Here is a 226,823-nt window from a genome sequence, read left to right as displayed (position 1 = left end):
TCCGGCTGCTCGCGGCGGGCTGGGTGATACCGAGCTCGCGCGCAGCGCGGCCGAGACTGCCGTGCCGGGCCACCGCCAGCAGCAGTTCCAGCGCGCCGAGATCCGGCACGCGGTGTGCCAGCGGTACGCGCTCGCCCTGGTCCTCGTCCTTCGGTCCCCTGCTCATAAACCCAGCTTATGGGGCCATAGGGAGAAGATCCCTGGTGGGGAGCGCCGCACGACAGGACAGTGAAGACATGGTCACCGCCGTACACCCCCGCAGTCGCACCGTCGCCGAGGCGACCACCCCCTCGCTCACGACCGTACGGCTGCCGACGCTGCGCCACTTCGGCCCCAACTGGTACGCGAGCGTCATGGGCATCGCCATCGTGGCCAACGCGGGTGTCGCGCTCCCCTACGACGTCCCGGGCCTGCGGACCGTCTGCGAGGCGATATGGGCGCTGTCCGCGCTGATGCTGATCGTGGTGCTGCTCGCCCGCGGGGCGCACTGGCTCCACCACCACGACCAGGCCCGCGCCCATCTGCTCGACCCGGCGATCGCGCCCTTCTACGGGTGTCTGTCGATGGCGCTGCTGGCCGTCGGCATCGGCACGGTCTCCGTCGGCCGGGACGTGATCGGCGAACCGGCGGCGGTCGCGGCCGCGTTCGCCCTCTTCGGTGTCGGTACGCTCATCGGCCTCGTCGTGGCGGTCGCCGTCCCGTATCTGATGATCGTCCGCCACCGCGTGAGGCAGGGCACGGCCTCACCGGTGTGGCTGCTGCCCGTCGTCTCCCCCATGGTCGCCGCGTCCCTCGGCGCTCTGCTGGTCCCGCATCTGCCGGCCGGCCAGGGACGCGAGGCGCTGCTGCTCGGCAGTTACGCGATGTTCGGCATCAGCCTGATCGCCACGCTGGTGATCCTGCCCGTGGTCTTCTCCCGGCTGGTCCACCACGGACGCCTGCCCCTCGCGCTGACCCCGACGCTCTTCCTGGTCCTCGGCCCGCTCGGCCAGTCGACGACGGCGGTCGGCAAACTCGCGGACGTGGCCCCGGGCGCGATCCGGACGCCGTACGCCGCGGGGTTCGTCGCGTTCGCCGTGATCTACGGCGTGCCCGTGCTGGGCTTCGCGCTGATGTGGCTGGTGCTCGCCGGCGCCATGGTGGTGCGGGCCGCCCGGGACGGCATGCCGTTCTCGATGAGCTGGTGGGCCTTCACCTTCCCCGTCGGCACCTGTGTGACCGGCGCGGCGGGTCTGGCCCACCACACCGGACTGCCGGCACTGGGATGGCCGGCCGTCGGCCTCTACCTGCTGCTGGTCACGGGCTGGGCGGTGGCGGGGGTGCGCACGGTGCGCGGCCTGCTCAGCGGAGCGCTGCTCGCAGCGCCGCGCTGAGCACCGCGGGCGCCTCCGCCAACGACGGCCCGTACCAGGTCAGATGCCGGCCGCTGACGAGCGCCGCCGCCATGCCGGGGAACGCCTCGGGTCCGTCCTCGGCCGTGAATCGGTACGGCTCGTCGGGGAGCACCACCAACCGGGCCCCGCTGCCCTGCAGTTCGTCCAGGGGGATGCGGGGGTAGCGCTCGGTGTGCCCGGCGTAGGCATGCCGCACGCCGAGCCTCGCCAGCAGGTCGCCGGCGAAGGTGTCCCGGCCGAGCACCATCCAGGGCCGCCGCCAGATGGGCACGACGGCGCCCAACGGGCCCGCCTCGTCCAGTGGTCCGACGGCCGACCAGGCCTCGCGGGCCTCGTCGAGCCAGGCCGGCGGGGCGAGGCCGCAGCCCGCCACCAGGACCCGCCTCAGTTCGCCGAAGGCCTGCTCCAGGTCGCGCACCTCGGTGACCATGACCTCGACCCCCGCGGCGCGCAGGGCGGCAAGGTCGGGCTCCCGGTTCTCCTCCTCGTTGGCGATCACCAGATCGGGGCGGAGGGCGATCACCGCGGGGACGTCGGGGTTCTTGGTGCCGCCGATGCGCGGGACGTCGAGATCCGCGGGATGGGTGCACCAGTCCGTGGCGCCGACCAGCATCCCGGGCGCGCTGACGGCCACCGCCTCGGTCAGCGACGGCACGAGGGAAACCACACGCATGAGCGCTCCTGAAGGCTGCCGGCCGGCCTACGGTTCCGGCGTCTCGAGGTGCTCGGCGACGGTGACCACGACGATGCGGGTCTCGGGCAGGGTCGCCCGCCACCGGTGCCGTACCCCGCCGGACAGGAACAGGGTGTCGCCCCGGACCAGGCGGTAGGCGCGGCCCTCGGCCTCCAGCTCCACCGCGCCGTCGGCGACATACATCAGCTCGTCGTTGCGGTGCTGGAACTCTCCCCCGGTGTCGTGCTCCCCGGTGAACTCCAGGGCTTCGAGTTGATGCCGGCCGCGGACGAGCCGACGGGCCCTCGGCACGGGCGGCGCGTCGTCGTCCTCGTCGGCGCGGACGACCGCGACCGTGCGGGCCGCGTCGGACGCGGCGAGCAGCCGGCTCGCCGTGGTCTCCAGGGCGTCGGCGACCCGCTGGAGGGAGCGGACGCTGGGGCGGGCGCGTTCGTTCTCCACCTGGCTGAGGAAGGGGATGGACAGGCCGCTGCGCTCGGCGACCGTGGCAAGGGTGAGGTCGAGCGCACGACGGCGCCGGCGCACGGCAGCGCCGACTCGAAGACGCTCGGTCTCCTTCGGGTCCTTGCCGTCCTTCTCGTCCATCTGCCGGGCTCCCCTTCCCCTGGTCTGTCTTCACCTTACGCAGCTTCGGGGTCCGACCGCTCCCGCATCAGGTCACGGACCCGGCGCCGGCGGGGAAAGCCGGACGGGGTGGCCCCCGCCTCCGGCGAGAACCACCCCGTTGCGCCCCGGGTACGGCAGGCAGCCCTGCCGTCACTGTGTGCGACCGCTACTGCGGCGCCATCCGGTCGGCGATGCCCGGGTTCTCCTTCATCCAGGCCTTCACCGCCTCCTCCTCGTGTCCCGTTCCGCGCTTCTGGATCTCGTTCTCCAGGCCGGCGAGCTGCTTCTCGCTGAGCTTGAAGTTCTTGAGCCAGCCGGTCAGCCGCGGATAGTTCTTCGGGAAGTCCTTGCTCGCCACCGTGTGGATGCGGTCTCCCGTGCCGAAGGCCTTCTCGGGGTCCTTCAGCTTGGTGAGGCCGTACTCGTTGTAGGCCCAGTGCGGGGTCCACAGCATCACGGCGATGGGTTCCTTCTTGGCGTACGCCCGCTTCAGCTCGGCGAGCATGCCGGGGGTGGAGCTGTCGACGACCTTGTACTCACCGTCGATGCCGTAGCCCGGCAGGACCTTGTTCTTGAGGATGTTCATGGTCTCGGTGCCCGGCTCGATACCGACGATGCGGCCCTTGAACTCTCCACCGCGGCCCTTGAGATCCTCGAGCGAGTCGACACCCTTCACATAGGAGGGCACCGCGATCTCCAGTGAGGTGGGTCCGTACCAGGAGCCGACGTCGGTAAGTTTGTCGCCGTACTTGTCCCAGTACTTCTTCTGGGTGTTCGGCAGCCAGCCGTCGAACTGGACGTCGATCTGACCGCGCGACATCGCGGTGTACATCGGACCGACCTCGAACTGCTTGAGATTCATGGTGTACCCGCGCTCCTCGAGGACCGCCTTCCACAGATACGTGGCGGCGATGTCCTCCTCCCACGGGAACCAGGCGACCTCCAGCGGGCGTTCGCGCTCGTCCTTGCCGTTCGCGGCCTTGCCCGCCTTGGCGACGGGGGTCCACTTGTCGGCGAGCCCGGGATTCTTGGCCAGCCAGTCGCGTACGGCGTCCTGCTCCTTGCCCTTGCCGGTCTTCTGGATCGTCGCTTCGAGGTCCGTGAGCTGCTTCTCGGTCATCTTGAAGCTCTTCAGCCACTTGCCGACCTGCGGGTTGTCCGCCGAGAAGCCCTTGCGCGCCAGCGTGTGCACGCCGTCGCCCTTGCCCCACGACACCTTGGGGTCCTTGAGCTTCTTCAGGTCGTAGCTGCTGTAGGCCCAGTGCGGCGACCACAGCGTGGTGACGATCGGTTCCTTCTTCTCGTACGCGCGCTTCAGCTCGGCGAGCATGCCGGGCGTCGAACCGTCGACGACCTTGTACTCGCCCTCCAGGCCGTACTCCTTGAGCACCTTGTCCTTGAGCAGGCCCATCATTCCGGCGCTCGGCTCGATGCCGATGATCCGGCCCTTGAACTGTGCCGACTTCCCCTTGAGGTCCGCCAGCGAGTCGATGCCCTTCACATAGGAGGGCACGGACAGCTCCAGCGAGGTGGGGCCGTACCAGGAGCCGAGGTCCTCCAGCTTGCTCTGGTACTTCTTCCAGTACTGGGCGTGGGTGACGGGCAGCCACGAGTCGGTCTGGAAGTCGATCTGGCCGCCGGCGAGGCCGGTGTAGAGCGATCCGGCCTCCAGCTGCTTGGTGTCGACCTCGTAGCCGCGCTGCTCCAGCAGTTCCTTCCACAGGAACGTGGAGGCGATGCCCTCGTCCCAGGGGATGTAGCCGATGGAGACCTTCTTGCCCTGACCCACGTTCGAGGCGTCGGACGCGTCGGCGGACTTGGTGCCGCCGAACATGCCCATACCGCCGGCGACCAGCGCGAGGACGACGACACCGACGACCGCGACCACGGGCTGCGGGCGGTGGTCCCAGATCTTCAGCCCGCCGGTCATGGCCTTGGCCTTGGCGATCGCGCGACGGCCCAGCGGTGAGACCTGGCGGCCGAGCGCGCCGGTGATGCGGTCCAGGTACATGGCGAGGATGACGATGGAGATGCCCGCCTCGAAGCCGAGGCCGATGTCGACGTTGCCGATGGCGCGGTACACGGCGCCGCCGAGCCCGCCGCCGCCGACCATGCCGGCGATGACGACCATGGACAGGCCCAGCATGATGACCTGGTTGATGCCGGCCATGATCGTGGGCAGTGCGAGCGGCAGCTGGACGCGCAGCAGGGTGTTGCGCGGAGTGGTGCCGAACGCCTCGGCGGCCTCGACGAGTTCCTCGTCGACCTGACGGATGCCGAGCTCGGTCATCCGTACGCCGGGCGGCAGCGCGAAGACGATGGTGGCGATGATGCCGGGCACCACGCCGACGCCGAAGAAGATGATGCCGGGGATCAGGTACACCATCGCCGGCATGGTCTGCATGAAGTCCAGAACCGGCCGGGTCACGGCGCTGACGGTCTTGGAGCGCGAGGCCCAGATGCCGAGTGGTACGGCGATCACCAGCGTGACGATGGTGGCGACGAGCACCAGCGAGAGGGTCGACATCGCGTCGTCCCACAGCTCGATGGAGTCGATGAGGGCGAAGCCCGCGAAGGCGAGCCCGCCGGCGAGCAGTCCGCGCAGCCACCAGGCGACGACGGCGAGCATGCCCGCGAACAGCAGCGGTTCGGGTGCGGAGAGCACCGAGTCGATGCCGTCGTACATCCCGGTGACGACCGAGCTGATGGCGTCGAACAGCCAGGAGAGATGGGACTGGAGCCAGTTGACACCGCTGTCGACCCAGTCGCCGAGATGGAGCCTAGGCACTGGCCACCGCCTTGTCGGCCGCGTCGGCGTCGCCGGCCGTGGCGATGCTCTTCGCGGGGGCGGTGTTCTGCGGCGGCACGGGTGCGGGGGTCATGGGCTCGCCGAGGACGGCGAGCAGCCGGGCACGCGGTACGACGCCGATGAGTTCGCCCTCGTCGTCGACGACGGCGACAGCGACACCACTGGTGGAGCAGGGCGTGAACAGCTCGATGATCGGGGTGTCCGCGGAGACGGTGGCGGGGGCGGCGGCGAGTACGTCGCGTGCGCCCTTCAGCTCCTTGCCGTTGTCCGTCCTGCTGCCGTACGCGGTCTCCGGGTCGGCCATGATCGCGCCGGCGGTGAGGACGCGGGAGCGGTCGACGTCCTGTGTGAAGGAGGCGACGTAGTCGTTGGCGGGCGTGACGAGGATGTCCTCGGCGGTGCCCAGCTGCACGATCTCGCCGTCGCGCATCACGGCGATGCGGTCGCCGAGGCGCATGGCCTCGTTCAGGTCGTGGGTGATGAAGACGATGGTCTTCTTGAGCCGCTTCTGGAGCTCCAGGAGCTGGTCCTGCATGTCGCGGCGGATCAGCGGGTCGAGCGCGCTGAAGGACTCGTCCATCAGCAGCAGATCGGCGTCGGTGGCGAGCGCGCGGGCGAGGCCGACACGCTGCTGCATACCGCCGGACAGCTCGTCGGGCCAGGAGTTCTCCCAGCCGGCGAGGCCGACCATCTCCAGCGCCTCGGCGGCGCGGCGGTCGCGCTCCGGGCGGGCGACGCCCTGGACCTCGAGTCCGTAGCCGGCGTTCTCCAGAACGCTGCGGTGCGGGAACAGCGCGAAGTGCTGGAAGACCATGCTGATCTTCGTGGAGCGGACGGTGCGCAGGTCGCGCGGGCTCAGGGCGGTGAGGTCCTGACCGTCGAAGAGGACGCGTCCGGCGGTGGGGTCGAGCAGCCCGTTGAGCATGCGCAGCAGCGTGGACTTGCCGGACCCGGAGAGGCCCATGACGACGAAGATCTGACCCGGTTCGACGGTGAACGAGGCGTCGATCACCGCTGCGGTCGTGCCGTCGGCGCGGAGCTCGTCGCGGCCGGCTCCGCCTTCGAGCCTGCTCACCGCTTCGTCGGGTCGTCTGCCGAACACTTTGTACAAGTGCTCGGCTTGCAGCCTGGACACATACACCTCACCGATCGAACCGAAAACGGTCTGCCACCCCCGACTGGCAGACCGTGGAGCTTCGCGGGGTCGGCCCGCTTGCCCGAGGCAATTGTTGAAACATGCACGGGGTCCGCTCCGGGCCCGCGCCTTCCCTGGCGGGAACAAGCCAAACGAAAGAGTGACCCAGGTCACATTCCGGTCACCCGGGGGTCGTTCACCGGGCGGGACCCGCGCTCCATGGAGCGCGCGTGGGACCGGCGCTCCAGGAGCTCACAGGGTGAGAGGTGACTGTCGGTGGGGTGCGGCATCATCGGGGTGTGACGCGACGCCTGATGCTCCTCGACACCGCTTCCCTGTACTTCCGCGCCTATTTCGGGGTCCCCGACTCCGTGCGGGCCCCCGACGGCACCCCGGTCAACGCCGTGCGCGGGCTGCTCGAATTCATCACGCGGCTGGTCCAGGACCACCATCCCGACGACCTGGTGGCCTGCTGGGACAACGACTGGCGACCGCAGTGGCGGGTCGACCTGATCCCGTCGTACAAGGCGCACCGCGTCGCCGTGGAGACGGAGCGGAGCCTCCCGGACGAGGAGGAGATCCCGGACACCCTGTCTCCGCAGGTTCCGGTGATCGCGGCGGTGCTGGACGCGCTCGGCATCGCCCGGGTCGGCGCCGACGGGTACGAGGCCGACGACGTCATCGGCACGCTGACCGCGCGCGCCACCGGTCCGGTGGACATCGTCACCGGCGACCGTGACCTGTTCCAGCTGGTCGACGACGCCCGCGGCCGGCGGGTGCTGTACCCGCTCAAGGGTGTCGGGACGCTCCAGACGACGGACGAGGCCTGGCTCCGCGAGAGGTACGGCGTGGACGGCCCCGGGTACGTGAATCTGGCGCTGCTGCGGGGCGACCCGAGCGACGGCCTGCCGGGCGTGCCCGGGATCGGCGAGAAGACCGCGGCCAAACTGCTGGACGCCTTCGGCGACCTGGACGGAATCATGGCCGCCGTCGACGACCCGGCCGCGAAGCTCACACCGTCGCAGCGCAAACGGCTCGACGAGTCGCGGGACTACGTGGCGGTCGCGCCGAAGGTCGTCCGGGTCGCCTCCGACGTGGCGCTTCCCGCCTTCGACCCTGCTCTGCCCACGGAACCGCGCCATCCCGAGACCTTGAACGAACTCGCGGCACAGTGGGGACTCGGCGGCGCGCTGCTGCGCCTGCTGGGCACTCTTCGCGCCTGAGGTGCTAACTTAGGCAAGCCTAAGCAGCACGAGTTCAGGGAGACCGCCGTGGCAGAACGACCGGCCCGCACGTCACCGAAGGCCTACGAGTCGCGGGTGGTGCACACCGAGCAGCTCACCCCGCACATGGTGCGCGTCGTCCTCGGCGGCGAGGGGCTGGCGGGCTTCGGTCTCGACGGCTTCACCGACCACTACGTCAAGCTCCTGTTCACGCCGGAGGGCGTCAGCTACCCGGAGCCGTTCGACATGGACCGGATCCGTGCGGAGTTCCCGCGCGATCAGTGGCCCGCGAACCGCACGTACACGGTCCGGAGTTGGGACCGGGACAGCGGCGAGCTGACGATCGACTTCGTGGTCCACGGCGACGAGGGCCTCGCCGGCCCCTGGGCGGCGCGGGCCCGCGTGGGTAACCTCCTGCGCATCCTAGGCCCCGGCGGCGGATACGCGCCCGACGCCGCGGCGGCCTGGCATCTGCTGGTGGGCGACGAGAGCGCGCTGCCCGCGATCGCCGCGTCGCTGGAGACCATGCCGGCGGGTGCGCGGGTGCACGCCTTCGTGGAGGTCGATGGCCCCGAGGACGAGCAGAAGGTCGTCACGCCCGACGGCGTGGAGATCCAGTGGCTGCACCGCTCGGGCAGGCCGGTCGGCGAGGCACTGGTGGCGGCGGTGACCGCCCTCAAGTTCCCCGAGGGCAGGGTGTGCGCGTTCGTCCACGGCGAGGCGGGCTTCGTGAAGGAACTGCGCCGCCATCTGCGACTGGAGCGGCAGGTACCGCGCGAACAGCTGTCGATCTCGGGCTATTGGCGGCTGGGCCAGAGCGACGAGGCGTGGCGCGCGGTGAAGCGCGAGTGGAACGAGCAGGTGGAGCGGGAACAGGAGCCGGCGGCCTGACGACGCGTCGGCGCCCCGAGGGGTGATCGGCCGGCACCGCACCTTCACCCCCGCGGCTCCCCCGCCCCCGCCACCCCGCCCTGGCCGTTCACATACGCCCACGCCGAACCGTCCGCGTGCGCGAGCCTGCGCAGTGACGCCAGGAGGGCGTCCCCGAGGACCGTGCCGACGACCGCGCTCTCCACCACACCGTCCCGGCCCGCCCGGCGCGCGACGTACGCCAGGTCCGCCCGTGCCACCTTCTCCGCCGCGTCCGCGTAGGTGTCGAGCACCTGGTCGAAGTCTCCGTGGCCGGCACGCTCCAGCGCGGCGAGTGCCGTCGCGAGCGCGTCCGCGGCCCGGGAGTCGTCCTCGACGAGCCAGCCGCGCCGGGCGATCAGTTCCCGCACCCGTACGCGCGCGGCGTCCCGTTCGGCATCCGCCTCTCCCCCGGCGTACCGAGGGGCGATCAGATCCGCGGCCACGCCCAGCACACTGTGCACCGGCCTGCCGCCGTCGTCGACAGCGGCGAGTACGTCCGCGACAGCCGCCACCTCGAGGCCGCCGATCTCCAACAGGGCCCGGATCAGGCGCAGTCGGCGTTCGTGTGCCTCGTCGTATGCCGTCCGGTTCGGGCTGGTCTGCCGGCCGGCCGGCAGAAGCCCTTCCCGGACGTAGTACGTGATCGTGGGTACCGGCACGCCGGTCCTGCGGCTCAACTCCCCTATCCGCACGACGTGTTCATCCTTCCGCCCTTGCCGGTGCACCTGCGCGCCATGGATAGTGAGGCTATCCGATAGTGGCTAGTTCCACTATCCATAGCCACGTCCCCGGCGACTCGGGCCCCATCGGACCCGGAAAGGAGCTCGCGCCATGACCGCCTTCCTCTTCCAGCTCTCCTTCTATCTGGCGAGTCCGGTGTGGCTGCTGATGATCTTCGCGCCGACCCGGCGGGTCACTGCCCGCGTCGCCGCGTCACCGCTGACCGTCCTCCCGGTGCTGGTCGTCTATGTGACCCTGGCCGTCCCGGTCCTCCCGGAGATCTGGACGGCCGTGAGCAGCCCGGACATCGACAGGTTCCGCGAGCTGACCGAACTGGCGGGCGGCGCGGGCGCGGTGTGGGCGCAGATCATCGCCTGGGACCTGCTGCTCGGCCAGTGGATGCACCTCGAAGGACGGCGGCTGGGAATCAGCCCTCTGGTGATGAGCCCGCTGCTCGTCTTCACGATCCTGCTCTCTCCGCTCGCGTTCCCCGTCTTCCTGCTGCTGCGCGCGGTACGGATGCGGTCCGCCGCCGGTGCGGCCGGTGGCGCCGCCGGGACCGCCCGGCCGGTGTCCGTTCAGGGACGCTAGCCGGGCCCTCGGCCCGAACCCGCCCCCACCGACGGGTACCTGCGGGACCACCCGTTCCCCACTCGTGCAACCATCTGCGAATCCGGACCAATCCGCAGCACCAGCAGCACCGAATGCCTGGTGATTCTGTCCGGACGAGATGCCCGCACAGTGGAGGAAGCTGCGTGAACGACGCCGTACGCATCGGCGGTCCCGCCTCGGCGCGACCAGATCTGCAACAGTTGCTCGCCCTGGTGGCCCGCGGTGACCAGGACGCCTTCTCGCGGGTGTACGACGCGGCGTGCGGACCGGTACTCGGCCTGGTCCGGGCCGTGTTGCGGGACCCGGCCCAGTCGGAGGAGGTGACCCAGGAAGTGCTGATCGAGGTGTGGCGCACCGCGGCACGTTTCCAGCCCACCCGCGGATCGGCCATGACCTGGATCCTCACGCTCGCGCACCGGCGCGCCGTGGACCGCGTCCGGTCGGCGCAGGCGGCCACGGACCGCGAACGGCGGGCCGCGCTGCTGGAGCGGACACCCGCGTACGACGAGGTCACCGAGCAGGTCGAGGCCCGGCTCGAACGCGAGCAGGTACGGCGGTGCCTCGGCGGACTGACCGAACTCCAGCGCCAGTCGGTGACCCTCGCGTACTACCGGGGGCTGGCCTACCGCGAAGTGGCCGAACTGCTCTCCGTGCCACTGGGCACGGTCAAGACGAGACTGCGCGACGGGCTCATCCGGCTGCGCGACTGCCTGGGGGTGAGCGCATGACCACCGCTGATCTGCACACGCTGACCGGCGCCTATGTGCTGCACGCGCTGGCGCCCGACGAGCGCGCCGAGTTCGAGCGGCACATGGAGAACTGTCCGTCCTGCGAACAGGAGGTGCGGGAACTCGCCGCGACGGTGAGCAAGTTGGGCATGGCCGCCGCCGTGGTCCCGCCGCCCGCGCTGAAACAGCAGGTGATGCGCAAGATATCCGCCGAGCGCCAGCAACCGCCGCGCGTCACCCGGCTGCACGCCGGCCGGCGCCGGAGCCGCGGGCTGTCCCGATTCGTCCTGGCGGCCTGTCTCGCCGCGGCCGCGGCCTTCGGCGGGGTCTCCTTCTGGCAGCACCAGGAGGCACAGGACGCCCGCCGGGCGGCGCAGCGCGCGGAGCAGCAGACGGCCGAGCTCGCCGCGGTCCTCGCCGCGCCGGACGCCCAGGTGAGCAGCACCAAGCTCCAGGACGGCGGCCGCGGCACGGTCGTCGTCTCCAAGAGCCGCAACCAGGCGGCCTTCCTCGTCTCGGGGCTGCCCAGGCCGCCGGCGGGCAAGGTCTACCAGCTCTGGTTCAACGACGGCGGCACCATGCGGCCGGCCGGACTGATGGACCCGGCCACCGCTGACAACGCGCTCCTCATGGACGGTCCGGTGAACGCGGCCTCCGGCATGGGCGTCACCGTCGAGCCGGCCGGCGGCTCGCCCAAACCCACCAGCGACCCCGTGGCTCTGATGAACTTCCCTGCCTGAGGAAGGACGGCTCATGAGTGTGGCGGTCATGCTCTTCACCTCCGACCTGCGCGTGCACGACCAGCCGGCGCTGAGCGCCGCCGTGCGCGGGGCGGACGAGGTGGTGCCGTTGTTCGTGGTCGACCGCGGGGTGCAGCGGGCGGGTTTCGCCGTGCCCAACCGCCGCGCCTTTCTGGCGGATTGCCTCGCCTCGCTCGACGCAGGTCTGCGGGAGCGAGGCGGCCGCCTGGTGATCCGTATCGGCGATGTCACCGAGCAGGTGTGCCGGGTGGTCACCGAGAGCGGCGCCCGCGCGGTGCACATCGCCGCCGGTGTCAGCGCCTATGCCCAACGCCGGGAGGACCAGCTGCGTACGGCGCTGACGGCGGTCCGGTGCGCCCTGCATGTGCACGAGGGGGTCACCACCGCCGTGCCGCCCGGTCGGCTGACACCCGCCGACAGCAACCACTACGCGGCGTTCGAGCCGTACTTCGGCAGCTGGGACCGGGCGGGGCTGCGCGAGGTGGTGGCACCGCCCCACGCCGTGGCGGTCCCCGAACTGGCGGGCCATCCGCTGCCCCGGCGGACTGCGGTGCCCGGGGCGTCGCCCGCGGTCGCCAGGGGCGGTGAGCACGAGGGACGGCAGCGGCTGACCGCCTGGCTCGACCGCGGCGGCTCGGGCGTCGAGGCGTATGGGGAGCGGCACGACGACCTGTCCGGGGACACCACCTCGCGGCTCTCGGCCCATCTGCATTTCGGCACCCTGTCCGCGGCCGAACTGGTGGGGCGGGCACGCGGCGTGGGCGGGCCGGGCGCGGACGCGTTCGTACGGCGGCTGGCCCGGCGGGACTTCCACCACCAGGTCCTCGCGGCCCGCCCGGACGTGGCCCATGCCGACTACCGTCCGCGCGGCGAACGGTGGCGCCGGGACGAGAAGGACATCACCGCGTGGAAGGAGGGGCGCACGGGCTGCCCCGTCGTGGACGCGGGCATGCGGCAGCTGCTGCACGAGGGCTGGATGCACCACCGCTCCCGGCTGCTCGCGGCGGACTACCTGACGCAGACGCTGTACGTGGACTGGCGGATCGGGGCGCGTCACTTCCTGGACCTGCTGGTCGACGGGGACATCGCCGACAACCAGCTCAACTGGCAGGGGGCCGCGGGCACCGGAACGGAGCCGCGGACGGACAGGGTCCCCGATCCGCTCGCGTGGGCGCAGCGCTTCGATCCGCACGGCGACCATGTGCGCCGCTGGGTTCCCGAACTGGCCGAGCTGGCCGGGCCCGAGGTACACCGGCCGTGGGCGCTCGACGATCTGCGGCGGGCCCGGCTCGACTATCCGGAGCCGCTGGTGGATCCGCAGGAGGACCGGGCGCGCTGCGAGCAGGCCCGCGGTCAGGTCTGACCCGGGGCGCTGTCAGACACCCCGGGTCCGCGCGGCGAGTCAGGAAACCGGAACGTCCTTGGTCAGCAGCACCTGCTGGACGTCCAGAGAGCCGGAGCGGAAGCCCGCTTCGGAGTAGGCGAGATAGAAGGTCCACATCCGGCGGAAGGTCTCGTCGAAGCCGAGGGCTCCGACGTCGGCGGCGCGCTCGGTGAAGCGTTCGCGCCACAGCCGCAGGGTCTCCGCGTAGTGCGGTCCGAAGCTGTCCCGCGCCGCAACGCGCAGCGCGGTGCAGCCGCCGACGACCTGCTCGATGGCCTCGGCCGACGGAACCATCCCGCCGGGGAAGATGTACTTCTGGATCCAGGTGTGCGTGCTCCGGGAGGCGGTCATCCGGTCGTGCGGCATGGTGATGGTCTGGAGGGCGACCCGGCCGCCGGGTGCGAGCAGACGGTCCAGCGCCATGAAGTAGTCCGGCCAGAACTCCGCGCCGATCGCCTCGAGGGTCTCCCCGCTCACGATGGCGTCGTAGCGCCCGAGGACGTTGCGGTAGTCCCGCAGCAGGACGGTCACCCGGTCCTCGAGACCGGCCCGGCGGATCCGCCGGCGGGCGAGCGTCTGCTGCTCCCGCGAGAGCGTCACGGTCAGCACGCGTGCCCCGCGCTGCGCCGCGCGGATCGCCAGCTCGCCCCAGCCCGTGCCGATCTCCAGCAGCTGGGTCCCGGCGGTGACGTTCGCCCGGTCGAGCAGCCGGTCGATCCTGCGGTGCTGCGCGGCGGCCAGCAACTGCGGCTCGGCGGGGAATCCGCGGAAGAGGCCGGAGGAGTACGACAGGGTCTCGTCGAGGAAGAGCGCGAACAACTCGTTGGAGAGGTCGAAGTGGTGACTCACGTTGGCCTGGGCGTTCTCGGCCGTGTTGCGGTGCTCGGCGGGCTGTGGGGTCGCCCATGCACCGCGCAGCCGGTGCAGCGTTCCCGGCACGAGCGAGTCGGCGTTCTCGGCGAGCACGGTGAGCACGCCGACGAGGTCGCGGGCCTCCCACTCGCCCGCCATGTACGACTCACCGAATCCGATGAGGCCGCTGTGCCCGATGCGCCGGAAGAATCGCCGCGGCTCATGAACCTCCATGAACGGCCCACCCCGCCCGACCGGCTCCCCGCCACCGAGGCGCACCCGCAACGGCAGCCTGCCGAGCGCGCGACGCACGAGCCGTTCGGCGACCGCCGTCCGCAGCGGGGAGGTCCTGGGCAGGTCGGCCACGTCGGGCCAGCGCCGGGCGTCGACGGGGGCGGTGCGCGGGCGCGCGGGGGACGCTGAGGACACGGACACGGTCACTTCACACCCTCCTGAGGAACATGAACGGGACGAGGCTGTACGAGCAATTCGCTGGAGAACAGGTGGGGTTGAACCCTGCGGTGCACGGCAGGACACGAACGGTCGCCGGGTGCCGCATCGAGGGAGCGCCGCACGACGTCCGCCGCGCGCAGGCGGGCGACACCGCTGCCGACCATGGCCGTGCGAGACCGGTTCACTGTCATTCCCGCTCCCTCCGAACGGCGTCCGGCACCGTCCCTCAGGGGGGATTCGGTGCCGGAGGGGTATCGGATTGGTCGGGATCGATTCGCTGTGGCTCGGCCGTCAGGTGGTTGTGGCTCGGCCGGTTGTGCGGTTGCTGTCCCGGTGCCGTTCCGGGGTCATGTCCGGGACTGCGGTCCTCACCGCGCTTCGCGCGAGTTGCGGGCGCTTTGACGTCCCGGACACGACCCCTGCACGTCCCCGTCCCTGCACGCGACCCGGGCGGTACGCCCTCGCCTCACCCCACCCTCGCAGCGCACCCCTGTCCACGGACGGGCGGGGGATCGCTGACGGGCGGGAGGGGGGCGGGGGCGCAGGAGGGGGGTGTCCGGACGTCAAAGCTTCAGCAACTCGCGCGAAGCGCGGTGAGAAAGCAGTCCGGACACCCCCCTCCGGAGAACCCGAACCCCGCACCCACCCACCAACCCGGCGCAGCCGCACCACAAGAACCCGCACCGGACAAGAACCCGCACCAAGCACCCGCACCGAACAGGCGGCCCGGCCACAAGCCACCCGCACAACACAATGCCCGCTCAGCCCACCGAGCTGTAGGCAACAACCCCCCGCAGCAACCCCTCCACCGCCTTGCGCGCGTTCTTCGAGACCGTGCTGCCTTCCCGCGGTGCCGCCGCCGCGATCTGACCGAGTACGTCGATCACCTGCTTCGTCCAGCGCACGAAGTCACCCGCCGGCATGTCCGCCTCGCGCAGCACCTCGTCCAGGCTCCTGTCCGACGCCCACTGGTACGCCGCCCAGGCGAAGCCCAGGTCCGGTTCCCGCTGGCCCACACCCTCCGCCTGGTTGATCTTGAAGTCTTCTTCGAGCGCGTCGAGCCTGCCCCAGATCTGCACCATCTCGCCGAGCGCGACCTTCGCCTTGCCCGCCGGGACCTTCGGGGCCACCGCGTCGTCCGACTGGCGGGCCTCGTAGACCAACGCCGAGACGCACGCGGCCAGTTCGGCAGGGTTGAGCCCCTCCCACACACCCTCGCGCAGGCACTCGCTCGCCAGCAGGTCGAGCTCGCCGTAGAGCCGGGCGAGACGCTTGCCGTGTTCGGTGACCTCGTCGTCGCGCAGATAGTCCATCTCGGTCAGCAGCGCCACGATCCGGTCGAAGGTGCGGGCGATGGTGTTCGTCCGCCCTTCGATCCGCCGCTCCAGCTGGCGCGTGTCCCGCTGGAGCCGGTGGTAGCGCTCGGCCCAGCGCGCATGGTCCTCGCGCTCGTCGCAGCCGTGGCACGGGTGCGCGCGCAACTCCGAACGCAGCCGGGCGATCTCGCGGTCGTCCGCCGCTGCCGCCCGCTGCTTGCGGTGCCTGTCGGGGACGATGTGGCCCGCCTTGGTGCGCAGCGCGGACGCCAGGTCGCGCCGCGACTGCGGCGACCGCGCGTTGAACGACTTCGGGATCCGCATCCGCTCCAGCGCCTCCACCGGCACCGGGAAGTCCATCGACGCCAGCCGCTTGACCTGCCGCTCCGCGGTCAGCACCAACGGCCGCGGGCCGTCGTGCTGTTCGAACCCGCGGTGTCCGTTGGTCCGTCCCGCCGGGATCCCGGGGTCGAGCACCAGCGCCAGACCGGCGAACTTGCCCGTCGGCACATGGATGACGTCGCCGGGCTTCAGCTTCTCCAGCGAGGTCGCCGCCGCGGCCCGCCGCTGTGCCGCGCCCTGCTTCGCCAGCTCGGTCTCGCGGTCCTTGAGTTCACGGCGCAGCCGCGCGTACTCCTCGAAGTCGCCGAGGTGGCAGGTCATGCCCGCGCGGTAGCCCTCCAGGCCCTCTTCGTTCTTCTGGACCTGACGCGAGATACCGACGACGGACCGGTCCGCCTGGAACTGCGCGAACGACGTCTCCAGCAGCTCGCGCGAGCGGTGCCGACCGAACTGCTGCACCAGGTTGACCGCCATGTTGTACGACGGCCTGAAGCTGGAGCGCAGGGGGTAGGTCCGCGTACCGGCGAGACCCGCGAGCGCCGCCGGGTCCATGCCGCGCTGCCACAGCACCACGGCATGACCCTCGACATCGATACCGCGCCGCCCGGCGCGCCCCGTCAACTGCGTGTACTCACCGGGCGTGATGTCCGCGTGCTGCTCGCCGTTCCACTTGACGAGCTTCTCCAACACCACGGAACGCGCGGGCATGTTGATCCCGAGCGCCAGCGTCTCCGTGGCGAACACGGCCTTGACCAGGCCGCGGACGAAGAGTTCCTCGACGACTTCCTTGAAGGTCGGCAGCATCCCGGCGTGGTGCGCGGCAACGCCCCGCTCCAGGCCCTCCAGCCACTCGTAGTAGCCGAGGACGTGCAGATCCTCCGTGGGGATCGACCGGGTCCGCTCCTCGACGATCTCGCGCACCCTCACCCGCGCCTCGTCGTCGTTCAACCGCAGCCCCGCGTACAGACATTGCTGTACGGCGGCCTCGCAGCCGGCGCGGCTGAAGATGAAGGTGATCGCGGGCAGCAGCCCCTCCGCGTCGAGCCGGTCGATGACCTCGGGACGCCCGGGGGTCCAGATCCGGCTGCGCTGACGGCGCTCGCGCTCGCGGTCGGCCTCGCGCACCATCTTGCCGCGCCGCCGGTCACGCGGGTTGTACGTGCGCTGGTTCTCCATCCGCGCCAGACGCACCAGGTCGGGGTTGACCTCGCGCCGGCCGGTCCCCCGGCCGCCGTGGTCGCTCTCCTCCTCGAACAGGTCGTACATCCGCCGGCCGGCCATGACGTGCTGCCAGAGCGGCACGGGCCGGTGCTCGGAGACGATCACCTCGGTGTCGCCACGGACGGTGTCCAGCCAGTCACCGAACTCCTCCGCGTTGGAGACGGTCGCGGAGAGCGACACCAGCGTCACCGACTCGGGGAGGTGGATGATCACTTCCTCCCAGACGGCGCCGCGGAAGCGGTCGGAGAGGTAGTGGACCTCGTCCATCACCACGTAGCCGAGGCCGAGCAGCGACTGCGAGCCCGCGTACAGCATGTTGCGCAGCACCTCGGTGGTCATCACGACCACCGGCGCCTCGGAGTTGATGCTGTTGTCGCCGGTCAGCAGGCCGACCTTGTCCGCGCCGTAGCGCTTGGCCAGGTCGGCGTACTTCTGGTTGGACAGCGCCTTGATCGGCGTGGTGTAGAAGCATTTGCGGCCCTGCTGAAGGGCCAGGTGGACGGCGAACTCGCCGACGATGGTCTTGCCGGACCCGGTGGGTGCGGCGACGAGCACGCCCTTGCCCGCTTCCAGAGCCTGACAGGCTTCGATCTGGAACGGGTCCAGATCGAATTCGTACATCTCGCGGAAGGGGGCCAGCGCAGTGGCCTCCTCGGCGGCGCGGATGCGGGCGGCGGCGTAGCGCTCAGCGGGAGAGAGGTCCTCGGTCATCTTGTACACGAGCCTACCCGTCAGCTCTGACAGTCACCGCGATCTTTATTTTCCGCCCCGGCCACCCGGCCGGACGCGGTCCGGGCGGGCCAAGCCGCCGTACGGATACGGCCCAGCGCGCCGCCCGGACGGCGAAAGGCGCCGGACGGACACGGCCCAGCACCCCGCCCGGGACGGCGAAGGGGCCGGACGGAGATTCCGTCCGGCCCCTTCGCACATCCCGCGTCTCAGGTGATGTCGTCGTATCCGTTGAGCCGGTGCGAACGTCCGCCGTCCGCCTCGCCCGTCGCCTGCTCCGGCAGGGCGCGCGTCGCGGAGACGGGCTCGATCTCGCCGATGTCCTCCGGCGTGAGGTCGAGCTCGGAGGCCTCGTCGGCTCGGGGGCCCTTGGCGTCCCGGATGGCCCGGCGGCGGTCGTTGACCAGCGAGATGCCGGTGGCGACGAAGTACAGCACGGTGATGGGCGCCGCCAGCGCGATCATCGTGAGCGGGTCGGTGCTGGGCGTGGCCAGGGCGGCGAAGACGGTGATGCCCATGATCATGCCGCGCCACCAGCCGAGCATCCGCCGGCCGGTGATGACCCCGCCGAGGTTGAGCAGCACCAGCAGCAGCGGCAGCTCGAAGGCGAGGCCGAAGACGATCACCATACGGGTCACGAGGTCGAGCAGATCGTCCAGCGGCAGCAGGTTGTCCACACCGAACGGCGTGAACTCGATCAGCACCTTCGCGGTGGTCGGCAGCACCTGGTAGGCGAAGTAGCCGCCGCCCAGGAAGAGGGGGAAGCCGGCGCCGACGAAGATCAGCGCGTACTTCTTCTCACTCTTGTGCAGGCCGGGCGCGAGGAAGGCCCACAGCTGGTAGAGCCAGATCGGCGAGGCGAGGACGACACCCGCCATGAGGGAGACCTTCAGCGCGAGGGTGAACGGCGTCAGCAGGCCATTGATGGTGATCTGCGCGCACGTGGTGTCCTCGGGCTTCTTCGCCAGCTCCGAGAAAGAGCTGGGGCAACCCACCGACTCCAGAACGGGCTTGGTGAAGAAGTTGATGATGTCGTTGTAGAAGAAGGCGGCGACGACCGTGATGGCCACGATCGCCAGGAGTCCCTTCGCGAGCCTGTTCCGAAGCTCACGCAGGTGCTCCACGAGGGGCATCCGCCCCTCGGGATCCCTCTCCTGCTTGCGGGCAGACTTGAGCAACCCACGTCCTCATCTCGTGCGGCAGGCCCTCACCGGTGACGGGGCCCTGGGCGGCTCTGTCTCAGCGCTGGGTGGTGTCCGTCGGCTCGGTCACGGGACGCGAGCTGGTCACATCGCCGGGAGCGGCCTTGATCGTGCGCGGGTTGGCCTGGTCCTGCGGCGTACCGGGCTGCGGCGGGTCGGCGGGCGCGGGCTGCTGACCGCCCTCCGACTTCATCGCCTTGGCCTCGCTCTTGAGGATGCGGGCGGACTTGCCCAGCGAACGGGCCATGTCCGGAAGCTTCTTGGCGCCGAACAGGAGGATGATGACGACGAGGATCAGGATGATCTCCGGAGCGCCGATCCGTCCGAACATAAGCGTGTACCTTCTCACCGAGGCGGCTGGGGTGGGGCTGGCCTGCTGGTCGGACAGGCGTCCGACCGCCGTGCTGTGTGAGCGATCGTAACCCGGGGGAGTAAACGCAGGGCAATGCCTGTGCATACTCGCCGTTGCGGCCCGTGCCTCGCCGTCTGGGCCGCTGGGAGAAGCCTACCTCCGCGCCCCGGGGCCCCGAAGCCCCTCCCTCACCAGCGGTTCAGCGCAGGGTTTCGCCGGTACGGGCCATCTCGGCGGCCGCCTTCTCCAGATCCTCGGCGGCGCGGTTGATCCGCTCCGTGGTGCGGGCGACCTCGTGGCCGAGCCGCTGTGCCTCGACGAACACACGGATCGCGAGGACGCCGAGAACGGCGATCCCGAGGAAGCCGAGAGCGATGGCGAGCATGGGCCAGAACATGCGCAGAGCCTAGTGCCTCGACCGGCCGTGTCTGCCCGTCAAGGGCTGGTGGCCCCGCAGCATGGGGGCACCTCCCGTGCCCGAAGGGCTAGCGGGGAGTGCGTGCGGGGCGGCGCGGCAGGACACGGCCGGGAGCGGCACTAGACGTTCGCGGCGGGACACAGCCGGGAGCGGCACTAGACGTTGCGGACGGTGGAGTGGAGCCGCAGCGTGCTCACGCCGCCGCCGGTGAGGAGTTCGATGATCCGCTCCCCCGCCGGCTTGCGGACGGCGGAGCCGCACTCGGGGCAGGTGAAGGAGTAGAAGGTCGTACGGTGGCTGCCGCCGATCGCGAGCCGCAGCGCCCCGGCGGAGAGTTCGAAGCGCGCGCGGCAGTCGGGGCAGCCGGCCTTGAAGAAAACCGGAGCCATCGACGCAGCGAAACCGGATGTCACAGACATGTGCCGCGAATCCCCCTATTCCTGGCCGTCGTAGGCCGCGAGCGCCTCGCGTGCCGCCTGCCGCGCGCTGTCCGCGAGGTCCTGGGGCGCGACGATCCGGCCGTCCTGGCCGAGCCGCAGCGCCAGCCGGCGCAGCGAGGACGGGGACGGAGTACGCAGCGTGATGCGCAGACAGCCGTCCTGGAGCTCCTCGGCGCTGTCGTGCGGGTAGTACTCCGCCACCCAGCGGCCGCCGGGTCCCACCTCGATGACCACCTCGGGATCGTCGGCGGAGGGCTGGACCAGCCCCTCCGACAGATCCCGCAGTTCGATCTCGGGCGGCGCGGACGGGGCGTCGAGCAGTTTGATCTCGGCGACCCGGTCGAGCCGGAAGGTCCGGCGTGCCTCGGAGAGGCGGCACCAGGCCTCCATGTAGGTGTGCCCGACGGCGAAGAGCCGGATCGGGTCGACCTCGCGCTCGGTGAGCTCGTCGCGCGCGGGCGAGTAGTACCGCAGCCACAGCCGCCGGCGCTCCGAGATCGCCCGGTCCACCTCGGCGAAGACCCCGCCCTCGGACTCGAAGGTCACGGACAGCCGCGAGCTCGCCCCGGCCACCTCGCCCGCGGCCGCCTCCAGCTTGGCGGTGGCCCGGATCAGGGCCTCGCGGTCGCCCTCGCGCAGCCCGGGCAGCATGGCCACGGCGCGCGCGGCCACCAGCAGCGCGGTTGCCTCGTCGGCCGCGAGCCGCAGCGGCTCGGCGACGTCGTCGGGGTTGTGCCACCAGATGCGGTCGCCGTCGGTGTCGATGTCGAGGAGGTCACCGCCACGGAAGCTGGTCCCGCACATCGGCAGGACGTCGAGGTCGGAGATCAGCTCGTCCTCGGTGATCCCGAAGGCGCGGGCGACGTCCCCGACGCGGGCGCCGGGGCGCTCGCGCAGATAGGTCACCAGCGAGAGCATCCGTCTGGTCTGATCGATGGCGTTGGCGGCCATGGTCGTAACTGTCCCCCTCAGCCCTTGGCCACGGCGCGCAGCCGCTCCACCACGTCGGCCCGCAGATCCGCGGGCTCCAGGACGACGACATCCGGGCCGAACTCCACCAGCCAGGCATCCAGACCGTGTCCGTACGGAATCTCCAACTCTTCCCAGCCGTCCCCCAGTTCCCGTACCGACGCGGCCCGGGCACGCAGCGGGTAGCCGCAGCCGGTGCGCAGCCGGATCCGGGCGGTGCGGGTCGCGGTCTCCCCCGCCCAGCTCTCCACCGTCTCGCGGACGGTGACGACGTCGGGGACCGGCGCGGTGAAGGAGCCGGCGCGCGAGCGGACCTTGCCGGTGATGCGGGAGAGCCGGAAGACGCGCTCGGCCGCCCGCTCCCGGTCCCAGCCGGCCAGGTACCAGTGGCCGCGCCAGCATTCGAGCGTCCAGGGTTCGACCTGGCGCTGCTCGGGACGGGCGGCGTTCCCCTTGCGGTAGTCGAAGACCACGGGCCGGCGGTGGCGGCAGGCGAGCATCAGCGGCTCGAAGGCGGCTTCGTGCACGGGGATACGGGGCTCGAGCGCGCTGTGCTGGGCCTCGTAGGAGTCCTCGGCCTCGGGCATGCCTGCCGCGCGCAGCTTCTGGAGCGCGCCGCTGGCCGCGCCGGCGAGCCTGGCCTGCTGCCAGACCTTGGCCGCGAGGCCGAGAGCGGCCGCTTCCTCGGCGTCGAGCGTGATGGCGGGCAGCCGGTTGCTGTCGCGGCGGGCGAGATAGCCGGTGTCACCGTCGAGGTTCTCGACGGTCTCGATGACCAGGCCGAGTTCGCGCAGATCGTCCTTGTCGCGCTCGAACATCCGGTTGAAGGAGTCGTCGGAGCCCGCTTCGAGGTAGGCCTCGATGGATCCGCGCAGTTCGCGTTTACTGAGGGGGCGCCGGGTTCCGAGCAGGCACAGCGCCAGATTCATCAGCCGCTCCGCCTTGGCAATGGCCATCGACGCCCTGCACCTCTTCTGATCGAGTCACTTCCGCCCAGCGACGACCGTACCGCCCCGGGGTGTCGCGGCAAAGCCGAGGGCCCATGCCCCCCAGGGAGCATGGGCCCTTTTCGACCGGAGACGATCAGACGCCGACCAGGTCGCAGACGAAGATCAGCGTCTCGCCCGGGGCGATGACGCCGCCACCGGCGCCGCGGTCGCCGTACGCGAGGTGCGCGGGGATGGTCAGCTGGCGGCGGCCGCCGACCTTCATGCCCTGCACGCCCTCGTCCCAGCCGGCGATGACCTGACCGGCACCGAGCTGGAACTGCAGCGGGGTGCCGCGGTTCCAGGAGGCGTCGAACTCCTCGCCGGTGGAGAAGGCCACACCCACGTAGTGGACCTTGACGGTGTCGCCCGCCTTGGCCACCGGGCCCTCGCCCTCCCAGATCTCCTTGATCTCCAGGTCGGCCGGCGGCTCGCCACCCGGGAAGTCGATCTCGGGCTTGTCGATGCTCACTGAACTGCTCCTCTAAATGATGAACGGGGCAACCCGGACAGTCTTACACCTTCGTCAGCAGGTCCACGGAGAACACCAGCGTGGAGTTCTTCGGGATGCCCTGCTGCTCCTTGGCACCGAAGGCCTGGTCCGGCGGGATGACCAGCAGGACGCGACTGCCGACCTTCTTGCCGATCAGACCGTCCTTGAGCCCCTTGAGGGTGACCTGTCCGAGCGGGAAGGTCTGGGTCTTGCCCGTGTCGTAGGTGCTGTCGAACTTCTTGCCGCCGGCCCAGAGGAAGGCCTGGTACTGGACGACGACGCTGTCCTTGTCGGTGAGCGCGGGTCCCGTGCCCTCGATGACGTAGTTCGAGACGAGCTTCTTCGGCGGGTCGGCCTGCTTCGGGAAGGTCATCGTGGGGGCCTTGCCGTCGGTGTTGGTGCCCACCTTCGGCAGGTCGATGTTGTCCTGCGCGACGTCGGTGCCCTTGGCGGACGTCGGGATGGTGGTCGCCTTCAGGATGTCGACGACGAAGACGAGCGTGGCGTTGGGCTTGATGTCGCCCTGGCCCTGCGCTCCGTAGCCGAGCTCCGGCGGGATGCCCAGCTCGACGCGGCTGCCGACCTTCTGGCCCTCGAGGCCCTGGTCCCAGCCCTTGATGACCTGGCCGGCGCCGAGGGTCAGATCGAACGGCTGCTTGCGGTCGAAGCTGTTGTCGAAGGGCTTGGTGGAATCCCACGACTGGCCCAGGTAGTTGACCTGGATCGCGTCGCCCTTCTTGACTTTCTGGCCCTTGCCCTCGCTGATGACATTGACCTTCAGCTCCTTGGGCGGATCCCCCTCGCCCTTGGCGAGAGTCGGCTTCTGCCCGAACTTCTCCCCCGCGGTGATCGCGGGCAGTCCGTTCTTCATCGAGGCGGAATCGGAGGCCTTGTCATCGCTGCCGCACGCCACTGACGACAACAGCAGCAGCGGGACGACAAGAAGGCCGGCAAGTCGGCGCACGTGTTCCTCAGATCTCAGACGGCACAGTAGGTCCCCGACACTCTAGGGCGTGCCGTGGGCCCCGCACGAGGAACGTACGGGGCCCGAGTCGCGTTCGGCCGACTTGCGGCTACATGCCCGCGATGAGTTTTTCCACCCGGTCGTCGACCGAGCGGAACGGGTCCTTGCACAGTACGGTCCGCTGGGCCTGGTCGTTCAGCTTGAGGTGCACCCAGTCGACGGTGAAGTCCCGCCGCTGCTCCTGAGCTCGGCGGATGAAGTCGCCGCGCAGCCGCGCCCTGGTGGTCTGCGGGGGCACGGACTTGCCCTCGAAGATCTTCAGGTCGTTGCAGATCCGGGCCGCCTGGCCCTTCTTCTCCAGGAGGTAGTACAGCCCTCGCCGGCGGTGGATGTCGTGGTAGGCGAGGTCTATCTGCGCGACACGCGGGTGCGACATGGTCATGTTGTGCTTGGCCCGGTACCGCTCGATGAGCTTGTACTTCATGACCCAGTCGATCTCGGTGCCGATACGGTCGAGGTCCTCCGCGTCGATCGCGTCCAGCGTGCGGCCCCACAGCTCCAGGACCTGCTCGACGGTGCCGGTGCGGATGCCGCGGCGGTCGACGAAGTCCACGGCCTTCTCGTAGTACTCCCGCTGGACCTCGAGGGCCGAGGCCTCGCGTCCGCTGGCCAGGCGCACCTTGCGCTGGCCGGTGATGTCGTGGCTGACCTCGCGGATCGCCCGGATCGGGTTCTCCAGGGTCAGGTCGCGCATCACGGTGCCGGCCTCGATCATGCGCAGCACGAGGTCGGTGGCGCCGACCTTGAGCAGCATGGTCGTCTCGGACATGTTGGAGTCACCGACGATGACGTGCAGCCGGCGGTAGCGCTCGGCGTCCGCGTGCGGTTCGTCCCGGGTGTTGATGATCGGGCGGGAGCGGGTGGTCGCGGAGCTGACACCCTCCCAGATGTGCTCGGCGCGCTGGCTGACGCAGTAGACCGCGCCCCGCGGGGTCTGGAGTACCTTGCCCGCGCCGCACAGCAGCTGACGGGTGACCAGGAACGGGATGAGGATGTCCGCGAGCCGGGAGAACTCTCCGTGGCGTGCGACGAGATAGTTCTCGTGGCATCCGTAGGAGTTTCCCGCCGAGTCGGTGTTGTTCTTGAACAGATAGACGTCGCCCGCGATTCCCTCCTCGTGCAGGCGGCGTTCGGCGTCGACGAGCAGGCCTTCGAGAATGCGCTCGCCGGCCTTGTCGTGGGTGACCAGTTCGGTCACGTTGTCGCATTCCGGTGTCGCGTATTCCGGATGCGAACCCACGTCGAGGTAGAGGCGGGCGCCGTTCCGCAGGAAGACGTTGCTGCTGCGGCCCCATGAGACAACACGGCGGAAGAGGTAGCGCGCCACTTCGTCAGGTGACAGTCGGCGCTGTCCCCTGAACGTGCACGTGACGCCGTACTCGTTCTCCAGCCCGAAAATGCGGCGGTCCATGTCTGAACATTACGCCTCACGGCCTGAGCTGAAACCGGGTTCGGCAGCACCGTTTCGATCATTTTCCGATGAGCGCGCCATCTCCTTGGTACGCCCGGGAACTGCGAGGACCCGCTGAGTGGTCATCAGAACCAGAAGTGCGGCTATTCCGCCCGCCCCCGCGACGGCGAAGCTCCACGCCGTGCCGCCGAGCTCGACGGCCGGGCCCGCGACCGCGGTGCCGGCGGCGGCGCCGACGCCGAACGTCGTCACCAGCCAGGAGAAAGCCTCCGTGACGGTGCCGGTCGGCGCGTGCCGGTCGACGACGATGAAGGCGCACGCGATCGCGGGGGCCAGGAAGACACCGGCGAGCGCGCACAGCGCGGTCATGGCGACGACACCGGGGGTGAGCACGAGCGGCAGGTAGCCGAGCGCGAGCAGGGCGACGATGACCCGCAGCCGGCGCTCGGGGGCGCCGGTCCACTGGCGTGCGCCGTAGGCGGTGCCGCCGATCAGCGCGCCGAGGCCGAGCGCCGCCATGAGCCAGCCGTAGACCGATTCCTGGCCGTGGTCGTCCGCGTACGCGACTCCGGCGACCGTGATGGAGCCGAGAGCCAGGCCGACGAAGAAGAAGGCCCCGAGCAGCGCCAGCAGCCCCGGAGAGCGCAGGGCGCCGAGCCAGTGGGCTTCACGGGGCGCCGACCGCCAGGTGCGGGAGGGCTCCGACAGGACCACGGAGAGGGCGCCGAGTACGCCGATGAGGTTGATGACGAAGAGGCCGGCCCCGGCCGACCAGACGGCGACGAGCAGCGTGACCAGCAGCGGGCCGACGGTGAACATCACCTCCTGGGCCACGGCGTCCATGGCGTACGCCCGGTGTACGCGGTCCTCACGGCCCAGCACGTCCGGCCACAGGGCCCGCAGACCGCCTTCGAGCGGCGGGGTGAAGAGGCCGGCGACGGCGACGGCCGCGTAGGCCAGCGGCAGGGAGCCGATCCCGGCGAGGGCCAGCAGAACCATGCCGAGGGCGGAGACGACGGCCGCAGGCAGCTGGACGCGCGGCTGTCCGTGCAGGTCGACGGCCCGTCCGAGGAGCGGCTGCCCGATGGCGGTGGCGATGCCGTACACGGCGGCGAGCCCGCCGGCGAGGGTGTAGCTCCCGCCCTCGGCCCGGGTGAACAGCACGACGGCGACGGGGGCGGTGGCGTTGGGCAGCCGCCCCACGAGCGTCCCGGCCAGCAGCCGGGCGGCGTGCGGGGCCTTGAGTATGTCTGCGTAGCCCGTGGCTCCCGCGGCCATGTTGCCGCTCCTCTCGTCTCGGCGAGTGCCGAGGTTTTACGTATAACGTACGGCGTCATACGTACCATGTCGACAGTCCGCGGGTCTACCGCTCCGCCCCCGCGGACGGGTGCGGACCCGGCGGACGAGCGGTGCGAGGACGGCGATCCATGTCAGACGGACCCCACGGGCGCGGCCCTCGCCGCGGTTCGTCGCCGGCGGACGGGGCGGGGGGGACGGCCGCGCGCACGGCGACACCGGGATCCACGGAGCCGAGGGCACCGGCACTCGCGCAGGCAGGCCGGGCCGCGGGCGCGGAGGCGGAACCCGGCGGCGCCCGGCCCACCAGCCGGGACGTCGCCCGGGTCGCCGGGGTCTCGCAGGCCACCGTGTCGCTCGTCCTCGGGGACAAGTGGCGGGGCCGGGTCTCCGAGCGGACGGCCGGCGCTGTGCGGGACGTCGCCCGGGAGCTCGGGTACCGGCCCAATCTGGCCGCACGGAACCTGCGGCTCGGGCGGACCAGGACCGCCCTGCTCGTCGTGCCCGCCCTCACCAACGAGTTCTTCGCCCGTGTCTACACCGGCGCCGCCCGCGTGGCCGCAGAGCACGGCTTCGGCGTGGTCCTCTACCCGTCCCCCGACGGCGTCGGCCCCGCCAGGGACCCCTTCGCCTCCGCCCGCGCGGCCCTGGACGGCGTGATCGCCTCCTCCATGGCCGCCGAAGCCCTCACCGAGATCCGCGGCACGGACCTCCCGCTGGTCATGCTGGACAGCGACCCGTCCGACCCGGGGGCGGCGGCCCATGTGAACCTGGACATCGCCGACGGCATGCGGCAGGTGACGGACCATCTGCTGACGCTCGGTCACCGTCGCTTCGTGCACCTCGCCTCGGCCGTGTCGTCCTGGACCTTCGATGTACGGGCGGCGGCCCTTGCGCAGGCGCTGGGAGCCGTCGCCGACGCGGTCGTCACGACGGTGCCCGCGCCGCTCGACGTCGGCGGCGCCCGTCAGGCCGCGGAAGCGGCCCTCACCGGCCCCGGGCCCCGCCCCACCGCGCTCATCTGCGACGACGACGTCCTGGCCGCCGGAGCCTGCAAGGCCGTACGCCGGCTGGGGCTGCGGGTGCCCGAGGACGTCTCCGTCACCGGCTTCGACGACCTCGCTCTCGCCACCGCCGTGGAGCCGGAGCTCACCACCGTCCGGCTGCCCGCGGAACGGGTCGGCGAGCGCGGTATGTCCGCCCTGCTCGCCGTCCTCACCGGACGGCCCCCGGAGGAGGGCGGGCTGCCGGTCGAACTCGTCACCCGCGGCTCCACCGCGCGCGCTGCCGCCACCCCCGCACCCGCCTGAGCCGGGCACGCCAGGGCGGCACAACACCCCGCGCAAGGCTGCGCCCCGGTCCGCACGGGCGGTCCGGGGCGCAGTCGGTCGTCGTGTCGTCGCAGAGGCCGGCGGGCTACTCCTCGCCGTCCTCCGTGGACTCCTCGTCCGACGGTGCGTCGGTCGGGGTGGAGGCGGCACCGTCCGCCTCCAGCAGCCGGGACAGCTGCCGGCCGACGATGCGCTTGAACTTCCGCTGCTGCGGCCGTGTGCGGTCCAGGACCGCCACTTCGAGGCGCTCCGCCGGGATCTCCCGGTCATTGCCGTTGGTCTGGTTGGACAGGGCCTGGACCGCCAGCTTCAGCGCCTCCGCCAGGGACATGCCCTCGCGGTGCCGCTGGTCGAGATAGGTGCTGATCTGCTCGGCGTTGCCGCCGACCGCGACCGAGCCGTGCTCGTCCACGATCGATCCGTCGTGCGGCAGCCGGTAGATCTGGTCGCCGTCGGCGGTGGCACCCACCTCGGCGACGACCAGTTCCACCTCGTAGGGCTTCTCGGCCGCGCTGGAGAAGATGGTGCCCAGCGTCTGGGCATAGACGTTGGCCAGCCCGCGGGCCGTCACATCGTCGCGGTCGTAGGTGTATCCGCGCAGATCGGCGTAGCGCACACCGCCGATGCGGAGGTTCTCGTACTCGTTGTACTTGCCGGCGGCGGCGAAGCCGATCCGGTCGTAGATCTCGCTGAACTTGTGCAGCGCGCGGGACGGGTTCTCACCGACGAAGACGATGCCGTCGGTGTACTGCAGCACAACAAGGCTGCGACCACGGGCGATGCCCTTGCGGGCGTATTCCGCCCGGTCGGCCATGGCCTGCTGGGGTGAGACATAGAACGGCGTCGACACCGGCTATCCGTCCCTTTCTGTCATTGGCGTGAAGGCACTGCCCTGCGGTGGCTGGGGGAGCATCAGAGCAGCGCGGCGCGCGGGCCGTCGGGCTGCTCCAGACGGCGCTCCAGGATCGCGCGGGCGATCTCGGCGGACTCGTCGTCCCCGAGCCTGCGGAAGCCCTCGTCCGTGATGACGGTGACGATGGGGTAGATCCGCCGGGCCACATCGGGTCCGCCGGTCGCCGAGTCGTCGTCCGCCGCGTCGTACAGAGCCTGGATGACCAGGGTGGTGGCCTGCTGCTCCGTCAGATCGTCGCGGTAGAGCTTCTTCATCGCCCCGCGGGCGAAGATGGAGCCCGAGCCGGTGGCGGCGAAGCCGTGCTCCTCGGAGCGGCCGCCGGTGACGTCGTAGGAGAAGATGCGGCCCTTCTCCCGGTCCACGTCGTACCCCGCGAAGAGCGGGACCACGGCGAGGCCCTGCATGGCCATGCCGAGGTTGCTGCGGATCATGGTGGAGAGCCGGTTGGCCTTGCCCTCCAGGGAGAGCTGGGCGCCCTCCACCTTCTCGAAGTGCTCGAGCTCCAGCTGGAAGAGCTTGACCATCTCCACCGCGAGGCCGGCGGTGCCGGCGATGCCCACGGCCGAGTACTCGTCGGCCGGGAAGACCTTCTCGATGTCGCGCTGCGCGATCATGTTGCCCATCGTGGCCCGCCGGTCACCGGCGAGCACCACACCGCCGGGGAACGTGGTCGCGACGATGGTCGTGCCGTGCGGTGCCTCGATCGCGCCCTGCAGAGGCGGCAGGGTGCGCTTCCCGGGAAGCATCTCCGGGGAGTGCGAGCCCAGGAAGTCCATGAACGAGGAGGACCCGGGCGTCAGGAAGGCTGCCGGCAGACGCCCGGTGCTACGAGGGTTGGCTTCCACGCGTTTCCTTCCGGATTGGCGGCGGCCCGCCATGTCCGGCGCGGGCCGATCTTTCGAACTGTGCACGGACATTACCCGCGCCGTCGCCGGTCATCCGCCCCGGTGCCACCGGCTTTCGCCCACAGCACCAGGACGGACAACCGCGGTTACTCTCCGCCCTTTTGGACGAAGGAACGCACGAAGTCCTCGGCGTTCTCCTCGAGGACGTCGTCGATCTCGTCGAGGACGGAGTCGACGTCGTCCGACAGCTTCTCCTGTCGCTCCTTGAGGTCCTCCGAGGACTGCGCGTCCTGCGCCTGCTCCTCGACCTCCTCCGTCGAACGTGTGGCCTTCTGCTGCCCGCCGCCGGTGTCCTTGGTCGCCATGTCCCTCACCCCGCTCGGTTTGCCCTGACGTGAGTTCGTTCGGTCAAGATCAGACCCTACAAGCAGGGTCCGACATCGGCCCCGCACTTTGCTCAACGTCCGGGGACCACCTCGATGATTCCCTTACGCGACCCATTTCAGCCTCCGGACAGCACCCGGACCAGGTCTTCCGCGGTGCGGCACCGGTCCAGCAGCTCCTTGACGTGGTTGCGTGTACCCCGCAGCGGCTCCAGGGTGGGCACTCGTTGCAGAGAGTCACGGCCGGGAAGGTCGAAGATGACCGAGTCCCAGGAGGCCGCGGCGACGTCGTCCGCGTACTGCTCCAGACAGCGGCCGCGGAAATAGGCCCGGGTGTCCTCAGGAGGCTTCGTCCCGGCCCGTACGACGTCCTGCTCGTCGAGGAGGCGCTTCATCTTCCCGCGGGCCGCCAGACGGTTGTAGAGGCCCTTGTCGGGCCGCACGTCGGCGTACTGGAGGTCCACGAGGTGGAGCCTGGCCGCGTCCCAGCCCAGGCTGTCGCGCCGGCGGTAGCCCTCCATGAGCTCCTTCTTGGCGACCCAGTCCAGCTCTCCCGAGAGGCTCATCGGGTCGTTCTCGAGCCGGTTGAGGGTGTCCTCCCAGCGGATCAGGACGTCCTTGGTCTGCTCGTCGGCATCGGCCCCGAAGCGCTCCTCCACGTACTTCCGGGCCAGCTCGAAGTACTCCATCTGGAGCTGCACGGCGGTGAGTGTCCGGCCGCTGCGCAGCGTGACCAGGCGCTTGAGCGTCGGGTCGTGCGAGACCTGGTGCAGGGTGCGGACCGGCTGCTCGACCGCCAGGTCGACAGCGATGAAGCCGTCCTCGATCATGGAGAGCACCAGGGCCGTGGTGCCCAGCTTCAGATACGTCGAGATCTCCGACAGGTTCGCGTCGCCGATGATCACATGCAGGCGGCGGTACTTCTCGGCGTCGGAGTGGGGCTCGTCGCGGGTGTTGATGATGGGCCGCTTCAGCGTGGTCTCCAGGCCGACCTCGACCTCGAAGTAGTCCGCGCGCTGGCTGATCTGGAAGCCGTGCTCGTGACCGTCCTGGCCGATGCCGACCCGGCCCGCGCCGGTGACCACCTGGCGGGAGACGAAGAACGGCGTCAGGTGGCGCACGATGTCCGAGAACGGGGTCTCCCGCTTCATCAGGTAGTTCTCGTGCGTCCCGTAGGAGGCGCCCTTGTTGTCGGTGTTGTTCTTGTACAGGTGGATCGGCTGGGCGCCCGGGAGCTGGGCCGCGCGCTCGGCGGCCTCGGCCATGATCCGCTCGCCGGCCTTGTCCCACAGGACGGCGTCACGCGGATTGGTGATCTCGGGCGAGCTGTACTCGGGGTGCGCATGGTCGACGTACAGCCGTGCACCGTTCGTGAGGATCACATTGGCCAGGCCGATGTCCTCGTCCGTGAGCTGGCTGGAGTCGGCGGCCTCGCGGGCGAGGTCGAAGCCGCGGGCGTCCCGCAGCGGATTCTCCTCCTCGAAGTCCCAGCGGGCGCGCCGCGCCCTGTGCATCGCCGCCGCGTAGGCGTTGACGATCTGGGACGAGGTGAGCATGGCATTGGCGTTCGGGTGGCCCGGAACGGAGATGCCGTACTCCGTCTCGATGCCCATTACTCGCCGTACGGTCATGCGGCCCTCCTTGCCCGGCGGCGCTCCCCTCCGGGAACGGCGCTCAAGTACCGCTGTGGCTCCGGTGCGTGTGCGGTGCCCGTCCCCGCACTGCGCGACTCGGCGGTACCGACGAGCCTAGAACGCCTCTGCGCTGGTGGGGAGATCAATTTCGTCATTGCTCCGGTGTGGCCGAACCTGTCGCGAAAGCAACCGGCTGCGGATGCCCGTCCCCCCTGCCTTCGGCGGGGGGACCTCCAGCATCCGCAGCCGGTCTGCCTTCTACAGGTACTGGCCGGTGTTCGCCACCGTGTCGATGGAACGTCCGGTGTCCGCGCCCTGCTTTCCGGTGACAAGGGTGCGGATGAAGACGATCCGCTCGCCCTTCTTTCCGGAGATCCGGGCCCAGTCGTCCGGGTTGGTGGTGTTCGGCAGGTCCTCGTTCTCCTTGAACTCGTCCACGCAAGCCTGGAGGAGGTGGGAGACCCGAAGGCCCTTCTGGTTCTGGTCGAGGAAGGCCTTGATGGCCATCTTCTTGGCCCGGTCGACGATGTTCTGGATCATCGCGCCGGAGTTGAAGTCCTTGAAGTACAGGACTTCCTTGTCGCCGTTGGCGTACGTGACCTCGAGGAAGCGGTTCTCCTCGGTCTCCGCGTACATCTGCTCGACGACCGACTGGATCATTGCGTGCGCCGCGGCGTCCTTGGAGCCGCTGTGCTCGGAGAGGTCGTCCGCGTGCAGCGGCAGCGAGGACGTGAGGTACTTCGCGAAGATGTCCTTCGCGGCCTCCGCGTCCGGACGCTCGATCTTGATCTTCACATCGAGGCGGCCGGGGCGCAGGATCGCGGGGTCGATCATGTCCTCGCGGTTGGAGGCGCCGATGACGATGACGTTCTCCAGGCCCTCCACACCGTCGATCTCGGCGAGCAGCTGCGGGACGATGGTGTTCTCCACGTCCGAGCTGACACCGGAGCCACGGGTGCGGAAGAGGGACTCCATCTCGTCGAAGAAGACGATGACGGGGGTGCCCTCGCTGGCCTTCTCACGGGCGCGCTGGAAGACGAGGCGGATGTGCCGCTCCGTCTCACCGACGTACTTGTTGAGGAGCTCGGGGCCCTTGATGTTGAGGAAGTAGCTCTTCCCCGCGGGCTGGCCGGTCACCTCGGCGACCTTCTTGGCAAGGGAGTTGGCGACGGCCTTGGCGATCAGCGTCTTGCCGCAGCCGGGCGGGCCGTAGAGCAGGATGCCCTTCGGCGGCCGCAGCTCGTGCTCCTTGAAGAGGTCCGGATAGAGGTACGGGAGCTCGACCGCGTCGCGGATCATCTCGATCTGGCCGCCCAGACCGCCGATCTTCTCGTAGTCGACGTCCGGGACCTCTTCGAGGACGAGCTCTTCGACCTCGCTCTTGGGAACCACTTCGTAGACGTAGCCGGAGCGGGGTTCGAGCAGGAGGGCGTCACCGGCGCGGATGGTGATGTCCAGCAGCGGCTCGGCGAGCCGCACCACCCGTTCCTCGTCGGTGTGCCCGACCACCAGGGCACGCTCGCCGTCCTCGAGGATCTCCTTGAGGGTGACGATGTCCCCGGCGCGCTCGAACTCCATGGCCTCGACCACATTGAGCGCTTCGTTGAGCATGACTTCCTGGCCGCGCCGGAGCTCTTCGAGCTCGACGCTGGGGCTCACGTTCACCCGGAGCTTGCGGCCCCCGGTGAAGATGTCGCACGTGCCGTCTTCGATGGCCTGCAGGAAGACACCGAAGCCGGCCGGCGGCTGCGCGAGCCGGTCGACCTCCTCCTTGAGGGCCACGATCTGGTCGCGGGCCTCACGGAGCGTGTTGGCGAGCCGCTCGTTCTGAGCGGACACGCCGGCCAGGTTCGTCTGCAACTCGACGATCCGCTCTTCGAGAATCCTCGTATGACGCGGAGAGTCGGCGAGCTTGCGGCGCAGGACGGCGATTTCCTGCTCGAGATAGGCAACCTGACCGGCGGGGTCCTCAGACCCTCGCCCCGGCCGGATGCCGCGGTTGATGTCGTCGTCGTGGGCTGCCACGGTCCTCACCTCCTCCAAGGGGAGCTGGACGCTTCCTGACCCTACCTGGGCGGGTGGTGATTGAAACCCCTAGATCACAAAGACGGTAGGGGTGTGTCCGATCTTCACCCTTGCGCTCTCCCTCACGCCAGGGGAATACCCACCCATCAACATCGGAAAGCGGCCGGAGGTATCGTCGAAGTGTTCAACACCCGTCAGGGCTGGCGCGACTTGCTTCACATTGCTACACCCGACGAAGGAAACGGCAGGAGAAATGACCGTGCAGCACGAGGCTCCGCCCGAAGGCACCGCAGACGCCCTGGAGGTCTGGATCGACCAGGACCTCTGCACCGGGGACGGGATCTGCGCGCAGTACGCCCCGGAGGTCTTCGAGCTCGACATCGACGGGCTCGCGTATGTGAAGAGCGGGGACGACGAGCTGCTGCAGAACCCCGGCGCCACAACGCCCGTACCGCTGCCGCTGCTGAACGACGTCGTGGACTCCGCCAAGGAGTGCCCGGGCGACTGCATCCATGTACGCCGCGTTTCGGACAGGGTCGAGGTCTACGGCCCCGACGCACCGTGACCGATCACGCACCCACTGCTCGGTAGCGGGCACTCAGCGTGCCGGCTCACGCACCCGCTGCCGAGTTCTGCGCGGAGCGAACGAACTTACCGCCCTGCCACTGCCACTTGACCTTCTCCCGCACGTCGGGGCAGCAGCTCGGCACGTCCGGTGAGGAGTAGCCGAGCAGGGTGGCCGTGATCGCTCCGTCACGTACGGCGAAGTCCCCCACGCTGAGCTTCTGGGCGGGCTCCACGAGCGTGGCCACCACCCTGGGGCCCGCTCCCCTGGCACCGGCCAGGACGTAGACGCCGCTGGGCGGGGTGCCGGAGCCCGCGTCGCAGCGGGCCGCCACCACCGTCTCGGGGTTGCCGTCGCCGTCCAGGTCGCCGGAGGCGCGCGCGGTCACCAGGGGCTGCACGGAACCGCATTGCAAGGGGAGCTCGACCGCCGCCGGGTCGGGCGCCGGAGCGGCGGCCACGGCGGTGCCCGAGTTCGTCCCGGGCCCCGGCTGCGAGGCGGTCGCGGCCCTCGGCTGAAGGAGTCCGGCGGCCGCGACGACCGCGGCCATCGCGGTCGCGGTGGCCAGCCAGTGCACCGGCCGGGCGTGGGTGTGCGCGAGGTCCGGGACCGCGGAGGTCTGCACGCGTGAAGTCTCCTGTGACTGCGGAGCCGGCCAGGGGTCGGCGGCGGGAGAGGGAGGTCTGCATCGTGCCATACGTCACAGTGGCGCGGAACAGCGGGGTCGTGCCGCGCAGGTCAAGAAATCGTGCGGGAACGGGGGCGGCAACGCGAAGACGCCGCCGCCGAGTTCCCGAATGCGATCGGGGAACTCGGCGGCGGCGTCCTGACGTTGTACGGGAACCGGCACTCCGCGAGTGCCGGCCCGGCCGCGAGCGTCAGCCCTTGTTGGGGCCCTCGTAGTCCTCGCCGTACGCGCCCTTGGCGGGCCGGCGGCGGCGCATCGGGGGTTCGACACCGTCGGCCAGGCGGCGCGCGGTGACCAGGAAGCCGGTGTGGCCGATCATCCGGTGGTCCGGGCGGACGGCCAGACCCTCGACGTGCCAGTTGCGGATCATGGACTCCCACGGCTGCGGCTCGGCGAAGCACCCGATCTCGCGGATGGACTCCACCGTGCGCGCGAGCTGCGTGGTGGTCGCCACGTAGCAGCACAGGATGCCGCCCGGGACGAGCGCCTTGGAGACGGCCTCCAGGCACTCCCAGGGGGCCAGCATGTCCAGGATGACGCGGTCGACATCGGCGTCGGTCAGATTGTCCTGGAGGTCGCCCACGGTGAGCTGCCAGGCAGGGTGCGGACCGCCGAAGTAGCGCTCCACGTTCTGCTGGGCGATCTCGGCGAAGTCCTCGCGGCGCTCGTAGGAGTGCAGCATCCCGTGGTCGCCGATGGCGCGCAGCAGGAAGGCGCTGAGCGAGCCGGAGCCCACCCCGGCCTCGACGACGCGCGCGCCGGCGAAGATGTCGGCGAAGGCCAGGATCTGCCCCGCGTCCTTGGGGTAGACCACGGCGGCGCCGCGGGGCATGGACAGGACGTAGTCGGGGAGCAGGGGGCGCAGCGCGAGGTAGGCGACGTTTCCCGTGGTACGGACAACACTGCCCTCAGGAGCACCGATCAGCTCGTCGTGCGGGAAGGACCCCTTGTGGGTGTGGAAGTTCTTCCCGGCCTCGAGCGTGAACGTGTAGTGGCGTCCCTTGGGATCGGTGAGCTGGACCTGGTCCCCGACCTTGAAGGGCCCGCGTCGGCGGGCGGCACCGGTCGGTTCGGACATGTGACCAGCCTACCGGCACCGACAGGGCCCGGGGACCACGCCGGGGGCGCGCTGCCTGCCCCGGCCGGAAGATCGACAGGACCTCCGGGGAGTGGCTGGAACCTGTCGCCCCGCCGCGCGCGCGGGCCGGCCGTCAGCCCTGGGGGCGGGCCATCGCGGCGACGAAGGCGCGCTCGACGTCCGCCGTGGACAGGACGCCGTAGATCTCGCCGCTCTTCTCCACCACCAGGTACTCGGTGGCAGGGGTCGCGCGCAGGCGGTCCAGGAGTGCCTCGCCGGCCAGTTCGGCGGGGATCCGCATGCCCTCCGTGAGGTCCTGGGCCAGTCCGCTGACCGCGACCCAGGGCCGGCGGTGCTCGGGGACGCCCACGATCGCGGCCTCCCGCACCAGGCCGGTCGGATCGCCCTGGCCGTCGACGACGACGAGGGCGCGGGCACCGGCCTCGTTGGCCCGGCGCAGCGCCTCGGAGAGCGGCGTGGTGGACTCCACCGGCACGGCCCGCCTGGTGAGGGTGCGCGCCTGAAGCTCCGGCAGGTGCTCCCGCAGCCGGGCCATGCGAAGGCTGTTGCCGGCTCCGGTCCAGATGATCGCCGCGAGGATCGCCGCGAGCAGCGCGTCGGTGACGGTCTCCATGCCGCCGATGTCCTCGGTGGCATTGCCGAGGGCGCCGGTGTGGGTCAGCAGCGGGAGGCCGATGAGGACGGCGACGGCGAGCGCCCGGCCGACCCAGGCGGCCGCGATGGTGCCGCTCATCGGCTTGCCGGTGATCTTCCAGACGACGGCCCGCAGCATCCGGCCGCCGTCCAGCGGCAGTCCGGGCAGCAGATTGAAGGCGGCGACGATCAGGTTGGAGATCATCAGCCCGGCGAGCAGGACGCCGGGGACCGTGCCGGGGTCGACGGCGAACATGCCCAGGTAGAAGACGGCCGCCAGGATCAGGGAGAGCAGCGGTCCGACGAAGGCGAGGATGAACTCCCTGCCCGGTGTCTCCGATTCCTTCTCGATCTCCGACACCCCGCCGAAGAACTGGAGCTGGATCCGGCGGACCGGCAGCTTGAAGCGCAGCGCCGCGACGGTGTGCGCCAGTTCGTGCACGAGCACGGAGGCGTAGAAGGCGACCGCGAAGAAGAGCGAGACCAGATAGCGGGCGCCGCCGAGCTCGGGGAGCACACGGTCGAGCTGGCCGCCGAACACCCAGGTGATGAGGGCGGCCACGATGAACCAGCTGGGGGCGACGTAGACCGGCACACCGAAGGGACGGCCCATCAGGATTCCGCCGCCGGGGCCGTCGGAGCGCTTCCGCTTGCCGCCACCGGGTCCGGCTCCCCCGCCGTCCGTCCGGGCGCGGCCGCGCTCGTCGCCCGTGTCGTCCTCGTTCACGTGTTCCCTTCGTCGCGGGATTGCCGATGCATCGTTCGTTCGATCATGCAGTGCTCAGGGTCTGAGGTCGATGGTATTGCGCTCGCTGTCAGTGGCGGGTCGTAGGGTCTGCGTCATGAGTACGAGTCAGGAGCCGATGCCGGCCCGGCAGCCCGCGTCACTGTCGCCCTCGCGGGCGAGCGACTTCATGCAGTGTCCCCTGCTGTACCGGTTCCGGGTGATCGACAGGCTGCCGGAGAAGCCGAGTGAGGCGGCCACGCGGGGCACCCTCGTCCACGCGGTCCTGGAGCGGCTCTTCGACGCACCCGCCGCTGAGCGCACCGCTCCGCGCGCGAAGGCCCTGATCCCGGGCCAGTGGGACCGGCTGCTGGAGAACCGGCCGGAGCTCAGCGAGCTCTTCGACGCGGACGAGGGCGGCGAGCAGCTGTCGCGCTGGCTGGGCGAGGCCGAGTCGCTGGTGGAGCGGTGGTTCTCGCTGGAGGACCCGACGCGGCTGGAGCCCGCCGAGCGGGAGATGTTCGTCGAGACCGAGCTGGAGTCGGGGCTGCGGCTGCGCGGTGTCATCGACCGCGTGGACGTCGCGCCCACCGGCGAGGTGCGGATCGTGGACTACAAGACGGGCAAGGCCCCGCGCCCGGAGTACAGCGAGGGCGCGCTGTTCCAGATGAAGTTCTACGCCCTGGTGATCTGGCGGCTGAAGCAGGTCGTCCCCCGCCGGCTCCAGCTGGTGTATCTCGGCAGCGGCGACGTCCTCACCTATGACCCGGTCCCGGCGGACCTGGAGCGTATGGAGCGCAAGCTGCTGGCTCTGTGGGAGGCGATCAGGCTCGCGACGGAGACGGGCGACTGGCGGCCGCGGCCGACGAAGCTGTGCGGCTGGTGCGACCACCAGGCGGTCTGTCCGGAATTCGGCGGCACTCCCCCGGTATATCCGCTGAGCATTTCCCCGGCCGAATCGCCGGAGGATGGTCAGGGCAGAATGGGCCCGGACCGAATGTAGAGGAGTTCCCGTGGCTATCCGCGTCCTGCTGGTCGACGACCAGCCGCTGCTGCGTACCGGTTTCCGGATGATCCTGGAGGCCGAGCAGGACATCGCGGTCGTCGGCGAGGCCGGGGACGGTCTTCAGGCGCTCGACCAGGTGCGGGCGCTTCAGCCCGACGTCGTCCTGATGGACATCCGGATGCCCCGGATGGACGGGGTCGAGGCGACCCGGCAGATCACCGGTCCGGGCCGGGACGGCCCGGCCAAGGTGCTGGTGCTGACCACCTTCGATCTCGACGAGTACGTGGTGGAGGCGCTGCGGGCCGGCGCCAGCGGCTTCCTGCTGAAGGACGCTCCCGCCAATGAGCTGGTGCAGGCGATCCGGGTGGTGGCGGCGGGCGAGGCGATGCTGGCCCCGAGCATCACCCGCAGGCTCCTCGACAAGTACGCGGACCATCTCCCCTCCGGCGAGGAGGCGGTGCCGGACACCCTGCACACGCTGACCGAGCGTGAGGTGGAGGTCCTCAAGCTGGTCGCGCGGGGCCTGTCCAACGCGGAGATCGCGGCGGACCTGTTCGTGAGCGAGACCACCGTCAAGACGCATGTGGGCCACGTGCTCACCAAGCTGAGCCTGCGCGACCGGGTGCAGGCCGCGGTCTACGCGTACGAGAGCGGCCTGGTGCGCCCCGGGGCGCAGTAGTCGCTCCCCCACCGCGGTCGAGGCGCGCGATCGACCGGGCGGAGCGGGACATGCGAAAGGCGGCGGGCAGATGCCCGCCGCCTTTCGTTTCCACCGGATACCGCGGGGGTCAGGAGCCGCTGCCCCGGCCGAGCTCCCACAGCTGCATGTCGGAGCTGGCGTTGAGCAGGCTCTCCACACCGGTCACGCCGGTGCGGGCGGCGACGTACTGCTTGCCCTGCCACAGCGGCAGGACGGGCACGTCGTCGGCGACGATGTCCTGGATCTTGTTGAACGCGGTGGAGGCGGCGGTGCGGTCGGCCTCGCGGCGCGACTGCGGGATGAGGCCGCGGGCCACGGTGCTCACGTACGGGCTGTTGAGGAAGTTGCCCTTGTCGAGGAACGGCGCGATGTAGTTGTCCGGGTCCGGGAAGTCGGGGAACCAGCCGAGGCCGTAGACGGGGTAGTCGCCGCGCTTCTGGGCGGGGCGGAACTTGCTCCACTCGGTGCCCTCGATGCTGACCGAGAACAGCTTGCTGCCGTTCAGCTGGTCACGCAGGACCTCGAACTCCTTGGCGGTGCCGGCACCGTAGTGGTCGGTCGTGTAGTGGAGCTTCAGCTTCACCGGCGTCTTGATGCCGGCCTCGTCCAGGATCTCGGCGGCGTTCGCACGGCTCGGCTCGCCGTACTTGTTGTAGAACGAGTTGGTGTGCGCGCCGATGCTCTTCGGGATGAGCGAGTAGAGCGGCTCGGCGGTGGCGCCGTAGACCTGGCCGGCGATCTGGCCGCGGTCGACGACGGCGGCCATGGCCTGGCGGACCGCCTTGTCCTTCACCGACGGGTCGTTGGTGTTGAAGGCGAGGTAGCGGATGGAGAGCCCGGGCATCTCGGTGAGCTCGATGCCCTCCTTCGGGCTGTCCGTCATCTCCTTGATCTGGTCCGGGGCCATCTCGCGGGTCATGACGTCGATGTCGCCGGCTTCCAGAGCCTTGCCCATCGCGTCGGCGTCCGGGAACAACCGCAGCTCGACCTTGTCGTTGTGGAGCTTGATGTCGCCCTTGTACGAGTCGTTCTTGCTGAAGACGACCTTGGTGATCTTGTCACCCTCGGTCTCGGTCTTCATCGTGTACGGCCCGGAACCGTCGACCTGGAAGCCCTCGCGGAGCTTCTTGGCCTCGTAGTTCTTCTTGCTGATGATCGCCGCGGCCGGCGTCGAGAGCTTGAAGGGGAAGGTCGCGTCCGGCGTCGCGAGGTGGAAGACGACCTCGTCGTCACCGTTGGTCTCGATGGTGTCGATGTTGTTCAGCAGGGCCGCGGTGCCGTTGTCGGTGTCGATGTCGAGCACGCGCTGGATGGAGAACTTCACATCCTCGGCCGTGACGTCGGTGCCGTCGGCGAACTTGAGGCCGTCGCGCAGCTTGCAGCGGTAGCTCTCGCTCGCGTTGTCGGTGAAGGAACACGACTGGGCGGCGTCCGGCACGGGCTCGCCGCCGCCGCGCGGGGCGTGCATCAGCGTCTGGACGGTCTGGCGCAGTACGTTCCAGGCGCCGGTGTCGTAGGCGTAGGCCGGGTCGAGCGGGGCAGGAGCGTCCTCGGTGGCGATGAACTGGTCCGTGGTGCCGACGACGATGGCGTCGCCGCCACCGGAGCCGCCCTCCGTGCTGCCGCAGGCGACGAGCACGGGCGCGAGCATGCCGGCCAAGGCCGGCAGCACCAAAGTCTTGCGGTTCATCCTGGACGTTCTCCCTCATCCGGCACTGGGATACAGCGGTGTGTACGGGAGACTCCGCCGCGGCCGCCCGGTCGGGGCGGTTTCGAACGGTCCGGGAAACAGGACGATCGGTCCTGTGTTCGCGGCGGTTGTGCGACCGCCGGGGCGCATCGGGGTTGCGGCGAAGTACTCGCGAAGAGATTAGTCGGCAACGCCACGAAAGCTTGACCGGGCCCGAGTTGGGCCGTATTCACTGAGTGATCGGTTATGCCTGTGAGTGGATGGTCACGCCACGGAATGTTTCGTACACCACTCCACCAATGCGGACACAAGGGCACAGCCGGACCGGTGCCGGAGGGCTGCCAGAGGGTCCGGAAGTACCCGATCCAGGACACGCACAGTGACGAACGTCACGCGGCGGGGTCCCTTGACCGCCCCGGGAAAAGACCGGGGCGATGATCGAAAACCCCGCTCCACAGCCGCCCGGAGTTTCCTCTGCATTCAGCGGGAACTCCGGGACACTTCGAGAAACACGGACCGTACACGCATCAGTTCATTGTGGTGATGAGTGTGCGCAGAAAGCCGAGGTCGACTTCTTCGAGCGAGCGGACGACGACTCTGCCCACGGCGGGCGGGATGGGCGCCACGGACGGTACGGCGACCACCCGGCAGCCGGCCGCCTCCGCGGAGGCCACACCGGTCGCGGTGTCCTCGATGACGGCGCATCTCGCGGGCTCCGCGCCGAGGCCGCGTGCGGCCAGGAGGTACGGGTCGGGGTGCGGCTTGGTCCGCGGGACCTCGTCACCGGCGACGGAGAGCGCGAAGTTCTTCGGCCCGAGCGAGGCCAGCACGCGGTCGATGATCCGCCGGTGCGAGGCGGAGACCAGCGCGGTGGGCACCCCCTGTGCGGCCAGCTCGGCGAGCAGGCGCTCCGCGCCCGGCATGAGCGGCACACCGCGGCCGATACGTGCCTCGAAGCGGTCGTTCAGGAGCACGGTCAGCTCGGCCATGGTGATGTCGGCGCCCGTCGCCTCGATGAGGTAGCCGGCGCTGCGCGTCATGGGGCCACCGACCACCACGTCCCGCCATGCCTCGTCGAGCTCGTGACCGAGATCCGCGAAGACCTCCACCTCCGCGTCCCACCAGAAACCTTCGGTGTCCACGAGGGTGCCGTCCATGTCGAGGAGAACGGCCTGAAGGGCAGACCCTTCCGCCGTACGGGTCAAGGACGCGGGGACCGTGCTGGTCATCGGCACACCTCCGTGAGGGACGAGAAGGCCGGCCACCTTTCCCTGCGGCTATTCCCGCGGGGAGAGACGACCGGCCTGCACTGGACCGACCAGTGTACGACTCGTCCGGCGAACATGCGCGGAGGGACGTCCAACGCGCGGTGACGCGCTGTGCGCCGTCTATCGCGCGTTGAAGTACTTCGCCTCCGGGTGGTGGATGACGATCGCGTCCGTGGACTGCTCCGGGTGGAGCTGGAACTCCTCGGAGAGCTCGACGCCGATCCGCTCGGGCTCCAGCAGCTGGGCGATCTTCGCCCGGTCCTCCAGGTCCGGGCACGCCCCGTAACCGAGCGAGAACCGCGCACCGCGGTACTTCAGCGCGAACATGTCCTCCACCTCGGCCGGGTCCTCGCCGCCGAAACCGAGCTCGGAGCGGACCCGGGCGTGCCAGTACTCCGCCAGCGCCTCCGCGAGCTGGACGGACAGTCCGTGCAGCTCCAGGTAGTCGCGGTAGGAGTCCGACCCGAAGAGCTCCGCCGTCGCCTCACCGATCTTCGATCCGACGGTGACGACCTGGAGCCCGACGACGTCCCGCTCGCCGGACTCCTCCGGACGGAAGAAGTCCGCGAGACACAGACGGCGGCCGCGGCGCTGGCGGGGGAAGGAGAAGCGGGTGCGTTCCGAGCCGTCCTCGTTCAGCAGGATCAGGTCGTCGCCCTTGGAGACGCAGGGGAAGTAGCCGTAGACCACGGCCGCCTCCAGCAGGTTGCGGGTGTGCAGCTGGTCCAGCCAGCCCCGCAGCCGCGGCCGGCCCTCGCTCTCCACCAGCTCCTGGTACGAGGGGCCGTCACCGGCCCGCGCCTCCTTCAGGCCCCACTGGCCCTTGAAGAGCGCGCCCTCGTCCAGCCAGGACGCGTACTCCTTCAGCTGGATACCCTTGATCACCCGGGTGCCCCAGAAGGGCGGTTCGGGGACCGGGTTGTCGACGGCGACGTCGGAGCGTACGGCCCCTTCCTCGGGGCGGTCCTCGACGACGGCGTTCGTGGTGGCCCGCACACGGCGCTGCTTGAGGTCGGGGAGCGTGGCGCCGGGGACGCCGCGCTTGACGGCGATGAGGGCGTCCATCAGCCGCAGGCCCTCGAAGGCGTCGCGGGCGTAGCGGACCTCGCCCTCGTAGATCTCGTGGAGGTCCTGTTCGACGTAGGCCCGGGTCAGGGCGGCACCACCGAGGATGACCGGGTAGTCGGCGGCCATCTTGCGCTGGTTGAGCTCCTCCAGGTTCTCCTTCATGATCACCGTGGACTTCACCAGCAGGCCGGACATGCCGATGACGTCGGCCCGGTGCTCCTCCGCCGCCTCCAGGATCGCCGAGACCGGCTGCTTGATACCGAGGTTGACGACGTTGTAGCCGTTGTTGGACAGGATGATGTCGACGAGGTTCTTGCCGATGTCGTGGACGTCACCGCGGACGGTGGCCAGCACGATGGTGCCCTTGCCGTCGTCGTCCGTCTTCTCCATGTGGGGTTCGAGGTAGGCGACGGCGTTCTTCATGACCTCCGCGGACTGGAGCACGAACGGCAGCTGCATCTGTCCGGAGCCGAAGAGTTCACCGACGACCTTCATGCCCTCCAGCAGCGTGTCGTTCACGATGTCCAGCGCGGGCCGGTCCTGGAGCGCCTCGTCGAGGTCCGCGTCCAGGCCGTTCTTCTCGCCGTCGATGATGCGCCGCTTGAGCCGCTCGTCCAGCGGCAGCGCGAGCAGTTCCTCGGTCTTGCCCGCCTTCATCGACTTGGTGTTGACGCCCTCGAAGAGGGCCATCAGCTTCTGCAGCGGGTCGTAGCCCTCGGCACGGCGGTCATGGATCAGGTCGAGGGCGGTCTGCACCTGCTCGTCGTCGAAGCGCGCGATGGGCAGGATCTTCGACGCGTGGACGATCGCCGAGTCCAGGCCCGCCTTGACGCACTCGTCGAGGAAGACGGAGTTCAGCAGGATGCGGGCGGCCGGGTTGAGGCCGAAGGAGATGTTGGACAGGCCCAGCGTGGTCTGCACGTCCGGGCGCCGGCGCTTGAGTTCGCGGATGGCCTCGATGGTGGCGATGCCGTCCTTGCGGGACTCCTCCTGTCCGGTGCAGATGGTGAACGTCAGGGTGTCGATGAGGATGTCCGACTCGTGGATGCCCCAGTTCCCCGTGAGGTCCTCGATGAGCCGCTCGGCGATGGCGACCTTGTGCTCGACGGTGCGGGCCTGGCCCTCCTCGTCGATGGTGAGCGCGATGAGGGCGGCGCCGTGCTCCTGCGCCAGCGCGGTGACCTTCGCGAAGCGGGACTCCGGTCCGTCGCCGTCCTCGTAGTTGACGGAGTTGATGACCGCGCGGCCGCCGAGCTTCTCCAGTCCGGCCCGGATGACCGGGACTTCGGTGGAGTCGAGCACGATCGGCAGGGTGGAGGCGGTGGCGAAGCGCCCCGCCAGCTCCTCCATGTCGGCGACGCCGTCGCGGCCGACGTAGTCGACACACAGGTCCAGCATGTGTGCGCCCTCGCGGATCTGGTCCCGCGCCATCTCGACGCAGTCGTCCCAGCGGGCGTCCAGCATGGCCTCGCGGAACTTCTTCGATCCGTTGGCGTTCGTGCGCTCGCCGATCGCCATGTACGCGGTGTCCTGGCGGAACGGCACCGTCTGGTAGAGGGAGGCGGCGCCCGGCTCCGGGCGGGGGCTGCGGTCGGTCGGCGCGAGGTCACGCACGCGCTCGACGACCTGCCGCAGGTGCTCCGGCGTCGTACCGCAGCAGCCGCCGACGAGGGAGAGGCCGTACTCGCGCACGAACGTCTCCTGTGCGTCGGCGAGTTCGCCGGCCGACAGCGGGTAGTGGGCGCCGTCCTTGCCCAGGACCGGCAGACCGGCGTTCGGCATGCAGGAGAGCGGGATACGGGAGTGGCGCGCGAGATAGCGCAGGTGCTCGCTCATCTCGGCCGGCCCGGTGGCGCAGTTCAGGCCGATCATGTCGATGCCGAGCGGCTCCAGCGCGGTGAGCGCGGCACCGATCTCCGAGCCGAGGAGCATGGTGCCGGTCGTCTCGACCGTGACGGAGCAGATGAGGGGGAGGTTCGTGCCCGTGGCGTCCAGGGCCCGGCGGGCGCCGATGACGGCGGCCTTCGTCTGGAGGAGGTCCTGGGTCGTCTCCACCAGGAGGGCGTCCGCGCCTCCGGCGATCATGCCTTCGGCGTTCTGCTGGTAGGCGTCGCGCAGCTTCGTGTAGGGGGCGTGGCCCAGCGTCGGCAGCTTGGTGCCCGGGCCCATGGAGCCGAGCACCCAGCGCTGCTGTCCGGTGGATGCGGTGAACTCGTCGGCGACCTCGCGGGCGATGCGGGCGCCGGACTCGGAGAGCTCGTGGACCCGCTCGGGGATGTCGTACTCCCCCAGCGCGGCGAGGTTCGCGCCGAAGGTGTTCGTCTCGACGCAGTCGACGCCCACCTCGAAGTAGGCCGAATGGACGGTGCGGACGATGTCCGGGCGCGTCACATTGAGGATCTCGTTGCAGCCTTCGAGGTCCTGGAAGTCCTCGAGCGTCGGGTCCTGGGCCTGGAGCATCGTGCCCATCGCGCCGTCCGCGACGACGACGCGCGTGGCCAGGGCCTCGCGGAGGGCTTCGATTCGGGTCCGGCTGTCAGCGGAAGGGGTCGGCGACGAGGCCATGGATGAGCTCCCTGGGATGCGACGGCTGTCGGCTTTGCGCCCCCGGTGGAGGGCGCACGGACTTCAGACTAGCCGGGCGGGCCCCGTCGGGGCGGGAGCGTCCCACGACGCGGACGGACTCGTCGGTCCGCGGGGGCTTTCCGCATCCTGTCGGCCACGAGATACTCACTCGGCGGTCACCAAGGTCGGCATCGACCGATAGTGTTCAGCATTGTCGAACCGCTGTGAAGAAGGGCACGAGGCGATGGCGAAAAATATCCAGTCGCTCGAGCGTGCGGCGGCGATGCTGCGACTGCTCGCCGGCGGGGAACGCCGGCTGGGCCTGTCGGACATCGCCTCCTCGCTGGAACTGGCCAAGGGCACCGCGCACGGCATCCTCCGGACCCTCCAGGCCGAGGGTTTCGTCGAGCAGGACCCGGCGTCCGGCCGCTACCAGCTGGGGGCCGAGCTGCTGCGGCTCGGGAACAGCTATCTCGATGTCCACGAGCTGCGGGCCCGGGCCCTCGTGTGGACGGACGACCTGGCCCGTTCCAGCGGCGAGAGCGTCCACCTCGGCGTGGTGCACCAGCACGGCGTGCTGATCGTCCACCACGTCTTCCGGCCGGACGACAGCCGCCAGGTCCTGGAGGTGGGGGCCATGCAGCCGCTGCACTCCACGGCGCTGGGCAAGGTGCTGTCGGCGTACGACCCCGTGGCGCACTCGGAGGCCCTGGAAGTGGACCGCAAGGCCTTCACCCCGCGGACCGTCACCGACCTGGCCGGATTCGAGTCGGTGCTCGACCACACCCGGGCGCGCGGCTGGGCGGCCGACCTGGAGGAGACCTGGGAGGGCGTCGCCTCGGTCGCCGCCCCCATCCACGACCGCCGCCGCATGCCCGTGGGGGCCATCGCCATCACGGGCGCCGTGGAGCGGCTGTGCAAGGACGACGAGGTGCGGTCCGAGTTGATCGCGGCGGTGCGGGACTGCGCCCGTTCGGTGTCCCGCGACCTCGGCGCCGGGCGTTTCTGACCGATTTGGGCGCACCAAGGGTAACGATACGGTTTTCGGCCACTCACCCCTTGACGCGCTGTTAACCGGAGGGCAAAACTGCCGTTCATCGGTCGGCATTGTCGAACACCTAACGGCAATACGCGCTAGAGTGTGGCAGTGCCAGGGCCAACGAACGCTCTCACCTGAGGGCGCGGACCGCGGAGGGACCCGAGGTCCGCATTTCCCTGGACGAAGGACAAAGGAGTCGCGGGTGTCCAGCTCCGACATCTTCATCGGCGAGCTCATAGGTACCGCCGTACTCATCCTGCTCGGTGGCGGCGTGGTCGCCGCTGTCGTGCTCAAGCGCTCGAAGGCGCAGAACGCCGGCTGGCTGGCGATCACCTTCGGGTGGGGATTCGCGGTCATGACCGCGGTCTACATGACGGGCACGCTCTCCGGCGCCCACCTCAATCCGGCGGTCACGGTCGGTATCGCGATCAAGGACGGGGACTGGGGCAACGTCCCGGTCTACTTCGCCGGACAGATGCTCGGCGCCATGGTCGGTGCCGCGCTGGTCTGGGTCGCCTACTACGGACAGTTCCACGCCCACCTGACCGATCCGGAGATCCTCGCGGCCCAGCCCGAGGAAGAGGGCCTCGTCGACCAGAAGGCCGCGCCCAAGGCCGGTCCGGTGCTCGGAGTCTTCTCCACCGGCCCTGAGGTCCGTGTGGTGTGGCAGAACCTGGCGACCGAGATCATCGGCACCACCGTGCTGGTGCTCGCCGTCCTGACGCAGGGCCTCAACGACAGCGGCAAGGGCCTCGGTGTGATCGGCGCGCTGATCACCGCCTTCGTCGTCGTCGGTATCGGTCTCTCGCTCGGCGGCCCGACCGGCTACGCCATCAACCCGGCCCGTGACCTGGGCCCGCGCATCGTGCACGCCCTGCTGCCGCTGCCCAACAAGGGCGGGTCGGACTGGGGCTACGCCTGGATCCCCGTCGTCGGCCCGCTGGCGGGTGGTGCCCTCGCAGCGGGTATCTACCAGCTCGCGTTCGCCTAAGCCGTCCCTTCGACCCCGCAGGAGCACTCCGTGACCGACGCACACACCACCGGCCCGTTCATCGCGGCCATCGACCAGGGCACCACTTCCAGCCGCTGCATCGTCTTCGACAAGGACGGCCGCATCGTCTCCGTCGACCAGAAGGAGCACGAGCAGATCTTCCCGAAGCCGGGCTGGGTGGAGCACGACGCCGCCGAGATCTGGACCAACGTGCAGGAAGTGGTGGACGCTGCCGTCGCGAAGGCCGGCATCACCGCCGCCGACGTCAAGGCGATCGGCATCACCAACCAGCGCGAGACCACGCTGCTGTGGGACAAGAACACCGGTGAGCCGGTCCACAACGCCCTCGTGTGGCAGGACACCCGCACCGACGCGCTCTGCAAGGAGCTCGGCCGCAACGTGGGGCAGGACCGCTTCCGCCGCGAGACGGGCCTGCCGCTGGCCTCCTACTTCGCGGGCCCCAAGGTCCGCTGGCTGCTGGACAACGTCGAGGGCCTGCGTGAGCGCGCCGAGCGCGGCGACATCCTCTTCGGCACCATGGACTCCTGGGTCATCTGGAACCTCACCGGTGGCACGGACGGCGGTGTGCACGTCACGGACGTCACCAACGCCTCGCGCACCATGCTGATGAACCTGCACACCATGGAGTGGGACGACAAGATCCTCAGCTCCATGGAGATCCCGGCCGCGGTGCTGCCGGAGATCCGGTCCTCCGCCGAGGTCTACGGCAGCGCCAAGGGCGGCGCCCTGGCCGGCGTACCCGTGGCTTCCGCGCTCGGCGACCAGCAGGCGGCCCTGTTCGGCCAGACCTGTTTCGCCGAGGGCGAGGCCAAGTCGACGTACGGCACCGGCACCTTCATGCTGATGAACACCGGCGAGACGCCCGTCAACTCCTACAACGGGCTGCTGACGACGGTCGGTTACCGCATCGGTGACCAGAAGGCCGTCTACGCCCTCGAAGGTTCCATCGCCGTCACCGGCTCGCTCGTGCAGTGGATGCGCGACCAGATGGGCCTCATCAACTCCGCGGCCGAGATCGAGACGCTGGCCCTGTCGGTCGAGGACAACGGCGGCGCGTACTTCGTGCCGGCCTTCTCCGGACTGTTCGCCCCGTACTGGCGTCCCGACGCCCGCGGTGTGATCGCCGGCCTCACCCGCTATGTCACCAAGGCGCACATCGCGCGCGCCGTGCTCGAGGCCACCGCCTGGCAGACCCGTGAGATCAGCGACGCCATGACCAAGGACTCCGGCGTCGAGCTGACCGCACTCAAGGTCGACGGCGGCATGACCTCCAACAACCTGCTGATGCAGACCCTCTCGGACTTCCTGGACGCACCGGTCGTGCGCCCCATGGTCGCCGAGACGACCTGCCTCGGCGCGGCCTACGCCGCCGGCCTGGCCGTCGGCTTCTGGCCCGACACCGACGCTCTGCGCGCCAACTGGCGCCGGGCCGCCGAGTGGACCCCCCGCATGGACGCCACCCAGCGGGACCGTGAGTACAAGAGCTGGCTCAAGGCCGTCGAGCGGACCATGGGCTGGCTCGAGGACGAGGAGTAAAAAATCATGACCACCCTGCAGAGCGTCCCCGCCACGGGGACGCGTCCGGCCGCCGGCTCCCTGCCGGGCCGTGCCGAGACTCGGGAGCAGCTTTCCAAGGCGACGTACGACCTCCTGGTGATCGGCGGCGGCATTCTGGGCATCTCCACCGCCTGGCATGCCGCGCAATCCGGGCTGCGGGTGGCTCTGGTGGACGCCGGCGACTTCGCCGGCGCCACCTCCTCCGCCTCCTCCAAGCTGCTCCACGGCGGTCTGCGCTATCTGCAGACCGGCGCGGTGAAGCTGGTGGCGGAGAACCACTTCGAGCGCCGTGCGGTCTCCCGCCAGGTGGCCCCCCACCTGGCCAACCCGCTCACCTTCTATCTGCCGGTCTACAAGGGCGGACCGCACGGCGCGGCGAAGCTGGGAGCGGGAGTGTTCGCGTACTCCGCGCTCTCCGCCTTCGGTGACGGCGTCGGCCATGTCATAGGCCCGGCCAGGGCGCAGCGTGACGTGCCCGAGCTGCGTACGGAGAACCTCAAGGCCGTGGCCGTGTACGGCGACGACCAGATGAACGACTCGCGCATGGCACTGATGACGGTCCGCGCGGCCGTCCAGTCGGGTGCCACGGTGCTCAACCACGCAGAGGTCACCGGACTGCGCTTCACCAAGGGCCGGGTCACCGGCGCGGAGCTCAAGGACCGTACCGACGGCACCGAGTTCGGCGTCAGCGCGCGCCTGGTGCTCAACGCGACCGGTCCGTGGGTGGACCACCTGCGCAGGATGGAGGACGCGAACGCGGCCCCCTCCATCCGGCTCTCCAAGGGCGCCCATCTGGTGCTGAAGCGCACCTCGCCGTGGAAGGCGGCCCTGGCGACCCCGATCGACAAGTACCGCATCACCTTCGCCCTCCCGTGGGAGGACATGCTGCTGCTCGGCACCACCGACGAGGCGTACGAGGGCGACCCGGCGGACGTCGCGGTCAACGAGAAGGACACCGCCCAGATCCTGGACGAGGCCGCGTACTCGATCCGCGACCAGCAGCTCTCCCGCGATCTGATCACCTACTCCTTCGCCGGTCTGCGGGTCCTCCCCGGCGGCCCCGGCGACACCTCGAAGGCCAAGCGCGAGACGGTGGTCACCGAGGGAAGCGGCGGCATGCTCTCGGTCGCCGGCGGCAAGTGGACGACCTTCCGCCACATCGGCCGCACGGTGATGAACAAGCTGGCGGCCCTGCCCGGCCACCCGCTGGGCGAGTACGACGAGGGCCTGGTGCCGATCTCGCGGCTGCCGAAGAAGCTGCCGCTGCCGGGCATCGCCAACCCCAACGCGGTCGCCCACCGGCTGCTCGTCGGCGGCGACGCCCCGGGCTCGCGCATCGCCGAGGACACCGCGCGTCATCTCGCGACGCACTACGGCTCGCTGTCGTTCGACATCGCACGGCTCGCCGAGGACGACCCGGCGCTCGCCGAGCGGATCCACCCCGACGCTCCCGAGATCTGGGCGCAGGTCGCCTACGCACGCGACCAGGAGTGGGCCGAGACGGCGGACGACGTCCTGCGCCGCCGTACGACGCTGACGATCCGCGGCCTGGCGACGGACGAGATCCGCGCCAGGGTCGAGGACGTCCTGGGCAGGAAGGCCTGACCTCGGGTCGGTTTTCCCCGACGTGGGCGGCTCTCGGGGGGCCGCCCACGTTGTACGCTCAGACATCCGATGAATGAGGGACCGAGGGGGCCGTCGTGGCAGTCACCGACGAGGCGATCGAAAAGATCAAGGGAATGATCGTCTCGGGTGCCCTGCGCCCCGGCGACCGCCTCCCCAAGGAGAGCGAACTCGCCGCCGAACTGGGCCTGTCCCGCAATTCGCTGCGTGAGGCCGTGCGCGCGCTGTCGCTGATCCGCATCCTGGACGTGCGCCAGGGTGACGGCACCTATGTGACCAGCCTGGACCCGCAGTTGCTGCTGGAGGCGCTGAGCTTCGTGGTGGACTTCCACCGCGACGACACGGTGCTGGAGTTCCTCGCCGTACGCCGGATCCTGGAGCCCGCGGCCACCGCGATGGCCGCGAGCCGCATCGGTGAGAGCGAACTGGACCGGCTGAGCGCACAGCTGGACGCGCTGGGGCCCGAGCCCTCCGTCGAGGAACTGGTCGCCACCGACCTGGAGTTCCACCGGGGCATCGTGCAGTCCTCGGGCAATTCCGTGCTCTGCTCGCTGCTGGACGGCCTGTCCGGACCGACGACGCGGGCCAGGGTGTGGCGCGGACTGACGCAGGAGGACGCGGTCAGCCGCACGCTGCACGAGCACCGGGCGATTCTCTCCGCGCTCCGCGACCGCGACGCGGAAGCGGCCCGCTCATGGGCGACGGTGCACATCGCGAGCGTGGAGCAGTGGCTCCGCTCGACGCTCTGAGGGCTGTCCCACAGCCCCGGAGAGATGTCCGTACGAGCCCCTGGTACGCGCGCTCCCTCAGACGCGGAGAGCGGCGTCGAGATCACGGATGAACTCCCCCACGCGCCCTCCCCCGGGAGGCGCGGCGGGCAGCCGGCCGAGCACCGCGGGGACCGCCGGCGGTGCGTGATGGCGCGCCCATTCCAGGGTCCCGGCGGTCACCCGCCGGTCCTCCGCGGACGCCAGTTCCTCCGCCCGCGCCGCATGCGCTGCCGCCCCGAGGACGTGCTTCACCTGATGGGCGCTCGCCTTGGGATGCAGATACGCGGCCGCCGCCGCATGGCTCGCCGCCCGTGCCGCGTCGGCAGCGGGCGGCGAATCGGCTTCCTGCGCCGCCTTGTACGCCGCCCACGCGCTCTGCCGCAGGGCGGCCGTGCGCCGGCCCCCGGCGGCGAAGGCGTGTGCCGCGTCGATGGCCTCACGAGGGCGTGTGTCGGTGGGCAGGGTCTGCTCGAAGATCGACAGCGTCCTGCGCGCACAGTCGGCCGCATAGCCCGCGATCTCCCGCAGCTCGTGTTCGCTCAGCTCGATGTCTTCCGGCTCGGTCGGCACGGCTCCATCCTGCCGCAGGTCACCGACGCCCGACGCCGTTTCGATCAGATCCGCCCGGCGCCGGAGGCAGGCGAAACGTACCTGCTCGCGGCCCGGGCGGACACGCCCCACGACAGCCCTCAGTCCTGCTTCTCACCGCTCGCGAAACGCGAGATCACCAGCGCGACGATGATGATCGCGCCGTTCAGGAACTGGTTCCACAGCGCCGGCACCCCGCCCAGCGTCATGACGTTGACGACGAGTTGAAGCGTCAGTACGCCGGTGAGCGCCCCGAAGAGCGTGCCGCGGCCGCCCTTGAGGCTGATGCCGCCGATCACCGCCGCGGCGAATACCTGGAAGATCCAGCCGTTGCCCTGGGTGGCGGCGACCGAGCCGTAGTGGCCGGTGTAGAGGATGCCCGCGAAGGCCGCCAGCAGACCGCCGATCGCCAGCACGATCCAGGTGATCCGGTCGACCCGGATGCCCGCCGCCCGGGCCGCCTCCGGGTTGCCGCCGATCGCGTACAGCGCGCGTCCGTGGCGCAGATAGGCCAGTGCCGCACCGCCGATCGCGAACAGCGCCAGACAGATCCACACCGCGGCGGGCGCGCCCAGCCAGTCGGTCTTGCCGAGGTAGCGGAAGGACTCCGGGACGTCGGTGATCGACTTGCCCTCGGTGATGCCGATGTGGAGGCCGCGGAGCATCGTGAGCATGCCCAGGGTGGCGATGAAGCCGTTGACCCGCAGCTTCAGCATCAGGAAGCCGTTGACCGCGCCGATCGCCATGCCCACCAGCAGACAGACGGGGATGGCCGTCCAGACGGGCAGCAGTTCCAGCCCGAGGAAGCGTCCGCCCTCGCTCGGCAGCACCAGCCACATGGCGACGACCGGAGCGATGCCGATGGTGGACTCCAGTGAGAGGTCCATCCGGCCGCAGATGAGGATCAGTGCCTGACCGAGCACCAGCAGGCTCAGTTCGGAGGACTGCTGGACGACGCTGATGAGGTTGTTGGAGGTGAGGAAAACCGGCGAGACGATGAACCCGATCACCATCAGCACCAGGATCACCGGCACGAGCGAGAAGTCGCTCCACCGGATCAGGCGCAGCCGGCTCGCCGGGCTGTCGCTCTTCGTCCCGTCGGCCGTGAGCGGCCGTATCGTCCCGGTCATTCCTGCTCCCCCACACCTTCCATGGCGGCCACCAGTTCGCGGTCCGTCCACCCGCTGCCGAACGTCGCGACCACCCGTCCGTGGAAGAGGGCGAGCACCCGGTCGCAGACCCGCAGATCGTCCAGCTCGTCGGAGATGATGACGGCCGCGCTGCCTTCGTCGGCCACCCGGCGCACCACACCGAGCAGCGCGTCCTTGGACTTCACGTCCACGCCCGCGGTGGGCCGCAGGGCGACCAGCGCACTGGGCCGGCGGGCCAGCGCCCTCGCCACCACCACCTTCTGCTGATTACCGCCGGAGAGCCCGGAGACGGGTTGCTCCGGCCCCTGCGTCTTGATGTCGAGCGATGCGATCATGGACTGGGCGAATTCCCTTGTGCGAGAGGGCAGTACGGTGCCCCACGGGCCGAGCTGGTCGGTGACGGTGAGCGTGGCGTTCTCGGCGACGCTGCGGTCCACGACGAGTCCCTGGCGATGACGGTCCTCGGGGATGTAGCCGATCCCGGCGTCGAGCGCGTGCGGCACACTGCCGGGCTTGACCTCGCGGCCGTGCACGGTGATGCGCCCGGCGCCGGCCTTGCGCATGCCGACGAGGATCTCGCCGAGCGCGGTGTTGCCGCTGGCCGCGGCGCCCGCCAGACCGAGCACCTCACCGGGCCGCACCTCGAGGTCGAGCGGCTCGAACTCCCCCTCCAGGGTCAGCCCCTCGGTGCGCAGCACGGGTTCCTCGGTGCGTACGGGCCCGACGGGCGCATGCCACTGCGAGGTGCCGCTGACGGAGTCGCCCGTCATCGCCGCGACCAGGTCGTCCTTGGTGAGTTCGGCGACCGGCGCGGTGACGACATGGCGGGCGTCGCGGTAGACGGTGACGGTGGTGCACAGTTCGTACACCTCCTGCAGATGGTGGGAGATGAACAGGAACGCCACTCCCTGGCTCTGGAGCTCCCGCAGTTTGGTGAACAGCCGCTGGATGCCGCGGGCGTCCAGCTGCGCGGTCGGCTCGTCGAGGATGATCAGCCGGGCGCCGAAGGAGAGAGCTCTCGCGATCTCCACGAACTGCCGCTGCTCGACGGCGAGATCCTTGGCCCGGGCCATCGGGTCGACGCTCACGCCGTACCCGGCGAGCAGTTCCTCGGCGCGCCGCCGCAGTTGCCGCCAGCTGATGAAGCGGCTGCCGGCGTCGAACCGGTTGAGGAAGAGGTTCTCGGCGACGGTCAGGTCGGGCACGACCATCGACTTCTGGTAGACGCAGGCGACCTTGGACTGCCAGGCCGCCGTGTCCCCGAAGGCGGGTGCGGGCTCGCCGTCGAAGGTGACGGTTCCCGCGTCGGGCCTGTGCAGGCCGGTGAGGACGCTGACGAGGGTGGACTTGCCCGCGCCGTTGCGCCCGACGAGTGCGTGGGACTCGCCGGGCGCGACGGTGAGCCGTACGCCGTCGAGCGCGACGGTGGGCCCGAAGCGCTTGACGATCCCTTCCGCGTGCACTGCGGCGGGTGCGTGCGCGGAGTCCGCGGCGTCTGCGGCGTCTGCGGCGTGTGGCATGACTAGCTCTTCTTCTCCAGCTGGTTGGCCCACAGCTTGGGGTCGTCCACGTTGTCCTTGGTGACCAGTGGCGCGGGGAGCTGGTCCTCGAGGCCGCCCGGGATCTTGATGATGGTGGAGCCGTGGTCGGTGGGACCTTCCTTGAAGGTCTTGCCGTCCAGCGCGGCCTTGGCGTAGAAGAGCGCGTACTTGGCGTACAGGTCGGCGGGCTGGGAGACGGTCGCGTCGATCTTCCCGGCCTTGATGGCGTCCAGCTCCTCCGGGATGCCGTCGTTGGAGATGATCGTGATGTGGCCCGGCGTGCCCGGCGGCTTCAGCAGCTTCTTCTGCTCCAGGAGCGCGAGCGTGGGCTGCAGGAAGACGCCGCCGGCCTGCATGTAGATGCCGTTGATGTCGGGGTGCGCGGCGAGGGTGGACTGGAGCTTGGCGGAGGCGACGTCGCCCTTCCAGTCGGTGGCGAGCTCGAAGACCTTGATGCCGGGGAACTTCGTGTCCATGCAGGACTTGAAGGCCTCGGAGCGGTCGCGCCCGTTGATCGAGGACAGGTCGCCCTGGAACTCGACGACCTTGCCCTTGCCCTTCAGCTGCTCGCCGAGGTACTGGCAGGCCTTCTCGCCGTACGCCCGGTTGTCGGCCCGCACCACCATGTAGACGTTGCCCTTGTCGGGGCGGGTGTCGACACTGACGACCGGGATCTTCTTCTCCTCCAGGGTCTGGAGCGACTCGGCTATCGCCCCGGTGTCCTGAGGGGCCATCACGACGGCCTTGGCGCCCTGGTCGGTGAACGTCTGCACATTGGCGACAAGTTTGCCGATGTCGTTCTGCGAGTTGGTCAGGGACAGCGCGTCGACCTCACCGGCCTTGACGCCCTTCTCGACGTACTGCTGGTAGGAGTTCCAGAAGTCGCTGTCGCTGCGCGGCAGATCGATGCCCACCTTGCCGTCCGCGGATCCGCTGCCGGAGTCCCGGTTGCAGCCCGCGAGGGCCGTCACGGCGAGCAGCACCGCGCAGGCCGCGGCACTTGTCGTACGCACTCTCATTGGTCCCGTCCTTCGGTGGTGTCGGCTCAGGTGGTGCTGGGCGTGGCGGGTGTTTCCGGTCTGCTGTGTGCTCAGGTCGCGGGGCGCAGGCGCAGGCCCTGCATCCCGCCGTCGACGGCGAGTGCCGTACCGGTGACGGCGGCCGCGGCGGGGCTCGCGAGATAGACGATGGCGGCCGCGACCTCGTCTGCGGCGACCAGCCGGCCGGTGGGCTGACGGGCCTCCAGGGCGGCGCGTTCCGCCGCCGGGTCGTCCGCCCGGTCGAGCAGCCGGCCGATCCAGGGGGTGTCGGCGGTGCCGGGGTTCACGCAGTTGACGCGGATGCCCTCGCGGACGTGGTCGGCCGCCATGGCCAGGGTGAGTGAGAGGACCGCGCCCTTGCTGGCGCTGTAGAGGGCCCGCTGGGGAAGGCCCGCGGTGGCGGCGATGGAGCAGGTGTGGGTGATGGAGACACAGCCGGGGCGGTCGGCTGCGGCCGCGCGCAGATGCGGGAGGGTGTGCCGGGCGACGCGCACCATGCCGAGCACGTTGATGTCGAGGACGCGCCGCCACTCGTCGTCGGGATTGTCGGCGACCGTACCGACGGCGCCGATGCCCGCGTTGGAGACGACGGTGTGCAGGGCGCCGAACTCGGCGGCCGCCCGGTCGACGGCCGCGCCCACCGCCGCGTCGTCGGTGACGTCCGCCGTGACGCCGAGAGCGCCGTCGGGGCTGCCCGCGAGGTCACGGTCGAGCACGGCCACCAGCGCGCCCCGGGCGAGCAGTTGCCTCGTCACGGCCGCACCGATGCCCGACGCCCCGCCGGTCACCAGGGCGCAGAGCCCTTCGAAGTCCCTGACGGCCGTCATGAGTTGACCTCCTCGATGGTGCGGCGGGCCTGCCAGACGGGACCCTCCGGATAGCGGTGGGCGGCCATGGACTCCGGGAGCATGCGGGCGGAGAACCCGGGGGCCCGCGGCGCGACATAGCGTCCGGCGTCGATCTCGGCGGGGTCGGCGAAGTGCTCGTGGAGGTGGTCGACGTACTCGATGACGCGGTCCTCCCAGCTGCCGGAGACGGCGACGTAGTCGAACATCGCGAGGTGCTGGACGAGTTCGCACAGACCCACCCCGCCGGCGTGCGGACAGACCGGGACGCCGTACTTGGCCGCGAGCAGCAGGATCGCCAGGTTCTCGTTCACCCCGGCGACGCGTGCCGCGTCGATCTGGACGAAGTCGACGGCCCCGGCCTGGAGCAGCTGCTTGAACACCACACGGTTGGCGACGTGTTCGCCGGTGGCGACCTTGACCGGCTGCCCGGCGCGTACGGCGGCGTGGCCGAGGATGTCGTCGGGGCTGGTGGGTTCCTCGATCCAGTGCGGCTCGTAGGGCGCGAGCGCCGTCATCCAGCGCACCGCGTCCGCGACGTCCCAGCGCTGATTGGCGTCCACGGCGATACGGACGGAGGGGCCGACGGCGGCGCGTGCGAGCTTCATGCGCCGGATGTCGTCCTCCAGGTCACCGCCCACCTTCAGCTTGATCTGGCCGAAGCCGTCGGCGACGGCTTCCTTGGCGAGGCGGACGAGCTTGTCGTCGGAGTAGCCGAGCCAGCCGGGCGAGGTGGTGTACGCGGGATAGCCCTGGCGGCGCAGCCGCGCGGTCCGTTCGGCGCGGCCGGGTTCGGCGGCGCGCAGGATGGCCAGCGCCTCGTCGGGGGTGAGGACGTCCGTGAGATAGCGGAAGTCGACGAGGGAGACGAGCTCCTCGGGTGTCATCGAGGCGAGGAACTCCCACACCGGCAGGCCGGCGGTCCTGGCCGCCAGGTCCCAGGCGGCGTTGACGACCGCTCCCGCCGCCATGTGCATCACGCCCTTCTCCGGGCCGAGCCAGCGCAGTTGGGAGTCATGGGTCAGTTCGATGTGCAGATCCGCCAGGTCGGAGGCGGTACGGGGGGCGGGCCGGCCGATCACATACGGGCGCAGGGCTTCGATGGCGGCGGCGGTGACATCGTTGCCGCGGCCGATGGTGAAGCAGAATCCGTGCCCTTCCGACCCGTCCTCGGAGCGCATCACCAGGTAGGCAGCGGAGTAGTCGGGGTCCGGGTTCATGGCGTCGGAGCCGTCGAGCTGTTCCGAGGTGGGAAAGCGGATGTCGTGAACCTCGAACTCCGTGACGGTCTGACTCATGCACGCACCCCCGGGGAAGAACATCGGACCTCTTGCGGTCATCCGATGTATAGCGTCGTCGACGCGCCACCGTCCAGGCCCGTGACGAAATTTCTCGGACACAGCTCGGATGAATCGAGGGCCGGACGCCCTTTTGGGCAAACCGTTGCCCCGGGGCGCCGAAGTTCACCCGCCCGTGCCGGGGGGCTGCGGCCCGGGACCTCGTAAGCCGTAAGGTTGGGGCGTACGAAAGGGAACTTCGGAAGGAGGCACTGGGTGATCGAGCTCGAGGCGGTTCCCGAGCTGATCGACCCGGTCATGGTGGCCGCGTTCGAGGGCTGGAACGACGCCGGCGACGCTGCCTCCACCGCGGTCGCACATCTGGACCGGGAATGGAAGGGCGAGGTGTTCGCGGCGCTCGACGCCGAGGACTACTACGACTTCCAGGTCAACCGGCCCACGGTGTGGCTGGACGGCGGAGTACGGAAGATCACCTGGCCCACCACCCGGCTCTCCGTGGTCCGTATCGGCGGCGACAAGCCGCGCGACCTGGTTCTGGTCCGCGGCATCGAGCCGTCCATGCGCTGGCGCTCGTTCTGCAACGAGATCCTGGGCTTCGCCCATGAGCTGGGCGTCGAGATGGTGGTGATCCTGGGCGCGCTGCTCGGCGACACCCCGCACACCCGGCCGGTGCCGGTCAGCGGCATCACCTCGGACCCGGACCTGGCCAGAACCATGGACCTGGAGGAGACCAGGTACGAGGGACCGACCGGCATCGTCGGCATCCTCCAGGAGGCGTGCACGCACGCGGGCGTGCCGGCGGTGAGCCTGTGGGCCGCGGTGCCGCACTATGTGTCGCAGCCGCCCAACCCCAAGGCCACGCTGGCCCTGCTCAACCGGCTCGAGGACCTGATCGGTCTGCGCATCCCGCTCGGTGAACTGGCCGAGGACGCCCGGGCCTGGCAGCTCGGTGTCGACCAACTGGCAGCCGAGGACAGCGAAGTGGCGGAGTACGTCCAGACGCTGGAGGAGGCGCGCGACACCGCGGAGCTTCCCGAGGCGTCCGGGGAGGCGATCGCCCGCGAATTCGAACGGTATCTGCGGCGGAGGGACGGCGGTCCGGGCGGTCTCGGCCCGGCGGCCGGTCCGGGTCATGCGACCGAGGGCGGCGACAGCGGTTCCTACCTGCGCGACCCGGGCGGGCGTACGCGACCGCCGAAGCCGCCGCGCGCGGAGCCGGAGAGCGAGGCGTCCGGCGATTCCGACGCGGACGGCGACGAGCCGGAGTCCTCGGAGGACTGACCGGCGGGCGGGCGCCGAAGCCCGCGGCCGGACGACACGGGGCAAGGGTCCGGGGCGGCGCTCATCGAGCGCCGCCCCGGACGTGTTCAGTGTTCCGTGTTCAGTGTTCGGGCTCCGTGCTCAGCGTCCGACCCGGTCCACAGCGACCACGTCGTACGGGGTGTCCGGGGTCGGCTGGGCCACGTCGAAGCGGGCGTTGGGCAGATAGATCCGGTCGCGCCACACGGCGGCCGTCGTGGGGACCTTGAAGCCCGGATCGGTGATCCGGGCGATCACCCGCCCGCTGGTCCCCGACTCGTTCAGCTTCAGGACCGCGATCGTGTTCAGCCGGTTCTGTACGACGTGAAGAAGGCGGCCGAGCAGCAACAGCCCGTCCGCGTTGGGCAATGGGGTCCCGCCGAGGTCCACGCGGCGCGCCACGCCCGTGCGCGGGTCGACACGCATCAGGGAGCCACCGCCCACCGCCTGATTGACCATCAGCAGCGCCCGGCCGTCCGGGGTGCGGGAGATGCCGTTGGCCGTGAGCGCGGCTCCCTGCACCCAGTCACCGCCGAGCGGCACCGTGGTGATCGCCTCACCCGGTTCGTCGCGCGGGCCGAGCGGGAGCCGGTAGAGGTTCGGCTTGAAGGAATCGGTGAAGTAGGCCGCCCCCGGTGTGAGCACCACATCGTTGACCATGGTGCCCTCCGATCCGACACCGAAGGTCCGGAGCAGCGTTCCTCTGCGGGCGTCGGCGATCCGGATCTCCCGGCTCACTCCGCCGCACAGGAACAGCAGCCGTTCCCGTCGGTCGATCTTGAGCCCGATCACCGGATGCGCGGCGCCGAGGCCCTGGCTGACGATCCGTCCGCGGCCGGTGGCGAGGTCGGCGCGGTAGACGGAACCGGTCGCGATGGAGCCGATCCAGGCATACGGACCGGCCCCGATGGTGATGCCCTCGGGACGGAAGCCGTTCGGCAGGGGGAAGGTCTCGGGCCATGGCCGGCCTGCGTGTTCGGCGGCGCGGGCCGGGCCGGCGAGGGGGCTGAGGAGAGCCGCGCCACCGAGCGCGGCCGCGGTTCGGAGAACTCTTCTTCGTGCGAAGGAGCGGGTCATCGTGCGTCCTTCCGACAAGTGTTCTGCAGAGGTCTCCACCTCAGCACAGAGCCGCCCCACTGCGCAGGAGCGCGGCACACATGCGGACGGGCGCGTTCAGGCCGGGGACCTGAACGCGCCCGTGGGGCGGACGTGCCGGATGCGGCGGAAACGCCGTACTACAGCGCGACGCCCAGCAGGGCGTCGACCGTGCGGGAGACGAGCCCGGGCGCGCCCTCGTCCGTACCGCCCTCGGACCGCTGACGCTCGGCCCAGCGGTCGACGGCCCGCAGCGCGGCGGGGGCGTCGAGGTCGTCGGCGAGCGCCTCGCGGATCTCCTCGACGAGCGCGTCCGCGGACGGCCCGTCGGGCCGGGACACGGCGGCCCGCCAGCGGTCGAGCCGCTCCACGGCCTCCCGCAGGACCTGGTCGGTCCACTCCCAGTCGGCGCGGTAGTGGTGGGCGAGCAGGGCGAGCCGTATGGCGGCCGGGTCGACCCCGTCGCGGCGCAGCTTGGAGACGAAGACCAGGTTGCCCTTGGACTTCGACATCTTCTCGCCGTCGAGCGCCACCATGCCCGCGTGCACATAGGCCTGGGCGTAGGGGTGTTCGCCGGTGAGCGCCTGGGCGTGGGAGGCGCCCATCTCGTGGTGCGGGAAGGCGAGATCGGAACCGCCGCCCTGCACGTCGAAGCCCATGCCGAGGTGGTCCAGGGCGATCGCGACGCACTCGATGTGCCAGCCGGGCCGACCGCGGCCGAGGCTGCCGCCGTCCCAACTCGGCTCGCCCTCACGGGCGGCCATCCACAGCATCGGGTCGAGGGGGTTCTTCTTGCCGGGGCGGTCCGGGTCGCCGCCGCGCTCCGCGGAGAGCAGCCGCATGGCTTCGGCGTCGAGGTGCGACACCTCACCGAAGTGCGGGTCGGCCTCGACCGAGAAGTACGTGTCGCCCTCCAGCTCGTAGGCAGCGCCCGCGTCGCGCAGACGCTCGACGAGCGGGACGATGCCCGGTATCGCCTCGACGGCTCCGACGTAGTGGCGCGGCGGAAGCATCCGCAGGGCGGTCATGTCCTCGCGGAACAGCGCGGTCTCGCGCTCGGCGAGCTCGGTCCAGTCCTGCCCGTCGCGGACGGCGCGCTCCAGGAGAGGGTCGTCCACATCGGTGACGTTCTGGACGTAGTGAACCTGCCGCTTGGTGTCGAGCCACACGCGCTGAACGAGGTCGAACGCGTTGTAGGTCGCCGCGTGACCGATGTGGGTCGCGTCGTACGGCGTGATGCCGCAGACGTAGATACGGGCGACGGGACCGGGGGTGAGCGTCACCAAACCGCTGGTCGTGGAGTCGTGGATCCGGAGGTCGCGGCCCTTGCCGGGCAGGGCGGGGACCTCAGAAGCGGGCCAGGCATGCATGTCATGAGCCTAACCGGACGGGAGTTCCACATACGAACCGGATCACGCAGGTCGACCGGTTCCCGCGGTCCTGCGGGACCCGGCGGACCACGGCCGCGGACGGGCGGCCGCGGTGGGCGGCCTCAGACCGGCGGCCACGGGATGGCGGGCCACTCCCCCGACGGCACCGGGTGTCTGCCCGACGCGATCAGAGCCGCCACCCTCGCCCGTACGGAATCGACCTCCGCCGCCGTGAGCAGTTGCGCCAGCCGGGTGACCAGCGGCTCCCCGTCGGCCAGGGCGGGCGCCAGGGCGGTGAGGGCCTCCAGGGCCTCGGGCGCCAGGGGCTCGCCCGCCCAACCCCACAGCAGGGTGCGCAGCTTGTCGTCCACGTTGAAGGTGACGCCGTGGTCGATCGCGTAGAGCACGCCGTCGGCCGTCGGCAGCAGATGCCCGCCCTTGCGGTCCCCGTTGTTGATCACCGCGTCCAGCACGGCCAGGCGCCGCAGCCGCTCGTCGTCCGCGTGGACCAGCAGCGCGGTCCGCCCCTCGCCGACGTCGGCGAAGCCGACCGCCTTCCAGCCGTCCCCCGGCTCCTCCTCCTCGACGAGCGCGAGCAGGGCGGCGGAGGGGTCCGCCTCGATCCAGAGCTGGACCATGCCCTGTCCGTACGGGCCGTCCCGCAGGACGGTGGGCGGTACGAGGGTCCATCCCAGCGCCTGGGAGATCTCGTAGGCGGCCACCTCGCGCTGCGCCAGCGTGCCGTCGGGGAAATCCCACAGAGGCCGCTCGCCGGCGACCGGCTTGTAGACACAGGACGCCGTCTCGCCCTCATAGGAGACGGAGCAGAACAGCACCGCGTTGGACGCCTCACGGACCCGGCCGCACACGGTCAGCTCACCCTTGGTGAGCAGGTCGAGTGCGGTCACGCTCCGCGGCGGTATCCGTTCTGGCGCGGACATACGTGTCCCTCCGGGTCGAGCGGCAGACTGCACAGCGGGCACGGCGGCCGGCCGGCGTTCACCACGTCCAGCGCGCGCTTGGCGAAGGCCCTGGCCTGCGCCCCGGTCAGCCGGACGCGCAGCATCGGCGGACCGTTCTCCTCGTCCTGGAGCAGCCGCTCCTCGGCCTCCGCGAGGTCCTCCTCGGAGTCCGCGTCCAGTTCGACGAGCGCCTGGGCCTCGACGATCATGCGCTGTTCCTCGCCGTCCCAGGCGAGCGCCATCGTGCCGACCCGGAACTCCTCCTCGACGGGGGCGTCCAGCGGCGCGGTGTCCGAGACGTCGGCGGGGGCCATGGCCGGCACCGGGGCATTGCCCCCGGTACGGCGTACGACCTCGTCGAGCAGCTCATCGATCCGCTCGGCGAGCGCGGCGACCTGGGTCTTCTCCAGGGCCACGCTCGTGGTGCGCCCTGCGGCCGAGGCCTGCAGGAAGAACGTACGGCGTCCAGGCAGCCCGACCGTACCGGCCACGAACCGGTCCGGCGGGTCGTAGAGGAACACCTGACGGGACACGTTCTGTCTCCCTCGAGAACTCGGGAACGATCGGGGTGGGCGGACGGTGCGCGGGCACACGGGTTTTCAGCCCGTCCACCCTACTGCTCCGGGCGATCACGGGGCGCCCGCGCCGCCTCCTACAACCGCGGTCCCGTCTCCGGCGTTCCCGCGCGGTGCCAGCGAGCCGAAATCACCTGTGTCACCGAGACGCAGAAGAAACGGCCTTGTACGGGTGTAACGGATCGCTGTCACGGAACACGGTTCCACATGGATCCGCTGGAAAAGATCGAGATGCATGCCGAGCGCGTCCGCGACCAGCGCCTTGATGATGTCTCCGTGAGAGCACATCACATAGGTGGCGTCCTCGCCGTGCGCCTCGGCGACACGCGCGTTCCAGTCGCGCACGGCGTCGACGGCCCGCGCCTGCATGGCCCGCATCGACTCACCGCCCGGAAACGCCGCCGCCGAGGGGTGCTGCTGCACGACCTCCATGAGCGGCTCGTCGGCGAGCTCCTTGAGCTTGCGGCCCGACCAGTCGCCGTAGTGGCACTCGCCGATCCGCTCGTCGGTCTGGAGCTCGAGACCGGGGCGTGCGTCCAGCAGCGGCCGGAGCGTCTGCTCACAGCGTTCCAGGGGGCTGCTGACGGCCGCGGCGAGCGGTACGTCGGCGATCCGGGCGGGCAGCGCGGCCGCCTGTGCGGAGCCGCGTTCGTCGAGATGGACGCCGGGGGTCCAGCCGGCGAGCACCCCAGCGGTGTTGGCGGTGGATCGGCCGTGGCGTACGAGGATCAGCGTGACCATGAGCGCCAGCCTAGGCGGACTGTGGCCAGAGGGTGCGCCGGGGCGGCTCGCACGGAAGAATACGCGCCGTGATCGTGGACTGCGCCATCTACCGGGAAGGGCGCCGCACCGAGGGCCCCAAGGACTTCTCCGACGCACTGGACGAGGCACGGGCCATCGGGGACGCCTTTGTGTGGATCGGCGTGCACGAGCCCACGGAGGAGGAGTTCGACCTCGTCAGCAGCGAGTTCGGGCTGCATCCGCTGGCGGTCGAGGACGCGCTGAAGGCCCATCAGCGGCCCAAGCTCGAGGTGTACGACGACTCGCTGTTCATGGTCCTCAAGCCGGTGGTCTACGAGCCGGAGAGCGACTCCGTCGACACCAGCGAGCTCATGATCTTCATCGGCGACTCCTTCGTGGTGACGGTCCGGCACGGCGAGGGCGCCCCGCTGCACGACGTGCGGGAGCGGCTGGAGGCCGATCCCGACGTGCTGAAGCACGGCCCCACCGCGGTCCTGTACGCCATCAGCGACGCCGTCGTCGACCACTACATCGATGTGGCCGCCGAGCTCCAGGTGGACCTGGAGGAGATGGAGACCGAGGTCTTCGCGCCGACCGGCAAACCGGCCGGCAAGGAGGCGGGGTCCTCCGGATCGGCCGTCTCTCCCCCGACCGCGGCACGGATCTACACCTTCAAGCGGCAGGTGCTGGAGTTCCGGCGGGCGGCCGCACCCCTGTCGGCCCCGATGACTCGCCTGGCGAGCGCGGGGGTGCCCTTCGTGGAGAAGCGCTCGCAGCCCTTCTTCCGGGACGTCAGCGACCATCTGACACGCGCCAACGAGCAGGTGGAGGGGCTCGACCGGCTGCTGTCGGACGTGCTGGCGGCCCATCTCGCGCAGACGAGCGTGCGCCAGAACGACGACATGCGGAAGATCTCGGCCTGGGCGGCGATGGCGGCGGTGCCCACCATGGTCGCCGGCATCTACGGCATGAACTTCGAGCACATGCCGGAGCTGGGCTGGACCTGGGGCTATCCGGCCGTCATCGCCCTGATGGCGGGCGCGGTGGTCGGGCTGTTCCGGCTGTTCAAGCGCCGCGGCTGGCTGTAGCGGCGCTCGACAGGCGGGGAGCGTGCCCCTGGGACGTGCGCTCCCGGCGGACCGGATGCTCTCGGCGGACCGGATGCTCTCGGTGGGCCGGGTGCTGTCGGCGCGGACCGGGTGCTGTCAGTAGGCCGGCGCGGCGGTGGGCGGTCCGTCGAGCGCGCCCCGTCGCGTCGGCATCCGCAGGCCGACCATCTTGTGCCAGCCGCCGAACCGCTCGTACGCGTACATGCCGTGGATGCCCGCGGCGAGCGCGGCGGACTTGGCCCGGGGCCAGTGCAGCAGCCGCCCCATGTGCCCCATCACGGCGAGGCTGACGTCGCGGTACACCGCGATCTCGGCGAGGGCGCTCTCGCGCAGGACGCCGTGGATGGTGCGGCCGTGGCCCTCCGCGGCGAGACGGAGCAGTTCCTCGTGGCAGTACGCGAGGTGGTTGTCCTCGTCGTCGCAGATCATCCGGATCGCCTTGCCGAGCTCCGGATGGTCCCCGAAGTACTTGACCAGCATGTCCATCTGATCGGCCGCGCGCTGCTCGGTGACCCGGCTGTGCGAGAGGTAGACGACGATGTCCTCCTCCGTGAGGGGCTCGTCGCGGCGCAGCTTCTCGTGGGTGAGACCGATGCCCCGCTGTTCGAGCAGCATCGTGTAGTCGGTCTCGGGCGGGACGGGGACGGCTTCGAGCCCGCGCTTCTTCAGCAGGGCCTGGAAGATCCTGCCGTGCTTGTCCTCGTCGGCGCCGTGCCGGGTGATCTTGGGCGCGAGGGCACGCATGCTGTCGGGTACGAGGGCGGCGATACGGGCGTTCTCCCAGCCTCCCTGGGCCTCGCCGCTGGCGGCGATGGAGCAGAAGAGCTGGAAGGAGTCGTCGTCGTCGATGATTTCCTGGAAAAGGCTCCGAGCCGAGAGCATCACTGCCACCTCCTGAAGGTGTCCGCAAAGAACGAGTCAAATGCGGTACGGGAGGCGAGGCAACAGCTGGGTCGCGCAACTGCGCCGAACGGAGGACATGCGGGCCCGCAAGAAGAGGGAGTAACCATGGCCGCCTGTTCGGCGTTGTGTGTACGACGGCCGTGGCGGGGAAGACCCCCGAGCCCCCACCACGGCCGCAGAACTTCTCTCCCGGGCCTCTCGGCCGGTCCCTGGGCCCGGTCCCGGAAAGCGACTACGCGAGGCCCGCGCGCTCCAGGGCTTCGGTGCCCGCCCGGAGCGCGGTGATCCGCTCGTCGAGCGTGAAGCCGGCCGGTGCGAGGGTCAGCGTGGTGACGCCGGCCTCGTTGTACGCCTGCATCCGCTCGGCGATCCGCTCCACCGACCCGAGCAGCGTGGTGGAGTCGATCAGCTGGTGCGGCACGGCCGCGGCCGCGCCCTGCTTGTCACCGGACAGGTACTTGTCCTGGATCTCCGCGGCTTCCTTCTCGTAACCCATGCGCTGCGCGAGCTGGTTGTAGAAGTTCTGGTTGCGGCTGCCCATGCCGCCGACGTACAGCGCGGTGTAGGGACGGAACATGTCGGCGAGGCCGTTGACGTCGTCGCCGATGGCCAGCGGGAGGGTCGGGCAGACGTCGAAGCCCTCCATGGTCTTGCCGGCCTTCTCACGGCCCGCGCGCAGATGGCGGATCGCCGTCTCCTCGAGGTGGTCCGCGGAGGGGAAGATCAGCAGCGCGCCGTCCGCGATCTCACCGGTCTGCTCCAGGTTCTTGGGGCCGATCGCTGCGATGTAGAGCGGGATGTGCTCGCGCTTGGGGTGGACCGTGAGCTTGATCGGCTTGCCCGGTCCGTCGGGCAGCGGCAGGGTCCAGTGCTCGCCCTCGAAGGACAGACGCTCGCGGGACATGGCCCGGCGGACGATCTCGACGTACTCACGGGTGCGGGCCAGCGGCTTGTCGAACTTCACGCCGTACCAGCCCTCGGAGACCTGAGGTCCGGAGACGCCGAGTCCGAGACGGAAGCGGCCGTCGGAGAGGGAGTCGAGGGTGGCCGCGGTCATGGCCGTCATGGCGGGCTGGCGGGCCGGGATCTGCATGATCGCGGAACCGACGTCGATGCGCTCGGTCTGGGCGGCGACCCAGGTGAGGACCGTGGGCGCGTCGGAGCCGTACGCCTCGGCGGCCCAGCAGACGTCGTAGCCGAGCCTGTCGGCCTCCTTGGCGACGGCGAGGTTGTCGCCGTCCATCCCCGCGCCCCAGTAGCCGAGGTTGATGCCGAGCCGCATAACCGCTCCCTCTTACTGATCAGTAACGTCCCTGTTCCGGGGGACTCTAGCGCGGGTCCCCGCGATCCGTCAGGGGGAGGTTGTCCACAGGCTCTCTCAGGGTGGGCCCATGGCCAGTAATCTCAGCGCCCATGGAACAGAGGCATCTCGGCCGGACCGGCCTGCGTGTGTCCCGGATAGGGCTGGGCACCCTCACCTGGGGCCGGGACACCGACGAGCACGACGCCGCCGACCAGTTGAAGGCGTTCTGGGAGGCGGGCGGGACGCTGGTCGACACCGCCGATGTGTACGGCGGCGGGGATGCCGAATACCTGCTGGGGCAGTTGGTCGAGCGGCTCGTGCCCCGGCGCGATCTCGTGATCGCGACGAAGGCGGGGAGCGTTCCCGACCCCGACCGCCGCTTCGACGGCTCGCGCGGACATCTGCTCGCGGCGCTGGACGACTCGCTCCAGCGGCTCGGCACGGACTACGTCGACCTGTGGCAGGTCCACGCCTTCGACCCCCGGACGCCACTCGACGAGACGCTTCAGGCGCTGGACATCGCGGTGAGCAGCGGCCGGGCACGGTACGCGGGCGTGTCGAACTTCTGCGGCTGGCAGCTGGCGAAGGCGGCGACCTGGCAGCTGTCGGCGCCTGGCATGCGGACGCGCCTGGCGAGCACGCAGATGGAGTACTCGCTGCTGCAGCGAGGGGTCGAGCGGGAGGTGCTGCCGGCGGCGCTCGACCTGGGTGTGGGGCTGCTGCCGTCGTCGCCGCTCGGCCGGGGCGTGCTGACCGGGAAGTACCGGCATGCGACCCCGGCGGACTCCCGTGGCGCATCGGAGCAGTTGGCGCCGTTCGTCGAGCCGTATCTCGACGAGGCGGCAGACAGCATCGTGGACGCGGTCGTGACAGCGGCCGACGGTCTGGCGGTGACGGCGCTCCAGGTGGCGCTCGCATGGGTGAGGGACCGGCCGGGAGTGGTCGCCCCGATCGTCGGCGCGCGCAACGCGCAGCAGCTCACGGCCGCATTGTCAGTGGAGACGCTTACGCTTCCTGACGAGATCTGCCAGGCGCTCGACGATGTGTCGGCGCCCGTGCACCGCTATCCCGACCAGGACTGGAGCACGCTGTGACCGCGCCTTCCGAGGGGCCGCAGCCCCCCACAGCCGCTGAGGAGCAGGCTGGCCCCCCGGCCGAGGACCGCGCCGCCGAGACGGCCGCGGACGGCACCACTGCGGTCGGCGAAACCGCGGACGGCACCGCTGCGGTCGGCGAAACCGCGGACGGTGGGGCGGACGGCGACGCCGAGGCCGAGAGCGCGTCCGAGGACGGGCAGCCCGCGTCGGGTACCGCCGGGACCGGCGCCCCCGGCACCACCGACGGCGAGGAGGCCGCCAAGCTGTCCGAGGCCGAGGCCGAGCTCGCCGCACAGCGGGAGTTGCGGGCCCGCATCGAGCAGCGGAAGGCCGAGAAGGAGGGGCCCATCCAAAGCGGCACCAAGCTGAGCGGCCAGACGGCCGATCTGCTGGCGGCGGTCCGTGCCGTGGAGAGCGGCGAGAAGCCGAGCGGCGCGTTCTTCGACTCCCCCGGGTCCGGCGAGGGGTCCGCGTCCGACACGGCTCCGCGGCGTCCGGCTCCCGGTCCGACCGAGCCCGTCCGGCCGCGGATCCCGGGACCGCAGACCGGCCGCCGGGCCGCCGCCCCCGAGACGGTGGAGGCCGTCAGGGCCGTGCTCGTCGAGGGCGGTGCGCCCGAGACGCTCACGGCCCAGGTCGCGGAGTCGCTCGGGGAGCAGGCCGCCGCGATGCTGCGAGAGAACCCCTGGCAGCTGCTGTCGGTGTCCGGCGTACGGCCCGAGCAGGCCGACGGGTTCGCGCGGGCGCTGCTCGGCGACGGGTGCGGCCCGGGCGACGAGCGGCGCACGGCCGCCCTCGTCACCTGGCAGCTGGAGCGGGCCGCACTGCTCGGGCACACCGCGCTGGAGTCCTCGGCGGTGCGCAGCGCGCTGGCCGAGCGGTCCGTGCCCGACCCCGACGATGCCCTTCAGCAGGTCATCGCCGAGGGCGCGGTGCTGGTGTTCCAGGACGGCGTGCCGCAGGAGGGCGAGGACGAGGGCGAGACGGAGACCGAGTCCACGCCGGGTGAGGAGTCCGCGGAGCAGGCCGTGCCGGTGCTGCTCGGCCTCGACCGGTACGCACTGGCGGAGGAGAGCCTCGCGGACAGCCTGGCCCGGCTGGCCAAGACCGGCGCCGACGCCCGGTGGGAGGCCGCCGAGCCGACGGATCTGGTCCGGGCCGTGGCGGCGAGCGGTCTGGTGACCCACACCGGCGGCGAGGCGTCCCGCGCCGAGCCGGCCCGGCTCGCCGAGGCCGCGACGGCGCTCGGGCTGCGGGCCGTGGTCGCGGTCCACAGCGAGGACGGCGGCCGACGGCTCGGCGGAGCGGTCACCGTCTCCGGGCTGCTCGCGGGGACGGAGGGCCCGGGCCGCGACCAGGACGGCGCGTTCGCCCTGGATCTGCTGGTCGTTCTGGACGCTCCGCAGCTGGACGTCGAGACGGCGGCGATGCTGGTCGAGTCGATGCCGGACGGCGGGCGGCTGGTCCTCAGCGGGGACCCCGCACTGCTCGCCTCGGCGGGCGCCGGGCGGGTGTTCGGCGATCTGCTCGCCGCTCGCGTCTGCCCGCAGATCGCCTCCCGGACCCCGGACCCGGGACCCATCGGCGAGCTGGTCTCGGGCATCGGGATCGGCGAGCTGAGCCAGGTGGAGGCGCCCGGCAAGGAGGTCGTCATCGTGCCGGTGCGCGACGCCGGCGAGGCCGTCCACCGCACCGTGCAGCTCGTCGCCGACTCGGTGCCGCGCGCCATCGGGGTGCCGCCCGCCGACACCCAGGTGATCACGGTGGGCCACGGCGGCTCGGCGGGCACCCGGGCGCTCAACGCGGCGCTGAAGCAGCGGCTGAACCCGGGCCCGGGGCGGTTCGGCGGCTTCGACCCCGGTGACCGTGTCGCGTATGTCCCCTCCCCCGGCCGTACCCGCCCGGGCACCGTGGTCTCGGCGGACACCGCGGGGCTCCATCTCGACTGCGCGGGCGCGGCGGTGGTCGTTCCGAAGGAGCAGGTCGAGTCGACGGTGCGCCACGGCTGGGCGATGACCGCGCACCAGGCGACCGGGATGCGCTGGCCCGCGGCCGTCGTGGTGCTGCCCGGGGATGCCGCCCAGGGCCTGAGCAGGCCGTGGGTCTACACCGCCTTCAGCCGCGGCGAGCGCCATCTGTCCGTGGTGCACGGCGTGGACCAGGCGCTGCCGCGCGCGGTGGCGGAGGTCCCGACGCAGGAGCGCACGACACGGCTGCGGCCGCTGCTGGAAGGCCTGCTCGCCCCGACTCCCTGAGCGCTCGTGCCGAGGCCCCCTGCCGCAGGACCTGCTGGTCCGCGGAAGGGGGCCTCCTGCGCGCCCGGGCCGGTGGCCTCAGCGCTCCACCTCGTCGAGGTCCTCCAGCTCTTCGCCCAGATCGTCCTCGTCGAAGACCGAGCTGACATCGAACCGGCACACGATCCGCTCGGGAAGCGCCTGCTCGAAGGGGGCGGTGAGCCATTCGCCGGGCTCGGGGACCTCGTCGGAGGCCGACACCCACAGCGTGGAGTCGCCCTCCTCCAGGCCGAACTCCTTGTGCCGGGAGGCGATTTCGTCCGGCTCGTACTCCCCGAAGAGCACTCCGAGGGCCGCGTGCACGCTGGTGCCGACGACCGGCACGTTCGCCGGGCGGTCCTCGTCGGTGTCCACGTCGGCGATGCGCTGTGCCTGGGAGAGCAGCCGCTGCGGCTCCACCACCGCGTAGTCGCGGCGGATCAGCACCGTGAGGGCGTTCGGCTCCTCGGGACCGGCGTACGGCGGCAGGGACTCGTCCGCGGCCGGGATCTCGAAGGGGGTGACCTCGTCGTAGCGGTCGTAGAGGCGCTCGTCGTACGCCTCGGCTGCGGCGGCCAGCTCGTTGAACGCGGTGTAGACGGCAGGATCGTCCTCGCCCGTGCGGTTCTCGACCGCCGCGAGGTGACGGTCCAGTGCGGCCTTGACCGCCTCGGCGGCGGCTCGTACCTCGTCAGCGGTGGGCTGCGCAGCATCAGACATAGTGCAGACGCTATCCGTACCGGGGCTCTGCCCGCACAATAGATGCGATGCCGGAATACGAATTTGTCGACGTGTACGTGCCGCGCGGGGTCTCCCGCAAGGAGGCGACGCGTCTGCTCACCGACCATGCCGAGTACGGACACTGGGAGTTGGACCGACTGAGTCTGCACCGGGACGGCAGTCGCAGAGTGCGGCTGCGCCGGCGCATCATCCGTCAGGTGCGCGCCACCTGGTGACAGCGCGGAGCGGGCCTCGTCGTGACGAGACCCGCTCCGTTTTGTCGTTCCTGCCGTTCCTGCCGTGCTGTGACCGCGTTGCTGCGCCTACGCGGCGGAGCGGGCGCGGCGGTAGAGCACCGCTCCCGCCAGCAGCATGCCCGCGCCCGCCGGGATCAGCAGGTCCATGGCGTCGGTGCCGGTCTGCGCGAGCTCTTCCGCACCTGCCGGGGTGAGGGTCTGCGCGTCGGGACCGTTCCGCACGGTGGGCGGCGGCGCGTCGGCCGGCGGCACGGTGCGGGGCTGACCGGGCGGGTCGACGGTGCCCGGCTTCTCGGGCTTGTCGGGCCCGGGCTTCCCCGGAGTGCCGAGCTCGCTGTCGTTGGCGCAGTCGTTGCCCAGGGCCGGGTTCAGCAGACCACCGATGGTGACGGTGTTCCCGCAGGCGTTCACGGGAATGTTCACCGGGGCATTGATGTGGTTGCCGGAGGCGACACCGGGAGAGTTCTCGGCTCCGCCGCTGCCGTGGGCACCACCCTTGCCGTGCTTGGACTTGGCCGGCCCGGACTTGTTGGCGCATTCGTTGCCGAACACCGGGTTCAGCAGACCGACGACATTGACGGAATTGCCGCAGGCGTTCACGGGAACGTCGACCGGTACCTGGACCGCGTTTCCGGATGCGACGCCCGGAGAATTCGACGCGCCTCCGTGGGCCCCTGCATCCGCGTTCGCGTAACCGCCGCCGAGGGCGAGCACTCCGCCCGCCGCCGCCATGGTGATCAGGCCTTTGCGCGTGACCTGGCGCATAGGTTGAATCCTGCCTTCTTCAGGAATCCCCCGAGCCCTGTGCCCGGGGGCGGAAATACCCGGGCGGTCCCGGAGCGCATGGCGCGCACTCCGGGACCGCCCAGGTTCGAACCTCGACCCCGAGGGGGCGGGTCACAACATCAAGCGTTGACGCAGGTGTTGCCAAAGGCAGGGTTCAGGAGCCCGATCACGGAGACCGTGTTGCCGCACACGTTCACCGGCACGTGGACGGGCACCTGGATGACGTTGCCGGACAGCACGCCGGGAGAGTGCACAGCGGCACCCTGCGCGCCCGAGTCGGCCATGGCCATACCCGCACCAGCGAGCACAAGACCACCAGTGGCAGCCGCAGCAGCGACGACCTTCTTGATCATTATTCCTCCTTGTTGGCAATGCGATCCCAGCCGCGGACCGCACCACCTGTAACGAGGAGAAACCGGCGGGGCTACGAGCCGGATGTTCCTTTCACTCTTTCCAGTCTCGTGCGTACGCACTGACGATTATTGGAGTTTCGTTTCAGCGGACCTCACCCGATCCGGTTCAGCACCGGTCGATGAAACGGTCAAGCACACGCACACCGAACTGCAGACCGTCCACCGGGACGCGCTCGTCCACCCCGTGGAACATGCCCGCGAAGTCCAGCTCCGGCGGCAGCTTGAGCGGGGCGAACCCGAAGCAGCGGATGCCGAGGTCGTCGAAGGACTTGGCGTCCGTGCCGCCGGAGAGCATGTACGGAACGGCCCGCGCGATCGGGTCCTCCGCCTTCAGCGCGACCTGCATCGCGTCCACGAGGTCGCCGTCGAAGCTCGTCTCCAGGGCCTTGTCCCCGTGCACGTCCTCGCGCCGGACGCGGGGGCCGAGCAGCCGGTCGAGATCGGCCAGGAACTCGTCCTCGTATCCCGGCAGGAAGCGCCCGTCGACATGGGCGGTCGCCTGCCCGGGGATGACGTTCACCTTGTAGCCGGCGCCGAGCATGGTAGGGGCCGCGGAGTTGCGCAGGGTCGCGCCGATCATCTTGGCGATGCCGCCGAGCTTGGCGAGCGTCGCGTCCATGTCCTCCGGGTCCAGCGGGGTGCCGAGCGCGTCGGAGAGCTCGTCGAGGAAGCCCCGGACGGTCTTGGTCATCCGCACCGGCCAGGTGTGGCGGCCGAGCCGGCCGACGGCCTCGCACAGCTCGGTGATGGCGTTGTCCTTGTTGGTCATCGAGCCGTGGCCGGCGGTGCCGTCCACGGTCAGGCGCATCCAGTGCATGCCCTTCTGCGCCGTCTCGACGAGGTAGAGCCGCAGGTTCTCGTTGACGGTGAAGGAGAAGCCGCCGACCTCGCCGATGGCCTCGGTGACGCCCTCGAAGAGTCCGGGGTGCTTGTCGACGAGGTGTCGCGCGCCCCAGGTGCCGCCCGCCTCCTCGTCGGCGAGGAACGCCAGCACGATGTCACGCGGGGGCTTGCGGCCGCTGCGCATCCTGTCCCGGATGACGGCGAGCGTCATCGCGTCCATGTCCTTCATGTCGACCGCGCCGCGGCCCCAGACGCAGCCGTCCGCGATCTCACCGGAGAACGGGTGGTGGGTCCAGTCGTCGGCGTTGGCCGGGACGACGTCGAGATGGCCGTGGATGAGCAGCGCGGGCCTCGACGGGTCCTCCCCCTCGATCCGGGCCACCGTGGAGGCGCGTCCCTGGTGGGACTCGAAGATCTGCGGTTCGACACCGACCTCGGCCAGCTTCTCCGCCACGTACTCCGCCGCGGCCCGCTCCCCCGGGCCCGAGTGGTCCCCGTAGTTGCTGGTGTCGATCCGGATCAGCTCACGGCAGAGGTCGACGACCTCGTCCTCGCCCGAGACGGTACGGGCCGCATTCGACTCGCTCACGCTGATTCCTCCCACTGTCGCTGCTGGTGGTTCCCCCTCATCCTCCCGCGCGCGGCCCCGGACCCCAAGGGCGGCTGTCCGCCGTCGCACGGCTTTCGCACGGCCGGGCGGGTGATCGGGCACAGCCGAATGTTTGCTATGGTTTTCCACGTCGGAACGGCCCAGCGCCGGACGGCAGACACCTTGTCCGGGTGGCGGAATGGCAGACGCGCTAGCTTGAGGTGCTAGTGCCCTTTATCGGGCGTGGGGGTTCAAGTCCCCCCTCGGACACCAGCAAAGATCCCCGCGGTTCTCCGCGGGGATCTTTTTGTCTGCGCTCCCCCGGGCGCCGGTTCCGGGACGGGGGGCTGCGCTTACAGTCACCGGGTGAGACGCAGACACAAGGCCCCGCCGTCGCCGCTGCCCCAGCGGGACGGGATCGACCCGGTGCGCCTGCGGCTGCCCGCCGACCCGGACGGCGCCTGGAAGACGGTCCGCGATCATGTCGCGGCGCGGTACGCGGGCGCCGTCGGGACCGAGAAGATCGACGCGCTGTTCCGGGAGGGCCGCATCGTCGGCACGGACGGGCCGGTCGCCGCGGACGAGCCGTACGCCCCGGGGCGGTATCTCTGGTTCCACCGGGACTTCGCGCCCGAGGAGCGCGTCCCGTTCGAGGTGGGGATCGTGCACCGCGACGAGCGTCTGGTCGTCGCCGACAAGCCGCACTTCCTCGCCACCACACCGCGCGGCCGGCATGTCACCGAGACCGCTCTCGCCCGGCTGCGGCGCGATCTCGGGCTGCCGCAGCTGCAGCCGGCCCACCGGCTCGACCGGCTGACCGCGGGCCTCGCTCTGTTCGTCGTGCGGCCCGGGGACCGTGGGGCGTATCAGACGATGTTCCGAGACCGGCGGGTGCGCAAGGAGTACGAGGGGGTGGCGGCCCACGATCCGGCCGTCACCCTGCCGGTCACCGTGCGCAGCCGGATCGTGAAGGACCACGGGGTGATGGCCGCCCGCGAGGTGGCGGGCGAGCCGAACAGCGAGAGCCGGATCGAGCTGCTGGAGCACCGCGAAGGGCTCGGCCGGTACCGGCTGCTGCCGGCCACCGGCCGCACCCATCAGCTCCGGGTCCATATGAACCGGCTCGGGCTGCCGCTGCTGAACGATCCGCTCTTCCCGGTGGTCCGGGAGCCGGGGCCGGACGACTACGCCGAGCCGCTTCAGCTCCTCGCCCGGGTGCTGGAGTTCACCGACCCCGTCACCGGGGAGCCGCTCCGCTTCGAGAGCGGGCTGCGGCTGACTCAGTGGCCCCGCTGAATCCACTCCTCCAGATGCGGCGACTCCTCGCCGACGGTCGTCGGGTCGCCGTGGCCGGTGAGGACCACGGTGTCCGGCGGCAGGGTCAGCAGCCGCTGCCTGATCGACTCGACGATGGTCGGGAAGTGCGAGAAGGACCGGCCGGTGGCGCCGGGGCCGCCCTGGAAGAGGGTGTCCCCGGTGAAGACCGTGGACAGCTCGGGGGCGTGGAGACAGACCGCGCCGGGGGCGTGGCCCGGGGTGTGCAGCACGGTCAGTCCCACTCCCGCGACGGTGAGCGTCTGACCGTCGGCCAGTTCGCCGTCGGGGGCGCGGTCGGGATGCGTCTGCTTCCACAGCGGGAGGTCGTCGGGGTGCAGCAGGATCGGCGCGCCCGTGGCCGCGGCGAGCGCGGGGGCCGCGTCGATGTGGTCGTTGTGGGCGTGGGTGCAGACGATGGCGACGAGCGTGCGTCCGCCGAGGGCCGCCTCGATCGCCGCGGCGTCGTGCGCGGCGTCGATGACGACGGCCTCGGAATCGTCGCCCACGATCCACACGTTGTTGTCGACGTCCCAGGTGCCGCCGTCGAGGGAGAAGGTGCCGGAGGTGACGAGGTGGTCGATCCTGACGTTCGAAGAGGTCATCAGAGCCGCACCACCGAACGCAGCACGTCGCCCTCGTGCATCCGGGCGAAGGCCTTCTCGACATCACCGAGCCCGATGGTCTCGGTGACGAACGCCCCGAGGTCGATGCGGCCCTGCTGGTGCAGATCGATCAGCATCGGGAAGTCCCGGGACGGCAGACAGTCGCCGTACCAGGAGGACTTGAGGGCGCCGCCGCGGCCGAAGACGTCGAGGAGCGGCAGTTCCAGCTTCATGTCCGGGGTGGGGACGCCGACGAGGACGACCGTGCCGGCCAGATCGCGGGCGTAGAAGGCCTGTTGGTAGGTCTCCGGGCGGCCGACCGCCTCGATGACGACATCGGCGCCGAAGCCGCCGGTGAGTTCGCGGATCGCCTCGACGGCGTCGGCGGAGCCGGAGTTGACCGTGTGGGTCGCGCCCATCTTCTTCGCCGTCTCGAGCTTGCGGTCGTCGATGTCGACGGCGATGATCCGGGCCGCGCCCGCGAGCCGTGCGCCGACGACCGCCGCGTCGCCCACACCGCCGCAGCCGATGACGGCGACGGTGTCACCGCGGCCCACGTTGCCGGTGTTGACGGCGGCGCCGATGCCGGCCATCACTCCGCAGCCGAGGAGACCCGCGACGGACGCGGAGACAGCCGGGTCGACCTTGGTGCACTGCCCTGCCGCGACGAGGGTCTTCTCGGCGAACGCGCCGATACCCAGGGCCGGGGAGAGTTCGGTGCCGTCCGTCAGGGTCATCTTCTGGCGGGCGTTGTGGGTGTCGAAGCAGTACCAGGGACGGCCGCGCCGACAGGCGCGGCAGCGGCCGCAGACGGCTCGCCAGTTGAGGATGACGAAGTCACCGGGCGACACCTCGGTGACGTCCGGGCCGACCGCCTCCACGACACCCGCGGCCTCGTGGCCGAGGAGGAAGGGGAAGTCGTCGTTGATCCCGCCCTGCTTGTAGTGCAGATCGGTGTGGCAGACCCCGCACGCCTGCACCTGCACCACGGCCTCGCCCGGACCGGGGTCCGGGACGACGATCGTCTCCACCCGCACCGGTTCGTTCTTTCCGGGTGCGATCACACCTTGCACCTGCTGCGACATCGAGAACCTGCCCTTCTTCGCGCGTCGGTCGACCCCCACTATGGACCGTCACGGCGGCGCTCGGCGACGAGCAGGAGGGGCCCCGCGGAAATCTTCCGCGGGGCCCTCGTGTGCGTGTTCGGCTCAGGCGTCCTGGCGCTCGGCCGCGAGGTCCCTGACCCGGCCGCGGACGACGTACCAGCCGCCGACCAGTGCCGCGGCGATCAGCGGCAGGAACATGACGGTCGTCCGGCCGACGCCGCCGCCCCACCACATCAGGAAGGCCACACCGGCGAGGAAGAGCAGGGTGACGATCTGGGTGTACGGGGCCCAGGGCAGCCGGTACGACGGCCGGGTGACGCGTCCGTCCTGCGATCGGTGCCAGAACAGCAGCGAGCAGAGCATGATCATGCCCCAGGTGCCGAGGATGCCGATCGAGGCGAAGTTCAGGACGATCTCGAAGGCCTGCCCGGGCATGAGGTAGTTGAGGCCGACGCCGAGCACGCCGAAGCCGGCGGTCAGCAGGATGCCGCCGTAGGGGACCTGGCCCTTGTTCATCCGGCCGGTGAAGCGGGGCGCGGAGCCCGCGAGCGCCATGGAGCGCAGGATGCGGCCGGTGGAGTACAGGCCGGAGTTGAGGCTGGAGAGGGCGGCGGTGAGGACGACGAGGTTCATCACGCCGGCCGCGCCCGGGACGCCGAGCTTGTCCATGACGGTGACGAAGGGGCTCTCGTCGCCGGAGTACGCGGTGTACGGCAGCAGCAGAGCGAGGAGCACGACGGAGCCGACGTAGAACAGGCCCACACGCCACATGATCGAGTTGATCGCCTTGGGCATGATCTTCTCGGGGTTCTCGGTCTCACCGGCGGCGACGCCACAGAGCTCGACGGAGGCGTAGGCGAAGACGACGCCCTGGATCACCAGCAGCATCGGCAGCATGCCCACGGGGAAGATGCCGCCGCCGTCGGCGATGGTGGAGAAGCCGGGGGTGTGGCCGTCGACCGGGTGCTGGGTGACCACGAGGTAGATGCCGACGAGCATGAAGGCGACGAGCGCGGCGACCTTGATGATCGCGAACCAGAACTCCATCTCGCCGAAGTACTTCACCGAGATGAGGTTCGCGGTGAGGACGACGGCGAGGGCTATCAGCGCGAGCACCCACTGCGGGACGTCGCTGAACATGGCCCAGAAGTGGGCGTAGGTCGCGGCCGCGGTGATGTCGGCGATGGCGGTGGTGGACCAGTTGAGGAAGTACAGCCAGCCGGCCGCGTAGGCGCCCTTCTCGCCCATGAACTCACGGGCGTAGGAGACGAAGGCTCCGGACGAGGGACGGTAGAGGACGAGCTCACCGAGCGCGCGCACGACGAAGAAGGCGAAGACGCCGCAGACCGCGTAGGCGATGGCGAGCGAGGGGCCCGCTCCGGCCATTCTGCCGCCCGCTCCGAGGAACAGACCGGTGCCTATCGCTCCGCCGATGGCGATCATGCTGATGTGGCGGGACTTCAGGTCCTTGCTGTAGCCGGCGTCGCCGGCGTCCACGTGGGGGGTGCTCGTCGCCGGTACCCCGGCGGCGGGCTTCTCGGCCGCGGTGATGCGGTCACTCATGGAGGGGATTCGCCTTCGTGAGGGGGAAGGTGTGCGGTCCCGGCCGTAGCCGGTGGGGGGGGGTCGTCACCTGGGCGTGGGCCCGACGGCACATCATCAGGGCAACCCTGGGATTTTGGCAGTGGCCTATCTCACGAAGCGATATATCTGAGGTGTTTCTGAGGTTGCAGCAAGGTAAACCAAGGTCATCATCACTCGACGTATGACCCCGGGTTACCGAGGGGCCTCAGGGTGCGAGAACGTCCAGTTCGGCCAGGGCGCCCACCGCGATCTCCCGGGTGATCTCCTCGGCGCGCGCCGCGTCGCCTTCGCGAACGGCCTCGGCAACCTGCACATGCAGGGTCACGGCCGCCGGATCGGGGTCGTCGAACATCACATGGTGGTGCGTACGCCCCGCGAGCACCTCGGCGACGACATCGCCGAGGCGCGCGAACATCTCGTTGCCCGACGCTTCGAGGACGATCCGGTGGAAGGCGATGTCGTGCCGCAGATAGCCCTCGAGCTGGTGGCCCCGGGAGGTGGCGACCATGCCGAGCGCGCACTCGGTGAGGGCGGCACACTGCTCGGGCGTGGCATGGCGGGCGGCGAGGCCAGCGGCGACCGGCTCGACGGCGGAGCGGAGCACGGTCAGTGAGCGCAGCTGGCGCGGCCGGTCGGCGCCGGCCAGTCGCCAGCGGATGACCTGCGGGTCGTAGACGTTCCACTCCTCGGTGGGGCGGACGGTCACACCGACCCGGCGCCGGGACTCCACCAGGTGCATGGATTCGAGGACGCGGACGACTTCGCGGACGACCGTACGGGAGACGTCGAAGCGCTGAGCGACCTCGTCGGTGCGCAAAACGCTGCCCTGCGGGTACTCGCCCGCTGTGATCGCGAGGCCGAGGGTGTCCAGAACATGTGTGTGGAGGCCCCGGCCCGCTGTGGTCATGGGTTCAGCGTACGGGGCAGAGATCGGGAAGAAAAAGTATGACGTTTATGTCTCACACTCTTGAATACGTCGTACCTAATGGGTTTCAGTAGCGCGACGGACCGATGTCGACGAAGACAGCGAGGCAGGCAATGAGCACCCCCCACGTCGTGGTGGTCATGGGAGTGACCGGGACCGGAAAGACCACCATCGGTCCGCTGGTCGCCGAAGCTCTGGGCGTTCCGTACGCCGAGGGCGACGACTTCCATCCCCCGGCCAACATCGCCAAGATGTCGGCCGGCACACCGCTGGACGACGCCGACCGGTGGCCCTGGCTCGACGCGATCGGTCAGTGGGCGCTCAGCAGGGCGGGCAAGGGCGGAGTCGTGTCCAGCTCCGCCCTCAAGCGCGCCTACCGCGACCGTCTGCGCGCGGTCGCCCCGGACGCCGTCTTCCTCCATCTCACCGGTGACCGCGAGCTGATCGAACGGCGGATGACCGAGCGCAAGGGGCACTTCATGCCCACGAAGCTGCTCGATTCGCAGTTCGCCACGCTCCAGCCGCTGGAGGACGACGAGGCGGGCGTCTCCGTCGATGTGTCCGGCAGCCCCGAGGAGATCACCGATCGGGCCGTCGCCGCGCTGCGCCGGCTCGACGCGTGAACATGGCGCAGGAGCACGACGCGTGAGCATGGCGCACGACGCGTGAGCTCAACACCTGTGCGCGGCACGGCGAGTGAGCGCCTGCTCGATGAGTCGGCGCCTGTTCGACGTGTGAGCGCCGCGCCTTCCGTCTCCTCGACCCCCGTCCCCCGACGTTCCCTTCAGTAAGGACCCACCGTGACCAGTCTCAGTGTCGAGATGCTGGCAGCGGACGCCGTCGAACCGATCACCTCGGCAGGCAATGCCCAGCTCGGGATAGCCGTTCTCGCGGGCATCGCCGTCATCGTCCTGCTCATCACCAAGTACAAGCTGCACGCGTTCCTGGCCCTGACCATCGGATCGCTGGCGCTCGGAGCGTTCGCCGGCGCACCGCTGGAAAAGACGATCCTGTCGTTCACCGCGGGCCTCGGCACCACGGTCGCCGGGGTCGGCGTGCTCATCGCGCTCGGCGCGATCCTCGGCAAGCTGCTCGCCGACTCGGGCGGTGCGGACGAGATCGTCGACACGATCCTCGCCAAGGCCAAGGGGCGCGCGATGCCCTGGGCCATGGTGCTGATCGCCTCGGTGATCGGACTGCCGCTGTTCTTCGAGGTCGGCATCGTGCTGCTGATCCCGGTCGTCCTGCTCGTCGCCAAGCGCGGCAACTACTCCCTGATGCGGATCGGCATTCCCGCGCTCGCCGGTCTGTCGGTGATGCACGGACTGATTCCGCCGCACCCCGGCCCCCTGGTGGCCATCGACGCGATCGGCGCCAATCTGGGCGTCACCCTCGCGCTCGGCGTGCTCGTCGCCATCCCGACGGTGATCATCGCGGGTCCGGTCTTCTCGCGGTACGCGGCCCGTTGGGTCGACATCCCGGCGCCCGAGAAGATGATCCCGACCCGTCCCTCCGAGGACCTGGAGCGGCGTCCCGGCTTCGCCGCGACGGTGGCCACCGTGCTGCTGCCCGTGGTCCTGATGCTCGTCAAGGCGCTGGTGGAGATCGTCGTCGACGATCCCGACAACGCTGTCCAGCGGGTCACCGACGTCATCGGCTCGCCGCTGATCGCACTGCTCGCCGCGGTGATCGTCGGCATCTTCACCCTGGGCCGCGCGGCCGGCTTCACCAAGGAGCGGATCTCGACGACGGTCGAGAAGTCGCTCGCCCCCATCGCGGGCATCCTGCTGATCGTCGGCGCCGGTGGCGGTTTCAAGCAGACGCTGATCGACGTCGGTGTGGGCCAGATGATCCTGGACTACTCCAAGGACTGGGCGATCCCGACCCTGCTGCTCGCCTGGCTGATCGCGGTGGCGATCCGGCTGGCGACCGGCTCGGCCACGGTCGCGACGATCTCGGCCGCCGGACTGGTGGCACCGCTCGCCGCCGACATGTCGACGACCGAATCGGCCCTGCTGGTCCTGGCGATCGGCGCCGGCTCGCTCTTCTTCAGCCATGTCAACGACGCCGGATTCTGGCTGGTGAAGGAGTACTTCGGGATGACCGTGGGACAGACCATCAAGACCTGGTCGGTGATGGAGACCATCATCTCGGTGGTCGGCATCGGCTTCGTCCTGCTGCTGTCACTGATTCTGTAGCGGGGATCGAGCAGCGGGACGCCCGAGGGGCCGGCGGTCAGTCGTCGTCCGGATCCCACAGCGGGTGTTCCCGGCGGGCCCACGGGCGTTCGACCGACCCGGTGCGCATGCCACGGCGTGCCTCCGGGTCGGCGAACGCCATGCCGATGTGCCCGATCAGCACGATCCCGATGGCGAGTGCCAGCCAGTCGTGCACAAAGGTGGCGCTCGTACGCCACACCAGCGGCGTGAGATGCGTGAACCACATCATCAGGCCGGTCCCGGCCATGATCAGTACCGCGCCCGCGATCCAGGCGGCGTAGATCTTCTGCCCGGCGTTGAACTTCGCCGCCGGCCGCGACCCGGGACGCGCGTCGCGGCGCCGCACCGCCCGCAGCCACGTGCGGTCGTGCGGCCCGAAGCGGTTGAGCCGGCCGAGGTCCTTGCGGAGCGCCTTCGAGGCGAGGCCCAGCAGGAGCGGGACCGGGATGAGGATGCCCGACCACTCGTGGACGGTCACCACCAGATGGCGGCGGCCGACGAGTTCGGCCAGCTGCGGGACGTAGAGGCAGGCCGCCGTCGCCACGCACAGCAGCATCAGTGCGGCGGTGGTGCGGTGCACCCAGCGCTCGGCGCGGCTGAACCGCCGTACGATCGCGGGCCGTTCAGACGGTGGGTGTGTCGGTGCGGCCGTTGGACCGGCCGACCCAGGCGTCGACGTCATAGCCCCGCTCCTCCCAGTAGCCGGGCCGGACGTCGGAGGTGACCGAGATCCCGGAAAGCCATTTCGCCGACTTGTAGAAGTACATCGGCGCCACATAGAGCCGCACCGGGCCGCCGTGGGAGTGGCTGACCGGCTTGTCCTGCATCCGCAGGGCCACCAGGACGTCGTCCCGGCGGGCCTGCGGAAGCGTGAGGCTCTCGCTGTACGTGCCGTCGAAGCAGGTGAAGCGGATCGCCTTGCCCTCCGGCCGTACGCCCGCCGCGTCCAGCAGCAGTGAGAGCTTGACGCCGGAGAAGGCGGTGTCGGGAACCCGCCACCCGGTGACGCACTGCACGTCGCGCACCACACGGGTCTGCGGCAGACCGCGCAGTGCGTCGAGGGTGTACGTCGCCGGACGGTCGACCAGCCCGTCGACCGTCAGCCGGTAGTTCCGCTCGTCCTTGTGCGGTACGGAGGAGGCGACCGAGTAGTAGCGGAAGCCCCCGCCGTTGGGGAGCAGGCCCGTGAGCCCGGTGGGGTCGTTGTCGGAGGCCGCGCCCAGGAAGGATTCGAGGCCGCGCTGGAGATACGGCGCGGTGGCGACCCCGACGGCACCGAGCCCGAGCATGCCGAGCACCAGACGGCGCCCGACGGGGACGCCCTCGGTGTCGGAGTGTTTGTCGGTCACCCTTCGATTCGAGCACTTGGGGAGCGCGGAAGCCAGGGAAACCCGGATCCGTCAGGGTTTCGTCATACGCGGGCGGACAGCGGAGGGCGCGGGCCCGCCCGCCGCGTACGACCGGAGACGGCGTCCCCGGCGTTTCAGCCGACCGCCTTCGCCGCGGCCCGCCCGGCCGCCCGGCCGGAGAAGATGCAGCCGCCGAGGAAGGTGCCCTCCAGTGAGCGGTAGCCGTGCACACCGCCGCCGCCGAAGCCTGCCGCCTCGCCCGCCGCGTACAGCCCGGCCAGCGGTTCGCCGCCGGGGGCCAGGACCCGCGAGGACAGATCCGTCTCCAGGCCGCCGAGCGACTTGCGGGTGAGGATGTTCAGCCGGACGGCGATCAGCGGGCCGGCCTTCGGGTCGAGGATGCGGTGCGGGGTCGCCGTCCGGATGAGCTTGTCGCCGAGGTACTTGCGGGCGCCGCGGATGGCCGTGACCTGGAGGTCCTTGGTGAAGGGGTTTCTTATCTCGCGGTCCCTGGCGGTGATCTCGCGGCGCAGCTCGGCCTCGTCGATCAGCGGCTCCTTGGTGAGGGCGTTCATGCCGCGGACGAGGGAGGTGAGGTCGTTCTCGACGACGAAGTCGACGCCGTTGTCCATGAACGCCTTCACCGGGCCCGGGACGTCGGCGCGGGCCCGGCCGATCACGTCCCGTACCGACTTCCCGGTCAGATCGGGGTTCTGCTCGGACCCCGAGAGCGCGAACTCCTTGCCGATGATCTTCTGGTCGAGCACGAACCAGGTGTAGTCGTACCCCGAGTGCATGATGTGTTCGAGCGTGCCGAGGGTGTCGAAGCCGGGGAAGAGCGGGACGGGCAGCCGCTTGCCGCGCGCGTCGAGCCAGAGGGACGAGGGGCCGGGCAGGATGCGGATGCCGTGCCTGGCCCAGATGGGGTTCCAGTTCTCGATGCCTTCGGTGTAGTGCCACATGCGGTCGCGGTTGATGTGGCTCGCGCCCGCGCGCTCCGCGATACCGAGCATCAGCCCGTCGACGTGCGCGGGCACACCGGAGAGCATCTTCTCGGGCGGGGTGCCGAGGCGGTCCGGCCACTGGGCGCGCACGAGGTCGTGGTTGCCGCCGATGCCGCCCGAGGTGACGATCACCGCCTGCGCGCGGAACTCGAAGGCGCCGGCGACCTCGCGGCTGCTCGCGGTGCCGCGGTCGGCGCCGGACGGCTCCAGCACTTCGCCGCTGACGGTGTCGAGAGTGCCGTCACTGCCGGTCAGGCCGGTGACGCGGTGGCGGAACCTCAGCTGCACGAGGCCGCGTGCGACGCCTTCCCTGACCCGCCGTTCGAAGGGGGCGACGACGCCCGGGCCGGTCCCCCAGGTGATGTGGAAGCGGGGCACCGAATTGCCGTGCCCGGTGGCGTCGTAGCCGCCGCGTTCCGCCCAGCCGACCACCGGGAAGAAGCGCATGCCCTGTGCGTGCAGCCAGGACCGCTTCTCGCCGGCCGCGAAGTCGACGTACGCCTCGGCCCACCGGCGCGGCCACCGGTCGTCGTCCTCGCGGTCGAAGCCGGCGGTGCCCAGCCAGTCCTGGAGGGCCAGTTCCCGGCTGTCCCTGATCCGCATCCGGCGCTGCTCGGGCGAGTCGACGAAGAACAGCCCGCCGAAGGACCAGTGCGCCTGACCGCCGATGGACTGCTCCGGCTCCTGGTCGAGGAGGATCACCTTGCGTCCGGCGTCGACGAGTTCGGCGGTGGCCACCAGACCGGCGAGCCCCGCCCCGATCACGATCACATCAGCGTCGTACGCCATGGGTTCCATCCTTGTCCGGCCGGTACGGGGCGAGTTCGGTGGTCCGATCTTCGGTACGGGCCAGTAACTAGTCAACAGCTGAGGCGTCCCGGCCTCGGTGGTTGGATGGCCGGATGAGTTCCGCGGACGAAATCCTGGACATCGTCGACGCCTCGGACCGGGTCGTCGGGCAGGCCCGGCGCGGCGACGCCTATGCGCGAGGCCTGCGGCACCGCTGTGTGTTCATCCAGGCGAGAGACGCACAGGGCCGGGTCTTCGTGCACCGAAGGACGCCGACGAAACTGGTCTTCCCCTCGCTGTACGACATGTTCGTGGGCGGAGTGGTCGGCGCCGGCGAGGCATACGACGACGCGGCGCTGCGGGAGGCGGAGGAGGAACTGGGCGTCTCCGGCCTCCCCCGCCCGACGCCGCTCTTCCGCTTCCTGTACGAGGACGGCCCCCGCACCTGGTGGTCGGCCGTGTACGAGGTGCGCTGCGAACTGCCGGTGAACCCCCAGCAGGAGGAGGTCGCGTGGCACGCCTTCCTGCCGGAGGCGGAGCTGGAGCGGCGCCTGGACGAATGGACGTGGGTGCCGGACGGCCTGGCGGCGTACGAACGGCTGCGGGCGCACCGCGGGGCCTGACGGCACTCGTCGCGGTGACAGCGCCCGCCGGCGGGGCGCGACGCGGCCCGGCCGCGGGCAGGCGGGACCGAGGGCGGTGCGAACCCGTGGGTAAGGTGCCGGACGTGGACGATTTCGTGCGGAGTGTACGGCTGTGGTTTGCGCCTCAGCGGGCGCGTGAGGAGGGCGAGACCCCCGACTACCGGTTCTCGCTCGCCAACGAGCGGACCTTCCTCGCCTGGCTCCGTACGGCTCTCGCGCTCATCGGCGGCGGATTCGCGGTCGATCAGTTCCTGCCCGATCTGCGGTGGGGCGTACGGGCGGGCATGGCGATCGGGCTGCTGGTCGCCGGGGTGCTGTGCGCGCTGCGGGCCGTCAACCACTGGGTGCGCTGCGAGCGCGCCATGCGGCGGGGTGAGGACCTTCCCGTGTCCCGCTTCCCGGCGCTGCTGAGCCTGGTGATCGCGGTCGTCGCCGTCGCCATGATCGTCGTGGTGCTTCTCGGCTGGGAGGGCGGCAGTTGACCGCCGTGCCGGAGCGCGATCCGGGGTTGCAGCCCGAGCGGACCCGGCTGGCGTGGCGCCGGACCACGCTGTCGTTCACGGTGGCGGCGGTCCTCGCGGCACGGCAGGCGGCCGGTGGTGACCCGGGCCCGGCAGGACTGATCGCGGTGGCGCTGAGCGTGCTGGTGTGGCTGGTGTTTCTGCGGCTGGCCCATGCCCGGCTGCGCGTACTGGGGGCCGCGCACCGGCCCGCGGTGCTGTCGGCGCGGGGGGCGCTGGGCGCCGTGGCGTGCACGGTCGCCCTGGCCGCGTTCGCCGTGGCGGTGGTGATCTGAGCGGGATCCCGCGTTGAGTCCGGCCGCGGTGTGAGCGGGCCGCGGCCCGCCGACGCGCGGTGCTCCGAACCGGGCCGCGCGTCGTCCGGCCGTGGTGGTGCGCCGTGCGCCGGCCGCACGCAATGAGCCGCCACCTGTCAGCGGGCGGTGCTCCGAACCGGACGCGCGTCGAGTCCTGCCGCGCCTCCGCGACCGCGCTCCGAGCGTCAGGCGTCCCAGTCGACGGTCACGACGATCTTGCCGCGGGTGTGGCCCTCCGCGCTGAGGACATGGGCCTGCGCCGCCTGCTCCAGAGGGAAGGTCCGGTCCACATGGACGCTCACCGCCCCCTGCTGGGCGAGTTCTCCGAGGGCCGCGAGGTCCGCCGCGTCCGGCCGCACCCAGCAGTAGCGGCCGCCGAGTGCGAGCACCTCGGCGTCCGCGATGGAGGCGAGCCGCCCTTCGGGCGCGAGGACCTGGACCGAGGCCTTGAGCGCGTCGCCGCCGATGGTGTCGAAGACCGCCTCGACGCCGTCGGGTGCGAGTGCCCGCACCCGGTCCGCCAGGCCCTCGCCGTACGCCACCGGTTCCGCGCCGAGTTCCCTGAGGTGGTCGTGGTTGCGCTCGCTCGCCGTGCCGATGACGCGCGCGCCCGCGTGCTTCGCGAGCTGTACCGCGATGGAGCCCACCCCACCCGCCGCCGCATGGATCAGAACGGTGTCCGAGCTGCCGATCTTCAGCGCCTTGTGGAGCACCTGGTAGGCGGTGAGACCGGCGAGCGGCAGTCCGGCGGCCTCCTCGAAGCTCAGCCGCAGCGGCTTGCGGGCCAGGGTGCGGACGGGAGCGGCGACGTACTCGGCGAAGGTGCCGCGGGAGAGGAAGTCCTCGCGTACGTACCCCATGACCTCGTCACCGACGGCGAACTCGGTGACGGCGAAGCCGGGTTGGACCACGACCCCCGCGACGTCCCAGCCGGGCACCACCGGGAAGACGGTGTCGAGGAGGCTGTCGAGGTGTCCCTCGCGGGCGTGCCGGTCGACGGGGTTGACCGCGGCGGCGCGCACCTTCACGAGGACCGAGTCCGGTCCCACCTTCGGCTCGGGGCGCTCCGTGTACTCCAGGACATCGGGGCCGCCGAAGCTGCTGTAACTGATCGCCTTCATGATCCGACCCTCGGCGCTCCCCGGCACCGGCGCAAGCGTGGGCCCGGCGTGGCGCCGCGCGTCCACCCCTCCCGGGCAGGGCTCCGACGACTAGCCTGGGTATGACAGAACGCCATAAAACCACCAAAAGGTATGGGTCATGACCGTCCACACGGAACACTCCGCGCACGAGCACATGCACGGCCCGGCCTGCGGCCACACCGAGGTCCCGCACGGCGATCACGTCGACTACGCGCACGACGGGCACCTCCACCGCGAGCACTCCGGCCACTGGGACGAGTGCGAGCCGGGTGAGCACACCGCGCACAGCGGTCACGCGCACGACCACGGTCCCGCCTGCGGACATCCGGCCGTCGAGCACGGCGACCATGTCGACTACGTCCACGACGGACACCGGCACGCGGCGCACGACGGGCACTGGGACGACCACTAGGGTCTGCCGTTCGTACGACTTCAGGAACCACCACAGCAGGAAGCGAATCCCCGGGGCCCGGCCGGCACACCTGCCGGGCCCCGGGGATTTCGCACGCCCAAGAGCCCCCGGGCCCCGCGATTCCTCGGGCCGCGGCCGTCGCCACGCTCCCCCAGGGGTGTGATCTCGGCCCCGGTCCGCCCTCGCACTGGACGACATACCGACTGGTCGGTCATCATAAGAGCGACCCGTACCAGCGACCGTTCCGTGCCCCGGAGGTGCCCCCGATGAGCTCAGTCCCCCCAGGCCTTGATCCCGAGAAGCTGCGCGGTTGTCTCGACCGTGAGCGGCCGGGCCTGGTGAACGGACCGCTCAGCGCACGGCTGATCCAGGGCGGCCGCTCCAACCTCACGTACTCGGTCACCGACGGCACCGGCCAGTGGGTGGTGCGCCGGCCCCCGCTCGGGCACGTGCTGGCCACGGCGCACGACATGAAGCGCGAGCACCGGGTGATCAGCGCACTGCACCCGACCGCGGTGCCGGTGCCCGAGCCGGTGCTGCTGTGCGAGGACGACTCGGTGCTCGGGGCGCCGTTCTACGTCATGGAGTTCGTGGAGGGCACGCCCTATCGCACCGCCGAGCAGCTCGCCCCCATCGGGCCCGAGCGCACCCGGAACGCGGTGCTCGGACTGCTCGACACCCTCGTCGAACTGCACGCCGTGGACCCGGAGTCGGTGGGCCTCGGCGACTTCGGCCGCCCCGAGGGCTTCCTCGACCGGCAGCTGCGGCGCTGGGGCAAGCAGCTCGACGCCTCCCGCAACCGTGACCTCGCCGGGATCGACGAGCTGCACGCCTCGCTCGGCCGCTCCCTGCCGGCCTCCCCCGCCCCCACCGTGATCCACGGCGACTACCGCCTCGACAACGTCCTCGTCGGCACGGACGACAGGATCAAGGCAGTGCTGGACTGGGAGATGTCCACCCTCGGCGACCCGCTGACCGACCTCGGACTGCTGGCCATGTACAGCGCCGAGCTCGAGGTGGCGAACGCTCCCATCAGCACCACCGCGTCCGCGGCCGGCCACCCGTCGACGTCCGAGCTGATCGAGCGGTACGCCACCCGGTCCGGGCGCGACACCTCCGCCATCTCCTGGTACACGGCGTTCGCCTGGTTCAAGCTCGCCGTGATCCTCGAGGGCATCCACTACCGCTACACCCTCGGGCAGACCGTCGGCGACGGCTTCGACCGGATCGGCGATCTCGTTCCCGTCTTCATCGAGCACGGCCTCACCACCCTCCAGGAAGGCTGAGTACATCCATGGATTTCGCATTCGACGCGCGCACCGAGGAGTTGCGGGCCCAGCTGCTCGCCTTCATGGACGAGCACGTGTACCCGGCCGAGGCGGTCGCGCACGAGCAGCGCGCCCAGCTGGCGTCGCCCTGGGACACCCCGGTGATCGTGGAGGAGCTGAAGGCCGAGGCCCGCAGGCAGGGTCTGTGGAATCTCTTCCTGCCGGACGCCGAGCACGGCGCCGGGCTGACGAATCTCCAGTACGCCCCGCTCGCCGAGATCACCGGCCGCAGTCCGCATCTGGGCCCGACCGCGCTGAACTGTGCCGCGCCCGACACCGGGAACATGGAAGTGCTCGCGCAGTTCGGCAACGAGCAGCAGAAGAAGCAGTGGCTCGACCCGCTGCTCGCCGGTGAGATCCGCTCGGCGTTCGCGATGACGGAGCCCGAGGTCGCCTCGTCGGACGCGACGAACATCCAGACGCGGATAGACCGGGACGGCGACGACTATGTCGTGAACGGCCGCAAGTGGTACATCTCCGGGGCGATGAACCCCGACTGCAAGATCTTCATCGTGATGGGCAAGACCGACCCGGACGGCGACGACATCCGCCGCCAGCAGTCGATGATCCTGGTGCCGCGGGACACCCCAGGCCTGGAGATCCGCCGGGCCATGCAGGTGTACGGCTACGAGGACCACTCGCACGGCGGCCATGCCGAGGTCGTCTTCGACGACGTCCGCGTCCCCGCCACGAACCTCATCGGCGAGGAGGGCGGCGGCTTCGCGATCGCCCAGGCACGGCTCGGCCCGGGCCGTATCCACCACTGCATGCGGCTGATCGGCATGGCCGAGCGGGCGATCGAGCTGATGTGCCGGCGTGCGGTGTCCCGTACGGCCTTCGGCAAGGCGATCGCGCAGCAGGGGGTGGTGCAGAACTGGATCGCCGACGCGCGGGTGACGGTCGAACAGCTGCGGCTGCTCGTCCTGAAGACCGCGTGGCTGATGGACACGGTCGGCAACCGCGGAGCGCACACGGAGATCCAGGCGATCAAGATCGCGACGCCTCGCGCGGTGGTGGACATCCTCGACAAGGCGGTGCAGGTGCACGGAGCGGGCGGCGTGAGCCAGGACTTCCCGCTGGCCGAACTGTGGGCGGGCGCACGGACGCTGAAGCTCGCGGACGGTCCGGACGAGGTGCACCAGCGGTCGCTGGCGCGGCGTGAGCTGAAGAAGTACCTGTAGGCGGCTCGCGGGTTCCGGGGCTTCGGCCCCGGAACCCGCGTTCGCCGTCGCCGATCGCTCCGGTCCGGATACGACGCGGTGATGACGCAGAGGCAGCGCGGCGGACTGCCCGCGGGGACTGCTACGGGCGCAGGGCCCGCAGCAGCAGGTCCGCGAGGTGGTCCGCCAGTTCGTGCGGGCTCAGGGGGCCGTCCGGGCGGTACCACGTCGACAGGTGGTGGACCGAGCCGAAGTGGTAGTCCACGACCAGGTCCGCCGGGGTCGCTGAGGAGAAGACACCGCTGCGCTGCCCCTCCTCCACCAGCGCCCGGAACCGCTCGTGGTAGCGGCGGCGCTCCGCGCGCACCTGCTTGTGCTTCTCCGGGCTCAGATGGTGCATCGAGCGGAAGAAGATGTCGGCGTCGTCGAGGTTGTCGATGGTCGTGACGACCACGTCCGCCGCCGCGCCCCGCAGCCGCTTCTCCACCGGCTCGTCCGCGTCCGCGTAGGCGTCGAGGCGCTCCTGCTGGATGCGCAGCATGCGGGCGTAGATCTCCTGGAGGAGGTCCTCCTTGGAGCCGAAGTAGTGGTACAGCGCGCCCTTGGTGACGCCGGCCGCCTCGACGATCTCCTGCACCGAGGTGCGGTCGTAGCCCCGCTCGGCGAAGAGACGGGTGGCGGCAGCCAGAAGCCGCTGCGGTACGGGGGTGTCGTCCCCGTCCGTCGTCCTGGCCATGTGGTGCCACCCGCCTCTCGATCAAGTACCAAGCAGTAACTTACCCGGGGAAACGCAGCTCCCGCCGGAGGATCTTCCCACTTGTCGTCTTCGGGAGCTCCGGCAGGATCTCCACTTCGCGTGGATATTTGTACGCGGCGAGCCGCTCGGCGCAGTAGGCGGATATCTCCGCCCCCTCCACGGTGACGCCCGGACGCAGGCTGACGTAGGCCTTCACCGTTTCTCCCCGGTACTCGTCGGGGATGCCGACGACCGCTGCCTCCCGCACCGCCGGGTGGGTGTACAGCACGTCCTCGACCTCGCGCGGCCAGACCTTGAAGCCGGACGCGTTGATCATGTCCTTCTTGCGGTCGACGACGTACAGCCAGCCGTCCTCGTCCATGAAGCCGATGTCCCCGGTGCGCAGTTCGCCGTCGGGGAACGCCTCCGCGGTCGCCTCCGGCAGCCGCCAGTAGCCGGGCACCACCTGGGGCCCGCTGACAGCGATCTCGCCCTGCTCGCCGAAGGGCACCTCCTCGCCCGTGTCGTCGAGGATGCGGACGACGGTGTCCGGTCCCGGCACGCCGACGGACAGGGTGCCGGACGCAGGATCGACGGGTGCCTCCAGCTCCGGCGGCACCGAGGCACAGGGAGCGGTGCACTCCGTGAGGCCGTAGCCGTTGCGAATGTAGGGGCCGAAGCCGGCACGGAACTTCTCCACCAGCGCGGGCGGCACCGGCGCGCCGCCGGACGAGATCACCTGGAAGGACGCGAAGTGCTCCCGGGTCGCCGAGGGGTGGGCGCCCAGCGCCATGAAGGCGGTGGAGGGTCCGACGGTGTACGCGGGCCGGTGCTCGGCGAAGGCGTCGAGCACGACACCGGCCTCGAAGCGGTAGGCGAGGACCAGAGTGCCCGCGTTGGCGATGCAGGCGGCCAGTTCGCAGACCATGCCGGTGATGTGGAACAGCGGCGCGAGGGCGAAGTAGCAGGAGCCCTCGGGCACAGGGTGGCCGGTGCGCTGGCGCTCGGCGTTGTACGTGATGCCCCGGTGCAGGTTCATGGCGCCCTTGGGGGTGCCGCTGGTGCCGGAGGTGTAACTGATCAACGCGGTGTCGTCGGCGGTGAGTTCACGGCCTTCGGGAGCCGCGAGGCCCTGCCGGGCCACGTCCAGGAGGTCGTCGGTGTCCGACGGCCGCTCCAGCCGCGCGAAGCCGAGCACCCGCTCGTCGTCGCGGGTCTGGAGATCCAGTTCGCTTGTGGTGAGCACGACGTCCACGGACGCGGCGGCGGCGCTCTCGCGCAGATACGACTCCCAGCCGCGGTCCGCACAGATCAGGGCGCGGACCTCGGCGTCCTTCAGGACATGACCGACCTCGGCCGCCTTGTACATCGGGTTGAGCGGGACGACGGTGGCTCCCGCCTTCCAGGCGCCGAGCAGTCCGATCACGAACTGCGGGCTGTTCTGGAGCATGATCGCCACGCGGTCGCCCCGGCCGACGCCGCGCGCGGCGAGATGACCGGCCACCGAGTCCGAGAGCTCGTCGGTCTCGCGGTAGCTGATCCGCCCGTCGAAGTAGGCGAGGGCGGTGTGTTCGGGGGCCCGCTCGACGGCGGCGCGGAAGGAGTGCACCACGGTCGCCGGCGGGCTGACGCTCGCGCGCTGGGACTCGGTGAGCCTGCCCAGCCACGGCTTGGCGGCGTAGACAGAGGTCACCGGCCCGCCTCTTCCCACTTCCGCTGGATGTGGTTCATCCCGCCGAGCCAGCGTTCGGGCGTCGCGGCGCGGGCCTGGTAGAACTCGGCGACCTCCGGGTGCGGCAGGATCAGGAAGCGGTCGCTGTCGATGCCGTCGAAGAGCGCGTCGGCGACGTCCTCGGGTTCGATGGCGCTGGGGGCCAGCACCAGTTCACCCGCCGATCCGGCCGCCGTGAGCATGTCCGTCCGTACGCCCTGCGGGCAGATGGCGTGCACCTTCAGTCCGCGATGGCGGTAGGTGAGCGAGAGCCACTCGGCGAAGGCGTACGCGCCGTGCTTGGAGACGCTGTAGGGCGCCGCGCCCACCATGGTCAGCAGCCCCGCCGCGGAGACGGTGGAGACGAAGCGGCCGGTGCCGCGCTCCAGCCAGTCGGGCAGCAGGGTGCGGACCGCGCGGACGTGCGCCATGACGTTCACGTCCCAGGCGGCGGCCCAGACGGCCTCCTCCGCGAACGCGTCACCGGGCGAGGCGAGTCCGGCGTTGGCGCAGTAGACGTCCACCGTGCCGTCGAGCGCGTCGCGGGCGGCTTCCACGATCGCGGACGCGTCGCCCGGCACGGCGGTGGCACCGATCTCCTCGGCGACCGCCTTGGCCTTGACCGCGTCGATGTCGTTGACGACGACGCGAGCGCCCTCGGCCGCGAACCTGCGGGCCAGCGCGGCACCGATACCGCCGCCCGCGCCCGTGACCACCACTCCAGCGCCCTGCACCGAACTCATCGAAATCCGCCTCTCCACGCTCCGGTCCGTCACGGCAGACTAACCGGTCGGTATGTCACACGAAAGAGGCAGGCGCAGGGGAAGGGAGCACGAAGCGCGGTGCACGGGTCGTTCCAAGCGCCCCCGGCGCGCGCTAGCGTGCGTGGCCATGACAGACAGCGATCACGGAGGTGGCCCGATGAGCCTGTCCAGACGGGGACTGCTGGCCGCGACAGGAGCGGCCGGCGCGCTGGCCGCGACCGGACCGGCGGCGAGTGCGGCTCCCGCCGCCGCCCGCTCGACCCGGCGCCGGGTCCGCACCGGCTTCGACCGGCTCGCCGCCGACGGTTACGCGATGCTCTCCGGGCAGCAGGTCGGCGTGGTCACCAATCCGACCGGCATCACCCCGGACGTACGGCACATCGTCGATGTGATGCACGCGGACGACCGGGTGGACCTGACCGCCGTCTTCGGCCCCGAGCACGGCTTCCGCGGAACGGCCCAGGCGGGCGGCTCCGAGGGGCGCTACGACGACCCGGCGACCGGGCTGCCCGTCTACGACACCTACCTCAAGAGCGGGCAGCCGCTGGCCGACATCTTCACCACCTCGGGCGTGGAGACGATCGTCTTCGACATCCAGGACGCGGGAGCGCGCTTCTACACCTACATCTGGACGCTGTTCGACTGCATGCAGTCGGCCGCGCTCGCCGGCAAGCGCTTCGTCGTCCTGGACCGGCCCAACCCGGTGACGGGACGGGCCGCGCTCGGTCCCGTCCTGGACAAGGCGTTCGCGACCTTCGTCGGGCGCGAACCGATCTCCCAGGCGCACGGCATGACGGTGGCCGAGCTCGCGCTGCTGTTCAACGGCGAGTTCCTGCAGACGCCGGTGGATCTGCGGATCGTCCGGATGTCCGGCTGGGACCGCGCCGACTTCTTCGACGAGACGGGGCTGCCGTGGGTGCCGCCGAGCCCCAACATGCCGACTCCCGAGACCGCGCTGGTGTACTCGGGCACCTGCCTCTTCGAGGGCACGAACCTGTCGGAGGGACGCGGCACGACCCGTCCGTTCGAGCTGCTGGGCGCCGAGGGGATCGGACGCGGCTGGGCCGAGGCGGCGAACGGCCTGGACCTGCCCGGTGTGCGGTTCCGTGAGGCGTACTTCGCGCCGACGTTCTCCAAGTTCCAGGGGAAGACGATCGGCGGGGTCCAACTGCACGTCCACGACCGGGAGTCTTTCGACCCCGTGCGCACCGGCATCGGTCTGCTGGTGACGGCGAAGCGGAGCTGGAGCGGCTTCGCCTGGCGTCCCGACAACTGGATCGACAAGCTCACGGGCTCGACCAAGGTCCGTACGCTGATCGACGCGGGGGCCGGGACGGACGAGGTGGTGGGCGCCTGGCGCGGTGAGCTGGCGGCGTTCCGGGCGGTCCGCAAGAAGTATCTGCGGTACTGAGCACGGCAGTCGGGAGACGGCCGCGGGATCTCCGTGCGGTGGCGGGCCGGTCCGGCAGTACGGGGGCCGGCCCCACCGTCGACACGGGTGCCCACAGGGTGGTCCGGGCCCGCGATGCGCCGACAGGCTTGATCCATGAACGCCATCACCCGACACCGGTTACAGCAGGTGCTGGTGCTCGTGCTCGCCCTCGGCTCACTCCTCGTCGCCGGGCCCGCACGCGCACAGCCCTCCACCTCTCCCCCCGGCTCCTCGCCCGCCGCCCAGGACCCCGTGCCCGCGCTGGCCCGGGCGGCCCGGCCGCTGTCCGATCTGCGGCCGCTGGAGCGCATGATCGGCACCGCGACGATCGTGGGCGTCGGCGAGGCCACCCACAACTCCGCGGAGTTCTTCACCACCAAGCACCGCGTCTTCCGGGACCTCGTCGAGCGCAAGGGCTTCACGACCTTCGCCCTGGAGGCTCCCTGGAGCACCGGGCTGCGGCTCAACGCGTATGTGCTGCACGGCAAGGGCGACCCGCGGCGCATCATGCGGGAGGAGTTCCAGAACTCCTACGCCCTGTGGAACACCCGCGAGTACCTGGACCTGATCCGGTGGATGCGCCAGTACAACGTGCGGCATCCGCAGCGGCCCGTGCAGTTCATGGGCAACGACACCGCCTACTCGGGGCCGGAACTCTTCGACACCGTCACGGGCTGGGTCGCGAAGCGGTACCCGGCGCTGCTGCCGGAGATCAGCCGCCTGTACCGGGCGTCGCGGCCGACGGACTCGGTGGACGAGACGATGACGGCGTATCTGCACCGGCCCGTCGCCGAGCGGAGGGCGATGGCCGCGGACGTGGGCCGGGCGCTGACGCTCCTGGAGCGGCAGAAGCCGGGGCCGGACCGGGAGCAGCACGCCTGGATGCTTCAGCACGCCCGGGCGATCGCGCAGACCGGCACCCAGTACACGTTCGACTTCTTCGACGAGAAGGAGATCGCGGACGCCATGCTCTACCGCGACCGGACGATGGCCGAGAACACCGTGTGGTGGCAGCGCCGGACCGGGCACCGGATCGTGCTCTCCGCGCACAACGGCCATGTCGGCTACGAGACGAGCAACCCTGCGCAGTACCCGAAGCTTCAGGGCGCGTTCCTGCGGGACATGGTGGGAGCGGACTACGTCAGCGCCGGATTCACCTTCGGGCAGGGGTCGTTCAACGCGCTGGACGTCACGGATCCCGCCGAGCCGATGCGGACGTTCTCGGTGGGACCGCCGGCTCCGGGCAGCAACGAGGCCGTTCTGGAACGGGTGTGGGGGAAGGACTACTACCTCGACCTGCGCAGCGCACCGGCCGCGGCACGGACCTGGCTGGGCGTCGCCCGCCCGACCCGGAACATCGGCAACGCCTGGCCCGCGGATCCGGAGCAGGTACGGCTGGTCAGCTCGTACGATGTGCTGATCCATCTCCACCGGGTGACCGCGGCCGGCCTGCTCTGACGGGCACGGCAGCGGAAGACTCCAGGCGATCGACCGCTTTCAGGTGCGGTCGGCCGCGTCCCGGGTATGGCCGTCCCTCCCCGTGCGCAGGATGCTTCTGGCAGAAGCGGATTTAACGGGGAGGGGCAGTCATGCCGGACATGAGCGTGGGGCCGTATCAGGACATCACCTTCGACCAGGACGGCGATGTCGACGCCGTGCAGCGCGACCGGCTGAGGGCCATGAACGTCACCGATCTGGTGATGTTCGCGCACGGCTGGAACAACACGCCGTCCGTGGCGCGCCGGCTCTGTTCGGCCTTCTTCGCGCCCTTTCCGGGGCTCGCGTCCCCTTCGGCGCGGCTGGGGTACGCGGGGGTCGTCTGGCCCTCGATGAGGTTCACCGACGAGCCGGTGCCCGACTTCGGCCCGTCGGCCGTCGCGGGACCGGTGGAGACCGTCCCGGGGCGGGCCGGCCCCGGTGCGGTGGCGCTCGACGCGGCGACACAGCAGGCCCTGACGGGTCTCTTCCCCGGGCACGGGGCGACCGTGGCACGGCTCGCGCAACTCCTCGACGAGCAGCCCGAGTCGGAGGCCGCGTTCGCCGAGTTCGGCAGGCTGGCACGGCAGTTGGCCGAGGTGCCCGCGGGCGGACTGGAGGCCGGCTTCACGGAGGACCTGCCCAAGGACGAGCGGGGGCCCGCCGCCGTGCTGTACGAGGACGCTCTGTCGCTGTGCCGGCAGTTCACCCTGGCACTGGAGGAGACGGAGCTGGTGGCGGACAAGGAGGCCGCCGACGCCACCTTCGCCCTCGGAGGCGGGCTGACGAAGGTGTGGAAGGGCGCGAAGGAGTTGCTGCGCCAGACCACGTACTACGCCATGAAACGGCGCGCGGGGACCGTGGGCGAGCTGGGCCTCGGGCCTCTGCTCGGACAGCTCGCCCGCACCTCCCCCGACATGCGCGTCCATCTCGTCGGTCACAGCCAGGGCGCCCGGCTCGTCGCGTTCGCGCTGCGCGGGCTGCCGGACGGCGCCGGCAACGTGAAGTCGGTGACGCTCCTCCAAGGCGCCTTCTCCCACTACGCGTTCGCGCCGAGCCTGCCGCACGCGCCGCAGAACTCCGGTGCGCTGCGCACCATGGAGGAGCGCGTCGACGGTCCGCTGGTGGCCTGCTATTCCCGGCACGACAGCGCTCTGGGGGTGATCTATCCGCTGGCCTCGCGCCTCGCCGGCGACGACGCGACCGCGGCCGGTCTGGACAAGCGCTGGTGGGCGCTGGGGCACGACGGCATACAGGGCGTGAAGTCCACGGCCCGGCTCACCCTGGACGAGGCGCTGGCGCGGGGGGTACCCGCCTCCGGCTGCGTGAGTGTGGACACGGCGGCCGTCGTGCGCCGCGGCGGACCGCCGTCGGGCGCGCACAGCGACATCTGCCACCGGGAGCTGGCGGAGGTGGTCCTGACGGCGGGCCGTCTCGAACGCTGAGACGACGGACACCGTGTTCTCGAACACAGAAGGGGGAGAAAACAAGACGGGATTCCGATCGCCCCGACCCGCACCGATCGCCTTGATCCCGGCGTCGACGGCCTCAACGAAGGGGTCGGACGGAGGCCGGGGCCTCTCGGGACCCTGGCCGGAACCGTCGGGAAAGCACCACTGATGGACGCCATTCGATTTTCGATGGAGCCGGATCGGGCACTCGTACGTCCATTCCTCAACGCCGATGTACCAGCGACGGAGGTGGCAGTGCGATGGCCGGTTTCCGGAGTCTTGCGAGACAGGTGCGCGACACGCGGTGTGATCTGGCGCTACGGCGCTACTCACTGCGGAAGTGCCTTGAGCGTTTTGCCCCTTATGGGCACCGGGCGACCTGGGATCACCTGTGCGCACGGCACAGTATCGAGCCCGAGGACCGGGCGCCCGATCCGGCGCGGCTGGTGGCCGCGCTCGACGAACTGGAACAGGCGCGGGCGGTCTGGCTCGCGTACGAGGAAGGTTTCGCGGACCGCAGGAAGCGTGAGAAGCACGACGGACTGCGACGGCCGGCCGCCATCGACGACTGGCACCGGCGGACCTGGGGCGGGAACGGGGTGGCGCGCTGCGACAGCCCGGGAGCCCATCCCTCGGCGCCCCTGGACGAGGTGCTCCGCCGGCTGATCTCGGCACTGGAGGACGGCCCCCGTGCCGCCTGCCCGGTCTGCGAGGAGACCCATATCGTCTGGCGGCAGGATCTGGCGAACGAGCCGTGGTTCGGGCCGGTGTGTGCGGGCTGCGGCATCGTGGTGCCGCAGCCCGTTCTGACGTCCGAGGCCGTCGCGGCGGCCAAGCGGGCGGGACGGCAGGAACTGGCATCCGTGGCCTGAGGGGTGTGGGGGCGGCCTTCGGCGTCGCCCCGCCCCCGCGAGTCGTTGTCAGTGGTGCCCGGCACCATGGACCGCATGATCCAGGTCTGTCTGAACGGGAACCGGTCGGCAGCCGACGGCGCCGCCGTGCCGCTGACCCCGTCCGCCCTGGCCGAGTCCGCGGCCCTTGCCGTCGCCGCGGGCGCGGCCGATGTGCATGTGCACCCGAAGACGCCCTGCGGCGAGGACACCCTGTCGCCCCGGGTGGTGGCCGAGGTGCTCACCGCGATCCGGTCCGTGGTCGGCGTGCCGGTCGGGGTGACGACGGGCGCCTGGGCGGAAGCGGACCCGGCGCGCCGGGTGCGGCGGATCCGTGACTGGACCGTGCTGCCCGACCATGCCTCGGTGAACTGGCACGAGGAGGGCGCCGAGGAGGTCGCGGCCGCGTTGATGGAGCGCGGCGTGGGCGTGGAGGCGGGCATCTGGTCCGGTACGCGCGGAGCGTCGCGCTTCCGCTCGTCCGCCCTGGCCCCGCGGGTGCTGCGCGTCCTCGCGGAGGTCACGGACACGGACGCGTCGACGGCGTCCGCGACGGCCGGCGCCCTCCTGGACGAACTGGACGGCGCCCATGGCCTGCCGGTGCTGCTGCACGGCGAGGACGGCGGCGCCTGGCCGGTGCTGCGGCTGGCCGGCCGGCTGGGCCTGGACACCCGTGTGGGCCTGGAGGACGTCCTGGTGCTCCCCGACGGCGGCGCGGCCGCGTCCAATGCCCAACTGGTGGCCTGCGCCCGGGCCTTCGGCCCGGATGCTGCCCGCAGCCCTGGGTGAACCGGCGACCGTAGCAGACACAAAATCACTGGCCCCACCGCAATTGCTCCCCGGAGAGTGGAGGCGATGAGACACGACCGAGGAGCCTGACATGTCGACGCTGCGCGTCACCGCCGAACTGCTGACGATCCATGAGCACCCCAACGCCGACGCCCTCGAACTGGCCCAGGTGGGCCTGTACCGCGCCGTCGTCGCCAAGGGCGCGTACCGCAGTGGTGACATCGCCGTCTACATCCCGGAGCAGGCCGTGCTCCCGGCGCCCCTGATCGAGGAGCTGGGTCTGACCGGCAGGCTCGCCGGAAAGGCGTCCGACCGCGTCAAGGCGGTGCGTCTGCGCGGCGAGCTGTCGCAGGGCATCGTGTGCGTGCCGCGGGCGCTCGCCGACGTCGATCTGCGCCGGGCGGTGGCGGAGGAGACCGATTTCGCCGAGCGGCTCTCGATCACCAAGTGGTCGCCGCCGATCCCGCCGACCATGAACGGCGAGGTCGAACGGGCTCCCGAACTGCTGCCCTGGGTCGACATCGAGAACATCCAGCGGTATCCGGAGATCTTCGAGCCCGGCGAGCCGGTCGTCCTGACCGAGAAGCTGCACGGCACGGCCTGCCTGGCCACCTGCACGGCCGCGGACGGCAGGGTCCAGGTCTCCTCCAAGGGCTTCGGGTCCAAGGGCCTCGCGCTGAAGGAGGATCCGCGCAATCTGTACTGGCGCGCGGTGCTCGGCCACGACGTGCCCACGGTCGCCGCCCGCATCGCCGAGAAGCTGGGCGCGACCCGCGTCGGCATCTTCGGCGAGGTGTACGGCGCGGGGGTGCAGGATCTCGCCTACGGCGCCGACGGCCGTTCGCAGGCGCTCGGTTACGCGGTCTTCGACCTGTCGGCGGAGATCGACGGCCAGGTCCGCTGGCTGGACCCGGCCGTCGTGCTCGACGGTGAACTGCCCCTGGTGCCACGGCTGTACGAGGGTCCGTACGACGTCGAGACGGTCCTGGGGCTGGCGAGCGGCCGGGAAACGGTCTCCGGCCGCGAACTGCACCTGCGGGAGGGCGTGGTCATCCGTCCGGTGACCGAGCGCTACAGCCCCGTGGTGGGCGGCCGGGCGATCGCCAAGGCGGTGAGCCCGGCGTATCTGACCCGCAAGGGCGGCACGGAGTACGAGTAGCAGGTACCGGCCGCTCTTGGGGGGGTGGCGGAGCGAGGGCGGGCCCGACACGGGGGTGCGGGCCCGCCCTCATCCGTGTCCGGCCGGGAACGGCGCCGGGCCAGGGGCACGGGCAGGTCAGGAACGCGGCCGGGTCAGCCGTTGTCCTTCGCACGGCTGCGCTCGGGGAGCAGCCGGGAGCCCGTCAGTCGCTCACCGAAGATGTCGTCCGGGTTGGACAGGACGCAGTTCTCCAGCGAGAGACACCCACAGCCGATGCAGTCGGTGAGGTGGTCGCGCAGCCGGCCCAACTGCTGGATCCGTTCGTCCAGTTCACTGCGCCAGGCCCGGGAGAGCCGCGCCCAGTCCTCGCGGTCGGGCGTGCGCTCCTCGGGCAGTTCGGCGAGAGCGTCCCTGATCGTGGCGAGCGGGATGCCGACGCGCTGCGCCGCCCGCACGAACGCGACTCTGCGCAGTGCGTCCCTGCTGTAGCGACGCTGGTTGCCGGTGGTCCTGCGGCTGCTGATGAGGCCCTTGGACTCGTAGAAGTGCAGGGCGGACACGGCAGCGCCGCTGCGCGCGGACAACTGGCCGACCGTGAGCTCATGAATCTTCTCGGGAATCTGTGGCACTCCCCGAAGGCTACTCGTCGATCGTTGACAGGAGCGCGCCCGCCCGACCATGCTGAGCAAGCGCTTAGACAATCGTTTCCGTGCGTGAGAGGCAGGGACCAGGGACATGGCCGAGCCGAGGATCTTCACCTCCCCCGACGAGCTGCGCGCCGGCGTCGGCGAGCAGCTGGGGCACAGCGACTGGCTGGAGGTCGACCAGAAGCGGATCGATCTCTTCGCCGACGCGACCGGTGACCACCAGTGGATCCATGTGGACCCCGAGCGCGCGGCCGGCGGCCCCTTCGGCACGACGATCGCGCACGGCTACCTCACCCTGTCGCTGCTGCCGGCCCTCGTGCCGCAGGTGCTGCGCGTCGAGGGCATGAAGATGGGCATCAACTACGGGACCAACAAGGTACGCTTCCCCGCTCCCGTGCCGGTGGGCTCGCGTCTGCGCGCGACGGCGGTGCTGCAGAGCGTCGAGGAGGCGGGCGGCGGTGTCCAGGTGACGGCCCTGGTGACGGTCGAGCGCGAGGGCGGCGACAAGCCGGTGTGCGTGGCCGAGTCGGTGTCCCGCTACTTCTTCTGATTCTTCGGATTCTTCGGATTCTTCAAGGTCACAGCATCCCGCCGCGCCGCGCGGTTCGATGCCCCGTGGCGCTCCGGCGCCGCGGGGCCTCCGGGCGCCACAGGGCAGGCGGGGCTACGTACGCGCGGAGACCATCCGCAGGACGAGGTCGGCGTAGAGCGAGCCGACCTCCTCGGGCGTCCTGGTCCCGCCGGTGTTGAACCACCGCGCGACGTCGATGCACAGGGAGAGGACCGCCAGCGTGGTGCCCGGCACGTCCGGGACGTCGAACTCCCCCGCCGCCACACCGTCGTTCAGGATCTCGCGCACGACCGCGTCGCTGCGGCGGCGCAGTTCCACGATCTCGGTGCGGTGTTCCTCGGAGAGTGCGTCGAGCTCGTACTGCACCACCCGGGCGGTGTTGTGGCGGCCGGCGTGCCAGCGCACGAAGGAGCTCACGGCGTCGGCGAGCCGCTCACCGGGAGTGGTGCCGCGCGCGGACGCCGCGGACAGCACCTCCAGCGCCCGGTCGTGGCCGATTCGGCTGATCCGGTGAAGGAGCTCTTCCTTGGTCTTGTAGTGGATGTAGAGCGCGGCGGGACTCATACCCGCACGGCCGGCGATGTCGCGCGTCGTCGTCGCGTGATAGCCACGCTCGGCGAAGGCCTCGACGGCGGCGACCAGCAGCTTCCTCGCCGCTTCGGGCGCGACCTCGCCCCACGGCATGTCCTCGCCGGTCATGTCCTCCGCCGTACTCATTCACTCGCCCCTTCCGCTCAGCAGCGGGAACACCATACCCCGAGGGTGAGCAAGCGCTTAGGGTCTGTCGGTTGGATCTTGCCGGGCCCGATCCAACCGACAGCCCCCGGTCTTCGCCGTCTCCAGCGCCTCACAGCTTCTGGAACGGGTCGTGCTCGGCGAGCAGTTTCTCCAGCCGTGCCTGGTCCACACGGCTGACGATCTGCCCTGCCTCCTGGCGGTCCCTGACGACCTTGGCCAGGGTGAAGGCGGAGGTCGTCAGATAGAGGACGGCGATGGCGAGGAACGCGCGCACCCAGCGGTCGGCGTCCATGGTCCAGATGCCGATCGCGACGGCGCCGAGCGCGATGGCGAAGGAGGCGACGGCCTGCCCGTAGTACGCGCCGGTGTTCTGCTGCTTGACCTGTGTCTCACTCATGGGCCACAGCATCGCGGCCGGCGACCGGGCCCACATGGGCGCTGCTACTCAGCCGCGTACTCAACGCAGCACCGGCCCGGGACGGTTCAGAACGCGGAGACTCCGGTCAGCGCCCGGCCGATGATCAGCTTCTGGATCTGGCTGGTGCCCTCGTAGAGCGTCATCACCCGGGCGTCGCGGACCAGCTTTCCGACGGGGTACTCGTCGATGTAGCCGTAACCGCCGTACACCTGCAAGGCGTTGTTGGCCGCGCGGACGGCCGCCTCGGAGGCGAAGAGCTTGGCCTGGGACGCGGCGGTGGCGAAGTCCCGGCCCCGGTCGACGAGGTCGGCGACGCGCCAGGTCAGCATCCTGGCCGCCGCCACGTCGACGGAGATGTCGCTGATCAGCTCCTGGACCAGCTGGTACGAGGCGATCGACTTGCCGAACTGCTCCCGCTCGCCCGCGTAGCCGACGGCCGCGTCCAGAGCGGCCTGGCCGATGCCGACACAACCGGCCGCGACCGACATCCGGCCCTTGGCGAGGGCGGACATGGCGATCGAGAAGCCCTTGCCCTCGGGGCCGAGCAGCGCGTCCTCCGGCACCCGGACAGCGTCGAGGACGAGCTCGGCGGTGGCCTGTCCGCGGAGTCCCAGCTTGCCGTGGACGGTGTGCCGGGCCAGGCCGGGGCTGTCCGTCGGCACCAGGAAGGCGGAGACGCCGCGATGCCCGGGGGTGTCGTTCGTCCGGGCGAAGAGAAGCACCACATCGGCCCAGGTGCCGTTGGTGATGAACATCTTGGAGCCGGTGATGACCCAGTCGTCGCCGTCGCGCACCGCGCGGGTGGTGAGGTTTCCGGCGTCGGAGCCGGTGCCGGGTTCGGTGAGCCCGAAGCAGCCGAGCGCGTCGCCGCTGGTGAGCCCGGGCAGCCAGCGGCGCTTCTGCTCCTCGTCACCCCAGGACGCGATGGTCTTGGCCACCAGCCCCAGGGAGACGGAGACGATGCCACGCACCGAGGAGTCCCCGCGGCCGAGCTCCTCGGTGACCAGGCAGTACGCGACGTGGTCGCCGCCCGAGCCGCCGTACTCCTCGTCGACGGTCAGCCCGAGGAAGCCCAGCGAGCCGAGCTTCTTCACGATCGACCGGTCGACGCTCTCGGCCCGGTCCCACTCGGCCGCGTAGGGGGTGACATCGCGGGCCACGAAGTCCTCGGCCAGCTGCCGTACCGCCGCCTGCTCCTCGCTCAGCTCCAGGTCCATGCGCCACACCCCACTTTTAACTATCACTGCTAGTTTCTTGTCGGCAGGCCCTACTATGTGCCGCATGGCCCGACCGCGCAAGCCCCTCCTCAGCAGAGAACGCATCGTCGAGACGGCGAGCGCGCTCGTGGACGCCGAGGGCCTGGAGGCGGTCTCCACCCGGCGCCTCGCCGCCGAACTCGGCGTCAGCGGCCCGTCCCTCTACAACCACTTCCGCAACAAGGACGAGATCCTCGACGCCGTCGCCGACGCGGTCAGTGCCCAGGTCGATCTGTCGATGTTCGACGAGGGCGACGGCCGCGACTGGAGCACGGCGCTGCACGACTGGGCCGTCTCCTACCGCGCGGCCCTCACCGAGCACCCGAACATCGTCCCGGTGCTCGCCCGGGGACCCGGGCGGCGTCCGGCCGGTCTGCGGGTGGCGGACGCCGTGTTCGGCGCCATGGTCCGCTCGGGCTGGCCGCCGGCCCAGGCGACCTACATCGGGGCGCTGATGCGGTACTTCATCACCGGCTCCGCCCTCGGCTCGTTCGCCCGGGGCTTCGTGGACGACGAGACGGCGTACGACCCGGCCGACTACCCGCATCTGGGCCAGGCCCACCTGCTGGCCGACCGGCAGCAGAAGGTGGACGAGGGCGCGTTCGAGACGGGGCTGCGGGCGCTCGTCGACGGCCTGGCGGTGCAGTACGCGGCCATGGTGCGGGCCTGACCGGACGCCGGAACGGGCGGCGCAGCCGGTCCGCGGAGGACGCCCGAGCCGGTCCACGGGGGCGCTGCCCGAGCCCCCGGCGCCCTTGGCCGTCACACCGGACCGGGCCGCCGACACCCTTCGGCCGTCACCGAACCGTGGTCGGCGCATCCTGGGGACATGACCTCCTCCCGCGATCTCGCCGCCCTCGCCGCGCTGCTCGCCGACGAGACCCGTGCCTCCTTCCTCCTCGCCCTGCTCGACGGGCGCGCCTGGACCGCGGGAGAACTCGCCCGCCACGCGCGCGTCGCGCCGTCGACCACCAGCGAGCATCTCGGCAAACTCGTCGCGGGCGGGCTGCTCGCCGAGGAGCGTCAGGGGCGGCACCGGTATGTGCGGCTCGCCGACGACCGGGTGGCGCACTTGGTCGAGGAGCTCGCCGGGTACACCGATCCGGGCAGCCGGCCGGCGCCGCGGACGCTCGGTGCCGCCGGCGCCGCGAGCGCGATGGCCCGCGGGCGTACCTGCTACGACCATCTCGCCGGGCGGCTGGGCATCGCGGTCACCGAGGCCATGACCGCGCGCGGCCTGCTGCGTCAGGACACCGGCTTCGCGCTCACCCCGCAAGGGGTCGGCTGGTTCGACGCGTTGGGCCTGCCACTGCGGCCGCGCGGCAAGCGGCCACTCGTACGGTCGTGCCTCGACTGGACCGAGCGCAAGCCGCATCTCGCGGGCGCCGCCGGGTCCGCGCTGTGCCGGCACGCGCTGGACTCCGGCTGGTGCGTACGCATCGGGTCGGAGCGCGCGGTGAAGGTGACCGCGGACGGCGAGCGTGCGTTCTCCGAGCTGCTCGGCATCGAGCCGGAGATATTGCGGTGAACGCCGAAGCGTCGGAGTCGTACGGTCGGAACATGAGCCCCCAGGACACCTCCCCGACCTCCTCTCACCGCGCGCACTGGCCCGCCCTCGCCGCTGCGGGTGTCACCGTCGTGCTGTGGGCCTCCGCGTTCGTTTCGATCCGCAGCGCCGGTGAGGCGTACTCCCCCGGTGCGCTGGCGCTCGGGCGGCTCCTCGCCGGTTCGCTCGCGCTCGGCTGTGTGCTGCTCGTACGGCGGGAGGGACTGCCGCCGCGGGCCGCCTGGCCGGGGATCGCCGTCTCCGGACTGCTCTGGTTCGGCGTCTACATGGTGGTGCTCAACTGGGGTGAGCAGGAGGTCGACGCGGGCACGGCCGCGATGGTGGTGAACATCGGGCCGGTGCTCATCGCGCTCCTCGGCGCCAGGCTGCTGGGCGAGTCGCTGCCGCCGCGGCTGCTCGCGGGGATGGCCGTCTCCTTCGCGGGCGCGGTGACGGTGGGGCTGTCGATGTCCGGCGAGGGCAGCGCGTCCACGCTGGGCGTCCTGCTGTGCCTGCTGGCCGCGGTCGGCTACGCGGGCGGGGTCGTCGCCCAGAAGCCGGCGCTGGCGCATGCGAGCGCCCTTCAGGTGACCACCTTCGGCTGTCTGGTCGGTGCGGTGGCGTGTCTGCCGTTCATCGGACAGCTGGTCGACCAGGCAGCCCGCGCGCCGGCCTCGGCGACGCTGAACATGGTCTACCTGGGCGTCTTCCCGACGGCCCTGGCGTTCACGACCTGGGCGTACGCCCTGGCCCGGACCACCGCGGGACGCATGGGCGCGACGACCTACGCGGTACCGGCCCTGGTGGTACTGATGTCGTGGCTGGCGCTGGACGAGATCCCGGGGTGGCTGACGATGGCGGGCGGTGCGCTGTGCCTCGCGGGCGTCGCGGTCTCGCGCTCCCGGGCTCGCGTGGTGACGGCCGCCCCCTCCGGAGAAGTGGTGTGCGGCCGCCCGGACGCGATCGGAACGAAGGGCCCTACTCGCGAGCAGCCGCCCTCGAAGCCAGGATCCTGATGGAGACGAGGGCGATGACGGCGAGTCCGATGATGTAGGCGGACACCGCCATGGACGTGCCCGTCGCCTCCAGCAGCAGCACCATCATGAACGGCGCGAGCCCGCCGCCGAACACCGCCGCGATCTGGTAGCCGAGCGAGGCGCCGGTGTAGCGCATCTCGGCGGTGAACAGCTCGGCGAACAGGGCCGCCTGCGGCCCGTACATGATGCTGAGGAAGCAGCTGGTGACGAAGGTGCCGACGCCGAGCCAGAGCAGCGACCCGGTGTCGATCAGCAGGAACATCGGGACCGCCCAGACCAGCAGGCCGACCGCTCCGGCGGCGTAGATCCGCAGCCGGCCGATGCGGTCGGACAGGGCGGCCGCCGCGGGGATCAGCACCAGTTGGGTGAGGCTCACACAGAGGGAGACCGCCAGCACGGCGCTGCGCTTCATGTCGAGTTCGCGGGTCGCGTAGTCGAGGACACCGGTGATGATGATGTAGAAGGTCGCGGTGTTCACCGCGAACGAGCCACCGGCCAGGAACACCGTGCCGAGGTGCTCGCGCAGGATGGTGCGCAGCGGTGAACGGGCCTCGCCCTTCTCCTTCTCGGCGAGCGCCTTCTCCGCCTCGCGGAACTCGGGCGTCTCCTCGACCTGCGTGTGGATGTACCAGGCGAGGCCGAGGACGAGGAAGCCCACGAAGAAGGGGACGCGCCATCCCCAGGCGGCGAAGGTGGAGTCGCTGGTCACGGCGCCGGCGACGAGGAACACGGTGTTGGCGCTCACCACGCCGATGGGGACACCGAGTTGGACGAGGCTGCCGTAGAGCCCGCGCTTGCCCTCGGGGGCGTACTCGGTGGCCATCAGCATCGCACCGCCCCACTGGGCGCCGACGGCGATGCCCTGGACGATCCGCAGCAGCACGAGGAGCACGGGCGCGGCGATGCCGATCGTCTCGTACGTCGGCAGCAGACCGATGCCCGCGGTGGCGGTGCCCATCAGCGTCAGGGCCAGGACGAGCATCGGCTTGCGGCCGCGCCTGTCGCCGAGCTGGCCGGCGATGATGCCGCCGACTGGCCGGGCGAGGAAGCCGACCGCGAAGGTGGCGAACGCGGCGAGCACGCCCGCCGAGGAGCTGCCGGAGGGGAAGTACAGATCGCCGAGCACCAGGGCGGCGGCGATGCCGAAAACGAAGTAGTCGTACCACTCGACGGCCGAGGCGAGAGCGGCCGCTGTCGCGACGCGGCGGCGGTTGGGGGCCGCCGGGGTGTCGGCCGGTGCGGTTCCGGACCGGGGGGAAGGGGGTGCGGTGTCCATGTGTGCTCACTCCGTGGTGCGGGGACGGGGAGTGCGGGGAACGTACCGACCGGTGGGTATGGCGTCAACGGGGTGCGCAGCAGTTGTTTTTCGGCCACGCGGGGAGCCGGGGCAGGCCGGAGCGCCCGGCGGGCACGGACCCGCCGAGCTGGGCTTTTCCCGCCCTGTCACAGAGACAGGACGGGCATCCTCACTCCTGACCGAACAGAATCAGCGCGCGGCCTCCGCGCCCCGTCCGCATGTTGTCGAACGCCGACGCGATGTCCTCGAGACCGATGCGGTCCGTCACCAGACCGGCCAGGTCGAGGCGGCCCGCCCGCGCGTGCCCGGCCAGGACCGGCAGGTCCCGCGCGGGATCGCTGTTGCCGTAGACACAGCCCGACAGGGTCCGGCCCCAGTGGAAGATCTCCAGGGCGTTGAAGGTCACCTGCTGGTCCTTGCCGCCGATGCCGACGACCGTGGTGCGGCCGCCGCGCCGGGTGGACTCCCAGGCCGTACGGATGGTCGTGGCCCGGCCGACGCACTCGATCGCGACGTCCGCTCCCTGACCGCCCGTGAGTCTGCGGATCTCCTTCGCGGTGGTGTCGGACGCGAGGACGAACTCAGTCGCACCGGCGTCCCGGGCCAGTTGCTCCTTCTCGGGCGAGACGTCCACGGCGACGATGGTGGAGGCCCCGGCGATCCGGGCCGACTGGAGCGTGGCGAGCCCCACCCCGCCCGCGCCGAAGACGGCCACCGACTCCCCCTCGCGCACCCGCGCGGAGTGGTGCACGGCGCCCCAGCCCGTCAGGACCGCGCAGCCCAGCAGGGCGGCCTCGGTCAGCGGGATGCCCTCCGGGGCGGGGATGACACAGCCGGCGGCCACCACCGTCTCCTCGGCGAAGGCGGCGACATTGAGACCGGGGTGCAGCTCCCGGCCGTCGGCCGTGCGGGCGTGGATGTCCGCCGCTCCGGCGAGAGCGTTGGCGCACAGCCACACCTCGCCGATGCCGCAGTGGTGACAGGTGCCGCAGGAGGGCGCCCAGTTGAGGACGACTCCGTCCCCGGGGGCGACATGGGTGACACCCTCGCCGACCGAGACGACCGTCCCGGCGCCCTCGTGGCCGAGGACGGCCGGCACCGGCACGCGCATGGTGCCGTCGGACAGGGAGAGATCGGAGTGGCAGACCCCGGCGGCGGTGAGGCGGACCCTGACCCGGCCGGGGCCGGGCTCGGGCAGTTCGATGTCGGTGATCTCCAGAGGAGAGCCGACGGCAGGCAGTACGGCGGCGCGGACCACGGTGGGAATCTCCGTCTCAGAACTGGAGGGACTTGGTCTGGAGGTACTCCGACAGACCGTGCGGACCGAGCTCGCGCCCGACGCCCGACTGCTTGTACCCGCCGAAGGGCGCGAGGGGATTGAAGCGCCCGCCGTTGATGTCCACCTGGCCGGTGTCCATCCGGCGGGCGAAGGCGACGGCCGTGGCGTCGTCCGCGGCCCATACCGCTCCCCCGAGGCCGTACACGGTGCCGTTGGCGATCCGCAGGGCGTCGTCCTCGTCCTCGTACCTGAGCAGCGCGACGACCGGGCCGAAGATCTCCTCCTGCGCGATGGTCATCTCCGGGGCGACGTCGGCGAAGACGGTGGGGCTGACGTAGTAGCCGGTCTCCTTCGGGGCGTCGGGGCCGCCGGCGACCAGCCGGGCTCCCTCGGCGACGCCCTTCTCGATGTATCCGCGCACGCGTTGCTGCTGCTTGGCGCTGACCAGGGGGCCGACGCGCTCGCCGGGGACGTACTTGGCGACCGCGGTGGCCGCGAGGGTGACGGCCTCGTCGTACTGATCGGTGTGGACCAGCATCCGGGTCCAGGCGCTGCACGTCTGGCCGGAGTTGGACATGACGTTGGCGATGCCGACGTTGACGGCCTTCGCGAGGTCGGCGCCCGGCAGGATCACATTCGCGGACTTGCCGCCGAGTTCCAGGGCGACACGCTTGACGGCGGCCCCCGCGGTCGCGCCGATCTGCCGGCCGACCGCGGTGGAGCCGGTGAAGGAGACGAGGTCGACGCCCTCGTGCGCGGCGAGCGCCTGTCCGGCCACCGGGCCGAGACCGGTCACCAGGTTGAAGACCCCGGCGGGCAGCCCGGCCTCGTGCACGGCGTCGGCGAAGAGCTGGGCGGTCAGCGGGGTGTCCTCGGCGGGCTTGAGGACCACGGTGCAGCCCGCGGCGAGGGCCGGGGCCACCTTGGCCACGACCTGGTGCAGCGGATAGTTCCAGGGCGTGATCGCACCGACCACACCCACGGGCTCCAGCAGGACGGTGGAGGTGCCGATCTTCTCCTCGAAGGCGTACGAGGCGGCCAGTTCGGCGTACGAGCCGGCGACCATCACCGGCAGGCTCGCGTGGACGGCCTGCGAGAGCGCGAGCGGCGAGCCGAGCTCGGCGGTCACAGTCTCGGCGATCTCCTCCTGGCGGGCCACCAGGGCGTCACGCAGGGCGCCGATCGCGGCCGCGCGCTCGGCGGGCGGTGTCGCGGCCCAGCCGGGGAACGCCTCACGGGCGGCCCGTACGGCGGCGTCGACGTCCTCGGGTCCACCGGCCGGGACATGGGCGATGACCTGCTCGTCCGCCGGGTTCACCACCGGGATGGTGTCCTGTCCGGCGGCGGGCCGCCACCGGCCGCCGATGTACATCCCGTCGTGGGCCTTCATCGCACTCCTCCAGAACCTGCCGGCAGTCGTGCGACCCAAACTAGCGGTGTTAGTTTTTTGACGCCAGGGGCGACCGTGCCGATCGGGCCACGGCCGAGCCACTCACGCAGGACCGGTGTACCGCGTCAGGCGTCCAGGCCGAGCAGGTCCGGCGGGGCGGGGCAGATCCGCTGACCCTGGTGGTCGAAGACGTACAGATGCGCGAGGTCCACCAGGAGCGGCACCTGGGCGCCGGTCCGCAGCCTTACGTCGGGCCCCGTCCGTACGACGAGGTCGCTCGGCGCGGTGGCCGGGCGCTCCGTCGCGAACGGCACCGGCTCCGGGTCGTCGAGCGCGACGACAGGACCGGCGACCTGCGCGACCGCACGCTCCCTGATCCGGGTGAGCACGCCCGGACCGCCGCTCCTGCCCCTGCGCCGGCGCACCGGGGGCCGCGGCCGGGGCGACTCCAGGTCGGCGACCACGGCGGGCCGCGACCCCGTGTTGAAGTGCACCAGCGCCTCGTGACCCTGGTACTCCATGTGCTCGACGATGCCGGTCAGGGCGACCTCGCCGGGGCGGGCCTGGCTGGGCGGCGCGATACGGGTGGACTCGGAGCGCAGCCCGACGATGATGTCGCGGCCCTGCTGGATCCGGAGCAACTGGTGGTCCACGCTGAGCGGTTCGGGCAGCGGGAGCCGCTGCTTGCCGAGGTTGATCGACATCCGTCCGTCGAGCGGCGCGTAGACGACGGCCTGGAGGAGGTTGATACGGGGCGTGCCGATGAACGCCGCGACGAAGACATTGGCGGGCATGGCATAGGTCTCGCGCGGGGTGCTCACCTGCTGGAGCACACCGCCGCGCATCACGGCGACCCGGTCGCCCAGCGACATCGCCTCGGCCTGGTCGTGTGTGACATAGACCGTGGTGACCCCCAACTCCCGGGTGAGCTGGGCGATTTCGGCCCGCAGATGATTGCGCAGCTTCGCGTCGAGGTTGGAGGCTCGTCCATCAAGAAGACGGACGGTCTGCGCGAGATGGCCCGGCCCATGGCGACCCGCTGGCGTTCACCGCCGGAGAGCTGACTCGGATAGCGGTCCAGGACGTCCTCGATGCCGAGCATCCGGGCGGTGGCCTCGACCCGTGGCGCACGGTCCAGGCGCGGGTTCTCCAGCCGCAGCGGGAAGCCGATGTTCTCCCGGTTGGTCATGCTCGGATAGAGGGCGAAGTTCTGGAAGACCATCGCCATCGCCCGGTCACGGGGCGGCACATGGTTGGACAGCTCGCCGTCCAGCAGCAGTTCGCCCTCGGTGATCTCCTCCAGCCCCGCGATCATGCGGAGCACGGTCGACTTGCCGCAGCCCGACGGACCGAGCAGGACCACGAACTCGCCGGGCTCGATGTCCAGGCTGAAACGGTCGACGGCGCGTGCGCCCCGTCCGTACCGCTTGCTGACACTGTGCAGGGAAATGGCGCGCGTCATGGAGTTCCGCCCAGGGATGAGGAGGAGCGGTAGCGACGCCTGAAACTAGCCGACTACTCCCGGTCAGGGAATGATTCGGGCGAATGTTGAGGCTGGGGTTTTTGTACGGTGCCGGGGAAGCTGCGACTCCCTCCTCCGCTCGGCCGAACGCCCGTACCGCCGGGGGGAGTCGGGCTCCGCATCCCCAACCCCGCCGCGACCAGCAGCAGAAGGCCCAGCATCGTGAACGGCGCGGCGGGTCCCGCGACCCCGGCGATCACACCGGCGGAGGCGGGGGCCGCGACCTGGCCCAGACGGTTTCCAGTCAGCCGAAGGGCGAGCGCGGTTGACCGCGCACCGGCCGGGGCAGCCTGTACGACCGTCGTCATGGACAGCGGCTGACCCACGCCCAGGCAGAAGCCGAGGGCGGCCAGCATCACCGCGAGCGCCCAGACGGGGACCGGCAGTGCGATGCCACCGCACAGCAGCGCGCCGAGCAGACAGGTCACGGCCATCAGCGCCGTGCGGCCGAGCAGCCGGATCATGGGGGTCATCACCAGCCGGCAGGCGATGGTCGCGGCCGCGCGCAGGCTCAGCAGCAGGCCGACGGTCGCGGGTGCGATGCCGCGATGCTCGCCGATCACCGGGAGATACGCGGTGAGGATGTCGGTGGCGGAAAGCACGGCGAGACTGGTGAAGATCCCGGCGGGCACGCCCCGGGCGCCGAGTATCCGGCGGACGGGCACCTTCCGTGGGCGTTCGCGGGCCGGTGCTCCGCTCGTGCGGTGCTCGATGCGCCACAGCGAGGTGAGGGACACGGCGCCGACGGCAGCCGAGGCGACCAGGGCGAGCGCGCTCGTACGGCCCATGGCGCCGTCCTCGCCGGAGACGAGGAACCCGGCGGCGACCGGCCCCACCAGTTGTCCGAACGAGGCGCCGATGGTGAAGTGACCGAAGTTGCGGTCCTGTTCGTCCGGTGCGGACTGGCGGGCGACGATCGACTGCGCGCCGATGACGAAGAAGAGATGGCCGAGGCCCATCACGCCGCTCCACGCGGCCATCGCCGTGAGCGAGCCCGCCGTACCGCTGAAGGCACACCCGCCGGAGATCAGGACGACGCCGACGGGCAGCAGGGGTGCACACCGCCCGTGGTCCGTCCTGCGCCCCAGCGGTACGGCGGCGAACAGGGGGAGGAGCGCGTACACGCCGGCGATCACACCGACCGCGCGCTCGTCCGCACCGAGCGACAGCGCCCGGTAGGAGACGGCGGGCCGCGCCATCGACACCGCCGCCTGCGCGAAACCGAAGGCGATGACGAGACGCAGCAGCCAGCTCCGGGATCCGGTCACCGTCAGATGATCCCGAACAGGATTCCGGCGCCGAGCACCACCAGACAGGTGAGCGCCGCCCACTTGACCGTGAACTTGGTGTGGTCGCCGAACTCGACCTTGGCCATGCCGACGAGGACGTAGACGGCGGGGACGAGCGGGCTCGACATGTGCAGCGGCTGGCCGACGAGGGAGGCGCGGGCGATCTCCAGCGAGGAGACTCCATGGGCGGAGCCCGCTTCGGCGAGGACCGGCAGGACGCCGAAGTAGAAGCCGTCGTTCGACATGAAGTAGGTGAGCGGCAGGCTCAGCACTCCGGTGACGATGCCCATGTGCGGGCCCATGCCCTCGGGGATGGCTCCGACGAGCCAGTCCGCCATGTGCTCGACCATGCCGGTGCCGGTGAGGACGCCGGTGAAGACGGCGGCGGCGAAGACCATGCCGGAGACGTTGAGGACGTTGTCGGCGTGGGCGGCGATCCGGTCCTTCTGCTCCGTCATCTTGGGGAAGTTGACGGTCAGCGCGAGGGCCGCGCCGATGAGGAACAGCACCGGGATGGGCAGCAGCTCCATGATCATCGCGGTGAGAAGGGCCACGGTGAGACCGGCGTTGAACCAGTAGAGCCTGGGGCGCAGGGTCTCCCGGTGAGGGTCGAGGCCCTGGAAGGTCTCGTCATCGGTGTCCCCGTCGTCCGCCGCGTCGTGGGCGGCCTTGCCCGTAGGCTGCTCGCCGGCGCCGGGGCCGGCGCCGCCCGGAGTACGGGTCGCGTCCGCGCCACCCGCGCCGACCAGCACCGTCTCGTTCTCCGTCACCAGCACCTCGTCCAGGGAGAGGTAGCCGAGTCGGGTGCGCTCACGGCGGCCGAGGACGTAGGCGAGGACGAAGACGAAGAGCAGTCCGACGGCGAGCGCCGGGATCATCGGGACGAAGATGTCGGCGGCGTCGAGCTTCAGGGCGGACGCGGCACGGGCGGTGGGGCCGCCCCAGGGAAGGGTGTTCATCACGCCGTTCGCGGTGGCGGCGACACCCGTCAGCACGACCAGGCTCATCTTGAGGCGCTTGTAGAGCGGATACATCGCCGAGACCGTGATCATGAAGGTGGTGGAGCCGTCACCGTCCAGCGAGACGATCGCGGCCAGTACGGCCGTGCCGACCACGATCCGCATGGGGTCCGCCTTGCAGAACCGCAGGATGGCGCGGACGATCGGGTCGAAGAGCCCGACGTCGATCATCACGCCGAAGTAGACGATCGCGAACATCAGCATCGCCGCGGTGGGTGCGAGCTGGCCGACGCCCTCGAGGACGTAGTCCCCGAGGTGCGCGCCCTTCCCGACGATCACGCAGAAGAGCGCGGGGATGAGGACCAGAGCCGCGATCGGCGACATCTTCTTCATCATGATCAGGACCAGGAAGGTCGCGATCATGGCGAAGCCGAGGATTGTCAGCATGGGGGACACCTAACGTTCATCCTTGAACTCCCACCGGTGCGGCGGTCCGGACGACGTTAGGTGGCGTCAAATGCCGTTAACAAGATGTTGACGCGTGAGCAATACGAGCAAAACCCCAGGTCATCGAGTTGCCGTGAGTACCACGGGGAATCCGTTGAGCACCGCGGTGCCGGACAGCGGGTCCAGCCGCGAGCCGTCGAGCAGCTGGTTCACATTGACGCCGGGGCGGGACGCGGCCACCGACATCCGCACGCCCGGGCGGCTGTGCCCCCAGCCGTGCGGAAGGCTGACCACCCCGGTGCGCACCGTGTCGGTGATCTCCACGGGCGCCTCGACCTGACCGCCGTCCGCCGCGATACGCACCTGCTCGCCGTCGTGGAGCCCGAGCCGGGTCGCGTCCTCGGGGTGGATCTGGAGGGTGCAGCGGTTGGAGCCGCCGTTGAGCGCGGGCACGTTGTGCAGCCAGCTGTTGTTGGAGCGCAGATGGCGGCGGCCGACCAGCACCAGGGCCTCGGGCCGCTCGTCCAGGGCGCTGCGCAGCCTGGGCAGATCGTCGGCGATCGGCCCGGGCAGCAGCTCGATCCGGCCGCTGCGGGTCCTGAGCACCTCGGGGACGCGGGGCCGGAGGGGGCCGAGGTCGACGCCGTGCGGGTTCTCCAGGAGCTTGTCGAGGGTGAGGTCGTACGGGCCGGTGCGCAGCATCATGTCGAGGCGGCGCTCGGGTCCCGTACGGCCGGACAGCTGCGCGGTCAGCTCCTTGACGTCCTGGCCGTGGACCGGTGAGTGCGCCTCGGCTACGGCCTTGGTGAGGGCCTTCTCGATGACCATGTCGTCGACGGCCTCCGGGGGCGCGCCGTGCATGCCGCCGACCGCCAGGACCAGACGGGCGTGGATCTCGCACTCGTCCATGCGGCCGTCCTCCAGAGGTACGGCGGCCGGGGTGTAGCGGGCCTGGTTGTGCACCGCGAAAGCGTTGAAGGCGAAGTCGAAGTGGGAGCTCTGGGAGGGCGGGGGCGGGGGCAGCACCACGTCGGCGTGCCGGGAGGTCTCGTTGAGGTAGGGGTCGACACTGACCATGAAGTCGAGCTGCTCCAGGGCGCGGTCGAGGCGGTCGCCGTCGGGCGCGGAGAGTACGGGATTGGCGGCGATGGAGATCAGCGCGCGGATCCGGCCCTCGCCGGGGGTGTCGATCTCCTCGGCGAGTACGGCCATGGGCAGTTCGCTCTTGGCCTCGGGCTGCTCGCTTACCCGGCTGGTCCAGCGGCCGAGCGCGAAGCCCCTGCCGGGACCGGCGGGGCGGGGCGCGGGCGCCGTGGCCGAGAGGGGGAAGAGCGCGCCGCCGGGGCGGTCGAGATTGCCGGTGAGCACATTGAGCACGTCCACCAGCCAGTTGGCGAGGGTGCCGTACTCCACGGTGCAGCTGCCGATGCGGCCGTAGACGGCGGCGGTGGGTGCGGCCGCCAGTTCGCGGGCGATCGTGCGGATCTCGCCGGCGTCCATGTCGCACGCGCCGGCGACGGCTTCGGGGGTGAACTCCGCGACGGCCGCCTCGACTTCGCGCAGCTGCTCGACATGGCCTTCGAGCCGGCCGAGGTCGGTCAGCCGCTCCTCGAAGAGGACGTGGGTGAGCGCGGCGAGCAGCAGGGCGTCGGTGCCGGGGCGGATGGGCACATGACGGTCGGCGAGCTGCGCGGTGCGCGTACGGCGGGGGTCGACGACGGTCAGCGTGCCGCCGCGCCTGCGCAGCGCCTTGAGCTTGCCGGGGAAGTCGGCGGCGGTGCAGAGGCTGCCGTTGGACTCCAGCGGGTTGGCGCCGAGCAGCAGCAGATGGTCGGTGCGGTCCAGGTCGGGGACGGGGATGGCGACGGCGTCCCCGAACAGCAGTCCGCTGGAGACGTGCTTGGGCATCTGGTCCAGGGTGCTGGCGGTGAAGAGGTTGCGGCTGCGCAGTACGGAGAGCAGCACCGGCGGGTAGAGCGCGCCGGCCATGGTGTGCACGTTCGGGTTGCCGAGGACCACGCCGACGGCGTTCGCCCCGTGTTCCTCGATCAGCGGCCTGATCCGGGCGGCGATCGCGTCGAAGGCCTCGGCCCAGGTGGCGTCGCGCAGTTCGCCGTCCTTGCGGACGAGCGGGGTGCGCAGCCGGTCGGGGTCGGCGTCGAGTTCTCCGAAGGAGGCGCCCTTGGGGCAGATGAAGCCGCGGCTGAAGACGTCGTCGCGGTCGCCGCGCGCGGAGACGACACGGGTGCCCTCGATGGTGAGGGTGAGACCGCAGGTCGCCTCGCAGAGCGGACAGATCCGCAGGGCGGTGCGTGTCTCTCCGGCCGGTTCGGCGCCGTCGCCGCCCGTCGGTGCGGTACGGGCGGCAGCTGTGCGGGACATGGGCCCTCCCCGGGGCGGCGTCGGTGTCGCTCGGCTCAGGCCGAGCATACCGACCGGTATGCATGGGCGGGAGTCCCTGCGGGGGTCCGGTTACGGGGAGGCGGTTGCCGGGCGGGGGTCCGCGGCCGGGGCCTGTTGCCGGGCGGGGCCCCTTTGCCGGGCGGGGTCCGCGGCGGGGCACTGATGCCGGGCGGGGGTCCGGTTACCGGGAGGCGGCCGGGGCCCTGCCGGGATCGGGTTGCCGTAGTACCGGGCCCGGCTGCCCGGGCACGGGTCCGTGCGGGGGCCGGCTGCCGAGAGACGACCAGGAGCCGGTGGCCGCGCCGCAGCCCCTGCGGGGGCCGGCTGCCGGGCGGGGGTCCGGTTACCGGGAGGCGGTTACCGGGCGAGGGTCCGCGGGCCCCCAATGCCAGGCGGGGGTCCGGTTACCGGGCACGCGTCCGGGCGGGGCCCTGTTGCTGGGCGAGGGCCGGCTGCCGGGCAGGCGTCCGGGCCGGGGCGCCTGGTCGCCGGAAGGCGGCCGGGCCCCTGCCGGGATCGGGTTGCCGTAGTACCGGGCCCGGCTGCCCGGGCACGGGCCCGTGCGGGGGCCGGCTGCCGAGAGACGACCAGGAGCCGGTGGCCGCGCCGCAGCCCCTGCGGGGGCCGGCTGCCGAGAGACGGCCAAGACCCGGTGGCCGGGCACGGGCCCGCGCGAGGGCCGGCTGCCGGGCGGGATTTCTTCGCGCGGCCCGCTGCCGACAGGTGGCCCACGCCCTTGTCGGCGCCCTGAGCCGCACCCCCCAGCCGCCTCAGTCCAGTACCCGCGCCAGATACGACCGCAGCAGCTCCCGCGTCTCCCCCACGATCGCCTCGTCGCCCGACGGGTCCACCCGGAACGCCAGTTGGAGCAGGGCGTCCGCGGCCTCCACCGCGACCAGCGCCGCGCGTCGCAGCACCTCGTCCGGCTCGCGGCCCACCTGCGCCGCCAGCAGCCCGACCAGGCGGTCGGCCACCTGATGGTTCGCGCCGGCCGCCGGGGAGCCCACCGGGATCTGGTTGCCGAAGTCGATCAGCGAGAAGCCGGGGACCGTGCGTTTCATCGCCACGTACTCGCCGAGCACCACATCGAGCAGTCCCCGCCAGTCGCCTCCGGCGAGACCGGTGAGCCGGCCCGCGATGCGGTCCGTATATCTGTCCAGGTTGCGTTCGGCCAACGCGTCGGCGAGGGCACGCTTGTTGCCGAAGAACCGGTAGACCGAACCGATCGGCACCCCCGCCCGCACGGCCACCGCACGCGTCGACAGTTCCTCGTATCCGGTCTCGTCGAGAAGTTCGGCGCAGGCGTCCAGGATCCGGGCGAGCCGCTCGGCGCTCCGCCGCTGCACGGGCTCACGTCGTAGGGGGGCGTGGGACACGCGCTCCATCATGCCGTCCGGATGCCGTTGACGGGGGCGCTCCGCAATCCTACGGTAGTCCATAGGATTCCAGGATTCCTTCAGCACCGGGAGCGGGCGATGAGCGGCATCGAGCAGGCGCGGAAGACGGCCGAGTCCCTGGGGTACTCCCCCGGGTTCGGCAATGAGCACAGCTCGGAGGCCGTGCCGGGCGCACTTCCGCTCGGGCGCAATTCACCGCAGCGGGCCCCCCTCGGGCTGTACGCGGAGCAGCTGAGCGGTTCGGCGTTCACCGAGCCGCGTGTCCACAACCGCCGCTCGTGGCTCTACCGCATCCGCCCCTCGGCGGCCCACCCGCCGTTCGTCCGTGTCGGCAACGGCGGACTGCGCAGCGCGCCGTTCACCGAGACCGTCCCCGACCCCAACCGGCTGCGCTGGAACCCGCTGCCGGAGCCGGCGCCGGGGACCGACTGGCTGGCCGGTCTGTGGACGCTCGGCGGGAACGGCGACACCACCCAGCGCACCGGCATGGCCGTGCACCTCTACCACGCCAACGCGTCGATGACGGACCGGGTGTTCAGCGACGCCGACGGCGAGCTGCTGATCGTCCCCGAGCGCGGTGGCCTGCTGCTGGTCACGGAGTTCGGCATGCTCGCGGCCCGCCCCGGCGAGGTGGCCCTGATCCCGCGCGGCATCCGTTTCCGCGTGGAACTGCTCGACGACAGCGCCCGCGGTTATGTGTGCGAGAACTACGGTCAGCCCTTCCAGCTCCCGGACCTCGGCCCGATCGGCGCCAACGGCCTCGCGAACGCCCGTGACTTCATGGCCCCGGTGGCGTCCTTCGAGGACGTGGAGCGCCCGGTCGAGGTGGTCAACAAGTTCTGCGGCAACCTCTGGGCGGCGACCTACGACCACTCCCCGCTCGACGTGGTCGCCTGGCACGGCAACCACCTGCCGTACGTCTACGACCTGCACCGGTTCAACGTCATCGGCACCATCAGCTACGACCACCCGGACCCGTCGATCTTCACCGTGCTGACCTCGCCGTCCGACACCCCGGGCCTTGCGGGCGTCGACTTCGTGGTCTTCGCACCTCGCTGGCTGGTCGGCGAGAACACCTTCCGGCCGCCCTACTTCCACCGCAACGTGATGAGCGAGTACATGGGCCTGATCGAGGGCGCGTACGACGCGAAGGCGGAGGGCTTCGTGCCCGGCGGCGGCTCGCTGCACAACATGATGTCGGCGCACGGTCCGGACCGGGACACGTTCGACCGGGCGAGCGCGGCCGAGCTCAAGCCGCAGAAGATCGACGACGGGCTGGCGTTCATGTTCGAGACGCGCTGGCCGGTGACCGCGACGGAGCAGGCGGCGGGCGCGGACCATCTGCAGAAGGGCTACGACAACGTGTGGCAGGGTCTTGAGCGCCACTTCAGGTCGTAGTACGGAGATGCCGTGACCTCCTTCGCCCCCGACTCGCTGGTCCTGAACCGCAAGCTGCCGCTGTGGTACCAGGTCTCGCAGTCGCTGCGCGCCTCGATACTCGGCCGGGCGCCCGAGGCGTCGCTGCGGCTGCCCACCGAGGAGCAGCTCGCCGCGCACTACGGCGTGAGCGTGCTGACCATGCGGCAGGCTCTCAAGGAGCTGGAGGCGGAGGGGCTGATCAGCCGGCACCGCCGACGCGGCACCTTCATCGAACCGGGGGCCCGCCGGGGGGCTCCGCGCCGGCTGCTGGGCTCGATCGACGCGATCGTGGCCCAGCAGTCGGGCGAGCGGACGACGATCCTCGGGCACGGTCCCGGTCCGGTGCCCGCCGAACTGGCCGAGTACTTCCCCGACATCGCCGAGGTCGTGACGTACCGCAGGCTGCGCTGCGACGGGGAGAGCGGCGAGCCGACCAACTGGGCGGAGAACGCGGTCCGTCCGGACATCGCGGCCGCGCTGGATCTCGCGGATCTGGAGCGCTGGCCGATGACCAAGGTGCTGCGGGACGCGGTCGGTGTGCGGATCAGCCGGATCACGGACACCGTGGAGGCCCGGCTGGCGGACCCGCGTACGGCGGAGCTGCTGGACGTGCCGCTGCTGAGTCCGATCCTGCACTACACGGGTGTGACGTACGACGGCGACGGCCGGGTGGTGGACGTCGCGCGCATCCACTACCGGGGCGACCGGTTCTCCTTCTCGGTCACCCTCGACGCGGACTGACGTCGGCCTGCTGCGCGTGGATGACTAACATTCCGGCGGTACGCGCCCATGGCGAGGGGGAGGATGTCCGCATGCCGATGCTCGATGCGCTCATGCCGTGGGGCGTGCGGCCTCTGCGGCCGGGACGCTCCTGGGTGATCGCGCCGGACGCCGGGTCCCTGACCGCACGCTGGGACGCGGTGGTGCGGGCGGAGGGGCCCGCGCAGGACGCGCTGTTCGGGTGCACCCGCGCCCGCACCCCCCGGACCGCGGTGGGCCAGCTGCCCGGGCAGGCCGCGGGGACGGGCCGGTTCATCCGTGAGGACGGCCGCTGTCCGGAGCCGGTGCGGATCGCGCACGGCGCCTTCGACGAACAGTGGCTGATCCCCGACCACCGTCTCCTCGACGTCGCCCGCCCCGAGCTGTGGCGGGTCGCCGACGACCGGCAGATCTTCGCCGTCGAACAGGGCTGGACCGGGGACGCATCGGGCCCGGCCGTGCTGATGTCCGCGCTGCTTCCCGACGGCTACTCCCCCGCGGGACGGCCCGGCCGCATCCGGCCGCTGTACCGGCGTCCGGGCGGCGACGAGCCCAATCTCGCGCCCGGTCTGCTGCCCCTTCTGGAAAGCCACTACGGGCGGACGGTCGCCCCCGAGGACGTGCTCGCCTGGATCGCCGCGGCGGCCGAGCCCTCACCCGCCGGCTGCCTCGTCCCGCTGCCCGCCGATCCCGAGGTCTGGCTCACGGGCGTGGACCTGGGGCGGACCCTGCTCGACATCCAGCTCCGCGGCGCGCGCGGCGGCGCGAAGCCCCGGCTGCCGGGCGGGCGGCGCCCCTATGTCCGTGCCGCCGTGCCCGCCCGCCCCGACGCGATCGCGTACGACGCCGAGGAGGAGGTGCTGAGCGTCGGCGAGGGACGCATCTCCCCGGTGCCGCCCGCCGCCTGGGACGTAAATGTCGGCGGTACCCGGGTGCTGGAGGCCTGGTTCGCACGCCGGACCACCCAGCCCGAGCCCGGCACCCTGGAGGCGATCCGGCCCGGCGCCTGGCCGCAGGAGTGGACCTCGGAACTGCTGGAGCTGATCACCGTCCTCGCCCTGCTCGGTGAACTGACCGAACAGCGGGCCGAGTTGAAGGCCGGTACCGAGATCACCGACGTCGGGGGCGTGCTGCCGCCGCCGGACAGGGCCCGTCGGCCCGCGTCCGTACTCGACCACCACGAGGAAGGCCCGGAGGGCCAGTTCGCCCTGCTCTGACCGCGGCCACCGGTGCACTCCGCGTCGGCCGGGCGGTCGCGCACCCGCCCGCCGAGATGACAGATGCCCTGCGTACGCGATAGGTACGGCTGTCATGAGCACTCAGCCACTGCCGCTCGACGGGGTCACCGTCGTCGCCGTCGAGCAGGCCGTATCGGCCCCGTTCGCCACCCGCCAGCTCGCCGACCTCGGCGCCCGTGTCATCAAGATCGAGCGTCCGGACGGCGGCGACTTCGCCCGCGACTACGACACGGCCGCCCATGGACTCGCCTCTCACTTCGTGTGGTGCAACTACGGCAAGGAGTCCATCGCCGTCGACCTCAAGGACCCGCGCGGGCTGGAGATCGTGCAGCGGCTCGTCGCGGACGCCGACGTGTTCGTGCAGAACCTCGCCCAGGGCGCGGCCGCCCGGCTCGGCCTGGACGCGGCCACCCTGTGCGCCGCCCACCCCCGGCTGGTCGCCGTGGACATCTCGGGCTACGGCGCGGAGGGCCCGTACGCCCACAAACGGGCCTACGACATGCTCGTGCAGTGCGAGGCCGGCCTGGTCTCCGTCACCGGGACCGCCGAACGGCCGGTGAAGGCCGGCATTCCGGCGGCCGACATCGCCGCCGCCATGTACGCCTTCTCCGGGGTGCTGGCCGCGCTGCTGCGCCGGGGCGTCTCGGGCCGCGGCGGACCGGTGGAGATCTCGATGCTGGAGTCCCTCGCCGAGTGGATGGGACATCCGCTGCACTACGGGATGCACGGCGGTCAGCCTCCGGCGCGCACGGGCCTCGCACATGCCGTCATCGCACCGTACGACGCCTACACCACCGCGGACGGCGGGCAGGTGCTGCTGTCGGTGCAGAACGACCGGGAATGGCGGCGGCTGGCCGAACAGGTGCTGGAACTGCCCGGCCTGGGCACCGATCCGCACTTCGCCACCAATACGGCCCGTACGGCGAATCGCGTGCGGACGGACGCGGCGGTGGGCCTGGCACTCGGGAAACTGGGCACCCAGGAGGCCGTCGACCGGCTGGAGGCCGCGGGCATCGCCTGCGCGCGGCTCAACGATGTGACGGATGTGGCCGGACATCCGCAGCTCGCGGCGCGTGACCGGTGGCGGGAGGTCGGTTCACCGGTCGGTCCGCTGAAGGCACTGCTTCCGCCGATCACCCTGCCGGGTGGACCGGAGGTACCGATGGGTGCGGTCCCCGCGCTCGGCGAGCACACCGACGCGCTGCTGAGGTCCCTGGGAATGACGGACGAGGGGACAGCAGCGCTGCGCCGGGACGGTGTGGTCGCCTGAGCGCGCGGTCGCGGGGTCGCGATGCGAAGGCGGCCGGATCAGCTCCGGCTGCCGAACAGCGAGCGGCGCAGCCTGCGCAGGGGCGCGAAGAGCGAGACGCGCGCGCTCTTGCTCCTGCGGCTGTGCGCCACATCACGCGTGGTGAGCTCGCGCATCAGCGATGTCGCCTCGACCGTCTCGCGCTGCGGGACGGCAGGGCCGCCCAGCACCGAAAGATGCCGGTCGAGACGCGAACTGGTCGCGCTGCTCCCACATGTGATGGCAGGCACTCGTGCCCTGCTCCGCACTGCTATCTGATCCATGTCACTCCCCACCCGTACGACGCACCCGGCCCGGGCAGGTTAACCCTATCGCCCCGGCATCACACTCGTGTATCCCGGGCGCAGGATTCACCACACCTGTACGCGAGTTGACGACCACTCACCGAATCCATGAGTTTCCAGGGCGAGTTGGACACTTTCGAATCTCCACCAATCCATCCGTCGCGCGGCCCCGAATGGCACGCGCAAGGCAACCGAACCTCGTTGCTCAGAACGGACGGACGCAATGACCGCAATCAACAGGAGCGGGTGGGGGCCCGGAACTTTCCGGGGGCGCAGGAGTCTCGCCGCGCTCACCTGTGGTGCTCTGGCTGCCGGGGCGCTCGCCGCCGGCGGCGTGGCCGCACTGACGCCGGAGGCGGCCAGCGCCTCCAGTCACCGGGAGGCCCCGCTGATCTCGGGCCAGCCCCAGTTCGACAACACCGACGTGTACGCCTTCGTCAGCCCGGACAAGCCGGACACGACGACGCTGGTGGCCAACTGGCTGCCGTTCGAGGACCCGGCGGGCGGCCCGAACTTCTACAAGTTCGCCACCGACGCCCAGTACGACATCCACATCGACAGCAACGGCGACGCGCAGGGCGATTTGCTCTACCGCTGGACGTTCAAGGAACACCTGAAGAACGACAAGACGTTCCTCTACAACACCGGTCCCGTCACCAGCCTCGACGACCCGGACCTCAACTTCACGCAGACGTACGACATCGACCTGCTGCGCCTGAAGGACCAGAAGGTCGCCTCCACCCACAAGATCGCGGACGACGTCCCGGTGGCGCCGTCCAACGTGGGCAAGGCGTCCATGCCGGACTACAGCGTGCTGCGCAAGCAGGCGGTGCACCAGCTGCCGAGCGGTCTCACCACCTTCGCCGGCCAGGCCGACGACCCGTTCTTCCTGGATCTGCGGGTCTTCGACCTGCTGTACGGCGGTGACCTCTCCGAGGTCGGCAACGACACGCTCAAGGGCTACAACGTCAACACCCTCGCGCTCCAGGTGCCGACGCACTACATACAGCAGTCGGCCGAACAGCCGGTCGTCGGCATCTGGTCGACGACCCAGCGCAAGAGCGCGAGCGGCCACTGGACCCAGGTCTCGCGACTCGGGATGCCGCTGGTCAACGAGGTCGTCCTGCCCCTCAAGGACAAGGACAAGTTCAACGCGTCCTCGCCGTGGAACGACGCCGACTTCCTGCCGTCGGTGACCAACCCGGAGCTGCCCAAGCTGATCGAGGGCATCTACAAGATCAAGGCTCCGGCCGAACCGCGCAACGACCTCGTGTCGGTCTTCCTGACCGGTGTGAAGGACCTCAACCAGCCGCCCGGGGTGAAGCCCGCGGAGGCCCTGCGGCTGAACACGTCCATCAAGCCCACGGCCGAGCCGAAGAGGCTGGGTGTGCTCGACGGTGACAACGCCGGCTTCCCCAACGGCCGCAGGCTGACCGACGACGTCCTGGACATCGCGCTCCAGGTCGTCGAGGGCGAACTCGTCGGCTCGAAGAACGACCTGGGCGACGCGGTCGACGCCAACGACGCGAAGTTCGAGGCGAGTTTCCCCTATGTCGCGCTGCCGACCGCGGGCTCGCGCGGCCCCACGGCCGAGGGCGCCACGGCGCGCAACGCACTGAACGGCGGAGCGGGCCTGTCGTCCTCCTCCGACGACAACAGGACCCTGCTGATCGCCTCCGCGGGCGGCGCCGTCGCGGGTGTGCTGCTGATCGCCACGGCCCTGACCTGGTGGCGCAGGCGCCGGCGGACGACGAGCTACATCTAGGCGCGCCGAGCCCCGAGCCGCCCTTCGAGACGGGGGCCGGGCACGCCGTGCCCGCCCCCGTCCGCTCCACCGATCAGATCAGGGCCCCGTTCACCGGGCCCGGCCCCGAGAGGACCGAAGATGTCTCAGCAGACCAGCGAAGCCCCCCAGGCACCCCGGGGCGGCCTCCGGCGGCGGTTGGCCGTCGGGCTGGGAGCCGTCGGGGTGGCGCTGGCGATCAGCGCGGGCGCCGTCGTGCTGGGCGGCGACGGGCAGGAGCCGGCGGCACCCCTCGGCGGCGCCGCCGTCATCGGGGCGGACGTACGGGCCCTCGAAACACATCTGAAGAGCCGGCCCAAGGACGACCGGGGCTGGGCGACGCTCGGTTCGGCCCGTGTCGAGGAGGCACGGACCTCCGGCGACCCGGCCGGCTACCCACGTGCCGCCGACGCCTTCGAACGGTCGCTGAAGCTGCGGCGCGAGGGCAATGACGCGGCCCTCGCCGGACGGGCCGCGCTGGCGGCCGCCCGGCACGACTTCACCGGCGCACTGCGGGACGCCGGGCAGGCGCTGGCGGTCAATCCGTACAGCGAACAGGCGCTGGCGGTGCGCATCGACTCGCTCGTCGAACTCGGCCGCTACGACCAGGCGTTGAAGGCTGCCGAGGAGGCGGACCTCAAGCGTCCCGGCATACCGGCCTTCACACGTCTCGCCTATGTGCTCGAACTGCGCGGCGACACCAAGGGCGCGAGCCGCGTCCTCACCCTGGCCATGACGTCCGCCACCGCCCCCGGCGACATCGCCTACGTCGCCACCGCACTCGGCCAGCTCACCTGGTCCCAGGGGCAGTACGACACGGCGCTGAAGCACTGCGCCACGGCGCTGCGCGCCGAGCCGAGGAACATCGCGGCGCTGGAATGCCGGGCCCGGACGCACGCGGCCCAGGGGAAGACGGCCGAGGCGATCCGTGAGTACGAGGCGATCGTCGCCCGCTACCCGCTCCCCGGCCAACTCGTCGCGCTCGGCGAGCTGTACGAGGCCGCGGGGAAGGACGCCGAGGCCCGCCGGCAGTACGCGCTGATCGGCACCTGGACGTCGCTCGCCCGCGCGGGCGGGGTGAACCCGGATCTGGACACGGCGCTCGCCGCCGCCGACCACGGTGACAAGGCGGTCGCCCTCAAGGCCGCGCAGGCCGAATGGCAGCGGCGCAGGACCGTGCACACGGCCGACGCGCTCGGCTGGGCGCTGTACCGCAACGGCCGTGCGAAGGACGCGCTGCCGTACGCCCGCAAGGCCACGGCGACCGGCTACCGCAACGCCGCGTTCCTCTACCACCTGGGGATGGTCGAGCAGGCGGCCGGTGCGAAGGCGCCCGCCCGCCGCTCCCTCACCCGGGCCCTCTCGCTCAACCCCGGTTTCTCGCCGCTCGCTCCGGCCGAGATCCGGCGCACCCTGAAGAACAGCGCCAAGGAGACGTCATGAGCACGGTGAGCAGGGCAAGGACCCTGAGGAAGCGCATCGCCGTCGTCGGCACGCTGGTCGCCGGACTGTTCCTCGTCTTCGCGGGGACGGCGGCCGCCCACCCGCTCGGCAACTTCACCGTCAACCGTTACGACGGACTGGTCGTCGCCCGGGGCGAGTTGCGGGTCGACCACGTCGAGGATCTGGCGGAGATCCCGACCGCCCAGATCGATCCGGGTGTGCGGACGCCCGCGAAGCTTCCCGGCTGGGCGGCTGCGCGCTGCGCGACCGCGGCGCGCGAAGCCCGCGCGGAGGTGAACGGCCGCGCGGTGGCGCTCAGGGCCGGCGCGAGCCGGGCCGACATACGCCCCGGGCAGGCCGGTCTGGCGACGCTGCGGCTGGAGTGCGAACTGACGGCCGCTCTGCCGGACGGCGAAGCGGCCGTCTCCTTCCGGGCTCCGGGCGGCGACGGGGGGCCGGGCTGGCGTGAGGTCACGGCGCGCGGCGACCGGATGACGCTCGCGGAGTCCGACGTGCCGCGGGAATCGCTGTCCCGGCGGTTGTCCGAGTACCCCGAGGACCGGCTGGCCTCTCCCCCCGACCGTACGAAGGCCGCGCTCGAGGTGGTGCCCGGTGGCCCCGCCCTGGCCTCCGACGGTGACGAGGAGGGCGCGGGCCCCGCCTCCGTACTGCCGCGTGGCGCGGACCGGTGGACGCAGGCCCTGACCGGGCTGGTCGAGCGGCGCGATCTCACCCTGCCGTTCGCCGCCCTCGCTCTGGCGACGGCGATCGCGCTGGGCGCCATGCACGCGCTTGCTCCCGGCCACGGCAAGACCCTGATGGCCGCCGCGGCAGCGGCCGGCGGGCGCAACTCGGTACGTGAGGTACTCACACTCGGCATCTCGGTCACCGTCACCCACACCCTCGGGGTGTTCGCGCTGGGGGCGCTGGTGGCGGCGGGCTCGGCGGCGGCGCCGTCGGTCGTCGCCTGGCTGGGTGTGGCGAGCGGCGCGCTCGTCGCGCTGGCCGGGGCCGCGCTCGTCCTGCGGGCATGGCGTCGCCGTGGCCGACCGCACCACCACCATCACCACGGTCACGGACATGACCACGGACATGCGCACGGACACGACCACCACGGGGACGGGCACTCGCACGGCCACGCGCATCACGGCCACGGCCACTCCCATGACCACCACGGCCACCCGCACAGCCTGCCGGGCGAGAAGCGGCGCGGGCTGCGCGGCACCCTGCTCCTCGGGTTCGCCGGGGGCATGGTGCCGAGCCCCTCCGCCGTCGTCGTCCTCGTCGGCGCGGCCGCCCTCGGCCATGCCTGGTTCGGCTTCCTGCTCGTCCTCGCCTACGGCGCGGGTCTCGCCCTGACGCTGGCCGCCGCCGGATTCCTCGTCGTGCGAGTCGGCGCGGGAGCGGCGAAGCGCCTCGCGGAACGCAAACGCCGCGGTGGCAGGGTCCTCGCCCTCGCACATCGGGCCGCTCCCCTCGGTACGGCGTTCGTGGTGTTCGTCCTGGGATGCGGATTGGTGTTCAGGGGGGCCGCAGCGGCCTGGAGTTGAGCTAGCTTTGAGTGGTTTCCACCGAGATGCCGTGCTGCAACGGATGGGGGCTCGCGTGCCCGAGAATCAACTGATCGCCGGGCGTTACCGACTGCTGAGCCCTCTGGGCGAAGGCGGTATGGGTGTGGTGTGGCGCGCCCGCGACGAGGTGCTGGCCCGCGAGGTCGCGGTCAAGGAGGTGCGGGCGCCCGCCGGTCTGGGCACCACGGACGAGCGTCGGCTCTACCAGCGCCTGGAGCGGGAGGCGTGGGCCGCGGGCCGGATCTCGCACCGCAATGTGGTCACCGTCTACGACGTGGCCACCGAGGACGGCCGCCCGTGGATCGTGATGGAACTGGTCCGCGGGCTCGCCCTGTCCGACGTCCTGGAGGCGGAGGGCCCGCTCACCCCGCAGCGTGCGGCCCACGTCGGCGCCGAGGTGCTCGCCGCGCTGCGCGCCGCGCACGAGGCGGGCGTACTGCATCGCGATGTGAAGCCGGGAAACGTCCTCGTCGCCAACGACGGACGGGTGGTGCTCACCGACTTCGGCATCGCCACGGTCGAGGGCACCTCCAACCTCACGATGACGGGCGAGCTCATCGGCTCACCCGAATTCCTCGCACCCGAGCGGGCACTCGGCCGCAACCCGGGTCCCGAGTCCGACCTCTGGTCCCTCGGCGTCCTGCTGTACGCGGCCGTCGAGGGCATCACCCCGTTCCGCCAGAACACTCCGCTGAACACCCTGCGGGCCGTAGTGGACGAGGAGTTGCCGCCTCCGCGCCGGGCCGCTGAGCTGACACCGGTGATCGCCGGGCTGCTGCGCAAGGACCCGGCGGACCGGCTCCCGGCGGACGAGGCCGAGCGGATGCTACGGGTGGTGGGCGCGGGCGGGACGGCGCGGACGTCCGTACCGCCGGTGTCGGGTCCGTACAGCCCCACGATGACGTCCACATCACCGGGCACTCCCCCGCCCACCGGACCGGGACGGCCCGTGCCGACGATGGCGGGCATGGCGGCCACGGCGCCGACTCCCGCTCCGCGGCAGGGACATCCCCGTCGGGCGAAGGTGGCACTGGCCGCGGGCATCGCGGTTCTGCTGCTCGCCGCCGGCGGTCTGGCCTGGGCACTGGCCGGTAACGACAAGGGCAACGGCACGAACGCGGGCGACGACGGGGGCGGCACCGAAACTCCCGGCGCTGCGACCGCGGGTACCGCCGGCACCGGCAGTTCGCCCGACGCCACCGGTGGCGACACCGGCACGGAGACGGACGACGGCGGGAGCGGCGGCGACGGCGGTGCGACGGGAGGCAACGGCGCGTCGACGCACGACCGTCCGCAGACCGTCTCGGTCCACATCAGCACCGTGCACGACAGCTATTCGGGCACCTGCCCGCCGCCGGAAGCGGAGGCTCCGGCCTTCCGGGCGACCATCACGGTGGGCCGGGTGCCCGCCGCCGTCGAGTACCGCTGGGCCACCGAGAGCGGCAAGGGCTCCGACACGGGCTGGAAGACCCTGCGGTTCGGTTCGGGGGACGGAAAGCAGCGGGACGTCAACCACGTCGAACGGAACCACCGGAACTACGCGGAGGGCGACACGTACCACGACCGGATCCGGGTGGAGATCCGGAAACCGGTCGAGGCACGGTCCGGTTGGGTCGACTTCTCGGTCAGCTGCGACGAGGAGTCCCCGTCGGGCGGGGACTCCTCGCCGGACGGGGACTCCTACTCGCCCGGGACCGGAGGCGGCGCGGACGTGGCGGACCCGGCTGACCCGGTGGACAGCGCGGCTGCCGCGGCCGGACGGACCGGGCTCACACGCGAGAGGTGAAGCTGGGCAGATAGCCGCCGGACTGCCCGGCGGCGGTGGGGTGGTACGACTCGCCGATGTTGAGCCAGTTCACGCTGTGCAGCCACGCCGAGCCGGAGCAGATCTCGTGTCCGGTGAAGGCGGGGACGACGTCGGCGAAGTCGTAGCCGTGGTTCGCTGCGCGCTTCGCGATGGCGGCGTTGAGGTAGTCGGCGGCCGAGTTGATCGCGGACCGTTCGTTCTCGCTGAGGCCGGCGAGGCAGCTGCCGCCCAGCTTGTAGAAGCGGGGGTAGCCGAGGACGACGACCTGGGCCGAAGGGGCCCGGGAGCTGATGGCCGTGTACACGGAGTCGAGTTGTCCGGGCAGGGTCGTGTTGACGTACGAGCGGGCCTGGTTGATGCGGTTGATGCAGGTGGCCTCCGACTGGAGGACACAGGTGGTCATCACGTCGGAGAAGCCGGCGTCGTTGCCGCCGATGGTGATGGAGACCAGATCGGTGGCGGAGTTGAGGGGGGCGAGCTGGCCGGAGAGAACATCACCCGTACGAGCGCCCGAGCAAGCGGTGAACGCGAACGACGAGGGTGAATGGGCGGCGGCCCAGAGCTTGGGGTAGGCGCGGGTGCTGCGCTTGCAGTTGCCGCTGGCGCTGTCGTAGCTGCCGGCTCCGACTCCGGATGAGTAGGAGTCGCCCAGCGCCACGTAGTCAAGGGCGAGGGCTCGGTCATGGGCCTGCGCCTGGCCCGCTCCGGTGAGAGCGAGAACGGCGCCGAGGAGGAGTGAGGATGAGAATGCCGCGATTCGGGACAGTTTCATGGAACCTCCCTTTAGCAGGATCTCTGCCTCAACTTTCGTAGCAGGGCCCATACTTCACCGGAAGTGTCCATGCCAAAAATTCCTATGGTCGTCTTGACGCCACCAGACGTGCTGGTCAGCATGAGGGCGTCGCATCCGACGCCTGGGGGGGTTGAGTCGGCCATGCAGACCATCAAGAACAAGCCACCACCGGCCGCGTCGGATCTCCTGTCGGTGGCCGCCGGCGCGGCGTTCGCCGTGTCGGGTGTCGGCGTCGTGCTGGCCCTCGCGGACGTCCAGTCGCCATTGCGCGCGCCGTTCGTGCTCTTCTTCCTCTTCGCGGGGCCCGCCTGCGGGCTGTTCGCCGCACTGTCCGGATTCGACCCCGCCGTCCGTGCGGCCGTCGCCGCCGCCGGAGCCGTCGGCATCGGCCTGCTCGCCGCCCTGCCGGCCTCGTCCCTGCACATCCTCGACGTCGGCGGTGGGGTCGTCGCCGTCGCGGTGATCACCGCCCTGCTGTTCCTGTGGGCGCCCGCGCGCCGAATGCGGAATCCGGGGTCCGGCACACCTAGTGATCAATTCCTGAAAGCGATCAAGAAAATTCGATCAGGAAGCGCTGCGTTCTCCATCCGATTCGGGGCCAAAAAGTAAAAAAGCGAGACCGGGGTCCAGGTCTTGCCATACAGTCCTAATCATCAATACCGTCGTACATCCACCCGCAACGGTCCATCACGCAAGCGGCACTAGGGGAGGGCTCAAGCGTCGCGATGGCTTCGAAGCGGGAGGCGCGGTAGGGGGGTGCCGTGCTCGGTTTTCGTGCTCTTAACCGAGTCGTAATGCCGCGCGGCCAGTTCTGCAACTCACCCAAAGGTACGGAGGGTTATTCGGCATTGGCGGGTGAGAAGTAAACCCCCCTTTCAAACCGGACACTCATCCGGATCGCCCGTGGGGCGGGCGGTCCACCGGTGGAGAGGGAAAACTGCATCATGAGCTCAGTCCTGCACCCGGCCGCTCCGGGGCAAGATCCGTCGGTGAACGAAGTGAGCCGTATATCTGCCGTCTACCGGCCGATCTCGTCCCATCTCGCCATCACACCGCCGGTCAGCGTCGTGATTCCCGCAATGAACGAGGCGGAGAATCTGCCGTACGTCTTCAAGACACTTCCGCACTGGATTCACGAAGTCGTGCTGGTCGACGGCAATTCCAGTGACAACACCGTCGAGGTCGCCCGCGAACTGTGGCCGGACGTCAAGGTCGTCAAACAGGCCGGCAAGGGCAAAGGGGATGCCCTGATCAGCGGATTCGCCGCCTGCACCGGCGACATCATCGTCATGGTCGACGCGGACGGTTCGGCCGACGGAAACGAGATCGTCTCCTATGTCTCGGCGCTCGTCTCGGGAGCCGACTTCGCCAAGGGTTCGCGTTTCGCCAACGGCGGCGGCACCGACGACATGACACCGATCCGCAAGCTCGGCAACCGGATTCTGTGCGCCGTCGTCAACGCCAAGTTCGGGGCGAGATACACCGACCTCTGCTACGGCTACAACGCCTTCTGGAAACACTGCCTCGGCGACATCGACCTCGACTGCACCGGGTTCGAGATCGAGACCCTGATGAACATCCGCGTCGTCAAGGCCGGCCTGCGGGTCCAGGAGGTTCCCAGCCACGAGTACCTGCGCATCCACGGCGTCAGTAATCTGCGCGCCGTCCGGGACGGCCTGCGTGTGCTCAAGGTGATCCTCAAGGAGAAGGGCGCGCGCCGCGCCCAGCGCACCCGCCACGCGGCGGCGCCCGACGTGACGGTCCCCCGGGGAGAGACGTCTTGAGCGACCGCCGGTTCTCGGTGGTGATCTGCGTCTACACCGAGGACCGCTGGGAGGACATCCTCGCGGCCGTCGACTCGGTGCGGACGCAGTCGCTGCCGGCTCTCGAGACGCTGCTCGTGGTGGACCACAATCCCGCCCTGCTCGCCCGGCTCCGGGAGGAGTACAAGGAGTTCGGCGCGCACGGCGGGTCCGCCGCGGAAGATGAGGAGGTGCGGGTGCTCGCCAACGCGGGCCCCCGCGGCCTCTCCGCGGGCCGCAACACCGGCATCGCCGTGGCCCGCGGTGAGTTCGTCGCCTTCCTCGACGACGACGCCGTGGCCGAGCGCGACTGGCTGCGGTACTTCGCCGAGGGGTACGAAGACCCGCGGGTGATGGCGGTCGGCGGCCGGACCACGGCCGCCTGGGCGTCGGGACGCAGGCCGCGGTGGTTCCCAGAGGAGTTCGACTGGGTCGTCGGCTGCACCTACCGCGGGCTGCCGCCGGGCAAGGTGCGGGTCCGCAATGTGCTGGGCGGCAACGCCTCGTTCCGGCGCAGCGCGTTCGACGCCTCCGGCGGCTTCGCCACCGGCATCGGCCGCGACGGCGACAAACGGCCGCTGGGCTGCGAGGAGACCGAACTGTGCATCCGGCTCGCCGAAGCGCTGCCGGAAGCGGTCCTCCTCATCGACGACCGCGCGGTCATCCACCACAAGGTCCCGGCCGTCCGGGAACGGTTCGCCTACTTCCGTACCCGCTCCTACGCCGAGGGGCTTTCCAAGGCACTGGTGGCCCGGAGTGTGGGCGCGGACAAGGGGCTGGAGTCCGAACGCCGCTACACCACACGGGTTCTGCCCGCGGGAGTGGTGCGCGGACTGAGGGACGCGGTGCTCGGCCGGCCGGGTGGCGCGGGCCGGGCCGGCGCGATCGTCGCCGGTGTCGCGGCGGCTGCCGGCGGCTATGCGGTGGGCAGCGCCCGGGCCCGCCGCGGCGGGGTCACCTTCTCGTCGGGCCCGATCGCGCCCGTGCCGGACGGGTCGCCGGTGCCGGACACTTCGCTCGCGGCGCCCGTACCGTCCGAGTCACCCACGTCGTCCGTGTCCACGGCCTCCACGGCCTCCACGGCAGGAGGTCACAGCGGTTGAACCGACCCGTCCCCATCCTGATGTACCACGCCGTCGCGCACCGGCCGTCCGAGGAGACGCTCGGTCTCTCGGTCACCCCCGACGCCTTCGCCGAGCAGCTCGATCTGCTCGACAAGCGCGGGTTCACGCCGGTGACGACGTCGGAGCTGGCCGGTGCCTGGCGGTCGGGCGGCAGCCGTCCGCTGCCGCACCGGCCGGTGCTGATCACCTTCGACGACGGCTACGAGGGCGTGCACCGGCACGCCCTTCCCGTCCTCGCCGGACACGGATTCACCTCGACGCTGTTCGTCTCGACCGGCTGGCTGCGCGGTGAACACGACGAGGGCGGCGCGCTCGACACGATGCTCGACTGGGACCAGGTGCGTGAACTGGCCGCCGCGGGCACGGAGATCGGCGGCCACACCCACACCCATCCCCAGATGGACCAGCTCGACGACGAGCGGCTGCGGTACGAGACCGTCCGCTGCCGCGACATCATCGCCGGTGAACTGGGCGAGCCGCCCGTCTCCTTCGCCTACCCCTACGGCTACTCCAGCCGCCGGGTACGGCGGACGGTCCGGGAGGCGGGCTTCACCCAGTCGCTCGCCGTGGGCAACGCACTCGCCCGCCGCGCCCAGGGCCCGTACGCCCTGGAACGCGTGACCGTACGGCGCAGCACGGACATCTCGGAGTTCGAGCAGTTGATCGAAGGGCGGGCCGTCGCCAGGAACTTCGCCAGGGACCGTGCCCTCACCAAGGGGTACGCCGTCGTGCGCAGGACACGCCGGGCCGTGACACTGCTCCGGGAGGCCCGCACCTGATGCCACCACCGGGCGCGGCCCCACCGGAACGCGCCACCGGTCAAAACACCGTGCGCGGACAGGTTCGGTGACGGATCATGGGCCCCATGTCCGCACAGCCTCAAGACGCACTGCCGATCCGGCTCAACGTCGACGACAGCGATTCGCCGTCGGATGTCGTCGACGCGCTGTTCCTCGGCCGTTTCGCGACGGGCGAGCAGCCGCACTCCCACAGCTCCTCCATCGACCGCGTCAAGTCCGGGGCCACACTGCTGCCGCCGTCGGCCACCGTGCTGCGCTCGGCCCGCGACGACGACCGCAGTGCCGTGCTCGCCGAGGGCGAGGGCTGGACCCTGCTGGTGTCCCGCTGGAACCGCGGGGCCGATGTCACGGTGACGGCGGTCAGCGAGGAGCTGGCGGAGAAGATCCTCAAGGCGACGACGGACGGCGCGGAGGACGAACCCGAGCCGCAGCCGGAGAACGTGACGATGGGGTTCTGGTACGTCTCCCCGCGGCGCGGCCCGCACCGCACGACCCGCCAGATCGCCGCCGGCACCTGGGAAGAGGTGCGGTCCAACTACACGGCGCCGGTGGCCGACGCGATGGACCGGCTGATGAAGGTGACGCCCGACGACATCGCGGGCCGGCTGCTTCTGCTGCACGGCCCGCCGGGTACGGGCAAGACGTCCGCGCTGCGCACGCTGGCCCGGTCCTGGCGGGACTGGTGCCAGGTCGACTGCGTACTGGACCCGGAGCGGCTGTTCAACGACGTCGGCTATCTGATGGACATCGCGATCGGCGAGGACGACGGCACCGCCAAGGGACGCTGGCGGCTGCTGCTCCTGGAGGACTGCGACGAGCTGATCCGCGGCGAGGCCAAGCACACGGCGGGCCAGGCACTGTCCCGGCTGCTCAACCTCACCGACGGGCTGCTCGGACAGGGCCGGAACGTCCTGGTGGGTGTGACGACCAACGAGGACCTGGAGCGCCTCCACCCGGCGGTGGTCCGCCCGGGTCGCTGTCTGGCCCGCATCGAGGTGGGCTCGCTGACCCGCACGGAGGCGGTGAACTGGCTGGGCACGGAGGAGGGCGTGGGCCGCGAGGGCGCGACCCTGGCCGAGCTGTACGCCCTGCGCCGCGGCCACAGCCCGGCGTCGGTCCCGAACCAGCAGGGCGTGGACGCGGGGCTGTACCTCTAGGGGCGGCGTCCCGGACCGACGTCGCGACCGGTATACCGGACCGGCCTCGCGGCCCCGGCCTCCCGACCGGCATCCCGACCAGCGTCCCGGACCGGCCTCCCGACCGGCATCCCGGACCGGCCCCGCGGCCCCCGGCCTCCCGACCGGCCTCCGGACCGGCCTCGCGGAGATTTCCGGGCGCGCCGCCGCGGACCTCAGGTGCCGTACGCCGCGCGCAGCGCGTCCGAGACGGCGGCCTCCGCAGCCGCCCGCGTCAGTCCGAGGCGCCGTGCCTCCGCCGCGTACTCCCCCGCCGCCACGGCGGCCCGCCGCTCGGCGGCGTCCCCCGCAGCCGCCACGAACGTCCCGTTCCGCCCGCGCGTCTCGATCACCCCGTCCCCCTCCAGCGCGCGGTACGCCTTGGCGACCGTGTTCGCCGCCAGCCCCAGCTCCTCCGCCAGCCCGCGCACGGTGGGCAGCTTGTACCCGACAGGCAGCCGCCCGGACCGGGCCCGGGCGGAAATCTGCGCGCGCAGTTGTTCGTACGGGGCGGTCGCGGAGTCCGCGTCGATGGCGATCTTCAAGGTCACCCTTCCGATTCTCCCCCACCGGCGGAAATTGGGAGGCGACACGTCCGGGCGCGCGCGTAGCGTCGGCGACCATGACTGTGATCGTCCGTGATTTCCGCCGCGAGGACGCACCCGCTGTGTGCCGGGTGGCGCGTACCGTGCTGCCGTACGAGGTGACGACACCCGAGGCCGTCCTGTTCGACGTGGAGAGGGCCAACCCCGCGAAGCACCACCGGCTGTTGGTCGCCGAGCGGGACGGGGAGATCGTCGGCACGGCTTCGGCGGGCGTGGCGTACGACGCGACGGAGCCGGGGGTGTCGTCCGTCGCGCCCTTGGTCCTGCCCGGGCACCGTCGTCATGGCGTCGGGGGCCTGTTGTTGCGCACCGCCGAGGAGCATCTGGCCGGCGTCGGCGCGGCGACCGCGTACGCCTGGGTGGCCGACGAACCCGCCTCGCGCGCCTTCGCCGAGCACCGCGGCTACCGGCCGTCCCGCTCGGCGCACTTCCAGCGGCTGGACCTGGCGAACGGCACACTGCCGCCCCCGCCCCCGCTGCCGGCGGGCGTCGAGCTGCGTACGGTCGCGGACTTCGCGGCCGACCCGCGGCCGATGTTCCGGGCCGACGCGGAGACCACGTCCGACGAGCCGGGTGACATCTCCGTCGACTTCGACGACTACGACGACTGGCTCAACCACACCTGGCACCATCCGCTGCTCGACCACGAGCTCAGCACGGTCGTGATGGTGGACGGCGAGGTCGCCGCGTTCACCGCCGCCCAGTCGGACGGCGGTACGCGCTATCTCTCCGGCATGACCGGCACGCTGCGCGCCCACCGCGGGCGCGGTTTCGCCAAGCTCGCCAAGTCCGACTCGCTGCGCAGAGCCCGGGCCGCGGGCTACACGGAGGCGTTCACCAGCAACGACGCCGACAACGGACCGATGCTGGCGGTCAACACCTGGTTCGGCTACGAGATCTGTGCGACGGAGGTACGCCATGCCCGCAGCCTCGGTTGAGGTACGGCTCGTCAAGGCGGGCGCCACCAAGATCCGTTACCCGGCGGACCTGATCGCCGACGACGGCACCCATCTCGTGGTCCGCGCGGCCTGGGCGTCCGGCGGAGTGCGTGACTTCGGCTTCGTCCGCTTCGAGCCGGGCGACGTCTTCACCGAGCACTACTGGCGCGACCGGTGGTACGCGGTGAAGGAGGTCCGCACCGGCGACGGCACCTTCAAGGGCTGGTACTGCGATGTGACCAGGCCCGCGCGGCTCGTGGACGGCGAGCTGAGCGTGGAGGACCTGGATCTCGATCTGTGGGTGTCGGCCGACGGATCGGCGATTCTGCGGCTGGACGAGGACGAGTTCGCCGACAGCGGGCTCGCCGGGCGCGATCCCGAGGCCGCCGCGCAGGCGGTCAGGGCGCTCGATGAGCTCGAACTCCTCGCCCGGCAGGGCGCCTTGGCCGAGCTGTCGGCCCGGTACGGCGAGGTGTAGCCGGCGATGCGCCCCGCCCGTCACCGTTGACACGGCCGAGGGCGGGGCGCATCCGTTCCGTCATGCCGCGGTGCGACCGCGTCCGGGGATCACCTTCCTGATCAGCGGCCACGCCAGCAGGATCACGATCACGGCGTACACCGTCACCGAGAACGGCGTGTCGACCAGGCCGCTCACACTGCCGTCGCTGATCTGGAGCGCGCGCCGCAGTTGCTGTTCGGCGGCCGGGCCGAGGATCACACCGATCACCGCCGGCAGCACGGGAAGTCCGTACCTCCGCATCCCGAAGCCGATCAGGCCGATGATCAGCAGGATGACCAGGTCGAGCGCCTCGCCGCCGACCGCGTACGCGCCGACACCGGCGAAGAACAGGATGCCGGCGTACAGGTACGGGCGCGGGATGCGCAGCAGCTTCGCCCACACGGGCGCCAGCGGCAGGTTCAGCGCGAGCAGCAGCACCATGCCGACGAAGAGCGAGGCGATCAGACCCCACACCAGGTCCGGCTCGCGCTCGAAGAGCAACGGGCCGGGCTGGATCCCGTACTGCTGGAACGCGGCCAGCATCACGGCCGCGACCGCGGTGGTCGGCAGACCGAGGGTCAGCATCGACACCAGGGTGCCCGCGGCCGACGCCGAGGCCGCCGACTCGGGCCCCGCGACCCCTTCGATGGCGCCCTTGCCGAACTCCTCCTTGTGCTTGGACAGCCGCTTCTCGGTGACGTACGACAGGAAGGTCGGGATCTCCGCTCCACCGGCCGGGATCGCACCGAACGGGAAGCCGATGACGGGGCCGCGCAGCCATGACTTCCAGGTACGCCGGACGTCCGACCTGCCGAGCCAGGGCCGGCCGACCGGGATGGGTTCGCCGCTGCTGCGGCGCAGATGGGCGGCGACCCACAGGGCCTCGCCGATGGCGAAGAGTCCGACGGCGACGATGACGACGTCGATGCCGTCGGCGAGTTGCAGCGAGCCGAAGGTGAGCCGCTGCTGTCCGGTCATCTGGTCCAGGCCGACGAGTCCGAGCGTGAGGCCGATCAGCAGCGAGGCCAGACCGCGGATGCGGGAGGAGCCGAGGACGGACGTGACCGCGATGAACGCCAGCACCATGATGGCGAAGTAGTCGGGTGCGCCGATGTCCACCGCGAGTTCGGCGACGGTCGGCGCGAGCACGACGAGCAGGATGGTGCCGATCATGCCGCCGGCGAAGTGGCCGACGGCCGCGGCCGCCAGCGCCTGTGCTCCGCGGCCCGCCTTGGCCATCGGATTGCCTTCGATGGCGGCGACGACGGCGGCGCTCTCGCCGGGGGTGTTCAGCAGGATCGAGGTGGTGGAGCCGCCGAACATCGCGCCGTAGTAGATGCCCGCGAACATGATGAACGCACCGGTGGGCTCGAGCCCGTATGTCACCGGCAGCAGCAGGGCCACGGCCATGGCCGGTCCGATGCCGGGCAGCACCCCGATCGCGGTGCCGAGCAGCACGCCTATCGCGGCCCACAGCAGATTGATCGGGGTCAGCGCGGTGCCGAAGCCGTCGATGAGGGAGTTGAGGGAGTCCATCTACAGCACCTCCATCAGCGGACCGCCCGGCAGCGGGACACCGAGCATGTTGTTGAACACGATGTACGTGAGGAGGGAGAGGACAGCGGCGATCAGCGGGTCGCGGTCGAGGTGCCTGCTGCCGAGGGCGAAGGCGGCGCCCCAGAACAGCAGTGCTCCGGCTATGGGGAAGCCGACCGGCCCGATGAGCACGGCGAAGGCCAGGAAGACTCCGGCCAGCAGCAGTACCGTGCGCCAGTCGCTCGGTTCGGACAGATCGATGTCCTCGCCGCCCTCCGCCTCCCCGCGTCCGCCGCGCAGGACGTCGACGGTGAGCAGTACGGCGACGAGCACCAGGCCGATGCCGACGACGAGCGGCACGGTCCTGGGTCCGACGGGCCCGCGCTGGGCGATGTCGACGTCCATGGTCAGCGCGTCGGTGAGGACGAGCACACCGATGGCCAGCAGCAGGACGCCGACGCCCAGTTCGGAGTGATCGCGCAGCCAGGAGCGGCGGGGCCCCGGTGCCTCTGTGGTGTCCGTGGTGGTCACAGTCCCAGCTCCTTCAGCACCGAGTCGACGCTCTTGTCCTGCGCGTCGAGGAAGTCGCCGAACTTCTCCCCGGCGAGGAACGCGTCGTCCCAGCCGTTCTTCTTCATCGACTCCTTCCACTGCTCGGAGTCGTGGAGTTCGCTGATCAGGGCGACGAGCTTGTCGCGCTCGGCGTCGGAGAGGCCGGGCGGGGCGACGATGCCGCGCCAGTTGGTGAACTCCGTGTCCAGCCCGGCCTCACGCAACGTGGGCGCATCGAGTCCGGGTACCCGTTTCGGGCCGGTGACGGCGAGCAGCCGCAGCTCACCGGCCTTGATCTGGTCGAGGTACTCCCCGACGCCCGAGACACCGAAGGCGACCTTGTTGCCGAGGATCGAGGCGAGCAGTTCGCCGCCGCCGTCGAAGGGGACGTAGTTGACGGTCCGGGGCGCGATCCCCGCCGCCTGCGCCATCAGCATCGGCGCGAGATGGTCGGGCCCGCCGGGTGACGAACCGCCGCCGACCGGCAGTTTGCCCGGGTTCTTCTTCCAGGCGGCGAGCAGGTCCCCGATCGTCTTGTACGGCGAGTCCTTGGAGACCACGACGATGTCGGGCTCCTCGGTGAGCCGGGCGATCGGGGTGGTGTCGGCGAGCGTCTTGGGCGATTTGTTGGTGTGGACGGCACCGACGACGCCCAGTCCCATGGACATGGCGAGCCTGCCGTTGCCGCGTTCGCCGACGAGCCGGGTCAGTCCGACCGTGCCGCCCGCGCCGGGCAGGTTGAACACCTCGACGTTGTGGGTGAGTTCGGCGTCCTCGGCGTTCTTGGCCGCCGTACGGGCCGTGATGTCGTAGCCGCCGCCGGGTGTGTTCGGGACCATGAAGCGCAGGCCCGGGATCTGGGTACCGGTGTCGGAACCCTTCCCCGCGGAGAGCAGCGGCGGCCCCACGAGCACCAGCAACGCTGCCCCGAGCAGGGCGAGGGGAGTGCGCAATCGCACGGGAGCCGCCTCTCGGTGGTGGGAGTGTGAAGTGGCCCACATGTTGCCTGCGCGTTGAGAAGCTGTCTCCCTTCCGCAATCAACGGACGTTGTGGTCCTTGTGGTCACGTCCTACCGTGACGGCGTGATGAACGTGCTGGTGGTGGACGACGACTTCATGGTCGCCAAGCTGCACAGCCGCTATGTGTCCGCGACGGAAGGTTTCAGGGTCGTCGGTGTGGCCCACAGCGGCGCCGAAGCGCTGCGCGCGGCCGAGCGTCTGCGGCCCGAGCTCGTGCTCCTCGACATCTATCTGCCCGACATGGACGGGATCAGCGTGCTGCGCGAGCTGCGGGCGGCCGAGGAGCGCGACGAGACGCGGGGAAGCGTGGACGCGCTGTTCATCACGGCCGCCCGGGACGCCGGCCTGGTGCGGGCGGCGCTGCGCGCGGGGGCGCTGCACTATCTGATCAAGCCGTTCAACCAGGCGGCACTGCAGGAGCAGCTGCGACACGTGGCATCGCTGCGGTCCCGCTTCGACCGGCTGGGCGAGGCGCGGCAGGAGGACGTCGACCAGATCTTCGGCACCCGGCCGCCCGGTTCACGCGAACTGCCCAAGGGGCTGGCCCTGCACACCGCCGAACTGGTCGAGCGGATCCTGCGGGAGCACACGGGCGATCTGTCGGCGTCCGAGTGCGCGGAGGCGGGCTCGCTGTCGCGGGTGAGCGCGCGCCGGTACCTGGAGTACTTCGCCGCGGTCGGCCGGGCGGAGGTCACACTGCGCTACGGCGGCACGGGCCGGCCGGAGCGGCGGTACCGCCTGACGGGGGGCTGAGGCGGGGGCGGCGGTGCGGCCTGACCGGCGGCTGAGGCGGGAGCGGCTTGGGCCGCGCTACCGCCTGGCCCACGGCTGAGGCGGCACTGGCCTGGGCTCTTGCCCGCCCGGACCGTGCGCGCCCGGGCAGGCGGTCCCGCCGGCGGGGACCCGAGGGCCCTCCGCCCGGTCCGTCAGAGTGAGCCGAGGTCCGAGCTGACCCAGCGCTGCGGCTGCATGTGGATGACCACCTGCTCGCCGTGGCTCTTCCAGGCCATGTCGACGTAGGCGTCGACCTTGTCGGCCGGCAGATAGCGTGCCGAGATCTCCTGAAGAAGCTCTCGGGTGGCGGGGATCGTCTCGGTGACGGGCCCTTCGACGGAGACGTACCGGATGGTGGGCTCCAAGCGGTCGATCATCAGGCAGAACCGCCCTGCCTGCGCGATGGCCCGCCCTTTCCGGGAGTCGCGCCCCGTCATGATCCAGATGTCACCACCGGGCGCGTACTGATACCAGATCGGCACGGTCAGCGGCGCTCGCTCCTTCTCCCCCTCGTCCACGGCCAGCGCCGCGACATGGGGCTCGGCGAGGAACTGCTCACGCTCTTCACGGCTCAAGGCCACGGACGGCTCCTTTGCTCGGCGTCTACTCCTGCGGCCCGAGCCTAAAACGCCGGGACGGCCGGAGGGGTGGCACGCGCGGGGGTGTCGGGCGCGGGGAGCGGGTTGTCCGGATCGCCGCGTACGCGGTGGGCGGGCGGCCGGAATGCTTCGGGGTGACGGACCATCGGCATGGCCTGTGCCCAGCGCGCGACGTCACCCGATGGACGCGCCTCATGGGGTTGTGGCGTGTTTCGTCAGATGTAGGTCCAACGCCATGCGTTTGAGCTGTAGGTGCACTTGATCTTCGTGCCGCTCGCGTTGGTGGTGACGGCTCCGTGGTCGCTGTTCCGGCAGAACTGTCCTGCCGAGTAGCAATTCCCCGCGTTGGAGACGATCGTGCACGTGCCGGTGCTGTCCTGACTGTTGCTGTTGCTGCTGTTGCTGCCCGTGTCGGCGGCCCTGGCGGTAGCGGTCTTGGTGACGGTGACGGCGGGGGCGGGCTTCGCCTTGGCTCTGACGGTCTCGGTGACGGTCGGGCCGGGTTCGGGCGTGGCTGTGACAGTCGCGGTGATCGTCGTCGCGGGCTTGACCTTGGCCCCGACGGGCTTTTGCCCGTCGTCCCCCGTGGAACCGATGAGCGCGCCCGCGACGAGCAGGGCCGAGCCGCCGATCCAGACGACAACTCGCTTGTGGAGCGGGCGGGTGCCCGGCGGGCGCGGTGTCGGCGGTATGGGAGCGGTGTACGGGTTGGCCATCTCATCCCCCTGCGGCGTTTCGGGTGGAGTGACCGTAGTGCCCCGCAGAGCAACATGTGAAGAATACGTGGAAGTAGTGGCCATCCCGTGACCATCCCCCGGTCGGTGCTCCGTATCGGGTCGCGATCCAGGTGCCACGGACCTCGACGGCGTGCTTCTCGGCCTGGCCGTCCGTGTCCTCCGGTTGCACCGTGCACCTGTCGGTGCGTCTCACGTCCCGGTGGCGTCGCCTGGTCACGTGCCTCCCGTCCGATTCGCACTCTTCGCATGTGCCTGATGTCTGCGGACGCTGGCTCCATGGGGGTTTCTGACGAGCGGGCACGGCGTATTGCCGGCGGGAAGTTCCGGTGCTCGTCCTGCGGGCTACCGCAGGATCGCGTGCCGACCTTGGAGCAGGACTGGGTGCTGCTGGAGCCGGAGTTGACGGTGTTGGCGCATCGGGTGCCGGCTGAATATCGGTGGATCGCGCTGCCTGATGGACGGGTGACCGTGTACGGGGTGTGTCCGCCCGACCCATTCCAGCGCTGCCGGATCGAGCACCGTCTGGCCTGCGCTGCTCAGTCGCTGCCCGACCTGTGGCCATGGTTGACGATGGTGCGTGTTGAGAATGGACGAAAGGCGGAGCGGCAGGAGTCCGAGGAGTCGACGCGACTGCGGCAAGTCGAGTTGCCTGACGCCGGATAGGCGGCGAGGCCGTAACGACGCTCCAAGAGGAGCCGGCCCGGAGACAGTCCTCAACCTCGCACTGGCGCTCGCTAAGGGCTGTCCGACAAAGGTGGTCCTGCCTTGGCCTGAGACCGGCTCGGTCTCGGTAGGGTCAGGACCGCAGCTGATGGAAGAGGATCGTTCGATGGCGACGTACGACCGGCTGACCGAGTGGGCCGGTCCGGGTCGTGTCGCGCGAGTCGGACGGGACATCGTGGCCGGCTGGCGGATCCATCCCCGAGTCCATGAAGACGCAGCTCGTCGAGGTGGGCATCCCGGTGGCTCCGCGCCTCATCGAGCGGGTCGTGATGCAGAGCGAGGCCGATCCGGTCCTGCGCACGTCGCGTGGTCCGCTCTACCGCCTCACGGAGGACACCGACCCCCATACGCCGGTTGAGCGGTCGTGGTTCGGTGTTGAGCCGGAGACCGGAGCGGTCTACTTCGTCATGCCGGACGGGGAGGCATGGTTCGCAAACTCGGGTGTCGCTGTGTGGCTCGACGTCCTTCACTGTTACGGCAGTCGCGTCACCGTCTCAGAGCTTCTCAGCGAGCCGGACGGACCCGAGGAGCACTTCTCCGAAGAGGAGGAAGAGCGAGCTTTCGCCGAGCTGCACCGGCTGGCCGAGGAGCTGAGGGAGATCGACCCGGCGGCCTTCAACGGCTACGAGGGGTTTCTCTGGCCAGAGCTTTTGGACCGCTGGCTGTACTGACCTCGGGCCGGGCAGAGTCACGGGCTGCAAGTCCCTGGGCGTGCGGAGCCACGGGGATGATCTTCACGTGGGGCTGTGATCACGGCGTCGGAGCCGTCATGGATTGCGCCGTACTCCGGGCTGAGTCCGAAGCAGTTCGGGAGGCTGATCACCGTGCCGCGACGCGGAGGTCCGCCCCTTGTCTGCAGGGGCCGTCTCTGCCGCTGGAGGACGGGGCGTTGCTGGTTGCGGCGTACTGGCGGACGAACCTGACCTTGCGGCAGCGGCCCCTTGTTCGGGCTCTCGAAGTCGGCCCCGGGCCGGATCGTGAGCCAACTCAGGCCTCGCTCGCGCTGCGGCTGCGGCTGCGGCTGCGGCTGCGGAGCCGCTTCCGTAGAGACATGGTGCTGATCGTGGACGGAACCCTTGCCGACACGAGACCACGGCCCATGGGGAGCCAAACGGGGAGCCAAACGCAGCGGCACAGGGTGGACTGCGCCGGACGACCACGGACGGCCAGGCCCCGAACCTCGTGGTCAGACGTGCGCGCTCCGCAGCCTTCCTCAGCCCCTCCTTACCGCCTCCTTAAAGCGACCATAAGGATCCCCTCCATCCCCTCCCAGCAGGCGATTTCGGCTCGTCGAAGGGCTAGCTTGCTGATCGCCGGGGCTGGTTCGGACTGTCGGTGCCGCTGAGCCACGGGGGGTTGTGCCGCCCGTCCGGGCCCGCCCTGGGATCCCCCCATGTGTCCGTCTTGAGGAGAACGTCACCATGACCGCTCGCCGTAAGGTCACCACGCTCGCCGCACTCGGCGTCGCGCCGATCGTGATCGCCGGGCTTTCCGCCGCTCCGGCCTTCGCCCACGGCTCGATGACGGACCCGGTCAGCCGGGTGTCCGCCTGCTTCGCCGAGGGGCCGGAGAGTCCGGTCTCCGCGGCGTGCAAGGCTGCGGTCGCGGCCGGCGGTACGCAGCCCCTGTACGACTGGAACGAGGTCAACATCGCCAACGCCGCGGGCAATCACCAGCAGGTGATCCCGGACGGCAAGCTGTGCAGCGCGGGCCGCGACAAGTACAAGGGGCTCGATCTGCCCCGCGGTGACTGGCCTTCCAGCAAGATGTCGGCCGGCAACCGCACCTTCCACTACAAGGCGACCGCGCCCCACAAGGGTTCCTTCGAGCTGTACCTGACCAAGGACGGGTACGACCCGACGAAGCCGCTGAAGTGGTCGGACCTGGAGGCCAAGCCGTTCGCGAAGGTCACCGACCCGAAGCTGGTCAACGGTGAGTACGTCTTCGACGGTGTCGTCCCGAACAAGTCCGGCCGCCACCTCGTCTACTCCATCTGGCAGCGTTCGGACTCCCCCGAGGCCTTCTACACCTGTTCCGACGTGGTGTTCGGGCAGGACAACGGCGGCGCCGGCAGCGCCCCGACCGCCGCTGCGCCCTCCGAGGAGGAGATAGCCGACGGTGCCGACAAGTCGACCGTGGACCACAACGGTCACGGCGGCGACGGGCACGACGAGGCGGGCAAGGGCTCCGAGCAGACCGGCACGGAAGCGCCCGGCGAGGAGGCCGGCGAAAAGCCCGCGGGCCAGGCCGCCGGCGAGGAGGCCGAGCAGGCCGGGGACAACGCCCCCGAGCCGAACAGCGCCGCTGCCCCGGGCACCTCGGGCAGCGAGAACCTCGCCGAGACCGGTGGTGACAGCAGCACCCCGTACATCGCTATCGGGGGCGCCGCCGCCCTCGCTCTCGGTGCGGCCGCACTGTTCGGCACGGCCCGGCGCAGGGCGACGGCAGGCGGCCGTCACGGCCGCTGAGCATCCCTCGCCGGGTGGCGAAACTGCGCGTCCGTTCTTCGGTGTCAGCTGAAGACGGACGCGCAGGTCGTGCGTCGGGCGTTCGCCGGGTCAAGGGCGTTGGCCACCTCGTGGTACGCGATCCGGTCGAACAGCCCGATGGCGAGATGCTCCGACAGGTTCACCGGACACAGGTCCTGGACCAGGACGTTCTTGACGCCCGGGCCGTCCAGGTACTGCGAGCGGTAGGGCGTGACCACCTGGTCGTAGCGGGTGGAGATGACGGTGTAACGCACGCCGGGCACGGTGTCGCCGCCCGCGTTGAGTTTGGTCAGGAAGGCGGAGCCGACGATCTGGTCGGCGAGCCCCGGGGTGGCGGAGCTGAGCAGGTCCTCGGCTCCGGGGAAGTACGGCAGGAGCGCGGTGAGGCCGGACAGCGTGGTGCCGTGGTTGTCGGGCGCCAGGCCGATGAGGGCGTTCACCTTGTCGGCGCCGCCGAGGAACTTGAGGTAGTAGCGCGGCATCATGCCGCCCTGGGAGTGGCCGACGAGGTCCGCCTCGGCCGCGCCGGTCGCGGCGAGCACCTTGTCGACATAGGTGTCGAGTTGCTCGGCGGACTTGTCGATGGGGCCGAGGCCGTGGAAGAAGGGCACGCCGGGGAGCTGCCCGTAGTCGAGTGAGAAGACGCAGTAGCCGCGCTTGACCAGGTACGGAGCGAGGCTGAGCCAGTTGTCGATCGAGTTCCCGAAGGTTCCGTGGACGAGAACGACGGGGCGGGGATGGGTGGCGGAGGGCTTGCAGCTGTAGTTGTTCCAACCGCTGTGGGGTGCCGATGCGGTGGCGGTGTCGGCGGTGGCCGAATCGGCGTGGGCGGCGGCTGCGGGAGTCAGGCTGACGGCGGCGGCCAGCAGCAGGGCGGCAAGGGGTCTCAGTGCACGTTTCCAGGGCAGCATCGGGCAATCTCCTTGCGGCTCAAGGGAGTAGCGATGGCTGGATTTGTGGTGCCCACGACAAAACTACGCACGAGTAACCGCGACTGGGAAGTTACGCGTCGGTAAAAATTGAACTTGTGTCAATAAGCGATCTCCGCCGGTCAGCGGCGGCACGCGGCACGGCGGGCGGGCGCGGCGGTGGTACACCATCCGCTCCGGCGGCAGGTTTGAGTCCGGGCCGGGACCGGGGCCATGGGGTTCGGGTCTCAGGAGATCAGAGGGCCCGGGGCCGGCGGGTCCGGGCAGCGGCATGGGCCGCGCAGGGATGTCCGCGGCGCGAGAGGCGAAGTCCGGCATCGGCGCCGGAGGTTGGCCCGCCCCCGCACCCGCCCCGCACCCACCCCGCGCTCCCCGCCCGCCCCTACGACGCCCTGCGGAACGTGGCCGCCGGCCGCACCGTGCCCGCGCCGAACCGCGCGTTCGCCCGGTCGACAGCCACCTCCGCCGTGAGACGGGATTCCCGCACCGGGTCGAGCGAGATCTGCCGGGCCACCCTCTCGGCCTCGGTGAGGTCCTCGGCGCGCAGCACCATGCCCGTCAGCCGGGCACGCTGGAGTCCGGCGGCGTCCATCATCCGGTACGCCGCGGTCCGCAGATCCTCGTCGTGGCCGGACGGTTCGGGGAGCCGCCGGGTCTTCTCCCAGTGCGTGCCACCGGCGAACTGGAGCTTCAAGGACAGCGCCCGGGCGGCCTGACGGCGGTCGCGCAAAGTCGCGCCCAGCCGTACCACCAGATCGAGAAGCGCGGCCCTGACCAGGGCGCCGTCGAGCTCGTGCCCGGTGAACCGGTGACGGACGGCGGCCGCGGGCGGCAGGTCCTTGGGCGTGACGGGACGTGGGTCGACACCGCGGGCGCGCTCCGCGGCCTGCCGTCCCGCCCGCCGGCCCAGGATCCGTTCGACGACACCCTGCGGGACGGCGGCCAGCGCGCCGACGGTGTGCAGGCCGTACGCGTGCAGCGCCTCGGCCTGCCGGGAGCCGATGCCGTGCAGCGCCTCCACCGGCAGCGGCGCGAGGAAGTCGTCCACCCCGCCCTCGGGCACCGCCACGATGCCGCCGGGTTCCGGTACCCGGGCGGAGGCCATCGCCGCCACCGCCCAGGTGCCGGCCACCCCGATCCGTACGTCCGTGCCCAGCCGGGCCACCGCGCGCAACCGCACCATCTCCGCGATCCGCACGGCATCCGCACCGAAGTACCGCTGCGCTCCCCGGGCCTGCACCAGCGCAGCCGAGGGCGGGATGGCCTGGACGACGGGAGAGAACTCCCGCAGCAGTTCCAGCACCGCCCGGTACTCGTCCTCGGGGAGCGCCGGGGCGCAGCGCACATGCAGGACGCTCGCCGCACGGCCGTACGGTCCGCCGGCTCCGGCTCCCTGCCCTGCGTCCGGCCGGTCGGGGCTCGGGGGATTCTGGTTCATCCGGCGCTCCCGGGACTCTGGTGCCACAACTTCCTCCCCGTTGCCGCCTGTTGCTCACCCGGCGGCTGAAGGTCCGCCCAGGGGTTGAGTTCGTAGCCGGTCGACAGCTGGATCCGGCGCCCGTTGTCGGCGGGGGCCCGCCCGTCGCCCTCCACGGGAGCGGTCAGCCGTGCCGCGACCGCGTCGAGGCCTCCCGTCCGCCGCAGTTCCGCCAGTTCGGCGAGGTTCCAGGCGGCCGCGCCGACCACGCTGAGGCTGCGCGGGCCGCGCCGCTGCACCACCCCGCGCACCAGCAGCAGCCAGGAATGGAAGACGGTGTAGGCGCATGCGGCGTGGCTGTCGTCGAAGAAGGCGAGGTCGACCAGGCCGGTGCCGTCGTCGAGCGTGCTGAAGATGACCCGGCGCCCGGACCGGATCGGCGGTGTCTGGGTGGCCGCCTTCGCACCCGCGACCAGCACGGTCTGCCCGTGCTTCGCCGAGCGCAGTTGCTGGGCCGAGAGCACTCCCAGCTCCTTCAGGAAGGAGTGGTGATCACCCATCAGATGCCGGGAGGCGTCCATGCCGAGGACGCCGAGCTCGGCGCTGAGGCGTTCCGCGTCACCGAGGTCGGGCAGCCCGACGGGGGCGGTCTTCTCCCCCTGCCCGAGCGGGAGTTGACTGCCGTAGGACCCGCCGGCCCTCTTGCCGCGCTGTCCGCGGTGGAGTTCGGCGAGATGCAGCAGCAGGTCGCGCCGGTTCGCGCCGAAGGCGTCCAGCGCACCGACCTGGGCGAGCCGTTCGGCGACCGGGCGGCCGGGGCGGGCGCGCTGCCAGAAGTCCAGCAGCGAGGAGTAGGGGCGGCCGTTCGCGATGCGCTCCGCCTCGGCCTCACTGATGCCGTGGACGTCCGAGAGGGCGAGCCTCAACCCCCAGGCCTCGCGCCCCTCTTCAGACACCAGTTCGATTTGATGAGCGACCGCCGACCGGTTCACGTCCAACGGCAGTACGGGGACTCCGCGCCGCCGCGCGTCCGCCAGCAGCAGCCGCTTCGGGTACATCCCCGGGTCATGGGTGAGCAGACCGGCGAAGAAGGCCGCCGGGTGGTGCGCCTTGAGCCATGCCGACTGATAGGTCGGCACGGCGAAGGCCACCGCGTGCGCCTTGCAGAAACCGTACGAGCCGAAGGCCTCGATGATCTCCCAGGTGCGGGCGATCACGTCGGCGGTGTAGTCCCTGGCCGCCGCCTGCCGGGCGAACCAGACCTTGATCGCTCCCTGCGACTCGGGGTGGGACAGCCCGCGCCGCACCCGGTCGGCCTCGTCCCGTCCGCAGCCGGTCATGATGTCCAGCATCTCGATGATCTGCTCATGGAAGACGACGACTCCGTAGGTCTCCTTCAGCGGCCTCTCCAGGTCCTTGTGCGGATAGCGGACCGGCGCCCGGCCGTGCCGGGCCTCGATGAACGGCCGCACCATGTCGGCCGCGACCGGGCCCGGCCGGAACAGCGAGATGTCGACCACCAGGTCGTCGAAGGTCGACGGCTGGAGCCGGCCGATCAGATCCCGCTGGCCCGGCGACTCGATCTGGAAACAGCCCAGCGTCTCGGTGGACTTGATCAGCCGGTAGGTGTCCGGGTCGCCCGGCGGTACGGCATCGATGTCGACCTTCTCCCCCGTCGCCCGCCCCACCTCGGCGACCGCGTGCGCCATCGCCGACTGCATCCGTACGCCGAGGACGTCGAGTTTGAGCAGCCCGAGCTCCTCCACGTCGTCCTTGTCGAACTGCGCCATGGGCAGGCTCTCCCCGCTGGTGGGCACCACCGGGGTACGGGTCAGGAGCGAGGCGTCCGAGAGCAGCACCCCGCACGGGTGCATGGCGATCCCCCGCGGCAGCGCGTCCAGCGCCTCGACCAGCTCCCACATCCGTCCGTGCTTCCCCTTCTCGGCGGCGAGGGCGCGCAGCTCGGGCAGTTCCTCCATGGCGGCGCGGGCGTCACGGGCGCGGATGTGCGGAAAGGACTTGGCGATGCGGTCGATCTCGGCCGGGTCCATGGAGAGCGCGGCGCCCACGTCGCGTACCGCATGGCGTACCCGGTAGGTCTCGGGCATGGCGACGGTGGCGACCCGCTCCTCGCCGAAGCGGTCGATGATCGCACGGTAGACCTCGATCCGGCGGGCGGACTCCACGTCGATGTCGATGTCGGGCAGCACCCGCCGCCGGGTGGAGAGGAAGCGCTCCATCAGCAGGCCGTGTTCGACGGGGTCGGCGTGCGCGATGCCGAGGAGATGGTTGACGAGGGAGCCCGCCCCGGAGCCGCGTGCCGCGACCCGGATGCCCATCTTCTTGACGTCGTCGACGACCTGAGCGACCGTCAGGAAGTACGAGGCGTTGCCGTGGTACGCGATGATGTCGAGCTCGTGGTGCATGCGCTCCCAGTAGTCGCGGCGGTTGTCGTAGCCGCGCAGCACCATGCCGGCGGCGGCGCGGGAGGCCAGCACCCGTTGCGGGGAGCGCCGCCCGGCGCCGACCAGATGCGGTTCGGGGAAGTGGACGGCACCGATCCCCAGATCGTCCTCGGGGTCGACCCGGCACGCGGCCGCCGTCTCCTCGGTCATGGCGAGCAGCCGGTGCGCGGTGTCCCGGCGGAAGCCCGCGGCCTCGGCGACCCTCTCGGCATGCGCGGTCATCGCGTCCGGGCCCTTGAGCCAGCGCTCCCCGCTGTCGAGACCCTTGCGCGGGTCGACGGGCACCAGGCGGCGGGCCGCGTCGAGGACGTCGGCGACCGGGCCCTGGCCGGGGTCGGCGTAGCGGACGGCATTGGTCAGCACGGCCCGTACGCCGTGTTCGGCGGCGAAGCCGAGGGTGCGTGCGGCGTGCCGCAGGGAGCCGGGGCCGGTGCCCGGGAGTCCGTGGTGGACGACTTCGAGGCGCAGCCCATTGCCGAAACGTTCCTGCCAGGGTGTGAGCAGCGTGGCCGCCCGGTCGGGGCGGCCCGCGGCGAGCGCCCGGCCGATCTCGGACGCGGGCCCGAGCAGAACGGTCAGATCGTCGCCGTGACTGTCGTTCCAGGGCAGCAGCGGAAGACCGTCGTCCGCCGCATGCGCGGCGGTCACCAGTCGGCACAGCTCGGCCCAGCCCCGGCGGGACCGCGCCAGAAAGACGGCCCGCGGAGCGGACTCGTCGAGAAAGGCACCACCGCGCACGGGAGCACGCCGGCGCTCGGTCGGCCCCTCCTGCCGCGCCCGCTCCCCCACCGCGAGGTCCACCCCGAACAGCGGCCTGACCCCCTCTTTCCCGCAGGCCTTGATGAAGCGGACCGCGCCCGCGACGGTGTCGCGGTCAGTCAGCGCAAGGGCGTCCATACCCCGCTCGGCGGCACCCGCGGCCAGCCGCTCCGGATGCGATGCCCCGTACCGCAGGGAGAACCCGGAAACGGTGTGCAGATGCGTGAACCCGGGCACCCACACCTCCTGGATCAGTCCGTCTCACCTCCCCCTCCTCCACCATAGACCAAGTTTCGAACATACGTACGACATGGCGCGCATCAGCCATTCGGACCCGCCCCACCTGCGGGAACACGGGGCGAGACCCAGCGTGGAGGCCATGACGCGCACATCGGACGACCCTCGCGGAGGATTCCTCGGCGAGCTCAAGGACGCGGTGAGCGCACGGGCCGCACTCCTGGTCCTCGGGGTGCTGGCGATCCAGCTGGCCTTCATCACGTCGTACATCGGCGCCTTCCACGCACCCGCGCCGCACAGGGTCCCGCTGGCCGTCACGGCGCATTCGAGCCAGGTCTCCGACGAGGTCCTGTACCGGCTTTCCACCCTGCCGGGCCAGCCGATCGACCCCCGGCCGGTCCGGAACGAGACGGCGGCGGTCGAACAGATCCGGAACCGGGACATCGACGGCGCACTCGTCCTCGGTCCCGATGGCACCGCCCGGCTGCTGGTTGCCAGTGGCGGCGGCGCCTCGCTCTCCCAGGCGATCACCGAAGTCGTCACGGCGGCCGAGAAGGGGCAGCGCAGGTCCCTGACGGTGGTGGACGTGGTCCCCGGCACCCCGGGCGACGCCCGCGGGCTCTCGTCGTTCTACCTGGTCGTCGGATGGTGCGTGGGCGGCTATCTGTGCGCGGCGATCCTCGCGATCAGCGCGGGCGCACGGCCCGCCAACGGATCCCGCGCCGTGATCCGGCTGGGCGCCCTGCTGCTGTACTCAATCCTCGCCGGCCTGCTGGGATCCGTGATCGCGGGCCCCGTCCTGGACGCCTTGCCGGGCGGCCTTCCTGCCCTGTGGGGCCTCGGCACGCTGCTGGTCTTCGCGGTCGGGTCGATCACGCTCGCCCTCCAGGGCCTCGTGGGCGTCATCGGCATCGGCATCGCGATCCTGCTGGTGGTCGTGCTCGGCAATCCGAGTGCGGGCGGCGCGTATCCCCATCCGCTGCTGCCGGCGTTCTGGCGGACCATCGGACCCGCACTGCCGCCGGGCGCGGGCACCTACGCCGCCCGCTCGATCGCGTACTTCAGGGGCAACGGCGCGGGCGTCCCGATGCTGGTGCTCGCCGTGTGGGCGGTGGCGGGTACGGCGCTCACGATCGCCGCCGCGGTGTTCCGCCCCGGCGGCACGGGGGCCGGTGCGGAGGTGGCCGCGAGCGGCGGAGCCGATGGGAGCCGGCGGGACCGAGCCGGAAGGGCGGCCACCGCGGGCCGTCCCGGCACCATGGGCTGAGGCGAGCCGATGCCCGGACGACTCGGACCGCCAGAGCGCGGCGACACACAGCCCGGCAACGGTCCCCGGCCCGGGGCTCCGTCCCCCGCCCGGCCGTCCGGAGAGCGGGGCCCGCGGATCCGCGCCGCTCGCCGGGCCTCCCGCGGACCGGCCGTTCCGCCCGGCCGGAACGGGAGAACCGGCCGGAATTCCGGACCACCGGTGTCCCCCGCGCTGCGGACCGCGGCCGCGTACTCCTGGCGTGTGCTCGTGGTCGGCGCGCTCGTGTACGCCGTCTTCTCGATCCTCGGGCGCTTCCACGAGATCGCCGTGGCCGTCTTCCTCGGTCTGGTCGTGACCGCGATGCTCCGGCCGATCGCCGATCTGCTGGCCCGCCGGATGCCGCGGGCGATCGCCGTCGCCGTGTCCCTGCTCGGCAGCATCATCGTCCTCCTCGGCGTCCTGGCCCTCGTCGGCGAGACGGTCGCCGGTGAACGCGCCGTGCTCCAGGAGGAGTTCGGCGCCGGGATCGGCAGGATCGAGCGCTGGCTGGAGCAGCCTCCGTTCCGGCTGAACCCCGAGGCGCTCACCGATCTCCAGTCCCGGATCGGGCAGTTCCTGTCCAGCCACCGGTCCACCCTGATCAGTACCGCTCTCAGCGGCGCCGGGCGGCTGGTGCAGGTGCTCACCGTGCTGGCGCTCGCGCTCTTCTGCTCGGTCTTCTTCCTCCAGTCGGGCGACCGGCAGTGGAACTGGTTCTGCTCACAGCTGCCGGCGGGGGCCCGGGACCGGGTGGCGCTGGCCGGCCGGGCGGGCTGGCGGACCTTCACCGGATACACACACGGCATCGTGCTGGTGGCGGCGACCAACGCCATCCTGGTGGGCGTGGCCCTGTTCGCCCTCGGAGTACCGCTGGCCGTGCCCCTGGCCCTGCTCGAATTCTTCGCCGCTTTCATTCCGCTGATCGGCTCCCCCATCGCGCTGGCCGTTGCCGCGGTGGTGGCACTGGCGTCCGAAGGGCCGGTGATCGCGGCCGTCGTCGTCGCGCTGATCGTGATCATCGGTCAGATCGAGGGGCATCTGCTGCACCCGCTCGTGATGAGCTGGGCGGTCCGGCTGCACCCGGTGGTGGTGGCACTCTCGGTCGTCGGCGGGGCCATCGCGGCGGGAGTGGTGGGTGCGGTGGTGGCGGTTCCGCTGGTCTCCGTCCTCTGGGCCGCGCGGCAGGCTCTGCGCGGAGAGCAGCCTGAGACGCAGAAGCCGCGTTCCTGGCGGAAGCGGAAGAAGAAGGAACCGGCGGGAGGCGAGGGGCCGGCGGACGAGGCGGGGAACACGAGCGGCATGAGCAAAGCCCGGGCCACCCCTGAGGGGTGACCCGGGCCTCATGGCTCACAGAGTGGTGCGTCAGCCGATCTCGGCCCCGAAGGCCTGAAGGGCCTCGGGCACCGGCTGGAAGAAGGTCTCGCCGCCCGAGGAGCAGTCACCGCTGCCGCCCGAGGTGAGACCGACTGCGGTGTCGCCCGCGAAGAGCGAGCCGCCACTGTCACCGGGCTCGGCGCAGACCGTGGTCTGGATGAGGCCGTTGACGATGTCGCCGTTGCCGTAGTTCACGGTGGCGTCGAGGCCGGTGACCTCACCGTCGTGCACCTGGGTGGTGGAGCCGCTGCGCTGCACCTGCATGCCGACGGTGGCCTCGCCCGCCTTGGTGATGGCCTGCGAGCTGCCGTTGTAGAGGTTCACCTCGCTCGGGTGCTCGGTGCTGCCGCTGTACTTGACGAGCGCGAAGTCGTTGTCCGGGAACTGCGAGTCGACCATCTCGCCGATCGGAGCACCGCCCGCGGAGTCGGACCACTGGCTGCCGGCCTGGCCGCAGTGTCCGGCGGTGATGAAGTGGGGCTCGCCGTCCTTGACGACGTTGAAGCCGAGCGAGCAGCGTCCGCCGCCCGAGTGGATGGCGTCGCCGCCGGAGATGAAGGGCTTGAACTCACCGGCGGTCTTCTTCAGTTCCGCCTTGCCGCCCAGGCCCTTGACGACCTGGTTCAGCTTGGTCAGCGCCGCGCCCTTGACCGTACGGTCGGCGGTGACGACGACCTTGTTGGTGACCGGGTTGACCGCCCAGGAGGTGCCCGGAATGGTCGCCTTGGTGGTGAGGGTCTGCCGGGCGCTCTTCAGCTCGGCGAGGGTGTTCTCCACGACGCGTGCCTTGCCGCCGGCGTCGCGCACAGCCTTGGCGGCAGCGTCGTCGATGACGTTCACGATGAGCGTCTTGGCGTCGGCGTCGTAGTACGTGCCCGCCGCGTCGCCGCCCAGCTTCACGCTCAGCGTGTTGGCGAGGTTTCCGGCCGCGGTCGCCGACAGCTTCTTCGCGGTGAACTGCTCGGTGTTGTCACTGGCGTTCGCACTCTGGAAGGTGAGGCCCGCTCCAACGAGTGCGACGACGGCGCCGCCCGCTATCGCGGCTTTTCTCTTGGGATTGCGTCGGTGCTTCAACTTCAACCTCCTGTGGGGGCCGCGTCCCGACATGTGGGGTGTCGGAACACGGAGGATGGGGCGCCCACTATTCCGATACCAATCGGTAGCACACAAGGTCGACTTCAGGACGCGCACACGACAACGCGGAGGCGTTCACAACGCCTTCACAGCAAACGTCGACCCTGGTCATTCCGTTTCGCGAACAGCACATGTACGGCGAGCAATCACGCCGTGGGCAGTGGGTGAGGACTAGTCCTGTCCTGATTCCGACCCCTCGGGGCCTGTTGCCGGACCGACGGCAGGAGGAGAAGGGGCACTCGCGGGAGCAGAAGGAGTCGCCGGGGCAGGGGTCGCCGCGGGAGCGGGAGCGGGTTCGACAGGGGGGACCGGCAGCGGCTGCTGGGCCCGTTCGAGGAAGCGGAGCAGTTCCACCGGGAAGGGCAGCACCAGGGTGGAGTTCTTCTCCGCGGCGACCGCCACCACGGTCTGGAGCAGCCGCAGTTGCAGCGCCGCCGGTTCCTTCGACATCTCGCCCGCCGCCTCGGCCAGCTTCTTCGACGCCTGGAGCTCCGCGTCCGCGTTGATCACCCGGGCCCGGCGCTCACGGTCGGCCTCCGCCTGGCGTGCCATCGACCGCTTCATCGCCTCGGGCAGCGACACGTCCTTGATCTCCACCCGGTCGATCTGCACACCCCAGCCGACCGCCGGGCTGTCGATCATCAGCTCCAGCCCCTGGTTCAACTGCTCCCGGTTCGAGAGCAAATCGTCCAGATCGCTCTTGCCGATGATCGAACGCAGGGACGTCTGCGCCATCTGCGAGACCGCGAAGCGGTAGTCCTCGACCTGCACCACCGCGTCGGAAGGATCGATCACCTTGAAATAGATCACCGCGTCGACCCGGACCGTCACATTGTCCCGGGTGATGCCGTCCTGCGCGGGAACCGGCATCGTCACGATCTGCATATTGACCTTACGGAGCCGGTCCACGCCCGGGACTATCAGGGTGAATCCAGGGCCGCGTACGGATGGCCTGAGCTTTCCGAGCCGGAAGACCACCCCGCGCTCGTACTGCTTGACCACCCGGGCGGCCGCCATCACATAGACGACTCCCGCGCACGCGACGGTCGCGCCGGCCGTCACCAGTGCCTCGATCATCACGGGCCCCCCTGGGGTGCGATGCGGACCGGCATGCAGTGCCTCTTCGAAGGTAGCTCCCCCCTGGCCGCAAAGGGAGACCCGGTCACACGCTCTGATGGGTAATCATCGAACGGTTGGGGAATGCCAAAGGCTCACCTTGCTTGTACGGGGCACTCTTGTACGGGCACTGAACGAAGGGGGCGGGGGTGCGACGTCGGGTGCGCGCGTCGGACGGGCGGCATCTGGTGGTGGAGCGGCTGGGGGATCCACGCGGCAAGCCCGTGTTCCTGCTCCACGGCACACCCGGCAGCCGGCTGGGCCCGGCCCCGCGCGGCATGGTTCTCTACCAGCGCCGTACCCAGCTGATCGCGTACGACCGTCCCGGTTACGGCGGTTCGGACCGGTTGGCCGGGCGCTCCGTCGCGGATGTGGCCGAGGACGTCCGGGCGATCGCCGACGAACTCGGGCTGGAGCGGTTCGCCGTCGTGGGCCGGTCGGGCGGCGCGCCCCACGCGCTGGCCTGCGCGGCGCTGATGCCGGACCGGGTCACCCGCACCGCGGCGCTGGTCACCCTCGCACCCCGGGACGCGGACGGGCTCGACTGGTTCGAGGGCATGGCCGCGTCCAACGTCCTGGAGTACACCTTCGCGTCGGACGACCCCGCGGGGCTCACGGCACGGTTCATCCTGCGGTCCGCCGAGATCAGGAAGGACCCGATCCGGCTCCTCGACGATCTGCGCCGGGAGCTGACCGACTCGGACCGGATGGTCGTGGCGGACGCGGGCGTACGGTCCATGCTGCTGCGCAACTACCAGGAGGCGCTGCGCGCATCGGCGTACGGCTGGATCGACGACGCGCTGGCCTTCTGCAGCCCGTGGGGGTTCGACCCGGCCGACATCAAGGGCGAAGTGATGCTCTGGCACGGCGAGAAAGACGTGTTCTCACCGGTGGGGCACTCACGCTGGCTCGCGCAGCGCATCCCCGGAGCGACGGCGGTCCTGGAACCGACGGCGGCGCACTTCGACGCCCTGCACGCGCTGCCCCGGATCCTGACCTGGCTGCTGAACTAGAACCGACTTGTTCGGACCACCGCGCTCGTGCACCGGCAGGGCGAAGAGTTCGCCCTGCCGGTGCACGAGGACCGGCTCACACGGCGAGCGGCTCCAGGTCGCGGTGCACCCGGCGTTCGTCCCGCGCGATCCGCGTCAGCGCGTGATCCTCGCCCAGCAGCCTCTGGAGCTCCGCCACCGTCTCGGACCGCAGCTGCATCGCCTCGTCCTTGCGGCCGAGCATCCCGAGGGTGACCGCCAGGTTGGAGGCGACGCCCAGCACCTCCGGATGGTGGGCGCCCAGGACGTCCCGCAGCCGGGCCACGGTCCGCTGTTCGATCTCCAGGGCCTCTTCCAGACCGCCCAGGTCCGCCAGCGCGTTCGCGAGGTTGATCGTGCTGTAGAGAGCGTGCGGGTGGCTCTCTCCCAGCACCTCCCTCATCGTCCTCGTCACCTTGAGCAGCAACTGCTCCGCGGACTCCGGATCGCCGCAGCCCCACTGGAAGATGCCCAGGTTGTTGATGGCGGCGAGGGTGTACGGGTGCCTCTCCCCCGGCGCCTTCCGGTACTGGTCGACGACCTCCTGCGCCAGATCCCTGGCCGCGACGGGCTCCCCCGCGGCGAACAGGTCGGCCGCCAGGTTCAGGTCGCAGGCCAGCGAGTCCGGGTTGGCGGAGGTGTACCGGGCGCGGTAGCGGTTGCGGGTGGCCGTGGTCAGCCGCCGCGCGTCCTCGAGACGGCCGGCCCTGCGCAGCGACACCGCAAGAGACTTGGCAGCAGCCAGGGTGCCCGGGAAGGTCCGGCCCAGCTGCTCCTTGTACAGCTCGTAGGTCCGGCTGAGAAGCGTGACCGAGTCCTCGTAACGGCCGATCTCCCGCAGGTCCCGGGCCAGGTTCATGGCCGAGGACAGGGTGTACGGGTGTTCCGGGCCGAGCACCTCGGTGCGCCGGTCGAAGACCTCCTGGTCGATCTCACGGGCGCGGGAGTACTGGCCGACCATGCGCAGGTTCAGCGCAAGGTTGTTGGCGGCCGCGAGCGTCCGCGGGTGGGACTCGTGGAAGATCTGGCTGAATCCCTCGTGCGCCTCGGTCGCCAGCTCCATGGCCCTGCCGTACTGGCCCAGGGTGCCGAGGTCCATCGCGAGGCCGCTGGTGGTCATGTAGGTGTGCGGATGGGACTCGCCGAGCACGGCCTGCTGTCGCTCCAGGGTCACCTCGTCGAGCTCCTTGGCCTCCACGTAACGCCCCTGGGAGCGATAGATGTTGGAGAGGTGGAAGCGGAGGTAGAGGTACTGGAGGTCGTCGTTGCCCAGCATGTCGCGCCAGGTCTCGCGTACGTCGTTCGCGAGTGTCGCGGCGGTCATCCAGTCGCCGCGCTTCCAGAGGTAGCGCACGCGGTCGATGATCAGCCGGCGGGTCTCCGGCTCCTTGCAGTACCGGGCCTCCGAGGGGCCGAGGTGGGGCCAGATGGTGGCGAACCGCGCCCAAGTCTCGGGGTTGTCGATCGGCTCGTCGTCGTCGGGCCGGGCTCCCGCGAGGACCCGGTGGACGGCGTGCCGGGCGTCCTGCTGCTCCTCCTCCGTCAGCTGTGCCCGGATGACGGCCTGGACCAGCCGGTGCACCTGGATGCTGTTGGAGACCTGGTCGACCTTGGCCAGCGCGAACCGGCCGATCTCCCGGATGACCCGGCCGAGCACCAGCTTCTCCTGGAGGGAGGAGTCGTACGGCTTGAGCGCGTCGATCATCTCCTTGCTGTAGAGGAGGTTCGCGGAGATCGGCTCGGGTGCGAAGAAGGCGCAGAGCTGGAGGAGACGGACCGCCGCCGGTGAGCGCTCCTTGAGCCGCTCGATGGAGACGTTCCAGGTCGCGGCGACCGGCTCGGGGTATCCGGCGGGCTGATTGAGCGCGAGCACGCTCGCGGCCTGCTCCCTGAGCTGTTCCAGATAGGCGCTGACCGGGGTGGCGGTCTCCGCGATCCAGGCCGCGGCCTGCTCGACGGCGAGCGGCAGGTCACCGACCGCGGTCGCGACCTGGTCGGCCTCCTCGATGCCCAGTCCGCGGGCGCGCCGCTGGAGGTGCTCGATGGACTCCTCGCGCAGGAAGACGTCGACGGGCAGCGCGTCGCCGTACTGCGACCAGGTCTGGTTCCTGGAAGTGACGAGGATGTGCCCGGGCCCCTGCGGCGGAAAGAACCGCTTGAGCTGCTCGGGGTCGTCGGCGTTGTCGAAGACGAGCAGCCAGCGGGACGAGGGCACGCCGCGCCGCAGCAGGTCGATGGCCTCCTGCGAGGCGGCCGCCATGTCCTCGCCGCCCTGCGCGCCGAGCCGTACGGCGAGTTCGGCGAGGCCGGCGATCACGTCGTCGCTCTGTTCGGCGGAGATCCACCAGACCAGGTCGTAGTCGGCCATGAAGCGGTGGACGTATTCGAGGGCCACCTGTGTCTTGCCGACGCCGCCGAGTCCGTACAGCGTCTGCGGCTGCGGCAGCACGGCCGCCACCGCCATGCCGCCGCCGAGCTGGTCGCGCATCCGCTCCAGCACCACGGAGCGTCCGGTGAATCCGGGGTTGCGCGGCGGGGCGTTCCAGATCTTCGGGACGGTGCCGGGGAAGCGCGGGCCCGGCGATCCGCTGTCGGGGAGCTGGACGGGGCGGTCGAGTGCGCGCAACAGGGCGTTGGTCGCGTTCACTTCGTCGAGCCGGAAGAGGTCCACGGGGTTGCGGTCGATGTACGGCGTGGTGAGCCGCACATCGCCCACGCGGACCGGCAGCAGATGGTGCCGGCCGCCGCCGGGGTCCTCGGCCGCGGACCGCTGCCAGACCTCCACCGCCCGCGCGGACTTCAGATACGCGCTGGACAGCAGGACCACGGTGCGCGCGGCCTGTTCGGCGGGGTGCGTGTCGTCGGTGGCCGGGTCGCGCTCGGCCGAGACGTCACGCGGCACGACCCGGAACCCGGCGCGGGTGAGCCGGTACTCGACCCAGTCCGCCCACATCCGGTTCTCGGCGACATAGCTGAGGAAGAGGTCGGCGGGCAGGGCGGGCCGGCGCCGGGTGAAGGCGTCCCTGATGCGGAGTCTGACGTCCTCGCCGACCGTGGGCATCGAGGTGATCTGCTGCTCGGTGATGACGGTGGTGAGCCGTTCGAACGCGGACAGCAGGGAGTTGGTGAGCCCCGCCTCGTCGCCGAAGGTGGCCAGCGTCTCCTCGTACGCGTAGTACGGCCGGTACGGGATCTCCACCGCGCCCCAGTAGGCGGTGGACTCCTCGCTGTTCAGCCCGGTGGGGAAGCGGTCGAACTTCAGCCGGGCGAGCGCGCGTCCGGCGTCCGCCTTCTCCTTCTCGCCCTCGTCGATGCGCATCGGGACCGGGTAGATCTTGATGCCCCGGCCGCCGTACCGCTCGTCGATCTGCCGGGCCACCGAGGCAGCGCCGTCGATGGACTGGTCGCTGAGGGTGAAGCAGTCGACGAGTACGTCGGGCAGATGGACGGTGCAGATGTCGGCGATGTCGCTGAGGCCGGTACGGCTGTCGATGAGGACGTAGTCGTAGTTGGCCTTCATGTCCTCGCGCAGCGCGTCGAAGAACAGGCCGCCGCCGAGCCGGTCGTAGAAGTTGTCCCAGTCGAAGGTGGAGACGGTCGCCGAGTACTCGCGGTTCTGCTTGCCGGCGGAGACGAAGTCGAGCGTGCCGCCGTCCGGGAACTCCCAGCCGAGGCTCTCGGGGGTGAGCGAGACGGCGTGCGGCTGGATCCGGGCGTAGTCCGTGTGCCAGTCGTCACGGCGGCCGGTGTCAGGGGTTATCGCGGCCCAGGCGTACTCGGTGATCAGGTCGATCACACCGGTGGTGGCGCCGAGCGTGGAGGGGTCGAGGAACGGGTGGAAGAACCGGTGCAGGCCCGGTGCCTCCAGGTCCCAGTCGACGGCGAGCACCCGCTTGCCGTTCGCGGCGAGAATCCAGGCCGTGTTGGCCAGGGCCATCGTGCGGCCCGTACCTCCTTTGTAGGAATAGAAGGTGACGATGCGCCCGTCACGACTGGCTGTCATCCGTGTCCTCCGCATCGGGAACGATTCCACGCGTCTTCGGGGCGTACTGGGTGGTGCCGTGCTCGGCCATGGGCCCGCGGAGTCTGACCCGTTCGGTGCGTCCCGATCCGGGCGGCTGGGCGGGTGGATAGACCGCGGCGTGCCGCAGATACTCCTGGGCGGCCGATTCGACGACCTGCGGCAGGATCTGCCCGAACGCCTCCATGCTGAACACACCCCGGGCGGCCGCCCGGCAGGCGGCCCGGCCCTGCTGCATCTGGTGCGGCATCGTGCGCTCCAGCTTCTCGACGAGCGCGGCTTCGGATATCCGGCTCTGCGGGTCCTCGCGGTTCCACGGCACGACGACGCTCACCCAGGGCCGCGGCTGGGCGTCGAAGGCAGCGAGCCGCCCGCACCTTTCGTCGTCCTCCAGCGCCCAGCGGTCGACCAGGAGTATCTCCGGCCGGGTGGGCGGCAGGCTGATGTCCGGTGGCGTCTCGTGGTCGAACGACGAGACGGTGGCCTGGTAGTTGAGGGAGCGCACCAGGTCCTGGGCCATGTACGCCAGCGGTCGGGCGGAGTCCGGGTGGTAGGGGTTCCAGTCCTGCGACTGTTTGCCGTAGTAGTCGGGGGCCCGGCCCTCGGGCAGATCGTGGCTCGTGGGCGCGGCGACCGTCAGATGCATCGGACGGGGGCCGCCGGTGGGTTTGCCGAACGCGCTGGGTGCGTGCCGGTAGTCGACGGGGCTGCCGGAACCGACGCGCGTAGTGTCGGCGACACTGACGATCCGTTTGGCCAGTTCGTAGACGGCCGCCTCGTACTCCTCGGCGAATATCCGCAGCTTGATCAGACCGTAGAGGCCGTCGGTGACATAGCGGTCGCCGAAGGCGCGGTGATTGAACTGCAACCGCTCGGCGGGGCCGGGGAGTTGCTCCGGCGGCATCGGCACCCACAGCGCGGGCACGATCGCCTCGGCGGAGCGGTTGCTCTTGGCCTGGTGGTAGATGGCCCGTTGGGCGAAGGCGTACCACTCCTTGCCGCACATCTCGCTGGCGAAGTACCGCGGCGAGAACAGCGGCACGAACACCCGGCAGGTGGCGAGCACCTCACCGAGCCGCTCGGACCAGCCCTCTCCGGACCGGATCTCCCGGTCCATGAAGCCCGCGGGAGCGCCGGCGGGCAGATCCGTCATCGCCATGACATGACCGCAGAGGTCACGGAAGAGCCGTTCCACCCACATGTCGGGGTCCGGGCCGCCTGCCCCGTACCGCGGCGTATGCGCGTAACTCAGAAAGAAGTACGGCCGATGGTCAGCCGCCCGTTGCCCTGATTCCGACACACGACCCCCGTCCTGTGTGAACGCCCGCATCCACTGCCGGCATCGCTGAGAGATGCGAACTGATTAATCATTCCGGAGCCCGACACACTCCATCCCCCGGACGTTCAGTCAATCAACAGCGCTTTTCGGTCATCCAGCTCACTGCGTGGTCGACCGCGTCCTTGATCGAGAACAACCGCGCAGGTCTTCCGCCCAGTTGTCCTTTCTGTTCCATACCCCAGGTGAAGGCGGCACCGATCGCGTCGAAATCACTGTCGTCCAGTTCGACGTCCGTGTACTCCGTCCATTCCTTACCCCCACCCGGACGCTGCACCACACAACGGTAGGTGCGCAGAGGTGCTCCGGTCCGGTATTCGGCGAGATGGAACGAAGTGCACACGGCGAAATCCACATTGATCATCACAACGTGCGCCCCCGCGCGATAGAGCGCGCCGAGGGGTGAGTCCTCACCGAGGTGCGAGGTCAGCGGATGTCCGGCGAGCAATTCCGCGGCACGCCGCCCCACGGCCGCGAAAGAGGTCTGCGGATGGGAGCTGCGGACGGCCCCTTCGGCGGTCCGCACCGCCTCGGCCAACCGGCCCATCCCCTGGGCCGGCGTATGGACCGGGTCGAAGGCCGGCATGTCCGCCCGTAAGGCTGCCGACTGCTCGGGTGTCATGCCCCGCACCCGGGCGCGGTACGCGGGCGATGTGTCGGAGTTCCCGGCGGTGAACGCGGGCACCACCAGTGTGCCGTCCTCCCCCAGGGCCTCCAGCAGTGCGTCCCGCAGCGCCTCGGCATGCAGGCCCGTGGCGTGCAGCGAGGCGTGCACCAGGAGCGTCATGCCCTGCTCCACGCCCAGCTCACGCACCGCACGGGTCAGGAAGGACCGTTCCCCCGCATCAGCCACGGCCGCACTCCTTGCGCAGCTCGTCGAGGAGCCGGTGCCCGCTCACCGTGAGCTCCGGTGCGCTCTCCAGGGTGGTGAGGGCGCGCATGGCCTGATCTGCCCCCTCGGGGTCGAAGGGGGCGAGGCCCACCCTCTCGTACGCGCCCGCGAGCAGCTCGGACACCGGGACCTCCTCGTCCTGCCAGGGCGCGGGATGGCTCCACCAGCCGTCCTGTGCATGGAGATCGGTGACCTCCACAAGCGCGTGCAGTTTCGCCCGGCGGAAGCCGCGCAGCAGCGCGACCGCCAGTCCCCCGGCCGTCTCCGGCAGGGCGAGGCCGAGCGCTCCGAAGCCGTGCGCCCGCAGCGACGCCTCGCCGGAGAGGAGCGGGGTGAGCGTGCTCAGACACTCGCCGGCCTCCGCGGCCTGCTGCGGCGCGGCATCGGCCAGCACGGCCCAGGCCTCGGTCAGCCGCTCGTCCCAGACGGCCGTCGCGCGGGCGTCGAGCCGCCCGTGCACGGGTGCGCCGAAGCAGTCGCGGTACGGGTCGATGTCGTCCAGCCGCAGGAGCGGGACCCCGTCGCCGCCGAGCGTGCGCACGGGCCGCCAGTCGCTTCCCTCACCGTGCAGGCCATCGAGGCGGACAAGCCGCGACTGCCCGCCGTCGACGGCGACCAGGAAGCCCTCCTCGACGGCCCGCACCTCGGCGCTGCCGTCGTCCGCCGTGCCGCGCAGCCGTAATTCACCGAGGGTGGGCAGCCGGAGTCTGCCGCCTTCGTGCGAGAGCCGGACCGGTGTGGCGTCCCGCCCGGTGACGAGTGCGGCGGCGAGGTACGACGGGAGCCGCAGGGCGAGCGCGAGTGCCCCCGGCCGTTCCTCGCGCAGGGCGGACAGTGTGTCCTGGAGCCAGGTGTAGGTGTACGGGTGGCCGAAGACCTCGTCGAGCAGGTCGCCCCGGTCCTCCAGAGCGCAGGTCAACTCCCATGCCTCGGCCCAGGCCTCGCCCCCGCGGCCGCCCAGCTCCTCGTTGAGCTCGGCGAGAAGCGTGCGCGTCACGTCCTGGTGCTCGGCCATCAGCGCGCCCGGCTCGGTGACCGCGGCCGGCACGGCCCCGGCGCCGGCGCGCTGCTCGATACCGCGGATGAGCGCTTCGAGGTCGGCGCAGTACACGGAGGTGTTGTCGAAGTCGTTCCGCGAGCTGTAGCGGTGGGTGTAGAGGCCGCCGCCGCAGGAGCGGACGACCGGGCACCGGCGGCACGTGTCGCTCACTCCGGCCAGGCCCAGCTGGCGTGCCCGGACGCCGGGGTGGGCGGCGACATCGTCGAACGCGTGCGAGAAGACGTCGAATCCAGTGGCCGCCGCGCCGTCGTAGGCGCTCTTGAGCGAGTCGACCTGTTCCAGGGTGCCGTCGGTCTCGACGACCACGAGGTCGGTGGGGGCCAGGCCCAGTGACTCGGTGAGGCTGGGGCCGCCGGCGAGGGTGGAGAACACCGACTCGAAGAGCCGTACGGGAACCTTCCGGCCCTGTCCGTCCCAGCGGTCGTAGATCCTCAGCAGCCACTCGGCGTAGGCGGTGGGCGATCCGTCGGGGCGGGCCGGCGGGTCGTTCCAGGTGGCGTGCGGCAGGAGGAAGTCGATGCGCGGGGGTTCGAGCTCGGCGAGGGCGTCGTAGACGGCGACCGGGTCGTTGGACACATCGACGGTGCACAGCAGACCGAGGTAGAGGTGGCGGTAACGCTCTTCGCGGAGGAGATCGACGGCCCGCAGGACCAGGGGATGACTGGTTCGCCCGTCCGCGAAGCGGCGGTGGCGGTCGTTCGCGACACGGTCGCCGTCGAGGGAGATACCCACCTTGACGTCGTACGCGTCGAAGAGGTCGAGATACCGGTGGCTGAGCTGGAGGCCGTTGGTGTGGATCCGCAGATCGAGAGAGGCGACGGAGTCGAGGGCGGCGGTGAGCTCCTCGCAGATGCGTCGCAGTCGTTCGGGGCCCGCGAGCAGAGGCTCCCCTCCGTGCAGGATCACTGACACGGAGGGCAGGGCATGACTCTTGGCATGCTCGGCCAGTCGCAGAGCTGTCCAGGAAATGGCTTCGTCAGAGATTGCCTTGGGGCGGGTACGCCAGCTCTGATCAGCGTGTTCGTAGATATAACAGTGGTCACATGCAAGATCACATCTGCTGTGGACCTTCAATACGATCTCGCGGAATGGGACCAGGGGTCCAGTCATTCCGCCAGTCTAGAGCGCGGAGTTGAAGGAAGAGATACGCACGGTACGGTCAGCGGCGGCCGGCATGACCCTCGCCAGCTTCCTGGCGGCATCCCCACCACGGACATCGATCTGGGCCAACGGGATGCGGTTCTTCTTCGCAGCAGCGAATGACCGCGAGGTCTGCATCGTCATGGGGGCCGTCCTTGTGTTGTGTACAGCGCAGATACCACGCACCATTGCAGTGCCGGCGGCACGACTTTACTCTCATGGCGACCCTCAGCAACTCAAGCTGTGGTCGCGGAAGAGAAGAGTTGCATCACATTCTCGCAGCAGAGGGCGGAACGAGCGATTCCGTCTAAAGAGTGAAGGCAAAACTGCAGACAGGGGGGCGTATGACCGGGTTTACCGGCCCACTGCACAGCATGGTGTTCCGTAACACCGATCTGCCCGATCTCTTCCATCATTCGGATGCCATAGCCATATCGAGGCAACGTGAGGCGGTCGGCTCCACCCGCTACCAGCTGCTGCTCCTGGTCGTGGGAGCCGCCGTGGCGACGCTGCCGTCGTCCCTGAAGCTCGGCGACACGTTTCAACTCCCCGGCGCACTCAGCGCGTTGGCGTACATGGGGGTTCTCGTGCTCGGTTACCGTTCCTCACGCCGTCGAGCAAAGTCGCAGTGGCAACTCAACCGTTCCGCGGCCGAGTTCATCAAATCGGTGTGTTGGCGGTACTCCGTGCACGGCACCCCGTTCGACGCCCGGGCCACCGACGCCGACGAGCTGTTCGTCGCCCGGCTGGAGGAGGGGTTACGGGAACTGGTGAAGGTGGGCTGGGAGGACCCGCGCACGGGCGGGAGCGACCTCGCGGCGGCCGAACTCATCACGCCTGCCATGCGACGGCTCCGCGCCAAGCCCTACAGCGTACGCAAGGAGACCTACGTCCGGGACCGGTTGATCGAGCAACGCAACTGGTACCACCGCAGCGCCGAGATCTCCCGCCGTGCGACCCGGCTGTGGTCGGCGTCGATCGGACTGCTCACCCTGCTGGCCCTGTTCTTCGCGCTGCTGCACACCTTCTCACTCGCCGTGTCGGTCAACGTGGGCGGTCTGTTGTCGGCGGCCGCGGCGGCCTGTCTCGCCTGGAGCGAGATCCGCCGCCATCAACCCCTCATCGCCGCCCACTCGTTGGTCGAGGAGGACCTGGCCACGATGCACACGGCGATGGAGACCTCGGTCACCGACGCCCAATGGCCGTCCGCGGTGTACGAGACGGAACGCATCGTGTCGCCCCAGCACACGGACTGGCTGGTACGGCACGGGAGTTGAGCCGCCGTCGATGAAGCACCGGGGGCCTCGGCGTCATCAGCTGCGCCGCAGGCCCTCGCGCCAGATGACGGTCACCGGCTTTCCCCGGTCACGGGCGTAGCTGACGATGTCCGCCGTGCCCCCGAGACCTCGGGCCGGACAGCCGTCCCAGACGGCGAGCAAACGGTCGCAGTTGTCGGCGATGTAGGCGCCGGCGGCGTAATAGGCCTCGTCCGTCGAGTGCGGGAAGGCGAGCTGGATCTCGCGCGCGGCGCGGCCGCGGAGCTGCTGGAAACGGGCCAGTTCGCCGGGGTCGGTGAAGCCGTCCGCGTAGTCGCCGCTCGGGATGACCACGGTCAGTTCGGCGCCGCAGTCGAGGGCGATGTCCGCGAAGAGCTGGTCGGCGCCGACGGCGAGACTGGAGAGCGCCTCCATCGAGCCGTCGTGTCCGCAGAGCGCGGCGCGCATCACCGCGCGCACGTGGTCCCGGGCCTCGGCGGGAATGTCTCGGTGGCCGGTCACTCCGATGCGTTTCACTGCCACGCGACCCCCGTATCTCCCGCGCCCGACGCCCTGACATCGTCTCAGATGACAGAGCCGCGTCGAGCCCCCGTCCTTCATACGGACGAGGGCTCGACCCGGACGGTTCAGTCGCCGCGCGTCAGTAGACGCTGACTCCGTAGGCGCTGAGCGCCTCGGTGACCGGCTGGAAGAAGGTCGTACCGCCGGATGAGCAGTTGCCGCTGCCGCCGGAGGTCAGGCCGATGGCCCTGCTGCCGGAGTAGAGCGGGCCGCCGCTGTCGCCGGGCTCGGCACAGACGTTGGTGCGGATCATGCCGTAGACGACATCGCCGCCGCCGTAGTTCACCGTGGCGTTGAGACCGGTGACGCTGCCGCTGTGGGTGCCCGTGGTGGAGCCTCGGCGGGTCACCGACATGCCGACCGTGGCGTTCGCGGCACTGGTGATGTCGACGCTGCCGACGGTGCCCGGGTGGGCGAGCGAGGTGTTGGAGTAGCGCACCAGGCCGTAGTCGTTCCCGGGGAAGCTGGATCCGGCCGTGGGGCCGATGGTGGTGGTGCGGGCGGAGTTGGTGTACCAGGTGCCCGCGCCGTCGGTGCAGTGACCGGCGGTCACGAAGTAGTAGGTGTTGCCGCTGCGGACGTTGAAGCCCGCGGAGCAGCGCCAGCTGGAGGCATAGATCGCGTCGCCGCCGGCGAGCAGCTTGGAGAAGACACCGGGGGTGCGCTCGATACGGAGGGCGTCGGCGTTGCTTCCGGCGGCCTTCTTGATCTTCGCTATCTCGGCCTGGGAGACGGTGCTGTCGGCCGTGACGACGAGGCTCTTCGTCGCAGGGTCGATGTTCCAGGCGGTGCCGGCCACATCCGCTGCGAGGACGGCGTCGCTCGCGGAGGTGAGCTCGGCTGCGCTGAACGTCTGGGACTGGTCGGCGTTGGCCGCGGGGACGGCCATTGCTGCGGCGGCGACCAGACCGGTGGAGACGGCGAGAAGGCGGGTACGTCTCGCCGTGGCACTGCGGGGGGTGGTGCGCTTGATCCTCACTTGTCGTTCCTCCCGAGGGGAATCGGGGGCTCCCGTAGTGGGGTTCGGGGCCCGTGAGGCGCAGCCATGAAGCACCGTCCGACTAACGGACATACCGTGCTCCTGACAAGCGCTGTTCGGGAGTATTCGGGCCGTCAACTGTCGGCGCAAGGGCGCCTTTCGGCCGCTGCGGGCACACACGACTCATGGCCCCGCGGCTGGGGCGCCTCCGGGGCTGCGGCACATGCGTCCGGCCGGTAGGACGGGTCAGCGGTCGCGGAGGTTCCGTTCCCCCGCGGCAATCTCCACCGCGAGCGTGTTCCCCGGCGGCGGGAAGGGGCAGATGAAGTGGTCGGCGAAGGCGCACGGGGGCAGCTGCGAGCGGTTGAAGTCGACGGTCACCGTGCCGTCCGCCGCGGGCGCGGGCGGCCGCAGGAAGCGGAAGCGGTAGCTACCGTTCCCGCTGGTCGCGTCGGCGAACACGGCCCACAGCGAACCGTCCTGCTCGACCGCCACCCGCAGGGAGTGCTCCACGCCGTCGAGGGGGAACGTGATCTCGCCACCGAGGCCGAGACCGCGCTCCCGCCCGTCGGCGTTCTCCACCCGCACACTGCGGCTTTCCGGGTAGGCCCGGAAGGTCCCCGGCACGGCCCAGCGAGGGTCGTACGCCGTCGCCTCGATGCCCTCGAACGCCCGGCGCGCCGGTGAGTCCGGATCGAAGTCACGTACCGCCCAGAGCCCTTCGCGGCGCAGCACGACCAGCCGCCGCCGGCCGTGCGCGACCCGGGACTCGGGGACGGGCGCGTGGTCGGCGGTGAGACGGATCGAGCCGGTGAAGGGCTTGCCGTCGACGGTCAGAACGTCCTCGGGTCCGGCGGCGAGCACCACCCCGTCGCCGTCCGGCACCCAGCTTCCCGGGACGGCCGGAAGTCGCCCGTCCGGGTGGTCGCCCAGCCAGTGCGTGCCGGTGAGCGAGAGCGGTCCGTACGGCGCGGAGACGGAACCGACGCGCTGTTCGTGCCACTTCTGCCAGTTCTGCGGCTCGTTCCCGTCCTGACCCGCTTGCTGTGCGTCCGTGCTCATGCCGTCAACCTTTCACACCGGCTCGGAAGCCCCGTACGGGAGTGCGGGACCGAGCCCGTGCGGCCGTGCACCCCTGCGGAGCCGTCGCGCTCCGCGCGGAGGTCGCGCCCTCAGCAGTCACAGCTGCAGCAGTCGCAGCAGTCACAGTCGCAGTCACGGCAGCAGCCCTCACGCTTCTTGCGCGACCAGGGCCCCTCGTACTCCTTGGCGCAGCAGATCTGACAGGTGCAGAAGAGTCCGGTGAAGACCGCGCAGCCGGCGAGGAGACCGCGCCGCTTGGGCGGGGTCGGTTCGCCGCCGAACCGCGGCGGACCGCCGGGGCCGCCGGGGTGGCCCGGGCCGCCCGGATTCCCGCCGCCGTAAGGATTCCCGCCGTAGGGGTTGTTGCCGTACGGGCCCTGACCGCCGCCCTGGTAGGGGTTCTGCGGGCCCTGCGGTGTGCCGTGCCCCTGGTGCGAACAGGTCGTCGTACCGAAGGTCCGGTTCACCGACGTCCGCAGCTCGTGGGCGAGCAGCACATGCACCAGCTTGTCGTCCGTGAAGCGGGCGTCGGCCAGCGCGAGCCGTACGCCGTGGACCGCGTCGTCGGCGAGGCGGCGGGCCTCGGCGAGCGAGGTGCCGGTCGCGGTGAGCGGGTTCCAGGCACCCGACGCCGCGTCAGCTTCCCTGTCCTCGACGGCATCCAGCAGATGCGCGAGGCGTCCGAAGAGGCGCCCGGCCTCGGCGAGCGGGGCCACGTTCTCCGGGCGTCCGGCGAGTACCGCGGTGTGCGCGAAGGCGGCGGCCGTCGCCGTCTCCGTCGGCTCGGTGACCGTGAGCAGCGGGGTTCCGGGGCCGGCGAGCGCCTCGATCCCCGTCTGCCGGTCGACCGCGTCGACCAGGACCGCGGTGTCGAAGCCGAGCGCCGCGCCGGTACGCGCGCCTGCCCGGTCCCAGCCGGTGGCGACCCGGCGCGCGGCGGCGGCCACCGGCCTGCGGGCCAACATCCCGTCCCGGTCGGCGACGTGGTCGCGCACCTTGGCGGAGGCGAGGACCAGCGAGACGGCGGCCGCGAGGCGTGCGCCCTCGCCCTTGGCCACGGATGCGGTGCGCATCGCGCGCAGCGGGCAGGGGCCCGCCGTGCGCCGGGTCGCGGGAGTGCGCTCGGCCTGAGCCTCCGTCAGAACCGAGACGATCAGGCCGTCGTAGTTGGTCACGACCCTGGCGAACTGGCCGTGGTCGGCACGAAGTGCCAGGCACAGACCGCAGAGATGGGCCATCCACTCGGCCTTGAGCCCGTCCCCGAGACGGTGGCTGCATGGCCTGACGATTCCGAACACGACGTTCCCCCGAGAGCCGTTCGACAGTGCGGCACGCATCGTATCGAGCGATCCGTTCACCCGTACGTCCCCGACGTCACCCATCTGGCCCGAACTTCATATTTTGGGCCGAACATGCCCCGTACACAGGAGGAATCTTGACGAATCGCCACATCTTCTGTGCCAGTACCGTCACGAATCCCTCGCGCGGCGACTATCCACTTGGCGCGCGATCCGCATTATGGACGACCATAGGGATAGGGAAGACGGAAGACCGCAGTGAGCGGACTGCAGTGGAAGGAGGCGTCCATGGGATCTGTGCGCAAGGCGAGCGCCTGGCTGGGACTCGTCGAGGACAGCGACGAGCGTTACTACGACGACGAGTACGCCGAGGGTGCGGAGACGGGTGAGAACGCCTGGGTCACCGACCCGCGGGTGCGCGTCGCCTCCGAGTCCGCCCAGGAAGAGGGACGCCGGATCGCCACGGTGTCGCCCTCCAGCTTCCGGGACGCCCGCGGTATCGGTGAGCTGTTCCGGGACGGTGTCCCGGTCATCGTCAACCTGACGTCCATGGAGCCCTCGGACGCCAAGCGCGTGGTGGACTTCGCCGCCGGACTGACCTTCGGCCTGCGCGGCTCCATCGAGCGCGTGGCGACCCGGGTCTTCCTGCTGAGCCCGTCGGACACCCAGGTCGTCAGCGGAGAGGCCCCGGGCCGCTCGCAGGACGGCTTCTTCAACCAGAGCTGAGCGAGGCGTTCGCCGGCCGGCAGGCCCGACCGGCGTCCGGGGACCCGAGGTCCCGGCTCACCGGAAGGCGTCGAGGCCGGTGAGCGCCTTGCCCAGCACGAGCTGGTGCATCTCGACGGTGCCCTCGTAGGTGAGCACCGATTCGAGATTCGTCGCGTGCCGCATCACCGGGTACTCCAGGGAGATCCCGTTCGCACCGAGGATGGTGCGCGAGGTGCGGCAGATCTCGATCGCCTCGCGCACGTTGTTGAGCTTGCCGAAGCTGACCTGCTCGGGGCGCAGCGTTCCCGCGTCCATGCGCCGCCCCAGATGGTGGGCGAGCAGGATGCCCTTGTGCAGCTCGACGGCCATGTCCGCGAGCTTGGCCTGGGTGAGCTGGAAACCGCCGATGGGGCGGCCGAACTGCTCACGCGTACGCGAGTACTGGAGCGCCGACTCGAAGCTCGCGCGGGCGGCGCCCATGGAGCCCCAGACGATTCCGTACCGCGCGTGGGTCAGACAGCTCAGCGGGCCCTTCAGACCGGTGACCTCCGGCAGGACCGCGTCGGCGGGCAGCCGCACCTCGTCGAGGACCAGCTCGCTGGTCACGCTCGCCCGCAGCGACCACTTGTGCTTGATCTCCGGGGCGGAGAATCCGGGGGCGTCCGTCGGCACGGCGAAACCGCGGATGCCGTCGTCGGTCTGCGCCCAGACGACGGCGACACCGGCCACCGAGCCGTTGGTGATCCACATCTTGCGGCCGGTGAGCACCCAGTCCGAGCCGTCGCGCTTGGCGTAGGTGCGCATGCCCGCCGGGTCGGAGCCGTGGTCGGGCTCGGTCAGGCCGAAGCAGCCGATGATCTCGCCGGCCGCCATACCGGGCAGCCAGCGCTGCTTCTGCTCCTCGGAGCCGAAGCGGTGGATCGCGTACATGGCGAGTGAGCCCTGCACGGAGACCAGGGAGCGGATGCCGGAGTCCGCCGCTTCCAGTTCGAGGCAGGCGAGGCCGTACTGGACCGCACTGGCTCCCGCGCAGCCGTAGCCCTTCAGCGACATGCCGAGCGCGCCGATGGAGCCGAGCTCACGTGCCAGCTCCCGGATGCCGGGCAGCTCGCCGCGCTCGTACCAGTCGGCGATGTACGGCATGACCCGATCGGAGGCCCAGCTGCGGACGGTGTCGCGGACCGCGAGGTCCTCGGGGTCGAGCAGATCGTCGATGCCGAGCGGATCGCCGGCATCGAAACGCGGCTTCGCGGGTGCGGACATTCAGGGCCTCCGGCAGCGCTGACAGAGCGGATGAAGAAAACTAGCAGTGTTAGTTACCAGCTCCGCCCGACGGTACGACTCAGTGTGCCGCGCGTCCAGACCCGGTCGCCTCGACGGGCTCACGGCTCGCCGGGATCGACACGTCCGGCCGCCGGGGGCGCGGACACTGCTCGGCCGTCGAGCAGTCCATGACCCGAGGCAGCTTGAGCGCCGCCAGCGCGCCCAGCAGCAGCAGACCGGCGCTCACCAGCAGCGTGACATGCAGACCGTCCACGAACGCGTGCCGCGCGGTCTCGCGCAGTGTCTCCCCCGCGCCCCCGCCGAGCCGGTCGGACACCTGGTACGCCTCGCCCAGCGAATGGGAGGCGGCATTGCTCGCGGACGCCGGCACCCCGGGCAGCGAGCTGAACGCGGGCGCGTACGCCGCGTTCATGATGCTGCCGAGCAGCGCGATGCCCATGCCCGCGCCCAGCTGGTAGGACGTCTCCCCGATCGCGGCAGCCCCGCCCGCGTGCTCCTGCGGCGCCTCGCTGAGCATCGACTCGTAGGCCGCGAAGAGCGTGGTCTGCAGGCCGAAGCCGAGCAGCACGAATCCGGTGGTGAGCAGCCAGGGCCGGTCGTGCTGTCCCATCATCACCAGCAGCAGGACGGCCGCGGCGGTGAGCACGAAGCCCCAGCCGACCATCGCGCGCGGGCCGATGCGGCGCAGGGTGGACGAGCCCGTCGCGCCCGCGGCCATCGCCGCGAAGGTGAGCGGCAGCAGTCGCAGCCCGGTCTCCAGCGGGCTGAGCCCGAGGATCAGCTGGAGGTACTGGACGGCTATCAGCTCCAGGCCGACCAGCGCCAGCATGGCCAGCACGATGCAGCCGACGGAGGTGGAGAAAGTGGCGCGGGCGAACATCCGGATGTCTATGAGCGGGTGCTCGCGCCGCCGCTGCCGCCGGACGAAGAGCACCAGCAGCACCGCGCCGATCAGCAGTGGACCGACCGTCCGGGCGTCGAGCAGGCCGTGCCCGACACCGAGCCGCTTCACCCCGAGGACGACGCCGAGCACTCCGGCGGCGGCGAGCAGGGCACCCAGCACGTCCCACGGGCCGTCCGTGTTCCCCCGGGACTCCGGCAGCAGCAGCCGGCCGATGGGCAGGATCAGCGCCATCAGCGGGATGTTGATCAGGAAGACCGAGCCCCACCAGAAGTGCTCGACGAGGAAGCCGCCGAGGACCGGCCCGGTGGCGGCGCCGACCGCGGCGACCGCGGTCCATATGCCGATCGCCATCGCCCGTTCCCGCCGGTCGGGGAAGACGGCACGGAGTATCGAGAGCGTCGCGGGCATGATCATCGCGCCGCCGACACCCAGCAGGGCGCGTGCGGCGATGAGTATGTCCGGGGTGGCGGCGAAGGCGGCGACGGCGGACGCGATGCCGAAGATCGCGTAACCGAGCAGGAGCACTCTGCGGCGGCCGATGCGGTCGCCGAGGGTGCCGAAGAGGATCAGCAGTGCGGCGCAGATGAGGGGATAGGCGTCGACGATCCACAGCAGTTCCACGCCGCTCGGGCGCAGATCCTCCGTGACGGCGGGCACCGCGACGTGCAGCACGGTCGCGTCCAGCGCGACGAGCAGCAGGCTGAGGCAGAGGACGACGAGGACGACCCAGCGGTTGGCACCGCCGGCGGCGGCACGCAGGCGTGCCACGGCCGTGATCGTCCCGGACATGTACTACCTCCCAGTGAGTCCCTCGCGTTCGGCGGGCCAGCCGGGGACGGGGTGATCCCTCAAGGCGGTCCGGCATCGAGGCGAGTGAGCCGTCAGCGTACGCGAGTTCAGGCCGGTGGCGCGTGGTCCATCTCTCACCACTTCGGCCGTGGACGTGTGGCGTACGCCACGCCCGGCAGCCCCGGAGGAAATGGATCATGGCCTCTTCCGAACGAGGGGAAAAATCCGTACGGGCAGGTCATGAACGAGAATTTGCCCGGCGGAATGAGGCCGCGACACGCCCTCCCGAGCAATAGCGTGGGTGACCTCCGGGATTTCCGAATTGGCCAGGAATAAAGCCGGAGTCTGAGACATACTCCACATCACATCGTCATCACAAAGACGCTGGATCGGCCTAGTCGCGCACTCACTCGCTGTAACGTCGATTGGGTGCGTACCGACATCTTCGCCCGCCTGGACCGGGAGCCGGAACCGCCGAAGATAGAGATCCCGCGGATGAGCCGCATCCGTCTCGCCCTCTTCGGCGGGACGTCTGCGTTCTATCTCGCCATCGTCGTCGCCGTGTTGGCGTCGAGCTGGCTGGTGATCATCGACTGGAAAGTCATGCTGTTCCGGCCCTACCAGCAGTGGCCCGAGCTGCACGCCTTTCTCGACTACTTCGTGGTCCTCGGCCAACGCGGCCCCACGGCCGTGATGGTCGCTGCCTGGCTGGGCTGGCGCTCCTGGCGCCAGCACACGCTGCGGCCCCTCCTCGCCCTGGGCGTCTCGCTGTTGCTGCTCAATGTGACGGTGGGCGCCGTCAAGATCGGACTCGGCCGGCTCGGCCCTCACTACGCGACAGAGATCGGATCCCCCGAGCTCTTCGCGGGCGGCGATATATTTCCTTCCGGCCACACCGCCAACGCGGTCGTGACCTGGGGAATTCTGGCGTATCTGGCCACGACTCCGCGGGCCCGCCGCTATCTGTCGGCGCTCTCCGCCACCGTCTCGCTCGGTGTCGGCCTGACCACCGTGTACCTCGGTACGCACTGGCTGAGCGATGTCCTGCTCGGCTGGGCCGCCGGACTGCTGATCCTGCTCGCGCTGCCCTGGTGCGAGCCGCTGATCGGCCGTGCGGAGGCCTTCATCCTCGACCTCCGCGAGCAGTGGCGCGCGCGTCGCCGTCTCGCCCCCTCGCTGCCGGTGGCGGCCGGTGGCCCGCGGCCGGGGATACACCCCCAGCGCGGTGGAGGCCGGCAGGACGGTGCGGACCGCGAACCGGTCGCCGCGGTGGGCGGCCCGTCGGCCCCCACGAGCAGGCCGGGTACCCAGCTCACCCACACCCAGCGACCGCACTCGCACAGCATGCGTTCCGAGCGGACACCGGTGACACCTTCGGGCAGCCGGCGTCCGCCCACCTCTCGGCCCGCCACGGGCGGCTGATCCGCCTGCCGGACCACCGCTCGTCGAACACGGCGAAGGCCCCGACCGATCCGGTCGGGGCCTTTTCCGTGGGCACTTCTGGGCCTGACAAGTTCATGGCGTGCGTCTCGGTGCCGTACGGCAACTCCGCGGCCGTACGGGTCGCATGAGCCGCGTCACGGGGCGTCGTGAGCCCCTGGAGGGCAGCGGGGGCTTCCCGGCCCCTGCTGGGCCCGTTGCCGGGCTTCCGCGCGCTGTGCGGCAGTTGAGGGGCTCCCGCGGCCGGGCGGGCGGCTCAGCCCACCCAGCAGCGCTTGACGGTGCCGCCCTCCACCTCGAAGTTGAGCCGGCCCACCAGGTACTCCATGGTGATGATCGACCCCGGGGGCAGCGCCCGGACCGTGGTCCAGCCGCGCTCACGGGCCTGCTGTTCGGCGCCCTCCGCCGAGAGGCCGACATACGCGTCGGCGTCGTCGTCGGGCTGGGCTGAGGGGCTCGGTATGGATGCCATGGCATCCACCGTAGGCGGCAGCGGACGGTGACGGAAGCGGAGCGCGCAACACGCCGTAGCCACCCCACGTACCCCACCGGTCACGCTTCTGTCACAGGATCACGACACACGTTCAGCGCAAACCCTGTCACTCGAACGTGCAGTCCAGGACGGCGTCCGCAGTAATTGCGGACAACCATTCGGACACGCTCAATTCCCGGGTCGAATAACCCGGGACGAAAGGCGGGAGTGAATTGACGGACCGTGAAGAATTCACCGCTCCCTTACACAATCCCCAGCGTGTACGCGTGACCCGATGCCCACTGCCGGATCGCGTACCCCGCCTTCCGGCCGTACATGCACGAGGCCCGGAGGCGCCCTGTCGGAGCGCCGGGGCGCGCGAGCATCACGGCCCGTGACGGCGCTCCGGATACGCGCCGAGCTCGCCCGGAACGGTCTCCGGCCGATGGGCAAAAAGGTGCGTCACAGCCTGCCGGGCGCCCCGCACGACGCCGTCAGCCGACCGGGCCCAGAGCCCGGGAGAGACGGTCCCGCAGCGTCCTGATGTGCTCCGTCAGCTCCTCGGGCTCGACCACCTCGAAGTCGACGCCCAGGAGCATCACATGGATCACCATCACCTCCAGGCCGGCCGCGCCGGTGCGCAGCAGGCAGCTCGTCGCGTCCACCGCCTCCAGAACACCGTCGGACGGACCGATGATCCGGGCCGCCTCCTCCGCCGACATGTGCAGCCGGACGACGGCCTGCACCGCGTAGGCGCGGGTCGAGACGCCCCGGGAGACGTACGCGGCCAGATCCTCGGCCGGCGGGGTGCGCGGGGCGAAGCGGGGGCCGTGCGGCGGTGTGGGCGTGATGCGGTCCGCGCGGAACGTGCGCCAGTCGCCGCGCTCCAGGTCCCAGGCCACGAGGTACCAGCGGCGCTCGGTGCACACCAGCCGATGCGGTTCGACGGCACGGCGGCTGACGGAGCCGCTGTGGTCGCGGTACTCGAAGCGCAGCCGTTCGCTGTCCCGGCAGGCGTTGGCGAGTTCCGTGAGGACGGAGGCGTCGACCCGGGACCTGGGCGCGCGCAGCATCGGGACGGTGAAGGCGTTGAGGGCGCCGACGCGGCGGCGCAGCCGATGGGGCAGCACCTGTTCCAGCTTGGCCAGCGCGCGCACCGAGGTCTCGCCGATGCCCTCGATGCCGTTGCCCGCGGCGGTGCGCAGCCCGACGGCGACCGCCACCGCCTCCTCGTCGTCGAGCAGCAGCGGAGGCAGCTCGGCCCCCGCGCCGAGCTGATAGCCGCCGCCCGTGCCGGGGCTGGCGTTGACGGGATAGCCGAGCTCCCGCAGCCGGTCGACGTCGCGCCGGACGGTACGCGGCGTGACGCCGAGCCGGTCGGCCAGGTCGGCGCCCGACCATTCGCGGTGGGCCTGGAGCAGGGACAGCAGGCGCAGCAGACGTGCCGAGGTCTCCAACATGGGGGTGAGTCTGCCAGCGCATGCGGACAGCTTCTGTCCGCATGCGCGGTGCGTGCGTCAACTGCCGGAGGGCTCAGCGGCGTTCGGCGCGAGCCCGCGGCTCACCCGGGAAGGGTCAGCATCATCCCGACCGTGAGGTGGTCCGGAGAGTTGCCGATGACCGTCCGGTTGGCGGTGTACAGCGCCTGCCAGCCGCCCTTCACGCGAAAGCGCGTGGCGATGGCGGAGAGGGTGTCCCCGGGCTGGACGGTGTGGGCCCGGCCCTTGAGGCCGTAACGCTTCGAGCAGACGGGCCAGGCCTTCCATCCCTGGACGCGGAGCACCTCTTCGGCGACCTTGATCTGCTGGGCGCGGGTCGCGAGGTCGGCGCGCGGCGCGTACGCGAGGCCTCCGAAGGCCTTCCACGTCGGGTGCCAGAACTGGAGCCCGCCGTAGTAGCCGTTGCCGGTGTTGGTGTTCCACTTCCCGCCGCTCTCGCACTCGGCGACGCAGTTCCACGGCCAGCCGGTCGCCGCGCAGGCGAAAGCAGGAGTGGCCGCCGATGTGACCGGGGCCGCCGGAGTCGCCGCTGGGGCCGGAGCGTCCGAGGTCGCCGCCTGGGCGCCGCCCTGGGGTACGAGAGCCAGCAGCAGGGCCGCAACAGCGGTCGAAAATGACTGAATTGTCCGCATCGGGGTCACGCTAGGCAGTCGGCTCCCCCGACCACCGCCGCCGCGCACGGAAGGCCTTCACGCCCACCCGGTCGGACCTCCGCCGGCCGCCCGGAACGGTCCTCCGGACGCCCGCACCCGTTCGTGTCCGCATGCCGGACGGTTCGATTACGTCCCTCCTTTGCGTGACCCCGGCCCCGGATAACCCGTTGAACCCTTCATGAGCCGGGACCCGCCCGGCATCCGTGATCAAGTCCGAGGAGCCACCCGTGCCGCGCATGCTCGACGTCAGCGAGGACGTACGCGCCGAGATCGGCGACGAAGAAGCCGACCGGCTGCTCGCCGGCGAGAACGCCCCGGGCAGCTACGACTGCACCTCCTGCCGCACCCCGGGCGACTCCGAGCAGGAGCGCACCAGCACGGTCCTGTTCGTGGGTGAGGAGACCGCCGTACTCGCCTTCGCCCACGCCACCTGCATCCCCTCGCAGGTCGTCCAGGTCACCGAGGACCAGCTGCAGGGGGCCGTGCGGTCCATCACCGCCGAGGAGCCCGCTCCGCAGACCACCCCGGGACAGGCCGTCCTGGGCATCACCAGCGGTCTGGTGCTCATCGACGGCGAGCTGCACCCTGCCCTGGTGGTCGAGCCGACGGCCCCGATCGCCCGCCCCGGCACCACCGGGAACGGCGGCGACGACTTCCTGCCGCTGCTCATCGAGCAGGGCTTCGTGCCGATCTCCGACGTGAACCACCGGCCCGGGCTGCTGGCCGGCTGGTCCGTGCTGATCGCCATGGGACAGCTGCACGCCGTGCTCCAGCCCGGCACCGGCGGCGGCAGCCCGGTCGCCTGGTGGCAGGCCCACCAGCCGCTCCAGGTGACCGATGGCTGGCGAGCGGCCGCCAACAAGTCGCACACGGTGCTGGTGTTCGCCGCGCCGGTCGGCTCGATCGGGCAGCAGCCGCGTGAGGACCTGCTGCGCGAGGCGCTGGAGAAGGCGGCGGCCGGCGGCCGTCTGGTGGCCGCCGCGATGCCGCTCGCGGGCACCTGATCCCGGCGGGGGACGCCGGACGCGTGACGGGCGGGGTCGTAGGTCGTTGCAGGTACGTGCACACATACGACCCCTCCCGCCAGCCGTACACGAGCCAGATCCCCTCCATGCGCCCCGCGCGCGAGGCGTCCGGTTCGCCCACGCCCATCTACGACGCGCTGTACTCGGAGTACCGGAGGTCGTTCCGGACCCTGCCCGGCGACCGCAGTGGCGAGGAGGACCTCGGCTTCAAGGCGTTCGGCACGGGGCTCAGCAGCAGCCGCGGTTCCGGCTTCGCCGCGGCCGCCCAGCCCGTCCATCCGGGCGGGGGCTGGCCGCCGTACCCCGGCAGCAGCGCGCACGGCGGCAACCCCTACCCGGCGGCGCTGCCGCCGGCCCCGCGTCGGGGCATCTGACGCCGCAGCCGTGACAAGGACGCTGCCCCCGACCGTTCACCGGTCGGGGGCAGCGCCCTTGTCGTGTCATGTCAGCGCGTCACTTCTTGCGGCCGCGCTTCTCCCGCACCCGCACCGAGATGTGGATCGGGGTGCCCTCGAAGCCGAACTCCTCGCGCAGCCTGCGCTCCACGAAGCGGCGGTAGCCGTGCTCCAGGAAGCCGGAGGCGAAGAGGACGAACCGCGGCGGCTTGGTGCCCGCCTGGGTGCCGAACAGGATGCGGGGCTGCTTGCCGCCGCGGATCGGGTGCGGGTGGGAGGCGACGATCTCACCGAGGAAGGCGTTCAGCCGTCCCGTCGGGACCCGGGTCTCCCAGCCGGCGAGCGCCGTCTCGATCGCCGGGACCAGCTTCTCCATGTGCCGGCCGGTGACGGCCGAGACATTCACCCGGGGCGCCCAGGCGATCTGGGCGAGCTCGGTCTCGATCTCGCGCTCCAGGTAGTAGCGGCGCTCCTCGTCGAGGGTGTCCCACTTGTTGAACGCCACGACCATGGCACGGCCGGCCTCGACCGCCATGGTGATGATCCGCTGGTCCTGGACGCTGATGGACTCCGACGCGTCGATCAGGACGACCGCGACCTCCGCCTTCTCGACCGCGGCGGCGGTCCGCAGGGAGGCGTAGTAGTCCGCGCCCTCCTGGAGGTGGACACGGCGGCGGATACCGGCCGTGTCGATGAACTTCCAGGTGATGCCGCCGAGCTCGATCAGCTCGTCGACCGGGTCGCGGGTGGTGCCCGCCAGCTCGTTGACGACCACCCGGTCCTCGCCTGCGACCTTGTTGAGCAGCGAGGACTTACCGACGTTCGGGCGGCCGATGAGGGCGATGCGGCGGGGGCCGCCGACGGCATTGCCGAAGGTCTGGGCCGGGGCCTCGGGGAGGGCCTCGAGGACGGCGTCGAGCATGTCGCCCGTACCGCGGCCGTGCAGCGAGGAGACCGGGTGCGGCTGGCCGAGACCGAGCGACCACAGCGCGGTGGCGTCCGCCTCGCCGCTCTGTCCGTCGACCTTGTTGGCACACAGCACGACGGGCTTGCCCGCCCGGCGCAGCAGCTTGACGACGGCCTCGTCGGTGTCCGTGGCGCCGACGGTGGAGTCGACCACGAAGACGACCGCGTCGGCCGCCTCGATCGCGTACTCGGCCTGGGCGGCGACGGAGGCGTCGAGCCCCAGGACGTCCTGCTCCCAGCCGCCCGTGTCGACGACCTTGAAGCGGCGGCCCGCCCACTCGGCCTCGTAGGTGACGCGGTCGCGGGTGACGCCCGGCTTGTCCTGGACGACGGCCTCACGACGGCCGATGATGCGGTTCACCAGGGTCGACTTGCCGACATTGGGGCGGCCGACGACGGCGAGGACGGGCAGCGGGCCGTGCCCGGCCTCCTCGATGGCACCTTCGACGTCCTCGACGTCGAAGCCCTCTTCCGCGGCGAGCTCCATGAACTCCGTGTACTCGGCATCGCCGAGCGCTCCGTGGTCGTGCTGGTCGTTCATGAAGTCCGTTCCTCGTTCATCGATGGATCGCGCGATCCACTACTCAAGTCTGGCCTAGCGCCCGGTGAGGCGCCTGGCATTCACCAGGTGGGCTGTCAGCCGCTCCTGGATCCGTACGGTGGCCTCGTCCAGCGCCTTGCGCGTACGGCGCCCGCCGGCGTCGCCCGCTTCGAAGGCGTCCCCGAACACGACGTCCACCTTGCTGCGCAGCGGGGGCAGCTGTCGTATCAACCGTCCGCCGCGCTCACTGCTTCCCAGCACCGCGACCGGGACGATCGGAGCCCCCGAGCGTACGGCGAAGTAGGCGAGCCCCGCGCGCAGCGAGGCGAAGTCTCCTTCTCCGCGGCTGCCCTCGGGGAAGATGCCGAGGACACCCCCAGTCTCCAGCACGCCGAGCGCGTTGGATATCGCGGTGCGGTCGGCGGTCGACCGGTCCACCTTCAGCTGACCGATTCCCAGCAGGAACGGGTCGAGGGGACCGACGAACGCCTCCTTCTTGATCAGGAAGTGCACGGGCCGGGGGGCGGTGCCCATCAGCATCGGCCCGTCGATGTTGTGGGAGTGGTTCACGGCCAGGATGGCGGGCCCGGTCGCGGGAACCCGCCAGGCGCCCAGCACCCGCGGTCTCCACAGCCCGTACATCAGCCCGATCCCGATACGGCGCCCGACGGCGGCGCCGCGCTCGGACGGCAGGGTCACCGGGCCGCCCGCTTCTCCTCGACGAGGGTGACGACACATTCGACGACCTGCTGGAGGGTCAGCTCGCTGGTGTCCACCTCGACGGCGTCGTCCGCCTTGGCGAGCGGGGAGGTCTTGCGGCTGGAGTCGGCCGCGTCCCGCTTGATCAGGGCGTCCCGGGTGGCCGCCACGTCGGAGCCCTTGAGCTCGCCGCTGCGGCGGGCCGCACGGACCTCCGGCGTCGCGGTCAGGAAGATCTTCAGATCGGCGTCCGGCAGGACGGTGGTGCCGATGTCGCGGCCCTCGACGACGATGCCGCCCGTGGCGGACGCGGCGATGGAGCGCTGGAGCTCGGTGATCCTGGCCCTCACCTCGGGGACGGCGCTGACCGCGCTCACCCTGGCGCTGACCTCCGTGGTGCGGATGGGGGCCGCGGCGTCCACACCGTCGACGGTGATCGTCGGGTCCTCCGGGTCGGTGCCGGAGACGATCGCGGGCTTGCCGGCCGCCATGGCGATCGCCGCGGGGTCGTCGACGTCGACACCGTTGGTGATCATCCACCAGGTGATCGCCCGGTACTGGGCACCGGTGTCCAGGTAGCTCAGCCCGAGCGCGGCTGCCACCGCCCTGGACGTGCTCGACTTGCCCGTGCCGGCGGGGCCGTCGATGGCGACGATCACGGATTCCACGGTGTCGGACACCTTTCCTGGTCTGCGGAGAGGGCCGGCGGAATGCCGAGGAGCCCCGAACAAGGTTACCGATTGCCGGGCGCCGCCCTGACACACGGATGGCGGAGCCCGGATCACCCGGTTCGGGGAGCCCGCTACTGCCGGATCGACCAGCCGCGTTCGCGCAGCGAGGCCGCCAGGACGGGAGCCGCCGCCGGGACCACCATCAGCTGCACCAGGCCGGCCTGCTGGCCGGTCGCGTGCTCGATCCGGACGTCCTCGATGTTGACGCCGGCCCGGCCGGCGTCCGCGAAGATCCGCGCCAGCTCGCCCGGCTGGTCGCTGATGAGCACGGCGACGATCTCGTACGAGGCCGGTGCGGCGCCGTGCTTGCCCGGGACGCGGGCGCGGCCCGCGTTGCCCCGCAGCAGGACGTCCTCGATGCCCTCGACACCGCCCTGCCGCTTGGACTCGTCGGCGGACTGCAGGGCGCGAAGGGCCTGGACCGTCTCGTCCAGGTCGGCGGCCACTCCGGCGAGCACATCGGCGACGGGCCCCGGGTTCGCGGACAGGATCTCGACCCACATGCGGGGGTCGGACGCGGCGATCCGCGTGACGTCGCGGATGCCCTGGCCGCACAGGCGTACGGCCGTCTCGTCGGCCTCCTCCAGGCGGGCGGCGACCATCGACGAGATCAGCTGGGGGGTGTGCGAGACGAGCGCGACCGCGCGGTCGTGGGCGTCGGCGTCCATCACCACGGGGACGGCACGGCACAGTGCGACCAGTTCGAGGGCGAGGTTGAGGACCTCGGTGTCGGTGTCGCGGGTGGGCGTGAGGACCCAGGGCCGGCCCTCGAAGAGGTCGGCGGTGGCGGCGAGCGGACCGGAGCGCTCCTTGCCCGACATCGGGTGGGAGCCGATGTACGAGCGGAGATCGAGACCGAGTGCCTCCAGCTCGCGCCGTGGTCCGCCCTTGACGCTGGCCACGTCGAGGTAGCCGCGGGCGGTCCCGGCACGCATGGCCTCCGCCAGCGCGGCGGCGACATGGGCGGGCGGCACGGCGACGATGGCGAGGTCGACCGGCCCCTCGGGCGGCGCGTCCGTACCGGCGCCGAGCGCGGCGGCCGTACGCGAACGCTCCGGGTCGTGGTCGACGAGATGGACGGCGATCCCCCGGCCCGCCAGCGCGAGCGCCGCCGAGGTGCCGATCAGACCGGTTCCGATGACGACAGCGGTTCTCACTGGGCGATGTCCTTGCGCAGGGCGGCGGCGGTGCCGAGGTAGACGTGCGCGATCTCGGACCGGTCGAGGTGTGACTCGACATGGGCCAGTATCCGTACGACGCGGGGCATCGCACCGACGACGTCCAGTTCCTGCGCGCAGATCAGCGGTACGTCCACGATGCCGAGGTTGCGCGCCGCGGCGGCCGGGAAGTCGCTGTGCAGATCCGGGGTGGCGGTGAACCAGACGCTGATCAGATCGTCCGCGACCAGTCCGTTGCGCTCCAGCACGGCGGTGAGCAGCTGACTGACCTGCTCGTCCATGTGTCCGGCGTCGTCCCGTTCCAGCTGGACCGCCCCGCGGACCGCTCGTACCGCCACCTCGTGCTCCTAACCTGTGCGAGTGCTCCGTTCAGCGTAGTCACGCGGCCGGACGCGGGAGCGCCACGACCGCCCTCCGAGACGGGCCGCCGGTACGTCGGAGGCGCCCGCAGCCGCGAGCGCCGGAGCCGCCGTGTGCCGTCGGTCAGAGCTGCTGCTGCCGGATGAGGTCCTCGATGGACTGGCCCGCGGGCGGCACCGCTCCGTCCGGGGTGAGCTTGTCCACCGTCTGCGGCAGCACCTGGGCGATCTGCTCGGCGGCCTGCTGCGGTGTGACCCCGGCGTCCTGGGCGACCTTCTGCAGCGTCGCCTCCGGCACCGCCTCGGCGATCTGCACGCCGCTGACCGGCTGGTTGGCCCCCGTACCGATCCACGACTGGGCATGGTCGGCCAGGCCGGACTTGGTCAGCATGTCCACCAGCCCGCCGAGCGGGCTGCCGCCGGCAGCACCGTTCCTGTTGCCGAGCGCGCTGATCAGGGCGCCGAGGATGTTCGCGGCGCCGCCGGAGCCGGCGCCCTGCTGACCGCCGCCGAGGAGGCCGCCCAGAAGACTGCCGAGGTCGTTACCCGCCATGGTGGTGCCCTTCGGTGAGGTTCGGTGGGGTTCCGCAGAGGTGAGGCCCGGTCAATGTCACCCGGATCACATGCGGTCGCCACTCGGGACCCTTCCGCGACGGACCGGGTACCACCGCTCTGCGCTACAACTGGCGCATGCTCTTTCACGTCGTACCCGTGGACGAATGGACGACGGACGTCGACCGTCCGTACGCCCCTGCCTCGCTGGTCTCCGAGGGCTTCGTGCACTGCTCGCCCGACGGCCCGGCGGCGCTCGCGATCGCCGACGGCCTCTACCGCGACGTGCCCGATCTGCTGGTTCTCCAGATCGACGAGGCGGGGCTCGGCGCCGAGGTCCGCTGGGAAGGCTCGGAGGACATGCTGTTCCCGCATGTGTACGGGCCGGTCGAGCGCTCCGCGGTCACGGCGGTGCTCGCGGTACGCCGCGACGCGGACGGCCACGCGCGGGAACTCACCCCCTGGGTGTGACCCTCGGTGCACGCCCTGGCGGTACGCGTTGGGCTGTCGGGCGTACGGCACCGGCGGGATCGGGTACGCACCGGCAGGTTGCTTCTTCCCGGCGGCATTCAGCGCCAAGATGCTCATGGCTCACGGTCGGGGTCACGACGGAGGGAGACGGGCCATGGACGCACGGCGGCGTACGGTGCTGACGGCAGGCACGGCAGGTGCTCTGGGACTGATGCTGGGGTGCGGCGAGAACGGTGACGAGGGCGCGGCCGCGTCCGAGCAGCCGACCTCTCCCGGTGCGACGACCGCAGCCGGAGAATCGCCCGCGGGCTCGGCGCCGGCCGGTGAGGAGCTCGCCCGGACCACCGACATCCCGGTGGGCGGCGGAAAGGTGTTCGCGGACCAGAAGGTCGTGGTCACCCAGCCGACGTCCGGTCAGTTCAAGGCCTTCTCCGCCATCTGCACCCACCAGGGCTGCACCGTGGACAAGGTGGCCGACGGCACCATCGACTGCCCCTGCCACGGCAGCAGGTTCCGTGTCGCGGATGCGTCGTTGGCGAAGGGACCGGCCACGAAGCCCCTGCCGCCCAAGCAGATCACCGTCTCCGGGGAGACGATCCTGCTCACGTAGCCTGTGCCGCATGACCCCGCATGAGCTGGTGCGCGACCACACGATCTACTCATGTGTCATGGGTTCGCGCGCCTTTGGCCTGGCGACGGAGGACAGCGACACCGACCGGCGCGGTGTGTTCGTCGCACCCACCCCGCTCCACTGGCGCTTCGAGAAGCCCCCGACCCATGTCGAGGGCCCGGCCGCCGAACAGTTCTCCTGGGAGCTGGAGCGATTCTGCGATCTGGCCCTGCGCGCCAACCCGAACATCCTGGAGTGTCTGCACTCCCCGCACATCGAGCGCATCGACGACACCGGGCGTGAACTGCTTGCCCTGCGTGCGGCGTTCCTGTCCCGCGAGGTCCACCGGACGTTCGTCCGCTACGCCGAGGGCCAGCACAAGAAGCTGGAGTCGGACGTCCGCCGGTACGGCGCACCGCGCTGGAAGCACGCGATGCACCTGCTGCGGCTGCTCGCGTCCTGCCGGGACCTGCTGCGCACCGGGGAACTCGTCCTCGACGTGGGTGAGGAGCGGGAACGTCTGCTGGCCGTCAAGCACGGCGAGTTCAGCTGGCCCGAGATCGCGTCGTGGATGGCCCGCACGGCCGACGAGGCCGATGAGGCGGCGCTCCGCACACCGCTGCCGCCGGAGCCGGACCGCGCCCGCGTCGAGGACTTCCTCGTACGGGTCCGGCGGGCCTCAGCCCTCCAGCCGGACCCGCACCACGAGCGCGCCGAGGGCGGCATGGGCGGAGGCCTCGTCGGGCAGCCGTGAGGTCTGCTGCGCCTCGTCGAGGACGAGGTGCAGCGCTTCGACGTCGGCCCGGGCCCTGTCCTTGTCGACGCCGGAGGCGAGACCGTGCTCGGCGTCCGCCTTGGCCGCGATCAGGTCGGGCAGGTACGCGGGAGCCGCGACCTCGTCGAGCAGCGTGGGCAGATGTGCCTGCACCTCGCCGCTGCGCATCAGACGGATGCCGGTCAGCAGGGTGCGGAAGGTGTAGAGCAGCGGCTTGAGTTCGCCGGTCTTCTCGAAGAGCCGCCACTGCGTGGACGCGAAACCCCGGTAGTGGTGGGCGTGGTGGAGGGTGAGCACACCGGGCGCGAGGGCCACCAGCTCGTCGTGGGCCGCTCCGGTGTGGACGACCAGCGGGGACAGCAGCTGCTCCAGCACATAGCCGTTGCGGCGCAGCATGAGCCGGACGAACTTCCGCAGGTCGTGCGTGACCAGGTCCATCTCGGTCCCGTCCCGGTCCCATATCAGGGACCGGGTCTCCTCGGGCTCGTGCAGCCCGACGAGCTCCGCAACCGGGAGCAGATGGACGCCCCGGAGGTCCACGTCCGAGTCCTTGGACGGGAATCCGTACAGGTGCGCCCCCGAGACGGTGGCGAAGAGCAGGGGGTCGGGCTGTTCGGCGACGACGGGGCCGAGGTCCAGGTCGAGTGGGGCAGTCATGGATCAAGAATCCCAGAGCGCTCCGAGGGACATCAGGTCGCTGCGGTACTCGATCCGCTCCGACCATTCCTTGGGCCACGCCCCGGCGCCCAGGTGCGCCCCGGCGAAGGCACCGGCGAGGCAGGCGATGGAGTCCGAGTCGCCCCGGGTGCAGGCGGCCCGGCGCAGGGCGGTGGCCGGCTCGTCCGGGAAGAGCAGGAAGCACAGCAGCCCGGTCGTGAGGGCCTCTTCGGCGATCCAGCCGTCCCCGGTGGCGAGGCACGGGTCGGTCTCGGGGTTGGTGGTGCGCAGGGCGGTGGCGAGCCGTTCGAGCGCCTGGAGGCACTCGTCCCAGCCGCGGGCGATGAAAGCCTGGGGCGTCGGGTCGTGGGAGTAGGTCCAGAGGTTGCCGAGCCAGCGCTCGTGATAGCGGCTGCGGCTCTCGTAGGCGTACGAGCGGAGCTGGCCCACCAGGCCCATCGGTTCGCCGCCCTGCGCCAGGAGGTGCACCGCGCGGGCGGTGAGGTCGGAGGCCGCGAGCGCGGTGGGGTGGCCGTGGGTGAGCGCCGCCTGCAACTGGGCCGCCCCCGCCCGCTGTTCCTCGCTCAGTCCCGGTACGAGACCGACCGGCGCGACCCGCATATTGGCGCCGCAGCCCTTGGAGCCGATCTGGCCGGCCTCCTGCCAGGGGCGGTCGCTGTCGAGCTTCTCGCAGGCGACGAGGCAGGTGCGGCCGGGGGCGCGGTTGTTGTCCGGTGAGTGGTACCAGTCGACGAACTCCTTGCGCACCGGCCCGGCCATACGGGAGGCGTCCAGCAGTCCGCGGTCCATGGCGGTGCGTATGCCCCGGCCGAGGGCCAGGGTCATCTGGGTGTCGTCCGTGACGATGGCGGGCCCGGGCAGCTGCATCTCCCGCCAGGGTCCGGTCTTGGCGAGAATCTGCGGTACGTCGTTGAACTCGGTGGGGAAGCCGAGCGCGTCCCCGATCGCGAGTCCGATCAGCGAGCCGGTCGCGGCCTGCTTGGTGACGGTCCTCGTGGTCCTCAGCGTGGTCATGGCTGCCGTCCTTCCGGTCGCAGGAGTGGAGGGTGCAGGGCCGATGCGGCACCGGCCCGGTAGATCGCGGCCGGCTTCCCCCGGCCGCCGGTGCGGCGCGGCGCGCCCTCGACGGCTTCGACGAAGCCGGGTGTGGTGAGGACTTTCCGCCGGAAGTTGGGCCGGTCCAGCTCGACGCCCCAGACCGTCTCGTACACCTGCTGGAGCTCGCCGAGGGTGAACTCGGGCGGGCAGAAGCTGGTGGCCAGGCAGGTGTACTCGAGCTTGGCGCCGATGCGGTCGTACGCGTCGGCGAGGATCCGGTCGTGGTCGAAGGCGAGCGGGGACACGGACGCGAGCGGCATCCACTGGGCGTGGGCCGCATCCCCGCCGCCGCGTGGTTCCGGCAGGTCGGGCAGCAGGGCCGTGTAGGCGACGGACACCACCCGCATCCGCGGGTCGCGGTCCGGATCGCTGTAGGTACGCAGTTGCTCCAGGTGGAGGTGCTCCACGGTCCGCTGCGACAGCCCGGTCTCCTCGGCCAGTTCGCGGCGCGCGGCGATCTCGGCGGACTCCCTGGGCCGCACGAAGCCGCCGGGCAGGGCCCAGGCGCCCTTGTAGGGGTCCTCGCCGCGCCTGACGAGCAGGACGTGCAGCCGCTGCTCGCGGACCGTGCAGACGGCGAGGTCGACGGTGACGGCGAAGGGAGGGAAGGCTCCCGGGTCGTAGTCCTGCATCAGCGGCGCTCCGGGAGTGGGTCGGCGAGGTCCCAGCCCGCGTCGAGCAGGGCGTCGACGGCGGCGACGGCGGTGGCGAGCCGCTGCTCGTGCGGGCCGCGCAGTCGGACGGTACGCCGGCCGGTGCGCCGCAGTTCGTCGGCGAAGCGGCCGGTCATCCACGGTCGCAGATGTTCCCCGTCGCGCAGTCCGTCGTCCTCGAAGTCCACACCTTCGTGGTCGGTGAGCAGCCACAGATGCTGTCTGCCGCGTGCGGCGATCCGCGCCACCTCGTCGTGGCCGGCGCCGAGGTAGCGCTCGTGCCACACCGTGGTGGCGAAGGCGTCGGTGTCGCAGAACAGCACCGGAGATCCGGCGCGGGCCGCCGTCTCTTCCAGCTCCGTCTGCCGCCGGGCGATGAGCGGGAACTCGTCCGAGGAGAAGGACACCTCGCTCCAGTCGGCTCCCGGCCGCGCGGAGCGCAGCCGGGCCAGCTTCCGTTCGCTGAACTCCCGCCCGTACTCCGGCACATACTGGGTGCGGGACCAGACGCCGCCGCGCCTGCGGTAGTGGTCCGTGAGCGCCCGGGCCATCGTCGTGGTGCCCGTCGACTCGGCGCCGAGCACGACGACGCGCCGGGCGAGCGCCGCGCGGACAGGGGCCCGCAGCAGGTCCCAGGAGCCGACGGGGTCCTTGCGCACAGCCGTGCCGGAGACCGGGAAGAGCGTGCGGTCGGGATCGACGCACACCGCCTCGGCGCCGAACCGGCGGCCCAGTTCCTCGCCGTACGTCTCGGAGGTGAAGACCGCGTCCACCGGCTCGGGTACGGCGGTGCGGAAGACCGCCATGTGCGCCTCCCACACGTCCGGGTCGTTCAGATCCACCGGGATGTCGTCGACGGCGCCGACGACCGTTACGTCCGGGTGGACTTCGCGCATCCACGCCACGCGCTCCGCCAGCGGGATCGACTCGACCGCGGAGGCGCAGACCAGCACGGTGAGCCGCTCGCACCGGTCGGCCGCGGCCGTCACGAGGTGGTGGTGGCCCGCGTGCGGCGGATAGAACTTCCCGAGGACGAGGCCGTGTCCGTACCGGCTCATGCCCTGGCCCCGACCGGCGCGCGGCGCACGGCCGCGAGATCACGCGACCAGTTGCGCAGTCCCAGCACGCAGAGCGTCATGAACCCGATGTAGAGCAGCGAGGTCAGATACAGCTCCTTGTACGCGTACAGCGGGATGTAGACGACGTCGGCCGCGATCCACAGCCACCACGACTCGACCCGCTTGCGGCACTGCCCGTATGTCGCCATCAGCGACAGGGCGGTGGTCAGCGCGTCCCAGAAGGGGACGGTCGAGTCGGTGGCCCGGGCGAGCAGGAGCGTCAGCCCGGCGGTCCCCACCACCCCCGCCGCGCACAGCCACGTCCATTCCGAGCGGCTCGTGCGCCGCACCGGAAGGCCGTCGCGGCCTGGTCCACCCCCGTGGGTCCAGGTCCACCAGCCGTACACGGCGAGGGTGATGAAGACGATCTGCAGGCCGGCGTCGGCGTAGAGCCCGGCCTGGACGAAGAGAACGATGAAGAAAAGATTGTTGGCGATGCCGATCGGCCAGTTGGCGAGGTGCTGACGGGCGACGAGCCAGACGCAGAGTGCGCCGCTTCCGAAGCCGAGGACCTCGGTCCAGCTCACCGGGGTGTCCAGAACGGTGAACAGCGGTTGCTGCAACGGTTCGACGATGTCCGCGAGACTCACGCCCGCCTCCTTAATGGTCACTCTGACTATAAAGGCAGACGGGCTGGTCCCACAAGGCGTGGCGGCCCCCGGGAACGACGAAAGCCCGCGGCATCAACTGCCGCGGGCTCTGCGTGCGTTGCGTTGCGGACCCGAGTGCTCCGGCGCAACGGGTGCTGCTAGAGGCCGACTTCCTTCATCAGCATGCCGACCTCGGTGTTCGTCAGACGGCGCAGCCAGCCCGACTTCTGGTCGCCGAGACCGATCGGCCCGAACGACGTCCGCACGAGCCTCTCGACCGGGAAGCCCGCCTCGGACAGCATCCGGCGGACGATGTGCTTGCGGCCCTCGTGGAGGGTGACCTCGACCAGGTAGTTCTTGCCGGTGTTCTCCACCACGCGGAAGTGGTCGGCGCGCGCGTAGCCGTCCTCCAGCGGGATGCCGTCCTTGAGCCGCTTGCCGAGGTCACGCGGGAGCGGGCCCTGGATCGCGGCCAGGTAGGTCTTCTTCACCCCGTACTTGGGGTGGGTGAGGCGGTGGGCCAGCTCACCGTGGTTGGTGAGCAGGATGATGCCCTCGGTCTCGGTGTCCAGCCGTCCGACGTGGAACAGCCGCGTCTCGCGGTTGGTGACGTAGTCGCCCAGGCACTGACGGCCGTCGGGGTCCTCCATCGTGGAGACGACACCCGCGGGCTTGTTCAGCGCGAAGAAGAGGTGGGACTGGGTCGCGACGGTCAGTCCGTCGACCTTGATCTCGTCCTTCTCCGGGTCGACCCGGACACCCTGCTCGACGACGACCTGGCCGTTGACCTCGACCCGGCCGGAGTCGATCAGCTCCTCGCAGGAACGGCGCGAGCCCATACCGGCCCTGGCCAGCACCTTCTGCAGCCGCTCGCCCTCCTGCTCGGCGCCGGGGAAGGTCTTGGGCGTCTTCACCTCGGGCTTGTTCGCGTAGCGCTCGCGGTTGCGCTCCTCGGTCCGGGCGTCGTACTCACGCGAACGCGAGGGGGCGGTCCGCCCGCGGCCTCGCTGGGGGGACTGCTTCGGACCGCCCTTGGCACCGCCGCGGGCTCCCTCTCCCCGCCCCTTCTTCGGCGCCTCGGAGGAACCACCGACGTCGTAGCGGCGCTCCTCGGGCCGGGGCTTGCCCGAGCGCTTCTGCTGGTCGTCGCGGTTGTTGCCGGCACCCCGGTAGTTGCCGCGCCCGCTGCTGTTGTTGCCGCTGCTTCGCATCAAAGTTCCGTCGTCTTGTCGTCTTCGTCGGTGTCCGGAGCATCCGGATCGAACGACGGCACCCCTTCCAGCGTCTCGGCCTCGATCGCCTCGGCCTCGGGGAGGAAGGGCGCGAGCTCCGGGAGCTCGTCCAGGCCGCGCAGGCCCATCCGCTCCAGAAAGTAGTTCGTCGTCCTGTACAGGATCGCACCTGTTTCGGGTTCCGCGCCCGCCTCCTCGACCAGACCGCGCTGAAGGAGGGTGCGCATGACGCCGTCGCAGTTCACTCCGCGCACCGCGGAGACCCGCGAACGGCTGACCGGCTGACGGTACGCGACGACCGCGAGGGTCTCCAGCGCCGCCTGCGTGAGGCGTGCGTGCTGCCCGTCCAGGACGAAGCGTTCCACGGCGTCGGCGTGCTCCGCGCGCGAGTAGAAGCGCCAGCCGCCCGCCACGAGCCTCAGCTCGAAGCCGCGGCCCTGGACGGTGTACTCGTCGGCCAGCTCCCGCAGAGCGTCCGCCACCGCCCTGCGCGGCTGCTCCAGGACCTTGGCGAGGTGCTCCTCGGTGGCGGGCTCGTCCACCACCATCAGAACGGCCTCGAGGGCGGGCTTGAGGTCGCTCACGCCTTCTCCTCAGGAATCTCGGGTGCTCGGTCGAACTCGTCGGTGACGGTCGCCTCCGCGTCGCCGCCCGTCCAGGTGACCAGGAGCTCCCCGAGGGCGTCCTCCTGGTCGAGGACGACGGCCTTGTCCCGGTAGAGCTCCAGGAGGGCCAGGAAGCGGGCGACGACGGTGAGGGTGTCCGCGGCGTCGTCCGCGAGCTCCCGGAAGCTGATCTGCCCACGCTCCTTGAGCAGGGCGACGACGATCTCACCCTGCTCGCGGACGCTGACCAGCGGGGCGTGGATGTGGTCGACGTAGACCTGCGGCCGGGGCTTGGGCTGCATGGCCTTCACGGCCAGCCTGGCGAAGCCCTCGGGGCCGATGCTGATGACCACGTCGGGCAGCAGCTCGGCGTGGTGTGCCTCCAGCCCCACGGTCCGCGGGTAGCGGCGGGCCTCGGCGTCCAGCCGGACGCTGAAGATCTCGGCGATCTGCTTGTACGCGCGGTACTGGAGCAGCCGGGCGAAGAGCAGGTCCCGCGCTTCGAGCAGCGCGAGATCGGCCTCGTCCTCGACCTCGGCGGACGGCAGCAGACGGGCGGCCTTGAGATCGAGCAGGGTCGCGGCGACCACGAGGAACTCGGTGGTCTGGTCCAGGTCCCAGTCGTTGCCCATGGCGCGGATGTACGTCATGAACTCGTCGGTGACCTTGGACAGGGCGACCTCGGTCACATCGAGCTTGTGCTTGGCGATCAGCTGGAGCAGCAGGTCGAAGGGGCCCTCGAAGTTCGCGAGCCGGACCTTGAACCGGCCGTCGTCGGGCTCGGGCTCTGCCGGCTGGTCCGGCTGGTCCGGCTGATCCGGTTCCTGACCGCCGGACGGGGGCCCGACGGGCGCCGGGACCGCGGGCGCGGCTCCGGGCGGGGCGGCCGTCTCGTCCAGGACGTCCCCGAAGAGGCCGCCGGGCGCGCTGTGCGGGGTCGGGAGCACTTCCGTGGCCGCGTGCCCGGGCCCGTGCGCCGGGGGCGCGAGGGAGGCGTCCAGGGCGACGGGCGTGTCATCGGGCTCGGGAGCCTCGGCAAGGGGCTCCGTGACCGGCACGGACCCGGCCACCGGGCCGGGCACGGACTCGGGGGTGACGGGTGCCCGCTCGGGGGCGACGGGCGCCTCGACATCAGACACGCGCTCGGGGGCGACGGGCGCCCCGGCATCAGGCACGCGCTCGGGGGTGATGAGAGCCTCGGCAACCGGCTCGGGCGCGTACGTCTCGGTGTCGGGCTCCGCAGCCGCTTCGGGCGCCGCCTCCGGATCGCCGGGCAGCGGGCCGGCCGGCCCCCAGGACCCCGCCCCCGCATCGCCCGGCGGACGCGTCGACCCCGGGCCCCGGCCGAGAGCGCGGCGGGACGAGCGGGCGGGGTCAGCGGGCGGCGGCATCGTGGTCCAGGGGCGGAAGGAGCAGGCAGGGGCAGCGCGAGGCTACCGTCAGCGGCCGCGCAGCCGGCGCACGAGGATGCTCGCGTCGCCCCGCTGCTCGAGATCCGCCAGCACCACCGCGACCGCCTCGCGGACGATCCGCCCGCGGTCGACGGCCAGTCCGTGCTCGCCGCGCAGCACCAGCCGCGCGTGCTCGAGGTCCATCAGTTCCTCGGCCGAGACATAGACCGTGATCTTCTCGTCGTGCCGTTCGCGCCCGCTCGGGCGGCGGTTCGCACCGCGGCCTCCCCTGGAGCGGCGGGGCTGCGCACCGGCCGCGGCCTCCTGGGGCCGGCGCTTGGCCTCGGCGTCGTCGGTACTCCGGGCCCGTCCTTCGTCGCCCGCGTCGGACTCGGCGGCCGAGTGCTCCTCCGACGACGACGGTGAGGCCGACGCCGGTGAGGCGGACGCGTCCGCCGTCTCCACCGGGTCGCTCTCCCCCGCCGGTGCGGGCACCCGCGGTTCGCCGTTCGCCTGCCTGCGCGGGGAGGACGAGTTCAGCGCCATGCCCCCGGTCGTACGGAACAGCTCGTCGGCCCCGGGCAGACTCACTCGGCGTGACACCGGGCGAGCACCTCCCTGGCGAGCTGGCGATAGGCGGCCGCACCGACCGAGTTGGAGGCGTACGTGGTGATCGGCTCGCCGGCGACCGTGGTCTCCGGGAAGCGCACGGTGCGCCCGATGACCGTGTGGTAGACGTGGTCGTCGAACGCCTCGACCACGCGCGCCAGCACCTCACGGCTGTGCACCGTGCGGGAGTCGTACATCGTGGCGAGGATGCCGTCGAGCTCCAGGTCGGGGTTGAGCCGCTCCTGGACCTTCTCGATCGTCTCGGTCAGCAGTGCCACACCGCGCAGCGCGAAGAACTCGCACTCGAGCGGCACGATCACCTTGTGCGCGGCGGTCAGCGCGTTGACGGTGAGCAGACCGAGCGAGGGCTGACAGTCGATCACGATGTAGTCGTAGTCGGCCATCAGGGGCTTCAGCGCCCGCTGGAGCGTCGACTCGCGCGCGACCTCGCTGACCAACTGCACTTCCGCGGCCGAGAGATCGATGTTGCTCGGCAGCAGGTCCATGTTGGGAACCGCGGTCTTCAGCAGCACCTCGTCCGCCGCCATGCCCCGCTCCATGAGCAGGTTGTAGACGGTGAGGTCCAGCTCCATCGGGTTGACGCCGAGGCCGACCGACAGGGCTCCCTGCGGGTCGAAGTCGACGAGCAGAACGCGCCGTCCGTACTCCGCGAGCGCGGCACCCAGGTTGATGGTCGACGTGGTCTTGCCGACGCCGCCCTTCTGGTTGCACATCGCGATGATCTTCGCGGGTCCGTGATCGGTCAGCGGGCCCGGGATCGGGAAGTACGGCAGCGGCCGCCCGGTGGGGCCGATCCGCTCGCGGCGCTGACGCGCGGCGTCAGGGGCGAGGGTGGCCGCGTACTCGGGATCGGGCTCGTACTCGGCGTCGGGGTCGTAGAAGTGCCCTTCAGGGACTTCCTCGTAGGCGGCGAAGTGGGTGGACTCTCGGCCACTCTCGTTGCCGGCCATGGCGTTCACGTGTTGGCCGTCCATCGTCTTCATCGTGTGGGCTGTCGTCATGTGCGTGGAGTCCTGGTGTGTCGCGGAAGTGCGGACAGCGACGGAGCCGACAGCTTCGAGCCCGGAAGACGGGCCCTGGCCCGGCACTGGTGGCACCCCCACGCCCGCGGGGCGTAGGGGATGCGTTCCTGCTTGACCACCCCCGGGAGTAAATGTCGACTCATTCACAAGTCGTCTTACCTCCTTGGACGTGACCAGGAAACTTATCGATAGGTCAGCGTGGCACCATGCCGACGGTTGGCGACTCTATGGCGTGTCACCGCTCCGCAGCAACACAATCAACCGGACCCGGCCCGATGTGTCGGCAACGGAACACCCTTCTGTCAAGGGTGCTCAGACCTTCCGCCGCAACCCGGCGCTCTGGTTTCGAGGGTGCGCGAATCGGTTAAAGGGTTATGTTCGACGCGAGTTGAGCGAGTGCCGCAAAGGCCTCGGACACGCATCCGGCCGGACCTCGCTCTGCAAGATCCGGCCGGGGGCGTGATGTTGACGGTGTGCGTTGACTCTCAGCCGAGAAGGGCGCTCAGCTCGACGCTCTGGAGGCCGTGGGCCTCGGCGACCGGACCGTAAACGACCTGGCCATCATGGGTGTTGAGGCCCAGCGCGAGCGCCGGGTCCCGGCGCAGCGCCTCGGCCCAGCCGCGGTTCGCGAGCTCCACGATGTAGGGCAGCGTGGCGTTGGTGAGGGCGTACGTCGAGGTGTTCGGGACGGCGCCCGGCATGTTGGCGACGCAGTAGAAGACCGAGTTGTGCACCTGGAAGGTCGGCTCGGCGTGCGTGGTCGGGTGGGAGTCCTCGAAGCAGCCGCCCTGGTCGATCGCAATGTCGACAAGGACACTTCCGGGCTTCATCTTGGCGACGAGCTCGTTGGTGACCAGCTTCGGCGCCTTGGCGCCGGGGATGAGAACGGCACCGATGACGAGGTCGGCCTCGACGACCGCCTTCTCCAGCTCGTAGGCGTTGGAGACGATCGTCTGCACCTTGGTGCCGAAGATCTTGTCGGCCTCGCGGAGCTTGTTGATGTCCTTGTCGAGCAGGGTGACGTGGAAGCCCATGCCGACCGCGATCTGGGTGGCGCTCCAGCCGGAGACACCGCCGCCGATGACGACGGCCTTGCCGGCGGCGACACCCGGGACACCGCCGGGCAGCACACCGCGGCCGCCGACCTGACGCATCAGGTGGTAGGCGCCGACCTGGGGAGCGATCCGGCCCGCGACCTCGGACATCGGCGCGAGCAGCGGCAGCGAGCGGTTCGCCGTCTCGACCGTCTCGTACGCGATGGCGGTGGTGCCGGACTCCAGCAGCGCGTCCGTGCAGTCGCGGGAGGCGGCGAGGTGCAGGTACGTGAAGAGCGTCTGGTCCTTGCGCAGGCGGTGGTACTCCTCCGCGATGGGCTCCTTGACCTTCAGCAGCAGGTCGGCGGTGGCCCAGACCTCGTCGGCGGTGGGCAGGATCTGCGCACCGGCGGCGACGAACTCGACGTCCGTGATCGAGGAGCCGGCACCGGCGTTCTGCTCGATGACGACCTCGTGGCCATGGCGCACCAGCTCATGCACGCCGGCGGGGGTGATGGCCACCCGGAACTCGTTGTTCTTGACCTCGCGGGGGATGCCGACCTTCACGTCGATCACGGTCCTTGGCTCAGGGGATACAGGGGCTTACTTCCATACTTACCCGGACACACGGGGGCATCCAGAGACACCACGAGAACGACCGCGGCGGAGCCAGTCTAATGAAGGACTTCTCCCTGTCTAGCCTTACAAAGCATTAATCTTGAGCCGAAGCACTACGGATTTCGTAGGCAGAACCCTCGTCGTTGAGCAACATTTCGGCAGTGGAGCGGTGCACACGGGCCGCCGCCGGGTCGCCCAGCCGGTCGAGAGTGTCGGCCAGTCTGAGCTGCAGCGCTGCCTGGAGCCGGTCGTCCCCGGCGCGGCGGGCCCACTCGACCGCCTGCCGGCAGGTGTGCAGGGATTCCTCCGGCCGGCCCGCGTACTCCTGGACACGGGCCGCCTCGCTCAGCGAACGCGCCTGGGAGGCGAGGTCGCCCACCTTGCGGTAGCCCGCGACCGAGGCGCGCCAGTTGCGCAGCGCCTCGCCGTAGAGGCCGGCGTAGGAGTGCACCGCACCGAGGCGGCCGTACAGCCGCGCCTCGTCCGCGCGCTCCCCGCGGCCCTGGCACTGGGCGAGCGCCCGGCCGAACCAGTCGGCGGCCCGGTGCCAGTCCCCCAGTTCCTGGTAGGCACCGCCGACGGATTCCATCGCGCGGCCGGTCGCGTACATGTCGTTCGCGGCCCGTCCGGCGTCCAGGGCGGCCCGGTACCGGGCCAGCGCGTCCGCCGTACGCCCGGTCTGCGCGTCCAGATCGCCCAGATTCAGCAGGGCGGCGGCCTGCTCCCGGTGCAGTCCGCGCCGCTCCGCGACCCCGAGCACCAGCTGGTGCAGGCCGTAGAGCTCCGGGGCGGCGGCCTCGGTGCCGCGATGTGCCGCCAGCGCCCGGACGAGTGCGGCGACCAGTCTGCGCGCCAGCGTGTCCAGTCCGCCGTCCTCCACCGCGAGCCGGGCGGAGGCCAGGAGCACGGGCTGCCGGGACCGCAGCCACTTCTCGGCGGCCGACGTGTTCGCGAAGCGCATCGCCCGCGGCAGCCCGGCCAGCATCTTGCGTGCCGGGGAGCCCTCGGGCTCGGTGACGGCTCGGCACGCCTGAAGCTGCCGGACGGTCCGCTCCAGCATCCGCGCCCGCGCCAGCTGCACCTCGGCGGGCTTGTCCTGCGACTCCATCAGGGACCGCAGCAACGGCGCGAGCGAGCCGGGCACCCGGTAGCGGCTGCCCTCCGGGCGGAGCAGGCCCAGCAGCACGAACTCGTCCAGCGCCCGCTGCGCGTCCTCCACCGCGCACCCGCTCAGTGCGGACGCGGTGTGCGCGTCGGCGACCCCGGCAGGGGCGAGGGCGAGCAGGCGCAGCATCCGGGCGTTCGTCGGATTCAGCGATCCGTACGCCAGCCGGAAGGCCCGGGAGAGCGGCCGGGCGCCCTGGGGCTGTTCGTCGTCGTCGGGCACGGCCCGCAGTTGCTTCGTCGCGTCGGCGACCGACGCCTTGGGCCGGGCGGCGAGCCAGCCTCCGACCAGGAGGAGCGCCGCGGGAAGGCCCCCGCACTCCTCCGCCACCGTCTCGGCAGCCTGCGGATCCACGGTGATCCGCACCGATCCGGTGAAGGAGCCGAGCAGCTCGATCGCCGCCTTGGCGTCCATTCCGCCGAGGGTGCAGGGCCGTACGTCGGGAATGCCGGTCAGCGGGCCCGCGGCGACGGCCACGGCCAGGCAGTCGGGGTTGTCGGGCAGCAGCGGGTCGACCTGCTCGGCGTCGGCGGCGTCGTCGAGCAGCAGCACGACCCGGCGGCCCGCGAGCGTGTCGCGGACCATGCCGGACAGTTCGTCCTCGTCGGCTCCGGGCGGCGAGGGGACGCCGAGCGTGTCGAGCAGATCGCGGGCCGTCTCCTCGGTGGGGACCCGCCGTCCGCCGGGTTCGGTCAGCCGCGCGCGGAGCACACCGTCCGGGTAGGCCGCGGTCAGCCGGCCGATGAGCTCCTCGGCAAGCGCGGTCCGTCCGGAGCCGGGCCGGCCGGCGATCAGCAGAACCCGTGCGCGGGGAGATTTGCGACCGGCGATGGTGTCCAGTCCGGCGCGTTCGATGTCGGCCCTGAGGGCCTTCAACTCCCTTTGCCTGCCGAAGAATTGGCCCCTGGCCGCGCCGGCCCGTCCGCTCGAGTCCACCGCCTGATCCGTCACGGGCCACGCTCCCGTCCAGTCCGCGCACAAGCCGAGCCCGCAGGGGCTCCGCACGGGCGTTCCGAGCCTAGTTCACGCTCTGCGACGAACCGGGTGGAGCATGCCCGACCGGTCGCCCGATCGGATCAATTGGACAGTCGGATAGTGGGACTGACTGACGATCAGGCGTCGAAGGGGCGGGCCGGCCACGGAGCCTCGGCCGGACGCAGCGAGTCGAGGCCGTCGCCGTCGCGGGCGGCGACCAGCGAAAGGACGCCCACCACGAGGCAGTTGTTGTGCAGATCGCCGGCGAGCACGTCGCGGACGAGTTCCTGCACCGGCACCCGGGCCAGCTCCATGTCGGCCTCTTCGGCCTCGACCTCGAAGCGCTCGCCCTCGGCGGCCGAGAGGTCACGGGCCAGGAAGATGCGGACGGCCTCGTCGCAGCCGCCGGGCGTGGTGTAGACGTCGACCAGCACCCGCCAGTCCTCGGCCTTGACGTGCGCCTCTTCGTACAGCTCGCGCTGGGCGGCGTGCAGCGGGTTCTCACCGGGCACGTCCAGCAGGCCGGCCGGGATCTCCCAGAGGCGCTGGCGCACGGGGTGCCGGTACTGGCGCAGTACGAGAACGCGGTCGTCGGGGTCGAGCGCGAGGACCGCGACGGAGCCCGGATGCACCTGGTAGTCGCGGCGCGCCACCGCGCCGTCCGGCATGACCACGTCGTCCGCGCGGACACTGGTCTTCTTGCCCTCGAAGGGGGTCGCGGTCGCGACGACCTGCCACTCCTCGGGGGTGTCCTTGATCGTCATGCCGCCGTCCTCCCGCTGTACTCGCGCCGGGCCGGGCCGCGAGCGGCCACGTACCCCGATGGAACCGGGGTACGGATCCCCGTGAGGAATGCGTACCCCGGTCCACCGTATCGCCTGCGACTACGCGCCCTGCGTGCGCTCCACCGCGGCCTTGACCAGTCCCGCGAACAGCGGGTGCGGGCGAGTCGGGCGCGAGCGGAGCTCCGGGTGCGCCTGGGTGGCCACCAGGTAGGGGTGCACGTCGCGCGGGTACTCGACGTACTCCACGAGCTTGTTGTCCGGGGACGTGCCCGAGAACAGGATGCCCGCCTTCTTCTCCAGCTCCGCGCGGTAGGCGTTGTTCACCTCGTAGCGGTGACGGTGACGCTCCTCGACGTAGGGCTCGTCGCCGTAGACCTCGCGCACGATCGAGCCCTCGGCGAGCTTGGCCGGGTACAGACCGAGGCGCATCGTGCCACCGAGGTCGCCCGCACCCTCCACGTACGCCAGCTGCTCCTCCATGGTGGAGATCACCGGGTGGGCGGTGGCGGCGTCGAACTCGGTGGAGTTGGCCTCGGGGATCTCCGCGAGATGGCGCGCGGCCTCGATCACGATGCACTGGAGGCCGAGGCAGATGCCGAGCAGCGGGATCTTGTTCTCCCGGGCATAGGTGATCGCGCCGACCTTGCCGTTCACACCGCGGTCGCCGAAGCCGCCGGGGATCAGGATGCCGTCGACGTCGCCGAGCTGCCGCGCGGCGTCCGCCGGAGTCTTGCAGTCGTCGGAGGCGACCCACTTGACCTTGACGCGGGCCCTGTTGGCGAAACCGCCGGCGCGCAGCGCCTCGGTCACCGAGAGATAGGCGTCGGGCAGGTCGATGTACTTGCCGACGAGCGCGATGGTGACCTCGTGGTCGGGGTTGTGCACCCGGTCCAGCAGGTCGTCCCACGTGGTCCAGTCGACGTCGCGGAACGGCAGGTCCAGCTTGCGTACGACATAGGCGTCCAGTCCCTCGGTGTGCAGCACCTTGGGGATGTCGTAGATCGACTTGGCGTCGATCGCTGCCACCACGGCGGCCTCGTCGACGTCGCACATCAGCGAGATCTTGCGCTTGATGGCGGTCGGCACCTCACGGTCGGCGCGGAGCACGATCGCATCCGGCTGAATACCGATGCTCCGCAGCGCGGCGACGGAGTGCTGGGTCGGCTTGGTCTTCAGCTCGCCGGACGGGCCGATGTAGGGCAGCAGCGAGATGTGTACGACGAAGACGTTGTCCCGGCCGACCTCGTGGCGGACCTGGCGGACGGTCTCCAGGAAGGGCAGCGACTCGATGTCGCCGACCGTGCCGCCGACCTCGGTGATGACGACGTCGACGTCGTCGGTCGCCATGCGGCGGATGCGGTGCTTGATCTCGTTGGTGATGTGCGGGATGACCTGCACGGTGTCACCGAGGTACTCGCCGCGCCGCTCCCTGGCGATGACCTGCGAGTAGACCTGGCCGGTGGTGACGTTGGCCGAGCCGTCGAGGTCGACGTCGAGGAAGCGCTCGTAGTGGCCCACATCCAGGTCGGTCTCGGCGCCGTCGTTGGTGACGAACACCTCACCGTGCTGGAACGGGTTCATCGTGCCGGGGTCGACGTTCAGGTACGGGTCGAGCTTCTGCATCGTGACCCGCAGGCCCCGCGCCTTGAGCAGCGCACCCAGGCTGGAGGCCGTCAGGCCCTTGCCGAGGGAGGAGGCGACACCCCCGGTGACGAAGATGTGCTTGGTCGTCGAGGATGACGTGGCTCGTGCCGGCATCGACAAGAGGGGGCTCCCGTGGTCGCGAGGTGATATGCGTGTCCGGCATCCCTTCCAGGTGGTCAGGGGTGCCGGCAGCTGCGGTTTCGGGGCCTTCGTTCTGCACAGGACGGCCACCGGTCCACGGGGTACCAGGGTATCAGCGACCAGGGGAGGCTGCTTCCGGCCACGCGCCGTCACACGCGTACCCCGCTCACCAGCGACTCACCCTTGGCTCACCCGTTCGGCGGACCCGCGTTGCCGAGACCGTCGCGCGGATCATTGAGGTGCGTCGTATCCTGCTCGGACACTCGCTCTGCCGAGCGATGCAGAGGGAACGCGCGAAGCGCATCGAGCAGGGTGGTGGTGGGCGGCGGGTGGCCGTGGTAACGACAGGATTACCGCCCTTCCCCAAAGCTGCGCCCGGGAGGTACCCCCATTCCCGGGACACCTTGCTCGTCAACGACCCTTGACCGCAGTAAGCGCCCCCCGGGGCGAAGTGGCCGTTCGACTGGAGAAACACGTGGCCGGGCGCATCGAGGATTACGCACTCATCGGAGACATGCAGACCGCTGCACTGGTCTGCAGGGACGGCACCGCCGACTGGTTGTGCCTCCCCCGCTTCGACTCGCATGCCATTTTTGCCGGCCTGCTCGGGACCGAGGAGCACGGGTTCTGGAGACTGGGACCGGCTCACGCCGCACATGCCGACCCCCCGCCCGCCGACCGCCGGCGCTACCGGGGCGACTCGCTGATCCTCGAATCGGAGTGGGACACCCCACGCGGCACGGTCCGTGTGACGGATTTCATGCCGCCGCGTGACGGCGCCCCGCAGCTGATCCGGATCGTCGAGGGTGTCAGCGGACGGGTGCCGATGCGCTCCGCGCTGCGGATGCGTTTCAGCTACGGACGCGTGGTGCCCTGGGTCCACAAGGTCGACGGGCGCACGGTCGCGGTCGCCGGACCCGACTCGGTGTGGCTCGACTCCCCGACCGAGACGTACGGCAAGAACCTCACCACGTACTCCGACTTCACGGTCGCCCCGGGCGAGCGCATCGCGTTCACCATCAGCTGGCAGCCCTCGCACCGCACCCCGCCGGCGATGCCGGACCCGGAGGGGTCGCTGGAGGCGACGGAGGACTTCTGGCGCGAGTGGGTCGAGCACTGCACCTACCACGGGCCGTACCGCGAGGCCGTCGTCCGCTCGCTGATCACGCTGAAGGCGCTGACCTACGCGCCGACCGGCGGGATCGTCGCCGCCCCGACGACCTCCCTGCCCGAGGAGATCGGCGGCGTACGGAACTGGGACTACCGCTACACCTGGCTGCGCGACGCTGCGATCACCCTGTCGTCGCTGCTGCGCACCGGCTACCGCGAGGAGGCCCGCGCCTGGCGCGAGTGGCTGCTGCGTGCCGTCGCGGGCGACCCGGAGAACCTCCAGATCATGTACGGCATCGCCGGCGAACGTGAGCTGGGCGAGGCCGAACTGGACTGGCTGCCCGGCTACGAGAACTCCCAGCCGGTCCGGGTCGGCAACGGCGCGGCCCATCAGCTCCAGCTCGATGTGTACGGCGAGGTCACCGAGGCGCTGCACCTGGCCCATATGACGGGCCTGGCGCGCAACGACTACGCGTCGCTGCTCCAGCTCAAGCTGATCCGCTATCTGGAGAAGCACTGGGACCAGCCGGACGAGGGCATCTGGGAGGTGCGCGGACCGCGCCGCCACTTCGTCCACTCCAAGGTGATGGCCTGGGTCGCGGTCGACCGCACCATCAAGCTGATCGAGTCCGGCGACGCCGACGGCCCGCTGGACCGGTGGCGCGACCTGCGGGACGACATCCACCGCGACGTCTGCGAGAAGGGCTACGACCAGGAGCGGAACACCTTCACGCAGTCGTACGGCTCCAAGGAGCTCGACGCCTCGCTACTGCTGATTCCGCAGATGGGCTTCCTGCCGCCGGACGACAAGCGGGTCATCGGCACGATCGAGGCGATCCAGCGCGAGCTGTCGACGGAGGACGGGTTCGTCCTGCGCTATCCGACCGCGGGCGAGGAGGAGGGCGTCGACGGTCTCGCGGGCGACGAGGGTGCGTTCCTCGCGTGCTCGTTCTGGCTCGCCGACGACCTCGCGATGATCGGGCGGGTCGACGAGGCGCGCAAGCTCTTCGAGAAGCTGCTCGCGCTGCGCAACGACCTGGGACTGCTGGCGGAGGAGTGGGACCCCAAGCTCCAGCGGCAGGTGGGCAACTTCCCGCAGGCCTTCAGCCATGTGCCGCTCATCGACACCGCGCTGCGGCTGACGGCCTCCGGCGCGTACGGCGGCTGACCCGCCCCCGGCAGGACCGGCGGAGCCCGTTCACCGATCGGGCTCCGCCGAACGGGACTACGATGAAATGGTCCTGATCAGCCCTCGGAAGGGGGCCTGCCATGGCGCCCCACGCCATCGCGGAGGCGGCACTGGGCGGCCTCCGTCAGCAATTGACCGGCGATGCCATCGCCCCCGGTGATCCCGGGTACGACGAGGCCCGCGCCGTGTTCAACGGAATGATCGACCGGCACCCGGCGGTCGTCGCGCAGTGCGAGACAGGGGCCGATGTCGCCCGGGCCATCCGCTTCGGCCGCGAGAACGACCTCGAGATCGCGGTACGCGGCGGCGGGCACAGCGTCGCCGGCATGGCGCTCAACGACGACGGGATCGTCGTGGACCTGCGCCGGATGCACACCGTGATCGTCAACCCGGTGGAGCGTACGGCGCGTATCGGCGGCGGAGCCACGATGAGCCACCTCGACCGGGCCTGCCAGCCCTACGATCTGGCGACCACCGGCGGCCGGGCCTCCACCACCGGCGTCGGCGGCTTCACACTCGGCGGCGGATCGGGCTGGCTGGAGCGGAAGTTCGGGCTCGCCTGCGACAATCTCGTCGCCGTCGAGCTGGTGACGGCGGACGGCAGCACGGTCCACGCCAGTGCGGACGAGAACCCGGAGCTGTTCTGGGCCCTGCACGGCGGCGGGGGGAATTTCGGGGTGGCGACCGCCATCACGCTGAAGCTGCACCCCCTGCCGGCGATGTCGATGATGATGCTGCTGTTCCGGCCGGAGGACGGACTCCAAGTCGCCCGCGCCTACCGCGACTTCCTGGGTTCGGCGCCCGACGAGCTGGGCGGCGGCCTGTTCTATCTCACCGGCCCGCCCGAGCCGTTCGTGCCCGACCATCTCGTCGGCAAGCTGACCTGCATCCTGCTGATCACCTACGCGGGACCCGAGATGGAAGCACGCAACGTGGCCGAGCCGCTGCTGGCGCTCCCCCGCGAGGCCGAGCTCATCGCCGAACTCCCGTACGCGGAGCTCCAGTGCATGCTGGACGATCCGCCCGGACAGCGGAACTACTGGTCGGCCGAGTATCTGGCCGATTTCCCGGACGCGGCCGTCGACGCCTTCACCGCCCGGGCCGGGACGATGCCCGTCCCCTCCAGTTCGCAGCACATCCTGTTCCCGATGGGCGGTGCCGTGGCCGCCGGCCCCGGCGACCATCCCCTGCCCTGGCGCACGGCACCGTGGGCGGTGCACCCCTTCGGGATCTGGGAGAGTCCGGCCGACGACGAACGGGCCGTCGAGTGGGTCCGTGACGTCCGCTCCGGCATGCGGCCCTGGTCGATCGGCACCGTCTACCTCAACTTCATCGGGCTGGAGGGCGAGGACAGGGTCCTCGCCGCCTTCGGCGAGGAGAACTACCGGCGGCTGGCGGCGGTGAAGACGGAGTACGACCCCGACAACGTGTTCCGGCTCAACCACAACATCAAGCCGCTGCAGCCCGCGGTGTGACCGCGCCCCTTGCTGGACTGCGGGACTGCGGGACCCGGGTGATGTGCGGCGATCCCCCGGCCAGGTAGCGTCCGAAGCTCCCGTACTGCCGAGTGAAGCGCGAGGCGACCGTCAGTGGAGACGCAAGGCGAGCCCCAGGGCGGCATCACCGTCCGCCGGGCACTGGAGCTGCCGGGGCTGCGCTCCGGCCTTCCGGAGGTCGTCGCCGGGGCCGAACGGCTGCAGCGGACGGTCCGCTGGGTGCACGCGGGCGAGGTGCCGAACATCGCCTCCCTGCTGAAGGGCGGCGAGCTGCTGCTCACCACGGGCCTCGGGCTGGGCACCCGGCCCGCCGAGCAGCGCGCGTTCGTACGGCAGCTGGCGGACCGCGGCATCGCCGCCCTCGTGGTGGAGCTCGGCCCCCGCTTCAGCCGGCTGCCCGCCGCGATCGTGGACACCGCCCGCGCGGCCGGGCTCCCCCTGGTGCAGCTGCACCGGGAGGTCCCCTTCGTCTCGGTGACGGAGGAGGTCCACACCGAGATCGTCAACGGGCACTACGCGCTGCTGCGGCGGGCCGAGGACGTGCACCGGCGGTGCACCGAGGTGCTGCTCGGCGGCGGCGGGGTGCCCCAGGTGCTGCGCATCCTCGCGGACTTCACCGCCAACCCGGTCTTCCTGGAGACGGCCGACGGCCAGCTGCTGTACGCGGCGGGCTCCGGGTCCGGTCAGGCGGGCGCCGAGCCCCTCCAGGTGTGGGAAGGACTGCGCGGACAGCCCGCCGCGCGCGAGAGCCCGCCGGCGGGGACGGTCCTGGTGGATGTGCCCGGCGGAGGTCAGGGCGCGGCCTCGGTACGGGCCCGGCTGGTGGTGCCGGCGGTCGGCTCCCCCCTGCTGACGGTCCACCGCATGGCGGCGGAACGGGCCGCCGGGCTGCTGGCCGTGGTTCTGATGCAGGCCCGGCAGGAGGAGGAGCTCGCGGCGCGCGGCCGGGGCGACTTCCTCACCGACCTCGCCGAGGGCCGCATCACCGCGGAGGACGCACCGGCCCAGGCACGGGTGCTCGGCTTCAAGCCCGGCGACGGACCGCTGCTGCCGGTCGTGATGCGCCTGGCGCCCGAACTGTCGCCGTCGGGCAACTGGGCGCTGCTCGCCCGCGCCGTGCTGGAAGAACTGTCCGTGGTGGGCGTGCCCGTCCTGCTGGGCGTACGGCCGGTCGAGGGCCGGGTGCCGCTGCTGCTGGGACTGCGCACCGAGTCCGAACGCACGGCGGTCGCGGACCGGGTAGCGGTGGCGTTGCGGGCCGGTGTGGAACGCGCCGGGCTCGAACGCGCGGGCGGCCACCCGCCGGTCGTGGTCGTGGGCGTCGCGGGCGGCTGGGCCGCGGCGTCGGCGGGTCTGCGCCATGCGGCCGAGACGGCGACGGCCGCCCAGGGACTGAGCGACCGGCCCTGGTACGACGCACGCCGACTGGACACCGACCTGCTGCTGTGGCGGCTGCGGGACCATCCGGACCTGGCCGCGTTCGTGGAGCGCGCCATCGGCCCACTGCGCGACCATGACGCCACCTCGCGCCCGCCGCTGCTGCCGACGCTGGAGACCTTTCTGGCGCACGCGGGCCGGAAGGCGGAGACGGCGCGTGAACTGCATCTGAACCGCCAGACGCTGTACAACCGGCTGGCCCGCATCTCCGAGCTGCTGGGCACGGACCTGGACGACCCGCAGACGGTACTGGCGCTGAGCCTGGCGCTGGGGGCGAGACGGCATCTGCCGTGAGGTGACGCGGTGGCGGGGCGGGCCGCACTCCCGGGCCGTTCGGGGGTCAGCCCGGCCTCTTCTCGGTTCAGCCCGGCCCGTTCGGGGCTCAGCCCGACCACTTCTCGGTTCAGCCCGGCCCGTTTCGGGGCTCAGCCCGGCTCCCGCGGGGGGGCTCAGCCCGGCCCGTTCGGGGCTCAGCCCGACCACTTCTCGGTTCAGTCCGGCCCGTTCGGGACTCAGCCCGCCCGGTCCGCCGTCAGTTCGTCGTACACGCTCAGCACCTGTGCGATCGTCTCGTCCTCGGTCGGCCAGGTCGCCGCCTGCGCGCGGCCCGCGGCCACCAGCTCGTCCCGCCGCACGGGATCCCGCAGGAGCCGGGTCACCGCCTCCGCGAGCGCGTCCCCGTCGCCGTAGGGCACCAGTTCCGCCGCGTCACCGACGAGTTCCGGGACGCCGCCGACTGCTGTCGCGACCAGGGGCACGCCCGCGCGCAGGGCTTCCTGGGCCAGCAGGGCACGTGCCTCCCAGCGGCTGGGGAGCACCGCCACGTCCGCCGCGGAGATCAGATCGCCGATGTCGTCACGGCGGCCCACCAGCCGCACCGGCAGGCCCTCCGCCTCGATACGCCGATGGAGCGCGGCCCGCTCGCGCCCCTCCCCCGCGATCACCACCAGCGGCAGCGGATCGACGGTGCGCCACCGCGCGGCCGCGTCGAGGAGCGTGCCGTATCCGCGCTGCGGAGCGAGGGAGCCGACGGCCATCACCAACGGCCGGTCGACCGCGCCCAGTTCGGCCCGGGCCTTGCCCTCCGAGCTCTCGGCGCGACGCGGCGCGGGCACCGCGACCGGCGCGAGGCGGGCGTCCCGGGCTCCGTGCCAACGGGCCCGGTCGACCAGTTCGGAACAGGTGCCGAGCACAACCGCCGCCGCGCGGGCGGCCCTTCGCTCCAGCAGACGCAGCAACGGACCGCGCGGTCCGTCGGCGTCCGGACGGCTGTGCCAGGTGACGACGAGGGGCACCCGCAGACCGCTGAGGGCCACCGAGGCACGTACGGCCGCGTGCAGCCCGTGCGCGTGCACCACATCGGCCCGCGCGCACGCGGCGCGCAGAGCCCCGACGGCGGCGGGGTCACTGCGGCGCGGCACCGGTGTGAAGTGGGCCCCGGCGCCCGGGAAGTCGTAGAGGTGCTCCAGTCCGGCGGGCGCGCACACCGTCACCCGTACGCCCCGCGCCACCAGCCCCGAGGCCAGCGACCGGACGTGCGCGCTGCTGCCCGCGCTGCCGCCGCCCAGGACCTGGACCGTACGCAGCTGTGTCACCCGCCAAGGATGCCAGCCCGTACGCACGTTCCGGCACCGTCCGGGTGTCGTTCCCGTGTCGCACCACGGCAGCCCGTGATGGTCTTCACCCAGGCGGGTGACGAGCTCCCGCTCCTCGGTGCACCGCCGTACGGCCCGCGGCCGGGTCCCCGATCGCCGGGCAGCCGATGTCCGTGACCCGGACGTCAGCCGTCCGCCCGCGCCGTCGCCAGCAGCTCCTCCGCGTGGGCCCGAGCCGTCTCCGAGTCCTCCTGGCCCGCCAGCATCCGCGACAGCTCCCGGACCCGGTCCTCGCCCTCCAGGACGGTGACACCGCTGCGGGTCACCGAGCCGTCGTTCGTCTTCTCCACCAGCAGCTGCCGGTCCGCGAACGCCGCCACCTGCGGCAGGTGCGTCACCACGACCACCTGCGCCGTCCTCGCGAGCTTCGCGAGACGCCGGCCGATCTCGACGGCCGCCTTGCCGCCCACGCCCGCGTCGACCTCGTCGAAGAGATAGGTCGGCACGGGGTCCGTGCCCGCGAAGACCACCTCGACCGCAAGCATCACCCGGGAGAGCTCACCCCCGGACGCGCCCTTGGCGATCGGCCGCGGCGGGGCGCCCGGATGCGGGGCCAGCAGCAGCTCCACCTCGTCGGCGCCGTGCGGGCCGTAGGCCACCGTCCGGCCGCCGACCTCGACGCCCTCCGGGTCCTCGGTCTGCCCGATCGCGAAGGACACGCGTGCGTGCGGCATGGCGAGGGACGCCAGCTCCTCGGTGACGGCCTCGGCGAACCGGGCCGCCGCCTCCGTACGGGCGTCCGTCAAGGCCTGTGCCAGACCCGACAGTTCTCCGCGCAGCGCGTCCCGCTCGACCGTCAGCTCGCCGATCCGGTCGTCGTCGCCCTCCAGCTCGGTGAGCCGGCTCGCGCTCTCCTCGGACCAGGCGAGCACGGCGGCGATGCCTTCACCGGTCTCGCCGTACTTGCGCGTCAGCCCGGTCAGCGCGGCCCGGCGCTCCTCCACCGCGGCCAGCCGCAGCGGATCGGCGTCCAGGTTGTCCGCGTATCCGGCGAGCTCACCGGCCACATCGCCGAGCAGGATGGAGATCTCGCCCATCCGGTCGGCGAGCGAGGCGAGTGCCGGGTCGTGGGCGCGCACGGCGTCCAGCGCACGGTTGGCGCCCGCGACGAGGGTCGTGGCGTCGACGCCCTCGGGGTCCTCGGGGTTGCCGGCGAGCGCGGTGTGCGCGACCGACGCGGCTGACGCCAGCGCCTCCGCGTGGCCCAGTCGCTCCGCCTCCGCGGCGAGTTCCACGTCCTCGCCGGCGCGCGGCTCCACACCGGCGATCTCGTTCAGCCCGAAGCGCAGCAGATCGGCTTCCTGGGCACGCTCGCGGGCGCGTGTGGTCAGCTCGTCGAGTTCCGTGGCGACGGACCGCAGCCTGCGGTAGGCGGCCGCGTACTTGGTGAGGGGTCCGGACACGGCCCCGCCCGCGTACCGGTCGAGCGCCTCGCGCTGCCGCGCCGGGCGCAGCAGCCCCTGCTGGTCGGTCTGCCCGTGGACGGCCACCAGCTCGTCGGCGAGCTCGGACAGCACACCCACCGGCACGGACCTGCCGCCGATGTGCGCGCGGGAGCGTCCCTCCGCCGAGACGGTTCTGCTGATGAGCAGCGTGCCGTCCTCGAGTTCCGCCCCGGCCTCCTCGGCCCGTACGGCGGCGGGGGCTCCGGCGGGTACACCGATGCGCCCCTCCACCACCGCCGACTTCGCGCCGATCCGCACCAGGGCGGGGTCGGCGCGCCCGCCGAGCAGCAGCCCCAGGCTGGTGACGACCATGGTCTTGCCCGCGCCCGTCTCACCGGTCACCGCGGTGAAACCGGGTGACAGCTCGACGACCGCGTCGTCGATGACGCCGAGCGACCGTATCCGCATCTCCTCCAACACGGACACGACCTTACGAGGTCCGGGGCCGCCCGTGCGACGGACCCCGGTGTCGGATTCACTCTCCCGGGCCGCGAGCGGCGGTTCCGGGGTCCTCGTCACGGAGGCGTCAATGGGGCGCGCCACGCCAACCGGACACCGGCAGCGCGAACTTGGCGACCAGACGGTCCGTGAACGACGCGTGGTGCAGCCGGGCCAGCCGGACCGGAACGGCTCCGCGGCGTACTTCGACCCGGGCCCCCGGTGGCAGTTCCACGGTCCGTCGCCCGTCGCACCACAGCACGCCGTGCGGGGTGTGCGCCTGCACCTCCACCGCGAGGACGGAGGTCGGCGAGGTCACCAGCGGCTTGGCGAACAGGGCGTGCGCGCTGATGGGCACCATCAGCAGCGCCTCCACCTCGGGCCACACCACGGGGCCGCCGGCGGAGAAGGCGTATGCCGTGGAGCCGGTCGGGGTGGCGCAGACGACGCCGTCGCAGCCGAACCCGGTCACCGGCCGGCCGTCGATCTCCAGGACGACCTCCAGGATGCGGTCGGGCGAGACCTTCTGCACGACCGCCTCGTTCAGCGCCCAGTCCTCGTGGAGGATGTCGCCGTTGCGGTGCACGACCACATCGATCGTCATCCGCTCCTCGACCTCGTACGCGCGGGTGACGACGCGGTCGACGACCTTGTCCAGGTCGTCGCGCTCGGCCTCGGCCAGGAATCCGACGCGCCCCAGGTTGACGCCCAGCATCGGCACGCCGGAGGCCCGGGCGAACTCGGCGCCGCGCAGCAGCGTCCCGTCGCCGCCGAGCACGATCAGCAGCTCACAGCCGTCGAGCACGCCCGGTGTCGCTTCGGGGACGGTCTGGACGGACGGCGGCAGCGGCAGATCGGCCGCCTCGGCCTGCAGCACGCGCACACCGAGACCGTTGCGCATCAGCCCCTGCACGACGAGTTCGGCGCTGCGGATCGCCGCAGGCCTGCCGGTGTGGGCGAGCAGGAAGACGGTGCGTCCTGAAGTCGCTGCTGGTGTGGTCAACGAGGTCCCTCCGCAACTGCACGATCGACGTCCGCCGGATCGAGCTCGGGCGCACCGGCCCTGAGCCACAGAAAGTATTCGACGTTCCCGGAGGGTCCGGGCAGCGGGCTGGCGGTGACACCCAGTACGCCCAGACCGAGTCCCGCGGCCTTGCCGGCCACGGTCCTCACAGCCTCCTTGCGCAGTTCGGGGCTGCGTACGACCCCTCCGCTGCCGAGGCGCTCCTTGCCGACTTCGAACTGCGGCTTGACCATCAGCACCAGATCGGCGTCCGGGGCCGTGCACCGGACGAGCGCGGGCAGGACGAGGCCCAGCGGAATGAAGGAGAGATCTCCCACCACCAGGTCCACCGCCTCACCGTCGATCGTGCCGAGCGTCAGCTCGCGCACATTCGTACGGTCTTTGACCTTCACGCGTTCATCACTTTGCAGAGACCAGGCGAGTTGTCCGTATCCGACGTCCACCGCGACCACCTCGCGGGCGCCCGCACGCAGCAGGACGTCGGTGAATCCCCCGGTCGACGCTCCCGCGTCCAGGGCCCGCCGTCCCTCGATCCGCAGACCCAGCGGTACGAAGGCCGCCAGCGCCCCGGCGAGTTTGTGTCCACCGCGTGAAACGTATTCGGGGTCGTTGTCGTCCGCCGACACGACGACGGCGGCGCTCGTCTCGACCTGGGTGGCGGGCTTCGTCGCGACATTGCCTCCGACGGTCACCCGCCCCGCGGCGATCAGCTGGCTGGCGTGCTCGCGAGAGCGCGCCAGGCTGCGGCGTACCAGCTCGGCGTCGAGACGGCGGCGGGCCACTCCTGCCACGTTCGGTTCAGCTCCTGTAGTTGTACGGGGGTGACGGCGGGGGCGCCTGAGGTGCGGGCGCCGGGCGTGCGTCGAGCGCGGTCAGCGCGTCGCGCAGCCCTCGGTGTACATCCTCGTACACCGCGAGGTGTCCGTCCGCCGGGAGGTGGTCGGCATCACCGAGCCGCTCGAGCCCGGCGTCGACCTCGGCGTTGCCGGTGGGCACGCGCTGGACACCGAGGGGGGAGGGCGCGGCGGGTTCGTACGCGGAGGTCGCGGAGGTCGCGGCGTCCCGCTCGGACTCGTGCTCCCGCTCGGACTCGTGCTCCCGCTCGGACTCGTGCTCCTGCTCGTGCCCGGCCGGCATGTCCCGCTCGTGCCCGGCCGTCACCGCCGGTTCCTGCTCCGGCACCTGCTCCGGGGAGATGTCCGGGGCCTGCTCCGCGGCTCCCGGGGCCGGTGGGGCGCCGTCGTTCCCCTGCTCCTGGATCATCCGGGCGTGCGGGCCCGGCATCGAGTCGCTCATGCCCAGACGCTACCGCGAAGCGCTGCGGTACCGTCGATCACGATGGCGACGACGGAGGAGTGCCGCAGCGCACTCAAGAAGCTCTCGGACAACCTGGCGCAGGCGAATGGTGATGTGCGCAGCGCGGCCGCGCTCGACCGTTCCCTGAGCTGCCACATCAGGGATCTGGACGTGACGTTCACCGGCCGCCTGGAGGGCGGCCGGATCGAGGTCGTGGACACGGTCGACGGACCCCCGCCCCAGAAGGCGCAGATCCGTCTCGCGATGACCGGGGACGACCTGGTGGCGATGGTGAACGGCGAGCTGAACTTCGCGAAGGCGTGGGCCTCCGGCCGGGTCAGGCTGGAGGCCGGCTTCCGCGATCTGATCCGCCTCAGGACACTGCTGTAACCGCGCCTGCAACCGCGCCACGCCTGCGGGCCGCAGGCACCACCAGCGGTGTCCCTGACTCCGGGTCGGCGATGACCTGGCTCTTCACCCCGAAGACCTGCTCGACCAGCTCGGCCGTGACGATGTCGCCGGGCGCTCCTTCGGCGACGACCCGTCCCTCGCGCAGGGCGATCAGGTGGGTGGCGTAGCGGGCGGCCTGGTTGAGGTCGTGCAGGACGGCGACCAGCGTGCGCCCCTGCTCCTCGTGCAGCTCGGCACAGAGGTCGAGCACCTCCAGCTGGTGCTGGATGTCGAGGAACGTCGTCGGCTCGTCGAGGAGCAGCAGCGGGGTCTGCTGCGCGAGTGCCATGGCGATCCACACGCGCTGGCGCTGTCCGCCGGACAGTTCGTCGACATAGCGCTCTGCCAATTCACCGACACCGGTGGCGTCCATCGACTCCTGGACGATGCGCTCGTCCTCGGACGACCACTGGCGCAGCAGGCCCTGGTGCGGGTAGCGGCCGCGTGCGACGAGGTCGGCGACCGTGATCCCGTCGGGCGCGATGGAGGACTGCGGCAGCAGTCCGAGGGTCCTGGCCACCTTCTTCGCCGGCAGGGAGTGGATGACCTGTCCGTCGAGCAGGACCCGCCCCTGCGAGGGCTTCAGCATGCGCGACAGGGCACGCAGCAATGTCGACTTGCCGCAGGCGTTCGGTCCGACGATGACCGTGAAGGAGTTGTCGGGGATCTCGACCGACAGGTCTTCGGCGATGACACGCTGGTCGTAGCCGAGGGTGACCGATTTCGCGGTGAGACGCTGCATGGTGGTCGTACTCCTGGATCGGGGGTTCACGGGCGTCACGGGTTTCGTACCCGACCCGGCTCGCGTGGGCGTGCTCGCGGGCGAACGGTCCTTCATATGCGTCCCGCCTTGCGTTCGGTGACGAGCAGCCACAGCAGATAGCAGCCGCCGAGCACACCCGTCACCACTCCGACCGGCAGTTGCCGGTCGCCGAACGCCGTGGACGCCGTCCAGTCGGCGAGGAGCATCAGCGCGGCGCCCATCACGGCGGCGGCGGCGAGGTTGGGCCCGGGCGAGCGGGTGAGCCGACGGGCGAGCTGAGGCGCGCTCAGCGCGACGAAGGCGATCGGGCCGGCGGCGGCCGTGGCGACCGCCATCAGCAGCACGCCGGCTCCCATCAGGACGACGCGTGTGCGCTCGACGGGGGCGCCCAGCGCGAATGCGGCGTCGTCGCCCATCTCCAGCAGGCGAAGCGGCCGGCCGTACACGAACACCAGGGGCACGAGGACCGCGAAGACCGCGAGCAGCGGCCAGAACTGGGCCCAGTCACGGCCGTCGAGCGACCCGGTCATCCACAGCGTGGCCCGGGTGGCGTCGATGAGACTGGCCTTGGTGACGAGGTAGTGGTTGACGGCCGTGAGGATGGCGGCCACACCGATGCCGATGAGGACGAGACGGTAGCCGTGGACGCCGCGCCTCCACGCCAGCACGTAGACGGCGACTCCCGTCACCAGTCCGCCGACGATCGCGCCTCCCGCCACGGCGAGGGGGTTGCCGTGGAACATGACGATCACGGTGAGCGCCCCGACGGTCGCGCCCTGCCCGAAGCCGATGACGTCCGGACTGCCGAGCGGATTGCGGGAGATCGTCTGGAAGATCGCGCCGCTCAGCGCGAGGGAGGCACCGACGAGGAGTCCGACGAGCGCGCGGGGCAGCCGCAGGTCCTGGACGATGAACTCCTGCGCGGCCGTGCCGTTCCCGAGCAGCGTGGCGACGACATCACCGGGCGCGATCGGGAAGTCTCCGCTGCCGATGAGGACGATTCCCGCGCCGAGGGTGACCACGGTGAGAACGAGGACGACCGCGACGGCCCTCGGGTCGGTCCGGACGGAGAGCCCGCCCGGGGTGCGTATCGCTTTCACAGCTGGGCCATCCTCTTGCGGCGTACGAGGTGGATGAAGACCGGTCCGCCGATCAGGGCGGTGACGATGCCCACCTGGAGTTCGGCGGGGCGGGTGACGACCCGGCCGACGACATCGGCGCCGAGCAGCAGCACAGGGGCGAGGACGGTCGCGTACGGCAGGATCCACCGCATGTCGGGGCCGGTGATGGAGCGCACGAGGTGCGGAATCATCAGCCCGATGAAGATGATCGGGCCGCAGGCGGCGGTCGCCGCCCCGCACAGCAGGGTCACGGCCAGCATCGACAGCGCGCGTGTGCGGTTGAGGTGCGCGCCGAGCGAGCGGGCGGTGTCGTCGCCCATCTCCATGGCGTTGAGCGGCCGGGCGAGCAGCAGGGCGAGCAGCACACCGGCACCGATGAACGGCGCGACCTTGCCGATGGTCTCCATGTCGGCGGAGGCCAGCGAGCCCACGGTCCAGAACCGCAGCCGTTCGAGCGCGGCCGAGTCCAGCAGCTGTACGGCATTGATGTATCCGTAGAGCGCGGCGGTGGCGGCGGTTCCGGCGAGCGCGAGCCGTACGGGAGTTGCGCTGCGGCTGCCGCCCAGGATGTACACGAGAACGGAGACCACACCGGCGCCGAGGAACGCGAACCAGACATATCCGGTGAGGGAGGTGACGCCGAGGAAGCTGATGGCGGAGACGACGGCGGCGGAGGCACCCGCGTTCACCCCCAGCAGTCCCGGTTCCGCCAGCGGGTTGCGGGTGAGTGCCTGCATCACCGCGCCGGCGAGACCGAGGGCGGCGCCCGCGATCAGACCGAGCAGGGTCCGCGGTACGCGCACATCGGCCACGATCACATCGTTGCCCGAGCCCTGGTTGTCGAAGAGGCCGTGCCAGACATCGGCAAGCGGAATCGACTTGGCACCGACGACGATGCTCGCGACACAGACCAGCAGCAGGACACCGACGGCCACCAGCAGCCCCGTGGCGCGCAGGAGATGGCGCTTCCGGGACGCAGGTGCGGATTGCGGCTCCGCGCTCTGTTTGGGGGGACTGTCGACCAACACGTGGTTAGGTTAGCCTACCCTCGCATTCGCTCTGAGACGAGGGAACTCCCTGTGCCGAACCGCTCCGTACCCGCCCAGCCGTACGAGTCCGCGACACCCGCGCCCCGCGGCGGCCTCAGCCGACGCGGGCTGCTCACCGCCACCGGCGCCCTCGGCCTCGGTGCCCTGCTCGCCGGCTGCGGCGGCAGCGAGAAGAAGCCCGTCGCAAGCGGAACCGCGGACAGCGGGCCCTGGAGCTTCAAGGACGACCGCGGAAAGGTCGTCAGGACCGACAAGACGCCGAAGAACCTTGTCGCCTTTGTCAGCACCGCCGCCGCGCTCCACGACTACGGCATCGAGTGCACCGGCGTCTTCGGACCCAGCAAGCCGGTGAACGGCAAGCCCAACCCGCAGGCCGGCAACCTCGATGTCGCGAAGCTGACCAGCCTCGGCGAGGCCTGGGGCGAGTTCAACGTGGAGAAGTACGCGGCGCTCCAGCCCGACCTGCTGATCAGCAACATGTTCCCGCCGCCCGCCCTGTGGTTCGTGCCGGAGGAGAGCAGCAAGAAGATCGAGGCCCTGGCGCCGACCGTCGGTATCGCCGGCGCCCACCGCTCCCTGCGCGAGCCGCTGAAGCGGGTCACCGACCTCGCCGCGGCACTCGGCGCCGACCTGAAGGCCCAGCAGGTCACCGCCGCCCGGGCGCGCTTCGACAAGGCCGAGGCGACCCTGCGGAAGGCCGCGGAGGCCAAGCGCGGCCTCAAGGTCCTCGCCATGACGGGCGATGCCGAGCAGATGTACGTCGCCGTGCCCGACTCCTACTGCGACCTCAACTACTTCAAGGATCTCGGCATCGAGTTCGTCGAGGGCAAGAAGAGTGACGAGTGGGGCTTCTGGGAGTTCCTCAGCTGGGAGAACGCCGGCAGGTACCACGCCGACCTCATCATGATCGACAACCGCTCCAGCGCCCTGCCCGCCAAGGAACTCGCCAAGAAGCCCACCTGGGCACGGCTTCCCGCCGTCAAGGCGGGCCAGACCGTGCCCTGGGCCATGGAGGAGCGCTACAGCTACCTCGGCTACGCGCCGGTCCTGGAGCAACTGGCCGCCGCCATCACCTCGTCGAAGAAGCTCAGCGGCTGAGCGGACTCCCCCGCCCACGCGCGGCGGGGAGTCCGAACGGCGACGGCCCTACGGCCCCAGAGCCTCTACAGACCCAGCCGGGACAGCGCCTTGCCCGCGTCGAGGGTGCAGGTGCCGTCCCCGGCTCGGGTCCACGCCGCCGCACACAGGGCACGCAGCCCGTCCAGCGGCTCACCCTCACCGTCGAGCGCCAGCTCCTCGTCCCGTACGTACGCGGTGAAGCCGCCGCAGGTGAACCCGTCCCCGTCCGCGGAGACTTCGGGCTGCCCCGTCAGCATCCCGCGCAGGTCGGCGTCCACGTACGTCGGCCGGTGCTGCGGCGGCGCGGCCAGCAGCTGCGCACCGTCGGTCACCCCGGTCAGCACGAGCAGCGAGTCCACACCGCCGTTGTGGGCACCCTCGATGTCCGTGTCCAGCCGGTCGCCCACCACCAGAGGCTTCGTCGCGCCCGTCCGCAGGATCGTCTCCTTGTGCATCGGCGGCAGAGGCTTGCCCGCCACCTGAGGCTCGGCACCCGTCGCAATCCGGACGACCTCGACCGCCGCGCCGTTGCCGGGCGCGATCCCCCGTCCGCTCGGAATCGTCAGGTCGGTGTTGGACGCGAACCACGGCACACCCCGCGCGATGGCGTAGCAGGCCTCCGCGAACCGGCCCCAGGCCAGGTCCGGGCCGCCGTAGCCCTGCACGACCGCCGCCGGGTCGTCGTCCGCCGACTCCACCGGCTCCAGACCGCGCTCGCGCAGCGCCACCCGCAGCCCCTCACCACCGACGACCAGCACCCGCGACCCGGCCGGCACCTGCTCGGAGATCAGCCGGGCGACGGCCTGGGCGGAGTTGATGACATCGTCGGCCGCCGCCGGCACTCCCAGCTCGGTGATGTGCTCGGCCACCACCTCCGGCGGGCGCAGCGCGTTGTTCGTCACATACGCCAGATGCATGCCCCCGTCCCGCGCGGTCAGCAGCGATTCCACGGCGTGCGCGATGGCCGCGCCCCCCGCGTACACGACACCGTCCAGGTCCAGCAGAGCGGTGTCGTACGCCTCGCTCAGCGCCGTCGCGCTTCCGCTCGGCCGGGTCCTGCTGGGCTGGCTCATTCGCTTCCGCTCCTTCGTCCGTGTCACTCCCCCGATCATCGCGCATCGGGCAACGCACATACGATGCTCGAATGAACAGCGAAGGTCCCGCGGCCAACGACGGTCTGTGCCTGATCCCCTTCCGTGGACTGCGATACGTCCCCGAGCGGGTCGGCAGTCTGGCCGCCGTGACCTCGCCGCCCTACGACGTGGTCGTCAGGCCCGACGGACTGCACCATCTGGAGTCCGCGGACCCGTACAACATCGTCCGGCTCATCCTGCCGCAGGCGGACAGCGCGGGTGCCCGCCACCGGCTGGCCGCCCAGACCCTGTCCCGCTGGCTGGACGAGGGCGTCCTGGCCCCGGACCCCGAGCCCGCGCTGTACGTGTACGAGCAGCGCCAGGACGACATCCTCCAGCGCGGCATCATCGGCGCGCTCGCCCTGTCCGAGCCGTCCGAAGGGGTCGTCCTGCCCCATGAGGACGTCATGCCGGACATCGTGGCGGACCGTACGGACCTGATGCGCACCACGGACGCCAATCTGGAGCCGCTGCTCCTCACCTATCGGAGCATGGGCGACGCGACGGGCGCGACGGCCGTCATCGAGCGGACCGTCCTGGGCTCCCCCCTGCTGTCGACGACCACCGAGGACGGCTTCAGCCACCGCCTGTGGTCCGTGACGGACCCCGGCGACCTCGCGGAGATCCGGAACGACCTGGGCGACCGCCAGGCCCTGATCGCCGACGGCCACCACCGCTGGGCGACCTATCTGCAACTGAACTCCGAGCACGACGCTCCCAGCCCGTGGAGCTACGGCCTCGTCCTGCTGGTGGACACGGCCCGCTACCCCCTGCGTGTACGCGCCATCCACCGGCTGCTGCACCGGCTCCCGGTCCGCAAGGCTCTCGCGTCCCTGAACGGCGCCTTCCGGGTCCGGCGCCTGGAGGTCCCGCTCGCCGAGGCGACGGCGGCCCTGGCCGAGGCGGCGGCCGAGGGCAACGCCTTCCTCCTCGCCGGCGACGGTTCGTTCCATCTCGTCGACCGCCCCGATCCCGAGCTGCTGTCCCGTACGGTCCGCACGGACCGCCCGGAGGCGTGGCGCACCCTGGACGCGGCGGTTCTGCACTCCACGCTGCTGGACCACCTCTGGAGCATCCCGGACGCGCCGGAGCACATCGCGTACATCCACGACACCGCAGCGGCCGTGGTGCAGGCCGAACGCCACGACAGCACTGCCGTGTTGATGCATCCGGTACGCGAGGAGGTCGTACGGGACCTGGCCCGCGAGGGCGTCACGATGCCCCGGAAGTCCACATCGTTCGGCCCGAAGCCGGCGACGGGCCTGGTGCTGCGGAGCCTGACCCTGGAGTGACGCGCGTATAGGCGTGACGTCACACGGAGACGACAGCAAAAAGGGCGGCACCCACGAGGGGTGCCGCCCTTTTGTCATCGCTGACGACTACGAGGACTTGTCACCCTCGGTGCCGGTGTCGGTGTCGGTGTCGGTGCTGATGTCCGTGTCCGCGTCCGTGTCGACATGGTCGGCCTCGTCCGCCTTCGCGTCGACGACATCGTCGCTCAGGTCGTCCTGCTCGTCGGCCTCGTCGTCACGCACTGCGGTCGCGCCGCTCAGGTCGCCGTGATCGGTGTCCTGCGCGTCGTGCTCGTCGTGCTCGTCATCCGCGTCGACGAACTCCACGCCGTCCAGCTCGGCGAGCCGGTCGGACGCGTCGGTGGCGCCGTCCTTGTCCGCCTCGAGCGCCTTGGCGAACCACTCACGCGCCTCGCCCTCACGTCCGGCCGCCAGCAGCGCGTCCGCATAGGCGTAACGAAGCCGCGCGGTCCAGGGCTGTACGGAGTTGGAGGCGAGCTCAGGGCTCTGCAGCGTCACGATGGCGGCATCGATCTGCCCCATGTCCCGCCGCGCCCCGGCCGCGACCAGCCGCATCTCGACCTGTCCGGCCTTGTCGAGCTTCTGCACCTCGGGCTCGCCGGCCATGGCCATGGCCCGCTCGGGCCGGCCGAGACCGCGCTCGCAGTCCGCCATGACGGGCCACAGCTCGACACTGCCGGTCATCCGCCGGGCGGCACGGAACTCGGCAAGCGCCTCCGAGTACTTCTGCGTCGCGTACGCGGCGAAGCCGGCGGCCTCGCGCACGGCGGCGACACGGGAAGCGAGCCGCAGGGCGATCTTGGAGTAGGCGTACGCCTGCTCGGGGTCCTCGTCGATCAGGTTGGCGACCATGACGAGGTTCCTCGCCACGTCCTCGGCCAGGCCCTTCGGCAGGCTCTGGAGCTCTTGGCGCACGTCCTTGTCGATCTCGTCGCCCGTGACGTCGTCGGGAATCGGGAGCCGCTTGATCGGCTCGCGGTCGCCACGGTCCCGGTCGCGGTCGTCGCGACGGCCGTAGCCACCACCGCTGGGACGGTCGTCACGGGAGCCGCGGTACCCACCCCGGTCGTCACGCCGGTCGTCACGCTGCCCGCGGTATCCACCACGGTCGCGGTCGTCACGACGCGGGGGACCGCTGGGACGGTCGTCACGGCGTCCGTAGCCACCGCCACCGCCGCCATGGCTGGGGCGGGACGACCCACGGTCGTCGTCACGGCGCGGACCGCTCGGGCGGTCATCACGCCGGCCGTAGCCACCACCGCTGGGACGGTCATCGCGACGGAAACCACCACGGTCACCGGAGCTGGGACGACCACCACGGTCGTCGTCACGACGCCCGTAGCCGCCACCACCACTGGGGCGGGACGACCCACGGTCGTCGTCACGACGCGGACCGCTCGGGCGGTCATCACGCCGGCCGTAGCCACCACCGCTGGGACGGTCGTCACGACGGTCATCGCGACGGAAACCACCACGGTCACCGGAGCTGGGACGACCACCACGGTCGTCGTCACGACGCCCGTAGCCGCCACCGGTCGGCCGCGACCCACGGTCGTCACGCTGCCCGCGGAAGCCACCGCGGTCGTCGTCACGGCGCGGCCCGCTCGGCCGGTCGTCGCGACGGTCATCGCGACGGAAACCACCGCCACCACCAGCGCTGCTCGGACGCCCGCCACGGTCGTCACGACGGGGACCGTAGCCACCACCGCCGGCCGGCCGGGACCCACGGTCGTCACGAGGTCCGCGGTACCCACCGCGGTCGTCGTCGCGACGCGGTCCGCTCGGCCGGTCGTCACGGCGGTCGTCGCGACGATCGTCACGACGGAAACCACCGCGGTCACCGGAGCTGGGACGACCACCACGGTCGTCGTCGCGACGCCCGTAACCGCCGCCGCTGCCACCGCCGGAACGGTCGTCACGACGGTCATCGCGACGGAAGCCACCACCGCTGCTGCTGCTGGGACGAGAACCGTAGCCGCCACCGGAACGGTCGTCGCGGCGGAAACCGCCACCGCCACCAGAGCTGGGACGACCACCGCGGTCGTCATCACGGCGCGGACCGCTCGGCCGGTCGTCACGGCGCCCGTAGCCACCACCGCTGGGGCGGCCACCACGGTCGTCGTCACGGCGGAAGCCGCCGCCACCACCGGAGTTGGGACGGCCGCCGCGGTCGTCATCACGGCGAGGTCCGCGGTTTCCACCGCGGTCATCGTCACGTCGCGGCCCACGGTCCCGGTCGTCACGGCCGCCGCGGAAACCGCCTCGGTCACCACCGTCCCTGCGACGCGGCTCGCGCTCCGGACGATCGTCTGGAGAGTTGGTGGACATCGGCGTGACTCCTGTCTTCGGGTACTGCAGTCATTCTCGCGCAGCCGGCCATCGGACGCGCTTCGAAAAAATAGGCAAAACAAAAAGGACCCGTGGTCCAGCGTGAACGCTGGACCACGGGTCCTTAAAGATTGTTCGGCGGCGTCCTACTCTCCCACAGGGTCCCCCCTGCAGTACCATCGGCGCTGAAAGGCTTAGCTTCCGGGTTCGGAATGGAACCGGGCGTTTCCCTAACGCTATGACCACCGAAACCCTATCGGGTTCTAGCGAACAAGCACACTTTTCAATTAAGTAGTGAAACTTGGTTCAACCGGTGCGACTGTTCGCAACCCGGGAACCACACAGTGGACGCGAGCAACTGAGGACAAGCCCTCGGCCTATTAGTACCGGTCAACTCCACCCATTACTGGGCTTCCATATCCGGCCTATCAACCCAGTCGTCTACTGGGAGCCTTACCCTCTCAAGGAGGTGGGAATACTCATCTCGAAGCAGGCTTCCCGCTTAGATGCTTTCAGCGGTTATCCCTCCCGAACGTAGCCAACCAGCCATGCCCTTGGCAGGACAACTGGCACACCAGAGGTTCGTCCGTCCCGGTCCTCTCGTACTAGGGACAGCCCTTCTCAATATTCCTACGCGCACAGCGGATAGGGACCGAACTGTCTCACGACGTTCTAAACCCAGCTCGCGTACCGCTTTAATGGGCGAACAGCCCAACCCTTGGGACCGACTCCAGCCCCAGGATGCGACGAGCCGACATCGAGGTGCCAAACCATCCCGTCGATATGGACTCTTGGGGAAGATCAGCCTGTTATCCCCGGGGTACCTTTTATCCGTTGAGCGACGGCGCTTCCACAAGCCACCGCCGGATCACTAGTCCCGACTTTCGTCCCTGCTCGACCCGTCGGTCTCACAGTCAAGCTCCCTTGTGCACTTACACTCAACACCTGATTGCCAACCAGGCTGAGGGAACCTTTGGGCGCCTCCGTTACCCTTTGGGAGGCAACCGCCCCAGTTAAACTACCCATCAGACACTGTCCCTGATCCGGATCACGGACCCAGGTTAGACATCCAGCACGACCAGAGTGGTATTTCAACGATGACTCCACAACCACTGGCGTGGCCGCTTCACAGTCTCCCACCTATCCTACACAAGCCGAACCGAACACCAATATCAAACTGTAGTAAAGGTCCCGGGGTCTTTCCGTCCTGCTGCGCGAAACGAGCATCTTTACTCGTAGTGCAATTTCACCGGGCCTATGGTTGAGACAGTCGAGAAGTCGTTACGCCATTCGTGCAGGTCGGAACTTACCCGACAAGGAATTTCGCTACCTTAGGATGGTTATAGTTACCACCGCCGTTTACTGGCGCTTAAGTTCTCAGCTTCGCACGCCCGAAAGCGTACTAACCGGTCCCCTTAACGTTCCAGCACCGGGCAGGCGTCAGTCCGTATACATCGCCTTACGGCTTCGCACGGACCTGTGTTTTTAGTAAACAGTCGCTTCTCGCTGGTCTCTGCGGCCACCCCCAGCTCGAGGAGCAAGTCCTCTCACCAGTGATGGCCCCCCTTCTCCCGAAGTTACGGGGGCATTTTGCCGAGTTCCTTAACCATAGTTCACCCGAACGCCTCGGTATTCTCTACCTGACCACCTGAGTCGGTTTAGGGTACGGGCCGCCATGAAACTCGCTAGAGGCTTTTCTCGACAGCATAGGATCATCCACTTCACCACAATCGGCTCGGCATCAGGTCTCAGGCTATGTGCTGTCCGGATTTGCCTGGACAGCGCCCTACACCCTTACCCCGGGACTACCACCGCCCGGGCTGGACTACCTTCCTGCGTCACCCCATCGCTTACCTACTACCACCTTGGATCGCCGACTCCACCACTTTCCTTTCCCCGAAGGGTCCGGAACGGCTTCACGGGCTTAGCATTAATGGGCTCGATATTGGGCGTTTCAAAGCGGGTACCGGAATATCAACCGGTTGTCCATCGACTACGCCTGTCGGCCTCGCCTTAGGTCCCGACTTACCCTGGGCAGATCAGCTTGACCCAGGAACCCTTAGTCAATCGGCGCACACGTTTCTCACGTGTGTATCGCTACTCATGCCTGCATTCTCACTCGTGAACCGTCCACCACTGCCTTCCGGCGCGGCTTCACCCGGCACACGACGCTCCCCTACCCATCCGTACTCCCGTTGGGGATATGTGTACGAATGACACGACTTCGGCGGTACGCTTGAGCCCCGCTACATTGTCGGCGCGGAATCACTTGACCAGTGAGCTATTACGCACTCTTTCAAGGGTGGCTGCTTCTAAGCCAACCTCCTGGTTGTCTCTGCGACTCCACATCCTTTCCCACTTAGCGTACGCTTAGGGGCCTTAGTCGATGCTCTGGGCTGTTTCCCTCTCGACCATGGAGCTTATCCCCCACAGTCTCACTGCCGTGCTC

General features: G+C 70.8%; 200 protein-coding genes, 1 tRNA gene, 2 rRNA genes and 4 pseudogenes (2 of these 207 running past the window's edge). 78 read left to right on the top strand and 129 right to left on the bottom strand.

Annotated features, from left to right (window positions below):
- Window positions 1-166 carry the beginning of a LysR family transcriptional regulator gene (locus RPQ07_RS30025; protein ID WP_313947345.1) on the bottom strand. It extends 773 nt beyond the left edge of the window, so 166 of the gene's 939 nt are visible here — the first part of the coding sequence; it begins with the start codon at window positions 164-166; the stop codon falls past the left edge of the window.
- Between the two features lie 70 nt (window positions 167-236).
- Between RPQ07_RS30025 and RPQ07_RS30020 the strand changes: the two genes are divergently transcribed.
- The gene (locus tag RPQ07_RS30020) at window positions 237-1,373 is read left to right on the top strand and encodes a TDT family transporter (protein WP_313947344.1); all 1,137 of its coding nucleotides are present in this window, start codon (window positions 237-239) and stop codon (window positions 1,371-1,373) included.
- Here the strand turns inward: RPQ07_RS30020 and RPQ07_RS30015 are convergent.
- From RPQ07_RS30015 to RPQ07_RS30000, 4 genes are all read right to left on the bottom strand, one after another.
- Entirely contained in the window at window positions 1,342-2,067 is a 726-nt protein-coding gene (locus RPQ07_RS30015) for a helical backbone metal receptor (protein ID WP_313947343.1), read from the bottom strand. The two genes, RPQ07_RS30020 and RPQ07_RS30015, sit on opposite strands and share 32 nt — an antisense overlap.
- Window positions 2,068-2,094: 27 nt before the next feature.
- Window positions 2,095-2,673, bottom strand: coding sequence for a helix-turn-helix domain-containing protein (locus tag RPQ07_RS30010; protein ID WP_313947342.1), 579 nt, complete (start codon window positions 2,671-2,673; stop codon window positions 2,095-2,097).
- 187 nt (window positions 2,674-2,860) lie between these two features.
- Complete coding sequence (locus RPQ07_RS30005) at window positions 2,861-5,482, bottom strand: ABC transporter permease/substrate binding protein (protein WP_313947341.1); 2,622 nt, start codon at window positions 5,480-5,482, stop codon at window positions 2,861-2,863.
- Entirely contained in the window at window positions 5,475-6,638 is a 1,164-nt protein-coding gene (locus RPQ07_RS30000) for a glycine betaine/L-proline ABC transporter ATP-binding protein (protein WP_313947340.1), read from the bottom strand. Before RPQ07_RS30000 ends, RPQ07_RS30005 begins: the two co-directional genes overlap by 8 nt.
- Before the next feature lie 314 nt (window positions 6,639-6,952).
- Here RPQ07_RS30000 and RPQ07_RS29995 point away from each other — a divergent pair, with 314 nt between their 5' ends.
- On the top strand, window positions 6,953-7,861 hold the full coding sequence (locus RPQ07_RS29995; RefSeq protein ID WP_313949080.1) for a 5'-3' exonuclease: 909 nt from the start codon (window positions 6,953-6,955) through the stop codon (window positions 7,859-7,861).
- Window positions 7,862-7,909: 48 nt separating this feature from the next.
- Window positions 7,910-8,752, top strand: coding sequence for a siderophore-interacting protein (locus RPQ07_RS29990; protein ID WP_313947339.1), 843 nt, complete (start codon window positions 7,910-7,912; stop codon window positions 8,750-8,752).
- A gap of 44 nt (window positions 8,753-8,796) precedes the next feature.
- On the opposite strand, the gene RPQ07_RS29985 is transcribed toward RPQ07_RS29990, so the two are convergent.
- Window positions 8,797-9,432 (bottom strand): MerR family transcriptional regulator, encoded by a 636-nt coding sequence (locus tag RPQ07_RS29985; protein ID WP_413777794.1) that lies wholly within the window; start codon window positions 9,430-9,432, stop codon window positions 8,797-8,799.
- 172 nt (window positions 9,433-9,604) lie between these two features.
- Here RPQ07_RS29985 and RPQ07_RS29980 point away from each other — a divergent pair, with 172 nt between their 5' ends.
- The 4 genes from RPQ07_RS29980 to RPQ07_RS29965 all read left to right on the top strand — a co-directional run bounded on the left by RPQ07_RS29980 (window position 9,605) and on the right by RPQ07_RS29965 (window position 12,957).
- Entirely contained in the window at window positions 9,605-10,084 is a 480-nt protein-coding gene (locus RPQ07_RS29980) for an ABA4-like family protein (RefSeq protein ID WP_313947337.1), read from the top strand.
- 164 nt (window positions 10,085-10,248) lie between these two features.
- Entirely contained in the window at window positions 10,249-10,833 is a 585-nt protein-coding gene (locus RPQ07_RS29975; RefSeq protein ID WP_313947336.1) for a sigma-70 family RNA polymerase sigma factor, read from the top strand.
- Window positions 10,830-11,573, top strand: a complete 744-nt coding sequence (locus tag RPQ07_RS29970) for an anti-sigma factor (protein WP_313947335.1) — start codon at window positions 10,830-10,832, stop codon at window positions 11,571-11,573. The genes RPQ07_RS29975 and RPQ07_RS29970 overlap by 4 nt, the downstream gene beginning before the upstream one ends.
- A 13-nt stretch (window positions 11,574-11,586) precedes the next feature.
- The gene (locus tag RPQ07_RS29965; protein ID WP_313947334.1) at window positions 11,587-12,957 is read left to right on the top strand and encodes a deoxyribodipyrimidine photo-lyase; all 1,371 of its coding nucleotides are present in this window, start codon (window positions 11,587-11,589) and stop codon (window positions 12,955-12,957) included.
- A 39-nt stretch (window positions 12,958-12,996) separates the two neighbouring features.
- Here the strand turns inward: RPQ07_RS29965 and RPQ07_RS29960 are convergent, their stop codons facing one another.
- The 12 genes from RPQ07_RS29960 to RPQ07_RS29905 form a co-directional block, all read right to left on the bottom strand.
- Window positions 12,997-14,271: a class I SAM-dependent methyltransferase gene (locus tag RPQ07_RS29960; RefSeq protein WP_413777793.1), complete on the bottom strand. Its 1,275-nt coding sequence runs from the start codon at window positions 14,269-14,271 to the stop codon at window positions 12,997-12,999.
- A gap of 773 nt (window positions 14,272-15,044) precedes the next feature.
- Entirely contained in the window at window positions 15,045-17,873 is a 2,829-nt protein-coding gene (locus RPQ07_RS29955) for a DEAD/DEAH box helicase (protein WP_313947333.1), read from the bottom strand.
- A 227-nt stretch (window positions 17,874-18,100) separates the two neighbouring features.
- Window positions 18,101-19,069, bottom strand: coding sequence for a twin-arginine translocase subunit TatC (tatC, locus tag RPQ07_RS29950; protein ID WP_313947332.1), 969 nt, complete (start codon window positions 19,067-19,069; stop codon window positions 18,101-18,103).
- A gap of 61 nt (window positions 19,070-19,130) precedes the next feature.
- Window positions 19,131-19,424, bottom strand: a complete 294-nt coding sequence (gene tatA, locus RPQ07_RS29945) for a Sec-independent protein translocase subunit TatA (RefSeq protein ID WP_313947331.1) — start codon at window positions 19,422-19,424, stop codon at window positions 19,131-19,133.
- A gap of 220 nt (window positions 19,425-19,644) precedes the next feature.
- Window positions 19,645-19,842 carry a hypothetical protein gene (locus RPQ07_RS29940; protein ID WP_313947330.1) on the bottom strand — a complete coding sequence of 66 codons (198 nt, stop codon included), beginning with the start codon at window positions 19,840-19,842 and terminating at the stop codon, window positions 19,645-19,647.
- A gap of 176 nt (window positions 19,843-20,018) precedes the next feature.
- Window positions 20,019-20,282 (bottom strand): hypothetical protein, encoded by a 264-nt coding sequence (locus RPQ07_RS29935; RefSeq protein ID WP_313947329.1) that lies wholly within the window; start codon window positions 20,280-20,282, stop codon window positions 20,019-20,021.
- A gap of 15 nt (window positions 20,283-20,297) precedes the next feature.
- Window positions 20,298-21,254, bottom strand: a complete 957-nt coding sequence (locus RPQ07_RS29930) for a WYL domain-containing protein (protein ID WP_313947328.1) — start codon at window positions 21,252-21,254, stop codon at window positions 20,298-20,300.
- 17 nt (window positions 21,255-21,271) lie between these two features.
- Entirely contained in the window at window positions 21,272-22,228 is a 957-nt protein-coding gene (locus RPQ07_RS29925; RefSeq protein ID WP_313947327.1) for a WYL domain-containing protein, read from the bottom strand.
- 127 nt (window positions 22,229-22,355) lie between these two features.
- Complete coding sequence (locus RPQ07_RS29920) at window positions 22,356-22,730, bottom strand: FKBP-type peptidyl-prolyl cis-trans isomerase (RefSeq protein WP_313947326.1); 375 nt, start codon at window positions 22,728-22,730, stop codon at window positions 22,356-22,358.
- Window positions 22,731-22,773: 43 nt separating this feature from the next.
- On the bottom strand, window positions 22,774-23,715 hold the full coding sequence (locus tag RPQ07_RS29915) for an FKBP-type peptidyl-prolyl cis-trans isomerase (protein WP_313947325.1): 942 nt from the start codon (window positions 23,713-23,715) through the stop codon (window positions 22,774-22,776).
- Between the two features lie 109 nt (window positions 23,716-23,824).
- Entirely contained in the window at window positions 23,825-25,186 is a 1,362-nt protein-coding gene (gene pafA, locus RPQ07_RS29910; RefSeq protein WP_313947324.1) for a Pup--protein ligase, read from the bottom strand.
- Between the two features lie 9 nt (window positions 25,187-25,195).
- A complete protein-coding gene (locus RPQ07_RS29905; protein WP_313947323.1) occupies window positions 25,196-26,464 on the bottom strand; it encodes an MFS transporter in 1,269 nt (422 codons plus the stop codon).
- A gap of 149 nt (window positions 26,465-26,613) precedes the next feature.
- Here RPQ07_RS29905 and RPQ07_RS29900 point away from each other — a divergent pair, with 149 nt between their 5' ends.
- Window positions 26,614-27,792 (top strand): LacI family DNA-binding transcriptional regulator, encoded by a 1,179-nt coding sequence (locus tag RPQ07_RS29900; protein WP_313947322.1) that lies wholly within the window; start codon window positions 26,614-26,616, stop codon window positions 27,790-27,792.
- Window positions 27,793-27,898: 106 nt separating this feature from the next.
- Here RPQ07_RS29900 and prcA read toward each other — a convergent pair whose 3' ends face one another.
- The 5 genes from prcA to arc form a co-directional block, all read right to left on the bottom strand.
- Window positions 27,899-28,663, bottom strand: a complete 765-nt coding sequence (gene prcA, locus RPQ07_RS29895) for a proteasome subunit alpha (protein ID WP_313947321.1) — start codon at window positions 28,661-28,663, stop codon at window positions 27,899-27,901.
- Between the two features lie 62 nt (window positions 28,664-28,725).
- Window positions 28,726-29,571, bottom strand: coding sequence for a proteasome subunit beta (gene prcB / locus RPQ07_RS29890; protein WP_313947320.1), 846 nt, complete (start codon window positions 29,569-29,571; stop codon window positions 28,726-28,728).
- Window positions 29,572-29,717: 146 nt separating this feature from the next.
- Window positions 29,718-29,936 (bottom strand): ubiquitin-like protein Pup, encoded by a 219-nt coding sequence (locus RPQ07_RS29885; protein ID WP_037651273.1) that lies wholly within the window; start codon window positions 29,934-29,936, stop codon window positions 29,718-29,720.
- 137 nt (window positions 29,937-30,073) lie between these two features.
- Window positions 30,074-31,585 carry a depupylase/deamidase Dop gene (gene dop, locus RPQ07_RS29880; protein ID WP_340472207.1) on the bottom strand — a complete coding sequence of 504 codons (1,512 nt, stop codon included), beginning with the start codon at window positions 31,583-31,585 and terminating at the stop codon, window positions 30,074-30,076.
- A gap of 261 nt (window positions 31,586-31,846) precedes the next feature.
- Window positions 31,847-33,613, bottom strand: a complete 1,767-nt coding sequence (gene arc, locus RPQ07_RS29875) for a proteasome ATPase (RefSeq protein ID WP_313947319.1) — start codon at window positions 33,611-33,613, stop codon at window positions 31,847-31,849.
- Window positions 33,614-33,866: 253 nt separating this feature from the next.
- Here arc and RPQ07_RS29870 point away from each other — a divergent pair, with 253 nt between their 5' ends.
- The gene (locus RPQ07_RS29870; protein ID WP_313947318.1) at window positions 33,867-34,178 is read left to right on the top strand and encodes a ferredoxin; all 312 of its coding nucleotides are present in this window, start codon (window positions 33,867-33,869) and stop codon (window positions 34,176-34,178) included.
- 46 nt (window positions 34,179-34,224) lie between these two features.
- On the opposite strand, the gene RPQ07_RS29865 is transcribed toward RPQ07_RS29870, so the two are convergent.
- The 3 genes from RPQ07_RS29865 to RPQ07_RS29855 all read right to left on the bottom strand — a co-directional run bounded on the left by RPQ07_RS29865 (window position 34,225) and on the right by RPQ07_RS29855 (window position 37,325).
- A complete protein-coding gene (locus tag RPQ07_RS29865) occupies window positions 34,225-34,803 on the bottom strand; it encodes a hypothetical protein (RefSeq protein WP_313947317.1) in 579 nt (192 codons plus the stop codon).
- Between the two features lie 253 nt (window positions 34,804-35,056).
- On the bottom strand, window positions 35,057-35,944 hold the full coding sequence (locus RPQ07_RS29860) for a tRNA (adenine-N1)-methyltransferase (protein WP_142216178.1): 888 nt from the start codon (window positions 35,942-35,944) through the stop codon (window positions 35,057-35,059).
- A gap of 133 nt (window positions 35,945-36,077) precedes the next feature.
- The gene (locus RPQ07_RS29855) at window positions 36,078-37,325 is read right to left on the bottom strand and encodes a site-2 protease family protein (protein ID WP_313947316.1); all 1,248 of its coding nucleotides are present in this window, start codon (window positions 37,323-37,325) and stop codon (window positions 36,078-36,080) included.
- Between the two features lie 115 nt (window positions 37,326-37,440).
- On the opposite strand from RPQ07_RS29855, the gene RPQ07_RS29850 reads away from it, so the two are divergent.
- Both RPQ07_RS29850 and RPQ07_RS29845 read left to right on the top strand, forming a co-directional pair.
- Window positions 37,441-38,325 carry a RecB family exonuclease gene (locus RPQ07_RS29850; protein ID WP_313947315.1) on the top strand — a complete coding sequence of 295 codons (885 nt, stop codon included), beginning with the start codon at window positions 37,441-37,443 and terminating at the stop codon, window positions 38,323-38,325.
- A gap of 10 nt (window positions 38,326-38,335) precedes the next feature.
- Complete coding sequence (locus RPQ07_RS29845) at window positions 38,336-39,007, top strand: response regulator transcription factor (RefSeq protein WP_313947314.1); 672 nt, start codon at window positions 38,336-38,338, stop codon at window positions 39,005-39,007.
- 109 nt (window positions 39,008-39,116) lie between these two features.
- Here the strand turns inward: RPQ07_RS29845 and RPQ07_RS29840 are convergent, their stop codons facing one another.
- The 3 genes from RPQ07_RS29840 to metH form a co-directional block, all read right to left on the bottom strand.
- Window positions 39,117-40,718 (bottom strand): ABC transporter substrate-binding protein, encoded by a 1,602-nt coding sequence (locus tag RPQ07_RS29840; protein WP_313947313.1) that lies wholly within the window; start codon window positions 40,716-40,718, stop codon window positions 39,117-39,119.
- A 527-nt stretch (window positions 40,719-41,245) separates the two neighbouring features.
- Window positions 41,246-41,947 carry an HAD family phosphatase gene (locus tag RPQ07_RS29835; RefSeq protein WP_313947312.1) on the bottom strand — a complete coding sequence of 234 codons (702 nt, stop codon included), beginning with the start codon at window positions 41,945-41,947 and terminating at the stop codon, window positions 41,246-41,248.
- A 159-nt stretch (window positions 41,948-42,106) separates the two neighbouring features.
- Window positions 42,107-45,619 (bottom strand): methionine synthase, encoded by a 3,513-nt coding sequence (gene metH / locus RPQ07_RS29830; RefSeq protein ID WP_313947311.1) that lies wholly within the window; start codon window positions 45,617-45,619, stop codon window positions 42,107-42,109.
- A gap of 244 nt (window positions 45,620-45,863) precedes the next feature.
- Between metH and RPQ07_RS29825 the strand changes: the two genes are divergently transcribed.
- From RPQ07_RS29825 to RPQ07_RS29805, 5 genes are all read left to right on the top strand, one after another.
- On the top strand, window positions 45,864-46,628 hold the full coding sequence (locus RPQ07_RS29825; protein ID WP_313947310.1) for an IclR family transcriptional regulator: 765 nt from the start codon (window positions 45,864-45,866) through the stop codon (window positions 46,626-46,628).
- 232 nt (window positions 46,629-46,860) lie between these two features.
- Complete coding sequence (locus RPQ07_RS29820; RefSeq protein WP_313947309.1) at window positions 46,861-47,649, top strand: MIP/aquaporin family protein; 789 nt, start codon at window positions 46,861-46,863, stop codon at window positions 47,647-47,649.
- A gap of 30 nt (window positions 47,650-47,679) precedes the next feature.
- Complete coding sequence (gene glpK / locus RPQ07_RS29815; RefSeq protein WP_313947308.1) at window positions 47,680-49,206, top strand: glycerol kinase GlpK; 1,527 nt, start codon at window positions 47,680-47,682, stop codon at window positions 49,204-49,206.
- Window positions 49,207-49,212: 6 nt separating this feature from the next.
- Window positions 49,213-50,832 carry a glycerol-3-phosphate dehydrogenase/oxidase gene (locus RPQ07_RS29810; protein WP_313947307.1) on the top strand — a complete coding sequence of 540 codons (1,620 nt, stop codon included), beginning with the start codon at window positions 49,213-49,215 and terminating at the stop codon, window positions 50,830-50,832.
- 95 nt (window positions 50,833-50,927) lie between these two features.
- Window positions 50,928-51,599, top strand: coding sequence for a FadR/GntR family transcriptional regulator (locus tag RPQ07_RS29805; RefSeq protein WP_313947306.1), 672 nt, complete (start codon window positions 50,928-50,930; stop codon window positions 51,597-51,599).
- Window positions 51,600-51,656: 57 nt separating this feature from the next.
- On the opposite strand, the gene RPQ07_RS29800 is transcribed toward RPQ07_RS29805, so the two are convergent.
- The 6 genes from RPQ07_RS29800 to RPQ07_RS29775 all read right to left on the bottom strand — a co-directional run bounded on the left by RPQ07_RS29800 (window position 51,657) and on the right by RPQ07_RS29775 (window position 58,083).
- A complete protein-coding gene (locus RPQ07_RS29800; protein ID WP_313947305.1) occupies window positions 51,657-52,190 on the bottom strand; it encodes a putative immunity protein in 534 nt (177 codons plus the stop codon).
- A gap of 119 nt (window positions 52,191-52,309) precedes the next feature.
- Window positions 52,310-53,338, bottom strand: a complete 1,029-nt coding sequence (locus RPQ07_RS29795) for an ABC transporter permease (protein ID WP_313947304.1) — start codon at window positions 53,336-53,338, stop codon at window positions 52,310-52,312.
- Entirely contained in the window at window positions 53,335-54,879 is a 1,545-nt protein-coding gene (locus RPQ07_RS29790; protein WP_313947303.1) for a sugar ABC transporter ATP-binding protein, read from the bottom strand. Before RPQ07_RS29790 ends, RPQ07_RS29795 begins: the two co-directional genes overlap by 4 nt.
- Window positions 54,880-54,881: 2 nt before the next feature.
- A complete protein-coding gene (locus tag RPQ07_RS29785; RefSeq protein ID WP_313947302.1) occupies window positions 54,882-55,919 on the bottom strand; it encodes a sugar ABC transporter substrate-binding protein in 1,038 nt (345 codons plus the stop codon).
- Window positions 55,920-55,990: 71 nt separating this feature from the next.
- A complete protein-coding gene (locus RPQ07_RS29780) occupies window positions 55,991-56,767 on the bottom strand; it encodes an SDR family oxidoreductase (RefSeq protein ID WP_313947301.1) in 777 nt (258 codons plus the stop codon).
- Complete coding sequence (locus tag RPQ07_RS29775; protein WP_313947300.1) at window positions 56,764-58,083, bottom strand: enolase C-terminal domain-like protein; 1,320 nt, start codon at window positions 58,081-58,083, stop codon at window positions 56,764-56,766. Before RPQ07_RS29775 ends, RPQ07_RS29780 begins: the two co-directional genes overlap by 4 nt.
- A 255-nt stretch (window positions 58,084-58,338) precedes the next feature.
- Here RPQ07_RS29775 and RPQ07_RS29770 point away from each other — a divergent pair, with 255 nt between their 5' ends.
- The gene (locus RPQ07_RS29770) at window positions 58,339-59,364 is read left to right on the top strand and encodes a PAC2 family protein (RefSeq protein ID WP_313947299.1); all 1,026 of its coding nucleotides are present in this window, start codon (window positions 58,339-58,341) and stop codon (window positions 59,362-59,364) included.
- Between the two features lie 120 nt (window positions 59,365-59,484).
- On the opposite strand, the gene RPQ07_RS29765 is transcribed toward RPQ07_RS29770, so the two are convergent.
- The 5 genes from RPQ07_RS29765 to RPQ07_RS29745 all read right to left on the bottom strand — a co-directional run bounded on the left by RPQ07_RS29765 (window position 59,485) and on the right by RPQ07_RS29745 (window position 64,125).
- Window positions 59,485-60,459: a superoxide dismutase gene (locus tag RPQ07_RS29765; RefSeq protein WP_313947298.1), complete on the bottom strand. Its 975-nt coding sequence runs from the start codon at window positions 60,457-60,459 to the stop codon at window positions 59,485-59,487.
- Window positions 60,460-60,617: 158 nt separating this feature from the next.
- Window positions 60,618-61,847: a cysteine--1-D-myo-inosityl 2-amino-2-deoxy-alpha-D-glucopyranoside ligase gene (mshC, locus tag RPQ07_RS29760; protein ID WP_313947297.1), complete on the bottom strand. Its 1,230-nt coding sequence runs from the start codon at window positions 61,845-61,847 to the stop codon at window positions 60,618-60,620.
- Between the two features lie 122 nt (window positions 61,848-61,969).
- Window positions 61,970-62,788, bottom strand: coding sequence for an SCO1664 family protein (locus RPQ07_RS29755; RefSeq protein ID WP_313947296.1), 819 nt, complete (start codon window positions 62,786-62,788; stop codon window positions 61,970-61,972).
- Complete coding sequence (locus RPQ07_RS29750) at window positions 62,752-63,342, bottom strand: DUF3090 domain-containing protein (protein WP_313947295.1); 591 nt, start codon at window positions 63,340-63,342, stop codon at window positions 62,752-62,754. The genes RPQ07_RS29755 and RPQ07_RS29750 overlap by 37 nt, the downstream gene beginning before the upstream one ends.
- Before the next feature lie 96 nt (window positions 63,343-63,438).
- Window positions 63,439-64,125 (bottom strand): histidine phosphatase family protein, encoded by a 687-nt coding sequence (locus tag RPQ07_RS29745; protein WP_313947294.1) that lies wholly within the window; start codon window positions 64,123-64,125, stop codon window positions 63,439-63,441.
- Window positions 64,126-64,184: 59 nt separating this feature from the next.
- Here RPQ07_RS29745 and corA point away from each other — a divergent pair, with 59 nt between their 5' ends.
- Complete coding sequence (gene corA / locus RPQ07_RS29740) at window positions 64,185-65,213, top strand: magnesium/cobalt transporter CorA (protein WP_313949077.1); 1,029 nt, start codon at window positions 64,185-64,187, stop codon at window positions 65,211-65,213.
- Window positions 65,214-65,330: 117 nt separating this feature from the next.
- Here corA and RPQ07_RS29735 read toward each other — a convergent pair whose 3' ends face one another.
- Window positions 65,331-66,116, bottom strand: coding sequence for a ferritin-like domain-containing protein (locus RPQ07_RS29735; RefSeq protein ID WP_313949076.1), 786 nt, complete (start codon window positions 66,114-66,116; stop codon window positions 65,331-65,333).
- A 253-nt stretch (window positions 66,117-66,369) separates the two neighbouring features.
- Window positions 66,370-67,419: an LLM class F420-dependent oxidoreductase gene (locus RPQ07_RS29730; protein WP_313947293.1), complete on the bottom strand. Its 1,050-nt coding sequence runs from the start codon at window positions 67,417-67,419 to the stop codon at window positions 66,370-66,372.
- 131 nt (window positions 67,420-67,550) lie between these two features.
- On the opposite strand from RPQ07_RS29730, the gene RPQ07_RS29725 reads away from it, so the two are divergent.
- Entirely contained in the window at window positions 67,551-68,534 is a 984-nt protein-coding gene (locus RPQ07_RS29725; protein WP_313947292.1) for an aldo/keto reductase, read from the top strand.
- On the top strand, window positions 68,531-70,792 hold the full coding sequence (locus RPQ07_RS29720) for a helix-hairpin-helix domain-containing protein (protein ID WP_313947291.1): 2,262 nt from the start codon (window positions 68,531-68,533) through the stop codon (window positions 70,790-70,792). The genes RPQ07_RS29725 and RPQ07_RS29720 overlap by 4 nt, the downstream gene beginning before the upstream one ends.
- 78 nt (window positions 70,793-70,870) lie before the next feature.
- Here the strand turns inward: RPQ07_RS29720 and RPQ07_RS29715 are convergent, their stop codons facing one another.
- A complete protein-coding gene (locus RPQ07_RS29715) occupies window positions 70,871-71,530 on the bottom strand; it encodes a hypothetical protein (RefSeq protein WP_313947290.1) in 660 nt (219 codons plus the stop codon).
- Between the two features lie 47 nt (window positions 71,531-71,577).
- On the opposite strand from RPQ07_RS29715, the gene RPQ07_RS29710 reads away from it, so the two are divergent.
- Window positions 71,578-71,766, top strand: coding sequence for a DUF5703 family protein (locus tag RPQ07_RS29710; RefSeq protein ID WP_005319466.1), 189 nt, complete (start codon window positions 71,578-71,580; stop codon window positions 71,764-71,766).
- A gap of 87 nt (window positions 71,767-71,853) precedes the next feature.
- On the opposite strand, the gene RPQ07_RS29705 is transcribed toward RPQ07_RS29710, so the two are convergent.
- From RPQ07_RS29705 to RPQ07_RS29695, 3 genes are all read right to left on the bottom strand, one after another.
- The gene (locus tag RPQ07_RS29705; protein ID WP_313947289.1) at window positions 71,854-72,552 is read right to left on the bottom strand and encodes a chaplin; all 699 of its coding nucleotides are present in this window, start codon (window positions 72,550-72,552) and stop codon (window positions 71,854-71,856) included.
- Between the two features lie 140 nt (window positions 72,553-72,692).
- A complete protein-coding gene (gene chpH / locus RPQ07_RS29700) occupies window positions 72,693-72,926 on the bottom strand; it encodes a chaplin ChpH (RefSeq protein ID WP_313947288.1) in 234 nt (77 codons plus the stop codon).
- 166 nt (window positions 72,927-73,092) lie between these two features.
- Window positions 73,093-74,418, bottom strand: a complete 1,326-nt coding sequence (locus RPQ07_RS29695; RefSeq protein WP_313947287.1) for a M20/M25/M40 family metallo-hydrolase — start codon at window positions 74,416-74,418, stop codon at window positions 73,093-73,095.
- A 185-nt stretch (window positions 74,419-74,603) separates the two neighbouring features.
- Between RPQ07_RS29695 and RPQ07_RS29690 the strand changes: the two genes are divergently transcribed.
- Window positions 74,604-74,691, top strand: a tRNA-Leu gene (locus RPQ07_RS29690).
- A gap of 93 nt (window positions 74,692-74,784) precedes the next feature.
- Window positions 74,785-75,714 carry a pseudouridine synthase gene (locus RPQ07_RS29685; protein ID WP_313947286.1) on the top strand — a complete coding sequence of 310 codons (930 nt, stop codon included), beginning with the start codon at window positions 74,785-74,787 and terminating at the stop codon, window positions 75,712-75,714.
- On the opposite strand, the gene RPQ07_RS29680 is transcribed toward RPQ07_RS29685, so the two are convergent.
- The 4 genes from RPQ07_RS29680 to RPQ07_RS29665 all read right to left on the bottom strand — a co-directional run bounded on the left by RPQ07_RS29680 (window position 75,699) and on the right by RPQ07_RS29665 (window position 79,934).
- Complete coding sequence (locus tag RPQ07_RS29680) at window positions 75,699-76,337, bottom strand: MBL fold metallo-hydrolase (RefSeq protein WP_313947285.1); 639 nt, start codon at window positions 76,335-76,337, stop codon at window positions 75,699-75,701. The two genes, RPQ07_RS29685 and RPQ07_RS29680, sit on opposite strands and share 16 nt — an antisense overlap.
- The gene (locus RPQ07_RS29675) at window positions 76,337-77,422 is read right to left on the bottom strand and encodes an S-(hydroxymethyl)mycothiol dehydrogenase (protein ID WP_313947284.1); all 1,086 of its coding nucleotides are present in this window, start codon (window positions 77,420-77,422) and stop codon (window positions 76,337-76,339) included. The genes RPQ07_RS29680 and RPQ07_RS29675 overlap by 1 nt, the downstream gene beginning before the upstream one ends.
- Before the next feature lie 123 nt (window positions 77,423-77,545).
- Window positions 77,546-79,006: an amino acid permease gene (locus RPQ07_RS29670; protein ID WP_313947283.1), complete on the bottom strand. Its 1,461-nt coding sequence runs from the start codon at window positions 79,004-79,006 to the stop codon at window positions 77,546-77,548.
- A gap of 226 nt (window positions 79,007-79,232) precedes the next feature.
- A complete protein-coding gene (locus RPQ07_RS29665; RefSeq protein ID WP_313947282.1) occupies window positions 79,233-79,934 on the bottom strand; it encodes a FadR/GntR family transcriptional regulator in 702 nt (233 codons plus the stop codon).
- 131 nt (window positions 79,935-80,065) lie between these two features.
- Between RPQ07_RS29665 and RPQ07_RS29660 the strand changes: the two genes are divergently transcribed.
- A complete protein-coding gene (locus RPQ07_RS29660; RefSeq protein ID WP_313947281.1) occupies window positions 80,066-80,575 on the top strand; it encodes a gluconokinase in 510 nt (169 codons plus the stop codon).
- Between the two features lie 177 nt (window positions 80,576-80,752).
- Window positions 80,753-82,150, top strand: coding sequence for a gluconate:H+ symporter (locus RPQ07_RS29655; protein ID WP_313947280.1), 1,398 nt, complete (start codon window positions 80,753-80,755; stop codon window positions 82,148-82,150).
- Between the two features lie 37 nt (window positions 82,151-82,187).
- Here RPQ07_RS29655 and RPQ07_RS29650 read toward each other — a convergent pair whose 3' ends face one another.
- The 3 genes from RPQ07_RS29650 to RPQ07_RS29640 form a co-directional block, all read right to left on the bottom strand.
- Window positions 82,188-82,853 carry a cytochrome b/b6 domain-containing protein gene (locus RPQ07_RS29650; RefSeq protein ID WP_313947279.1) on the bottom strand — a complete coding sequence of 222 codons (666 nt, stop codon included), beginning with the start codon at window positions 82,851-82,853 and terminating at the stop codon, window positions 82,188-82,190.
- On the bottom strand, window positions 82,795-83,460 hold the full coding sequence (locus RPQ07_RS29645) for a molybdopterin-dependent oxidoreductase (RefSeq protein ID WP_313949075.1): 666 nt from the start codon (window positions 83,458-83,460) through the stop codon (window positions 82,795-82,797). Before RPQ07_RS29645 ends, RPQ07_RS29650 begins: the two co-directional genes overlap by 59 nt.
- A 194-nt stretch (window positions 83,461-83,654) precedes the next feature.
- Window positions 83,655-85,313 (bottom strand): FAD-binding dehydrogenase, encoded by a 1,659-nt coding sequence (locus RPQ07_RS29640; protein WP_313947278.1) that lies wholly within the window; start codon window positions 85,311-85,313, stop codon window positions 83,655-83,657.
- Window positions 85,314-85,426: 113 nt separating this feature from the next.
- Here RPQ07_RS29640 and RPQ07_RS29635 point away from each other — a divergent pair, with 113 nt between their 5' ends.
- The 3 genes from RPQ07_RS29635 (at window position 85,427) to RPQ07_RS29625 (ending at window position 86,753) form a co-directional block, all read left to right on the top strand.
- Window positions 85,427-85,936 (top strand): NUDIX hydrolase, encoded by a 510-nt coding sequence (locus tag RPQ07_RS29635; protein ID WP_313947277.1) that lies wholly within the window; start codon window positions 85,427-85,429, stop codon window positions 85,934-85,936.
- A 104-nt stretch (window positions 85,937-86,040) separates the two neighbouring features.
- A complete protein-coding gene (locus RPQ07_RS29630) occupies window positions 86,041-86,439 on the top strand; it encodes a YidH family protein (protein ID WP_313947276.1) in 399 nt (132 codons plus the stop codon).
- On the top strand, window positions 86,436-86,753 hold the full coding sequence (locus tag RPQ07_RS29625; protein ID WP_313947275.1) for a DUF202 domain-containing protein: 318 nt from the start codon (window positions 86,436-86,438) through the stop codon (window positions 86,751-86,753). Before RPQ07_RS29630 ends, RPQ07_RS29625 begins: the two co-directional genes overlap by 4 nt.
- Before the next feature lie 206 nt (window positions 86,754-86,959).
- Here the strand turns inward: RPQ07_RS29625 and RPQ07_RS29620 are convergent, their stop codons facing one another.
- Window positions 86,960-87,895 carry an NADP-dependent oxidoreductase gene (locus tag RPQ07_RS29620; RefSeq protein ID WP_313947274.1) on the bottom strand — a complete coding sequence of 312 codons (936 nt, stop codon included), beginning with the start codon at window positions 87,893-87,895 and terminating at the stop codon, window positions 86,960-86,962.
- Window positions 87,896-88,034: 139 nt separating this feature from the next.
- Here RPQ07_RS29620 and RPQ07_RS29615 point away from each other — a divergent pair, with 139 nt between their 5' ends.
- The 3 genes from RPQ07_RS29615 to RPQ07_RS29605 all read left to right on the top strand — a co-directional run bounded on the left by RPQ07_RS29615 (window position 88,035) and on the right by RPQ07_RS29605 (window position 90,837).
- A complete protein-coding gene (locus RPQ07_RS29615; protein WP_313947273.1) occupies window positions 88,035-88,328 on the top strand; it encodes a hypothetical protein in 294 nt (97 codons plus the stop codon).
- 266 nt (window positions 88,329-88,594) lie between these two features.
- A complete protein-coding gene (locus RPQ07_RS29610) occupies window positions 88,595-89,614 on the top strand; it encodes a phosphotransferase family protein (protein ID WP_313947272.1) in 1,020 nt (339 codons plus the stop codon).
- Window positions 89,615-89,622: 8 nt separating this feature from the next.
- Window positions 89,623-90,837, top strand: a complete 1,215-nt coding sequence (locus RPQ07_RS29605; protein ID WP_313947271.1) for an acyl-CoA dehydrogenase family protein — start codon at window positions 89,623-89,625, stop codon at window positions 90,835-90,837.
- Window positions 90,838-90,958: 121 nt separating this feature from the next.
- On the opposite strand, the gene RPQ07_RS29600 is transcribed toward RPQ07_RS29605, so the two are convergent.
- From RPQ07_RS29600 to RPQ07_RS29590, 3 genes are read right to left on the bottom strand one after another with little or no spacing between them, the layout of a single operon-like run.
- Entirely contained in the window at window positions 90,959-91,552 is a 594-nt protein-coding gene (locus RPQ07_RS29600; RefSeq protein ID WP_313947270.1) for a TetR/AcrR family transcriptional regulator, read from the bottom strand.
- 40 nt (window positions 91,553-91,592) lie between these two features.
- Window positions 91,593-93,245 carry a class I adenylate-forming enzyme family protein gene (locus RPQ07_RS29595; RefSeq protein WP_313947269.1) on the bottom strand — a complete coding sequence of 551 codons (1,653 nt, stop codon included), beginning with the start codon at window positions 93,243-93,245 and terminating at the stop codon, window positions 91,593-91,595.
- Window positions 93,242-94,006 carry an SDR family oxidoreductase gene (locus RPQ07_RS29590; protein WP_313947268.1) on the bottom strand — a complete coding sequence of 255 codons (765 nt, stop codon included), beginning with the start codon at window positions 94,004-94,006 and terminating at the stop codon, window positions 93,242-93,244. Before RPQ07_RS29590 ends, RPQ07_RS29595 begins: the two co-directional genes overlap by 4 nt.
- A 178-nt stretch (window positions 94,007-94,184) precedes the next feature.
- Here RPQ07_RS29590 and RPQ07_RS29585 point away from each other — a divergent pair, with 178 nt between their 5' ends.
- The 6 genes from RPQ07_RS29585 (at window position 94,185) to RPQ07_RS29560 (ending at window position 101,224) form a co-directional block, all read left to right on the top strand.
- Entirely contained in the window at window positions 94,185-95,438 is a 1,254-nt protein-coding gene (locus tag RPQ07_RS29585) for a DUF1343 domain-containing protein (RefSeq protein ID WP_313947267.1), read from the top strand.
- A 135-nt stretch (window positions 95,439-95,573) separates the two neighbouring features.
- Window positions 95,574-96,917 carry an erythromycin esterase family protein gene (locus RPQ07_RS29580; RefSeq protein WP_313947266.1) on the top strand — a complete coding sequence of 448 codons (1,344 nt, stop codon included), beginning with the start codon at window positions 95,574-95,576 and terminating at the stop codon, window positions 96,915-96,917.
- Window positions 96,918-97,048: 131 nt separating this feature from the next.
- Window positions 97,049-98,380 (top strand): serine-threonine protein kinase, encoded by a 1,332-nt coding sequence (locus tag RPQ07_RS29575; RefSeq protein WP_413777792.1) that lies wholly within the window; start codon window positions 97,049-97,051, stop codon window positions 98,378-98,380.
- Between the two features lie 266 nt (window positions 98,381-98,646).
- Window positions 98,647-99,258, top strand: a complete 612-nt coding sequence (locus tag RPQ07_RS29570) for a hypothetical protein (protein ID WP_313947265.1) — start codon at window positions 98,647-98,649, stop codon at window positions 99,256-99,258.
- Between the two features lie 75 nt (window positions 99,259-99,333).
- On the top strand, window positions 99,334-100,065 hold the full coding sequence (locus RPQ07_RS29565) for a 3-keto-5-aminohexanoate cleavage protein (protein WP_313949073.1): 732 nt from the start codon (window positions 99,334-99,336) through the stop codon (window positions 100,063-100,065).
- A 91-nt stretch (window positions 100,066-100,156) separates the two neighbouring features.
- Complete coding sequence (locus RPQ07_RS29560; RefSeq protein ID WP_313947264.1) at window positions 100,157-101,224, top strand: RNA ligase (ATP); 1,068 nt, start codon at window positions 100,157-100,159, stop codon at window positions 101,222-101,224.
- A gap of 134 nt (window positions 101,225-101,358) precedes the next feature.
- Here RPQ07_RS29560 and soxR read toward each other — a convergent pair whose 3' ends face one another.
- Window positions 101,359-101,835: a redox-sensitive transcriptional activator SoxR gene (gene soxR, locus RPQ07_RS29555; protein WP_313947263.1), complete on the bottom strand. Its 477-nt coding sequence runs from the start codon at window positions 101,833-101,835 to the stop codon at window positions 101,359-101,361.
- Window positions 101,836-101,941: 106 nt separating this feature from the next.
- Here soxR and RPQ07_RS29550 point away from each other — a divergent pair, with 106 nt between their 5' ends.
- A complete protein-coding gene (locus tag RPQ07_RS29550) occupies window positions 101,942-102,403 on the top strand; it encodes a MaoC family dehydratase (RefSeq protein ID WP_313947262.1) in 462 nt (153 codons plus the stop codon).
- A 114-nt stretch (window positions 102,404-102,517) separates the two neighbouring features.
- Here RPQ07_RS29550 and RPQ07_RS29545 read toward each other — a convergent pair whose 3' ends face one another.
- The 3 genes from RPQ07_RS29545 to RPQ07_RS29535 form a co-directional block, all read right to left on the bottom strand.
- Window positions 102,518-103,141 carry a TetR/AcrR family transcriptional regulator gene (locus tag RPQ07_RS29545; RefSeq protein ID WP_313947261.1) on the bottom strand — a complete coding sequence of 208 codons (624 nt, stop codon included), beginning with the start codon at window positions 103,139-103,141 and terminating at the stop codon, window positions 102,518-102,520.
- Between the two features lie 130 nt (window positions 103,142-103,271).
- Window positions 103,272-103,559 (bottom strand): YiaA/YiaB family inner membrane protein, encoded by a 288-nt coding sequence (locus tag RPQ07_RS29540; protein ID WP_313947260.1) that lies wholly within the window; start codon window positions 103,557-103,559, stop codon window positions 103,272-103,274.
- An 86-nt stretch (window positions 103,560-103,645) separates the two neighbouring features.
- Window positions 103,646-104,797: an acyl-CoA dehydrogenase family protein gene (locus tag RPQ07_RS29535; RefSeq protein WP_313947259.1), complete on the bottom strand. Its 1,152-nt coding sequence runs from the start codon at window positions 104,795-104,797 to the stop codon at window positions 103,646-103,648.
- Window positions 104,798-104,861: 64 nt separating this feature from the next.
- Between RPQ07_RS29535 and RPQ07_RS29530 the strand changes: the two genes are divergently transcribed.
- From RPQ07_RS29530 to RPQ07_RS29520, 3 genes are all read left to right on the top strand, one after another.
- Window positions 104,862-105,506, top strand: a complete 645-nt coding sequence (locus RPQ07_RS29530) for a TetR/AcrR family transcriptional regulator (protein WP_313947258.1) — start codon at window positions 104,862-104,864, stop codon at window positions 105,504-105,506.
- A 159-nt stretch (window positions 105,507-105,665) separates the two neighbouring features.
- On the top strand, window positions 105,666-106,364 hold the full coding sequence (locus RPQ07_RS29525) for a winged helix-turn-helix domain-containing protein (RefSeq protein ID WP_313947257.1): 699 nt from the start codon (window positions 105,666-105,668) through the stop codon (window positions 106,362-106,364).
- A gap of 32 nt (window positions 106,365-106,396) precedes the next feature.
- On the top strand, window positions 106,397-107,398 hold the full coding sequence (locus RPQ07_RS29520) for a DMT family transporter (RefSeq protein WP_313947256.1): 1,002 nt from the start codon (window positions 106,397-106,399) through the stop codon (window positions 107,396-107,398).
- On the opposite strand, the gene RPQ07_RS29515 is transcribed toward RPQ07_RS29520, so the two are convergent.
- From RPQ07_RS29515 to RPQ07_RS29480, 8 genes and pseudogenes are all read right to left on the bottom strand, one after another.
- Window positions 107,361-108,695, bottom strand: coding sequence for an MFS transporter (locus tag RPQ07_RS29515; RefSeq protein ID WP_313947255.1), 1,335 nt, complete (start codon window positions 108,693-108,695; stop codon window positions 107,361-107,363). The two genes, RPQ07_RS29520 and RPQ07_RS29515, sit on opposite strands and share 38 nt — an antisense overlap.
- 190 nt (window positions 108,696-108,885) lie before the next feature.
- Window positions 108,886-109,974 (bottom strand): Zn-dependent alcohol dehydrogenase, encoded by a 1,089-nt coding sequence (locus RPQ07_RS29510; protein ID WP_313947254.1) that lies wholly within the window; start codon window positions 109,972-109,974, stop codon window positions 108,886-108,888.
- A gap of 16 nt (window positions 109,975-109,990) precedes the next feature.
- Window positions 109,991-111,385, bottom strand: coding sequence for an aldehyde dehydrogenase family protein (locus tag RPQ07_RS29505; RefSeq protein WP_313947253.1), 1,395 nt, complete (start codon window positions 111,383-111,385; stop codon window positions 109,991-109,993).
- Window positions 111,386-111,510: 125 nt separating this feature from the next.
- A pseudogene (locus RPQ07_RS29500) lies at window positions 111,511-112,847 on the bottom strand (ABC transporter ATP-binding protein).
- Between the two features lie 53 nt (window positions 112,848-112,900).
- Window positions 112,901-114,106 carry an MFS transporter gene (locus RPQ07_RS29495; protein ID WP_313949072.1) on the bottom strand — a complete coding sequence of 402 codons (1,206 nt, stop codon included), beginning with the start codon at window positions 114,104-114,106 and terminating at the stop codon, window positions 112,901-112,903.
- 71 nt (window positions 114,107-114,177) lie between these two features.
- Window positions 114,178-115,602, bottom strand: a complete 1,425-nt coding sequence (locus tag RPQ07_RS29490; RefSeq protein ID WP_313947252.1) for a CitMHS family transporter — start codon at window positions 115,600-115,602, stop codon at window positions 114,178-114,180.
- Window positions 115,603-115,722: 120 nt separating this feature from the next.
- Window positions 115,723-117,984: a molybdopterin oxidoreductase family protein gene (locus RPQ07_RS29485; RefSeq protein WP_313947251.1), complete on the bottom strand. Its 2,262-nt coding sequence runs from the start codon at window positions 117,982-117,984 to the stop codon at window positions 115,723-115,725.
- A gap of 791 nt (window positions 117,985-118,775) precedes the next feature.
- Complete coding sequence (locus tag RPQ07_RS29480; RefSeq protein ID WP_313949071.1) at window positions 118,776-119,390, bottom strand: TetR/AcrR family transcriptional regulator; 615 nt, start codon at window positions 119,388-119,390, stop codon at window positions 118,776-118,778.
- Window positions 119,391-119,480: 90 nt separating this feature from the next.
- Between RPQ07_RS29480 and hmgA the strand changes: the two genes are divergently transcribed.
- The 4 genes from hmgA to RPQ07_RS29460 all read left to right on the top strand — a co-directional run bounded on the left by hmgA (window position 119,481) and on the right by RPQ07_RS29460 (window position 124,088).
- The gene (hmgA, locus tag RPQ07_RS29475; protein WP_313947250.1) at window positions 119,481-120,800 is read left to right on the top strand and encodes a homogentisate 1,2-dioxygenase; all 1,320 of its coding nucleotides are present in this window, start codon (window positions 119,481-119,483) and stop codon (window positions 120,798-120,800) included.
- A gap of 12 nt (window positions 120,801-120,812) precedes the next feature.
- Window positions 120,813-121,562 carry a GntR family transcriptional regulator gene (locus RPQ07_RS29470; RefSeq protein WP_313947249.1) on the top strand — a complete coding sequence of 250 codons (750 nt, stop codon included), beginning with the start codon at window positions 120,813-120,815 and terminating at the stop codon, window positions 121,560-121,562.
- A gap of 71 nt (window positions 121,563-121,633) precedes the next feature.
- Complete coding sequence (locus RPQ07_RS29465) at window positions 121,634-122,797, top strand: type ISP restriction/modification enzyme (RefSeq protein WP_313947248.1); 1,164 nt, start codon at window positions 121,634-121,636, stop codon at window positions 122,795-122,797.
- Between the two features lie 94 nt (window positions 122,798-122,891).
- Window positions 122,892-124,088, top strand: coding sequence for a CaiB/BaiF CoA-transferase family protein (locus RPQ07_RS29460; protein WP_313947247.1), 1,197 nt, complete (start codon window positions 122,892-122,894; stop codon window positions 124,086-124,088).
- A gap of 38 nt (window positions 124,089-124,126) precedes the next feature.
- Here the strand turns inward: RPQ07_RS29460 and RPQ07_RS29455 are convergent, their stop codons facing one another.
- Entirely contained in the window at window positions 124,127-124,390 is a 264-nt protein-coding gene (locus RPQ07_RS29455) for a hypothetical protein (protein WP_313947246.1), read from the bottom strand.
- 244 nt (window positions 124,391-124,634) lie between these two features.
- On the opposite strand from RPQ07_RS29455, the gene RPQ07_RS29450 reads away from it, so the two are divergent.
- The 4 genes from RPQ07_RS29450 (at window position 124,635) to RPQ07_RS29435 (ending at window position 130,994) form a co-directional block, all read left to right on the top strand.
- Complete coding sequence (locus RPQ07_RS29450) at window positions 124,635-126,176, top strand: DUF4331 domain-containing protein (RefSeq protein WP_313947245.1); 1,542 nt, start codon at window positions 124,635-124,637, stop codon at window positions 126,174-126,176.
- Between the two features lie 120 nt (window positions 126,177-126,296).
- Complete coding sequence (locus RPQ07_RS29445) at window positions 126,297-127,637, top strand: tetratricopeptide repeat protein (protein ID WP_313947244.1); 1,341 nt, start codon at window positions 126,297-126,299, stop codon at window positions 127,635-127,637.
- Window positions 127,634-129,187, top strand: a complete 1,554-nt coding sequence (locus RPQ07_RS29440) for a nickel transporter (protein ID WP_313947243.1) — start codon at window positions 127,634-127,636, stop codon at window positions 129,185-129,187. Before RPQ07_RS29445 ends, RPQ07_RS29440 begins: the two co-directional genes overlap by 4 nt.
- 43 nt (window positions 129,188-129,230) lie before the next feature.
- Entirely contained in the window at window positions 129,231-130,994 is a 1,764-nt protein-coding gene (locus RPQ07_RS29435) for a serine/threonine-protein kinase (RefSeq protein ID WP_413777791.1), read from the top strand.
- Here the strand turns inward: RPQ07_RS29435 and RPQ07_RS29430 are convergent.
- The gene (locus RPQ07_RS29430; RefSeq protein WP_313947241.1) at window positions 130,978-131,787 is read right to left on the bottom strand and encodes an SGNH/GDSL hydrolase family protein; all 810 of its coding nucleotides are present in this window, start codon (window positions 131,785-131,787) and stop codon (window positions 130,978-130,980) included. The genes RPQ07_RS29435 and RPQ07_RS29430 overlap by 17 nt on opposite strands.
- Window positions 131,788-131,871: 84 nt before the next feature.
- Here RPQ07_RS29430 and RPQ07_RS29425 point away from each other — a divergent pair, with 84 nt between their 5' ends.
- The 5 genes from RPQ07_RS29425 to RPQ07_RS29405 all read left to right on the top strand — a co-directional run bounded on the left by RPQ07_RS29425 (window position 131,872) and on the right by RPQ07_RS29405 (window position 136,691).
- Entirely contained in the window at window positions 131,872-132,417 is a 546-nt protein-coding gene (locus RPQ07_RS29425) for a hypothetical protein (protein ID WP_313947240.1), read from the top strand.
- Window positions 132,418-132,752: 335 nt separating this feature from the next.
- Window positions 132,753-133,592 carry a glycosyltransferase family 2 protein gene (locus RPQ07_RS29420; RefSeq protein ID WP_313947239.1) on the top strand — a complete coding sequence of 280 codons (840 nt, stop codon included), beginning with the start codon at window positions 132,753-132,755 and terminating at the stop codon, window positions 133,590-133,592.
- Entirely contained in the window at window positions 133,589-134,713 is a 1,125-nt protein-coding gene (locus RPQ07_RS29415) for a glycosyltransferase family 2 protein (protein ID WP_313947238.1), read from the top strand. The genes RPQ07_RS29420 and RPQ07_RS29415 overlap by 4 nt, the downstream gene beginning before the upstream one ends.
- Before the next feature lie 20 nt (window positions 134,714-134,733).
- Window positions 134,734-135,513 carry a polysaccharide deacetylase family protein gene (locus RPQ07_RS29410; RefSeq protein ID WP_313949070.1) on the top strand — a complete coding sequence of 260 codons (780 nt, stop codon included), beginning with the start codon at window positions 134,734-134,736 and terminating at the stop codon, window positions 135,511-135,513.
- An 86-nt stretch (window positions 135,514-135,599) separates the two neighbouring features.
- The gene (locus RPQ07_RS29405; protein WP_313947236.1) at window positions 135,600-136,691 is read left to right on the top strand and encodes a DUF5925 domain-containing protein; all 1,092 of its coding nucleotides are present in this window, start codon (window positions 135,600-135,602) and stop codon (window positions 136,689-136,691) included.
- Window positions 136,692-136,885: 194 nt separating this feature from the next.
- Here RPQ07_RS29405 and RPQ07_RS29400 read toward each other — a convergent pair whose 3' ends face one another.
- Window positions 136,886-137,260 (bottom strand): GntR family transcriptional regulator, encoded by a 375-nt coding sequence (locus RPQ07_RS29400; RefSeq protein ID WP_313947234.1) that lies wholly within the window; start codon window positions 137,258-137,260, stop codon window positions 136,886-136,888.
- Window positions 137,261-137,331: 71 nt separating this feature from the next.
- Between RPQ07_RS29400 and RPQ07_RS29395 the strand changes: the two genes are divergently transcribed.
- The gene (locus tag RPQ07_RS29395; RefSeq protein ID WP_313947233.1) at window positions 137,332-138,252 is read left to right on the top strand and encodes a GNAT family N-acetyltransferase; all 921 of its coding nucleotides are present in this window, start codon (window positions 137,332-137,334) and stop codon (window positions 138,250-138,252) included.
- Window positions 138,233-138,730: a DUF402 domain-containing protein gene (locus RPQ07_RS29390; RefSeq protein WP_313947232.1), complete on the top strand. Its 498-nt coding sequence runs from the start codon at window positions 138,233-138,235 to the stop codon at window positions 138,728-138,730. The genes RPQ07_RS29395 and RPQ07_RS29390 overlap by 20 nt, the downstream gene beginning before the upstream one ends.
- 60 nt (window positions 138,731-138,790) lie before the next feature.
- Here the strand turns inward: RPQ07_RS29390 and RPQ07_RS29385 are convergent, their stop codons facing one another.
- The 3 genes from RPQ07_RS29385 to RPQ07_RS29375 are packed head-to-tail and all read right to left on the bottom strand — an operon-like array spanning window position 138,791 to window position 141,798.
- The gene (locus RPQ07_RS29385; RefSeq protein WP_313947231.1) at window positions 138,791-140,287 is read right to left on the bottom strand and encodes a tripartite tricarboxylate transporter permease; all 1,497 of its coding nucleotides are present in this window, start codon (window positions 140,285-140,287) and stop codon (window positions 138,791-138,793) included.
- Window positions 140,288-140,818, bottom strand: coding sequence for a tripartite tricarboxylate transporter TctB family protein (locus RPQ07_RS29380; protein WP_313947230.1), 531 nt, complete (start codon window positions 140,816-140,818; stop codon window positions 140,288-140,290).
- Window positions 140,815-141,798: a tripartite tricarboxylate transporter substrate binding protein gene (locus tag RPQ07_RS29375; protein WP_313947229.1), complete on the bottom strand. Its 984-nt coding sequence runs from the start codon at window positions 141,796-141,798 to the stop codon at window positions 140,815-140,817. The genes RPQ07_RS29380 and RPQ07_RS29375 overlap by 4 nt, the downstream gene beginning before the upstream one ends.
- A 127-nt stretch (window positions 141,799-141,925) precedes the next feature.
- On the opposite strand from RPQ07_RS29375, the gene RPQ07_RS29370 reads away from it, so the two are divergent.
- Window positions 141,926-142,612: a response regulator gene (locus RPQ07_RS29370; RefSeq protein ID WP_313949069.1), complete on the top strand. Its 687-nt coding sequence runs from the start codon at window positions 141,926-141,928 to the stop codon at window positions 142,610-142,612.
- 173 nt (window positions 142,613-142,785) lie between these two features.
- On the opposite strand, the gene RPQ07_RS29365 is transcribed toward RPQ07_RS29370, so the two are convergent.
- On the bottom strand, window positions 142,786-143,214 hold the full coding sequence (locus RPQ07_RS29365; RefSeq protein WP_313947228.1) for a pyridoxamine 5'-phosphate oxidase family protein: 429 nt from the start codon (window positions 143,212-143,214) through the stop codon (window positions 142,786-142,788).
- A gap of 233 nt (window positions 143,215-143,447) precedes the next feature.
- Window positions 143,448-143,948, bottom strand: a complete 501-nt coding sequence (locus tag RPQ07_RS29360) for a hypothetical protein (protein WP_313947227.1) — start codon at window positions 143,946-143,948, stop codon at window positions 143,448-143,450.
- 297 nt (window positions 143,949-144,245) lie between these two features.
- Between RPQ07_RS29360 and RPQ07_RS29355 the strand changes: the two genes are divergently transcribed.
- The 4 genes and pseudogenes from RPQ07_RS29355 (at window position 144,246) to RPQ07_RS29340 (ending at window position 147,160) form a co-directional block, all read left to right on the top strand.
- Window positions 144,246-144,632 carry a DUF6083 domain-containing protein gene (locus tag RPQ07_RS29355; RefSeq protein WP_313947226.1) on the top strand — a complete coding sequence of 129 codons (387 nt, stop codon included), beginning with the start codon at window positions 144,246-144,248 and terminating at the stop codon, window positions 144,630-144,632.
- Window positions 144,633-144,898: 266 nt separating this feature from the next.
- A complete protein-coding gene (locus tag RPQ07_RS29350; RefSeq protein WP_313947225.1) occupies window positions 144,899-145,363 on the top strand; it encodes an SUKH-4 family immunity protein in 465 nt (154 codons plus the stop codon).
- A 75-nt stretch (window positions 145,364-145,438) separates the two neighbouring features.
- Window positions 145,439-145,806, top strand: a pseudogene (locus RPQ07_RS29345) (helix-turn-helix domain-containing protein); the annotation flags it as partial.
- A 307-nt stretch (window positions 145,807-146,113) separates the two neighbouring features.
- Window positions 146,114-147,160 carry a lytic polysaccharide monooxygenase gene (locus tag RPQ07_RS29340; RefSeq protein WP_313947224.1) on the top strand — a complete coding sequence of 349 codons (1,047 nt, stop codon included), beginning with the start codon at window positions 146,114-146,116 and terminating at the stop codon, window positions 147,158-147,160.
- A gap of 44 nt (window positions 147,161-147,204) precedes the next feature.
- Here RPQ07_RS29340 and RPQ07_RS29335 read toward each other — a convergent pair whose 3' ends face one another.
- The 3 genes from RPQ07_RS29335 to RPQ07_RS29325 form a co-directional block, all read right to left on the bottom strand.
- The gene (locus RPQ07_RS29335; protein ID WP_313947223.1) at window positions 147,205-148,092 is read right to left on the bottom strand and encodes a lipase family alpha/beta hydrolase; all 888 of its coding nucleotides are present in this window, start codon (window positions 148,090-148,092) and stop codon (window positions 147,205-147,207) included.
- 400 nt (window positions 148,093-148,492) lie between these two features.
- Entirely contained in the window at window positions 148,493-149,548 is a 1,056-nt protein-coding gene (locus RPQ07_RS29330) for a hypothetical protein (protein WP_313947222.1), read from the bottom strand.
- Window positions 149,545-152,988 carry a DNA polymerase III subunit alpha gene (locus tag RPQ07_RS29325; RefSeq protein WP_313947221.1) on the bottom strand — a complete coding sequence of 1,148 codons (3,444 nt, stop codon included), beginning with the start codon at window positions 152,986-152,988 and terminating at the stop codon, window positions 149,545-149,547. Before RPQ07_RS29325 ends, RPQ07_RS29330 begins: the two co-directional genes overlap by 4 nt.
- A gap of 142 nt (window positions 152,989-153,130) precedes the next feature.
- On the opposite strand from RPQ07_RS29325, the gene RPQ07_RS29320 reads away from it, so the two are divergent.
- Both RPQ07_RS29320 and RPQ07_RS29315 read left to right on the top strand, forming a co-directional pair.
- Window positions 153,131-154,255: a DUF3533 domain-containing protein gene (locus RPQ07_RS29320; protein ID WP_313947220.1), complete on the top strand. Its 1,125-nt coding sequence runs from the start codon at window positions 153,131-153,133 to the stop codon at window positions 154,253-154,255.
- A 201-nt stretch (window positions 154,256-154,456) separates the two neighbouring features.
- Window positions 154,457-155,608, top strand: coding sequence for an AI-2E family transporter (locus RPQ07_RS29315; protein WP_313947219.1), 1,152 nt, complete (start codon window positions 154,457-154,459; stop codon window positions 155,606-155,608).
- A 30-nt stretch (window positions 155,609-155,638) separates the two neighbouring features.
- Here RPQ07_RS29315 and RPQ07_RS29310 read toward each other — a convergent pair whose 3' ends face one another.
- Window positions 155,639-156,757, bottom strand: coding sequence for a S1 family peptidase (locus tag RPQ07_RS29310; RefSeq protein ID WP_313947218.1), 1,119 nt, complete (start codon window positions 156,755-156,757; stop codon window positions 155,639-155,641).
- 198 nt (window positions 156,758-156,955) lie between these two features.
- Window positions 156,956-157,861 carry a slipin family protein gene (locus tag RPQ07_RS29305; protein ID WP_313947217.1) on the bottom strand — a complete coding sequence of 302 codons (906 nt, stop codon included), beginning with the start codon at window positions 157,859-157,861 and terminating at the stop codon, window positions 156,956-156,958.
- Between the two features lie 188 nt (window positions 157,862-158,049).
- On the opposite strand from RPQ07_RS29305, the gene RPQ07_RS29300 reads away from it, so the two are divergent.
- A complete protein-coding gene (locus RPQ07_RS29300; RefSeq protein ID WP_313947216.1) occupies window positions 158,050-158,913 on the top strand; it encodes an alpha/beta fold hydrolase in 864 nt (287 codons plus the stop codon).
- 76 nt (window positions 158,914-158,989) lie between these two features.
- On the opposite strand, the gene fxsT is transcribed toward RPQ07_RS29300, so the two are convergent.
- The 5 genes from fxsT to fxsA all read right to left on the bottom strand — a co-directional run bounded on the left by fxsT (window position 158,990) and on the right by fxsA (window position 167,524).
- Window positions 158,990-162,934 (bottom strand): FxSxx-COOH system tetratricopeptide repeat protein, encoded by a 3,945-nt coding sequence (gene fxsT / locus RPQ07_RS29295; protein ID WP_313947215.1) that lies wholly within the window; start codon window positions 162,932-162,934, stop codon window positions 158,990-158,992.
- Window positions 162,918-164,282: a TIR-like protein FxsC gene (locus tag RPQ07_RS29290; protein WP_313947214.1), complete on the bottom strand. Its 1,365-nt coding sequence runs from the start codon at window positions 164,280-164,282 to the stop codon at window positions 162,918-162,920. The genes fxsT and RPQ07_RS29290 overlap by 17 nt, the downstream gene beginning before the upstream one ends.
- An 82-nt stretch (window positions 164,283-164,364) precedes the next feature.
- A complete protein-coding gene (locus RPQ07_RS29285; protein WP_391845296.1) occupies window positions 164,365-165,075 on the bottom strand; it encodes an aminoglycoside N(3)-acetyltransferase in 711 nt (236 codons plus the stop codon).
- A 58-nt stretch (window positions 165,076-165,133) separates the two neighbouring features.
- Window positions 165,134-167,350: a radical SAM/SPASM protein FxsBH, inactivated beta-hydroxylase extension form gene (gene fxsBH, locus RPQ07_RS29280; protein ID WP_313947212.1), complete on the bottom strand. Its 2,217-nt coding sequence runs from the start codon at window positions 167,348-167,350 to the stop codon at window positions 165,134-165,136.
- Between the two features lie 9 nt (window positions 167,351-167,359).
- A complete protein-coding gene (fxsA, locus tag RPQ07_RS29275) occupies window positions 167,360-167,524 on the bottom strand; it encodes an FxSxx-COOH cyclophane-containing RiPP peptide (RefSeq protein ID WP_313947211.1) in 165 nt (54 codons plus the stop codon).
- Between the two features lie 230 nt (window positions 167,525-167,754).
- On the opposite strand from fxsA, the gene RPQ07_RS29270 reads away from it, so the two are divergent.
- Window positions 167,755-168,657, top strand: a complete 903-nt coding sequence (locus RPQ07_RS29270) for a DUF4231 domain-containing protein (protein ID WP_313947210.1) — start codon at window positions 167,755-167,757, stop codon at window positions 168,655-168,657.
- Window positions 168,658-168,693: 36 nt separating this feature from the next.
- On the opposite strand, the gene RPQ07_RS29265 is transcribed toward RPQ07_RS29270, so the two are convergent.
- From RPQ07_RS29265 to RPQ07_RS29250, 4 genes are all read right to left on the bottom strand, one after another.
- Complete coding sequence (locus RPQ07_RS29265; RefSeq protein WP_313949068.1) at window positions 168,694-169,173, bottom strand: hypothetical protein; 480 nt, start codon at window positions 169,171-169,173, stop codon at window positions 168,694-168,696.
- 124 nt (window positions 169,174-169,297) lie between these two features.
- Window positions 169,298-170,197 (bottom strand): S1 family peptidase, encoded by a 900-nt coding sequence (locus RPQ07_RS29260; RefSeq protein WP_313947209.1) that lies wholly within the window; start codon window positions 170,195-170,197, stop codon window positions 169,298-169,300.
- A 246-nt stretch (window positions 170,198-170,443) separates the two neighbouring features.
- Window positions 170,444-171,259, bottom strand: a complete 816-nt coding sequence (locus RPQ07_RS29255; protein WP_313947208.1) for a DUF1684 domain-containing protein — start codon at window positions 171,257-171,259, stop codon at window positions 170,444-170,446.
- 110 nt (window positions 171,260-171,369) lie between these two features.
- Entirely contained in the window at window positions 171,370-172,578 is a 1,209-nt protein-coding gene (locus RPQ07_RS29250) for a DUF5685 family protein (RefSeq protein ID WP_313947207.1), read from the bottom strand.
- Window positions 172,579-172,866: 288 nt separating this feature from the next.
- Here RPQ07_RS29250 and RPQ07_RS29245 point away from each other — a divergent pair, with 288 nt between their 5' ends.
- Window positions 172,867-173,304: a cell division protein SepF gene (locus RPQ07_RS29245; protein WP_313947206.1), complete on the top strand. Its 438-nt coding sequence runs from the start codon at window positions 172,867-172,869 to the stop codon at window positions 173,302-173,304.
- A 57-nt stretch (window positions 173,305-173,361) separates the two neighbouring features.
- Here RPQ07_RS29245 and RPQ07_RS29240 read toward each other — a convergent pair whose 3' ends face one another.
- Window positions 173,362-174,549, bottom strand: coding sequence for an acyl-CoA dehydrogenase family protein (locus tag RPQ07_RS29240; protein ID WP_313947205.1), 1,188 nt, complete (start codon window positions 174,547-174,549; stop codon window positions 173,362-173,364).
- Window positions 174,550-174,628: 79 nt separating this feature from the next.
- Entirely contained in the window at window positions 174,629-176,263 is a 1,635-nt protein-coding gene (locus RPQ07_RS29235; RefSeq protein WP_313947204.1) for an MFS transporter, read from the bottom strand.
- A 429-nt stretch (window positions 176,264-176,692) separates the two neighbouring features.
- Between RPQ07_RS29235 and RPQ07_RS29230 the strand changes: the two genes are divergently transcribed.
- Window positions 176,693-177,685, top strand: coding sequence for a phosphatase PAP2 family protein (locus RPQ07_RS29230; protein ID WP_313947203.1), 993 nt, complete (start codon window positions 176,693-176,695; stop codon window positions 177,683-177,685).
- A gap of 274 nt (window positions 177,686-177,959) precedes the next feature.
- Here RPQ07_RS29230 and RPQ07_RS29225 read toward each other — a convergent pair whose 3' ends face one another.
- From RPQ07_RS29225 to RPQ07_RS29215, 3 genes and pseudogenes are all read right to left on the bottom strand, one after another.
- Window positions 177,960-178,175 carry an I78 family peptidase inhibitor gene (locus RPQ07_RS29225; RefSeq protein ID WP_313947202.1) on the bottom strand — a complete coding sequence of 72 codons (216 nt, stop codon included), beginning with the start codon at window positions 178,173-178,175 and terminating at the stop codon, window positions 177,960-177,962.
- Window positions 178,176-178,684: 509 nt separating this feature from the next.
- Window positions 178,685-179,635, bottom strand: a pseudogene (locus RPQ07_RS29220) (helix-turn-helix transcriptional regulator); the annotation flags it as partial.
- A 101-nt stretch (window positions 179,636-179,736) separates the two neighbouring features.
- Complete coding sequence (locus RPQ07_RS29215) at window positions 179,737-180,306, bottom strand: transglycosylase family protein (RefSeq protein WP_313947201.1); 570 nt, start codon at window positions 180,304-180,306, stop codon at window positions 179,737-179,739.
- 248 nt (window positions 180,307-180,554) lie between these two features.
- Between RPQ07_RS29215 and RPQ07_RS29210 the strand changes: the two genes are divergently transcribed.
- A complete protein-coding gene (locus RPQ07_RS29210) occupies window positions 180,555-181,331 on the top strand; it encodes a hypothetical protein (protein WP_313947200.1) in 777 nt (258 codons plus the stop codon).
- A 56-nt stretch (window positions 181,332-181,387) separates the two neighbouring features.
- Window positions 181,388-181,726 (top strand): hypothetical protein, encoded by a 339-nt coding sequence (locus RPQ07_RS29205; protein WP_313947199.1) that lies wholly within the window; start codon window positions 181,388-181,390, stop codon window positions 181,724-181,726.
- A gap of 79 nt (window positions 181,727-181,805) precedes the next feature.
- Here the strand turns inward: RPQ07_RS29205 and der are convergent, their stop codons facing one another.
- The 6 genes and pseudogenes from der to RPQ07_RS29175 all read right to left on the bottom strand — a co-directional run.
- Window positions 181,806-183,254, bottom strand: coding sequence for a ribosome biogenesis GTPase Der (gene der, locus RPQ07_RS29200; protein ID WP_313947198.1), 1,449 nt, complete (start codon window positions 183,252-183,254; stop codon window positions 181,806-181,808).
- 54 nt (window positions 183,255-183,308) lie between these two features.
- Window positions 183,309-183,992 (bottom strand): lysophospholipid acyltransferase family protein, encoded by a 684-nt coding sequence (locus tag RPQ07_RS29195; protein WP_313947197.1) that lies wholly within the window; start codon window positions 183,990-183,992, stop codon window positions 183,309-183,311.
- Window positions 183,950-184,633 (bottom strand): (d)CMP kinase, encoded by a 684-nt coding sequence (gene cmk, locus RPQ07_RS29190; protein ID WP_313947196.1) that lies wholly within the window; start codon window positions 184,631-184,633, stop codon window positions 183,950-183,952. Before cmk ends, RPQ07_RS29195 begins: the two co-directional genes overlap by 43 nt.
- A 122-nt stretch (window positions 184,634-184,755) precedes the next feature.
- Window positions 184,756-185,841 carry a prephenate dehydrogenase gene (locus RPQ07_RS29185; protein ID WP_313947195.1) on the bottom strand — a complete coding sequence of 362 codons (1,086 nt, stop codon included), beginning with the start codon at window positions 185,839-185,841 and terminating at the stop codon, window positions 184,756-184,758.
- On the bottom strand, window positions 185,838-186,200 hold the full coding sequence (aroH, locus tag RPQ07_RS29180; protein ID WP_313947194.1) for a chorismate mutase: 363 nt from the start codon (window positions 186,198-186,200) through the stop codon (window positions 185,838-185,840). Before aroH ends, RPQ07_RS29185 begins: the two co-directional genes overlap by 4 nt.
- 145 nt (window positions 186,201-186,345) lie before the next feature.
- Window positions 186,346-186,786: pseudogene (locus RPQ07_RS29175) on the bottom strand (YidB family protein); the annotation flags it as partial.
- Window positions 186,787-186,911: 125 nt separating this feature from the next.
- Here RPQ07_RS29175 and RPQ07_RS29170 point away from each other — a divergent pair.
- The 3 genes from RPQ07_RS29170 (at window position 186,912) to RPQ07_RS29160 (ending at window position 188,608) form a co-directional block, all read left to right on the top strand.
- Window positions 186,912-187,244 (top strand): DUF952 domain-containing protein, encoded by a 333-nt coding sequence (locus RPQ07_RS29170; RefSeq protein ID WP_313947192.1) that lies wholly within the window; start codon window positions 186,912-186,914, stop codon window positions 187,242-187,244.
- Window positions 187,245-187,398: 154 nt separating this feature from the next.
- On the top strand, window positions 187,399-187,854 hold the full coding sequence (locus RPQ07_RS29165) for a Rieske (2Fe-2S) protein (protein ID WP_313947191.1): 456 nt from the start codon (window positions 187,399-187,401) through the stop codon (window positions 187,852-187,854).
- 10 nt (window positions 187,855-187,864) lie between these two features.
- Window positions 187,865-188,608, top strand: a complete 744-nt coding sequence (locus RPQ07_RS29160) for a DNA polymerase beta superfamily protein (protein ID WP_313947190.1) — start codon at window positions 187,865-187,867, stop codon at window positions 188,606-188,608.
- Here RPQ07_RS29160 and RPQ07_RS29155 read toward each other — a convergent pair.
- The 14 genes from RPQ07_RS29155 to RPQ07_RS29090 form a co-directional block, all read right to left on the bottom strand.
- Entirely contained in the window at window positions 188,534-189,286 is a 753-nt protein-coding gene (locus tag RPQ07_RS29155) for a DNA polymerase beta superfamily protein (RefSeq protein ID WP_313947189.1), read from the bottom strand. The genes RPQ07_RS29160 and RPQ07_RS29155 overlap by 75 nt on opposite strands.
- 3 nt (window positions 189,287-189,289) lie before the next feature.
- Entirely contained in the window at window positions 189,290-190,321 is a 1,032-nt protein-coding gene (locus RPQ07_RS29150; RefSeq protein ID WP_313947188.1) for an ADP-ribosylglycohydrolase family protein, read from the bottom strand.
- Window positions 190,318-191,037: an NUDIX hydrolase gene (locus RPQ07_RS29145; RefSeq protein WP_313947187.1), complete on the bottom strand. Its 720-nt coding sequence runs from the start codon at window positions 191,035-191,037 to the stop codon at window positions 190,318-190,320. Before RPQ07_RS29145 ends, RPQ07_RS29150 begins: the two co-directional genes overlap by 4 nt.
- Window positions 191,037-192,116 carry an AAA family ATPase gene (locus RPQ07_RS29140; protein ID WP_313947186.1) on the bottom strand — a complete coding sequence of 360 codons (1,080 nt, stop codon included), beginning with the start codon at window positions 192,114-192,116 and terminating at the stop codon, window positions 191,037-191,039. The genes RPQ07_RS29145 and RPQ07_RS29140 overlap by 1 nt, the downstream gene beginning before the upstream one ends.
- Window positions 192,113-192,766: a nicotinamide riboside transporter PnuC gene (gene pnuC / locus RPQ07_RS29135; protein WP_313947185.1), complete on the bottom strand. Its 654-nt coding sequence runs from the start codon at window positions 192,764-192,766 to the stop codon at window positions 192,113-192,115. Before pnuC ends, RPQ07_RS29140 begins: the two co-directional genes overlap by 4 nt.
- Window positions 192,767-192,924: 158 nt before the next feature.
- Window positions 192,925-193,977 carry a pseudouridine synthase gene (locus RPQ07_RS29130; protein ID WP_313947184.1) on the bottom strand — a complete coding sequence of 351 codons (1,053 nt, stop codon included), beginning with the start codon at window positions 193,975-193,977 and terminating at the stop codon, window positions 192,925-192,927.
- Complete coding sequence (scpB, locus tag RPQ07_RS29125) at window positions 193,977-194,546, bottom strand: SMC-Scp complex subunit ScpB (RefSeq protein WP_327686925.1); 570 nt, start codon at window positions 194,544-194,546, stop codon at window positions 193,977-193,979. The genes RPQ07_RS29130 and scpB overlap by 1 nt, the downstream gene beginning before the upstream one ends.
- Window positions 194,547-194,578: 32 nt before the next feature.
- Entirely contained in the window at window positions 194,579-195,994 is a 1,416-nt protein-coding gene (locus tag RPQ07_RS29120) for a segregation and condensation protein A (RefSeq protein WP_313947182.1), read from the bottom strand.
- Between the two features lie 48 nt (window positions 195,995-196,042).
- Window positions 196,043-196,597 carry a hypothetical protein gene (locus RPQ07_RS29115; protein WP_313947181.1) on the bottom strand — a complete coding sequence of 185 codons (555 nt, stop codon included), beginning with the start codon at window positions 196,595-196,597 and terminating at the stop codon, window positions 196,043-196,045.
- Entirely contained in the window at window positions 196,582-197,712 is a 1,131-nt protein-coding gene (locus RPQ07_RS29110; RefSeq protein WP_313949067.1) for a ParA family protein, read from the bottom strand. The genes RPQ07_RS29115 and RPQ07_RS29110 overlap by 16 nt, the downstream gene beginning before the upstream one ends.
- A 419-nt stretch (window positions 197,713-198,131) precedes the next feature.
- Window positions 198,132-199,247 (bottom strand): alanine dehydrogenase, encoded by a 1,116-nt coding sequence (gene ald, locus RPQ07_RS29105; RefSeq protein WP_313949066.1) that lies wholly within the window; start codon window positions 199,245-199,247, stop codon window positions 198,132-198,134.
- A 145-nt stretch (window positions 199,248-199,392) separates the two neighbouring features.
- Entirely contained in the window at window positions 199,393-201,414 is a 2,022-nt protein-coding gene (locus RPQ07_RS29100) for a tetratricopeptide repeat protein (protein WP_313947180.1), read from the bottom strand.
- Window positions 201,415-201,575: 161 nt separating this feature from the next.
- Window positions 201,576-202,202, bottom strand: coding sequence for an NUDIX hydrolase (locus tag RPQ07_RS29095; RefSeq protein ID WP_313947179.1), 627 nt, complete (start codon window positions 202,200-202,202; stop codon window positions 201,576-201,578).
- A gap of 120 nt (window positions 202,203-202,322) precedes the next feature.
- A complete protein-coding gene (locus tag RPQ07_RS29090; RefSeq protein WP_313947178.1) occupies window positions 202,323-203,981 on the bottom strand; it encodes a CTP synthase in 1,659 nt (552 codons plus the stop codon).
- A 502-nt stretch (window positions 203,982-204,483) separates the two neighbouring features.
- Between RPQ07_RS29090 and RPQ07_RS29085 the strand changes: the two genes are divergently transcribed.
- The 3 genes from RPQ07_RS29085 to RPQ07_RS29075 all read left to right on the top strand — a co-directional run bounded on the left by RPQ07_RS29085 (window position 204,484) and on the right by RPQ07_RS29075 (window position 209,534).
- Complete coding sequence (locus tag RPQ07_RS29085; RefSeq protein WP_313947177.1) at window positions 204,484-206,286, top strand: glycoside hydrolase family 15 protein; 1,803 nt, start codon at window positions 204,484-204,486, stop codon at window positions 206,284-206,286.
- A gap of 101 nt (window positions 206,287-206,387) precedes the next feature.
- On the top strand, window positions 206,388-207,782 hold the full coding sequence (locus RPQ07_RS29080) for an FAD-binding oxidoreductase (RefSeq protein ID WP_313947176.1): 1,395 nt from the start codon (window positions 206,388-206,390) through the stop codon (window positions 207,780-207,782).
- A 114-nt stretch (window positions 207,783-207,896) separates the two neighbouring features.
- Window positions 207,897-209,534: a PucR family transcriptional regulator gene (locus RPQ07_RS29075; protein ID WP_313947175.1), complete on the top strand. Its 1,638-nt coding sequence runs from the start codon at window positions 207,897-207,899 to the stop codon at window positions 209,532-209,534.
- Window positions 209,535-209,752: 218 nt separating this feature from the next.
- Here the strand turns inward: RPQ07_RS29075 and RPQ07_RS29070 are convergent, their stop codons facing one another.
- The 5 genes from RPQ07_RS29070 to RPQ07_RS29050 form a co-directional block, all read right to left on the bottom strand.
- Window positions 209,753-210,835, bottom strand: coding sequence for a glycosyltransferase family 4 protein (locus RPQ07_RS29070; protein WP_313947174.1), 1,083 nt, complete (start codon window positions 210,833-210,835; stop codon window positions 209,753-209,755).
- Window positions 210,836-211,020: 185 nt separating this feature from the next.
- Entirely contained in the window at window positions 211,021-212,748 is a 1,728-nt protein-coding gene (gene recN / locus RPQ07_RS29065) for a DNA repair protein RecN (protein ID WP_313949065.1), read from the bottom strand.
- A gap of 118 nt (window positions 212,749-212,866) precedes the next feature.
- On the bottom strand, window positions 212,867-213,781 hold the full coding sequence (locus RPQ07_RS29060; protein WP_313947173.1) for an NAD kinase: 915 nt from the start codon (window positions 213,779-213,781) through the stop codon (window positions 212,867-212,869).
- Window positions 213,778-214,593, bottom strand: coding sequence for a TlyA family RNA methyltransferase (locus tag RPQ07_RS29055; RefSeq protein ID WP_313947172.1), 816 nt, complete (start codon window positions 214,591-214,593; stop codon window positions 213,778-213,780). The genes RPQ07_RS29060 and RPQ07_RS29055 overlap by 4 nt, the downstream gene beginning before the upstream one ends.
- 7 nt (window positions 214,594-214,600) lie before the next feature.
- Window positions 214,601-214,939 (bottom strand): hypothetical protein, encoded by a 339-nt coding sequence (locus RPQ07_RS29050; protein ID WP_313949064.1) that lies wholly within the window; start codon window positions 214,937-214,939, stop codon window positions 214,601-214,603.
- Between the two features lie 201 nt (window positions 214,940-215,140).
- Between RPQ07_RS29050 and RPQ07_RS29045 the strand changes: the two genes are divergently transcribed.
- On the top strand, window positions 215,141-215,488 hold the full coding sequence (locus tag RPQ07_RS29045; RefSeq protein ID WP_313947171.1) for an SCP2 sterol-binding domain-containing protein: 348 nt from the start codon (window positions 215,141-215,143) through the stop codon (window positions 215,486-215,488).
- Here the strand turns inward: RPQ07_RS29045 and RPQ07_RS29040 are convergent.
- The 3 genes from RPQ07_RS29040 to RPQ07_RS29030 all read right to left on the bottom strand — a co-directional run bounded on the left by RPQ07_RS29040 (window position 215,472) and on the right by RPQ07_RS29030 (window position 218,460).
- Window positions 215,472-216,290 (bottom strand): ABC transporter ATP-binding protein, encoded by an 819-nt coding sequence (locus tag RPQ07_RS29040; protein WP_313947170.1) that lies wholly within the window; start codon window positions 216,288-216,290, stop codon window positions 215,472-215,474. The two genes, RPQ07_RS29045 and RPQ07_RS29040, sit on opposite strands and share 17 nt — an antisense overlap.
- Window positions 216,291-216,382: 92 nt before the next feature.
- On the bottom strand, window positions 216,383-217,411 hold the full coding sequence (locus tag RPQ07_RS29035; RefSeq protein ID WP_313947169.1) for a FecCD family ABC transporter permease: 1,029 nt from the start codon (window positions 217,409-217,411) through the stop codon (window positions 216,383-216,385).
- Complete coding sequence (locus RPQ07_RS29030) at window positions 217,408-218,460, bottom strand: FecCD family ABC transporter permease (RefSeq protein ID WP_313947168.1); 1,053 nt, start codon at window positions 218,458-218,460, stop codon at window positions 217,408-217,410. Before RPQ07_RS29030 ends, RPQ07_RS29035 begins: the two co-directional genes overlap by 4 nt.
- A 129-nt stretch (window positions 218,461-218,589) precedes the next feature.
- Between RPQ07_RS29030 and RPQ07_RS29025 the strand changes: the two genes are divergently transcribed.
- A complete protein-coding gene (locus RPQ07_RS29025; protein WP_313949063.1) occupies window positions 218,590-219,579 on the top strand; it encodes an ABC transporter substrate-binding protein in 990 nt (329 codons plus the stop codon).
- 65 nt (window positions 219,580-219,644) lie between these two features.
- Here the strand turns inward: RPQ07_RS29025 and RPQ07_RS29020 are convergent, their stop codons facing one another.
- Window positions 219,645-220,673 (bottom strand): HAD-IIA family hydrolase, encoded by a 1,029-nt coding sequence (locus RPQ07_RS29020; RefSeq protein ID WP_313947167.1) that lies wholly within the window; start codon window positions 220,671-220,673, stop codon window positions 219,645-219,647.
- 71 nt (window positions 220,674-220,744) lie between these two features.
- Here RPQ07_RS29020 and RPQ07_RS29015 point away from each other — a divergent pair, with 71 nt between their 5' ends.
- On the top strand, window positions 220,745-222,025 hold the full coding sequence (locus tag RPQ07_RS29015; protein WP_313947166.1) for a DUF1015 domain-containing protein: 1,281 nt from the start codon (window positions 220,745-220,747) through the stop codon (window positions 222,023-222,025).
- Window positions 222,026-222,112: 87 nt separating this feature from the next.
- Here the strand turns inward: RPQ07_RS29015 and RPQ07_RS29010 are convergent, their stop codons facing one another.
- The 4 genes from RPQ07_RS29010 to RPQ07_RS28995 form a co-directional block, all read right to left on the bottom strand.
- Window positions 222,113-222,961, bottom strand: coding sequence for a tetratricopeptide repeat protein (locus RPQ07_RS29010; RefSeq protein WP_313949061.1), 849 nt, complete (start codon window positions 222,959-222,961; stop codon window positions 222,113-222,115).
- On the bottom strand, window positions 222,883-224,316 hold the full coding sequence (locus RPQ07_RS29005) for a hypothetical protein (protein WP_413777790.1): 1,434 nt from the start codon (window positions 224,314-224,316) through the stop codon (window positions 222,883-222,885). The genes RPQ07_RS29010 and RPQ07_RS29005 overlap by 79 nt, the downstream gene beginning before the upstream one ends.
- Before the next feature lie 191 nt (window positions 224,317-224,507).
- A 5S ribosomal RNA gene (gene rrf, locus RPQ07_RS29000) occupies window positions 224,508-224,624 on the bottom strand.
- Between the two features lie 110 nt (window positions 224,625-224,734).
- A 23S ribosomal RNA gene (locus tag RPQ07_RS28995) occupies window positions 224,735-226,823 on the bottom strand; it runs 1,035 nt beyond the window's last position.

The sequence above is a fragment of the Streptomyces sp. AM8-1-1 genome, from assembly GCF_032229325.1.
Classification (GTDB): Bacteria; Actinomycetota; Actinomycetes; order Streptomycetales; family Streptomycetaceae; genus Streptomyces; species Streptomyces achmelvichensis.
Note: the sequence above shows the minus strand (reverse complement) of the source record. Positions and strands in the feature narration are given on the sequence as shown.

Bases quoted from the DNA above. Each gene is read 5' to 3' on its own strand.
- RPQ07_RS29675 (WP_313947284.1), bottom strand. From the start codon at position 77,422: ATGTCGCAGCAGGTGCAAGGTGTGATCGCACCCGGAAAGAACGAACCG.
- RPQ07_RS29850 (WP_313947315.1), top strand. From the start codon at position 37,441: ATGAGTACGAGTCAGGAGCCGATGCCGGCCCGGCAGCCCGCGTCACTG.
- RPQ07_RS29305 (WP_313947217.1), bottom strand. From the start codon at position 157,861: ATGATCGAGGCACTGGTGACGGCCGGCGCGACCGTCGCGTGCGCGGGA.
- RPQ07_RS29245 (WP_313947206.1), top strand. From the start codon at position 172,867: ATGGGATCTGTGCGCAAGGCGAGCGCCTGGCTGGGACTCGTCGAGGAC.
- RPQ07_RS29905 (WP_313947323.1), bottom strand. From the start codon at position 26,464: ATGGCCGCGGGAGCCACGGGCTACGCAGACATACTCAAGGCCCCGCAC.
- RPQ07_RS29405 (WP_313947236.1), top strand. From the start codon at position 135,600: ATGTCCGCACAGCCTCAAGACGCACTGCCGATCCGGCTCAACGTCGAC.
- RPQ07_RS29735 (WP_313949076.1), bottom strand. From the start codon at position 66,116: ATGCTCTCGGCTCGGAGCCTTTTCCAGGAAATCATCGACGACGACGAC.
- RPQ07_RS29465 (WP_313947248.1), top strand. From the start codon at position 121,634: ATGCCGATGCTCGATGCGCTCATGCCGTGGGGCGTGCGGCCTCTGCGG.
- RPQ07_RS29480 (WP_313949071.1), bottom strand. From the start codon at position 119,390: ATGGAGCGCGTGTCCCACGCCCCCCTACGACGTGAGCCCGTGCAGCGG.
- RPQ07_RS29420 (WP_313947239.1), top strand. From the start codon at position 132,753: ATGAGCTCAGTCCTGCACCCGGCCGCTCCGGGGCAAGATCCGTCGGTG.
- RPQ07_RS29670 (WP_313947283.1), bottom strand. From the start codon at position 79,006: ATGAGTGACCGCATCACCGCGGCCGAGAAGCCCGCCGCCGGGGTACCG.
- RPQ07_RS29370 (WP_313949069.1), top strand. From the start codon at position 141,926: ATGAACGTGCTGGTGGTGGACGACGACTTCATGGTCGCCAAGCTGCAC.
- RPQ07_RS29355 (WP_313947226.1), top strand. From the start codon at position 144,246: ATGGGGGTTTCTGACGAGCGGGCACGGCGTATTGCCGGCGGGAAGTTC.
- RPQ07_RS29790 (WP_313947303.1), bottom strand. From the start codon at position 54,879: ATGCCACACGCCGCAGACGCCGCAGACGCCGCGGACTCCGCGCACGCA.
- RPQ07_RS29255 (WP_313947208.1), bottom strand. From the start codon at position 171,259: ATGAGCACGGACGCACAGCAAGCGGGTCAGGACGGGAACGAGCCGCAG.
- RPQ07_RS29460 (WP_313947247.1), top strand. From the start codon at position 122,892: ATGAGCACTCAGCCACTGCCGCTCGACGGGGTCACCGTCGTCGCCGTC.
- RPQ07_RS29080 (WP_313947176.1), top strand. From the start codon at position 206,388: ATGGCGCCCCACGCCATCGCGGAGGCGGCACTGGGCGGCCTCCGTCAG.
- RPQ07_RS29575 (WP_413777792.1), top strand. From the start codon at position 97,049: ATGCCGGACATGAGCGTGGGGCCGTATCAGGACATCACCTTCGACCAG.
- RPQ07_RS29980 (WP_313947337.1), top strand. From the start codon at position 9,605: ATGACCGCCTTCCTCTTCCAGCTCTCCTTCTATCTGGCGAGTCCGGTG.
- scpB (WP_327686925.1), bottom strand. From the start codon at position 194,546: ATGGTGGTGGACGAGCCCGCCACCGAGGAGCACCTCGCCAAGGTCCTG.
- RPQ07_RS29505 (WP_313947253.1), bottom strand. From the start codon at position 111,385: ATGAAGGCCCACGACGGGATGTACATCGGCGGCCGGTGGCGGCCCGCC.
- RPQ07_RS29170 (WP_313947192.1), top strand. From the start codon at position 186,912: ATGCTCTTTCACGTCGTACCCGTGGACGAATGGACGACGGACGTCGAC.
- RPQ07_RS29965 (WP_313947334.1), top strand. From the start codon at position 11,587: ATGAGTGTGGCGGTCATGCTCTTCACCTCCGACCTGCGCGTGCACGAC.
- RPQ07_RS29050 (WP_313949064.1), bottom strand. From the start codon at position 214,939: ATGCCGGCCGGGCACGAGCAGGAGCACGAGTCCGAGCGGGAGCACGAG.
- RPQ07_RS29165 (WP_313947191.1), top strand. From the start codon at position 187,399: ATGGACGCACGGCGGCGTACGGTGCTGACGGCAGGCACGGCAGGTGCT.
- RPQ07_RS29360 (WP_313947227.1), bottom strand. From the start codon at position 143,948: ATGGCCAACCCGTACACCGCTCCCATACCGCCGACACCGCGCCCGCCG.
- RPQ07_RS29285 (WP_391845296.1), bottom strand. From the start codon at position 165,075: ATGACGCTCCTGGTGCACGCCTCGCTGCACGCCACGGGCCTGCATGCC.
- RPQ07_RS29410 (WP_313949070.1), top strand. From the start codon at position 134,734: ATGTACCACGCCGTCGCGCACCGGCCGTCCGAGGAGACGCTCGGTCTC.
- RPQ07_RS29645 (WP_313949075.1), bottom strand. From the start codon at position 83,460: ATGCTCGGGCTCGGTGCCGTCGGGGTCGCCACCGCGCCGTATCTCCAG.
- RPQ07_RS29235 (WP_313947204.1), bottom strand. From the start codon at position 176,263: ATGTCCGGGACGATCACGGCCGTGGCACGCCTGCGTGCCGCCGCCGGC.
- RPQ07_RS29705 (WP_313947289.1), bottom strand. From the start codon at position 72,552: ATGCGCCAGGTCACGCGCAAAGGCCTGATCACCATGGCGGCGGCGGGC.
- RPQ07_RS29825 (WP_313947310.1), top strand. From the start codon at position 45,864: ATGGCGAAAAATATCCAGTCGCTCGAGCGTGCGGCGGCGATGCTGCGA.
- RPQ07_RS29935 (WP_313947329.1), bottom strand. From the start codon at position 20,282: ATGTCTGTGACATCCGGTTTCGCTGCGTCGATGGCTCCGGTTTTCTTC.
- RPQ07_RS29385 (WP_313947231.1), bottom strand. From the start codon at position 140,287: ATGGACTCCCTCAACTCCCTCATCGACGGCTTCGGCACCGCGCTGACC.
- fxsT (WP_313947215.1), bottom strand. From the start codon at position 162,934: ATGACAGCCAGTCGTGACGGGCGCATCGTCACCTTCTATTCCTACAAA.
- RPQ07_RS29660 (WP_313947281.1), top strand. From the start codon at position 80,066: ATGAGCACCCCCCACGTCGTGGTGGTCATGGGAGTGACCGGGACCGGA.
- RPQ07_RS29745 (WP_313947294.1), bottom strand. From the start codon at position 64,125: ATGGTCACGCTGATCCTCGTACGCCACGGCCGATCCACCGCCAACACC.
- RPQ07_RS29840 (WP_313947313.1), bottom strand. From the start codon at position 40,718: ATGAACCGCAAGACTTTGGTGCTGCCGGCCTTGGCCGGCATGCTCGCG.
- RPQ07_RS29215 (WP_313947201.1), bottom strand. From the start codon at position 180,306: ATGCGGACAATTCAGTCATTTTCGACCGCTGTTGCGGCCCTGCTGCTG.
- RPQ07_RS29020 (WP_313947167.1), bottom strand. From the start codon at position 220,673: ATGAGCCAGCCCAGCAGGACCCGGCCGAGCGGAAGCGCGACGGCGCTG.
- RPQ07_RS29765 (WP_313947298.1), bottom strand. From the start codon at position 60,459: ATGACCCGCTCCTTCGCACGAAGAAGAGTTCTCCGAACCGCGGCCGCG.
- chpH (WP_313947288.1), bottom strand. From the start codon at position 72,926: ATGATCAAGAAGGTCGTCGCTGCTGCGGCTGCCACTGGTGGTCTTGTG.
- RPQ07_RS29160 (WP_313947190.1), top strand. From the start codon at position 187,865: ATGACCCCGCATGAGCTGGTGCGCGACCACACGATCTACTCATGTGTC.
- RPQ07_RS29785 (WP_313947302.1), bottom strand. From the start codon at position 55,919: ATGAGAGTGCGTACGACAAGTGCCGCGGCCTGCGCGGTGCTGCTCGCC.
- RPQ07_RS29320 (WP_313947220.1), top strand. From the start codon at position 153,131: ATGACGCGCACATCGGACGACCCTCGCGGAGGATTCCTCGGCGAGCTC.
- RPQ07_RS29290 (WP_313947214.1), bottom strand. From the start codon at position 164,282: ATGCGGGCGTTCACACAGGACGGGGGTCGTGTGTCGGAATCAGGGCAA.
- RPQ07_RS29515 (WP_313947255.1), bottom strand. From the start codon at position 108,695: ATGGACACCGCACCCCCTTCCCCCCGGTCCGGAACCGCACCGGCCGAC.
- fxsBH (WP_313947212.1), bottom strand. From the start codon at position 167,350: ATGACTGGACCCCTGGTCCCATTCCGCGAGATCGTATTGAAGGTCCAC.
- RPQ07_RS29940 (WP_313947330.1), bottom strand. From the start codon at position 19,842: ATGTTCTGGCCCATGCTCGCCATCGCTCTCGGCTTCCTCGGGATCGCC.
- RPQ07_RS29120 (WP_313947182.1), bottom strand. From the start codon at position 195,994: ATGCCGCCGCCCGCTGACCCCGCCCGCTCGTCCCGCCGCGCTCTCGGC.
- RPQ07_RS29560 (WP_313947264.1), top strand. From the start codon at position 100,157: ATGTCGACGCTGCGCGTCACCGCCGAACTGCTGACGATCCATGAGCAC.
- RPQ07_RS29715 (WP_313947290.1), bottom strand. From the start codon at position 71,530: ATGTCTGATGCTGCGCAGCCCACCGCTGACGAGGTACGAGCCGCCGCC.
- RPQ07_RS29130 (WP_313947184.1), bottom strand. From the start codon at position 193,977: ATGCGAAGCAGCGGCAACAACAGCAGCGGGCGCGGCAACTACCGGGGT.
- RPQ07_RS29540 (WP_313947260.1), bottom strand. From the start codon at position 103,559: ATGAGTGAGACACAGGTCAAGCAGCAGAACACCGGCGCGTACTACGGG.
- RPQ07_RS29995 (WP_313949080.1), top strand. From the start codon at position 6,953: ATGCTCCTCGACACCGCTTCCCTGTACTTCCGCGCCTATTTCGGGGTC.
- RPQ07_RS29550 (WP_313947262.1), top strand. From the start codon at position 101,942: ATGGCCGAGCCGAGGATCTTCACCTCCCCCGACGAGCTGCGCGCCGGC.
- RPQ07_RS29570 (WP_313947265.1), top strand. From the start codon at position 98,647: ATGGCCGGTTTCCGGAGTCTTGCGAGACAGGTGCGCGACACGCGGTGT.
- RPQ07_RS30020 (WP_313947344.1), top strand. From the start codon at position 237: ATGGTCACCGCCGTACACCCCCGCAGTCGCACCGTCGCCGAGGCGACC.
- RPQ07_RS29900 (WP_313947322.1), top strand. From the start codon at position 26,614: ATGTCAGACGGACCCCACGGGCGCGGCCCTCGCCGCGGTTCGTCGCCG.
- RPQ07_RS29615 (WP_313947273.1), top strand. From the start codon at position 88,035: ATGACCGTCCACACGGAACACTCCGCGCACGAGCACATGCACGGCCCG.
- fxsA (WP_313947211.1), bottom strand. From the start codon at position 167,524: ATGACGATGCAGACCTCGCGGTCATTCGCTGCTGCGAAGAAGAACCGC.
- RPQ07_RS29580 (WP_313947266.1), top strand. From the start codon at position 95,574: ATGAACGCCATCACCCGACACCGGTTACAGCAGGTGCTGGTGCTCGTG.
- RPQ07_RS29530 (WP_313947258.1), top strand. From the start codon at position 104,862: ATGGCCCGACCGCGCAAGCCCCTCCTCAGCAGAGAACGCATCGTCGAG.
- RPQ07_RS29860 (WP_142216178.1), bottom strand. From the start codon at position 35,944: ATGTCCGAACCGACCGGTGCCGCCCGCCGACGCGGGCCCTTCAAGGTC.
- RPQ07_RS29310 (WP_313947218.1), bottom strand. From the start codon at position 156,757: ATGTCGGGACGCGGCCCCCACAGGAGGTTGAAGTTGAAGCACCGACGC.
- RPQ07_RS29040 (WP_313947170.1), bottom strand. From the start codon at position 216,290: ATGCAGCGTCTCACCGCGAAATCGGTCACCCTCGGCTACGACCAGCGT.
- hmgA (WP_313947250.1), top strand. From the start codon at position 119,481: ATGAGCGGCATCGAGCAGGCGCGGAAGACGGCCGAGTCCCTGGGGTAC.
- RPQ07_RS29140 (WP_313947186.1), bottom strand. From the start codon at position 192,116: ATGAGCCGGTACGGACACGGCCTCGTCCTCGGGAAGTTCTATCCGCCG.
- RPQ07_RS29015 (WP_313947166.1), top strand. From the start codon at position 220,745: ATGAACAGCGAAGGTCCCGCGGCCAACGACGGTCTGTGCCTGATCCCC.
- metH (WP_313947311.1), bottom strand. From the start codon at position 45,619: ATGGCCTCGTCGCCGACCCCTTCCGCTGACAGCCGGACCCGAATCGAA.
- pafA (WP_313947324.1), bottom strand. From the start codon at position 25,186: ATGGACCGCCGCATTTTCGGGCTGGAGAACGAGTACGGCGTCACGTGC.
- RPQ07_RS29490 (WP_313947252.1), bottom strand. From the start codon at position 115,602: ATGCTGACAATCCTCGGCTTCGCCATGATCGCGACCTTCCTGGTCCTG.
- RPQ07_RS29270 (WP_313947210.1), top strand. From the start codon at position 167,755: ATGGTGTTCCGTAACACCGATCTGCCCGATCTCTTCCATCATTCGGAT.
- RPQ07_RS29775 (WP_313947300.1), bottom strand. From the start codon at position 58,083: ATGAGTCAGACCGTCACGGAGTTCGAGGTTCACGACATCCGCTTTCCC.
- RPQ07_RS29810 (WP_313947307.1), top strand. From the start codon at position 49,213: ATGACCACCCTGCAGAGCGTCCCCGCCACGGGGACGCGTCCGGCCGCC.
- RPQ07_RS29335 (WP_313947223.1), bottom strand. From the start codon at position 148,092: ATGCTGCCCTGGAAACGTGCACTGAGACCCCTTGCCGCCCTGCTGCTG.
- RPQ07_RS29495 (WP_313949072.1), bottom strand. From the start codon at position 114,106: ATGGCGCGGCCCGCCGTCTCCTACCGGGCGCTGTCGCTCGGTGCGGAC.
- RPQ07_RS29590 (WP_313947268.1), bottom strand. From the start codon at position 94,006: ATGAGTTCGGTGCAGGGCGCTGGAGTGGTGGTCACGGGCGCGGGCGGC.
- RPQ07_RS29870 (WP_313947318.1), top strand. From the start codon at position 33,867: ATGACCGTGCAGCACGAGGCTCCGCCCGAAGGCACCGCAGACGCCCTG.
- RPQ07_RS29095 (WP_313947179.1), bottom strand. From the start codon at position 202,202: ATGACGATCAAGGACACCCCCGAGGAGTGGCAGGTCGTCGCGACCGCG.
- RPQ07_RS29635 (WP_313947277.1), top strand. From the start codon at position 85,427: ATGAGTTCCGCGGACGAAATCCTGGACATCGTCGACGCCTCGGACCGG.
- RPQ07_RS29640 (WP_313947278.1), bottom strand. From the start codon at position 85,313: ATGGCGTACGACGCTGATGTGATCGTGATCGGGGCGGGGCTCGCCGGT.
- RPQ07_RS29970 (WP_313947335.1), top strand. From the start codon at position 10,830: ATGACCACCGCTGATCTGCACACGCTGACCGGCGCCTATGTGCTGCAC.
- RPQ07_RS29780 (WP_313947301.1), bottom strand. From the start codon at position 56,767: ATGACGGCCGTCAGGGACTTCGAAGGGCTCTGCGCCCTGGTGACCGGC.
- RPQ07_RS29930 (WP_313947328.1), bottom strand. From the start codon at position 21,254: ATGGCCGCCAACGCCATCGATCAGACCAGACGGATGCTCTCGCTGGTG.
- RPQ07_RS29395 (WP_313947233.1), top strand. From the start codon at position 137,332: ATGACTGTGATCGTCCGTGATTTCCGCCGCGAGGACGCACCCGCTGTG.
- RPQ07_RS29665 (WP_313947282.1), bottom strand. From the start codon at position 79,934: ATGACCACAGCGGGCCGGGGCCTCCACACACATGTTCTGGACACCCTC.
- RPQ07_RS29450 (WP_313947245.1), top strand. From the start codon at position 124,635: ATGACCGCAATCAACAGGAGCGGGTGGGGGCCCGGAACTTTCCGGGGG.
- RPQ07_RS29730 (WP_313947293.1), bottom strand. From the start codon at position 67,419: ATGCGGCTCGGCATCAACCTCGGCTACTGGGGCGCGGGGATGGACGGC.
- RPQ07_RS29755 (WP_313947296.1), bottom strand. From the start codon at position 62,788: ATGTCCGCGCCAGAACGGATACCGCCGCGGAGCGTGACCGCACTCGAC.
- RPQ07_RS29710 (WP_005319466.1), top strand. From the start codon at position 71,578: ATGCCGGAATACGAATTTGTCGACGTGTACGTGCCGCGCGGGGTCTCC.
- RPQ07_RS29340 (WP_313947224.1), top strand. From the start codon at position 146,114: ATGACCGCTCGCCGTAAGGTCACCACGCTCGCCGCACTCGGCGTCGCG.
- RPQ07_RS29485 (WP_313947251.1), bottom strand. From the start codon at position 117,984: ATGTCCCGCACAGCTGCCGCCCGTACCGCACCGACGGGCGGCGACGGC.
- RPQ07_RS29440 (WP_313947243.1), top strand. From the start codon at position 127,634: ATGAGCACGGTGAGCAGGGCAAGGACCCTGAGGAAGCGCATCGCCGTC.
- RPQ07_RS29090 (WP_313947178.1), bottom strand. From the start codon at position 203,981: ATGCCGGCACGAGCCACGTCATCCTCGACGACCAAGCACATCTTCGTC.
- RPQ07_RS29225 (WP_313947202.1), bottom strand. From the start codon at position 178,175: ATGGCATCCATACCGAGCCCCTCAGCCCAGCCCGACGACGACGCCGAC.
- RPQ07_RS29155 (WP_313947189.1), bottom strand. From the start codon at position 189,286: ATGACTGCCCCACTCGACCTGGACCTCGGCCCCGTCGTCGCCGAACAG.
- RPQ07_RS29350 (WP_313947225.1), top strand. From the start codon at position 144,899: ATGAAGACGCAGCTCGTCGAGGTGGGCATCCCGGTGGCTCCGCGCCTC.
- RPQ07_RS30015 (WP_313947343.1), bottom strand. From the start codon at position 2,067: ATGCGTGTGGTTTCCCTCGTGCCGTCGCTGACCGAGGCGGTGGCCGTC.
- RPQ07_RS29150 (WP_313947188.1), bottom strand. From the start codon at position 190,321: ATGACCACGCTGAGGACCACGAGGACCGTCACCAAGCAGGCCGCGACC.
- RPQ07_RS29535 (WP_313947259.1), bottom strand. From the start codon at position 104,797: ATGGACCTGGAGCTGAGCGAGGAGCAGGCGGCGGTACGGCAGCTGGCC.
- mshC (WP_313947297.1), bottom strand. From the start codon at position 61,847: ATGCATGCCTGGCCCGCTTCTGAGGTCCCCGCCCTGCCCGGCAAGGGC.
- RPQ07_RS29525 (WP_313947257.1), top strand. From the start codon at position 105,666: ATGACCTCCTCCCGCGATCTCGCCGCCCTCGCCGCGCTGCTCGCCGAC.
- RPQ07_RS29240 (WP_313947205.1), bottom strand. From the start codon at position 174,549: ATGTCCGCACCCGCGAAGCCGCGTTTCGATGCCGGCGATCCGCTCGGC.
- RPQ07_RS29435 (WP_413777791.1), top strand. From the start codon at position 129,231: ATGGGGGCTCGCGTGCCCGAGAATCAACTGATCGCCGGGCGTTACCGA.
- tatA (WP_313947331.1), bottom strand. From the start codon at position 19,424: ATGTTCGGACGGATCGGCGCTCCGGAGATCATCCTGATCCTCGTCGTC.
- RPQ07_RS29725 (WP_313947292.1), top strand. From the start codon at position 67,551: ATGGAACAGAGGCATCTCGGCCGGACCGGCCTGCGTGTGTCCCGGATA.
- RPQ07_RS29445 (WP_313947244.1), top strand. From the start codon at position 126,297: ATGTCTCAGCAGACCAGCGAAGCCCCCCAGGCACCCCGGGGCGGCCTC.
- RPQ07_RS29145 (WP_313947187.1), bottom strand. From the start codon at position 191,037: ATGCAGGACTACGACCCGGGAGCCTTCCCTCCCTTCGCCGTCACCGTC.
- recN (WP_313949065.1), bottom strand. From the start codon at position 212,748: ATGCGGATACGGTCGCTCGGCGTCATCGACGACGCGGTCGTCGAGCTG.
- RPQ07_RS30010 (WP_313947342.1), bottom strand. From the start codon at position 2,673: ATGGACGAGAAGGACGGCAAGGACCCGAAGGAGACCGAGCGTCTTCGA.
- RPQ07_RS29585 (WP_313947267.1), top strand. From the start codon at position 94,185: ATGAGCCTGTCCAGACGGGGACTGCTGGCCGCGACAGGAGCGGCCGGC.
- RPQ07_RS29610 (WP_313947272.1), top strand. From the start codon at position 88,595: ATGAGCTCAGTCCCCCCAGGCCTTGATCCCGAGAAGCTGCGCGGTTGT.
- RPQ07_RS29605 (WP_313947271.1), top strand. From the start codon at position 89,623: ATGGATTTCGCATTCGACGCGCGCACCGAGGAGTTGCGGGCCCAGCTG.
- RPQ07_RS29885 (WP_037651273.1), bottom strand. From the start codon at position 29,936: ATGGCGACCAAGGACACCGGCGGCGGGCAGCAGAAGGCCACACGTTCG.
- dop (WP_340472207.1), bottom strand. From the start codon at position 31,585: ATGACCGTACGGCGAGTAATGGGCATCGAGACGGAGTACGGCATCTCC.
- RPQ07_RS29195 (WP_313947197.1), bottom strand. From the start codon at position 183,992: ATGTGTCGTCACCCTCGTCGAGGAGAAGCGGGCGGCCCGGTGACCCTG.
- RPQ07_RS29425 (WP_313947240.1), top strand. From the start codon at position 131,872: ATGGTCGTCTTGACGCCACCAGACGTGCTGGTCAGCATGAGGGCGTCG.
- RPQ07_RS29390 (WP_313947232.1), top strand. From the start codon at position 138,233: ATGCCCGCAGCCTCGGTTGAGGTACGGCTCGTCAAGGCGGGCGCCACC.
- RPQ07_RS29520 (WP_313947256.1), top strand. From the start codon at position 106,397: ATGAGCCCCCAGGACACCTCCCCGACCTCCTCTCACCGCGCGCACTGG.
- RPQ07_RS29430 (WP_313947241.1), bottom strand. From the start codon at position 131,787: ATGAAACTGTCCCGAATCGCGGCATTCTCATCCTCACTCCTCCTCGGC.
- RPQ07_RS29835 (WP_313947312.1), bottom strand. From the start codon at position 41,947: ATGACCAGCACGGTCCCCGCGTCCTTGACCCGTACGGCGGAAGGGTCT.
- RPQ07_RS29955 (WP_313947333.1), bottom strand. From the start codon at position 17,873: ATGACCGAGGACCTCTCTCCCGCTGAGCGCTACGCCGCCGCCCGCATC.
- RPQ07_RS29565 (WP_313949073.1), top strand. From the start codon at position 99,334: ATGATCCAGGTCTGTCTGAACGGGAACCGGTCGGCAGCCGACGGCGCC.
- RPQ07_RS29045 (WP_313947171.1), top strand. From the start codon at position 215,141: ATGGCGACGACGGAGGAGTGCCGCAGCGCACTCAAGAAGCTCTCGGAC.
- RPQ07_RS29650 (WP_313947279.1), bottom strand. From the start codon at position 82,853: ATGACGTCGACGCCTGGGTCGGCCGGTCCAACGGCCGCACCGACACAC.
- RPQ07_RS29620 (WP_313947274.1), bottom strand. From the start codon at position 87,895: ATGAAGGCGATCAGTTACAGCAGCTTCGGCGGCCCCGATGTCCTGGAG.
- der (WP_313947198.1), bottom strand. From the start codon at position 183,254: ATGAACGACCAGCACGACCACGGAGCGCTCGGCGATGCCGAGTACACG.
- RPQ07_RS29330 (WP_313947222.1), bottom strand. From the start codon at position 149,548: ATGAACCAGAATCCCCCGAGCCCCGACCGGCCGGACGCAGGGCAGGGA.
- RPQ07_RS29545 (WP_313947261.1), bottom strand. From the start codon at position 103,141: ATGAGTACGGCGGAGGACATGACCGGCGAGGACATGCCGTGGGGCGAG.
- RPQ07_RS29455 (WP_313947246.1), bottom strand. From the start codon at position 124,390: ATGGATCAGATAGCAGTGCGGAGCAGGGCACGAGTGCCTGCCATCACA.
- RPQ07_RS29925 (WP_313947327.1), bottom strand. From the start codon at position 22,228: ATGGCCATTGCCAAGGCGGAGCGGCTGATGAATCTGGCGCTGTGCCTG.
- RPQ07_RS29600 (WP_313947270.1), bottom strand. From the start codon at position 91,552: ATGGCCAGGACGACGGACGGGGACGACACCCCCGTACCGCAGCGGCTT.
- RPQ07_RS29795 (WP_313947304.1), bottom strand. From the start codon at position 53,338: ATGACCGGGACGATACGGCCGCTCACGGCCGACGGGACGAAGAGCGAC.
- RPQ07_RS29680 (WP_313947285.1), bottom strand. From the start codon at position 76,337: ATGACCTCTTCGAACGTCAGGATCGACCACCTCGTCACCTCCGGCACC.